The organism is Salinivibrio sp. AR640 (assembly GCF_001995405.1).
GTDB classification, from domain to species: domain Bacteria; phylum Pseudomonadota; class Gammaproteobacteria; order Enterobacterales; family Vibrionaceae; genus Salinivibrio; species Salinivibrio costicola.
On record NZ_MUFD01000001.1, the window covers coordinates 115,344 to 343,812 of the forward strand.

Annotated in this window: 206 protein-coding genes, 7 tRNA genes, 1 other RNA gene and 4 pseudogenes (1 of these 218 running past the window's edge); 103 read left to right on the top strand and 115 right to left on the bottom strand. The window is 49.6% G+C overall.

Annotated elements, in window-relative coordinates:
- Positions 1-1,013, top strand: the 3' portion of a protein-coding gene (locus BZG75_RS00500) for a citrate synthase (protein ID WP_077575870.1). 277 nt of this gene lie to the left of the window's left edge; the window shows 1,013 of its 1,290 coding nt (coding positions 278-1,290); its start codon lies beyond the left edge, outside the window; the stop codon is at positions 1,011-1,013.
- Between the two features lie 53 nt (positions 1,014-1,066).
- Here BZG75_RS00500 and BZG75_RS00505 read toward each other — a convergent pair whose 3' ends face one another.
- Both BZG75_RS00505 and BZG75_RS00510 read right to left on the bottom strand, forming a co-directional pair.
- The gene (locus BZG75_RS00505) at positions 1,067-1,825 is read right to left on the bottom strand and encodes a Nif3-like dinuclear metal center hexameric protein (RefSeq protein WP_077575960.1); all 759 of its coding nucleotides are present in this window, start codon (positions 1,823-1,825) and stop codon (positions 1,067-1,069) included.
- 134 nt (positions 1,826-1,959) lie between these two features.
- Entirely contained in the window at positions 1,960-2,157 is a 198-nt protein-coding gene (locus BZG75_RS00510) for a DUF2517 family protein (RefSeq protein ID WP_021022462.1), read from the bottom strand.
- Positions 2,158-2,295: 138 nt separating this feature from the next.
- Between BZG75_RS00510 and BZG75_RS00515 the strand changes: the two genes are divergently transcribed.
- On the top strand, positions 2,296-3,120 hold the full coding sequence (locus tag BZG75_RS00515; protein ID WP_077575871.1) for a DUF1853 family protein: 825 nt from the start codon (positions 2,296-2,298) through the stop codon (positions 3,118-3,120).
- Between the two features lie 55 nt (positions 3,121-3,175).
- Here BZG75_RS00515 and pgm read toward each other — a convergent pair whose 3' ends face one another.
- Entirely contained in the window at positions 3,176-4,822 is a 1,647-nt protein-coding gene (pgm, locus tag BZG75_RS00520; protein ID WP_077575872.1) for a phosphoglucomutase (alpha-D-glucose-1,6-bisphosphate-dependent), read from the bottom strand.
- Between the two features lie 28 nt (positions 4,823-4,850).
- Complete coding sequence (gene seqA, locus BZG75_RS00525) at positions 4,851-5,396, bottom strand: replication initiation negative regulator SeqA (RefSeq protein ID WP_021022465.1); 546 nt, start codon at positions 5,394-5,396, stop codon at positions 4,851-4,853.
- Positions 5,397-5,495: 99 nt separating this feature from the next.
- Between seqA and BZG75_RS00530 the strand changes: the two genes are divergently transcribed.
- The 3 genes from BZG75_RS00530 to fldA all read left to right on the top strand — a co-directional run bounded on the left by BZG75_RS00530 (position 5,496) and on the right by fldA (position 7,188).
- Complete coding sequence (locus BZG75_RS00530; protein WP_021022466.1) at positions 5,496-6,269, top strand: alpha/beta fold hydrolase; 774 nt, start codon at positions 5,496-5,498, stop codon at positions 6,267-6,269.
- Between the two features lie 60 nt (positions 6,270-6,329).
- Entirely contained in the window at positions 6,330-6,551 is a 222-nt protein-coding gene (locus BZG75_RS00535) for a DUF2788 domain-containing protein (protein ID WP_021022467.1), read from the top strand.
- Between the two features lie 109 nt (positions 6,552-6,660).
- Positions 6,661-7,188, top strand: a complete 528-nt coding sequence (gene fldA, locus BZG75_RS00540) for a flavodoxin FldA (RefSeq protein WP_077460163.1) — start codon at positions 6,661-6,663, stop codon at positions 7,186-7,188.
- A 59-nt stretch (positions 7,189-7,247) separates the two neighbouring features.
- Here fldA and BZG75_RS00545 read toward each other — a convergent pair whose 3' ends face one another.
- Positions 7,248-7,736, bottom strand: coding sequence for a DUF4442 domain-containing protein (locus tag BZG75_RS00545; RefSeq protein WP_077460162.1), 489 nt, complete (start codon positions 7,734-7,736; stop codon positions 7,248-7,250).
- 196 nt (positions 7,737-7,932) lie between these two features.
- On the opposite strand from BZG75_RS00545, the gene fcrX reads away from it, so the two are divergent.
- Positions 7,933-8,379 carry a ferric iron uptake transcriptional regulator FcrX gene (gene fcrX / locus BZG75_RS00550; protein WP_021022470.1) on the top strand — a complete coding sequence of 149 codons (447 nt, stop codon included), beginning with the start codon at positions 7,933-7,935 and terminating at the stop codon, positions 8,377-8,379.
- Positions 8,380-8,449: 70 nt separating this feature from the next.
- Here the strand turns inward: fcrX and glnS are convergent, their stop codons facing one another.
- Complete coding sequence (gene glnS / locus BZG75_RS00555) at positions 8,450-10,117, bottom strand: glutamine--tRNA ligase (protein ID WP_077460161.1); 1,668 nt, start codon at positions 10,115-10,117, stop codon at positions 8,450-8,452.
- Positions 10,118-10,333: 216 nt separating this feature from the next.
- Positions 10,334-11,836 carry an N-acetylglucosamine-specific PTS transporter subunit IIBC gene (nagE, locus tag BZG75_RS00560; protein ID WP_077460160.1) on the bottom strand — a complete coding sequence of 501 codons (1,503 nt, stop codon included), beginning with the start codon at positions 11,834-11,836 and terminating at the stop codon, positions 10,334-10,336.
- Between the two features lie 317 nt (positions 11,837-12,153).
- Between nagE and nagB the strand changes: the two genes are divergently transcribed.
- The 5 genes from nagB to asnB all read left to right on the top strand — a co-directional run bounded on the left by nagB (position 12,154) and on the right by asnB (position 19,034).
- Positions 12,154-12,954 carry a glucosamine-6-phosphate deaminase gene (gene nagB, locus BZG75_RS00565; protein WP_077460159.1) on the top strand — a complete coding sequence of 267 codons (801 nt, stop codon included), beginning with the start codon at positions 12,154-12,156 and terminating at the stop codon, positions 12,952-12,954.
- Between the two features lie 11 nt (positions 12,955-12,965).
- A complete protein-coding gene (nagA, locus tag BZG75_RS00570; protein ID WP_077575873.1) occupies positions 12,966-14,102 on the top strand; it encodes an N-acetylglucosamine-6-phosphate deacetylase in 1,137 nt (378 codons plus the stop codon).
- Positions 14,103-14,109: 7 nt separating this feature from the next.
- Positions 14,110-15,324 (top strand): DNA-binding transcriptional regulator NagC, encoded by a 1,215-nt coding sequence (gene nagC, locus BZG75_RS00575; RefSeq protein ID WP_077575874.1) that lies wholly within the window; start codon positions 14,110-14,112, stop codon positions 15,322-15,324.
- Positions 15,325-15,496: 172 nt separating this feature from the next.
- Positions 15,497-17,077, top strand: a complete 1,581-nt coding sequence (locus BZG75_RS00580) for a cation:proton antiporter family protein (protein WP_077575875.1) — start codon at positions 15,497-15,499, stop codon at positions 17,075-17,077.
- 289 nt (positions 17,078-17,366) lie between these two features.
- Positions 17,367-19,034: an asparagine synthase B gene (asnB, locus tag BZG75_RS00585; RefSeq protein ID WP_077575876.1), complete on the top strand. Its 1,668-nt coding sequence runs from the start codon at positions 17,367-17,369 to the stop codon at positions 19,032-19,034.
- Positions 19,035-19,106: 72 nt separating this feature from the next.
- On the opposite strand, the gene BZG75_RS00590 is transcribed toward asnB, so the two are convergent.
- The 9 genes from BZG75_RS00590 to BZG75_RS00630 form a co-directional block, all read right to left on the bottom strand.
- The gene (locus BZG75_RS00590; protein ID WP_077460153.1) at positions 19,107-20,408 is read right to left on the bottom strand and encodes an inosine/guanosine kinase; all 1,302 of its coding nucleotides are present in this window, start codon (positions 20,406-20,408) and stop codon (positions 19,107-19,109) included.
- Positions 20,409-20,497: 89 nt separating this feature from the next.
- A complete protein-coding gene (gene hemH, locus BZG75_RS00595) occupies positions 20,498-21,472 on the bottom strand; it encodes a ferrochelatase (protein WP_021022479.1) in 975 nt (324 codons plus the stop codon).
- Positions 21,473-21,635: 163 nt separating this feature from the next.
- Complete coding sequence (gene adk / locus BZG75_RS00600) at positions 21,636-22,280, bottom strand: adenylate kinase (RefSeq protein ID WP_021022480.1); 645 nt, start codon at positions 22,278-22,280, stop codon at positions 21,636-21,638.
- A gap of 155 nt (positions 22,281-22,435) precedes the next feature.
- The gene (htpG, locus tag BZG75_RS00605; protein ID WP_077575877.1) at positions 22,436-24,331 is read right to left on the bottom strand and encodes a molecular chaperone HtpG; all 1,896 of its coding nucleotides are present in this window, start codon (positions 24,329-24,331) and stop codon (positions 22,436-22,438) included.
- 201 nt (positions 24,332-24,532) lie between these two features.
- On the bottom strand, positions 24,533-25,141 hold the full coding sequence (gene recR / locus BZG75_RS00610) for a recombination mediator RecR (RefSeq protein WP_021022482.1): 609 nt from the start codon (positions 25,139-25,141) through the stop codon (positions 24,533-24,535).
- A 3-nt stretch (positions 25,142-25,144) separates the two neighbouring features.
- The gene (locus BZG75_RS00615; RefSeq protein ID WP_021022483.1) at positions 25,145-25,474 is read right to left on the bottom strand and encodes a YbaB/EbfC family nucleoid-associated protein; all 330 of its coding nucleotides are present in this window, start codon (positions 25,472-25,474) and stop codon (positions 25,145-25,147) included.
- Between the two features lie 24 nt (positions 25,475-25,498).
- A complete protein-coding gene (dnaX, locus tag BZG75_RS00620; protein ID WP_077575878.1) occupies positions 25,499-27,733 on the bottom strand; it encodes a DNA polymerase III subunit gamma/tau in 2,235 nt (744 codons plus the stop codon).
- Positions 27,734-27,790: 57 nt separating this feature from the next.
- A complete protein-coding gene (apt, locus tag BZG75_RS00625) occupies positions 27,791-28,336 on the bottom strand; it encodes an adenine phosphoribosyltransferase (RefSeq protein ID WP_021022485.1) in 546 nt (181 codons plus the stop codon).
- Positions 28,337-28,373: 37 nt separating this feature from the next.
- On the bottom strand, positions 28,374-28,841 hold the full coding sequence (locus BZG75_RS00630; RefSeq protein ID WP_077460150.1) for a YbaN family protein: 468 nt from the start codon (positions 28,839-28,841) through the stop codon (positions 28,374-28,376).
- A 418-nt stretch (positions 28,842-29,259) separates the two neighbouring features.
- On the opposite strand from BZG75_RS00630, the gene BZG75_RS00635 reads away from it, so the two are divergent.
- Positions 29,260-29,643, top strand: coding sequence for a conjugal transfer protein TraR (locus BZG75_RS00635; RefSeq protein WP_021022488.1), 384 nt, complete (start codon positions 29,260-29,262; stop codon positions 29,641-29,643).
- A gap of 136 nt (positions 29,644-29,779) precedes the next feature.
- Here the strand turns inward: BZG75_RS00635 and BZG75_RS00640 are convergent, their stop codons facing one another.
- Both BZG75_RS00640 and BZG75_RS00645 read right to left on the bottom strand, forming a co-directional pair.
- Positions 29,780-30,427, bottom strand: coding sequence for a YccT family protein (locus BZG75_RS00640; protein WP_077460149.1), 648 nt, complete (start codon positions 30,425-30,427; stop codon positions 29,780-29,782).
- Positions 30,428-30,514: 87 nt separating this feature from the next.
- On the bottom strand, positions 30,515-31,534 hold the full coding sequence (locus BZG75_RS00645) for a porin (protein WP_077575879.1): 1,020 nt from the start codon (positions 31,532-31,534) through the stop codon (positions 30,515-30,517).
- 536 nt (positions 31,535-32,070) lie between these two features.
- On the opposite strand from BZG75_RS00645, the gene dinG reads away from it, so the two are divergent.
- The 6 genes from dinG to BZG75_RS00675 all read left to right on the top strand — a co-directional run bounded on the left by dinG (position 32,071) and on the right by BZG75_RS00675 (position 38,727).
- Positions 32,071-34,143 carry an ATP-dependent DNA helicase DinG gene (gene dinG / locus BZG75_RS00650; protein WP_077575880.1) on the top strand — a complete coding sequence of 691 codons (2,073 nt, stop codon included), beginning with the start codon at positions 32,071-32,073 and terminating at the stop codon, positions 34,141-34,143.
- 14 nt (positions 34,144-34,157) lie between these two features.
- Positions 34,158-34,931: a sulfite exporter TauE/SafE family protein gene (locus BZG75_RS00655; protein ID WP_077460146.1), complete on the top strand. Its 774-nt coding sequence runs from the start codon at positions 34,158-34,160 to the stop codon at positions 34,929-34,931.
- 42 nt (positions 34,932-34,973) lie between these two features.
- Positions 34,974-35,528: a primosomal replication protein gene (locus BZG75_RS00660; RefSeq protein WP_242413560.1), complete on the top strand. Its 555-nt coding sequence runs from the start codon at positions 34,974-34,976 to the stop codon at positions 35,526-35,528.
- A gap of 55 nt (positions 35,529-35,583) precedes the next feature.
- A complete protein-coding gene (locus tag BZG75_RS00665) occupies positions 35,584-36,510 on the top strand; it encodes a histone deacetylase family protein (protein ID WP_077460145.1) in 927 nt (308 codons plus the stop codon).
- Positions 36,507-36,683 carry a pleiotropic regulatory protein RsmS gene (rsmS, locus tag BZG75_RS00670; protein WP_077460144.1) on the top strand — a complete coding sequence of 59 codons (177 nt, stop codon included), beginning with the start codon at positions 36,507-36,509 and terminating at the stop codon, positions 36,681-36,683. Before BZG75_RS00665 ends, rsmS begins: the two co-directional genes overlap by 4 nt.
- Before the next feature lie 613 nt (positions 36,684-37,296).
- Positions 37,297-38,727 carry an alanine/glycine:cation symporter family protein gene (locus BZG75_RS00675; RefSeq protein WP_077460143.1) on the top strand — a complete coding sequence of 477 codons (1,431 nt, stop codon included), beginning with the start codon at positions 37,297-37,299 and terminating at the stop codon, positions 38,725-38,727.
- A gap of 77 nt (positions 38,728-38,804) precedes the next feature.
- On the opposite strand, the gene BZG75_RS00680 is transcribed toward BZG75_RS00675, so the two are convergent.
- From BZG75_RS00680 to BZG75_RS00700, 5 genes are all read right to left on the bottom strand, one after another.
- Positions 38,805-39,008: a hypothetical protein gene (locus BZG75_RS00680; RefSeq protein WP_021022497.1), complete on the bottom strand. Its 204-nt coding sequence runs from the start codon at positions 39,006-39,008 to the stop codon at positions 38,805-38,807.
- Between the two features lie 104 nt (positions 39,009-39,112).
- Entirely contained in the window at positions 39,113-39,844 is a 732-nt protein-coding gene (locus tag BZG75_RS00685; RefSeq protein ID WP_077575881.1) for a 3'-5' exonuclease, read from the bottom strand.
- A 9-nt stretch (positions 39,845-39,853) separates the two neighbouring features.
- Positions 39,854-41,731, bottom strand: coding sequence for a DUF294 nucleotidyltransferase-like domain-containing protein (locus BZG75_RS00690; protein ID WP_021022499.1), 1,878 nt, complete (start codon positions 41,729-41,731; stop codon positions 39,854-39,856).
- A 161-nt stretch (positions 41,732-41,892) separates the two neighbouring features.
- Positions 41,893-43,509, bottom strand: a complete 1,617-nt coding sequence (locus BZG75_RS00695) for a BCCT family transporter (RefSeq protein WP_242413565.1) — start codon at positions 43,507-43,509, stop codon at positions 41,893-41,895.
- Between the two features lie 353 nt (positions 43,510-43,862).
- Positions 43,863-45,476 (bottom strand): BCCT family transporter, encoded by a 1,614-nt coding sequence (locus BZG75_RS00700; protein ID WP_198532296.1) that lies wholly within the window; start codon positions 45,474-45,476, stop codon positions 43,863-43,865.
- A gap of 634 nt (positions 45,477-46,110) precedes the next feature.
- Here BZG75_RS00700 and BZG75_RS00705 point away from each other — a divergent pair.
- Both BZG75_RS00705 and yjjG read left to right on the top strand, forming a co-directional pair.
- Positions 46,111-47,334, top strand: a complete 1,224-nt coding sequence (locus BZG75_RS00705; protein WP_077575883.1) for a NupC/NupG family nucleoside CNT transporter — start codon at positions 46,111-46,113, stop codon at positions 47,332-47,334.
- Positions 47,335-47,456: 122 nt separating this feature from the next.
- Positions 47,457-48,128: a pyrimidine 5'-nucleotidase gene (gene yjjG / locus BZG75_RS00710; RefSeq protein WP_077575884.1), complete on the top strand. Its 672-nt coding sequence runs from the start codon at positions 47,457-47,459 to the stop codon at positions 48,126-48,128.
- A gap of 128 nt (positions 48,129-48,256) precedes the next feature.
- Here yjjG and BZG75_RS00715 read toward each other — a convergent pair whose 3' ends face one another.
- Positions 48,257-48,562, bottom strand: coding sequence for a hypothetical protein (locus BZG75_RS00715; protein WP_021022504.1), 306 nt, complete (start codon positions 48,560-48,562; stop codon positions 48,257-48,259).
- A gap of 442 nt (positions 48,563-49,004) precedes the next feature.
- Between BZG75_RS00715 and BZG75_RS00720 the strand changes: the two genes are divergently transcribed.
- Entirely contained in the window at positions 49,005-49,502 is a 498-nt protein-coding gene (locus tag BZG75_RS00720) for a fasciclin domain-containing protein (protein WP_077575885.1), read from the top strand.
- 97 nt (positions 49,503-49,599) lie between these two features.
- On the opposite strand, the gene choV is transcribed toward BZG75_RS00720, so the two are convergent.
- The 9 genes from choV to BZG75_RS00765 all read right to left on the bottom strand — a co-directional run bounded on the left by choV (position 49,600) and on the right by BZG75_RS00765 (position 60,098).
- Complete coding sequence (gene choV, locus BZG75_RS00725) at positions 49,600-50,802, bottom strand: choline ABC transporter ATP-binding protein (RefSeq protein WP_077575886.1); 1,203 nt, start codon at positions 50,800-50,802, stop codon at positions 49,600-49,602.
- 9 nt (positions 50,803-50,811) lie between these two features.
- Positions 50,812-51,654 (bottom strand): choline ABC transporter permease subunit, encoded by an 843-nt coding sequence (gene choW / locus BZG75_RS00730; RefSeq protein ID WP_021022506.1) that lies wholly within the window; start codon positions 51,652-51,654, stop codon positions 50,812-50,814.
- A gap of 54 nt (positions 51,655-51,708) precedes the next feature.
- The gene (locus BZG75_RS00735) at positions 51,709-52,668 is read right to left on the bottom strand and encodes a choline ABC transporter substrate-binding protein (protein ID WP_077575887.1); all 960 of its coding nucleotides are present in this window, start codon (positions 52,666-52,668) and stop codon (positions 51,709-51,711) included.
- A gap of 44 nt (positions 52,669-52,712) precedes the next feature.
- Positions 52,713-54,413, bottom strand: a complete 1,701-nt coding sequence (gene betA / locus BZG75_RS00740) for a choline dehydrogenase (protein WP_077575888.1) — start codon at positions 54,411-54,413, stop codon at positions 52,713-52,715.
- 20 nt (positions 54,414-54,433) lie between these two features.
- Positions 54,434-55,894 carry a betaine-aldehyde dehydrogenase gene (betB, locus tag BZG75_RS00745; RefSeq protein WP_077460134.1) on the bottom strand — a complete coding sequence of 487 codons (1,461 nt, stop codon included), beginning with the start codon at positions 55,892-55,894 and terminating at the stop codon, positions 54,434-54,436.
- Positions 55,895-55,947: 53 nt separating this feature from the next.
- Positions 55,948-56,550, bottom strand: coding sequence for a transcriptional regulator BetI (gene betI, locus BZG75_RS00750; RefSeq protein ID WP_021022510.1), 603 nt, complete (start codon positions 56,548-56,550; stop codon positions 55,948-55,950).
- Between the two features lie 621 nt (positions 56,551-57,171).
- Positions 57,172-58,170 carry a cytochrome d ubiquinol oxidase subunit II gene (cydB, locus tag BZG75_RS00755; protein ID WP_021022511.1) on the bottom strand — a complete coding sequence of 333 codons (999 nt, stop codon included), beginning with the start codon at positions 58,168-58,170 and terminating at the stop codon, positions 57,172-57,174.
- Positions 58,167-59,516: a cytochrome ubiquinol oxidase subunit I gene (locus tag BZG75_RS00760; RefSeq protein WP_021022512.1), complete on the bottom strand. Its 1,350-nt coding sequence runs from the start codon at positions 59,514-59,516 to the stop codon at positions 58,167-58,169. The genes cydB and BZG75_RS00760 overlap by 4 nt, the downstream gene beginning before the upstream one ends.
- Before the next feature lie 18 nt (positions 59,517-59,534).
- On the bottom strand, positions 59,535-60,098 hold the full coding sequence (locus BZG75_RS00765) for a GbsR/MarR family transcriptional regulator (RefSeq protein WP_021022513.1): 564 nt from the start codon (positions 60,096-60,098) through the stop codon (positions 59,535-59,537).
- A gap of 421 nt (positions 60,099-60,519) precedes the next feature.
- Between BZG75_RS00765 and BZG75_RS15650 the strand changes: the two are divergent.
- The 4 genes and pseudogenes from BZG75_RS15650 to BZG75_RS00780 form a co-directional block, all read left to right on the top strand.
- Positions 60,520-61,287 (top strand): annotated as a pseudogene (locus BZG75_RS15650) (PAS domain-containing protein); the annotation flags it as partial.
- A gap of 156 nt (positions 61,288-61,443) precedes the next feature.
- A pseudogene (locus tag BZG75_RS15655) lies at positions 61,444-61,815 on the top strand (methyl-accepting chemotaxis protein); the annotation flags it as partial.
- 56 nt (positions 61,816-61,871) lie between these two features.
- Entirely contained in the window at positions 61,872-63,263 is a 1,392-nt protein-coding gene (locus BZG75_RS00775) for an HD-GYP domain-containing protein (RefSeq protein WP_077460132.1), read from the top strand.
- A gap of 157 nt (positions 63,264-63,420) precedes the next feature.
- Entirely contained in the window at positions 63,421-63,897 is a 477-nt protein-coding gene (locus BZG75_RS00780) for a Dps family protein (RefSeq protein WP_021023831.1), read from the top strand.
- 95 nt (positions 63,898-63,992) lie between these two features.
- On the opposite strand, the gene BZG75_RS00785 is transcribed toward BZG75_RS00780, so the two are convergent.
- From BZG75_RS00785 to BZG75_RS00810, 6 genes are all read right to left on the bottom strand, one after another.
- The gene (locus BZG75_RS00785; protein WP_077460131.1) at positions 63,993-64,880 is read right to left on the bottom strand and encodes a DUF2861 family protein; all 888 of its coding nucleotides are present in this window, start codon (positions 64,878-64,880) and stop codon (positions 63,993-63,995) included.
- The gene (locus BZG75_RS00790) at positions 64,877-65,521 is read right to left on the bottom strand and encodes a response regulator transcription factor (protein ID WP_077460130.1); all 645 of its coding nucleotides are present in this window, start codon (positions 65,519-65,521) and stop codon (positions 64,877-64,879) included. The genes BZG75_RS00785 and BZG75_RS00790 overlap by 4 nt, the downstream gene beginning before the upstream one ends.
- Complete coding sequence (locus BZG75_RS00795; RefSeq protein ID WP_241824036.1) at positions 65,518-66,897, bottom strand: ATP-binding protein; 1,380 nt, start codon at positions 66,895-66,897, stop codon at positions 65,518-65,520. The genes BZG75_RS00790 and BZG75_RS00795 overlap by 4 nt, the downstream gene beginning before the upstream one ends.
- 264 nt (positions 66,898-67,161) lie before the next feature.
- An RNA gene (gene ffs / locus BZG75_RS00800) (signal recognition particle sRNA small type) lies at positions 67,162-67,258 on the bottom strand.
- A gap of 124 nt (positions 67,259-67,382) precedes the next feature.
- The gene (locus tag BZG75_RS00805) at positions 67,383-68,114 is read right to left on the bottom strand and encodes a hypothetical protein (protein WP_077460128.1); all 732 of its coding nucleotides are present in this window, start codon (positions 68,112-68,114) and stop codon (positions 67,383-67,385) included.
- 41 nt (positions 68,115-68,155) lie between these two features.
- Positions 68,156-68,575: a YbaY family lipoprotein gene (locus BZG75_RS00810; protein ID WP_021023827.1), complete on the bottom strand. Its 420-nt coding sequence runs from the start codon at positions 68,573-68,575 to the stop codon at positions 68,156-68,158.
- 99 nt (positions 68,576-68,674) lie between these two features.
- Here BZG75_RS00810 and tesB point away from each other — a divergent pair, with 99 nt between their 5' ends.
- Positions 68,675-69,538 carry an acyl-CoA thioesterase II gene (gene tesB, locus BZG75_RS00815; protein WP_077460240.1) on the top strand — a complete coding sequence of 288 codons (864 nt, stop codon included), beginning with the start codon at positions 68,675-68,677 and terminating at the stop codon, positions 69,536-69,538.
- Between the two features lie 70 nt (positions 69,539-69,608).
- On the opposite strand, the gene BZG75_RS00820 is transcribed toward tesB, so the two are convergent.
- The 3 genes from BZG75_RS00820 to BZG75_RS00830 are packed head-to-tail and all read right to left on the bottom strand — an operon-like array spanning position 69,609 to position 73,632.
- Complete coding sequence (locus tag BZG75_RS00820) at positions 69,609-71,369, bottom strand: ABC transporter transmembrane domain-containing protein (RefSeq protein WP_077460127.1); 1,761 nt, start codon at positions 71,367-71,369, stop codon at positions 69,609-69,611.
- Positions 71,362-73,122: an ABC transporter transmembrane domain-containing protein gene (locus BZG75_RS00825; protein ID WP_077460126.1), complete on the bottom strand. Its 1,761-nt coding sequence runs from the start codon at positions 73,120-73,122 to the stop codon at positions 71,362-71,364. The genes BZG75_RS00820 and BZG75_RS00825 overlap by 8 nt, the downstream gene beginning before the upstream one ends.
- Before the next feature lie 42 nt (positions 73,123-73,164).
- Positions 73,165-73,632, bottom strand: a complete 468-nt coding sequence (locus BZG75_RS00830; protein WP_077460125.1) for an Lrp/AsnC family transcriptional regulator — start codon at positions 73,630-73,632, stop codon at positions 73,165-73,167.
- Positions 73,633-73,765: 133 nt separating this feature from the next.
- Between BZG75_RS00830 and BZG75_RS00835 the strand changes: the two genes are divergently transcribed.
- A complete protein-coding gene (locus BZG75_RS00835; protein ID WP_077460124.1) occupies positions 73,766-74,827 on the top strand; it encodes a PLP-dependent cysteine synthase family protein in 1,062 nt (353 codons plus the stop codon).
- Positions 74,828-75,613: 786 nt separating this feature from the next.
- Here BZG75_RS00835 and dbpA read toward each other — a convergent pair.
- Positions 75,614-76,996: an ATP-dependent RNA helicase DbpA gene (gene dbpA / locus BZG75_RS00845; protein WP_077575962.1), complete on the bottom strand. Its 1,383-nt coding sequence runs from the start codon at positions 76,994-76,996 to the stop codon at positions 75,614-75,616.
- Between the two features lie 245 nt (positions 76,997-77,241).
- On the opposite strand from dbpA, the gene BZG75_RS00850 reads away from it, so the two are divergent.
- On the top strand, positions 77,242-77,676 hold the full coding sequence (locus tag BZG75_RS00850) for an acyl-CoA thioesterase (RefSeq protein ID WP_241824035.1): 435 nt from the start codon (positions 77,242-77,244) through the stop codon (positions 77,674-77,676).
- An 82-nt stretch (positions 77,677-77,758) separates the two neighbouring features.
- Here the strand turns inward: BZG75_RS00850 and BZG75_RS00855 are convergent, their stop codons facing one another.
- Positions 77,759-78,544 (bottom strand): hypothetical protein, encoded by a 786-nt coding sequence (locus tag BZG75_RS00855; protein ID WP_077460122.1) that lies wholly within the window; start codon positions 78,542-78,544, stop codon positions 77,759-77,761.
- A gap of 217 nt (positions 78,545-78,761) precedes the next feature.
- Complete coding sequence (locus BZG75_RS00860) at positions 78,762-79,289, bottom strand: RES family NAD+ phosphorylase (protein WP_077460121.1); 528 nt, start codon at positions 79,287-79,289, stop codon at positions 78,762-78,764.
- 181 nt (positions 79,290-79,470) lie between these two features.
- Between BZG75_RS00860 and queC the strand changes: the two genes are divergently transcribed.
- Entirely contained in the window at positions 79,471-80,166 is a 696-nt protein-coding gene (gene queC / locus BZG75_RS00865; protein ID WP_021024560.1) for a 7-cyano-7-deazaguanine synthase QueC, read from the top strand.
- 81 nt (positions 80,167-80,247) lie between these two features.
- On the opposite strand, the gene BZG75_RS00870 is transcribed toward queC, so the two are convergent.
- Entirely contained in the window at positions 80,248-83,397 is a 3,150-nt protein-coding gene (locus tag BZG75_RS00870; protein ID WP_077575889.1) for a multidrug efflux RND transporter permease subunit, read from the bottom strand.
- Positions 83,397-84,518, bottom strand: coding sequence for an efflux RND transporter periplasmic adaptor subunit (locus tag BZG75_RS00875; RefSeq protein ID WP_077460119.1), 1,122 nt, complete (start codon positions 84,516-84,518; stop codon positions 83,397-83,399). Before BZG75_RS00875 ends, BZG75_RS00870 begins: the two co-directional genes overlap by 1 nt.
- A gap of 285 nt (positions 84,519-84,803) precedes the next feature.
- Between BZG75_RS00875 and BZG75_RS00880 the strand changes: the two genes are divergently transcribed.
- From BZG75_RS00880 to BZG75_RS00890, 3 genes are all read left to right on the top strand, one after another.
- Positions 84,804-84,888, top strand: a tRNA-Tyr gene (locus BZG75_RS00880).
- 22 nt (positions 84,889-84,910) lie between these two features.
- A tRNA-Tyr gene (locus BZG75_RS00885) sits at positions 84,911-84,995 on the top strand.
- Positions 84,996-85,016: 21 nt separating this feature from the next.
- Positions 85,017-85,101 (top strand) — tRNA-Tyr (locus BZG75_RS00890).
- A 61-nt stretch (positions 85,102-85,162) separates the two neighbouring features.
- Here the strand turns inward: BZG75_RS00890 and BZG75_RS00895 are convergent.
- Entirely contained in the window at positions 85,163-86,131 is a 969-nt protein-coding gene (locus tag BZG75_RS00895; protein WP_077460118.1) for a glutathione S-transferase family protein, read from the bottom strand.
- Between the two features lie 212 nt (positions 86,132-86,343).
- Between BZG75_RS00895 and BZG75_RS00900 the strand changes: the two genes are divergently transcribed.
- Positions 86,344-86,697 carry a DUF4168 domain-containing protein gene (locus tag BZG75_RS00900; RefSeq protein WP_158009946.1) on the top strand — a complete coding sequence of 118 codons (354 nt, stop codon included), beginning with the start codon at positions 86,344-86,346 and terminating at the stop codon, positions 86,695-86,697.
- A gap of 45 nt (positions 86,698-86,742) precedes the next feature.
- Here BZG75_RS00900 and arsJ read toward each other — a convergent pair whose 3' ends face one another.
- The 8 genes and pseudogenes from arsJ to BZG75_RS15495 form a co-directional block, all read right to left on the bottom strand.
- Positions 86,743-87,966 (bottom strand): organoarsenical effux MFS transporter ArsJ, encoded by a 1,224-nt coding sequence (gene arsJ, locus BZG75_RS00905; RefSeq protein ID WP_077460116.1) that lies wholly within the window; start codon positions 87,964-87,966, stop codon positions 86,743-86,745.
- A gap of 81 nt (positions 87,967-88,047) precedes the next feature.
- A complete protein-coding gene (locus tag BZG75_RS00910; protein ID WP_077460115.1) occupies positions 88,048-89,055 on the bottom strand; it encodes an ArsJ-associated glyceraldehyde-3-phosphate dehydrogenase in 1,008 nt (335 codons plus the stop codon).
- 11 nt (positions 89,056-89,066) lie between these two features.
- Positions 89,067-89,408, bottom strand: a complete 342-nt coding sequence (locus BZG75_RS00915; protein ID WP_021024015.1) for a metalloregulator ArsR/SmtB family transcription factor — start codon at positions 89,406-89,408, stop codon at positions 89,067-89,069.
- Positions 89,409-89,514: 106 nt separating this feature from the next.
- Complete coding sequence (gene arsB / locus BZG75_RS00920; protein ID WP_021024014.1) at positions 89,515-90,576, bottom strand: ACR3 family arsenite efflux transporter; 1,062 nt, start codon at positions 90,574-90,576, stop codon at positions 89,515-89,517.
- Between the two features lie 61 nt (positions 90,577-90,637).
- Entirely contained in the window at positions 90,638-90,973 is a 336-nt protein-coding gene (locus tag BZG75_RS00925) for a metalloregulator ArsR/SmtB family transcription factor (protein WP_077460114.1), read from the bottom strand.
- Between the two features lie 371 nt (positions 90,974-91,344).
- Positions 91,345-92,055: a substrate-binding periplasmic protein gene (locus tag BZG75_RS00930; protein WP_077575890.1), complete on the bottom strand. Its 711-nt coding sequence runs from the start codon at positions 92,053-92,055 to the stop codon at positions 91,345-91,347.
- Between the two features lie 1,957 nt (positions 92,056-94,012).
- Positions 94,013-95,656, bottom strand: coding sequence for a methyl-accepting chemotaxis protein (locus tag BZG75_RS00940; RefSeq protein ID WP_077460111.1), 1,644 nt, complete (start codon positions 95,654-95,656; stop codon positions 94,013-94,015).
- Positions 95,657-95,805: 149 nt separating this feature from the next.
- Positions 95,806-95,988 (bottom strand): annotated as a pseudogene (locus BZG75_RS15495) (transposase); the annotation flags it as partial.
- Between the two features lie 510 nt (positions 95,989-96,498).
- Here BZG75_RS15495 and BZG75_RS00945 point away from each other — a divergent pair.
- Together BZG75_RS00945 and xthA are read left to right on the top strand one after the other, a co-directional pair.
- Positions 96,499-96,699 (top strand): hypothetical protein, encoded by a 201-nt coding sequence (locus tag BZG75_RS00945; protein ID WP_077460110.1) that lies wholly within the window; start codon positions 96,499-96,501, stop codon positions 96,697-96,699.
- Between the two features lie 132 nt (positions 96,700-96,831).
- Entirely contained in the window at positions 96,832-97,635 is an 804-nt protein-coding gene (xthA, locus tag BZG75_RS00950) for an exodeoxyribonuclease III (protein ID WP_077460109.1), read from the top strand.
- A gap of 144 nt (positions 97,636-97,779) precedes the next feature.
- On the opposite strand, the gene BZG75_RS00955 is transcribed toward xthA, so the two are convergent.
- From BZG75_RS00955 to BZG75_RS00975, 5 genes are all read right to left on the bottom strand, one after another.
- The gene (locus tag BZG75_RS00955; protein WP_021024004.1) at positions 97,780-98,457 is read right to left on the bottom strand and encodes an ABC transporter permease; all 678 of its coding nucleotides are present in this window, start codon (positions 98,455-98,457) and stop codon (positions 97,780-97,782) included.
- Between the two features lie 6 nt (positions 98,458-98,463).
- A complete protein-coding gene (locus BZG75_RS00960) occupies positions 98,464-99,204 on the bottom strand; it encodes an ABC transporter permease (RefSeq protein WP_077460108.1) in 741 nt (246 codons plus the stop codon).
- A 38-nt stretch (positions 99,205-99,242) separates the two neighbouring features.
- A complete protein-coding gene (locus BZG75_RS00965) occupies positions 99,243-100,019 on the bottom strand; it encodes an ABC transporter substrate-binding protein (RefSeq protein WP_077575892.1) in 777 nt (258 codons plus the stop codon).
- A gap of 84 nt (positions 100,020-100,103) precedes the next feature.
- Entirely contained in the window at positions 100,104-100,874 is a 771-nt protein-coding gene (locus tag BZG75_RS00970; protein ID WP_077460107.1) for an ABC transporter ATP-binding protein, read from the bottom strand.
- 403 nt (positions 100,875-101,277) lie between these two features.
- Complete coding sequence (locus BZG75_RS00975; RefSeq protein ID WP_131825125.1) at positions 101,278-102,468, bottom strand: tetratricopeptide repeat protein; 1,191 nt, start codon at positions 102,466-102,468, stop codon at positions 101,278-101,280.
- A 466-nt stretch (positions 102,469-102,934) separates the two neighbouring features.
- On the opposite strand from BZG75_RS00975, the gene BZG75_RS00980 reads away from it, so the two are divergent.
- Positions 102,935-104,446 carry a DUF3360 family protein gene (locus BZG75_RS00980; RefSeq protein WP_077460105.1) on the top strand — a complete coding sequence of 504 codons (1,512 nt, stop codon included), beginning with the start codon at positions 102,935-102,937 and terminating at the stop codon, positions 104,444-104,446.
- Positions 104,447-104,579: 133 nt separating this feature from the next.
- Positions 104,580-106,856 carry a formate C-acetyltransferase gene (gene pflB, locus BZG75_RS00985; RefSeq protein WP_077575894.1) on the top strand — a complete coding sequence of 759 codons (2,277 nt, stop codon included), beginning with the start codon at positions 104,580-104,582 and terminating at the stop codon, positions 106,854-106,856.
- Positions 106,857-106,928: 72 nt separating this feature from the next.
- Here the strand turns inward: pflB and BZG75_RS00990 are convergent, their stop codons facing one another.
- A complete protein-coding gene (locus BZG75_RS00990) occupies positions 106,929-108,548 on the bottom strand; it encodes a methyl-accepting chemotaxis protein (RefSeq protein WP_077575895.1) in 1,620 nt (539 codons plus the stop codon).
- A 331-nt stretch (positions 108,549-108,879) separates the two neighbouring features.
- Here BZG75_RS00990 and pflA point away from each other — a divergent pair, with 331 nt between their 5' ends.
- A complete protein-coding gene (gene pflA, locus BZG75_RS00995; RefSeq protein WP_021023997.1) occupies positions 108,880-109,620 on the top strand; it encodes a pyruvate formate lyase 1-activating protein in 741 nt (246 codons plus the stop codon).
- A gap of 103 nt (positions 109,621-109,723) precedes the next feature.
- Here pflA and BZG75_RS01000 read toward each other — a convergent pair whose 3' ends face one another.
- Positions 109,724-110,629 (bottom strand): LysR substrate-binding domain-containing protein, encoded by a 906-nt coding sequence (locus BZG75_RS01000; RefSeq protein ID WP_077460102.1) that lies wholly within the window; start codon positions 110,627-110,629, stop codon positions 109,724-109,726.
- 197 nt (positions 110,630-110,826) lie between these two features.
- On the opposite strand from BZG75_RS01000, the gene focA reads away from it, so the two are divergent.
- Complete coding sequence (gene focA / locus BZG75_RS01005; RefSeq protein WP_021023995.1) at positions 110,827-112,281, top strand: formate transporter FocA; 1,455 nt, start codon at positions 110,827-110,829, stop codon at positions 112,279-112,281.
- A gap of 81 nt (positions 112,282-112,362) precedes the next feature.
- On the opposite strand, the gene BZG75_RS01010 is transcribed toward focA, so the two are convergent.
- Positions 112,363-113,553, bottom strand: a complete 1,191-nt coding sequence (locus BZG75_RS01010; RefSeq protein WP_242413561.1) for an MFS transporter — start codon at positions 113,551-113,553, stop codon at positions 112,363-112,365.
- 149 nt (positions 113,554-113,702) lie between these two features.
- Positions 113,703-114,368 (bottom strand): energy-coupling factor ABC transporter permease, encoded by a 666-nt coding sequence (locus tag BZG75_RS01015; RefSeq protein ID WP_021023993.1) that lies wholly within the window; start codon positions 114,366-114,368, stop codon positions 113,703-113,705.
- A 171-nt stretch (positions 114,369-114,539) separates the two neighbouring features.
- Between BZG75_RS01015 and BZG75_RS01020 the strand changes: the two genes are divergently transcribed.
- The 3 genes from BZG75_RS01020 (at position 114,540) to BZG75_RS01030 (ending at position 117,024) form a co-directional block, all read left to right on the top strand.
- Positions 114,540-115,040 carry a YfbU family protein gene (locus BZG75_RS01020; protein WP_021023992.1) on the top strand — a complete coding sequence of 167 codons (501 nt, stop codon included), beginning with the start codon at positions 114,540-114,542 and terminating at the stop codon, positions 115,038-115,040.
- 128 nt (positions 115,041-115,168) lie between these two features.
- Complete coding sequence (rlmA, locus tag BZG75_RS01025) at positions 115,169-116,011, top strand: 23S rRNA (guanine(745)-N(1))-methyltransferase (protein ID WP_077575896.1); 843 nt, start codon at positions 115,169-115,171, stop codon at positions 116,009-116,011.
- A 68-nt stretch (positions 116,012-116,079) separates the two neighbouring features.
- Entirely contained in the window at positions 116,080-117,024 is a 945-nt protein-coding gene (locus tag BZG75_RS01030; RefSeq protein WP_077575964.1) for a ChaN family lipoprotein, read from the top strand.
- 83 nt (positions 117,025-117,107) lie between these two features.
- On the opposite strand, the gene yfbV is transcribed toward BZG75_RS01030, so the two are convergent.
- Positions 117,108-117,557, bottom strand: coding sequence for a terminus macrodomain insulation protein YfbV (gene yfbV, locus BZG75_RS01035; RefSeq protein ID WP_077460099.1), 450 nt, complete (start codon positions 117,555-117,557; stop codon positions 117,108-117,110).
- 357 nt (positions 117,558-117,914) lie between these two features.
- Here yfbV and BZG75_RS01040 point away from each other — a divergent pair, with 357 nt between their 5' ends.
- The 3 genes from BZG75_RS01040 to BZG75_RS01050 all read left to right on the top strand — a co-directional run bounded on the left by BZG75_RS01040 (position 117,915) and on the right by BZG75_RS01050 (position 122,621).
- Positions 117,915-119,111 (top strand): acetate kinase, encoded by a 1,197-nt coding sequence (locus BZG75_RS01040; protein WP_077575897.1) that lies wholly within the window; start codon positions 117,915-117,917, stop codon positions 119,109-119,111.
- Positions 119,112-119,216: 105 nt separating this feature from the next.
- The gene (gene pta, locus BZG75_RS01045) at positions 119,217-121,364 is read left to right on the top strand and encodes a phosphate acetyltransferase (RefSeq protein ID WP_077575898.1); all 2,148 of its coding nucleotides are present in this window, start codon (positions 119,217-119,219) and stop codon (positions 121,362-121,364) included.
- Between the two features lie 126 nt (positions 121,365-121,490).
- Complete coding sequence (locus BZG75_RS01050) at positions 121,491-122,621, top strand: amidohydrolase (RefSeq protein WP_242413563.1); 1,131 nt, start codon at positions 121,491-121,493, stop codon at positions 122,619-122,621.
- On the opposite strand, the gene BZG75_RS01055 is transcribed toward BZG75_RS01050, so the two are convergent.
- Entirely contained in the window at positions 122,622-123,260 is a 639-nt protein-coding gene (locus BZG75_RS01055) for a LysE family translocator (protein ID WP_077575900.1), read from the bottom strand.
- A 263-nt stretch (positions 123,261-123,523) separates the two neighbouring features.
- Between BZG75_RS01055 and metN the strand changes: the two genes are divergently transcribed.
- The 3 genes from metN to metQ are packed head-to-tail and all read left to right on the top strand — an operon-like array spanning position 123,524 to position 126,104.
- On the top strand, positions 123,524-124,558 hold the full coding sequence (gene metN / locus BZG75_RS01060) for a methionine ABC transporter ATP-binding protein MetN (protein WP_077575901.1): 1,035 nt from the start codon (positions 123,524-123,526) through the stop codon (positions 124,556-124,558).
- Positions 124,548-125,234: a methionine ABC transporter permease gene (locus BZG75_RS01065; RefSeq protein WP_021023981.1), complete on the top strand. Its 687-nt coding sequence runs from the start codon at positions 124,548-124,550 to the stop codon at positions 125,232-125,234. Before metN ends, BZG75_RS01065 begins: the two co-directional genes overlap by 11 nt.
- Positions 125,235-125,288: 54 nt before the next feature.
- Positions 125,289-126,104: a methionine ABC transporter substrate-binding lipoprotein MetQ gene (metQ, locus tag BZG75_RS01070; RefSeq protein ID WP_077575902.1), complete on the top strand. Its 816-nt coding sequence runs from the start codon at positions 125,289-125,291 to the stop codon at positions 126,102-126,104.
- Between the two features lie 131 nt (positions 126,105-126,235).
- On the opposite strand, the gene BZG75_RS01075 is transcribed toward metQ, so the two are convergent.
- Both BZG75_RS01075 and BZG75_RS01080 read right to left on the bottom strand, forming a co-directional pair.
- The gene (locus BZG75_RS01075; RefSeq protein ID WP_077460092.1) at positions 126,236-127,252 is read right to left on the bottom strand and encodes a CNNM domain-containing protein; all 1,017 of its coding nucleotides are present in this window, start codon (positions 127,250-127,252) and stop codon (positions 126,236-126,238) included.
- A complete protein-coding gene (locus tag BZG75_RS01080; RefSeq protein ID WP_077575903.1) occupies positions 127,249-128,622 on the bottom strand; it encodes a hemolysin family protein in 1,374 nt (457 codons plus the stop codon). The genes BZG75_RS01075 and BZG75_RS01080 overlap by 4 nt, the downstream gene beginning before the upstream one ends.
- A 296-nt stretch (positions 128,623-128,918) precedes the next feature.
- Between BZG75_RS01080 and BZG75_RS01085 the strand changes: the two genes are divergently transcribed.
- Positions 128,919-129,866 (top strand): GlxA family transcriptional regulator, encoded by a 948-nt coding sequence (locus BZG75_RS01085; protein ID WP_199878821.1) that lies wholly within the window; start codon positions 128,919-128,921, stop codon positions 129,864-129,866.
- A gap of 80 nt (positions 129,867-129,946) precedes the next feature.
- Here BZG75_RS01085 and BZG75_RS01090 read toward each other — a convergent pair whose 3' ends face one another.
- From BZG75_RS01090 to BZG75_RS01105, 4 genes are all read right to left on the bottom strand, one after another.
- The gene (locus tag BZG75_RS01090; RefSeq protein WP_198532293.1) at positions 129,947-131,503 is read right to left on the bottom strand and encodes a BCCT family transporter; all 1,557 of its coding nucleotides are present in this window, start codon (positions 131,501-131,503) and stop codon (positions 129,947-129,949) included.
- Positions 131,504-131,730: 227 nt separating this feature from the next.
- Positions 131,731-132,192, bottom strand: a complete 462-nt coding sequence (locus BZG75_RS01095) for a thioesterase family protein (RefSeq protein ID WP_077575905.1) — start codon at positions 132,190-132,192, stop codon at positions 131,731-131,733.
- Entirely contained in the window at positions 132,192-133,148 is a 957-nt protein-coding gene (locus tag BZG75_RS01100) for an L-carnitine dehydrogenase (protein ID WP_077575906.1), read from the bottom strand. The genes BZG75_RS01095 and BZG75_RS01100 overlap by 1 nt, the downstream gene beginning before the upstream one ends.
- Complete coding sequence (locus tag BZG75_RS01105) at positions 133,145-134,056, bottom strand: 3-keto-5-aminohexanoate cleavage protein (protein WP_077575907.1); 912 nt, start codon at positions 134,054-134,056, stop codon at positions 133,145-133,147. The genes BZG75_RS01100 and BZG75_RS01105 overlap by 4 nt, the downstream gene beginning before the upstream one ends.
- Before the next feature lie 285 nt (positions 134,057-134,341).
- Between BZG75_RS01105 and BZG75_RS01110 the strand changes: the two genes are divergently transcribed.
- The 4 genes and pseudogenes from BZG75_RS01110 (at position 134,342) to BZG75_RS01125 (ending at position 138,630) form a co-directional block, all read left to right on the top strand.
- Positions 134,342-134,638, top strand: a complete 297-nt coding sequence (locus BZG75_RS01110; protein WP_077575908.1) for an addiction module antidote protein — start codon at positions 134,342-134,344, stop codon at positions 134,636-134,638.
- A gap of 46 nt (positions 134,639-134,684) precedes the next feature.
- Positions 134,685-134,858 (top strand): annotated as a pseudogene (locus tag BZG75_RS15500) (IS5/IS1182 family transposase); the annotation flags it as partial.
- A gap of 139 nt (positions 134,859-134,997) precedes the next feature.
- On the top strand, positions 134,998-137,472 hold the full coding sequence (locus tag BZG75_RS01120; protein ID WP_199878822.1) for an N-6 DNA methylase: 2,475 nt from the start codon (positions 134,998-135,000) through the stop codon (positions 137,470-137,472).
- Positions 137,473-137,655: 183 nt separating this feature from the next.
- Entirely contained in the window at positions 137,656-138,630 is a 975-nt protein-coding gene (locus BZG75_RS01125; RefSeq protein ID WP_077575910.1) for an IS30 family transposase, read from the top strand.
- A gap of 194 nt (positions 138,631-138,824) precedes the next feature.
- Here the strand turns inward: BZG75_RS01125 and BZG75_RS01130 are convergent, their stop codons facing one another.
- The 5 genes from BZG75_RS01130 to BZG75_RS01150 form a co-directional block, all read right to left on the bottom strand.
- Positions 138,825-141,053, bottom strand: a complete 2,229-nt coding sequence (locus BZG75_RS01130; RefSeq protein WP_077575911.1) for a hypothetical protein — start codon at positions 141,051-141,053, stop codon at positions 138,825-138,827.
- Positions 141,054-141,308: 255 nt separating this feature from the next.
- Complete coding sequence (locus tag BZG75_RS01135) at positions 141,309-141,731, bottom strand: CBS domain-containing protein (protein WP_077575912.1); 423 nt, start codon at positions 141,729-141,731, stop codon at positions 141,309-141,311.
- Entirely contained in the window at positions 141,728-142,078 is a 351-nt protein-coding gene (locus tag BZG75_RS01140; RefSeq protein WP_025744741.1) for a P-II family nitrogen regulator, read from the bottom strand. The genes BZG75_RS01135 and BZG75_RS01140 overlap by 4 nt, the downstream gene beginning before the upstream one ends.
- 9 nt (positions 142,079-142,087) lie before the next feature.
- The gene (locus tag BZG75_RS01145) at positions 142,088-142,870 is read right to left on the bottom strand and encodes a DUF1538 domain-containing protein (protein WP_077575913.1); all 783 of its coding nucleotides are present in this window, start codon (positions 142,868-142,870) and stop codon (positions 142,088-142,090) included.
- Positions 142,867-143,592, bottom strand: coding sequence for a DUF1538 domain-containing protein (locus tag BZG75_RS01150; protein ID WP_074213141.1), 726 nt, complete (start codon positions 143,590-143,592; stop codon positions 142,867-142,869). The genes BZG75_RS01145 and BZG75_RS01150 overlap by 4 nt, the downstream gene beginning before the upstream one ends.
- A 225-nt stretch (positions 143,593-143,817) precedes the next feature.
- Between BZG75_RS01150 and BZG75_RS01155 the strand changes: the two genes are divergently transcribed.
- Positions 143,818-144,714, top strand: a complete 897-nt coding sequence (locus BZG75_RS01155) for a TIGR01777 family oxidoreductase (RefSeq protein WP_077575914.1) — start codon at positions 143,818-143,820, stop codon at positions 144,712-144,714.
- A 132-nt stretch (positions 144,715-144,846) separates the two neighbouring features.
- Here the strand turns inward: BZG75_RS01155 and BZG75_RS01160 are convergent, their stop codons facing one another.
- The gene (locus BZG75_RS01160) at positions 144,847-147,279 is read right to left on the bottom strand and encodes an ABC transporter permease (protein WP_077575915.1); all 2,433 of its coding nucleotides are present in this window, start codon (positions 147,277-147,279) and stop codon (positions 144,847-144,849) included.
- Entirely contained in the window at positions 147,269-147,955 is a 687-nt protein-coding gene (locus BZG75_RS01165; protein WP_077575916.1) for an ABC transporter ATP-binding protein, read from the bottom strand. The genes BZG75_RS01160 and BZG75_RS01165 overlap by 11 nt, the downstream gene beginning before the upstream one ends.
- On the opposite strand from BZG75_RS01165, the gene tesA reads away from it, so the two are divergent.
- The 3 genes from tesA (at position 147,954) to BZG75_RS01180 (ending at position 150,732) form a co-directional block, all read left to right on the top strand.
- Positions 147,954-148,565, top strand: coding sequence for a multifunctional acyl-CoA thioesterase I/protease I/lysophospholipase L1 (tesA, locus tag BZG75_RS01170; protein ID WP_077575917.1), 612 nt, complete (start codon positions 147,954-147,956; stop codon positions 148,563-148,565). The genes BZG75_RS01165 and tesA overlap by 2 nt on opposite strands.
- 29 nt (positions 148,566-148,594) lie before the next feature.
- On the top strand, positions 148,595-149,440 hold the full coding sequence (locus BZG75_RS01175; RefSeq protein ID WP_077575918.1) for an SDR family oxidoreductase: 846 nt from the start codon (positions 148,595-148,597) through the stop codon (positions 149,438-149,440).
- A 437-nt stretch (positions 149,441-149,877) separates the two neighbouring features.
- Complete coding sequence (locus BZG75_RS01180; RefSeq protein WP_077460075.1) at positions 149,878-150,732, top strand: co-chaperone YbbN; 855 nt, start codon at positions 149,878-149,880, stop codon at positions 150,730-150,732.
- Between the two features lie 4 nt (positions 150,733-150,736).
- Here BZG75_RS01180 and cueR read toward each other — a convergent pair whose 3' ends face one another.
- Positions 150,737-151,198 carry a Cu(I)-responsive transcriptional regulator gene (cueR, locus tag BZG75_RS01185; protein ID WP_077575919.1) on the bottom strand — a complete coding sequence of 154 codons (462 nt, stop codon included), beginning with the start codon at positions 151,196-151,198 and terminating at the stop codon, positions 150,737-150,739.
- 104 nt (positions 151,199-151,302) lie between these two features.
- Between cueR and BZG75_RS01190 the strand changes: the two genes are divergently transcribed.
- Positions 151,303-154,110, top strand: coding sequence for a cation transporter (locus BZG75_RS01190; RefSeq protein WP_199878823.1), 2,808 nt, complete (start codon positions 151,303-151,305; stop codon positions 154,108-154,110).
- Positions 154,111-154,122: 12 nt separating this feature from the next.
- Entirely contained in the window at positions 154,123-154,560 is a 438-nt protein-coding gene (locus BZG75_RS01195; RefSeq protein WP_077575921.1) for a DUF411 domain-containing protein, read from the top strand.
- 118 nt (positions 154,561-154,678) lie between these two features.
- Here BZG75_RS01195 and BZG75_RS01200 read toward each other — a convergent pair.
- Positions 154,679-154,755: transfer RNA gene (locus BZG75_RS01200), tRNA-Pro, on the bottom strand.
- Between the two features lie 127 nt (positions 154,756-154,882).
- Positions 154,883-154,959 (bottom strand) — tRNA-Pro (locus BZG75_RS01205).
- 305 nt (positions 154,960-155,264) lie between these two features.
- Between BZG75_RS01205 and BZG75_RS01210 the strand changes: the two genes are divergently transcribed.
- Complete coding sequence (locus BZG75_RS01210) at positions 155,265-155,402, top strand: DUF3149 domain-containing protein (RefSeq protein WP_025675231.1); 138 nt, start codon at positions 155,265-155,267, stop codon at positions 155,400-155,402.
- Positions 155,403-155,546: 144 nt separating this feature from the next.
- On the top strand, positions 155,547-156,131 hold the full coding sequence (gene smrA / locus BZG75_RS01215) for a DNA endonuclease SmrA (RefSeq protein WP_025744495.1): 585 nt from the start codon (positions 155,547-155,549) through the stop codon (positions 156,129-156,131).
- A 62-nt stretch (positions 156,132-156,193) separates the two neighbouring features.
- Here the strand turns inward: smrA and BZG75_RS01220 are convergent, their stop codons facing one another.
- From BZG75_RS01220 to BZG75_RS01245, 6 genes are all read right to left on the bottom strand, one after another.
- Positions 156,194-156,811, bottom strand: coding sequence for a LysE family translocator (locus tag BZG75_RS01220; RefSeq protein WP_077460070.1), 618 nt, complete (start codon positions 156,809-156,811; stop codon positions 156,194-156,196).
- Between the two features lie 18 nt (positions 156,812-156,829).
- Entirely contained in the window at positions 156,830-157,303 is a 474-nt protein-coding gene (gene ybaK / locus BZG75_RS01225) for a Cys-tRNA(Pro) deacylase (protein WP_077575922.1), read from the bottom strand.
- 96 nt (positions 157,304-157,399) lie between these two features.
- Positions 157,400-159,073, bottom strand: coding sequence for a bifunctional UDP-sugar hydrolase/5'-nucleotidase UshA (ushA, locus tag BZG75_RS01230; protein WP_077575965.1), 1,674 nt, complete (start codon positions 159,071-159,073; stop codon positions 157,400-157,402).
- Between the two features lie 271 nt (positions 159,074-159,344).
- Entirely contained in the window at positions 159,345-160,691 is a 1,347-nt protein-coding gene (locus tag BZG75_RS01235; protein WP_077575923.1) for a Na+/H+ antiporter NhaC family protein, read from the bottom strand.
- Positions 160,692-161,011: 320 nt separating this feature from the next.
- The gene (locus tag BZG75_RS01240; RefSeq protein ID WP_077460066.1) at positions 161,012-162,559 is read right to left on the bottom strand and encodes a DHA2 family efflux MFS transporter permease subunit; all 1,548 of its coding nucleotides are present in this window, start codon (positions 162,557-162,559) and stop codon (positions 161,012-161,014) included.
- Positions 162,560-162,561: 2 nt separating this feature from the next.
- Positions 162,562-163,602: an HlyD family secretion protein gene (locus tag BZG75_RS01245; RefSeq protein WP_077575924.1), complete on the bottom strand. Its 1,041-nt coding sequence runs from the start codon at positions 163,600-163,602 to the stop codon at positions 162,562-162,564.
- 131 nt (positions 163,603-163,733) lie between these two features.
- Between BZG75_RS01245 and BZG75_RS01250 the strand changes: the two genes are divergently transcribed.
- The gene (locus BZG75_RS01250) at positions 163,734-164,660 is read left to right on the top strand and encodes a LysR family transcriptional regulator (protein ID WP_077460235.1); all 927 of its coding nucleotides are present in this window, start codon (positions 163,734-163,736) and stop codon (positions 164,658-164,660) included.
- Between the two features lie 91 nt (positions 164,661-164,751).
- On the opposite strand, the gene kdsA is transcribed toward BZG75_RS01250, so the two are convergent.
- Genes kdsA through hemA form a run of 6 tightly spaced genes read right to left on the bottom strand, consistent with a single transcriptional unit; the run spans position 164,752 to position 170,066 of the window.
- Positions 164,752-165,603 carry a 3-deoxy-8-phosphooctulonate synthase gene (gene kdsA / locus BZG75_RS01255; protein WP_077575925.1) on the bottom strand — a complete coding sequence of 284 codons (852 nt, stop codon included), beginning with the start codon at positions 165,601-165,603 and terminating at the stop codon, positions 164,752-164,754.
- A 31-nt stretch (positions 165,604-165,634) separates the two neighbouring features.
- Positions 165,635-166,444 (bottom strand): SirB1 family protein, encoded by an 810-nt coding sequence (locus BZG75_RS01260; RefSeq protein ID WP_025744492.1) that lies wholly within the window; start codon positions 166,442-166,444, stop codon positions 165,635-165,637.
- Positions 166,445-166,446: 2 nt separating this feature from the next.
- Positions 166,447-166,830, bottom strand: a complete 384-nt coding sequence (locus tag BZG75_RS01265) for a SirB2 family protein (RefSeq protein ID WP_025673295.1) — start codon at positions 166,828-166,830, stop codon at positions 166,447-166,449.
- Between the two features lie 31 nt (positions 166,831-166,861).
- Positions 166,862-167,707: a peptide chain release factor N(5)-glutamine methyltransferase gene (gene prmC, locus BZG75_RS01270; RefSeq protein ID WP_077575926.1), complete on the bottom strand. Its 846-nt coding sequence runs from the start codon at positions 167,705-167,707 to the stop codon at positions 166,862-166,864.
- Entirely contained in the window at positions 167,707-168,795 is a 1,089-nt protein-coding gene (gene prfA, locus BZG75_RS01275; RefSeq protein WP_077575927.1) for a peptide chain release factor 1, read from the bottom strand. The genes prmC and prfA overlap by 1 nt, the downstream gene beginning before the upstream one ends.
- Before the next feature lie 11 nt (positions 168,796-168,806).
- Positions 168,807-170,066, bottom strand: coding sequence for a glutamyl-tRNA reductase (gene hemA / locus BZG75_RS01280; protein ID WP_077460061.1), 1,260 nt, complete (start codon positions 170,064-170,066; stop codon positions 168,807-168,809).
- Positions 170,067-170,451: 385 nt separating this feature from the next.
- Between hemA and lolB the strand changes: the two genes are divergently transcribed.
- The 7 genes from lolB (at position 170,452) to BZG75_RS01315 (ending at position 175,216) form a co-directional block, all read left to right on the top strand.
- Positions 170,452-171,018, top strand: a complete 567-nt coding sequence (gene lolB / locus BZG75_RS01285; protein ID WP_025744489.1) for a lipoprotein insertase outer membrane protein LolB — start codon at positions 170,452-170,454, stop codon at positions 171,016-171,018.
- A complete protein-coding gene (gene ispE / locus BZG75_RS01290; RefSeq protein ID WP_217706528.1) occupies positions 171,011-171,886 on the top strand; it encodes a 4-(cytidine 5'-diphospho)-2-C-methyl-D-erythritol kinase in 876 nt (291 codons plus the stop codon). The genes lolB and ispE overlap by 8 nt, the downstream gene beginning before the upstream one ends.
- A gap of 32 nt (positions 171,887-171,918) precedes the next feature.
- A complete protein-coding gene (locus BZG75_RS01295; protein ID WP_025673291.1) occupies positions 171,919-172,866 on the top strand; it encodes a ribose-phosphate pyrophosphokinase in 948 nt (315 codons plus the stop codon).
- A 174-nt stretch (positions 172,867-173,040) separates the two neighbouring features.
- A complete protein-coding gene (pth, locus tag BZG75_RS01300) occupies positions 173,041-173,631 on the top strand; it encodes an aminoacyl-tRNA hydrolase (RefSeq protein WP_077460058.1) in 591 nt (196 codons plus the stop codon).
- A gap of 24 nt (positions 173,632-173,655) precedes the next feature.
- Positions 173,656-174,747, top strand: coding sequence for a redox-regulated ATPase YchF (gene ychF, locus BZG75_RS01305; RefSeq protein ID WP_025744486.1), 1,092 nt, complete (start codon positions 173,656-173,658; stop codon positions 174,745-174,747).
- 264 nt (positions 174,748-175,011) lie between these two features.
- A tRNA-Met gene (locus BZG75_RS01310) sits at positions 175,012-175,088 on the top strand.
- 53 nt (positions 175,089-175,141) lie between these two features.
- Positions 175,142-175,216: transfer RNA gene (locus tag BZG75_RS01315), tRNA-Gln, on the top strand.
- Between the two features lie 40 nt (positions 175,217-175,256).
- Here BZG75_RS01315 and BZG75_RS01320 read toward each other — a convergent pair.
- On the bottom strand, positions 175,257-176,417 hold the full coding sequence (locus BZG75_RS01320; RefSeq protein ID WP_077575930.1) for a 2-octaprenyl-3-methyl-6-methoxy-1,4-benzoquinol hydroxylase: 1,161 nt from the start codon (positions 176,415-176,417) through the stop codon (positions 175,257-175,259).
- Positions 176,418-176,699: 282 nt separating this feature from the next.
- Here BZG75_RS01320 and miaB point away from each other — a divergent pair, with 282 nt between their 5' ends.
- The 5 genes from miaB to lnt are packed head-to-tail and all read left to right on the top strand — an operon-like array spanning position 176,700 to position 182,162.
- A complete protein-coding gene (miaB, locus tag BZG75_RS01325) occupies positions 176,700-178,124 on the top strand; it encodes a tRNA (N6-isopentenyl adenosine(37)-C2)-methylthiotransferase MiaB (RefSeq protein WP_077461589.1) in 1,425 nt (474 codons plus the stop codon).
- Between the two features lie 54 nt (positions 178,125-178,178).
- Complete coding sequence (locus BZG75_RS01330) at positions 178,179-179,264, top strand: PhoH family protein (protein ID WP_077575931.1); 1,086 nt, start codon at positions 178,179-178,181, stop codon at positions 179,262-179,264.
- Positions 179,261-179,731 carry an rRNA maturation RNase YbeY gene (ybeY, locus tag BZG75_RS01335; protein ID WP_025744482.1) on the top strand — a complete coding sequence of 157 codons (471 nt, stop codon included), beginning with the start codon at positions 179,261-179,263 and terminating at the stop codon, positions 179,729-179,731. Before BZG75_RS01330 ends, ybeY begins: the two co-directional genes overlap by 4 nt.
- A gap of 18 nt (positions 179,732-179,749) precedes the next feature.
- Positions 179,750-180,622: a CNNM family magnesium/cobalt transport protein CorC gene (corC, locus tag BZG75_RS01340; RefSeq protein WP_025744481.1), complete on the top strand. Its 873-nt coding sequence runs from the start codon at positions 179,750-179,752 to the stop codon at positions 180,620-180,622.
- Complete coding sequence (gene lnt / locus BZG75_RS01345) at positions 180,609-182,162, top strand: apolipoprotein N-acyltransferase (protein WP_077575932.1); 1,554 nt, start codon at positions 180,609-180,611, stop codon at positions 182,160-182,162. The genes corC and lnt overlap by 14 nt, the downstream gene beginning before the upstream one ends.
- A gap of 46 nt (positions 182,163-182,208) precedes the next feature.
- On the opposite strand, the gene BZG75_RS01350 is transcribed toward lnt, so the two are convergent.
- Positions 182,209-183,390 (bottom strand): DUF2066 domain-containing protein, encoded by a 1,182-nt coding sequence (locus tag BZG75_RS01350; protein ID WP_077575933.1) that lies wholly within the window; start codon positions 183,388-183,390, stop codon positions 182,209-182,211.
- Positions 183,391-183,683: 293 nt separating this feature from the next.
- Between BZG75_RS01350 and BZG75_RS01355 the strand changes: the two genes are divergently transcribed.
- Positions 183,684-184,934 carry a uracil-xanthine permease family protein gene (locus BZG75_RS01355; protein ID WP_077575934.1) on the top strand — a complete coding sequence of 417 codons (1,251 nt, stop codon included), beginning with the start codon at positions 183,684-183,686 and terminating at the stop codon, positions 184,932-184,934.
- 95 nt (positions 184,935-185,029) lie between these two features.
- Here BZG75_RS01355 and gltX read toward each other — a convergent pair whose 3' ends face one another.
- The 3 genes from gltX to zipA form a co-directional block, all read right to left on the bottom strand.
- Complete coding sequence (gene gltX / locus BZG75_RS01360) at positions 185,030-186,454, bottom strand: glutamate--tRNA ligase (RefSeq protein ID WP_077575935.1); 1,425 nt, start codon at positions 186,452-186,454, stop codon at positions 185,030-185,032.
- A 106-nt stretch (positions 186,455-186,560) separates the two neighbouring features.
- On the bottom strand, positions 186,561-188,570 hold the full coding sequence (gene ligA / locus BZG75_RS01365) for an NAD-dependent DNA ligase LigA (protein ID WP_077575936.1): 2,010 nt from the start codon (positions 188,568-188,570) through the stop codon (positions 186,561-186,563).
- A 112-nt stretch (positions 188,571-188,682) separates the two neighbouring features.
- On the bottom strand, positions 188,683-189,642 hold the full coding sequence (gene zipA / locus BZG75_RS01370) for a cell division protein ZipA (RefSeq protein ID WP_077575937.1): 960 nt from the start codon (positions 189,640-189,642) through the stop codon (positions 188,683-188,685).
- Between the two features lie 279 nt (positions 189,643-189,921).
- Here zipA and cysZ point away from each other — a divergent pair, with 279 nt between their 5' ends.
- From cysZ to crr, 5 genes are all read left to right on the top strand, one after another.
- Positions 189,922-190,680: a sulfate transporter CysZ gene (gene cysZ, locus BZG75_RS01375; protein ID WP_077575938.1), complete on the top strand. Its 759-nt coding sequence runs from the start codon at positions 189,922-189,924 to the stop codon at positions 190,678-190,680.
- Between the two features lie 116 nt (positions 190,681-190,796).
- Positions 190,797-191,765 (top strand): cysteine synthase A, encoded by a 969-nt coding sequence (gene cysK / locus BZG75_RS01380; RefSeq protein WP_077461598.1) that lies wholly within the window; start codon positions 190,797-190,799, stop codon positions 191,763-191,765.
- 316 nt (positions 191,766-192,081) lie between these two features.
- On the top strand, positions 192,082-192,339 hold the full coding sequence (locus tag BZG75_RS01385) for an HPr family phosphocarrier protein (protein ID WP_025673281.1): 258 nt from the start codon (positions 192,082-192,084) through the stop codon (positions 192,337-192,339).
- A 50-nt stretch (positions 192,340-192,389) separates the two neighbouring features.
- Positions 192,390-194,117, top strand: coding sequence for a phosphoenolpyruvate-protein phosphotransferase PtsI (ptsI, locus tag BZG75_RS01390; protein WP_077575939.1), 1,728 nt, complete (start codon positions 192,390-192,392; stop codon positions 194,115-194,117).
- A gap of 39 nt (positions 194,118-194,156) precedes the next feature.
- Positions 194,157-194,666 (top strand): PTS glucose transporter subunit IIA, encoded by a 510-nt coding sequence (crr, locus tag BZG75_RS01395; protein WP_025744475.1) that lies wholly within the window; start codon positions 194,157-194,159, stop codon positions 194,664-194,666.
- 48 nt (positions 194,667-194,714) lie between these two features.
- Here the strand turns inward: crr and BZG75_RS01400 are convergent, their stop codons facing one another.
- Positions 194,715-195,185, bottom strand: coding sequence for a DUF2919 family protein (locus BZG75_RS01400; RefSeq protein ID WP_077461600.1), 471 nt, complete (start codon positions 195,183-195,185; stop codon positions 194,715-194,717).
- Positions 195,186-195,306: 121 nt separating this feature from the next.
- Here BZG75_RS01400 and BZG75_RS01405 point away from each other — a divergent pair, with 121 nt between their 5' ends.
- Positions 195,307-195,672, top strand: coding sequence for a DUF2956 domain-containing protein (locus tag BZG75_RS01405; RefSeq protein WP_077461601.1), 366 nt, complete (start codon positions 195,307-195,309; stop codon positions 195,670-195,672).
- Between the two features lie 65 nt (positions 195,673-195,737).
- The gene (locus BZG75_RS01410) at positions 195,738-196,106 is read left to right on the top strand and encodes a DUF1499 domain-containing protein (protein ID WP_158009947.1); all 369 of its coding nucleotides are present in this window, start codon (positions 195,738-195,740) and stop codon (positions 196,104-196,106) included.
- 8 nt (positions 196,107-196,114) lie between these two features.
- Here the strand turns inward: BZG75_RS01410 and BZG75_RS01415 are convergent, their stop codons facing one another.
- Positions 196,115-196,393, bottom strand: a complete 279-nt coding sequence (locus tag BZG75_RS01415; RefSeq protein ID WP_077461603.1) for a winged helix-turn-helix domain-containing protein — start codon at positions 196,391-196,393, stop codon at positions 196,115-196,117.
- 224 nt (positions 196,394-196,617) lie between these two features.
- Between BZG75_RS01415 and BZG75_RS01420 the strand changes: the two genes are divergently transcribed.
- The 4 genes from BZG75_RS01420 to BZG75_RS01435 are packed head-to-tail and all read left to right on the top strand — an operon-like array spanning position 196,618 to position 199,023.
- The gene (locus BZG75_RS01420) at positions 196,618-196,962 is read left to right on the top strand and encodes an ArsC family reductase (RefSeq protein WP_077575941.1); all 345 of its coding nucleotides are present in this window, start codon (positions 196,618-196,620) and stop codon (positions 196,960-196,962) included.
- A gap of 38 nt (positions 196,963-197,000) precedes the next feature.
- Positions 197,001-198,134, top strand: a complete 1,134-nt coding sequence (gene dapE / locus BZG75_RS01425) for a succinyl-diaminopimelate desuccinylase (RefSeq protein WP_077575942.1) — start codon at positions 197,001-197,003, stop codon at positions 198,132-198,134.
- Positions 198,131-198,829, top strand: a complete 699-nt coding sequence (locus BZG75_RS01430; protein ID WP_242413564.1) for a M15 family metallopeptidase — start codon at positions 198,131-198,133, stop codon at positions 198,827-198,829. The genes dapE and BZG75_RS01430 overlap by 4 nt, the downstream gene beginning before the upstream one ends.
- Positions 198,817-199,023 (top strand): DUF2897 family protein, encoded by a 207-nt coding sequence (locus tag BZG75_RS01435; protein WP_077575943.1) that lies wholly within the window; start codon positions 198,817-198,819, stop codon positions 199,021-199,023. The genes BZG75_RS01430 and BZG75_RS01435 overlap by 13 nt, the downstream gene beginning before the upstream one ends.
- An 83-nt stretch (positions 199,024-199,106) precedes the next feature.
- Here the strand turns inward: BZG75_RS01435 and purC are convergent, their stop codons facing one another.
- The 3 genes from purC to dapA are packed head-to-tail and all read right to left on the bottom strand — an operon-like array spanning position 199,107 to position 201,806.
- Positions 199,107-199,820 (bottom strand): phosphoribosylaminoimidazolesuccinocarboxamide synthase, encoded by a 714-nt coding sequence (gene purC / locus BZG75_RS01440; RefSeq protein ID WP_077575944.1) that lies wholly within the window; start codon positions 199,818-199,820, stop codon positions 199,107-199,109.
- Positions 199,821-199,880: 60 nt separating this feature from the next.
- Entirely contained in the window at positions 199,881-200,912 is a 1,032-nt protein-coding gene (gene bamC, locus BZG75_RS01445; RefSeq protein ID WP_077575945.1) for an outer membrane protein assembly factor BamC, read from the bottom strand.
- 15 nt (positions 200,913-200,927) lie between these two features.
- Positions 200,928-201,806, bottom strand: coding sequence for a 4-hydroxy-tetrahydrodipicolinate synthase (gene dapA / locus BZG75_RS01450; protein ID WP_025744469.1), 879 nt, complete (start codon positions 201,804-201,806; stop codon positions 200,928-200,930).
- Between the two features lie 267 nt (positions 201,807-202,073).
- Between dapA and bcp the strand changes: the two genes are divergently transcribed.
- Positions 202,074-202,544 (top strand): thioredoxin-dependent thiol peroxidase, encoded by a 471-nt coding sequence (bcp, locus tag BZG75_RS01455; RefSeq protein WP_077575946.1) that lies wholly within the window; start codon positions 202,074-202,076, stop codon positions 202,542-202,544.
- An 80-nt stretch (positions 202,545-202,624) separates the two neighbouring features.
- On the opposite strand, the gene BZG75_RS01460 is transcribed toward bcp, so the two are convergent.
- The 3 genes from BZG75_RS01460 to BZG75_RS01470 form a co-directional block, all read right to left on the bottom strand.
- Positions 202,625-204,079: an FAD-dependent oxidoreductase gene (locus BZG75_RS01460; RefSeq protein WP_077575947.1), complete on the bottom strand. Its 1,455-nt coding sequence runs from the start codon at positions 204,077-204,079 to the stop codon at positions 202,625-202,627.
- A gap of 93 nt (positions 204,080-204,172) precedes the next feature.
- Positions 204,173-205,246, bottom strand: coding sequence for an AI-2E family transporter (locus tag BZG75_RS01465; RefSeq protein WP_077575948.1), 1,074 nt, complete (start codon positions 205,244-205,246; stop codon positions 204,173-204,175).
- A gap of 10 nt (positions 205,247-205,256) precedes the next feature.
- On the bottom strand, positions 205,257-205,475 hold the full coding sequence (locus tag BZG75_RS01470) for a sulfurtransferase TusA family protein (RefSeq protein WP_025744467.1): 219 nt from the start codon (positions 205,473-205,475) through the stop codon (positions 205,257-205,259).
- A gap of 128 nt (positions 205,476-205,603) precedes the next feature.
- Here BZG75_RS01470 and BZG75_RS01475 point away from each other — a divergent pair, with 128 nt between their 5' ends.
- From BZG75_RS01475 to BZG75_RS01490, 4 genes are read left to right on the top strand one after another with little or no spacing between them, the layout of a single operon-like run.
- Complete coding sequence (locus BZG75_RS01475; RefSeq protein WP_025744466.1) at positions 205,604-207,103, top strand: beta-barrel assembly-enhancing protease; 1,500 nt, start codon at positions 205,604-205,606, stop codon at positions 207,101-207,103.
- Between the two features lie 24 nt (positions 207,104-207,127).
- On the top strand, positions 207,128-207,484 hold the full coding sequence (arsC, locus tag BZG75_RS01480) for an arsenate reductase (glutaredoxin) (protein ID WP_077461612.1): 357 nt from the start codon (positions 207,128-207,130) through the stop codon (positions 207,482-207,484).
- A complete protein-coding gene (gene wrbA, locus BZG75_RS01485) occupies positions 207,481-208,071 on the top strand; it encodes an NAD(P)H:quinone oxidoreductase (RefSeq protein WP_025744464.1) in 591 nt (196 codons plus the stop codon). The genes arsC and wrbA overlap by 4 nt, the downstream gene beginning before the upstream one ends.
- A 36-nt stretch (positions 208,072-208,107) precedes the next feature.
- Entirely contained in the window at positions 208,108-208,515 is a 408-nt protein-coding gene (locus BZG75_RS01490; RefSeq protein WP_051503281.1) for a DUF2069 domain-containing protein, read from the top strand.
- A gap of 71 nt (positions 208,516-208,586) precedes the next feature.
- Here the strand turns inward: BZG75_RS01490 and BZG75_RS01495 are convergent, their stop codons facing one another.
- On the bottom strand, positions 208,587-209,072 hold the full coding sequence (locus BZG75_RS01495; protein ID WP_077461613.1) for a zinc ribbon-containing protein: 486 nt from the start codon (positions 209,070-209,072) through the stop codon (positions 208,587-208,589).
- 106 nt (positions 209,073-209,178) lie between these two features.
- Here BZG75_RS01495 and leuS point away from each other — a divergent pair, with 106 nt between their 5' ends.
- From leuS to lipA, 12 genes are all read left to right on the top strand, one after another.
- Positions 209,179-211,755: a leucine--tRNA ligase gene (gene leuS, locus BZG75_RS01500; RefSeq protein WP_077575949.1), complete on the top strand. Its 2,577-nt coding sequence runs from the start codon at positions 209,179-209,181 to the stop codon at positions 211,753-211,755.
- 14 nt (positions 211,756-211,769) lie between these two features.
- On the top strand, positions 211,770-212,393 hold the full coding sequence (locus tag BZG75_RS01505; RefSeq protein WP_077575950.1) for an LPS-assembly lipoprotein LptE: 624 nt from the start codon (positions 211,770-211,772) through the stop codon (positions 212,391-212,393).
- The gene (holA, locus tag BZG75_RS01510) at positions 212,393-213,415 is read left to right on the top strand and encodes a DNA polymerase III subunit delta (protein WP_077575951.1); all 1,023 of its coding nucleotides are present in this window, start codon (positions 212,393-212,395) and stop codon (positions 213,413-213,415) included. Before BZG75_RS01505 ends, holA begins: the two co-directional genes overlap by 1 nt.
- Before the next feature lie 68 nt (positions 213,416-213,483).
- Complete coding sequence (gene rsfS / locus BZG75_RS01515; protein ID WP_077461616.1) at positions 213,484-213,801, top strand: ribosome silencing factor; 318 nt, start codon at positions 213,484-213,486, stop codon at positions 213,799-213,801.
- 3 nt (positions 213,802-213,804) lie between these two features.
- Positions 213,805-214,275, top strand: coding sequence for a 23S rRNA (pseudouridine(1915)-N(3))-methyltransferase RlmH (gene rlmH / locus BZG75_RS01520; protein WP_025744459.1), 471 nt, complete (start codon positions 213,805-213,807; stop codon positions 214,273-214,275).
- Positions 214,276-214,281: 6 nt separating this feature from the next.
- On the top strand, positions 214,282-216,159 hold the full coding sequence (gene mrdA, locus BZG75_RS01525) for a penicillin-binding protein 2 (RefSeq protein ID WP_077575952.1): 1,878 nt from the start codon (positions 214,282-214,284) through the stop codon (positions 216,157-216,159).
- The gene (rodA, locus tag BZG75_RS01530) at positions 216,159-217,277 is read left to right on the top strand and encodes a rod shape-determining protein RodA (RefSeq protein ID WP_077461618.1); all 1,119 of its coding nucleotides are present in this window, start codon (positions 216,159-216,161) and stop codon (positions 217,275-217,277) included. Before mrdA ends, rodA begins: the two co-directional genes overlap by 1 nt.
- Positions 217,278-217,279: 2 nt before the next feature.
- On the top strand, positions 217,280-218,101 hold the full coding sequence (locus tag BZG75_RS01535) for a septal ring lytic transglycosylase RlpA family protein (RefSeq protein ID WP_077461619.1): 822 nt from the start codon (positions 217,280-217,282) through the stop codon (positions 218,099-218,101).
- 92 nt (positions 218,102-218,193) lie between these two features.
- On the top strand, positions 218,194-219,366 hold the full coding sequence (locus BZG75_RS01540; protein WP_025744457.1) for a serine hydrolase: 1,173 nt from the start codon (positions 218,194-218,196) through the stop codon (positions 219,364-219,366).
- Between the two features lie 130 nt (positions 219,367-219,496).
- Positions 219,497-219,766: a DUF493 family protein YbeD gene (ybeD, locus tag BZG75_RS01545; RefSeq protein WP_077575953.1), complete on the top strand. Its 270-nt coding sequence runs from the start codon at positions 219,497-219,499 to the stop codon at positions 219,764-219,766.
- A 78-nt stretch (positions 219,767-219,844) separates the two neighbouring features.
- The gene (lipB, locus tag BZG75_RS01550) at positions 219,845-220,501 is read left to right on the top strand and encodes a lipoyl(octanoyl) transferase LipB (protein WP_037367580.1); all 657 of its coding nucleotides are present in this window, start codon (positions 219,845-219,847) and stop codon (positions 220,499-220,501) included.
- The gene (gene lipA / locus BZG75_RS01555; RefSeq protein WP_077575954.1) at positions 220,498-221,463 is read left to right on the top strand and encodes a lipoyl synthase; all 966 of its coding nucleotides are present in this window, start codon (positions 220,498-220,500) and stop codon (positions 221,461-221,463) included. The genes lipB and lipA overlap by 4 nt, the downstream gene beginning before the upstream one ends.
- 115 nt (positions 221,464-221,578) lie before the next feature.
- Here lipA and BZG75_RS01560 read toward each other — a convergent pair whose 3' ends face one another.
- The 6 genes from BZG75_RS01560 to BZG75_RS01585 all read right to left on the bottom strand — a co-directional run bounded on the left by BZG75_RS01560 (position 221,579) and on the right by BZG75_RS01585 (position 227,858).
- Complete coding sequence (locus BZG75_RS01560) at positions 221,579-222,832, bottom strand: glutamate-5-semialdehyde dehydrogenase (protein WP_077575955.1); 1,254 nt, start codon at positions 222,830-222,832, stop codon at positions 221,579-221,581.
- Positions 222,833-222,869: 37 nt separating this feature from the next.
- Complete coding sequence (gene proB / locus BZG75_RS01565; RefSeq protein WP_077575956.1) at positions 222,870-224,024, bottom strand: glutamate 5-kinase; 1,155 nt, start codon at positions 224,022-224,024, stop codon at positions 222,870-222,872.
- A gap of 84 nt (positions 224,025-224,108) precedes the next feature.
- Complete coding sequence (gene crl, locus BZG75_RS01570; protein ID WP_077461623.1) at positions 224,109-224,510, bottom strand: sigma factor-binding protein Crl; 402 nt, start codon at positions 224,508-224,510, stop codon at positions 224,109-224,111.
- A 132-nt stretch (positions 224,511-224,642) separates the two neighbouring features.
- Positions 224,643-225,896, bottom strand: a complete 1,254-nt coding sequence (gene frsA / locus BZG75_RS01575) for an esterase FrsA (protein ID WP_077461624.1) — start codon at positions 225,894-225,896, stop codon at positions 224,643-224,645.
- A gap of 156 nt (positions 225,897-226,052) precedes the next feature.
- Positions 226,053-226,508 (bottom strand): xanthine phosphoribosyltransferase, encoded by a 456-nt coding sequence (gene gpt, locus BZG75_RS01580; RefSeq protein WP_025744451.1) that lies wholly within the window; start codon positions 226,506-226,508, stop codon positions 226,053-226,055.
- A 57-nt stretch (positions 226,509-226,565) separates the two neighbouring features.
- A complete protein-coding gene (locus BZG75_RS01585) occupies positions 226,566-227,858 on the bottom strand; it encodes an NCS2 family permease (RefSeq protein WP_021024131.1) in 1,293 nt (430 codons plus the stop codon).
- Positions 227,859-228,469 lie beyond the last annotated feature (611 nt).

The window sequence follows — 228,469 nt, forward strand, 5'->3', positions numbered from 1 at the left end:
GCGAAGTCCCTACAAAAAAACAATACGATGGTTTTCGTTCTATGATCGTGCGCCACACCATGGTTCACGAACAAATCGCGAGTTTCTTCCATGGTTTCCGTCGTGATGCTCACCCTATGGCCGTTATGGTCGGGGTTGTAGGGGCGCTTGCCGCGTTCTACCACGATTCTCTCGACATCAACAATGATAAACACCGTGAAATTACGGCGTTTCGTTTGCTGTCGAAGATGCCTACCCTGGCGGCTATGTGTTACAAGTATTCGATTGGCCAGCCATTTATTTATCCACGTAACGATCTGGACTACGCAGAGAACTTCCTTCATATGATGTTTGCCACACCATGTGAAGAATATGAGGTGAATCCGGTAGTTGCGCGCGCGATGGATAAGATTTTCACCCTACACGCGGATCATGAGCAAAACGCCTCAACATCCACGGTACGCCTAGCGGGATCATCGGGAGCCAATCCGTTTGCTTGTATTGCTGCCGGTATCGCGTCCTTGTGGGGGCCGGCACATGGCGGGGCCAATGAAGCTTGCTTGCGCATGCTCGAGCAAATCGGCCATGTCGATAATATTCCTGAGTACATTGAACGCGCTAAGGATAAAGATGATCCTTTCCGCTTAATGGGCTTTGGTCACCGGGTTTATAAAAACTATGACCCACGTGCAACGGTCATGCGCGAAGCATGTCATGAAGTGCTTGAAGAGCTACAAATTCAAGACCCGTTATTGGATGTGGCGATGGAGTTAGAACGCATCGCACTCTCCGATCAATACTTCATCGACAAGAAATTGTATCCGAATGTCGATTTCTACTCGGGCATCATCCTCAAAGCCATCGGTATTCCAACATCGATGTTTACCGTTATCTTCGCGATGTCGCGGACGATCGGTTGGATTGCTCATTGGAACGAAATGCATACGGATCCACACAAGCGCATTGGTCGTCCACGCCAGCTTTACTCAGGCTATACCCAGCGTGAATTCACGCCAATGGATAAACGCGATTAACTGCGACACCTTGATGATAGAGCTAACGAAGCCGCCTCGATGGGCGGCTTTTTTTATGCCGGATTGTCGATATCGACAAAGTGCGTGGTAAGCCCATGATGGTCAGCTAACCACTCACCCAACGCTTTAACCCCATAACGTTCTGTTGCATGGTGCCCCGCGGCAACATAATGCACACCCTGCTCGCGCGCTGAAAACGTGGTTCGCTCAGAAATTTCACCCGATAAATACGCATCCATGCCTTGCTCGGCGGCTAAGTCGATAAAGTCTTGCGCCCCTCCCGTGCACAGACCGACGGTCTCTATCCGTGCTGTCCTGCCACCGTCAACGACAAGTGGCGTTCGGTTAAGCACGGTCGCAACTTGTTGCTCGAATTGGCCAAGTGTCATCGGTGTTGATAATTTGCCATAGACAGGAATGGAGACTGGATTATTGGGCTCCAAGCCACCTATGAGCTCAATCCCCAATCGTTTGGCTAGCTGGGCGTTGTTGCCTAATGTGGGATGGATATCAAGCGGCAAATGGTAACCGTATAAGTTGATACCGTTTTCAATCAACATCTTAATCCGTTGATACTTCATGCCGCGTATTGATTGCGACTCACCACGCCAAAAGTAGCCATGATGAACCAAGATAGCATCGGCTTGATATTCAATTGCTTTATCAATTAAGTCTTGGCAGGCCGTCACGCCAGTAACAATGGTTTGTACATTATCGCGGCCTTGAACTTGTAATCCGTTTGGGCTGTAGTCTTTAACTTGTTCAGGTTTCAGTTCAGCGTTAAGCAGGGCTTCTAGCTGGAAATTATTCATAGCAATCACATTCACTTGCGAGACAATGGCAACAGTGTAACCTGACAAGCAAAGATAAAAAAAGCGGCTAGCATTGATGCTAACCGCCTTTTTCAACCACACAAAGTTGCGCGTTTAAGTCACGTCTTCGCGGGTTACAGATAGCCCCCAGCTTTCTCGGACTCAGCCAGCCATACAGGTTTGGTGCTGTCTTTAAGCCATACTTGGTGCAAATGACTATAAATACGAGAAGCCAGCGATGGCGCAATCAGCGTTGGCAGGCAAGTGATGCCCGCCACTACGACAACACAACGACGCAGAACAACACGGGTTTTATCGAACGGTTTATACATAGCGAACCTCACTCATCTGACCAGTTATGTGTGAAGTCTATCATTATTTTTGTAGTATTACTACATTTTGCTGGTTTTTTATCCTAAAAATACGTTTTTGGTATTAACAAACGATTAACAAGGTAATTAAATTACATTATGGCTTATCTGCGGTCACACCACTCACCGGACACGTTGTTTGCCAATAGGGAACAAATACAGGCGGATATAAAATGGCTACAACGCCAATTTCCGTTGTTGTCTTCTGAGCAATTTTCGCTGGTGCCGCACGGACTTTTCTCGGCCGTCTCGGTATCGGCATCTAAACCGTACGCGGGCCCTAAGCGAATTGGCTTTTATTATCAATGGTTGCTCACTGAGTTAATCCATCATCATCCGCACTTGCGACTAGAAGCAGAGGAAATACAGGTTAATGAGGCTGGAAAAACACGAGGTGCCATTGATTTTTTGATTGAGTACCAAGGGCAGTTAGAACACTGGGAAGTCGCAGTAAAATTTTATCTTGCTCATCAGAATCGCTGGCTGGGTCCGAATGCCAAGGATGCACTCGATATTAAAGTTGCGCGCATGATTGACCATCAATTGGCTCTGTCGAGTCATCCAAGCTTTTGCCAACAGTTTCCTCATTGGCGGCCCACCCAAAAACGCTTAATGGTTCAAGGCCGGCTTTACCGTCATTACAGCCAGGATACTGACCTGCCCGACTGGCCTCCCGTTAATGCGGCAAGTGTCGGTGGTTGGTGGTGCTGGCCTGACGAACTGCCAACAGACAGAGAATTTGCCATGTTGGCCCGCGATCAATGGTTATCTCTGCCAGAATTTGGGGAGTTACCCCCCATGGTCTCAGGCAGTCTCGGTAACATAGACCGCACGTGTCATTTGTTAGATAACACACAAACACCTTGGTTCGTGGTGCCGAACACTTGGCCTAATAACGCACCTTCGCCCGCCCCCAAAAAATAAAAAGCGCGCACTTAATCGTGCACGCTTTTTGCAAACGGAGAACGGAAACAGCGCGCTAGACGCCCTGTTGCTCAAACACGCGATCGACAATTTGTTGCGCTTCCTGTTCAATCAAGCGCAAGTGTTGCTCGCCTTTAAAGCTCTCACAGTAGATTTTATAAATGTCTTCGGTTCCTGATGGGCGAGCCGCAAACCAACCATGATCCGTGACCACTTTGAGTCCGCCAATTGCCGCGCCGTTACCCGGTGCATGAGTCAATTTAGCAGTGATGACATCCCCTGCTAAGGTGTCAGCTGTCACCATTTCCGGACGCAGTTGGCTCAGCACCTGCTTTTGTTGCGCGTTGGCGACCGCTTGCAAACGGTTATAGGCAGGATCCCCATGTTTATCCGCCAGCTTTTGATAATAAGCCTGTGGTGTCAGCCCCGTCACCGCCAGGATTTCTGCCGCCAGTAAGCAAAGAATAATACCATCTTTATCGGTAGACCAAGGCTGACCATCAAAGGTTAAAAACGACGCCCCCGCACTCTCTTCACCGCCAAAGCCAAGCGTCCCCTCATGCAAACCAGGCACGAACCACTTGAAGCCGACCGGGACTTCAACCAGCGGGCGTGATAAGTCATTGACGACTTTATCGATGATGGCACTAGACACCAGTGTTTTACCGACACCTAACCCTGCAGGCCACTGCTGACGATGTCGGAATAAATAATCAATGCACACCGCCAAGTAATGATTAGGATTCATCAAACCGGCGGGGGTCACAATGCCGTGACGATCAAAGTCGGGATCATTACCAAAAGCCAAGTCATAATCGTCTTTATAAGCGAGCAACCCAGCCATCGCATAAGCAGACGAACAATCCATCCGGATAACGCCATCACTATCGCGCGGCATAAAGCCAAACGTCGGGTCGACATGATCGTTAATCAAGGTAATATCGAGTTGATACTGAGTCGCAATCTGTTGCCAATAGGCGATACCTGCACCACCTAAAGGGTCAACAGCCAGCTTTAATCCCGCTTTTTGAATAGCTTCAATATCAACCACCTGAGTCAGACCGACAACATAAGGGGTCACGAGATCTTTTTCAACGTAATAGTCGCTGGCCATCGCCGCATCAATATCGATGTGTTGAACACCCTCTAAATAGGTATCGATGTATCGATTGGCTCGGGATTCAATCGCCTTGGTGATTTCTCCCTCTGCCGGCCCGCCATGTGGCGGATTATATTTAATGCCGCCATCTTGCGGTGGATTATGTGAAGGGGTAATGACAATGCCATCCGCTTGTTCAGCATGATCACGATTATAAGCCAGAATTTGCTGGGAAATGCCCGGTGTTGGCGTATAGCCCTGATTTGCCTGTGCGATAATTTGCACCTGATTCGCCGCCAACACTTGTATGACCGCCCCAAACGCAGGCGCAGACAATGCATGTGTATCTTTACCGACAAACACTGGCCCTGTGATGCCACGGGCTTGGCGTTCATCACAGATTGCCTGCGCAATCGCTAAAATATGATCACGATTGAAGGTGGTGCTTAATGCGCTCCCGCGATGACCTGACGTACCAAAAGCAACTTGTTGTTCGGGTTGCCCTGGTCGAGGTTGAGCTTGGAAAAAACGCGTAACAAGCGCAGGAATATCACACAAGTCTGCTGCTTGTGCGCGTTGTCCTGCTTGGGGATGCACTGCCATATTTCTCTTCTCCCATGAGTGGCATAGATTAAATCGCGTTCACAACCTTCTCGGTCAAATCACTGGGGAACTGCATTTTTTCCATCAACTGCTCCACCATTTGGCGTTTACGACCAGTGTTGGTATTGGTGATGACCCAAAAAGGTGTATCTGGAATCTGTTTAGGTTTGGTTGTTTTGCCGCTTTCCAACAGTGTTTGTGGATTATCGGAAAAATACAGACGAGTACGTCCTTTTAACGCCATACCGTCGGCAAAACCTTGCTGATCAACACGGTATAAAGTGGTTAGGACAAGCATAAAACGGCCTATGGCACGATCTTGTGCGGCAAACTCATCTGAGATCAAAAGCGTTCGCATCGCTTTGACACGATCAGTGGACACACTCCGTCCAGCATCTTTACTGACAACAATGCCACTAGAACGAGAGGACGTCGTCGGCGCAGCTTGACTGGGCTGCGGTGCCGCATCCGACAGTAATAGGCGACGTAAAATGTCTGATGCACTTTCGCCAATATGCTGGGTTTGGCTGGCAATATAACGGTATAGATCGTCGTCAACCTCAATCGTTTTCATTGTTTTTCATCGCGTCCTGTTTATCGTTTGACGGGGCGATTATACAGAGATAGATAGGTATACTCTACGTTAAAGCCAGTAATCTGAGAGAAAAGCAACGTGTTGTTAAATGGAAAATCTCGTGGTGAGGGGTCACCACTCGTATTAATCCACGGTTTATTTGGGGATCTGGATAATTTAGGTGGGCTAGCTAAAAGCCTTGCTCAGCATTTTTGTGTCTATCAGATTGATCTCCCCAACCATGGACAGTCCTATCATACTAAGAGTATGGATTATCAAAGCCAGTCAGATGCTGTGGTTGCTTGGATGAACGCGCAACGTCTTGAGACGGTCACGCTGGTGGGCCATTCGATGGGCGGCAAAGTCGCCATGGCCATCGCCCAGCGTTTTCCCGAGCGCGTCTCGCAGCTGGTTGTGATGGACATTGCCCCCGTCGACTATCAAGTTAGCCGACATGACAATGTCTTTAACGCACTACGCGAGACCCAAACAGTTACCTTAGAAAATCGCCAGCAAGCGCAATCGATCATGAATCGATCGATCGAAAACCCAGGTGTGACCCAATTTTTATTGAAATCACTCTATAAAACCGATCACGGTCACTACGACTGGCGCTTTAATATTGATAATCTTTATCACGGTTATCGTGACATCATGGGGTGGACAGCCTTTGGACCGTATTCAGGCCCAACATTATTTGTTAAAGGACAGAACTCTGAATACATCCAGTCTGAGCATCGCGATACCATTGTCGCGCAGTTCCCCCATTCAAAAGCGCACATGGTGGCAGGCACAGGGCATTGGCTACATGCAGAAAAGCCAGCCGTGGTCGCAAGTGTCATCGAACGCTTTTTAATGCCGGGCGAGCGTTAACAGTTAAGCAACCCTTGTGGTATATTGCGCCGCAGAAGTCGGTGCTCAATGGAGGCACGCATGCTTTACGAGCACTTTCAATTGCTCGAAAAAATTGGTCTAGATCTCGTCTTCGCCGCGATTTTCTTTTTTATCGGCATGGCAATTAAAGACGTGTTACGTGAGGGCAACGTACCAGTATTCGGTCGACGGATCGTCTGGTTTGTGCTCACGCTAGGCTGTGTCGGCTTTATCGTAAAAGGGGTTATTCAATTGGTTTGGGAAGGCGTCGGTATCGGCTAACCCAACGGAGAATAATCGCCTATGCATATGGGTGTGAAAAAGCACGGCTTTTTCTTAAATTCGAGTTAGTTGCAAACAGCAACCCACTGACAAAAACGGGTATTTTTATATGGCGAGTGTAGGTCTCTTCTTTGGTAGTGACACAGGCAACACTGAAGCAATTGCGAAAAGCATTCAAAAGCAGCTGGGCAAGCAAATGGTCCACGTGCAAGACATCGCGAAAAGCAGCAAAGAAGATATTGATAACTTCGATCTGCTGCTGATCGGGATCCCAACTTGGTATTATGGTGAAGCGCAGTGTGATTGGGATGATTTCTTTCCCGAGCTAGAGCAAATCGACTTTTCCACCAAACTCGTTGCCATTTTCGGCTGTGGTGACCAAGAAGATTACGCAGAGTACTTCTGTGATGCAATGGGCACAGTGCGTGATATTATTGAAGCCAAGGGCGCGACCATCATTGGTCACTGGCCAACGGAAGGATACGAGTTTGAAGCCTCGCAAGCCCTTGTGGATGATAGCCACTTTGTCGGCTTATGCGTTGATGAAGATCGCCAACCAGAGTTGACCGACGAACGTGTGAGCAAATGGGTTAAGCAAATTCACGAAGAAATGTGTTTAGCCGAACTCGAAGACTAAAACACACTGATTCGAGAGACGTAAAAACGCCAAGGCGAGCTTAGCCTTGGCGTTTTTTATTACGCAGCTTCTTTGGGCGAGATATCACGGTATTGCCGTTTCTTTCTCACATACAGCGTGCGCTTGACTTCTGCAACCACCTCGCCATGTGCATCTTTCACATGTACCACAAATTCGGGTAACACCTTGTCACCCCGCCCTGCCTTGTGCTGAATATCAGTTAATACCGCTTCGCTGATCACAAAATCTGCATATAAATCGGTAGTCCCAGGCTTGATAAAATTGATATCAGCTTGCTTGTCCCACACATGGTACTGTGGTCCTAAAATACCCATTAACATCAATGCGTAAACAGGATCAGTTAAGGAGAAGATACTGCCGCCATATTGAGTACGATTGGCATTTTTGTTCCACCAACGTAACTTCAATCGCATATTGACACGTTTAAAGTCAGGGCTGATGTTTTCAATGCGAATACCGGCTCCCCAAAACGGTGGCCAGCTATTAAGTGCCCACTTCACCACTCGTGGCTTATAGAAACGATTCATGGTCTATTGACTTCCTTACCTGGTCCAACCAGGCAATATTCACATCTTGTAAACATTGATGCAACCACAGATGAACAATTTTCGTACGCAGAAAGCCTGGCTGATGTAGCGAGAGCAGTGCAATTTTGATAGTCTTATAGAATATTTCCTTGCTAATCCAACTGTCTTCACAGAGACAGAAAACAGGTAGATACACATGTCAGACAATAACCAGGCGTTGAAGCAAGCTGGGCTGAAAGTCACGCTCCCACGACTCAAGATCCTAGAAGTGCTGCAACAGCCAGATTGCCAGCACATCAGTGCCGAAGACCTGTATAAGAAGTTAATTGATCTAGGCGAAGAAATTGGCCTAGCGACGGTCTACCGCGTATTAAACCAATTTGATGATGCGGGCATTGTAACGCGTCACCATTTTGAAGGCGGTAAATCGGTCTTTGAACTCGCGACACAGCATCATCACGATCACTTAGTTTGTCTTGATTGCGGTAAAGTCATTGAGTTTTCTGACGACTTAATTGAAGAGCGTCAGAAAGAGATTGCCGCCCGTTTTAATGTGAAATTAACCAACCATAGCCTGTATCTGTATGGCCATTGTCAGGAGGGCGACTGCAAAGCCGATCCTTCCATTCACAACGCAGATTAATCGATGCTCACCGACTAGCGGTGTGACATAACAACAAAAAAGCCGGCGTGATAAACACGCCGGCTTTTTATTACTTCCCTTCTATTTTCGCCCAAGTATCCCTTAGGCTCACTGTTCGGTTAAAAACAAGTGCATCGGGTTGGCTATCTTTGTTATCGACACAGAAATAGCCCGTCCGCTCGAACTGATAACCTTTTTCAGCCGGCGCATTCTGCATACTTGGCTCGACATAGCCTTGCTGTACTTGCAGTGATTCTGGATTAATCGTCTCGGCAAAGTTATCTGCACTTGCTGGGTTAGGTACCGTAAAGAGGCGATCATACAAACGGAACTCAGCAGGTAACGCCTTATCGGCAGATACCCAATGAATAACGCCTTTGACTTTACGACCATCGGCTGGGTCTTTCCCTAACGTATCGGGATCGTAGCGACAATACACCGTGGTAATATTGCCGTCTTCGTCCTTGTCACAGCGTTCTGCTTTCACCACATAGGCATTACGCAAACGCACTTCTTTGTCTAACACCAGACGCTTATATTTTTTGTTTGCTGATTCGCGGAAGTCTTCGCGCTCAATCCAGATTTCACTCGAGAAGGGTACCTGGCGGGTTCCCATTTCGGGTTGGTTCGGATGATTCGGCGCGTCAAGCCACTCAACACCGTCTGTTTTGTTTTCAATCACCAGTTTAATGGGATCAAGAACAGCCATTGCGCGCGGTGCGTTGTCGTTCAAGTCGTCACGGACACAAGACTCCAAAGAGCTCATTTCAATGGTGTTGTCTTGCTTAGTGACACCAATACGCTGACAAAACTCACGAATCGACGCCGGTGTATAGCCGCGACGACGTAAGCCAGAGATAGTCAGCATACGCGGGTCATCCCAACCATTAACGAGTTGTTCTTCTACCAATTGATTGAGTTTACGTTTCGACATCACCGTGTATTCGAGATTCAGACGGCTAAATTCATACTGATGAGGCGTACAATCAATGGTGATGTTTTCCAGTACCCAATCATACAATCGACGGTTGTCTTGAAACTCTAACGTACAAAGTGAGTGAGTAATGCCCTCAAGCGCATCAGAAATACAGTGGGTGAAGTCATACATTGGGTAAATGCACCACTTATCCCCAGTTTGGTGATGATGGACAAAACGAACGCGATAAAGCACAGGATCACGCATCACCATAAACGGCGATGCCATGTCTATTTTGGCTCGTAGACAGGCTTTTCCTTCTTCGAACTCCCCCGCGCGCATTTTTTCAAACAGTGCGAGGTTTTCTTCAACAGTACGCTCACGGTAAGGGCTATGTTTGCCCGGCGCCGTCAGGGTACCGCGATACTCGCGGATCTCATCGGGTGTGAGCTCTTCAACATACGCCAATCCTTTTTTAATCAACTCGATGGCATAACCATAAAGCTTATCAAAGTAGTTTGAGGAGTAACGCACCTCTCCCGCCCAATCAAAGCCTAGCCACTGCACATCACGCTTGATTGACGCGACATACTCAACGTTTTCTTTCTCTGGGTTGGTATCGTCAAAACGCAGGTTACATTCACCCTGATAGTCTTGCGCAATCCCAAAATTCAAACAAATTGATTTAGCATGGCCAATGTGCAAATACCCATTCGGCTCCGGTGGGAAACGTGTCACGATCGCTGTGTGTTTCCCTTCCGCCAAATCTTTATCAATGATTTGGCGAATAAAATTAGTGGGACGAGCTTCAGCATCACTCATCAAGGTTACCTCGTATCAAAAATGCGAATTTTAAAGCTACATAGACGTTATGATCGCCTATTCCGCCCTCTGACTCAACCCGTTGTTGTGATTGTCTTTGCTACGCTCTCTTAATTGTTACTTTTTTAGACGAAACCAACATGCTCCGTGGATAAAAAAAACGCCCAGCAACCCGCTGAGCGTTTTCATCGTCATTATTTATCATTCAAACTAAGTTTAAGGCAACGACACCTTGGAGAGATCTTCATCTTCAGGGATCTGCTTGAGCTCCCCGGCAATAATCTCTGCCAATGGACCGAGGATAACCTGCAAGTTATTTTCGCCGAGTTTGACCACGCCCATCGCACCAATCGCTTTCAGCTTCGCTTCATCAACAATATCACGGTCAGCAACTGACAGACGCAAACGCGTAATACAGGCATCAATCGAAGTCAGGTTTTGATGGCCGCCTAATGCTTTCAAGTATTGACGCGCAAGTTCACGGTTATCACTCTTGCCATTGTTGTTGGCAGGCGCACTTTCAACCGCGTCATCTTCTCGACCTGGCGTTTTCAAGTTCATTGCCATGATAGCCGCTCGGAAGGTGGCATAGTAGAGCACAAAGAACACCAGCCCCATGACAGGAAGCATATACCACTCGTTGGCGACAGGATTTTTCGAAGACAACACCAAGTCAACAAGGCCTGCCGAGAAACCAAAACCTGCCGTCCAGTTGAACGTTGCAGCAATGAACAACGAAATACCGGTCAAGAACGCATGCAAGACAAATAGCACTGGCGCGACGAACAGGAAGGCAAACTCAAGCGGTTCAGTCACCCCGGTAAAGAAAGACGCAAAACCTGCAGCAATCATGATCGATGCCACACGTGCTTTATTCTCTGGGCGAGCGGTGTGATACATAGCCAACGCTGCACCCGGTAGGCCAAACATCATCACGGGGAAGAAACCGGCCATATACATGCCTGTAGTGCCTTTAATCGCCTCACCAGATTCTAGGCCTTGCGCACCGAGCCAGAAACGACCCAAGTCATTAATCCCGACGGTATCGAACCAGAATACCGCATTCAGCGCATGATGCAGCCCGACTGGAATAAGTAGGCGGTTAAAGAAGCCGTAAATACCAGCACCGGCGGCGCCTAAGTTGGTAATGCTTTCACCGAAGTGAACCAGGCCACCAAACACCACAGGCCAGACAAACATCAGTACAAACGAAATGGCGATAGCCACCACAGATACCAGGATAGGTACCAAGCGTTTACCACTAAAGAAGGCCAACGCTTTTGGCAGCTCAACGCCGCTATAGCGATTATAAAGCTCAGCCGATACCACACCAATCAAGATACCGATAAACTGGTTATTGATTTTGCTAAACGCTAACTCATTGTTACCCAGAGAAATATCGATTAAACCAATTTGGCTAACCGCGCCTGGGGCACATAACGTGGTGATCACCATAAAGCCAACAAAGCCCGCTAGTGCCGCCGCACCGTCTTTATCTTTTGACATCCCATATGCCACACCAATGGCAAATAAGACGGACATGTTATCAATGATCGCCGCGCCTGACTTAATCATAAAAGCAGCAAGGGCGTTATTTGCGCCCCAACCGGTTGGATCCAGCCAATAGCCGACCCCCATTAAGATCGCAGCTGCAGGTAGTACCGCTACCGGCACCATCAGCGCACGACCTATACGTTGTGCATAACCAAGAATATTCACCGTCGTTCCCCCTGTGTATTTTCTGTGTTCAGCAATTGTGCGTCTATGCGCCTTTGCTGGAACCACCACTTGAGCATTCACTCAAGGACTTTTTATTAAATCACTTCTTTTGTAAAGCAATGTTACTCACTTGCAGTTTATGGCAATAAATTCGCTTCGCAAATTAAACCCGTGCTATTTGTGAGAATCATCACCGAATAACCCCAAAACAGAAGAAAATTGTTAGCCTGATCATAAAACTTATTTTATGATGAAAATAAATGCACGTATCCGTTATGCTAGAGCCTAGATTCCGGAACCGATTACCGAGGTGACTCATGCGACTCATTCCTTTACAAACCAGCCAGCAAGTTGGTCTTTGGTCGGCGCGTTACATCGTCGATACCATTAACCAGTTTGCCCCGACCGCAGACCACCCTTTTGTGTTAGGTTTGCCGACCGGTGGTACCCCACTGAATACCTACAACCAATTGATTAAACTTCATAAAAAAGGCGAAATTAGCTTTGAACATGTGGTGACATTCAATATGGACGAGTACTGTGGTATCCCGGCCAATCATCCGCAGGCCTATCGTACCTTTATGTATGAAAACTTCTTTAACCACATAGATATTCAGGAAAAAAACATCAACCTGCTTGATGGAAATGCGACCGATATCGAGGCGGAATGCCAACGCTATGAAGAAAAAATCAAAGCCTACGGCAAAATTCATCTCTTTATGGGCGGAGTGGGTAACGATGGCCACATTGCATTTAATGAACCGGCCTCTTCGTTAGCATCGCGAACTCGGATCAAAACCTTGACCGAAGACACGCGTGTGGCAAACTCTCGCTTCTTTGATAATGATATCAATCAAGTGCCAAAACACGCGCTCACCATTGGTGTTGGTACGCTACTCGATGCCGAAGAAGTCATGATTCTGGTTACTGGTGCCAATAAAGCGCAAGCGCTCGAAGCGGCGGTGGAAGGGTCAGTCAATCATCTTTGGACCGTCTCGGCACTGCAGCTTCATCCCAAGGCCATGATTGTGTGCGATTCGCCCTCAACCGCAGAGCTAAAAGTCAAAACGGTCAAGTACTTTCAAGAGCTTGAAGCCCAAAATATCCATCATTTATAAGGAATTTAAGCATGTATGCCCTAACCCACTGCCGGATTTTTACTGGCCATGAGGTACTTGATAATCATGCCATCGTCATTCGGGAAGGCCTGATTGCAGACGTGTGCCCACAACATGCGCTTTCCACTGACATTGAAACACGCAGTCTAGAAGGTGCGATGGTTAGCCCTGGTTTTATTGATCTGCAGCTGAATGGCTGTGGCGGCGTGATGTTTAATGATGACATTACGTCCGAAACCATCGACACCATGCACCAAGCGAATCTTAAATCAGGTTGCACTAATTTCCTGCCTACCCTGATCACCAGCTCTGATGCCGATATGAAAGCCGCTGTCGCGGCAATGCGGGACCATAAAGCCAAGCACCCGCATCAAGCAGTTGGGTTGCATTTAGAAGGACCTTATTTAAATACTCAAAAAAAAGGAATTCATAGCGCTGATTATATTCGCCCAAGTAGCGATGACATGATTGCCTACTTATGCGATAACGCAGACGTCATTACAAAAGTTACTGTCGCGCCCGAGCTCACCCCCCGCGCCCATATCCAGGCGCTGACAAAGGCAGGGATTATTGTCTCGGCAGGACATACCAATGCGACCTACGCTGAAGCGAGAGAGGGCTTCGCCAATGGTATCGGCTTTGCTACGCACCTGTTTAATGCCATGACATCGATCACAGGGCGCGAGCCTGGGATGGTCGGTGCGATTTATGATACTCCCGATGTTTATACCGGCGTGATTGCTGATGGCTTTCATGTGTCATATGCCAATATTCGACTCGCGCACCAAGTAAAAAGGGATAAATTAGTGTTGGTTACCGATGCAGTCGCACCAGCAGGAGCCGACATGGATCACTTTATTTTTGTAGGTAAGAAAGTATATTACCGCGACGGTAAGTGTGTTGATGAAAATGGTACACTTGGCGGCTCAGCATTGACGATGGACCGAGCGGTGCATAACAGTGTTGAGCATGTAGGGATCGCCTTGGATGAAGCCTTGCGGATGGCGACGCTCTATCCTGCTCGCGCAATGGGCATTGATCAGCATTATGGCAGTATTCGTCCCGGAAAAGTCGCGAATCTTGCCATTTTTGACCGTTCAATCAACATTCAAGCAACGATCGTAAACGGGCACTATTTACACAGCTAGGACACCTATGACTGGCGGAAAAATTGGGAATGTCGATCTCGTAAAGCAACTGAACGGCGCAGCCGTTTATCGACTCATTGATCAACAAGGGCCTATTTCACGCATACAAATTGCTGATGTGAGTCGACTGGCTCCTGCAAGTGTGACAAAAATAACCCGCCAACTCTTGGAAAGAGGCCTGATCAAAGAAGTGGCACAACAGGCCTCAACCGGTGGACGTCGCGCCATTTCACTGACCACCGAGTGCGCCCCTTTTCATACGCTTGCCGTGCGATTGGGGCGTCATTTTATTGAGCTATCTTTGTATGACTTAAGCGGCGCCTCACTGGCTGAGCACGGTGAAACCTTTCATTACCAAGATCAAGACCAGTTGGTCAAAGGCTTAATCGATATCGTGAGCCAATTTATTGATACTCACCAACATGCCATTCGAGAGCTCATTGCCATTTCGGTTGTGATGCCAGGTTTGGTCGACCCAGATTCTGGTGTGGTCGAGTACATGCCCAATATTAATATTCAGCAACTCGCGCTCGCCGATACACTGCGCGATGAGTTTGGCGTGCAAGCCTTTGTTGGCAACGATATTCGAGGACAAGCACTCGCTGAGCACTACTTTGGCGCCAGTCAAGACTACTACGATTCAATGCTGGTCAGTGTGCATCACGGAACCGGGGCAGGGATTATCGTCAATGGCCAGATCTTTCTCGGTCACAACCGGAATGTGGGTGAACTCGGCCATGTTCAAATCGACCCTCTCGGTAAAAAATGCCAATGTGGTAACTTTGGCTGCCTGGAAACCGTCGCATCAAACGAGGCCATCATTGAGCATGCGCAGCAATTATTGGCTCAAGGTCATCCCAGCAGCCTAACGCACGATCAAACGTTAACCATCGAGGCCATTTGCCAAGCCGCCGAGCAAGGCGATGAACTGGCCCGTCAAGTCTTAGTCAAAGTCGGTAATCATTTGGGTAAAGCGATCGCGATGACGGTCAACCTGTTTAACCCACAGCTGGTCGTCATTGCGGGTAAGATCACCGCCGCCAAAAGTGTGGTATTCCCCGCCATTGAGCGCTGTGTAGAAAACCAGTCACTGCCAAGCTTCCACCAAAAACTGGCAATCGTTAGCGCGGATTTACAAACTCAGCCAACCATGGCGGCGTTTGCTTTAGTCAAGCGTGCGATGCTAAACGGTGAACTCCTTCAACAGTTACTCGAAGAATAATGCTATCGGGCTTGCTCCTCTGTAAGCCCGTTTTTCTCCCCTTTTCACATCTATCCCTCATCGGCCAAGTTAGTGACTATTTTACATTCACAGATTGACCACAAAACGTGTACATTATAGCCACGTGACAGACAAGACGTTGTCTCATTCAACTCTGGAATAAGTATAAAATATGGAACTGGTTTTTATCTCAACCGCTTTTGTTAGTGGCTACATATTAATGCGCTGCCACCTTCCCCCCTTAGTTGGCTTTCTGCTTGCCGGTTTTGCTCTCCATGCAATGGGGTATCAATCCACCCCCGTGATCACCCAGCTGGCCGAACTAGGGGTCACCCTTCTCCTTTTTACAATTGGGTTAAAGCTCGATGTCAAAACGCTGTTTGCTAAAGAAATTTGGTTTGGAGCTACCGCGCACAATGTGCTGACAACCGGCTTTTTTACCTTAGCGCTAATGGGCCTGAAAGCCTTGAGTCTTCCCATGCTATCAAGCATGGGCCTGTCAGAGATGCTGCTACTCGGTTTTGCGTTATCTTTTTCTAGCACCGTTTTTGCGATTAAAGCCTTACAAGATAAAGGCGAACTCAACGCGACGTATGGTACCTTGGCGATTGGCATGCTGATCATGCAAGACATCTTCGCGGTGATCTTTTTGACAGCCATCTCAGGAAAAACACCTGATCTGACCGCATTATTGTTATTCGCTTTGCCTCTGCTCAAGCCCGTACTCGGCAAGCTACTCGATAAGGCAGGCCATGGGGAAATGCTGGTACTCTACGCTATTTTCCTTGCACTGGTTGCTGGCGCCGGGCTATTTGGCGCGGTCGGGATCAAGCCTGATTTAGGCGCGCTCATCTTGGGAATGTTACTCGCCAGCCATCCCCGCGCATCAGAAATGGCTAAATCTCTATTTAATATTAAAGAGTTATTCTTAATCTGCTTTTTCCTCAATATTGGCTTATCCGAGCAACCTACTTGGCAAAGCTTTAGTTTTGCGTTGATTTTAATGTTACTGCTGCCGATAAAAGGCATTTTGTATTATTGGGTCGTTAGTGGTTTTCGCTATCGTGTGCGCACCGCGCTGTTTACCACCCTTACCTTGTTCAACTTCAGTGAATTTGGTCTCATTGTCGGTGGACTGGCGTACCAAACCGGATTAATGCCTGGGCCGATTCTTGTCTCTATTGCGATCGCGGTCTCGCTCAGCTTTATCTTCTCTGCGCCGCTAAATACCTTTAGTAACGCGTTGTATACATGGGCCTCGCGCTGGTTACCCGAGCGTGCTCCAGATAAACTTCACACCAGTGAACAACCCATTAATCTCGGTGACGCCAGCATATTGGTATTGGGGATGGGGCGTATCGGCACGGGCGCTTACGATGAATTGGCAACCACTCACCAGCAGCCCATCGTGGGGATTGATACCCGAGAGGAATCCGTCGCTCACCACCAGCAAGAAGGACGGCAGGTGATCTTGGGTGATGCCACCGACCCCGACTTTTGGTCCCGAGCGGTCTCAAATGGCAACGTATCACTGATTTTACTTGCGATGCCCAATAGCCAAGCCAATACACTGGCACTGGAACAAATCCGGCAAACGCCCTTTAAGGGCAAAGTGGCCGCGATTGCTAAGTACCAAGATGAGTTGGAGCAACTTAAGGCTCTGGGTGTGGACGAAGCCTTTAATATCTACCAAGAAGCAGGCAGTGGCTTTGCTCGCCATGTGCGAGAACGCTTTTCGTCATCGGCTGACTAGCGCCATTTTATCGCTGTTTTCTCCCTTATGACGCACAAGACGCTGACGCTTCTTGTGCGTTTTTGTATGTTATCTATGCTATTTTTAGTTTTTATTCGCTATTTATCGTTATTTTTAAATAATATTCATCACTGGCACGATTTAGATAACGAATTTGTTTTACCTGCTTGTGCATTTCCTCTCCCCGAGGCACAGTGTCTCTACATTGTGGCCACCACGTTGGCACCATATGACTGCCACAGCACATGGCTGCCACAGCACATCAATCAACACTATGGAGAGGAAAATTATGTGTTCAATCTTTGGAGCGCTCGACATTAAAACCGATCCGCAACAATTGCGTGACGTTGCGCTCAAAATGTCAAAAACCATGCGCCATCGAGGGCCTGACTGGTCGGGGATCTATTCATCAGATAAAGCTATTTTGGTCCATGAGCGCCTTGCGATTGTCGATCTTAACAGTGGTGCACAGCCACTTTATAACCCACAACAAACCCAAGCGTTGGCAGTGAACGGTGAGATCTACAATCACAAAGAGCTTCGTGCCGAATTCGCGGCGGATTATCCGTTCCAAACAGAATCAGATTGCGAAATTATTTTGGCGTTATACCAAGAAAAAGGCGCTGAGCTGCTGGATTACTTAAACGGTATTTTTGCCTTTATTTTGTACGATGAAGAGCAAGATGCCTACTTGATTGGCCGCGATCATATTGGCATTATTCCGCTGTATCACGGCCATGATGAGCACGGTAACTATTATGTAGCGTCAGAAATGAAAGCACTGACACCGGTATGTAAAACCATCAGCGAATTCCCTCCTGGTCACTTTTTATGGAGTAAACAGGGCGAGCCTGTCCGCTACTATAAGCGCGATTGGATGGACTATGATGCCGTCAAAGACAACCGCACCGATAAAGCCGCGCTCAAAGAGGCGTTAGAAAGTGCCGTACATCGTCAGCTCATGACCGATGTGCCGTATGGCGTATTACTCTCTGGCGGGCTCGATTCTTCCGTGATCTCTGCGATCACCAAACAGTTTGCGGCGAACCGCGTTGAAGATGATGACCAAAGCCAGGCTTGGTGGCCGCGTTTGCACTCATTTGCGATTGGCCTTGAGGGCGCGCCTGACTTAAAAGCAGCCAAAGAGGTTGCCGATCATCTAGGGACTGTTCATCACGAATTCACTTACAGCATCCAAGAAGGGCTAGACGCCATTCGCGATGTGATTTATCACATTGAAACCTATGATGTGACGACTATTCGCGCCTCTACACCTATGTATTTGATGTCACGAAAAATTCGCGCGATGGGGATCAAAATGGTGCTCTCCGGTGAAGGCGCCGATGAAGTCTTTGGCGGATATTTGTATTTCCACAAAGCGCCCAACGCACAAGAATTCCACGAGGAAACCGTGCGTAAACTGCTCGCGCTAAACATGTTCGATTGTGCCCGCGCCAACAAATCGATGGCCGCCTGGGGGGTGGAAGCCCGTGTACCTTTCCTCGATAAAGCATTTTTGGAAGTGGCGATGCAAATCAAACCGGACGATAAAATGTGCGGTAACGGTAAAATGGAAAAACACATCATTCGTGAGTGCTTTGGCGATTTACTGCCTGAATCAGTGGCATGGCGACAAAAAGAGCAGTTTAGCGATGGGGTTGGCTATGGCTGGATTGATACCTTAAAAACCATTGCCGACGAAAAGGTCAGCGACCAGCAGTTAGCCACCGCTGAATTTCGCTTTCCATACAACACGCCGACCACCAAAGAAGCGTATATGTATCGTGAAATCTTCGCAGAGCTTTTCCCGCTCGACGATGCGGCGAAATGCGTTCCAGGCGGCCCATCAATTGCTTGCTCAAGTGCCAAAGCCATTGAGTGGGATGAATCTTTCAAAAACCAAGCCGATCCCTCTGGCCGCGCCGTACGCACTGTCCATGAAAAGGCGTATCAATAACAACGCCCTTATCCTCGCAATAAAAAACCGCCAAATTGGCGGTTTTTTTATTCGCATTCAAAGCCTCTCGCCTTAGCGTTCCCAGTAGGCTTCTTCCAGGCTATCTTCACGTTCTGGCAACCCGCGAGAAAGACGTGGTGAGTGCTGCGCCAATACCTCATAGCTCACACGGTTGGCGTATTTACACACCTGAGAGAAAGACGAGTAGGTCAAAAATGGATACTGGTGTTTACGCGAGTTAGGCACATTGTCACGGTGGTAACGGTTGGCTGACATATCATGCAGCAACGCAGAGAGGGCACCGTCACCCGCGCCATTGGTATTTTTAATCCGTTCCGGTCCCCCCATATAAGGGGCAATATGCGAATATACTTTTATTGGATTTTCGCAATCGGCTTTGATCATTGGACGGCTGAACTCATACATATTGAACTCAGGAATCGCACCAGGTAGCAGCGGTAGTGACGTTTCACGTTTAGCTTTGTCTTCACTGTAGCCGGCCATGTATAGGCCAATCGGGCCTGCGGTGCAAAGCACCATGTCCACCCATTGTAGCGTCGCATCAGCCGCCAACAGCGGATCACTTTCTCCGGTCAACGCCTCGCCTTCATCTTCGTTCATGGCAACCACACTGACGTGTTCAGCGAGAAAATCGCGCCACCACTGTGGATTTTGTTCAATCACATATTTGGTGCCCAATGTCATGACTACCGGCACATTATGCTTTTTGGCATATTTGATCGCACGCATGGTCGCATCTGGCATCGGATCGCCTTCTTTACAACGGACCAAGTACGCAGTCAGTACCAACGCCGAGGCGTTTTCAAAGATATGCTCAGGAATCGAATCAGGATGGAGTTGGTTCATCAAGCCTTCGTTGATGGCAAACGTGCGCTCACCGCAATCGCCAATCAGCGCATAGCAACGACCAATCGGGCCTTGAACCGGTTGCAGGTAGTTCAGATCCATCCGGCTGGAGGTGTTACACAAATACCGATAAGAATAACTACCAATACGAATATCCTGGCTCATTACCCCTAGCAAGATCGACTGATCGTCAGCCAATGCGGAATAATTGTGTAAGGTATTACCAATGGTGCCGCCGGCAAACTCATGCGTCACCAAGTTGTTATCTTTTAGCTCTTGATACAAGGCTTCGGCACGCTCATCATCAATCACCAATGAGTGGCCCTTGCTTAAACCATAACGTTCCAGAAACTCATCACCTACTTTCGCTTCTATATCGACCAAGGTTTGATCAATGCCGATGACATGAGGGCGCTTAAAGCCGCGGTCCGTGGCAGGATTGAGCAAAGGATCCCGGGCATGAACCGGAAAGTAGTGTTTAGACTTACGTTGTCCTGGAAATTTCATGGTTCGTGTAACTTGGCTAATGGAAGGAAGGCGCGAATTCTATCACAGAATTTGCGCCTGCGTAGCGTCTGGCCTACGAATTTTCTCGCCTACCAGCCTTGCGTATGATCCGCCACCAGCGCGGCAAGTAAATCAATGTGGGCCTTGTCATCGTTTAAGCATGGAATAAAACGAAAGGCTTCGCCACCGGCTTCTAAGAAGATATCACGACACTCCCCGGCGATTTCTTCTAAGGTTTCCAAGCAGTCAGATGAAAACGCGGGCGTCATGATATCTAACGTTTTGACCCCTTGGGCTGGCAACCCTTCCAAGGTTTTATCGGTGTAAGGCTTCAGCCACTCTTCACGGCCGAACCGTGATTGATAACTCATCATAATGGCATCATCTGGCAAACCTAATTCGGCTTGGAGCAACGCGGTGGTCTGCTGGCAATGCTGCGGGTACGGGTCGCCATTATCGGCAAAACGCTGCGGGATCCCATGATACGAACATAACAAGCGATCCCCTTTTCCATGCTGCTCCCAGTGGCGTTTCACCGACGCCGCCAACGCGGATTGATAAGCAGGGTGATCGTGATAATGATGCACATAGCGCAATTCGGGAATACGTGGTCGCCCTTTGAGTGATTTCGCTACCTTATCAAAGACCGCCGCCGTGGTGGTGGCCGAGTATTGTGGGTAAAGCGGTACGATTAGAACCTTTTCACAGCCTTGTTGCTCCAGCGTCTCAATGCCCTGGATGATTGACGGTGTCCCATACGTCATTCCCAACGCAACTGGCATATCTACTTGTTTTGCTAACGCATCACGCTGACGTTTGGCATACACCATTAACGGTGAGCCTTCTTCCATCCATACACTTTGATACAGTTTGGCGACCTTGGGTGACCGTACCGGCAAAATCACGCCGTGCAATAATGGGCACCATAACCAGCGAGTTAAATCGACCACTCGGTGATCATGCAAAAACTCAGAGAGAAAGCGCTTTACCGCGGCGGGCGTCGGTTCATCTGGCGTCCCCAAGTTGACCAATAGCACGCCAACTTGGTGTTTATTTTCTGTCATGATGGTTGTCCTTGGCATCGGCTCAGTCAAAGAGCGAATAATAGTAATGAGTGACATGCAGCTTGCCATAAAAAAACCGGAGCGACTAATCGTCTGCTCCGGTTTCTGCTATCCGTCATACCAATGACGTCATAGGGTTACACCGCATCGGGCGTGGCGCTGATTAGCCGAGTACTTTTTGAATCTCGGTGCTAACCTGCTCAACCGCTTGGGTGCCGTCAAAAGTGACAAACTGGGTATTGCCAGCATCGGCTTCTTTTTTATAGTACGCAATCAGTGGTGCCGTTTGATTGTGATACACGTTTAGACGCGCACGCACTGTCTCTTCTTTATCATCATCACGCACCACCAGCGGCTCGCCCGTCACGTCGTCTTTCCCTTCCTCTTTCGGTGGGTTATAAACCAGGTGATAGGTGCGACCAGAGGCCAGATGAGCACGGCGACCACTCATACGCTCTACGATAACGTCGTCCGGAACGTCGAATTCGAGTACGTAATCGATCGCGATACCGATCTCTTTAAGGCCATCCGCTTGCGGAATCGTACGTGGGAACCCATCTAGCAAGAAGCCGTTGGCACAATCATCTTGCGAGATACGCTCTTTAACTAGGCCAAGAATAATGTCGTCAGACACCAATTCGCCCGCATCAATAACTGCTTTGGCTTTTAAACCAAGCTCAGTGCCCGCTTTAATCGCGGCGCGCAACATGTCACCGGTAGAAATTTGCGGAATCCCGTATTTTTCCATGATGAACTGCGCTTGCGTCCCTTTACCCGCGCCCGGTGCACCCAAAAGAATGATGCGCATAGTGATCCCCTTTATGATTATTTAGGTTTCGTTAAACTGCGTCTATCGCCGCAAAGACCCGAAACATACACGCTTAGCCAAACGCTATCAAGCCCGGCATCCGGCCGGGCTTGTCGTTCGTCACTGAGTATGTTGATTGACTCGACCTGTGTCGATTATACCTTGGTCAGAAGTTGATTGACCGACGCCAAGAACTCTGACGGATCATCCATGCTGCCCTTCTCTGCCAACATCGCTTGGCCGAGCAACATTTCTACCCAAGTACCAAATTTTTGCTCGTCGCTTTCATCCGCCATGCGCTTGATGAGATCATGCTCTGGGTTTAGCTCAAAAATGTATTTCACATCAGGCGCTTGCTGGCCAGCGGCTTCTAGCAACTTCGCCATTTGTGTGCCCATTTCAAACTGATCAGTCACAACCACAGCTGGGGTGTCTGAAAGCTTAAACGTGGTGCGCACATCTTTCACCCGCTCACCTAGGTGAGATTTCACCCGCTCAACCACAGATTCAAACGCTTTTTCGGTTTCTTCGCGCTCTGCTTTTGCCTCTTCATCGTCGAATTGGCTGAGGTCGAGATCCGCTTTGGTGATCGCTTGGAACGATTTGCCATCGAACTCGGTCAGGTAGCTCATCAGCCATTCATCGATGCGATCGTACATCAAGATCACTTCAATGCCTTTGGCTTTAAACTGCTCCAAGTGTGGGCTGTGTTTCGCGGCGTTATAGCTATCTGCCGTGATGTAGTAAATCTTGTCTTGCTCTTCTTTCATGCGCGACACATAGTCGGCCAACGACACGGTTTGCTCAGCGCTGTCTTCGTGGGTTGAAGCAAAACGCAGCAAGCCAGCAATTTTTTCTTTATTGCTGAAATCTTCCGCTGGGCCTTCTTTCATCACCAAGCCAAACTCACGCCAAAATGTTTGATACTTGTCGGCATCATTTTTGGCCAGTTTTTCTAGCATCGACAGAACACGCTTGGTGCACGCCCCCCGCAGCGATTGAGTGATCTTGTTATCTTGTAAGATCTCGCGCGATACGTTGAGCGGCAAATCGTTAGAATCAATCAAACCACGTACAAAGCGCAAGTAGCTTGGCATAAATTGTGACGCATCATCCATGATGAACACGCGCTGTACATAGAGTTTCAGTCCATGTTTGTGCTCGCGGTTGTAAAGATCCCACGGCGCCTTAGAGGGGATATACAACAAACTGGTGTAATCATTTTTACCTTCAACCCGGTTATGGCTCCAGGTTAGCGGCTCTGCAAAATCATGCGAAACATGCTTATAGAATTCTTTATATTCTTCAGCAGAGATATCGGACTTGGCACGGGTCCATAGCGCTTGCGCTTTGTTCACTTGCTCCCATTTGCCTTCGCCAGTCTCGTTCCCTTCCTCGTCTTTCTCTTGTGTCCACATTTCAACCGGAATACCGATGTGATCCGAATATTTACCGATCACTTCACGCAGGCGCCAGTCGTTAAGGAACTCTTTCTCATCGTCTTTGAGGTACAGCGTAATGTCGGTGCCACGTTCCGCTTTACTAACAGGCTCAAGTGTATATTCACCTTCACCGGTCGATTCCCATTGCACCGCTTCGTCAGCCCCAAGCCCTGCAGCACGGGTACGTACCGTTACTTTATCCGCGACAATAAAGGCGGAGTAAAAACCGACACCGAACTGGCCAATCAAGTTGGAATCTTTGCTTTGGTCTTCGTTCAGTTGTTTTAAAAACTCTTCGGTGCCTGATTTGGCGATGGTGCCGAGATTGGCAATAACATCGTCACGGCTCATGCCGATGCCGTTGTCAGACACGGTGAGTGTGCCGGCTTCGCTATCAAAAGACAGACGAACACGCAGATCACCGTCGTTTTCATACAGCTCAGGCGCTGATAGCGCTTTAAAGCGCAGCTTATCCGCGGCGTCCGACGCGTTTGAGACCAGCTCTCGAAGAAAGATCTCTTTGTTTGAGTAGAGAGAATGGATCATCAACTGCAGCAATTTGGAGGTATCTGAACCAAACTGGTGTTTTTCTGGGGTTTTCACGCTCATGTCAATCTACCTAACACTATGATGTTTAAAGGCTGAGTGGGTAATCGACCCACGTCACGAAGAATTCATATTCAGTACCCCAGGATATAAGGGCCACATCAGTCGCTTTCAAGGTGTGACTGGTCAAATAAACATCAGTTGAGAAAAAGAAAGCCTAACCGGGCGGTTAGGCTTGATAAGCGGTTAGCAATATTGACGCCGTTAGCGATATTTAAGCTGTTGACGACCAATAATGGAGTGCGACAGCGTAGTGCCATCCACCAATTCAAGCTCACCACCCATGGGAACACCATGGGCGATACGGCTCGCGCCCACTTGGTGTTCTTGGCAAAGCTCGGCGATGTACTGCGCCGTGGCTTCCCCTTCTACCGTGGGATTGGTCGCCAGAATAAGCTCTTCAATCGGTTCACTTTGCAAGCGCTTTTCCAAAACGTCTAAACCGATATCTGCCGGCCCAATCCCATCTAATGGCGACAAGTGCCCCATTAAGACAAAATAGCGCCCGGCATATTGGCCGGTCGCTTCAACGGCGGCAATATCGGCCGGGCTTTCAACCACACAAATCAGTCCGGTTGCTTGTCGTTTCGGGTTATCACAAATGGCACACACGTCTTGCTCTGTAAATGTCCGGCACTGGCTGCAGTGGCCAATGTCGGTCATTGCCGTGCTCAGTGACTGCGCCAGGGCAAGCCCCCCTTGGCGATTACGTTGCAAAAGATGATACGCCATTCGCTGCGCCGACTTGGGACCCACCCCAGGTAAACAACGCAGCGAGTCCATCAGCTGTTCAAGTAACTGGCTGGTGCGCATAGATTAAAACGGCATTTTCATGCCCGGTGGTAACTGCATACCGCCTGTCACGTCTGCCATTTTTTCTTTCTGTTGCTCTTCAACACGACGTGCAGCATCGTTGAATGCGGCTGCAATCAAGTCTTCCAACATGTCTTTGTCATCTTCCATCAAGCTATCATCGATGTCGACACGACGGATGCTATGGCTGCCTGTCATGGTCACTTTCACCATGCCTGCGCCCGCTTCGCCTGTCACTTCCATGCTGGCAATTTCTTCTTGTACTTTTTGCATGCGCTCTTGCATTTGCTGCGCCTGCTTCATCATGTTGCCCATTCCGCCTTTACCAAACATAATTCTCTCTCTTGGTTAGGTGTCTTAAATTGGTCGAATGCTGTCTTCTTCTAACTCCGCCGCAAAACGTTGAAGCATAAAGGTGACATTCGGATCATTATGCAGGCTGTGTGTCGCCTGCGCTAATTTTTGTTGATAGCGTTGCTCGCGCCGCTCTAACGGTGTGATTCCCGACGTGCCGAGCTGTACCTCCAAGGTTATGGGGGCGCCCAAGGCCGTCGTCAAGGCCTGCGTTAATTGTTGCTGCGCTTTTTCGGTATTCAGATGTGATTGATCAGGCCTTAATGTCAGCCGAACCTGGTCGCCTTCACGCACCATAGCGGCATTGAGCGCCATTTGTTTCACCAACCGCTCGACCTCAAGGCTATCGGCCAACGCACACCAAGGATCTTGTTGGTTGGTCTCCTGCACCAACTTATCGCGCATTGCTGGCGTTTTCTCATGCTCAAGCGCTTGTTTGAGCGCCTTTGGCGTCAACGACGACGCGGTGGCTGGCGCCTTGGTTTGGGGCTGAGAAGGACGCCATTGATAAGGCTCCGTCGCCGCCAATGATGTGTCGCGTTGCCGTGCGGGCACCGGCTCAGATGGCGTTGCAGTGGAGGTCGCGACTGAGTTGGCGTCAGACACAGGCGATGTCGATTCTGCAGCGGTCGCAACGCGATCCAACACAGATAATGCATCACTCTTGGCCGGTGTCTGTCTCGCCTTTTTTGCGCCAGACTCTGTCTGACTAGTTTGTCGCTTCATCCTGCTACGCAGCTGGTTGCGGGCTTGAATCAAACTCGATGCCGCAGACGCGGGTGCCTCACTGGCTGGCACCTCTGATGCGTTCGTTGCTGGCGTCGCGTCTGTCGCGGGAGCCGATGCAGGCGATATCGGTGTGCTGTCATCGTGATCAGCCGCTGACGAAGCGTGATCAGGCACAGATGCGAGCGGATCGGCCGGCCTAGTGTCAGGCGCAGAGGGTGTCGCCGAGATAGATGATTCGGATGAGGCAGGCCCACGGCGCTCCGACGCGGCAACTTGCGCTTTTAATGCGCTAATTGCTTGTGTCGGATCAGGGTTTTCGCTCGCCGCTTTGGGCTGGGCGTCTGACGCCATACTTGAGGCGCTTGGCTGCGACGTTGGGGCGTGTTCGGGCACGGCAATAGTCACCGGCTCATAAGGGACCGTTTTAACCGGCTGGAACGCCAACATCCGCAGCAATACCATCTCTAGTCCCGCACGTCCATCGGGGGCATAGGGTAAATCTTGTCGACCCTGCAGCGCTATTTGGTAACATAGCTGCACATCTTGCGGCGTTAAGCGCGACGCTAAAGCCTGTATGCGTGCGTGATCACCCTCTGCATCATCGCGGGTTTGAGGCAGTGTTTGCGCCAACGCAATTTGATGAAGCTGGCCTGCGAGCTCTTTAAGCAACCCATCCCATTCGACGCCAATTTGTGCAATCTGCGCCAGCCCATTCATCAGCTCAACCGCATCTTGATTCACTAATGCTTCCAGTAACAACAACGCATTGTCACTGCTTAAGGTCCCTAGCATTTCTGCTACTGCGCGGGTGCTAATCTGACCGTTACCGAGCGCAAGTGCTTGATCGGTTAAGCTCAGCGCATCGCGCATACTGCCTTCTGCCGCACGTGACAGTAGCATCAGCGCGCGCGCGTCAGCTTCAATGCCCTCTTGGCCCAGAATGTAATCGAGCTGGGTTTGGATCTGACTGGCGTCAAAATGTTTTAAATGAAACTGCAAGCAGCGCGACAAAATGGTCACCGGCAATTTTTGCGGATCCGTGGTCGCCAGCAAAAATTTCACATACTCGGGTGGCTCTTCCAGCGTTTTAAGCAAGGCATTAAAACTATGCCGCGACAGCATGTGGACCTCATCAATCAGGTACACCTTATACCGTCCACGTGCGGGTTTATACTGGACGTTATCAAGCAGCTCGCGCGTATCTTCTACCTTGGTGCGTGACGCCGCATCAATTTCCAACAAATCAACGTAACGCCCTTCATCAATTTCACGGCAGGTGGCGCATTGGCCACACGGTGAGGACGACACGCCCTGCTCGCAATTTAACCCTTTGGCAAAAATACGTGCGATGGTGGTTTTACCCACCCCCCGTGTTCCACTGAACAGGTAAGCATGGTGCAGGCGGTCATGATCGAGCGCATTGGCGAGCGCCGTCAGCACATGGCTCTGCCCCGCCACCGCGTCAAAGTTATGGGGGCGCCATTTGCGTGCAAGAACTTGATAACTCATGTCAATTGGCTTCCTAGTGGCTGATAAATGACCCAAGGCCCAGCGTCGTGTTCACCATTAATGGCCGGCAAACTCGCACAAACTGTACACACTAACGCCAAGCGCCGTCAGTTTTTCCTCACCGCCAATATCCGGTAAGCTAATCACAAAACCAGCGTGTTCCACGGTGCCGCCCAACCGACGCACTAATTTGACCGTGGCTTCAATGGTGCCACCGGTGGCGAGCAAGTCATCGATCACCAGCACTTTATCACCGTCATCAATGGCATCACTGTGGATCTCAAGCGTATCTTCACCGTATTCTAGCTGGTAATTTTCGCTGATCACCGCCCGTGGCAATTTGCCTGGCTTGCGCACCGGCACAAATGGCAATGCCAGCGCTAAGGCCAAGGGCGCGCCAAATAAAAAGCCGCGCGATTCGGTGCCAATCACCTTGGTAAAGCCTTGATCCCGATACTTTGCTACCAGGGCATCAATGGTGGCCTGGTAGGCGGTCGGGTCTTCCATCAAGCTGGTGACATCACGAAATAAGATGCCTGGCTTAGGGTAATCAGGAATGGTTTGAATGCTTTGTTTAATCACATCCAAGTTGTCGTTGCTCATGGCCAATTCTCATCGGTAAAAAACGCAAACCGCCATGTTATGAATTTTCGGCCGTACCAGCAACAGATTCCGTCTCAGGCAGGCGGAGAAACCAGCATAAGAGCACAATCAGGCAAAGCAGTAGCATGCCTTTTAACCAGAGCGCTGGCACCATGTACATTGAGAATGAGAAACTGGCCACGATCATCACCGTTGCCCGCTTTTTGACCCGCCGGCTGATGGCGCGTTGTTGATACCAGTCAGTCAATATTGGCCCGAACGTTGGATGGGCATGAAGCCAATTGGCGATACGGGGAGAGCCGCGCATAAAACAGCCGCTTGCGAGCAACAAAAACGGGGTTGTTGGTAACACAGGCAAAAACGCCCCGGCGGCACCGAGTGCGACCCAAAACCAACCCAAACCGTTCCACGCCCAACGCCAAGCGACGGATGGCGCTGGCGGCGCGGGTGTTCTTTGTCGCTCTTTTGACTGTGGCGCGTTTGACTGCACCGCTTTTGACTGCATAGCCAATTTGCCCTTATTGCTGCGCGTCACCAGGGTGACCCTCTTACCCTAGTGTAGTGATCCAGCCGCGATGGGTACAGGACGAGCTTAGGAAAAATGAGGCAGTATGGAATAAGGCGGTGATTAACCGCCAAATACAATCCCGAGCCAAGTAAGGCTTGCGGGTAAGGTGGGGATCAGTAAGACCAACAAAAAGCCGATAAAATACTTTAGGTTATAAGGTTCTTTAAATTCGTGACTCATAAGTTACAACGCTCACAACAACATAACATCAGTGAGCATCTACTATAGCCTAGCTTGGCCCCGCTAAAAACGGACGTTTTGTAAGGTTTTAATCCGATTATTGATTTACATCAGGGTAACAACTTGGTGCATTGGGTCATGATAAACGTCATTTAGCCAATCAAGCGAACTGACCATGGATACAAATACTCTTGCGCAGCTGCGGCGTAAGCTCACTCGTGAGCGTGCCGAGCTGATCGCCACCTTAACCACGCGTTTGCGTGAAGACTGGGACAAGCATTGCGACACCCTAACTGTCACAGAGCTGATCAAAGAAAGCCAAGGCCTACCTGGCGCAATTCGTTGCCTCGGTGAACGTCTGGAAAAAGTCGATGCGGCTTTGTGTGCCATGGATTTGGAAATTTACGGATTGTGTGCCGATTGTGAGAGTGACATTCCACTCGATGATTTAATCAAGGATGCCGCGGAGCAGCGCTGTCCGCAGTGCCGCGCATCAAACTATTATCACCACGATCCGGCCACTCGCCGCGCGACAACGGGCCCCCGTAAATCGGTGTGAGCCCAGGTCGACTTTCGCTTGTCTCACCGTGGCTTAAACGGAACGCGCCCAGCATCAGCTGGGCGCGTTTTTTTATTGACCGTGTAAAGCTGTCAAGTGGGTGATACTGACTACCACGCCTCCCTCGAACACGCGCTTAATCTTGATCAATGATCCAACGACGGAAGGTTTTACGCTCTTGGTCGCTGGCTTTGGTGTACCAAAGCTTAAGCTGCGACAAGGCATCGCCTTTAATAGAGGCTTGTCCTTGGTCGTCCACCTCGACTAACACGTCGTTAAGGTTTTTGCTTTCACCTTGGTCGATAATAATACCGTTCTCGCGGTTGTACTCGGCCACCAGCGCTTCCATATCGGCGTAGGCGCCAAAGCCATCACCTTTAAGCTCGACGGCCTCTAACGGCATTACCTCGCCATTATCAAACTCAGCCTGCCATTGTGGGTTATCATCAAAATAGCTGGTCGCTTGGGTTTTCACCCTTAGGTTGGTATCAATGTTAATGGTGGCATCGCGGCCATCAACGTCCAGCTCAAACAAATACGGGCGCGAGGTAAAAATCACCTCTTTACTTCCTCGCTTTACTTCGCCATCAAAGCGCATCACCAACTGGTGGGTGCCATTAGCAAGTTCAATGGTCTGCTGCGGCGCCCAGTTGTCAAAACTGACTTTGCTGCCATCCACCACCAAAAATTCAATATGACGGGCGGAGGTAATTTCCGCTGCATGAATGGTACTTGATGCCATCAGTGCACCCAGTACCAATGCGGCTTTTGTTAACTTCTTCATTGTCACTCCAACGGTAAGACGAAAAAAGCCGCCCTAAGGCGGCTTTCATAATCAGTGCTACAACTTAGCAATAGGGTTTAAGCTCAATTAGAACTTAACTTCCATACCCGCTACGTAACCAAAGTCTTGGTCATCACCGTCGCTGTCGCCAACTTCTGCGTATACATGCGCATTGCTGTGCAGTGCATAAGTCACGTTTGCATAGTAACCGTTAACGTCTGATGTGTTACCTTCTTCGTCTTTGTTGTCGTAACCAACAGCAAAGGTGGTTTTGCCCATGGTGTAGTCAGCAGCAATAGACATATAGTCAGTGTCAGTATCGTCACCGTCGATGTCCGAAGAGGTACGGCCAACAGATGCCGCTAAACCAACGTTTTCGATACCCGCATATTCGATTTCAAAGTTGTATGCATCTTTGTCATCGTCGCCATCACGGCCAACATTGTCTGCTTTTTGATAGTAAACACGTGCGTCAACATCTGCGAAACGATAACCTAGACGCGCTTCATATACACGCACGTCATCACCGTCACCAGCATAGCCTTCCGTGCCGTTTACAACGCCGTTGTCGTCAAAGCCATCACTTTTATCATTATAGGTCGCAGCACCGTAGAAAGTGCCGTTGTCGTAGACGTATTTACCAACTTGAGCAGCTTGCTCATAGTCTGCACCAAAGCTGTTTGCTGATAGCTCGTAATCTTTAGTGATGCCAGAATCATCCATCAGTAGGTATTGACGACCGGCAGTAAACTGACCCCAATCACCTTTAAAACCAACATATAGCTCATCGTTTTCGACGTTCGAGCGGCTTTCGCCTGTAAGCTGGTTGTCGTTGCTGTTGGCATCATTCATTTCAAATTCAAATGCCATTGCACCGATAACAGAAAGCTTATCTGATACTGCAACTTCAGTGTTAATCGCAAAGTCGCCGTCGTCTAACTTCCATGCACCGTCACGATTGTTACCGATTTCTTGGATATACTGAACTTCAGCGGCACCTGATGCGTCTACTTTAACGCCTTCTGCGTCATACAGGTTGATGCTTGCTGATGCTGAGCCAGCAGCCAGCAGAGCTGGTACTGCCATTGCTAGAATAGTCTTTTTCATGGTTAATCCACTGCCTTTTCTATTTAGTCATTATGAGTTCCTTCATGGAACTCTGTTTTATGGTGACTGTCACTCTGTTATCAGCAGCAAACGCTGCGAAGCACAAAATGCCAGTTCACTGAAACTTCGTGGCTAATCGTGCAGAACATTTGAGGTTCTGTCAACTGGCTGGAAGCGCATTACAAAATAGACAAAAAACACTTAAAAACAAACAGATAGGAAACATCAATGAACTAAGATCACAGTTTAAACCTCGTTAGCAGTGTGCGTTGATGAAATTTAACAACAACCCTTTGCGATATAAAATTCTGATTACTGCTTTTTATTATTTTATTTTTAGAATAAAAAACTAATCAATAGCTTAAATACGGCTTTTTGTTAATCAAACGGCAGATCAGCAAGATAGCAGCGAATGGTTCAAATTAAATTCGTGACCAAGATCTCATATCTGTAAGGAAAACTTACATTTCGCGATCGTTTTCACGTTTTTTCCCCGTGTTATACTGGGGCTTATCCTTTACTACTCGGACCTGTTGATGCTCAGCCCTGCCGTAAAATCAGACATTCGCGCGTGCTACCAGACGCTACAAGACCAACTTCCCCACTTTATTCCGCGCAAAGCTCAAAACTATTTAGTGGCAGAGCTGGCCAAAACCTTGGCGGGTGATTATGACCCCAAGCGTCGGCTACTGGTGGCCGAGGCCGGCACTGGGGTGGGCAAATCAATGGCGTATTTGATGGGCGCGATTCCGTTTGCGCTTAACAACAATAAAAAAGTGGTGGTGTCGACCGCAACCGTGGCGTTGCAAGAGCAGCTCGCCGATAAAGATATCCCGTTTTTTCATCGTATCTGCCCCAAGCCGTTTGATTTTATCTTGGCCAAGGGGCGGCAGCGCTATTGCTGTGCACACAAGCTGAGTGCAGTGACAGAGACCGAGAGCATCCAAGGGGCGCTATTTGCTCAAAAACCCAAGCGCAGAGAGCAATTGTTGCTGAATGATCTTTACGTTGCCCTGAGTCGAGGAAAATGGGATGGCGACCGCGACAGCTGGCCCAAACCGATTGCCGATCACCTATGGCAAGCGATCGCCTCTGACAAACACACCTGCCATGCTGGCCTGCCCGCTCACCGTGGTTGCCCCTTTGCCAAAGCACGCGAGGCAATGGATAAAGCCGATGTGGTGGTGGTCAATCACAGCTTGCTGCTCGCCGATCTCGAACTCGGCGGCGGGGTGATCTTGCCCGAGCCAGAGCAGTGCCTGTATATGATTGACGAGGCGCACCACCTTCCCACGGTGGCGCGTGACTTCTCAGCGGCCAGTGCCAGTTTGCTCGGCGTGGTCGGTTGGCTAGAAAAGCTGAACCAAGCCGCTACCAAGTTGGGAAATACCGCGGATATGACGCGCGCACACCGCTTTGTTGATAGCTTACTCGAGGCGATACAAACCCTGATCCCAGGGTTACGCGAGGCAAAAAACATGCTCAGTCAACTGTCGCTCAACGACGACGGTTGTTATCGCTTTGCCGACGGTGAACTGCCCGAAGCCCTGATTGCGCCCAGTGAACAGCTTAAAACCGCGAGCAAAAAAGCCCATCAGGCATTGGGAAAGATCCATGATTTGATCAATGAGCGTCTGAAAGAAAATGACATTTCTGCCAAACTGGCTGATCCGGCGCTCGCCGAAACCGCGTTTTTCCTCCAACGGTTAGAAAATTTAGAAAAAGTCTGGACCTTAATGGCCCAACCGAATGCCGATAAAGGCGCACCGCTTGCCCGTTGGGTGCAAGCCTGCCGTGAGCGCGAGGGGGATCTTTGGGTGCATGTCTCTCCCTTAGAAGTAGGCTGGCGTCTGGATCAAATGCTCTGGTCTCGCGCCGCCGGGGTTGGACTGTTTTCTGCGACCTTGCGCGCCCTGAATCGCTTTAGCTATTTTTGCCGCCAAGTCGGACTCAGTGAAAGCGACGGTTCGCGTTATTTAGCCTTACCCTCGCCATTTGATTACGCCAATAAAGCGCGCTTGGTGATCCCAACTATGCCTTGTGAGCCGCAAGCCAGTGCCTTTACGGCGGCGCTGAGCGAGAAAATTATTGAGCACCTAGAGGGCGAGCGAGCGTCCTTGGTATTGTTCGCCTCTTATTGGCAGATGAAACAAGTCACCCAAGCCATTGAGCAAACGGTCACACAACGCGGCTGGCAACTGCTCTGTCAGGGCACACAATCACGCACGGCGCTATTAAAGGCCCATCAGCAAGCAGTCAGTGCGGACAAAACCAGTATAATTTTTGGCACCGGCAGTTTTTCCGAGGGCTTAGATTTGCCCGGTAACTTATTGACTAATCTCATTATTACGAAAATTCCCTTTGCGGTCCCCACTTCTCCAGTGGAAGAAGCTCACGCGGAGTATATTGAACGCTGCGGTGGCAATCCGTTTTTACAAATCGCGGTCCCAGAAGCGAGTAAAAAGCTGGTGCAATCAGTCGGTCGTCTACTGCGCAAAGAGGAAGATTCTGGTAAGGTAGTGCTTCTTGACCGGCGCATTATCACCCGCAGATATGGCCAATCTTTACTCGACTCGCTGCCGCCATTCAAACGCGTGATCGAACCTTAAATTAACGAGTGACTATGCTTGAATTGATTGATCTTTCGACCTTAGTGATCCTAGGGCTGACTGCTTTTGTCGCCGGCTTTATCGATGCCGTCGCCGGCGGTGGCGGCATGCTGACTGTTCCAGCCCTGTTATCACTGGGTTTGCCGCCCCATGTGGCGTTAGGTACCAACAAACTGGCCGCGACCTTTGCCTCCAGCACCGCCGCCTTTACCTATTATAAAAAACGTCTTTTTTCGCCTTTATTTTGGCAACACGCGTTTTGGGGCACCTTGATTGGCGCAACCGCAGGGACTTTACTGGTTGATGTGCTAAGCACTGAATGGTTAGAAAAAGCGATCCCCGTGGTGGTGCTTGTGGCAGCGATTTACACCGTTTGGCATCCCCACCCTAAGGGAGATAACAACCAGCTCCCCGCGCGCTGCTCCAAGCTACCGATGAAGCAATGGAGCCAAGGCCTGTCGTTGGGCTTTTATGATGGCGTTGCCGGTCCGGGTACGGGCGCGTTTTGGACGGTGTCTACCATGTCGCTCTATCGGATGAATATTTTGCTCTCTTCCGGACTGGCGAAAGCGATGAACTTCACCAGTAATATTACCTCATTGGTGGCGTTTGCGCTTTTGGGCCATGTGAACTGGGCACTCGGGCTGACCATGGGCGTATGCTTAATGCTAGGCGCGTTTATTGGCGCCCACTCCGCGATTCGTTTTGGCAGTCAGTTTATTCGACCTATTTTTGTGACCGCGGTGGTGATTTTAGCCGGTAAACTGGCCGTTGATGCTTGGTTTTAATCGCCGTTATCGTCGCCGCTGTGCGTGACTGAGAGACCCATAATGAAAGCGCAAATCGATGCAATGTGCCAACACCTTGAGCAACTGGCCAATCAAGCCGCCGAGGTCGACCGACGCCGTGGCGAAGCCCGCGCACCTTTATTCGCGACAACGCTTTTTCATTGCAAAGGCAAATTGCTCACACCCTGTGTGAACGAAGCCCAAGGATTGCTGGCAGTGATGCAGCGCGATCACCAACAAGGGGCGCTGACCGATGCACGTGCGACCCATATTTGCGACACCTTGTTATCGCAAATCACCGCGCTACAACGTGAACTGGCGACACAGCCGTTACGTAAGCAAGAGCAAGCCAAACGCGGGCCACGACGCCAGGCGATTGGTGAGCTTTATCAAGACTTAGCCAAGCACCAAGATTGGGAGCGTCGACTGGCCGATAAACTCCGAGACGCCAATGCCAGCGTCGAGATGGCATCGACCCCTGCGGTGCGTCAGCAGTACCAAAAACAAGTGCTTGCCTTAGAACAACGCCTAGCACGCTGCACCAAGGCGCGAGAGCGTATCGAAACCACGATCAGTTACCGTGAAAAAAAATCGTGATTCACGTTCAGCTCACACCAAGCGTCAAACCCGAGCGCTCAACCAGGAGAGATACGTGCTGCCATTGATTTATCATCCGGTGTACTCGGACTTTCCCCTTCCCGACGGCCACCGCTACCCTTTGCAAAAATACCGATTGTTGTTTGAGCGGTTACAACGCCTGGCGTTACCGGTTGAATTTCATCAACCGATCCCGGCCACTCGGAAAGTGATTGATGCTGTTCATGATCCCGCGTATGTCAGTCAGTTGCTGGCAGGGGATCTCCCCTTAGTCAAAATGCGTCGGATTGGTTTTCCATGGAGCGACGCATTGATCGCGCGCAGTTTAACCTCGCTCGGCGGCACCACACTGACGGTCGATCACGCTCTGGATTCAGGCCTTGCTATTCATCTCACCGGCGGCTATCACCATGCGCACTACGACTTTGGCAGCGGCTTTTGTTTATTTAATGATTTGATGATTGCCGCCCGCCATGCGCTCACCCAGCCAGGCATTGATAAGGTGATGATTGTCGATTGTGATGTACATCATGGCGATGGCACCGCCGCCTTGGCCGCCGACCACCCCGATATTGTGACGTTTTCTGTCCATTGCGAGAAAAATTTTCCCTCACGCAAACCGCCCTCCGATTTGGACTTGCCCCTGCCAACAGGCACAGGCGATCAGGACTATCTCAGCGCTTTTTTGCCCTTGTTAGATCTCGCCCTCGCACAATACCGCCCTGATATGGTGATTTATGATGCGGGGGTCGATGTCCACCAAGCCGATGCGCTTGGCTATTTGGCGTTATCGACCGAGGGCATTTATCAACGCGATAGCGGGGTACTCTCACGCTGTGCCAAGCATGATATTCCGGTCGCCGCGGTGATTGGTGGCGGATACCATGACTCGCACACCAGTTTGGTGCCGTTGCACGAACAACTCATTCAAGCGGCCCTTATTCACTTTGCTGATTTTGCATCCAGCCCGGAGGTATCATGACTAACCCGCACGCGTCGACACCAAGCGCCTTAGAAAACGCTCCTGATGACGTCAAACTCGCTGTCGATCTTATTTACTTGCTCGAAAACCATGCCATTGATCCAGATACCGCTTTATCTGCGATTGAGATGGTGAGACGCGATCTGCTGGCGAAAAAAAACTCACCTCCCTAATCAATTAGGCATGCGGCCGCTACTTTTTCTGACAAAAACGGTTGGCGTTTCCGAATGGCTTGCATGCTTACCACTCGATTTTGCTGATATTACGTGCTGTCGATCACATTTTGTTCAGTCTTGACAATGTGAATAAATAGTCATTATTTACGCTATATTATTTACCTCCTTGAACCTGGACTGCTTTAACATCAAGCAATTAGCCTGCAAAGCATTACATTTTGGTTACAGTTTTTAGTGCTGTTATTAACACATGCAACCGATTAAAAAACCAACACTTCGCTAATCATATAGTGTTTTGTCTCACAAATATCGGTATTATCCGGCGTGCTCCAATTAGTGTACCGGTGCGTTAAAACATCGGCATGGCTAATCAAAGCGCACTCTGGCAACAGCCGAGCATGGATTCAAAATGCTGTTGCAGACTCAACGTCCACTCGTCATATCAGGCCTTGATGCATGACTTTCTCGAGTGACGCGTTGCTCACCTGCATGGATGGCAGCGATCTCACAAGGACAGTGGTTGTCGACCCTCGCATTCGGTAATCATCGGGTTATGGCCCGAGCAACAACCGTGCAAGGCGTCTCCCAACAGACAAAACAGAGTTTAATGATGGAACTACTTAAAAATCTATTTGTGTCCGTAGTCGATACAGGTAACGGCCTCCTTTGGGGCAGCGTACTGATTTATCTTTTGATTGGCTTAGGCTTGTACTTCACGGTGCGATCAGGCTTCATTCAATTCCGTAACTTTGGCCACATGTTTAAACTGATGGCAGACAGCCGTAATGGCGCATCAGGCGGGATCTCGTCGTTCCAAGCATTCAGTACCAGTCTTGCCGCGCGTGTCGGCACCGGGAATATGGCAGGTGTCGCGGTGGCGCTGTATCTTGGTGGCCCGGGTGCTATTTTCTGGATGTGGCTAACCGCCCTGGTGGGTATGGCCACCAGCTTTGTCGAATCCACTCTCGCGCAAGCGTACAAAGTGAACCACAACGACAAAACCTACCGTGGAGGCCCGGCTTACTACATCGAAAAAGGCTTGGGTCAACGTTGGCTTGGGATTGCATTTGCCATTTGCTTGATTATCGCCTTTGGTTTGGCTTTTAACGGGGTGCAATCGAATTCCATTGCCGCAGCCATGGACACCGCGTTTGGCTTTAATGATCTCGCTGTCGGTATCGGTCTGGCGTTGGTCACCGCACCGGTTATTTTTGGCGGCATGCGCTCAGTCGCACGCGTTGCAGAGCTGATTGTCCCCTTTATGGCACTGGCTTATTTATTGGTTGCTTTGGTCGTGGTTGCCATGAACATCGAACAGCTTCCCGCCGTGATTACAACCATTGTCAAAAGCGCATTAGGCTTGGAGCAGGCTGCAGGCGGTGCCATGGGCTATGCGATCGCGCAAGCAATGATGCAAGGGATTAAACGCGGCTTGTTCTCAAACGAAGCCGGTATGGGTTCAGCCCCTAATGCTGCGGCAACGGCAACTACCAAGCCGAATCATCCTGCCGCGCAGGGCTACGTTCAGATGCTGGGTGTCTTCGTCGATACCATTGTCATTTGTACCGCGACCGCATCGATTATCTTGATCTCGGGCATGCTTGAGCCTGAGAGCGGCCTGACAGGTATTGCACTGACGCAAGAAGCCTTGGTCAGCCAAGTCGGTGATTGGGGCGCTGCCTTTATCGCCATCGCGATTCTGCTGTTTGCCTTTACCTCGATCATTGCCAACTATTCGTATGGCGAGTCGAACATCGAATATATCTTTAAGTGTCGTAAAGCCATCTTGTTGTATCGTATTGCGGTGCTCGCAATGGTGCTGATGGGCGCGGTGATGGATCTGCCACTGATTTGGAGCTTTGCTGACTTATCAATGGGGATGATGGCCGTGATTAACTTGGTCGCGATTGCGCTGCTGTCTGGCGTCGCGTTCGCCTTGATGAAAGACTACGAAGACCAGCGTCGTGCGGGTAAAAACCCGACCTTTGATCGTACCAAATTCCCGAAATTGGATAAGCAAATCGATAAAGACGTTTGGTAATGCCAAGACGATAGAACAAAAAAACCACCGATGATTCGGTGGTTTTTTTATTGGGCTCACTTTTTAAGGCGATGAACTTACACGCTCAACCAATACCCGATTAATAGCGTAAAAACCAGACACGCGCCGGCGTAAAAACCCAACTCAATTTTACGCGCTGTCATGTCTTCTGCTTCTTCCGGTTTGAGCGTCAATCCCCAATAGGCAAAGCCAACCGACGATGATAACAACAGCACCCCGAGACCGAATGCCAGCCCCTCTACTACGTGGATCAATGTCATTTGTGTTCCTCTTACTTTCCGTCACTGGCTTGTAGCACGCAAATTATACGCCTTGTCGACGAATACGGAAACCACACGAGAAACGTTCATTGTGTCTTTGTTTATTATCGCCATAACTCACTAATGGGTGTATCAGGCGAGAAGTCGTGTGCAATTTGTGCCTGTAGTAGTTCGGCAGTGGCGATTGCATCGGTAAGCGCATGGTGGCTTTGATAAAACGGCAACTGATAGCGCTGCCGACTGTCAGCCAAGCGAATCGATTCCGGCGGCCGACGGGCTATCCAGTCAGCGAAGCTACGCTTGCCGGTGCGATGCTTCCAGGCTTCTAATTCCATGGTATCGACCATGGGGAAAATAATGCCCTCGCCTAGCCGCTCTTTTATCGCACGATCCAAAAACTCGCGTTCAATCCGGCGATAATGCACCACCACCACTGAACCGGCCAGCGCGCTGAGTAGTGGCTCAATCACATGGGAAAAATCCGGTGCATTGACAATGTCGGAGTGCGTGATGCCGTGAATGACAATCGACGATTCGGCAAGTGGTCGGTTGGGGTTCACAATCCAATGCTGTGCCTGTTGGCAGCGAATACGATTGAGAGTAAAAGGCACTAAGCCAATACTGACAATCGCATCTTGCTGGCTATCGAGCCCCGTTGTTTCAAAATCAAGCGCCACAAACGGCACTTGCGAAACGGGCGTGTCGGGTGACACCCATCCTTGCTGATAAAAGGCCTGCAAGGTTTCGTGCTGCACGGTCTCGCGTTTCGTGTCTAGCATCGCACGCCAGTCTACCTGGTCTGCATCCTCTTTTTTCCTAAGATTAAAGTGGAACATATCCTTCCTTTACGACCGATTGGGCTGATAGCGGAATTTCAAAAATTTCTGGGCATTACTTAAAATCTGAAAGGCGTCTTTTAAATTACGGCGCTCAAAGTCAGATAAGTTCTCTGGCTCAATATTGTTATCAGGTTCACGATCCGCTTCTATATCTAATGCTTGGTGACGGATCCTGACCATCGAAATAAACTCCATCGCATCGCGCAGATCGGGACCGCGGCCTTTGGGTAAGATCCCTGCTTCGATAATATCGTCTAAACGCTCAAACGAGTTTTGCGAGCGCGAATCGGTCGCCAATGCATGAACACGTATCAAGTCGGCTAAGGGTGCGGTACCACGCCGCTTTAAGTTAATCGAATTATTGTGGCGACCGTCTTGCTCCATGACAAAATCTTTAAAAAAGCCTAATGGTGGAGTGCGGTTCAAGGCGTTACGCGCCATGGACGCCAAAAAGCGATTATTGCGACGGGCGCGACGACCCACGAAAGCTTTAAGTTGCTCGGCCCAGTTCGTGCGACCATGCACCCCATCCAAGTCGAAGAAAATATTACTGTCGAGCAGTGAACGCGGGCTAGGATTATCTATCCAATCGGCAAAGCATTGCTCCCATTGTTTCAGCGTTTTACGCCACTCGGGGTTGGTCGCCATGATATTACCGGTGCAGTAAGTATAACCACATGCGTTTAAGCCATCAGAGACGCGCTTAGACAGGGCTTCAAAATACGCATTGTGTTGGCCATGATCGTAGTTGTCATCAAGGATAATTGCGTTGTCTTGGTCGGTAACAATCAGCTGCTCATCACGCGCCATAGAGCCCATCGCCAAAAAGCAATAAGGCACAGGCGGCTCACCCAACTCTTCTTCGGCAAGCTCTAAAAGACGCTGCTTAAAACTGCGTCCAATCACCGACAGTGCCGAGCCAATCATATGCGAGTTGGCATCTTCATTGACCATGCGTACAAAGCAATCTTTGACCTGCTTAGATAAGATCACCAAATCCTCGACCGACTGCTGACGGAAAATACTCGCCACCAAGAACAAGCTGTTTTGCGACTCGTAGCGTGCAATATCAGACAAGGCAACCACACCAATCGGCTTACCGTGCTGTAGCACCGGCACATGGTGCAAGTTGGAGCGCAGAATGGTCAGCATGGCCTCAAAAATATACGCATTATGATCCAAGGTAATCAACTGTGGCGACATGATCTCCTGAACCGGCGTTTCATAAGGCAAACCTTCTGCTAACACCCGGTTACGCAAGTCTCGATCGGTAATAATCCCCAGTACCGGTTTGAGCCCTGTTTCTGGATTGGGCTCATCACCCATGACCAAAATCGATGAGACGGTTTCTTGCGACATCACTTGCGCGGCATATTGCACGGAGTCAGTACTGGCAATCATCACCGGGTCGCGAATAATCAGTTTCTTCACTTTGGAGGTGGTGAGATCATTGGCTTCATTGTGGCTTGATACCGCTTGGCGCAAGCGTGTTCTATCTTCCACCTCGACAAAATCGGCAAAATGCTCAAAATCATCAAACAAGCGATTAAACGTTGCTTCCGGAATAAAATAGATCAAAGTGTCTTCAATCGCTTTCGCTGGCATCCGCACACGATTGTTCATCAATAGACCCATTTGGCCAAAAATGTCGCCCTCGGATATGCGGTTATACAGGGTGCCATTACGGCGAAACAGCTCGACAGCGCCGCTACGCATGATCGCCAAGTCGTGAATTTCATCACCGTAAGCAAAAATATCGGTGCCTGCACGGAAATAACTGATCTCAATGCTGGTTGCCACTTCTGCGACCACCTCTTCGGGCATTGAATCAAATGGGGCGTACTGTGCAAGAAATGTTGCAATCTCGATTTGTTCAGCTTCCATAGCGCTCACCTAAACGTGCGATAATATCGTGGTAGGACACAGTGAATCAGAATGTCCGTTGGCTGTGACACAGTGTGCCGTATCACTTGCCATAAAAAAAGGCAGCCTCGAAAGCCTGCCTTTTCTATCTTAGCTAACTATCAAGCAGTTAGCACACTTCTTTATTTTGCACGCGGCTCAGAAGCAAGGCCTTTAAACAAGGAGAGCGTCGCCACCAGCAAGACCACCGCGAACGGGAAGCCCGTCGAAACCGCCATTGCCTGTAACGCAACAAGCCCGCCGCCGAGGATCAGTGCGATCGCGACCAGGCCTTCGAAGGTTGCCCAGAAAACGCGCTGCGATACCGGTACGTCCATTTTCCCGCCTGCCGAAATGGTATCTAGCACCAAAGAGCCGGAGTCAGACGAGGTAACAAAGAAGACAATGACCAAGATAATACCGATAAACGAGGTAATCTCTGCTAACGGCAACCCTTCTAGCATGGCAAACAAGGTCAGCGACAACTCTGCGTCAACCACTGCGGTATACCCTTCATTGACGAACTGGTTAATCGCGGTGCCACCAAATGAAGTCATCCACAATACGCTCGCGGCGGATGGGATCAGCAGCACACAGGTAATAAACTCGCGAACGGTTCGACCACGTGAGACGCGGGCAATAAACATACCCACAAATGGAGACCAAGAAATCCACCATGCCCAATAGAACGCGGTCCAACCTTGGGTAAAGTTGGCATCCTCTCGGCCAAATGGCATAGCCAGCGCCGGCAGGTTCTGTAAATACGCCCCGAGGTTACCAAAGAAGCCGGTCAGAATCGCTAACGTTGGCCCGACGATAATCACGAAAAGGAGGAGTAAGAACGCCAGGCCTAGGTTGATCTCAGATAAACGCTTTACCCCTTTATCCACACCTGCTACGACCGAAAAGATCGCCAACGCAGTAATGCCGATCACCAGCAAGACTTCAGTGGTGGCCCCCAATGGTGTATCAAACAAATAATGCAAACCACCGGATGCTTGTGATGCACCAATGCCAAGCGAAGTAGCAAGACCAAAGAGCGTCGCGACGATAGCTAAGATATCAATCACGTGACCGGTCCAGCCCCAAATACGCTCACCAAACAGCGGATAAAATACCGACCGAATGGTCAAAGGAAGCCCTTTGTTATAAGCAAACAATGCCAAGCCGAGTGCTAATACGGCATAAATCGCCCAAGGGTGTAAGCCCCAGTGAAAAATGGTTGCCGACATCCCCAGCCGACGCGCGGCTTCGGTATCACCGGCAGCAGCCCCCAAAGGTGCCCAGTCGGTACGTAGACCATCAGTACCCGTTGCGGTCCCTTGTAACGCCGTTTGGAAATGGGTTAGTGGCTCAGAGACACCATAAAACATCAAACCAATGCCCATACCGGCGGCAAAAAGCATCGCGAACCAGCCAGCATAGCCGTAATCCGGTCTGGCCTCAGTGCCCCCCAGCCGTACCTTGCCTAGTGGTGAGACAATTAGCACCAAACAAGCGATGACAAAGACATTACCGGTTAAAAGAAAGAACCAGTCGAGATTTGCGGTTAACCAAGCACGCATCTGCTCAAAAATCGGGGCCATTTGGTTTTGGAAAGCCAACGTCACAAACACAAAGGCCATAATTACCAACCCCGCGACCATAAATACGCGGTTATGAATATCAAAGCCAAACGGGCCAAACTTGAGGGCAACGTTGTCCTGACCGACCTGATAATCGGTGTCGATCGGGTTCACCTTCCCGTCTGGTGTCATCATATCTTCATGGCTTTTATCGCTCACACGTAAACTCCTTACTCCGTCTACTCGGCAACCTGTCATTATTGCTAAACGCTGCCTGGACGACACTCGATATCGAGGTAAACGTCAGCACGCAAAAAGAAGCAATGACAGAAAAGTCAGCAAGAATATCACACAAGATAAATAGGTGAATAAAGGGCTGGCGAGCTTGGTCAATATTTAACCACTTCATAACGCTCCGTCTCGAGAGACGAACATTAGCGGCAAAGGAGGGCTGAAAAAGAGGGCAATAAAACAGCGCTAATAAAAAAGAGGCAACGCATGGTGCGCTGCCTCTTTCATCATTGACTAGATTAACGCTATTTCGCTAACTAGCCTCGCGGCTCTGACATCAAGCCTTTAAACAAGGAGACCGTCGCGACCAACAGCACAATCGTGAATGGGAAACCGGTTGATACCGCCATCGCTTGCAGGGCAACCAAGCCACCGCCAAGGATCAGCGCAACCGCAACCAAGCCCTCGAAAGACGCCCAGAAAACACGCTGTGGTACAGGCACATTCACTTTACCGCCCGCTGAAATGGTATCAATAACCAATGAGCCCGAGTCAGACGAGGTCACAAAGAATACCATAACCAGGATAATCCCGATAAACGAGGTGATTGATGCCAACGGCAAGTCATCCAACATCGCAAACAGCTTGAGTGAAAGCTCCGCATCAGCAACAGCGGTATAGCCTTCATTAACGAACTGACCAATCGCCGTGCCACCAAAGGCGGTCATCCAAAGCACACAGGCCGCTGAAGGGATGATAAGCACACAGGTGATAAATTCACGCACAGTACGACCGCGTGAAACACGCGCAATAAACATACCCACAAATGGGGACCAAGAAATCCACCATGCCCAATAGAAGGAAGTCCAGCCTTGGGTAAAGTTCGCATCTTCACGGCCAAATGGCATAGACAGCGCAGGCAGATTTTGTAGATATGCCCCTAGGTTTCCAAAGAAGCCGGTTAAGATGGCAATCGTTGGACCCACGGCAATAACAAAGATTAGCAGCAACAGTGCCAAAATCATGTTGATTTCAGACAGGCGTTTGACCCCTTTGTCTACCCCTGCAACAACCGAAAGGATCGCCGCGCCCGTAATACCCATCACCAGCATGACTTCGGTGGTATTACCCAGGGGCGTGTCAAACAGATAGTGCAGACCGGCGGATGCTTGTGATGCCCCCAAGCCTAGCGAGGTGGCAAGACCAAACAAGGTCGCAATGATCGCGAGAATGTCAATCACGTGCCCTGTCCAACCCCAAACACGTTCACCGAACAGTGGGTAGAACACAGAACGCATGGTCAAAGGCAAGCCTTTGTTATACGCAAACAGTGCCAAGCCTAGAGCCAATACCGCGTAAATCGCCCATGGGTGTAAACCCCAGTGGAAAATAGTCGCAGACATACCTAGGCGACGAGCAGCTTCCGTATCCCCGGCTGCCGCCCCCAAAGGCGCCCAGTCAGTGCGAAGGCCGTCAGCACCGGTTGCCGTCCCACCTAACGCGGTTTGGAAGTGCGTCAATGGTTCAGACACGCCATAGAACATCAAGCCAATGCCCATACCGGCCGCAAAAAGCATCGCGAACCAGCCCGCATAGCCGTAATCCGGTTTGGCCTCAGTACCACCCAATCGGACTTTACCCAGTGGTGACACAACCAGCACTAGACAAGCAACAACAAAAATATTACCTGCAGAAAGGAAGAACCAGTCTAGATTTGAGGTTAGCCATCCACGCAAATCCCCAAAAACAGGACCAATTTGGTTTTGAAATGCCAAGGTGACAAAAATGAAGGCCAAAATCGACAGCCCGGAAATCATAAATACTCGGTTATGAATATCAAAACCAAACGGGCCGAGTTTCAGCGCTACGTTATCCTGACCGACCTGATAGTCAGTATCGATCGGGTTAACCTTCCCGTCTGGTGTCATCATATCTTCATGGCTTTTATCGCTCACGAGTTAACTCCTTAGTCCGTTTATTCGGAAGCCTGTGAGTGTTGGTAGCGAGCTCATTATTTATTGATGTTTAAGCCATCTTTAACATCAATAAAAGATCAGTCATCACCACACAGTCGGCTACATTAACACATCTCGAAAATTTTTTAATTAGGGGCCTAACTAAATGTTCATTTTGTGACCACCCACTAAGAAAAAATCAGCCCGAATCCCGCGTCCTTACTCGCTCAGCGAGTTATTTGAACTCTTTATTTCAGAACTATAAATAATCGTGTCGCTAAGGAAATAGCACTATCCTTGGCCTATTCGAATCATAGCCGGGTTTTATTCTAGATGCCCATGAAAAATAGACACAGTCACCATCAACACTTTTGATGCAACGCAATCTTCACTCACAATGCTGATAGGAAGAACCCGTCTCGACACCTTTTATAACCAAGATGTCACGCATCATTTACGAGCTACAACACACCTTTTATCAATATAGACACAAGTGCAATTAAATGAACACAAAGAGGACAAAAAGTGACTCTTGTCACATTATTAAAATCGCGTACAATACCGCCGCAATCGTTTTCCATCCTAAGTTTAACGTTTGCGGAGCAACATCATGCAGTTTGGCATTGGCCTTTTGGGGATTAGTGTCCTCTTCCTTATCGCGGTTGTCTTTTCGGAAAATCGCTCCGCGATTAATTGGCGCACAGTGGGAGGTGCGTTCCTAATACAAATCGTCTTTGCTGGCTTTATCATCTCTGTTCCGCTTGGTCAGCGTATTCTAGCTAACGCATCAGAAGCCGTGTCGGCGATTATTAGTTTTGGCGATATTGGCGCTGAATTTCTGTTTGGTGATCTGGCTAAGTTTAAACTTGGTTTTATTTTCGCTTTTAATGTACTTCCCACCATCGTTTTTTTCTCTGCACTGATCGCTGTGCTTTACCACATTGGGGTCATGACTTGGATCATTCGCCTCATTGGTGGCTTATTGCGCCGCGTACTTGGCACTTCTCGCACTGAGTCCATGTCAGCCACGGCCAATATTTTTGTTGGCTCTGTTGAAGCGCCGTTGGTTGTGAAACCTTTTCTTTCTACCATGACTCGCTCCGAGCTGTTTGCTGTTATGGTGGGCGGGCTCGCCTCAGTCGCCGGCGGCACCATGGTGGGTTACGCAGGCTTGGGGGTAGAGATGAAATACCTGATCGCGGCCGCGTTTATGTCGGCACCTGCTGGGTTAATGATGGCCAAAATAATGGTACCGCAGACCGAATCCCCCATGAATCATGCTCAACACCAAGCGCTCGAAGACGATCAAGATAAACCAGTGAATGTGATTGATGCTGGCACGCAAGGCGCCTTGAGTGGCTTACAAATTGCGATGGCCGTGGGGGCCAGCTTACTCGCCGTGATCAGTATGATTGCGCTGATTAATGGTGGGTTAGGGAAACTGGGGCCTATTTTAAACTTGCCGCAACTAAGCCTTGAGTGGCTATTCGGCTACCTATTTGCACCAGTGGCTTGGCTGATTGGCATTCCCTGGCAAGAGGCGATGACAGCAGGCACCTTGATTGGTAAGAAAATTGCTGTGAATGAATTTGTGGCGTTTGCGGATTTTATGAACCTAAAAGAGGCGCTCTCTCCCCATAGCCAAGCCATTGTTACGTTTGCGTTATGTGGCTTTGCCAACCTCACCTCAATAGCAATGTTAATGGGTGGCTTGGGCGGCATTGTCCCAGAGCGCCGCGGTGATATCGCCAAATTAGGCATGCGCGCCATTCTTGCCGCAACCTTAGCCAACCTCATTAGTGCCACCTTGGCAGGGCTATACCTCTCCCTTTAATAGCAACATTGCTTTGTGTTTTCGTTCTTTCTCACCATGGACGGTGAGTCGCTTGTGGAGGCTCGCTAGCAAACCTCTGGGTCTGTTACACTCTTTCACTTTACATTAAGAGAGTTAAATCGATGCGATATCCTTGGGTGCTTTTTGATGCGGATGAAACCCTGTTTCACTTCGATGCGTTTGCGGGACTGCAACGTATGTTTTCGCGCTACAATGTCGATTTTGACCATCACGCGTTTGCGGAATACTCAGAGCTAAACAAGCCTTTGTGGGTACAATATCAAGATGGTGAAATTGATGCTCATACGCTACAAACCGAGCGTTTTACGCGTTGGGGAGAGCGTCTTAACGTGGCGCCTGCAACATTGAACCAGGGTTTTTTAGATGCAATGGCTGAGATTTGCGAACCATTGCCAGGCGCGCGCGATCTTATTAGTGCGATCAAGCCACATGCACATATTGGTATCATTACTAACGGATTTACCGCTCTCCAAGATATCCGCCTGGAAAGAACCGGGTTGAAGTCTGCGATTTCAACCTTAGTGATATCCGAGCAAGTGGGCATCGCCAAGCCGGACCCTCGGATCTTTGAACATGCCTTTGAAAAAATGGGAAATCCCCCCAAGGACAAAATCTTAATGGTTGGCGATAATCCACATTCTGATGTGCTGGGTGGTATGCGTGCAGGAATTGATACATGCTGGCTTAATAGCGATAACACACCGTCACCAGCAGGCATTACACCAACCCATCAAGTCGAGTCACTTTTTGATCTAAAAGCATGGTTTATCTAAAAACGTGGTTGCTCTAAAAACGTGGTTGTGGTTAACCGAAAGGCATAAAAAAAGAGAGCGTAATGCTCTCTTTTTTATGCTCAATGACTCGTGGACAAGATTTGTCCACGATGGCTCACGAACAATGCTTAGCTATGGTCGCCACGTACAAAGGCTGCTTTTTCAGCGTGCTGGCCTTGATCTGTGTTAGCGACATAGTTGACTGAACGGCTGTTCTGGTTTTGTGCATGAATAAATACACGACCAGACTCGTCAGTGACTTTCGCATCCAGACCGGATTCGCTGGTCACTTTCGCACCTTCAACCGCTTGGCCTTGCTCGGTAACGGTTACCCAAGCGCCGCCTTCAGCTGGGGTGACATCGAGGTTTAAACCACCAGCCATTACAGAGGTTGAAGCGAGCGTCAGGGCGAAAATTGCTGCAAGTTTTTTCATGGTTATTTCCTCTTTCGTATCGGGTTGACTGCTATTAAACGCCAATAACGCGGGTGCTTTGTCACCTCACTGTCTCTATTTTGAAAAATGGCTATTTTTTGAAAATGCTATTTTTCGCAGAAACTTGCTCACAAAGCATACTCCCTAGAATCGACAGCATGTTCGCGTTATTGCGTCGGAACGAGCACGAGATTACGCCGATAAAAGTGTGCGGACAATCACAATTATGCGAATGAGTTGTTCGAAAAATTTCACGTGAATATCAAGGTAATCAGGCGTAAAAGAAGGAATCGTGGCCAGGAATATTTTTGGCGCTGTGATCGGCTTCATCTCTCTCTTCGTTTTCTACAAGGCAGTCAATTAATCATTCCCAGGAAGTCACCAAGCGTTTGCAATGTTGCATCGCCGTCATGGTGGGGAGTAAAAAATGAAAGGGAGAACAATGATGTTAAAACACACAATGACCAAATTTGCAGTCACTGCCACGTTCCTCGCAAGCATGGGCTCCGCGGTCGCTGCTCACCACAAGGGTGATCATGATATTGTTGATACTGCGATGAAAAATGATGACTTTTCAACGTTGGTCGCAGCAGTAAAAGCCGCTGATCTGGTTGATACATTGAAAGGTGATGGTCCATTTACAGTGTTTGCGCCGACCAATGCTGCCTTTGATAAGCTCCCAGATGGCACCGTAGAAACACTGCTGAAGCCAGAGAATAAAGACAAACTAACCAATATCCTCACTTACCATGTTGTCCCCGGTAAGGTCACAGCCGAGCAAGTTATGGGTATGTCATCAGCAACCACGGTGCAAGGTAGCGATGTGATGATCAAAGTCTCTTACGGTGATGTGAAAGTGGACAACGCGACTGTGGTGAAACCCGATGTCATGGCGTCCAACGGCGTCATTCACGTGATTGATACCGTGATCATGCCGTAGTATTAATTCGGTTATCAACAAACTTCGCAATGATCAGAAAAGGCCTGCTCGAAAGCAGGCCTTTTGTATGGCTAGACATGGGCTGACTCGTGGTGAGTTATGCCGCTTGGTCTGTGTCTTTTTTCTGAAATTTACCCAATAAAGCATGATAGAAGTCATGATCAGACAAGGTACCGAGCAATTCACCATTTTCTACCAGCAATACAGGCGTATTGGTGTTATAGCGAATTTCAATCGCGTCACGCATCTCAATATCGGGTGAGGCCACAACAATGGTGTTATCGCCAACTTGTGAGAAATCGAGCGTGTCTTTGTCCCACTCAACCACACGCAATGGTTGATTGCCCGCGGTTGCAGAGAAAGTGCCACCTTGCTCAGCCGTGACCCAGATTTCACGTCGATCACAGATTTTCCAACGATTCTCAACGCGCGTTAAGTTATCAGCCGTTTTCATCATTGAGCGTCCTTTTAAGACATTCAATGGGTTAGTATGAGCCACAAAGTCACGGACGTAGTCAGTTTCTGGACGTAATACAATGTCTTCCGGCTTGCCATGCTGAATCAATTGGCCCGATTCCATAATCGCAATGTTGTTACCAATCTTCAACGCTTCATCCAAGTCGTGACTGACGAACAGAATGGTTTTATTGAGTTTTTTCTGTATTTCTAACAGCTCATCTTGCAACTGGGCTCGGATCAGTGGGTCAAGCGCAGAGAAAGGCTCATCCATCAGCAATATATCGCTGTCCATGGCAAAGGCCCTTGCTAAACCAACACGCTGCTGCATACCACCAGACAGTTCATGAGGATATTGGTTAGCCCACTCATCTAAACCAACGAGCTCCAATTTCTCAAGCGCTTGCTTGCGGCGCTCTTTTTTGCTGATCCCCTTCATCTCCAAGCCAAACGCCACATTATCGACAACCGTCATCCAAGGCATCAAGGCAAATTTTTGGAACACCATAGAAGCACGACTGGTGCGCAAGTGACGCAATGTCTGCGAATCAACAGTTGCCATATCGACCATTTGATCGCCGTCGCGGACTTCGAGGCTACCACGACTAATAGGGTTTAAGCCGTTAACTGCACGGAGTAAGCTCGATTTACCTGAGCCTGAAAGGCCCATGAGCACACAGATTTCGCCTTCTTTAACATTGAGCGATACATTATCGACACCGACAACTTGTCCAGTTTGTTCAATAATTTCTGACCGAGAAAGGCCTTTATCCAACAGATCAAGTGCTGGCTGTACGTTATCGCCAAACACGACATCTAAATTTTTAATTGCGATTGCGTCCATGGTTACCTCTTATTCGTTGCCTTGGTTGGGTGCTTTACACAAGCGGTCAAGAATGATGGCGACCAATACAATCGCAAGACCCGCTTCAAACCCTTGAGAAATGTTCACTGTATTCAGTGCACGGACAACCGGTTTACCCAGGCCATCAGCCCCCACCAGCGCAGCAATAACCACCATCGACAGCGACAACATAATACACTGAGTCACACCTGTCATAATGCTTGGCAATGCCGCCGGCAATTCCACTTTAAACAACAACTTCATACGAGTGGCACCAAATGCACGTCCCGCCTCGACCAATTCTTCAGGCACCCGCGTGATCCCTAGATACGTCAGGCGGATTGGCGATGCGATAGCAAAGATAATGGTCGAAATAAGGCCCGGAACAATCCCTAAACCAAACAACACCAGCGTTGGGATGAGATACACAAACGGTGGTACAGTTTGCATTAAATCGAGCAATGGCCGCATAAAGGTGTATACCAAAGGCCGGTGCGCCGCCATTATCCCCAGCGGTATGCCAATTAATACGGAAATCGTTGTCGCGGCAAAAACCAGAACAAAGGTTTCCAGCATCTCTTGCCAGTAGCCCAGGTTGAGGATCAACAAGAGCGCACTCACAACAAAGATCACGATAGAAATTCGACGTTGCAGGTACCAAGCAAGGGCCGCGGTCATAAGAATCGGACCAGCTGCTGGCATCCATTTAAAAATATCGACCAATAGTGTGATGCTAGTATCTAACCCAATTGAAATCGCATCAAAAAAACCGGCGGCATTCATGGTCAACCAATCAACACCGCTTTCCATCCATTGACCGAGTGGGATCTTGTTATCTGTAATAATATTCACAATAAAACCTTAGGGGCGGCGTTAACACCGCCCTCTCCTTCTACACTTTTATAGTTACGCTTCAGTCTTTTTTAGGTATTCAGTGACCGCTTCAACAGCGTCTTTACCATCAACTGTGGTGACACCGTCTAGCCACTTGTTCAACACACTTGGGTTGTTGCGTAGCCATTCACGTGCAGCCATTTGTGGCTTCTCACCGTCGTTGAGGATTTTGCCCATCATTTCGTTTTCCATCTTGAGACTAAACTCAAGATTCTCGAGCATTTGACCCACGTTTGCGCACTGCTCGACATAGCCGCTACGTACGTTGGTATGAACCGTGGCACCACCATAGTTCGGGCCGAAGTACTCATCGGCACCAGATAGATATTTCATATCAAAATTGCTGTTCATTGGGTGCGGGGCCCAGCCGAGGAAGGCAACCCATTTGTCACGACGAACGGCACGTGAGACTTGCGAAATCATGCCCGCTTCACTGGACTCGATTAGGCGGAAATCACCCAGATCAAAGTCGTTGGTGTCGATCATTTTTTGAATTTGCGTGTTGCCATCGTTACCGGGTTCAATGCCATAAATGCGTGAATCAAATTTGTCAGCATATTCCGCGATATCTGCAACACTAGTCACACCGGCATCGTACACATATTTAGGCACAGCTAAGGTGTATTTTGCCCCCGTTAGGTTAGCGCGAACGCTATCGACAGTGCCGTTATCAATGTACTTCTTAATATCGCCTGTCTGTGTTGGCATCCAGTTACCGAGGAATACGTCGATGTCGCCCGACGCTAGTGATGAGAAGGTCACAGGCAGTGACAGTAAATCTGTCTCTGTGGTGTAACCCATGCCTTTAAGCACTTCCGTGGTGATAGCCGTCGTTGAAGTGACGTCTGTCCAACCGATATCCGAGAAACGCACGGTTTCACACTGATTCGCTGCAGCGCCGAACGCCATCATTGAGCTCAAGCCAACGGCAGTCATCAGCGTTTTGGTGGTTTTACGTTTATTCATTGACATATTAGTTTCCTTGTAATGCTTACTAATTAGTTTCTAGTGTGTGCTCACCCTTGGGTGGCATCGTCACTCTGCGCGTTTTGATTGCGTTGCTTGTCTTGCCACTCAGCCGCAATCCATACTGGCACCTGCTCGGCAGGTAAGAGTGGCTTCTCAAGGATCATGTCAGCGGCGCGCTCCGCTACCATGATGGTTGGGGCATTCAGGTTGCCATTAGGAATCGTCGGGAAGACAGAGGAGTCCACCACGCGCAACCCTTGAATTCCACGCACGCGGCATTGCTCATCGAGCACCGCCATTGCGTCGTCTTCGGCGCCCATTTTGCAAGTACACGATGGGTGATAAGCACTTTCCACATTCTCTTTCACCCAACGATCGATCGCTTCATCCGACTGAACATCCTTACCCGGCTGGATCTCATCACCACGGAATGCGTTCATCGCGTTTTGATCCATAATTTCGCGGGTTAAACGAATGGTGTCGCGCCAATCTTGGCGGTCTTGCTCAGTCGTAATGTAATTAAATAAAATTGCCGGCTTAGCATGCGGATCGGCAGACTGAATCCGAACATGGCCGCGACTTTCTGGTTTATTAGGGCCGACATGCACCTGGAAGCCATGGCCATCAAATGCCGCTTTACCGTCATAACGCATAGCAGCAGGCAAAAAGTGATACTGCACGTTTGGCCACTTCAGTCCTTCGCGTGAGCGAATAAAGGCGCAAGATTCAAAATGGTTGGTGGCGCCCAAGCCTTTACGGGTCAGGATCCACTCGGTACCAATCATGCCTTTGCTAATAAGGCCCAGTCTGCTGTTCAGCGTGATGGGTTGCTTACAATGGAATTGAAAATACACCTCGAGGTGGTCTTGCAAATTTTCACCGACGCCCGGCAGCTCGTGCTGAACATCAACACCTGCACTTTCGAGCACGTCACGCGCACCAATACCGGATAGCTGTAAAAGCTGAGGCGACCCAACAGAGCCGGCACTGGAGATCACTTCTTTATCCGCCATCACATGCTCGATGTTGCCGCCTTTTTCAAATTCCACACCGACAGCACGCTTGCCTTCTAGCAAGATACGGCGCGTCACCACGCCTTTTTTCAAGGTGAGGTTGCTACGCTTCAAGGCACGGCGCAGATAGGCGTTTGATGTTGAGGCACGCACACCTTTATCGACGGTCATGTGCATTGGGCCAAAGCCTTCTTGCTGATAACCGTTGTAATCTTTGGTTTCTGGATACCCAGCTTCCACCCCTGCATCAATAAAAGCTTGATACAATGGGTTTAATTTCATGTCGTTACCGTTGCAAGTGCCGACAGGACCGTTACCACCACGATAGGTATCTGCCCCGCCTGACCAACTTTCAGCACGCTTAAAGTACGGCAAGCAGCTAGCGTAATCCCAGCCATTGGCACCATGCTCAACCCACTCTTCATAGTCACAAGCGTGACCACGGACATACACCATGCCATTAATCGATGAGCTACCACCGAGCACTTTACCGCGGGGACAATGAAGTTCACGTCCATCAAGGCCTGGCTCTGGCAATGTCTCGAACTGCCAGGCATAGCGCTTGGTGTTCATAGGAATCGACAAAGCCGTCGGCATTTGGATAAAAATACTCTTATCGGTACCGCCCGCTTCAAGCAGTAGCACTTGATGTTGGCCAGATTCGGTCAGCCGATCGGCCAATGCGCAGCCGGCCGAACCCGCGCCGACGATAATATAATCGTAGCGTTGTGACATATTGGTCGCTCCGTTAGAAATTAGGCGTAAGGGCTGGCGAAGTCGCCAAGCTCAATCAGGACACTCTTGGTTTGGGTATAATGTGTGAGGGTTTCGACACCATTCTCACGACCGACACCTGAGTGTTTGTAGCCACCAACTGGCATTTCTGCGGGTGAGTCACCCCAAGTGTTGACCCAGCAAATACCGGCTTCAAGCTGATGAATAATGCGGTGAGCACGCGATAGATTCTGCGTAAAGATACCTGCCGCTAAGCCATAATGGGTATTGTTGGCACGGGCAACGACTTCTTCCTCATCAGAAAAGCGCAATACCGACATCACGGGGCCAAAGATCTCTTCACGCACGTGCGCCATGTTGTCATCACAGTCTGTAAAGATGGTTGGCGCGACAAAGTTACCCTTATCAAGCCCGTTCTCAGTGACGCGGTAGCCACCGGTCAGCAAGGTTGCACCGCTTGCTTTTGCCGTTTCAATCGCCGTCATCACTTTATTAAGGTGTTCAGTCGAGATCAGCGCACCGACCTGGGTGTTCATATCGGTTGGGTCACCGATAACGAGCTTTTCTGTACGCGCTTTCAGTTGCTCAACGAAGGCGTCGTAAATGCTGTCGTGAACAAATACACGGGTGCCGTGTGTACACACTTCGCCTTGGGTATAGAAGTTCGCGACCATAGCTGCCGATACCGCATTATCAAGGTCTGCATCATCAAACACGATACAAGGTGATTTACCGCCTAGCTCCATAGTGACCGACTTGAGTGTTTTAGCCGCGTCACCCATGACCGTTTTACCGGTTCCGACTTCACCCGTGAACGAGACTTTGGCAATCTCAGGGTGTGCAGTCAGCATTTGGCCCACACGGTAGTCACCTTGAACCACATTAAACACACCGGCTGGCATCCCTGCTTCGGCAAAAATTTCTGCCAGTTTTAAGGCGGTTAGCGGTGTTTCTTCGGACGGTTTAAACACCATGGCGTTTCCCGCTGCCAATGCTGGTGCTGACTTCCACATCGCAATCTGGATCGGATAGTTCCAAGCACCAATGCCCGCACACACGCCAAGTGGTTCACGGCGGGTATAGAAGAATTGGTTTTCAGAAAGCGGTTGTTGCTCGCCCTGCATGGACGGGACAAGATTGGCGAAATATTCAATCGCATCCGCGCCGGTGACCACGTCAACCTCGACCGCTTCTTGAATCGGCTTACCGGTGTCGAGTACTTCGAGCTTCGCTAATTCATCATTACGCTCACGTAACAGGGCAACGGCTTTTAGTAGAATGCGGCTACGCTCCATCGCTGTCATACGCGACCAAACTGCAAAGCCTTGTTTGGCAGCATCGACAGCCGCTTGTACATCGTCTGCCGAAGCTTGATCAATTTGTGCAAGCGTTTCACCCGTGGCCGGGTTGACGGTTGCAAAGTGCTCGCCACTGGTTGCAGCGGTCAGTTGCCCATTAATAAATAGCGTTTTCGCGTCCATAATTAATCCTGAATTCTTTTGTATTCGAGTGTATATGTCAGGCGTTTGCGGCCTTAGCTCTGAGGACGACCATAAAAGGTCAATTGCTTATCCAAATAATCATTGATGATGGTCCGAGCGTTGTTGGCATCAATACCTTTAGGGTTCAATGCACCGCGCAACCAAATACCATCGATCAACGCCGCAATCCCCTGAGCGACCATCACCGCCTGATCAAGCGGCAATAATGCACGTAGCTCAATGCGCAAATGCGACAGTAGGCGCTTTTCGTTCACGCGTTGTAAACGGTATAATTCATCGTCATGCATGGCATACGACCAGAACGCTAACCACGTTTTAACCACATCAGATTTGGCCTGAAACCCTTCAAAGTTGGCGTTAATGATCGCGTTAATGCGCGCCTGATGGTGGTGGCGTGGGGTTTCGCGCAATGCGCTAATCACCGTCGCCGATAGCTCACGTAGAACCACACGCATGGTTTCTTCTAGCAAGCCATGCTTACCACCAAAATAGTGGTTAATAATGCCTGTCGATACGCCGGCTTCCTTACTGATCAAAGAAATCGTGGCTGCATGCAGCCCTACTCGACCGATGACCGTCATCGTGGCCTTAACCAGCTGCGGTTTCCGTACTTCCGGCATCCCTACCTTAGGCATTACGTCTCCATTCGTTTTTTTAATTGAACGATTAGTTAAAGATAATCTTACACGCTAATCATTAGATCTCAAACATTATTTTTAACCAATTCGCTACACCCCACCCCACGAAAAAACAGCTAGATAAAGCAAAAACAATGATTTAAGTCAATTTTAACCTCACTCTTTTGTCACCTAATTGTTTGTGCTGATAGCAGTATTTATCACCAAATCGCTCGATAAATGACCACAAATACAACTATCATAAGCGATTATTAAGGGCCATAAACAAGAGAAGCGCTATGATTTAGCCTCACTCATTACCAGCGACATCATCATCAAAAACGCTAAAAAGCGTAAAAAACCAACGAAAACCCGCTCATCTCGCCGATCATCAGATAAAACAAGACAAAAATGGAATCGAGCACCAAGCTCTAACGTAATGGTCTCAGAAAAAATCAAGTCTTTGCTTGATAGACAGGAGAGCTAATCCAGCGAGATGTAATATTTAACGTCACCAATGTTTAGGGTGACTATCTTTTTTGCGTTAATGACAAATATGTAGGGATAAAAAAGCGCCCAGGCCATCACAAGATGGACTGGGCGCTCATAAAACAGTTAAACGGCTAACGGTGAGAGAGATTACTCGTAGTTAAGATCCGTTGCTTTACCGGAGAACACACGATAGACAAACACGGTGTACAAGAAGATCATCGGCAACACAAACATGGCACCATAACCCACAATCAATAAGGTACCTGGTGCACTCGCTGCCTCTTGTGCTGTCATTACCCCTGGGACGATGTCCGGAAAGAAACTATAGGCCAAGCCAAAAAAGCTTAATGCGAACAAGAATATCGCGCCAATGAATGGGAATTGGTATCCCACGTCATTTTCAACCGGTACATGGCGTAAATATCGGTCGACCAGCACCATAATCGCCAGACACACTAATGGAACGGGGGCGAGCAGCAAGATCTCAGGGAAGCCAAACCAACGCGCGGCAACCGTTTCACTTACCAGTGGGTTCACAATGCTAATGGCTAAGACGCCTAGCGCGGCTAACCAACCACCACGACGCGACCATTTAGCCGCTCGCTTTTGTAAATCGCCTTCAGTCTTCATCACCAGCCAGGTTCCGCCGATATAGATGTAAGCTGCGGTCACACAAAGGCCACTTAATAAGGCAAACAAGTACGCCCCGATGCTTTCATCAAATGCCAACACATAACGGCCTATCATGTAGCCTTGGGTCATCGCTGCAATAAAAGAGCCGGCTTTAAAGCAACGATCCCAGAGATCTTTGCGTTCAGGCCGCACCTTGGCACGGAAATCGAAGGAGACCCCGCGCAAGATTAATCCCGCTAACATCACTGAGGTCGGCAAGTATAGCTCAGTCAAAATCAAGCTATGTGCGGTTGGGAATGCAATCAACAAAATACCAACCGCCAACACTAACCAGGTTTCGTTGGCATCCCAAAAAGGACCAATCGATGCAATCATGCGATCGCGCTGTGCTTGGTTACAGCTCGGGAGCAACATGCCAACCCCGAGATCGTAGCCATCTAGTACGGCATACATAAATACCGTAAACCCAAAGAGCAATAGATAGATTTCAGGTAAATGTGGTGTGATGGTCATACGTTCACCTCTTTAGTTGACTGCGCGGTGTTTGCGTCGTCAGATTGATACTCTGGCAAACGTTTTTTCGCCAAGAAGAACAGGGTTCGAATGTAGGCCACCATTAACACGGCATAGAGGGTGAGATAGATGGTTAATGAAATCCCTACATTAGAACTGGCGACTGTCGTCACCGCATCCGCCGTCTTCAATACACCTTGAACAAGCCAAGGCTGACGACCAATCTCAGTGACATACCATCCCGATAAGGTAGCGACCCAGCCTGAGAAGGTCATCGCCACAAGCCCCATCAGATGCCACTTAGGCATTGGCTGGTTTCGCCATACACGGTACGCGGTGTACCAGCTCACCAGCAACATGAGCACACCTACGCCTACCATGATTCGAAAACCAAAGAAGAGTGGTTTCACCGGTGGATGATACTCAAAGCTTTCCAAGCCTTTGATTTCACCATCGAGTTTGTGAGTCAGAATCAAACTGGCCAGATTCGGAATACCGATTTCATAGTCGTTTGAACGTGTTTGTTCGTTAGGTACCGCAAAAAGCAGTAATGGCGCGCCTTGCTCGGTCTCCCAGACCCCTTCCATCGCCGCAATTTTCTGCGGTTGATGTTCTAGGGTGTTTAACCCGTGCATGTCGCCGATAAAGATTTGCAGTGGGATCAAAATAGCGGCCGCCGTAATCCCCACTTTCAGTGGCTTGTCTGACACACCGGACGTGGGTGATTTCAATTTCTGATAGGCGGAAATACCGGCAATTAAGAAAGACGCGGTCAGCCCTGACGCTAATAACATATGGCTTAAGCGATACGGCATTGATGGGTTAAAAATAACCTCGAACCAGCTGGTTGGGTGGACCACCCCTTCAATGATCTCAAAGCCGGTTGGTGTGTGCATCCAGCTATTGAGTACCAGGATCCAAAAAGCAGAAATCGTGGTACCAATCGCCACCAGCAAAGTTGCCAGCGTATGCACCCAGTTAGGCACCCGGTTTTTACCGAATAACATCACACCGAGGAAGGTCGCTTCCATGAAAAACGCCGTCATCACCTCATAGCCCAATAAAGGACCCGCAATGTTGCCAACTTTTTCCATGAAGCCCGGCCAATTGGTGCCAAACTGAAAACTCATGGTGATACCAGAGACCACCCCAAGCGCAAAGGTCAGCGCAAACACTTTGACCCAGAAATAATAGGTGTCGAGCCAAATTTGCTCACCTGTGCGATTGTGTCTGAATTTGAAAAACACCAGCATCCATCCGAGTGCAATCGTGATGGTGGGAAAAAGAATATGGAAGCTGATGTTGGCCGCAAACTGCATTCGCGACAACATTAATGTATCTAACATGACATTACCCTCAGGACGTTACTTACCCGATTCTTCGTTGGACTTGCTGTGAAACAACTTGCCCGACAGCTCAAGAAGCCGACCGACACTGCTACCCAGCTTCATCAAATTTTTCAGATGCTCAGGTTTCATTTGCTGCACATCATCAAACCAATGGTTGAACAGCTCCAAAAGATCGTGAATCTCATGTAACTGCGTCACCGCGTGACTGTCTGCGTCGTCTTCGCTTCGCATAAAATGTGAACGCAACATCGATAAGGTGGGGTCGACTTCTCGCTTTTTCCTTTCAGCAAGCACCTGCTGCGCCAACTCCCAGATAGTGCCATTGGGCACGAAGTAATCCTTTCTATCTCCGGGGGTACGCTGTGAACGGATTAAATTCCAGCCTTGCAACTCTTTGGTTGCCATACTGACGTTGCCGCGAGAAATGTTGAGTGCAGACACAATGTCGTCAGCGCTTAAAGGATGTTCGCTTAGCACAATCAGCGCTAGCATTTCACCGACTGAGCGATTAAAGCCCCAACGGCTTCCCATCTCACCAAAGTGCATCACGACGTTGCGTAATTCTTGTGACAACTCCATTTTGATCTCCCTCACAATGCGTCTGAGGGATAATACGGAGTTTCTTTGCGTGGGATCAATGAAAATTTGGAATTTTCAGAAATTATTGAAAATAGAAAAGGAATTTAGTTACAAACTGTAAGGATGCTTTATGAAAATGTTACACAGGCTGATATGTGAACATGATCTTAATCACAAAGAATACGTAAGAACGCAGGGAAAAGGAAGCACGGCGACGCATAGATACACATAATTATTGTGTTTCTAAACATGACTCAAAACAGCAAAAATCACAGGCTACGCTAGATTCCATGATGACATGAGAGAAAAGATCAAACGCTACAAACGTTGCACTCTATAATAAGCACATGTGCGTAAACTTTATGCACAACAAGTTGAATACGCTCATGCCTAACCAATGAACAGAAGGAAGTTTGCTGCCATGTTCAAAAAGACACAGCGAGAATTGGATACCTGCCAAACGGAAAAAGCCGCACTCCAAGCTGAGCTCGATGCCATCAATACACATATTGCGACTATTACCTTCTCGCCTGACGGCACCATTACGAGTGTAAACGATAAACTCCTAAGTATTATTGGTTACGGTCGTGATGAGGTTATCGGCCAGCATCACCGCGCGGTTTGTTTCGAAGAAACCGTTAATGACCCAAGTTACCAACAATTTTGGCAATCACTCGCGCAAGGTAAACCACAGAAAGGCGTATTTCGTCGCCGCCATCAGCATGGACAAGAAATTTGGATGGAAGCGACTTATGTACCGATCAAAGATACCAGCGGCAAAGTAGTCAGCGTTCGAAAATTGGCAGCGGATGTCACTAAACAGCACAAAGAGAGCTTACGACAACAATCTATTCTGGCTGCTATCGATCGTTCATTGGCGGTGATTGAATTTGAACCTGACGGCACAATTGTTCGTGCAAATGATAATTTCCTGGCCGCGGTGGGCTACCAAGCACGAGAAATTGCAGGCCAGCATCATGAGATATTTTGTGATCACGCGTTTTATGAAGATAACCCAAACTTCTGGGCATCACTAGCCAGCGGCCAATTCACGTCTGGCCAATACTTGCGTCGTGATAAACATGGTAATGAAGTTTGGCTCGAAGCAACGTATAACCCCGTTTTTGATGTCAATGGTAAAGTCTATCGCGTGATCAAGTTCGCGACTGCAATCACTGATACAGTGAAGAAAAATCAAGCCGTTAATCAGGCGGCAGAGCTTGCTCAAGCATCATCAGAACAAACACTCAAGCATAGTGAAAACGGTAGCGCCTTACTACAAGAAGCCGTTCAGCGATCGCAAAACGTCACCGACCAAGCTGTCGAAGCCGCTAATCAGGTAAATCAGCTCAGTGAGCATGCACAGAGCATTGAAAACATCGTCACCACGATCAAACAAATCGCCGAACAAACTAACTTGCTCGCACTCAATGCAGCGATAGAAGCAGCGCGCGCGGGTGATCAAGGCCGTGGATTCGCGGTTGTTGCCGACGAAGTTCGAGGTTTATCACAACGCACCAGCAAGTCCACCACAGAAATTGCCGATGTCGTCGATGAAAACCTACAACTGATCAAAGGGGTGAGTGAGGCAATGGAAAGAGTCACTGAACAATCAACCATGGGGCAAGAAAAAGTCACCGCAGCCGATAACGTGATGAGTGATATTCACGCAGGTGCAGAAGAAGTGTCGGCAACCGTTCGCGGTCTCACACATTAAAAGTAGACCTTCACCACCAACGCGTAATGGACGAATAAAGTGGATGAGAAAATAAGATGCAACCCCATATAAATGACGTGACTTCGTTAAAGTTGTCAGAGCTAATCCTAGCCTTGAGTACGGCGCTCGATATGACTGAAGGACAGCCACCCGAACACTGTATGCGTTGTGCATGGATGGGGATGAAGCTCGCAGATACGTTGCAAATCAACGACCAACAGCGTCATGACTTATTTTATTCCCTTCTGCTAAAAGATGCCGGATGTAGTAGTAATGCTGCACGTATTTGCGAACTATACCTCACCAATGATTTAGCATTTAAACAAAGCTACAAGGTAGTGGACGGTAGCTTATCCAGCGTACTGAATTTCGTACTAAAAAATACCGGCGTAAAGCGTGGGTTTATGCAGAAGCTCTCGACCACACTCGATATCATTCGTCATGGCGACATGTATGCGCAAGAGCTGATCGAAACGCGATGTACCCGTGGTGCCGATGTCGCACGCGATTTACGTTTTAGTGAAAGCGTTGCTGAAGCCATCTACGCGCTGGATGAACACTATGATGGTGGTGGGCGTCCTGATCAGTTAAAGGCCGATCAGATCCCCTTGTTTTCGCGCATCGCATTGATGACGCAAGTCATTGATGTCTTCCGAACCGAGTCCGGTGTCGACGCCGCACTCCGCGAGCTGAAAAACCGTCGCGGCACTTGGTTTGACCCCGACCTCGTCGATACCTTTTTACAGCTGGCTCACGAACCGCAATTTTGGCGGCAACTGGATAGCCCCACATTAAAAGAAGAAGTCCTGTCGATGACGCCTGCCAACACATGCATTTGGGTCGATGATGATTATATGGATGACATTGCAGCTGCCTTTGGGCGTATTGTTGATGCCAAAAGCCCTTTCACCTCGGGTCACAGTGAACGTGTCTCCGTATACGCTAGCTTAATTGCTGACGAGTTAAACATCAGTGAACATGATAAAAAATGGCTAAAGCGTGGCGCGTTACTGCACGATATTGGCAAACTCGGCGTAAGCAATAATGTGCTCGATAAGCCGGGAAAACTGGATGACGAGGAATGGGAGCACGTTAAACGCCATGCTGCACTGAGTAAAACCATCTTATCGAAAATCCACCAATTCGATCACCTCGCCAAGTTCGCTAGCGCCCATCATGAAAAGCTCGATGGCTCAGGGTATCCAGACGGCATGCAGGGCGATGACATTTCCCTGCTCACTCGCATTATTACCACCGCAGATATTTTTGATGCTATCACTGCTGAGCGTCCCTATCGTGGCCCTATCCCAATGAACAAAGCCTTATCCATCATGAAAGAAGAAACTGGCACGGCAATCGACGCGCGCTGCCTACAAGCGTTAATCGCAGGTCTCGAGCGTCTTCCTGAGCATTTTATTGTTCATGACGATACATCGATCACATCATAGGCTTAACCTATCAGGTATATAGGTTAACTCCATTTTCCTTTTTTAATTCGGGACGTTATTCTATTTTCATCAATCGAAACAACACAGTTTCCAGTGTTCAATTTTCGCGATAGCGCGACGATTTAACACATTGATTTTGCCACTAAGGAGGCATTAGATGAGTAAACAATCAGCATTGATCGGATTGGACAGCACCAAAGCTGCAGATTTAGCAGCTCGCCTAGATACGCTATTAGCAAACTACCAAGTGCTGTACACCAATGTGCGTGGTTTTCACTGGAACATCAAAGGCGGCGACTTCTTTGAGCTACACGTAAAATTCGAAGAGATCTATACCGATCTGCAAACTAAGATCGATGAAGTAGCCGAGCGCATTCTTACTATTGGTGGTACCGCTGAACACCGCTTCAGTGAATATTTGAAAATCAGTGAAATCAAAGAGCATGCACCAGAGGCGAACGGTCAAGCCGGTCTACGCGCCATTGTTGACGGGTTTAGTGTATTAATTAGCCTACAACGTGACATTATGAGCCTTGCTGGTGAAGCTGACGACGAAGGCACATCAGCACTAATGAGCGATTACATCCGCGAACAAGAAAAATTACTGTGGATGTTCAACGCATACTTGAACTAATTACCTGTTCGATAACGTAAAAATAGCCCGCTTTGTCGGGCTATTTTTTTATGTCTCTCGCCTTTAAACACGTTTGATAGATCGCTCGCCTAGCGTCATTTAACTCGCCTGGCGTTAACTGATTCAGCGGTGTAAGGTGTTTCTGGTAAAGGCAAAGCTAGCCGTTCGACGTAATTCACTTTGATAGCGCCTTGGTACTCAAAATGCGTCACGATCGCGCTCAAGTGTTCCGATTTAGCGGGACGTTTAACGGGAAGCGAGACCTTCACCGGGCTCGGTGTGTTTTCCGCGCTACTTGTCACATAAATTGGCGTTTGCTCGATCCATCGGTACGCATCATCTAGCCATAGCCAATAAGCGGCTGCCGGCGCGCAACTGGTTGGCGTGTTGGGCAAATCCACCGTTAATTGTTGATCAGGATGGCCGATTAGTTTCACCCAAGGGCGCCGCGGTAATCCGTAAACGACCAAGCTGTAGTGCTGCCCACCTAAACGCAGTTCGTAAACACCTGGATCCACTTGGGTAAAAAGTTGTCCTGATTCAATTTCTTGAAATCCAGTTTGAGCGCCTAATATTTCACTGATCACCGTCTGACCATTGGGATCAGTGAGCGTAACCAAAATTGCACGCGATACATGCTCAGCCGATAGTTTGATTTCATAACCTAGGCTTGATGCTCCTGCGCGTCGCACAAAAGAAATGGTAAGCCCTTGTGGAATATCCTTTCCATTCGGCTCAGTCAGGCGTTGACCACAATCTGTTTGATTGATGATCGCATGTTTGAGCGCGGCCCAATGCTGGGTAGCAATCTGTTCTTGCGATAGTGCAAAAATAAGCTCCTGCCAAGCAACAGTAGGTCGGTCGGCGGCTAATGCCTGGTAGGTCTGTTGCATGGGCGTATCACCAAACCAGGCTTGCTCAGCGTTTACTTTTACGCTTAGCATCGCGAATCCGAGAACCAGCAAGCGTCCCCATCGTGTCATAGCATCACCAATCGATAGCCCACTCCTCGATGCGTCTCTATTGCTAAATCGGGCAATTTTTGTCGTAACCGCAACACATGATTATCCACAGTACGAGTGGTGGGAAACGCTTGATAACCCCAAATCTTGTTGAGTAATTCTTCACGATGAAAAACTCGCCCTGGGTTTTGTATTAACAATAATAACAGGTCAAATTCTTTCGGTTTCAACATCACGGATTCATTCTGCCAATAAACATTCCGCGATCCCGGCTCAACCTTGATCGGTCCATACAAAAGCTGGCTCTCGCCCAAAGGTCGAAGCTGGGCATAAATTCGCGCGAGCAACTCTTGATGTGAAAAAGGTTTAACCACATAGTCTTTTGCTCCTGCCATGAGCCCTTCAACTCGTTGTTCTACTTCAATTTTCGCGGTCAGTACAATAACAGGGAGCGCTTTTAAGGAAAGCCAGTGAGGAAGCTGAATCAAGCTATCACCGTCGGTCAGTTGCCGGTCTAAGATAACGAGATCGGCGTGATACCAGTGCTTCTCTACCTTGTGGCTATCAACTAACCAAGTACATTGGAAACCGTAGCTCTCAAAAAATTGACGTAGGCCCTCACCCAACAAGGTGTCATCTTCAATCAATAGCAAATGGCTCATTGGGGTAACTCCAACATGCAGCAAGTAGGATGACGTCTAATCAAAAGTTTACCCCCCATTTGCCGCATTAACCGCGCGACTAAAAATAATCCAATCCCCATATTGTGCTCAGACTTTGGTGCTTTACAGCGGCGCCAAACGCGTTGCCACCATGAAGGAAAAGCGCCATCATCATAGACACACACTCGAATTCGCTTGCCGACATGTACTCGGATCCAAACTTTATTGCCACCGTGTTGATGCGCATTTTGTATCAGATTTTTCAAACAAATAGAGAGCCAGTAGAAAGGCAATGTTAATGTCTTATCTTGGTTTAACGTGTAGTCAATGTCATAGCAGTCACACACGTTATCTAACCACTCGGATAACGAGGCTGTTTGCGTTTTAAACTGCTCGCTTTTATCGGTACTTAAATATCCCTTGCTGGTTTCCGTCAGTTGGTTGAGCCGTTGATGGTCGGCCAATAAACGCCACAACACATCTTGCGTACAGTCATCCAGCTTATCGAATTGATTGCGCAACATCTCAACCGTCAGACCCAAACTGGCAATGGGTGTTCGCAGTTCATGGGTGAGTAACTGGAGGATAAACTGGCGCTCGCGCCGCTGTTGGTACCTATCATAAACACTGCGCGCTAACCCCAGCACTAGCGCCCCAAAAATAGCCACCAAAATAGCAATCATGACGCCTCGATAAGCGGGATGTAACTGATTACAAATATTACCATATCGGTAGTCACAGCCCGTTGAGTGGGTCGATAGGCTCAAACGATAATTATCGGCGATCGACGTCCATTGTGTGCGAGGTAACGCTTTCCACCCTTCTTCCCCATTTAACCACAGACGGTCTCCATCCAAATAGGCACGATAACCGTTAAGCAAGGCATCACGCCCTGACTGACTAAGCGCGGCCAGTGCGTCATGCAAAGGGTGATTTTTATTGGCGAGAGTCACACGCTCTACCAGTTCAGGCGGTGGTGTCTTTATTGCGTAATGGCTTAAATAACGCTCGGCGTAACTCCCCCCAGCAGGATGAAGCAGCGGATTTTTTTCAAACCATTCAACCGGTAAAGGCTGTTCTCGACAAAGCGCAAGCTCGAAGCGCTGAGCAACTAACAGCCTTGGTACCACAATGCGCGGATTAGGTTGGCAGGTTTGAACGACCTGGTAGAGAGCGCTCAGATCTTGCCAATCAAAATGTTCAAAATCTGGATATTGTGCCTGGCTCACTAAAAGCGCTTGAGGATAAGCGTTTAAAGCCGGCTGAGCGACCATCAGGGTCCCTGCTTGCCACGCTTCATCGTAAAACCCCTTAAGCTGCGTTTGTAGATCGCTCGCCATCACTTGGCTACTCACCAAGATAGCTATCCATGCCACCCACATTCGCCTTATCACCACGTCACGCCTCCATTGGGCCCACTGCTGCCTGTATATTTAATGATCATAGTCGAGTCATGCCAAGCTGTGTCACCCAGGTGTCAACAGACGATAATAGAAGACAGACTCTCATATCATCCCAAAAAATCAGTTGGTTGTGCACATATCAGTTTGTCGTGTAAATAGGCGGTGGAATTCACAGGAAAATGATGGTGTATTGTTCGAGAAGCATTTGATTTTAGGGGGGGACAGAAAGGGCGGAGACCTCCCCAGCTACATCCCGGCACACACGTCCCAAGCGCGGGCTGCTTCCTTCCGGACCTGACCCAGTACACAAGATAGTGTTGCGGGAGAACCAAGGAGGCCTCCATCGATATGTCGTTAAGCTTGCTTAACTGCGGGGCATTATGTGGCAAGGCTGGATGCAATGCAAGGAGGATTCGTTTTCTTACCGATTAACTGTTGATCTTATAAGCAATTATCACTTAATTATCGTCTGAGTCTTCCAAGAGTAAATACTCACCTACCCAGATAGCCGCCAGCATAGTGGCCCACGCCACCAGTAACGACATCGTTAATTGATAGGGAACACGCCAAGCAATAACTAAAAACGGCACGCACGGCAAAATGTGCATCGCAAGGTGACGTGAAGCGGCTAAACGCGGTGTAAGCGCCACCCACTGTAACAGCCCAATCATCGCAACCACTGCCACGCTCCACAGCGCGGATGGCCACCCAACCGCCGCGGCCAGAATGGGAAGCACTAGCCAAGCGCCACGGCGAGGTGGTTGGTAGCCCGGCCAATATTGCATCGATAGCCATAACCCGCATAACGCCGCAAGTTGAAGAGCCAAAAACCAGGGAGCCCCGCCTAATTTTGCTTCCGACTGCAAAGCCATTATCCCTGCGAAAATAGCGAGCATCACAGCCCCAAGTAACCACTTAACATGGGGATGTCGGTCAGGATTAAACCATAAAGATAACGCTGGCAAGATCAGCAAAGTACTTGCCGCAAGCAAAGCAGGTAACTGCGGTAAAGAAAGGGCCAAGGCCGCCATTCCCAACAGCAATAACCAACTCGCCAATTTGTCTGGGTAGAAGAAAAACAACGTAGGCGCCATGATCGCTAACCCATGTAAGGCATCGCCGGCACTGATACTCGCAGCAATAGCAATCGCTAGCACGATCGCGGGCCAAACTAATGAGGAAATCCGCATGCACACTCCTTGTGCTGTGGTCATGATTCCCAGTGTAGCGACTAGTTGTCGGATCGTACCAGCGTAATGGTTGGATCATAGGTGTGATTCGTATCCGTGATCACTTTATTAACCGTATTGGTGATAAATAACGGGCGTTCACTGACATCAATTTGCGCGGTGATCACATAATCATGAGAAGCAGAAATTTGGCTTGGATCGTAATTTAGCGCGAAGTGGAGGGGCACTTGCTGACCTTCAGTCACAAAAGACTGTCGGCTAATCACTTTACCCGGCGAGTCCATTTTTTTTATTTCTACCAAACGCACAGTGACACTGGCAGTCTCGGGTAAAGCAAGGCGCTCACGATAGACCAAAGTACCAGAAATATTCGCTAAATCATTGGGTTGGCTATTACCAGAGCAAGCGGTAAACACTAGAGCAGTAAATAAGGCGAACAACAGAAACGTTAGTTTCTTCATTAAAGAATCCTCACCGAAACGCGTTTGAATGCGGCAAAAACGCTAAGGTTATGATAGCTTGAACAATAACAATGGAAGCATAGCATGAATCAAGGACTTATGAGCCAACCACTGACAGAACTCTTACAACTGCTGCAGCTTGAGCGATTAGACACCGGCCTATATCGCGGCCAAAGTGAGAATCTTGGACTGCCACAAGTGTATGGCGGGCAAGTGATTGGTCAAGCGCTCTCTGCCGCGAAAACATCCATCGAAGCCGATCGCTTTTTGCACTCATTTCACAGCTACTTCCTGCGTCCAGGCGACCCGGAACAACCGATCATCTATGATGTTGAGATACTCAGAGATGGAAAAAGTTTCAGTACTCGACGAATAAAAGCCGTACAGTACGGCAAACCGATTTTCTATCTTACCGCATCGTATCAAGAGGAAGAGGAAAGTTTCGAGCATCAAAACACGATGCCGACAGACGTGCCCGCTCCGGAAACTTTGCGCTCGGAGCAATCACTGGTCGCAGATATTGCCCATAAACTACCCGCCAATGTTGTCAAAGCGTTTGGCAGTGATAAACCAATAGAAGTTCGCCCTGCGACTGTGATCAATCCACTGAAGCCAGAGACGGCCCCAGCGAAGCAATATCTCTGGATCCGTGCTAACGGTGAAGTCGGCGATGACTACCATGTCCACCAATACTTGCTGGGCTACGCGGCGGATTGGGGGTTTTTGGTCACTGCGCTACAACCTCACGGGGTAACATTACTGACCCCAGGCATGAAAGTGGCTACTATTGATCACTCTATGTGGTTCCACCGCCCGTTTAGAATGGATGAGTGGTTGCTGTTTGCGATTGAAAGCCCCTCCGCCAGTGGTGCACGTGGATTTGTTCGCGGAGAGCTTTTTAACCAACAAGGTGACCTAGTAGCTTCTGCTACTCAAGAAGGGTTAATGCGTAAGCTCTCCTAGCGCTCAGCGACGCTATTCGCGGCAAACAAGGGGCCTCAGCCCCTTTATAATTCTCTTACCTATGACACGACTAAGCCTGCGCTTCTTCCTCAAGCGCCGCCAAGTGAGCGCTGGCTTGCTGAAGCTGGTACATCTGCCAGTAACGCCCTTGCTGGCGTAGCAGGCTTTGATGACGCCCTTGCTCAATCACGCGGCCGCGATGCAAGACCAAGATGTTATCGGCCTCGGCAATAGTCGATAAACGGTGCGCAATCACTACCACTGTCATCTGCTGACGTAACCTATTTAATGCTTGCTGAACAAGCTCTTCGGTACCGGAATCGATATTGGCGGTGGCTTCATCAAGGATCAATATTTTAGGCTGACGGACTAACACCCGCGCTAGAGCCAATAGCTGACGTTGCCCAGCTGAGAACGTCATCCCCCCCTCGCCCAATGGAGTCTCTAAACCAGCAGGTAAGCCTTTCACGTACTCTGCCAATGCTACTTGCTCTAATGCATGCCAAATCACAGCATCGTCCAGTGTCTGTCCCAGCGCGATATTTTCTTTTAAGCTGCCGGTTAACATGTGCGGATCTTGTTGCACCATCGCCACGCCCTCGCGCAAACTTTGATGGCTTAAGGTTTCAATCGGCAAACCACCCAGCGTTAACGTGCCTTCTCCTGGGCGATAAAACCCCATGAGTAATGACGCTAAGGTTGATTTACCGCTCCCCGTATGACCGACCAACGCCAGAAAGCCGCCCGCAGGAACGTCTACATTCACGTCGGACAACACTGGCGTTTCGCCATCATAAGAGAAGGATATATCACGCAGTGCAATGGCACCGTCAGGAATCGGTGTACTGTCATGACCATATTGCTCAGGCGGCGTATCCATCATTTCAAACAATCGCTCTCCCGCTGAAATCGCCTGCTGCAACAGTGATAATTGTTGCATCATCTCAATCAGCGGCTCAGTGATTCGACCCAGGTAACTCAAAAAAGCATAGAGCACCCCGACGCCAATCACTTCCATTCCACTGACGCCGAAAATTGCCACTAAGGACAGCAAGGCGGCACCGGAGAGCAAATCAATCAAGGGACGCAAATAAATACCATTGAGACGCTGAATCGTGACCATGGCATCCAAGTGATCCGCGGTCATCGTTTGAAAGCGGGAAGAAAACGCCTGCTCTTGCTGCATCAATTGGATAAGATTCATGCCCTGTACCGACTCGTTCATCACCCCGTTGATATCAGCAAGTCGGTCTCGCGCTCGGCGATAGGCGGGCGCTGAGCGTTTTTGATACCGTACCATTACCAAGATGACACAGGGCAATAACACCAGCACGACTAGCGTCAGTTCAATACTGAGCAGCAGCATCGCCACCAGCATCACGCTAATCAAGGCGATGTTGCGTAAAAAAGTCGAAAGCACCGACACATACAGCTCTTTCAAGGATTCGGTATCATTGGTTAAGCGCGAGACAATCCGCCCCATCGGCACATAGTCAAACGCGGATAACGGCTGTTTGATAACGTTGGCAAACACGGTTTTTCGAATCCGCTGAATAATCGCCACCGCCATGGTGTTAAAGCGTAACTCGTACTGATACTGGAAGCCGGCCGAAACAATGGTGGATACAATGTACCCCACCGCAAGCGCCCACATGATCATCGCCGGATAATGGTCTTTGGCAACATAGCTATCAAGAAAGATTTGCACCAAATAAGGGCCGGTCACTTCCGCCACCGCGGCTACCAATAAGAAAATGGCGGCAATCACAAACTGGCGACGATCGCGACGCATATAGCTTAATAGCCGATATAAAATCTCTCGCTTAGTCATTGCGCGGCTCCTCATCGGCATCCAGTGCCGCTTCCAGCTGCTGATATTGATGCATTTCTTGATACCATCCTGGCTGTTGAATCAATTGACGATGCTGACCGCGCTCGCGTATTTGGCCATGACTAAGCACCACGATTTCGTCGGCGCTTTCCAAGGCCGATAAGCGGTGAGCAATCACGATCGTGGTACGCGTTTGTTGATGCTGTTGTAGATTCTGCAAAATCCGATGTTCGGTGTCACCATCAACCGCCGACAAGGCATCATCCAAAATCAAGCACTCGGCACCCACCAATAATGCGCGAGCAATCGAAATGCGCTGCTTTTGACCACCGGACAGAGTAATCCCCTTTTCTCCAACAGCCGTTTGATAACCCTGCGGCAACTGACGAATATCCTCGTCAATACAAGCCAAATGGGCCGCGTGTTCAATCTCCGTTTGAGTTGCGTCGGGGCGACCGAGGGCGATGTTTTCCGCAATCGAGCGCGAGAACAAAAACGGTGTTTGCGTCACCACCGCAAAACGTTGTCGCCACGACGACAAATCAGCGTTCGCAATCGATACATCACCATAACGAATATCGCCTTTTTCCAACTTAGTCAGATGCAATAGAAGTTGTAACAAGGTGGATTTGCCACTGCCAACCGGGCCCGCAATCCCCAGCATTGCCCCAGGCGGGAGGATCACATGGATATCTTTGAGGGCAAAACTGTCATCCGGTTGCCACTTAAACTGCTCAATGGCCAGCGTCAACGGCTGCATGGTGTCAGGCAGCGACGTGTCACCGCCAACAATGTCTGGCTGCTCTTGCAGCAACGCATCAATCCGCGTCCAAGCGGCACGCCCACGCTCAATGATATTAAATAGCCACGCCACCGCGAGCATCGGCCAAATCATCAGGCCTTGATACAAAGTAAATGCGGTAAGATCCCCAAGCGAAATCTCACCAGTGGCGACCAAGTAGCCGCCGCCAGACACGGTTAGGAAAAACGAGGCGCCAATGGTGCCTTGGATCACCGGCGAAAACAGCGCATCAACCCGCGCCACCGCAAGGTTTTTCTCCCCAGTACGATCGGCAACTTGATCAAACTGATTCATTTGATGCTGCTCTAAGCCGAATGCACGCACCATACGCACTGCTGACAGTGAGGACTGACTCACCTCTGACAGCTCAGAAAATGCTGCTTGTGATTCGGTGAAGGTATGATGCAAACGACGACCAAAGCGATTAACCAGCACCGCCATCACCGGCATCGGTAGCAGCGCTAAAAGCGTCAGCTGCCAGCTGATTTGGCTTACCATCACAATCAATACCGCCGCACCTGTGATAATGGAATCACCCGCGGTCAGGACTCCCTCTCCGGCGGTCATCACCACCGCTTTCACATCATTAGTGGAGCGCGCCATGATATCGCCACTCGGATAGCGACGGAAAAAATGCGGAGATTGGCGAGTAAAGTGATCATAAAGCCGATTGCGCAGCACAGTACCAAGCTCGGCCGCGGCACCAAATAGCCACACTCGCCACACAATGCGTAGCACATACACTACTACCCAAATGGCCAGCATGCCTGCCAGTAGCCACATCAGTAGCTCAGTAGAAATCTCTCCCGCGACCACGCCATCAACCACATGACCCACGGCCATCGGTGGGATCAGCTCGAAGACAGAGACAAATACCAAAATAATCATGGCGCCGAGATAACGACGCCATTCACGTTTAAAGAACCAGCCTAACTGCCAAAACACCTTCATGAGGTCTCCTTTTTATCCCCGCCTTTTTATCATCACAACGACCTATCGGATCGGTAAGGCGGTGGTGTACTTAAGCGCTTCCATGGCGAATGTTGATGTCACATTATTCAGACTTGGCACAGAATTGACCAGCTTTTTATAAAAATGATCAAATCGAGTCATATCAGCCACCTGCACCTTCATCATGTAATCATACTCGCCTGCCATGCGGTAGAATTCCATCACCTCAGGGAACTCGGTTACCACCTCGGTAAAGGTCTTGTACCACTGCTCACTATGGTCATTGGTTTTGATATGGACGAAGGCGGTAAATGCGAGGCCAACGGTTTCCGGGTCAAGCAATGCCACCCGACCACGGATCACGCCTTGTGATTCCAGCCGTTTCAGCCGCTTCCAACAGGGAGTCGTGGTTAAATTCACCCGTTCGGCCAGCGCGGACACAGACCAGTTGGCATCTTCCTGCAGCGCCGCGAGTAAAGTACGATCTATCTCATCTAATGTGACAACCATAAAAATATATTCTCTTTAATCTTTTTATATGAGTTTTATTTTCTCTTTTGGCGTCATTATAGAGCAAAAATAGCAAGGTTTTTATCCTGCGCTTTGCGTAAACTGGTACTAATCACGTATTCGGAGACGCATGATGACAACCCCACCTCTTTGCCATACTTGGGTCGGTAACGCGATTCGCCTGATTGAAGCGGACTTTAAACGCTCTGCAGATACCCATTTAATCAAGCTCGACCTCCCTAGCTTCGCGGATATCGATATCTATCTGAAAGACGAAAGTACCCATCCAACCGGTAGCCTAAAGCATCGCTTGGCGCGCTCTTTGTTTTTGTACGGCTTATGTAATGGTTGGATTGATGAACACACCACCATCATTGAAAGCTCATCAGGCAGTACTGCCATTTCCGAAGCGTATTTTGCTCGCCTACTTGGCTTACGGTTTATTGCTGTGGTGCCCAAAAACACTGCGTGTAAGAAGATTGAGCAAATTCGTTTTTATGGCGGTGAAGCGCACTTTGTCGAGCGGTCAGACCAGATCTATGCCGAGTCTCGCCGCCTTGCTAAGGAGCTCAATGGCCATTACATGGACCAGTTTACGTATGCAGAGCGAGCGACGGACTGGCGTAGCAATAACAACATTGCCAACCGTATTTTTGATCAAATGCAGTACGAGCGCTTCCCGATCCCTCGCTGGATTGTGATGAGCCCGGGTACAGGTGGCACCTCAGCGACCATTGGCCGCTACATTCGCTATCGCTGCCAACCCACTCAACTGATGGTGGCCGATGCTGAGCACTCGGTATTTCACGATTACTTCCTCACCGGCGATAAAAACTTAACGACGGATGAGAGCAGTCGGATTGAAGGGATTGGACGGCCACGTGTCGAGCCCAGCTTTATTCCCGGCGTGATTGATAGAATGACCACAGTGCCGGACACTCACAGTATCGCCACCATTCACTGGTTAGAAAGCCAGCTTGGCCGCAAAGCCGGTGCGTCCACGGGTACTAACCTGTACGGCGTCTTGATGCTGGCGAATGAAATGCGCGCCAACGGCGAGAAAGGCTCTATCGTCACCTTACTATGTGACAGCGGCGAGCGCTACCTAGACACCCATTACAACCCTGATTGGGTACGCGAGCACATTGGGGCGCTCAACCAAGCGACCCATGATTTGCAGACTTTGTTGGGGTAACGCGCCATCGTCTATACAGACGTTGGATAAACAGGCGCGTTAATATATAGATCAGGCGTAGGTCGGCATAAGCGCTGGGACGATATTAAACTTGTCACTCGGTGCAGCCGGCGCGCCCGCTGCACGGCGCCTCCGACATCGTAGATCAAATTGGTGCCAATCGCGAATGGCATCATTGATATTAAAGTACGCGTAGGTCGGCATAAGCGCCAGCACAATGCCAATCATTATCACGATATGGGCCGCGCGCCATCCGACATCAAAGCCAAAGATTAACCTCGATGTCAAATTTGGCACCGATCGTGACAGGCGCCCGTTGACAATGTGCACTTATCCAACAATGTCCCGGGGCTTGTGTCACCTACGCCGATGGCACCATCAATGTATAAATTTTGTCATTGTATGCATTCCCACGCAGGAGCGTGGGAACGAGCAATCGTCGCCGATGGCACCATCGATATATAAACCTGGCGTAGGTCGGCATAAGCGCCAGCACAATGCCAATCATTATCACGATATGGGCCGCGCGTCATCCGACATTGGTGGTAAATTTGGCACCGATTGTGACAGGCGCCCGTTGACAATGTGCACATACCCATCATCGTACTGGGGCTTGTGTCATCGTCGCCAATGGCACCATCGATGTATAAATTTTGTCATTGTATGCATTCCCACGCAGGAGCGTGGGAACGAGTAAAAAGCGTATCGTGCCTGTCCCTGTAGAAAAAGTGCCTAGGTCCTAGGATCCTAGGACCTAGGCACTGCTTTTATAGCTTACGGTAAAGATCAAACCCGGCGGGCACGAATAGTGCGGCCTTTAACTTTACCTTCATTGAGCTTACGCAACGCGGCTTTAACGCAAGATTGTGACACTGCAATAAACGCCACATTATCGAGCACATTGATTTTACCCACCTGTTTACCGTCAATACCATCTTGACCGGTTAGTGCGCCTAAAATATCGCCCGCGCGTACTTTTTGCTTTTTACCCGAGTCAATCATCAAGGTTGCCATCTCAGGCTGATAAGGCGTAGTGTCGAGCAAATGCTGCGGCGGCAGGGCTTCGGGGAGAAAATCGCGGTCATACTGATCGCCAATCATCGCCAGCTTATAGTGCTCAGCATCGTTATACAGCGAACACGCCACCCCTTTTTTGCCAGCGCGACCGGTACGGCCGACGCGGTGCACGTGAGTTTGCGGATCGTGGGCGAGTTGATAGTTGATCACCATATCCATGTCATCAATGTCTAAGCCTCGCGCGGCGACATCAGTGGCCACCAGCACCGAGGCACTTTTGTTGGCAAATTTTACCAAGGTGCGCTCACGGCCACGCTGTTCAATATCACCATGCAAGGCAACGGCGCTAAAACCATCATCTTCTAAGTTGTCGCACACTTGTTGTGTTTGGACTTTAGTCGTACAGAACACCACACAACTTTGCGGCTGAAAGTGTAATAACAGTAGCTTTAACGCTTGGTAACGCTGCGTGTTGTCATCAACTTTATAGACGTGCTGCGAGATTGTACTTTGCGTTTTCACCTCATCCACTTTAACGGAGACAGGGTGGCTCAGCACTCGCTGGGCAATCGCATTGATCGAGCGCGGGAAGGTGGCGCTGAATAATAAGGTTTGGCGATGAGCGGGAACACGCGCAATGATAGCATCCAAGGTATCTTGGAAGCCCATATCCAGCATCTGATCGGCTTCATCCAACACCAAGGTTTCAACATCATCGAGGCGCAATGTACCCTTGCGTAAATGATCGTCGACACGCCCTGGAGTGCCGACAATAATGTGTGCACCATGCTCCAGTGAGCCAATTTGCGGGCCAATCGATACCCCGCCACACAGCGTCAGTACTTTGACATTATGGCGGCCACGCGCCAACTTGCGCATCTCCTCAGCGACTTGCTCGGCCAACTCACGGGTTGGACACAGCACCAAGGATTGCACGCGAAAGCGCTTCACGTTCAGTTTGGCTAACACGCCAAGGCTAAACGCCGCTGTTTTCCCTGAACCTGTCTTTGCTTGAGCAATAATGTCTTTACCATCGAGCACAGACGGCAAGCTCTGCGCCTGAATCGGTGTCATTTCGGTGTAACCCAGCGTCGCTAAGTTATCGAGTAAATCAGCAGGTAACGCGAGCGAGGAAAAAGCGGTATCAGTCAAAGTCGTATCCACAGCAAAAGTAAACAAAGCCGCGCCCAAGCACGGCCAAAAAGGGGGCGTATCATACCAGAATCTGGCTGCTGCCACATTAGTCGATTATAGCCACACGCTTTGCTCCCTACTTTGTCACTTTATTCATTCTGTTACGCAATTGTTAGACCAAGCTCCGTATTTACACTTGCCCAGCTTGTCTTGTCATTGTGCTTGGTGTGCAATCAAGGCACACAATAAAGGAGGATTGTCTTGTGGCAAATATCCCAGTAGAAAACTACCCACTCTCTCATACGCAGGCGATTGTTTGGAACGACATGGACGCCCTGCAACACATCAATAACACCGTGTACTTTCGCTATTTTGAAGATGTGCGCGTGGTGATGCTTGAAAAACTGGAAGTGTTCGAGCTAGCTAAACGACTGCATGTTGGCCCGGTGGTCGGCTCGACCCGCTGCGATTATCGCGCCCCTTTGGTGTATCCAGATACCATCACCACCGTGGCTTGGGTGGAAGATATTCAAGAAAAGCGCTATGCGATGAAGTATGAAATCTACAGTCACAATCAAGAACGCTGTGTGGCCGAAGGCGAGGCTTTGATTGTCTATTGCGATTTTAAAACCGGTAAAAGCTGCCCCATCCCAGCTGAAACGCTCGAAGGGTTAAAAGCCTTTGCCGCGAAAGAATAACTTTTAAACTCTAGTTTCTGTGATGTAGCTACTAATAAAAAGAGCCTACTTATTCTGGAGGCTCTTTTCCAAAAAGGCATTCTCAATAACGGTCACATGCGTACCAGTTATCCGGCCAATCCCAAATATACTCTGAGTTTATCATCACTTTTATTTTTTCCTCAGTAGCATCCTCAGTATAGCCCACCACTTTATCTTCTATGGAAACAAAGCATATTTTTGTTCCCTTAGTCAGAACCTTCTCTCGAGTATCTAAGCTTCTCACTTTCAATTTTTTAAGCTTTTCTTCCTTTCTTCTTTTCTTCTCTTCTAAACGCTCTTTCCTTTTCTGCTCTCTTTCTTTCTTCCACAACTCGTACTCTTTGCCTGCCTCTTTCCTGTTAGAAAAGCTGGGGAAAACACTCTGTGATAACTGATTATTTCCTACTGGTTTAAAAAAAGTGAGAACCCAGCTTGGCCAGTCTTTTTTCACCAAGTCTTCATAATCAAAATAATAAGAAAAAATCGCGATATCTCTGTTTTCCTTCAGTTCACAGACATGCTTATTAATATTGTCTCTTCCGATACGACGACTATCATATTTATGTATCACACCATCATGGGACTCACAATACCCACTCATTACTTTATTTATGTAAGAGCGTTTATCTTTAAAGACAAATACACGATACTTTTCCACTCCACCTTTTTCTTCATATGAATCTAAATAATCACCAGAAGCTAAAACGAGTGCTGAAGATCCCAAGTCCACGTTGTATGTTGCTATATCTCTAAAGATACCATCAAGATCTTCATTAATATTGACATTAGTTGACTGGCATGCAGAAACCATCAGAGACATGATGAGGATAGGTATTATTTTTATCATCTGAATAACCACTATGTTAAATAGTTTAAGGTTAAAATTTTTTGAAACTAAAAAGAAGAGAACTGAGTCACAAAAAAAGAATGTTTATAAATGCCTATAGGAGTATTCTTTATCTAAACATGAGCATTATTGGTTATAGGTGATGAGACAACTACGTATCTTTCATTGCAATGAATAATCAACATTCACTTACGTACATATAACAACTAATCTTAATCTAATTTGATAGACAAATCTCTTCAGGCTCGCCCACTCTGGTCACAGACGGCGCGCCTGGGGCGTTCCAGCGAAACAAGGTGATATGCCAAGTGCTGGGATCTTTTCGCGACGGGTCAATTAAGACAATTTCATTACCACTTCTCAGCGTATCGGCCACCAACCAACTAGATGGTGATTCGCCTTTTGCTAAGGTGGCTTGCCAATCAACGCTGGATAAGGTTTTGTATTGCTGGAGTTCAGGATGACGCAAATCCACCAGCTCACAGGGGTCAACCTGATACCGCACGAGCACGCGTGGCGTTATGATCTGGCTGGCGTACTTTTGCATGGCCACACGCGCACTTTCTGCACTCTCGGTCAAATACAGCGCACTTTCACCCTGACGATTATACCGACCGTTCGGTCTGTCTTTGCTTTCTCGCGTCAAGGCAGCGTCGATGTGCTCAGGGTGACACACTCTGACAAAAATACCCGAGATAGGCGTGCGGCACAGGCAGGGGATAGTTTTCGGTTCAAGTCCGTCCATGACTTGTGAATGTCCTTTATAAATCAATTATCAAGGCGTAGTTTAGCAAACAAAGAGGGGACAAATTGCGTACTAACTAACGGATTACATCATCGCGTCTGGCTTGCTGTCGATACCACACAGGGGTACCATCCGTGCTCTGTGTAACACTGGGTAAGTAGCACCGCCAGAGGACAAACCGATGAAAAAAGCCGTTGTGGTATTTAGCGGAGGACAGGACTCAACCACCTGTTTGATTCAAGCGCAGGCAGAGTACGACGAAGTGCATTGCCTCACTTTCGACTATAACCAGCGTCACAAGCAAGAAATTGACGTTGCCCGTGAGATTGCTGCAAACCGCAAAGTCAGTGCGCACAAGGTATTAGATGTTGGCTTGCTCAACGAATTAGCGATTAGCTCGCTCACACGCGACAACATTCCCGTTTCTAACGCGCTGAACGAAAACGGCCTGCCCAATTCTTTTGTGCCGGGACGGAATATCTTGTTTTTGACTTTGGCCGGCATCTACGCCTATCAAATTGGCGCTGAGGCAGTGATCACCGGTGTCTGCGAAACCGACTTTTCTGGCTACCCAGATTGTCGCAACGATTTTATTCAATCGATGCAGCAAGCCCTTGAGCAAGGCATGGATAGACAACTCGCATTAGTGACGCCGCTGATGTGGCTGAATAAAGCCGAGACCTGGGCACTGGCCGACCAGTATCACGCCCTCGATTTTGTGCGCGACCACACCCTAACCTGTTATAACGGGATTAAAGGCACTGGCTGTGGTGAATGTCCAGCCTGCCACTTGCGTCAGCGTGGCTTAGATGACTACCTCGCCAATCAAACGGACGTACAAGCCGCACTGCAACGCAAACAAGCCGAAAACGCGTAACAGCGCGCATCCTTGGTAGCAACAAGAAATAAAAAACCGCCTCATCGCGAGGCGGTTTTTGTATCGAGCATACAACAGCGGCTATTTACGCGGCTCATCATGCGGATTAGTATCAAACTCACCATGACTGGTCCGATGCACGGTTTCCACTGCCAACGCTTTATCTAATTGCTGCGCCACATACTCAGGCGAATGGGTATGTACCGAGAGCAAGCGATACATCGCTGGGATCACCAGCAAGGTGACAAAGGTCGCAAAGGCCATGCCGGTGAAGATCACCGTCCCAACCGCGATACGACTCTCTGCCCCCGCCCCGGTTGACAGGATCAGCGGGATCATCCCTGCCAAGGTGGTAAACGCCGTCATCAAAATCGGTCGCAAGCGACGGACTGACGCATCGATAATCGCTTTTTCAAATGCAATACCACGATCACGCAATTGGTTGGCAAACTCCACGATTAAGATACCGTTTTTCGTCACCATCCCAATCAGCATGATCAAACCAATTTGGCTATAGATATTGATCCCTTGGTTGGTCAGCCACAAACCTAAAAAGCCACCTAGCATCCCCATGGGCACCGTCAACATCACTACCAAGGGGTTGATAAAGCTTTCAAATTGCGCCGCTAACACCAAGTACGATACCAAGAGGGCTAAACCAAACACCACCAGCACACTGGTTTGGTTGTCCCGAAAATCTTTCGACTCGCCCGAGTAGCCCACCGAGATATCAACTGGCAGCGTCTCGGCCGCCGCGGAGTCGAGATAATCGAGTGCTTGGCCGAGCGTCACATCCTCACCTAAGTGCGCCGATAAGGTGATCGATTTTTGCTTGTTGGTATGGCTTAGACGCTGCGCAGAGGCGGTTTCTTCCACCGTGGTTACCGCATCCAGCGAGACCAATTGACCACTACGACTGCGCATATAGATACGACTCAGATCGCTCTTGCTGCTAAACGCATTTTCATCGCCACGGACATACACATCATATTCTTCACCGCGATCCACATAGCTGGTCTGCGCGCGACCACCTAACATGACTTCCAAGGTGTCGGAGACGTCCCGTACCGAAATGCCAAGTTCAGACGCACGACGGCGGTCTACTTTGACGACTAGCTCAGGCGTATTTTGGCTGTAGTCATAGTCCGGGCTATCAATCATGCCCGCTTCACGACTCATTTCACCTAAGGTCTCAGCCCAGCGATGCAACTCAGGGTAGTCTGGGCCGCTGAGTACAAATTGCACCGGCTCAGAGCTTCGACCGCCAAAGCCGGGCGCAAACGGGAACACTTGCACATCTGGCACGCCATTCAGTACCTGACGCACTTCTCCGAGAATGGCTTGTGCTGAACGGTCGCGCTCATCCCAATCCGGTAAAAGCATGATCACAAAGCCGGTTTGATCGCCGGCACGACCACCAAACGCGGGCGTCTGCAAGCTCACCGAACTCAAGGTGCCCGCTTCCACCAGTGGCATTAAGCGCTGTTCAATTTGCTCAATGTTGCCCACCATGCGGTTATAAGCCGTCCCTTCAGCGCCTTTCACAAAGGCTAACAGTACACCACGGTCTTCTTGCGGCACCAACTGAGACGGTAAAGATTGCATTAACGCCCCACTGCCACCAAGGCAAAGTAGGATTACTACTGGGGCCATCCAACGCCAGCGCAGCACCTGCACTAAAGCGCGCCGATAATAGCTTTCAAGCCGCTCAAACCCACGTGTCACAATGCGGTTGACCGGACTGGATGAAACATTTAAGCGCAGTAACTTACTGCCCAGCACGGGCGTCAGCGTCAGGGCAATCAAGGATGAACACAACACGGTCACGGCCAGCATCACCGCAAATTCTGTGAATAGCTTGCCTATCATGCCGTCCATATAGGTAATGGGTAAGAACACCATCACCAGCACCGCCGTGGTCGCAATCACCGCAAAACCAACTTCTCGCGCCCCGCGGTACGCGGCCACCAAGGGTTTATCGCCTTGCTGTAAATGATGGAAGATATTTTCGACCACCACGATGGCATCATCCACCACTAACCCAATCGCTAAGATCAGCGCCATTAAGGTGAGAAGATTAATCGAGAACCCCAATGCTGAGGCTACGATAAAGGCCGAAATCAATGACACAGGCACGGTCACCGCGGGAATCAGTGTCGCACGCGCTTGGCCGATAAAGATATACAATACCAACACCACCAACGCACCAGTAATAAAGAGCGTGCTGTACACTTCCTCTATCGATCGCTCGATAAATATGGTGGTGTCATAATCGACCCACAGACGCGTGCCTTCAGGGAGAAACGCCTGCATATCATCCACGAGCTTATGGGCACGATCAGAGATATCAAGTGGATTGGCATCGGATTGTGGGATCAAGGCCAAACTCAGGTTGTTGATACCATTGTTTTTATAGGTCGCATCTTCATTGCGTGAACCAATCGCCACGTCCGCCACGTCCGACAAATAAATCGCGGTGCCATCGGCTGTGGTTCGTATCACCAGCTGTTTAAAATCTTCCGCATCACGATACAAACGATCGCTACGCACCGGCATGGTCATCACGTCATTGCGGATTTCCCCGCCCGGGCTTTCTAGGTTTTCCTCCCGCAATGCATCGAGAATATCTTGGGTCGTGACGCCATGTCCTGCCATCTGCGTCGGATCCAGTTTTACATACATCACTTTATACAGCGCACCGTATAAATCGACCGAGCTTACGCCGGAGATCAAACTGAACCTATCTTCCAGGGTGCGCTGGGCGTATTCGGTGAGCTGGTTGCGATCCATTTCCGATGAGGCGAGATTAATGTATATCGCGGCCTCACCGGTGCCGTTATCTTTATACACAATCGGATCATTGGCATCATCGGGCAGTCCACCTTGCGCACGCGCCACCGCATCGCGCACATCACTCACGCCTTCAGTCAGTGGATGATCGAGATTAAATTCCACCGTGATACGCGATGAGCCATTACGACTGACTGACGTAATTTCATCAATACCGCTGATCCCGGACAGCTCATCTTCAATCAACTGTGTGACTTGGCTTTCCATAATGCTTGCCGACGCGCCCGAATATCCGGTGTAAATACTCACCACAGGGCTATCAATATCCGGCATCTCACGCACAGAGAGCGTCGAAAAAGACACAGCACCAAACACACATAGCAGTAAACTCAAAACCACCGCCATCACCGGCCGCTTCACCGACACATCAGATAACCACATTAGCTGGCCTCCGTCTCAGATGCGGTCTCATCGACACGGCTTTGATCATCAGCTTGATGTTTAGGCGCTTCTGCATTTAACACTGATACTTGTGCGCCATCGCGCATGTTCACCAAGCCTTGTATGACGATGTTTTGCCCCGGTTCAAGTCCTTTACTCACTACCACTTGGTTATCAATGCGTGCACCGAGGGTAATTTCGGTACGATGGGCGATACCTTCATCATCAACACGAAACACATAGCGACGGGTGCCGGAATACTGCAGCGCTTGCACCGGGACAATCACCGCTTGCTGTTGTGGTAAGGCCAATTTTGCTTCCATCAGCATACCAGGTTGCAGTTGGCTTTCAGGGTTATCCAACGCGACCCGGACACCAACAGATAACGCGTCTTGATTGATACGAGAGTCCACGACCCGAATCTCACCATTGAACGTTTTGTCCGGCCAAGCTTGGGAGGTCACTACCACCGGCATATCAGGATATAAGCGGCTGAAATACTGCTCTGGGACTTGAATATCCAGATTCATACGCGACAGATTATCGAGACTGAACAAGGTTTCACCGATGTCCACACGCTGACCGACGCTAAGATCAAACAAACCGATACGCCCGGAAAATGGCGCGGTTAGGCGATGATCATCTAAATCAGATTGCGCCGACTGCAAACGGGCTTTGGCAATGTTGACGCTGGCTTGTTGTGCTTCCAACTCGGTTTGCGTCAATGCTCCGCGCTGCGCCAGCTTGTTGTATTCTTTAAGTTTACGCATTTCATCATTCAGATAGGCCGACGCTTCCAACACAGCCGCTTGGGCTTTAGCACGGTTAAATGTCACCAAAGGTGCGCCCTTTTCAACCGTTTCCCCCGGCTGCACATGGACGGTTTCAATCCGTGCCGACACTTCCGATTCAATACTGATCTGTTGATGAGCTTTGACGTTTCCCACTAACGACAGAGACGGTGAAACAGACTGGGTTTCTACCGGCGCGGTCATCACATCCACAGAGCGAGCGCCTGGTGGTGGCGCAGATGTCCCGTCGGTCGATGGCGCCGAGTCACCAAACTGCCAGTACGCGATCCCCGCCAACACAGCGACGCCCAATAGCATCCATTTTTTCATTGCATGACACCTTATTATTTGAATAGCACCAGTGTACTGATCTACTTTTTTTTGTCCTTAAAGAATTGTAAAGACGTTGTTTTTTATCGTTATTACATCCAAATTCGAGATTTAGCTACATAGCATTCAGACTGTGAAAACTCAGGCAGGTTTCAAAAAGCGATAAAAACAACGCTTATCGCTGATTTTGGACGCAAGACGTTGAAAAAAACACCAACCGCATTCTGAGATTAAGAAAACCCTTTACAGCTCCAATCGGTTTGGTAAGATTCGCCTCAATCGCGTGGTGGAGTTCCCGAGCGGTCAAAGGGATCAGACTGTAAATCTGACGGCTCAGCCTTCGAAGGTTCGAATCCTTCCTCCACCACCAATTTTACAAAGCAAGACTCCGTGGTGGAGTTCCCGAGCGGTCAAAGGGATCAGACTGTAAATCTGACGGCTCAGCCTTCGAAGGTTCGAATCCTTCCTCCACCACCATTTTATAAAGCAAGACTCCGTGGTGGAGTTCCCGAGCGGTCAAAGGGATCAGACTGTAAATCTGACGGCTCAGCCTTCGAAGGTTCGAATCCTTCCTCCACCACCATTTTTAAAGGGCCAGCATTTGCTGGCCCTTGTTCGTTGTGCGAAACAACACATTCTATTCGTTATCCAGTCAAGGCCGCCCGCCCATGCGGCGACCACAAATCTTGCTCTGGCCCTTTAGGCACAATGCGCGTCGGATTAATGTTGCCGTGGCTGTAGTAGTAATGGTTTTTGATATGGTGCATATCGACCGTTCCTGCCACGCCTGGCACTTGAAATAACTCTTTCATATAGCAGAACAAATTGCAGTAGTCGGCGATACGTTGTTTGTTACATTTAAAGTGACCCACGTACACAGGATCAAAGCGGATTAAAGTGGTAAATAATCGCCAGTCTGCTTCTGTGATCTGATTCCCAGCCAGATAGCGGTTGCGACTCAGATGATCGTCCAACACCGTCAACGCACTGAATAGCTTATCAAAAGCGTCTTCATAAGCCGCTTGTTCGGTGGCAAAGCCACATTTATACACGCCGTTATTCACGTTCGGATAAACAAATTCATTCCACTGATCTACCGCTGCACGCAGGTTTTCTGGGTAGTAATCGTCATCATTCCCCGTAATGGCATTAAAGGCCGAGTTAAACATCCGAATGATATCGGCCGATTCATTACTGACAATAGTCTGGGTTTGCTTATCCCACAAAATCGGCACAGTGACCCGGCCGGTATAGTCAGGCTTGGCTTTGGTATACAACTGGTGCGCGTAGTCAAAGCCATATAAGGGCTCTGGCTCTGAGAATGTCCAGCCATGCTCCAACATTTCGGGCGCAACGACAGTGACATCAATGTGGGGCTCAAGCCCTTTCAAATGACGCATAATCAAGGTGCGATGTGCCCACGGGCAAGCGAGAGATACATAGAGATGATAACGATCAGACGCTGCTTTAAAGCCAGCATCCCCGCTTGGGCCGGCTTCACCGCTCGCGGTTATCCAATGTCGGAATCCAGCATCTTCACGAACAAAGCGCCCGCCTGATGCTTTGGTGTCATACCACACATCGTGCCAAATACCGTCAATCAGTTTTCCCATAGGTCCTCCTTTCTTTCTGTGTGCAGTATATGAAGCAACAATAGAAATGTCGGCAGACCCGATTGTTGGAGTTATTCGAAAAAGCTGAGCAATGGCTCCGACATTGAGAATGTCATGATTTTGTTAGAACTTTCTTAATCGCCTTTTTCGCGTTTGACCTTCACTCACCATGTCTTCTACTGTGAATAGCGATGAATAAAAGGAGAAAATTGATGAAACGTTTATTAGCGACCCTATCTTTTGCGTTTGTTGTTGCAGCCAGTCTGCCAAGTTTCGCTGCCAATGAGACAACCGAAATGTCAGCAGATCAGCTGACTGACCAAGTGGTGAGCAGCTACGCTGAAGCGGCTGAACAGGTTGTTTCAATATCTAAAGACTATCAAAGTAAGCTCGAGAGCATCGGTGATGAAGAGCAAGCTAAAGCACTAATGGCGGAGACGCAGAAAGAAATGGCGCAAGCCATTGAGGCAACAGGCCTATCCATTGAAGAATATAACAATGTCTTTCGTCAAGCGCGTGAAGATAAAGAACTGCAAAAGAAGATCAGCAACATGATCAATGAGTAAATATAGTTTGGAACAAGGGCAAGTGTATTCTCTTGCCCTTATTGTTTAGGCTTGAGCCACCGAGACGTGCGATCTAGGTAGCCACAGCGAAATCACCGTCGTAATGAACAAGAAGACGAACGAGACCCACAAACAGGCTGCTAACCCCCATACTTGGAAAACCCAGCCCGACAACACCGTGCCAATTAATCGCCCCATCGCGTTGGCCATATAGTAAAAGCCCACGTCCAACGACACGCCATCGCCTTTGGCATAGCTCACAATCAAGTAAGAATGCAGCGACGAGTTAACCGCAAAGATAACGCCAAACAGCATTAATCCGACAATGATGACCGCTTGTGGGTGCCATTGCTCGCCAATTGCGTAAGCAATGACGCCGGTCACCACACTAAGCCCAAGCGCCCACCCCAGCGCCGCTTTACCACCCGGTGAGTGCCCTGCTTGACGCCCAGTAATTTTTGGGGCAATCCCTTGCACCACACCATAGGCAATCACCCACAGCGCAAGAAAGCCACCGACCATACTATGGCTCCAACCGAATGTGTTGCCTAAATAAATCGGTAAGGCGACGACAAACCACACGTCTCGCGCACCAAAGAGAAACATGCGTGCCGCTGAGAGGATATTGACGCTGCGCGACTTGGAAAATATTTCTGAAAACTTAGGCTTACTTTTGGCTTTACCTAAATCCGCTTTTAGTGACACCACACTGCCAATAAAGACCACAGTCAGCACACCGGCCATGGCTGCCACCGCGTATTGAAAGCCAATGAAAGACAACAGTGCGCCACCGACAAAAAAGCCTGCCCCTTTGAGCGCGTTCTTAGAGCCCGTCAAGATCGCAATCCACTTAAACAGCGCACCCTGTGCATTATCGGGCACCAGGGTTTTGATCGCACTTTTCGCACTCATCTTATTGAGATCTTTCGCAATCCCAGATAGCGCTTGTGCCGCCATTACCCAAGGGATGGTGAGCCACGCCGCGGGTACCGCCAGCATAGTAAGCGCCACAATTTGCATGCCTAGGCCAATATTCATGGTGCGGTTAAGCCCTAATCGAGCCCCTAACCAGCCGCCGACAAGATTGGTCACTACCCCAAAGAATTCGTAAAACAAAAACAGCGAGGCAATTTCTAAGGTGCCGTAGCCTAAGTCATAAAAGTACAGCACCACCAACATGCGCAGTGCGCCGTCGGTGATGGTGAAGTTCCAATAGTTAAAGGTAACCAGCATGTACTGGCGCACAGATTGGCTTAATTGAGCAAACATGATGGCCGTCTATTTAGGTTTAATAAAAGCGGTAAATAAAGGCGGTGCACTGTATACACCGCCACCGTTAACAAGCATCACTTACTGATCGACAAGACCGACGTTGCGCACCAACTCAGCGGTGCGCGTGGCATACCCCATTTCGTTGTCATACCACGCATAGATTTTGACCATACGCTTACCCACCACCATAGTGGACAGCCCATCGACAATGGTAGAGCGCTGATCGCCACGATAATCAATCGAGACTAAAGGACGCGCCTCAAAGCCAAGAATGCCTTTAAGCTCGCCGTCCGCGGCCTCTTGCAACAGTGCATTCACCTCGTCGGCGGTGGTATCGGTTTCCACATCAAAAATCACATCCGTCAGTGACGCATTGGCGAGCGGGACACGCACTGCATGGCCATTAATCTTGCCTTTTAGATCCGGGAAAATTTCCACAATGGCCGTTGCTGATCCTGTGGTGGTCGGGATCAAGCTCATGCCACACGCACGGGCGCGACGTAAGTCTTTGTGCGGCGCGTCTAAAATCGTTTGGGTATTGGTTAAATCATGAATGGTGGTGAAGGTTGACTGCGCAATTCCTAGTTTTTCATGGATCACTTTCACAATCGGAGCCAAGCAGTTCGTGGTACACGACGCCGCAGTCACGATTCGATGTTTCCTCGGTTCAAATATCGCGTCATTGACGCCCACTACGATATTCGCCACACGCTCATCTTTGACCGGTGCAGACACCACTACGCGCTTCACGCCTTGGTCCATATATTGTTGCAGCAAATCCGCGTCACGGTGTTTTCCGGTTGCCTCAATCACCACATCACAGCCTGACCAATCGACTGCATCAATCGCTTTTTCTTGGCTTGTCGTCAGTGTCTTGCCGTTAATCTGCACGCGGTTGCCTTCTGCACTCACCGCGTGATGCCAACGCCCTTGTACCGAATCAAACTCCAGCAAATGCGCCAGCGTTTCAGTATCTCCCGCCACATCGTTAATATGCACAAACTCGAGCTCTGGCCAATCAAATGCTGCCCGCAGTGCTAAGCGACCGATACGGCCAAACCCATTGATCCCGACTTTAATTGTCATTGCTTTCTCCTTTACACACAGCAGGTAGGGCGAGACGCCATCTTGGCAAGCCGCGTGATATCTTCTTGATAAGTGTCTTTTAGGCAGTTGGAATCAACTAAACCCTGAATTTGTTTGCGCATCCAGCCCGGTAAATCAGCGGCTAAGCGATAAAACACCCATTGCCCTTGGCGCGTATCAACCAACACACCACTGGCCCGCAGTTGTGCCAAGTGGCGTGAGATCTTAGGCTGTGAGGTATCCAGCGCTTCGGTGAGCTCGCACACACATAACTGCCCTTCACGAGCAATTAATAGCAAACACCGCACGCGCGTTTCATCGGCCAACAATTTGAAAAACTGGTGAGGCAACATAGGCTCTCTCATGACGCTTTATTAAATGCACATATGGATATGCGCATATTATTACCTTCCAACATGCACACAACCCTTATCAGTCAGTATTCATAAAAACTTCATATTAAATCGTATAGCGCCGTTTCATTCTTAGCGCTACATTCACCAAGGCAATCAACACCGGCACTTCCACCAGCGGCCCAATCACTCCTGCAAAGGCTTGATCAGAGTGAATGCCGAATACCGCAATCGCCACCGCAATCGCCAGTTCAAAGTTATTACCGGATGAGGTAAACGCTATTGATGCGTTGCGGTCATAGGGGATCCCCAGTTTTTTACCCACAAAGAAGCTAATAAAGAACATCAGCACAAAGTAAGTTACCAGGGGTACGGCGATACGTAACACGTCAAGCGGCAACGCAATAATCGCCTCCCCTTTTAGGCTAAACATCAACACAATGGTCGCCAACAAAGCGATTAACGTTATCGGGGAAATACGTGGCAAAAAGACGTCTTCGTACCATTGTTCACCTTTTTTAGCGACCAGCACGGTACGTGATAGATAGCCCGCCAAAAAAGGGATACCCAGATAAATCAGCACACTTTGCGCGATGTCCCCCATGGTCACATCCACCACATAGCTTTGTAACCCCAGCATAGGAGGTAAAACGGTGATAAATAGCCATGCCATCACACTGTAGGTCAGGATCTGAAATAAGCTATTCAGGGCCACTAGGGCCGCGCCATACTCTTTATTGCCACCACTGATGTCGTTCCACACCAAGACCATGGCAATACAGCGTGCAAGGCCAATTAATATCACTCCCGCCATATACCCTGGCTCATCACGCAAAAACAGCACCGCCAGTGTGAACATCAGAATAGGACCCACCACCCAGTTCATGATCAGCGACAGCGTAATGGCTTTTTTATCGCGCGTGACCGAGCCTAGTAAACGATAATTTACCTTTGCCAGTGGCGGGTACATCATTAAAATCAAGCCAATCGCCAGCGGTACATTGGTGCTCCCGACCGATAAGCGTTCACTGATGGTCGCAACGTCGGGAAAAAGCCACCCCACACTCACCCCAATGGCCATGGCGAGAAAAATCCACACGGTTAAATACCGATCGAGCCATCCCATTTTTTGCGCGGCCGACGGTGCACAGGTTTCAGATTGAGACATAAGACAAATCCTTGGTTATTGCTGACGTTGAATCACTCGTGTTGCTGATGGGACACGCTACCTATTGATGATGTCCACAAGCCGTATTGCCCTGCATTACAGGCGTGACAGAGCTCAGAAGCGAGGGGTTATTGATGGCTGTGGTGCGCAAAACATCGCGCATCCACTCAGGTAAGGTTGGGTGTAATTGGTAATAGACCCACTTACCACGACGCTCTCCGACGACTAACTGATGCTTGCGTAGCTCCGCCAAATGCCGTGAAATTTTAGGCTGACTCAACGCCAGCGCCGTCATTAAATCGCACACACAAAGCTCACCATGCTCAGACAGCAGCAGTAAAGAGGTCAGCCGAGTGGGCTCAGATACGGCTTTGTAAAACGTTAGGGTGTCACACATCGCTATAGTCTACTTTGCATACATATGGCATATCATATATATGGAATTCCATATGTCAATAAATAGACTAATTGAAGACTAGGGAATTGGACCGGCCTCTGTAACGTGTAGCCATTTGGACGTTTTGGTTATTCAACATGAATATGCCCAATTAACTTGAAGATACATGATTGAAAACCTGAACGTTATCGTTGCTACGAAACGTCAAAAACTCTCCTGCGATCTCTGGGAGATTCGCGCTTCTGCTTTTCGGTTAAAGTCACTTTTATAGGTGAGAGCCATAATCCTGTTTTATGTAAAATTAAGCATCTTCAATGATCACGGGTATAATAGATGTGATTGAACAATTTAATAATACGTAAACGGTATATTCACAACATTTTTATCAAGCTCTTTATACTTCCATCTTCATAAAGATAACTTAACGAACTCTCTAATTTTTTATACTTTTCTTCAGACAAAGTAGAACCGCATGCCAAATAATTCAAATACTTTTTATAAGGGTAGACCAATTCCACATCCTCAATCTTATTCTTGTTAAGTATGTGCTCTGCTACTTTAATATCTTCAACAAGTGCGACCATTCTATCCGCATCAACTTTTAGTGCGTTTAGAAGTGTGTTCCTAGTATACTCCACGGAAAAACCTAAACGTTCAAGACTTTCACCGTCAACGCTACCTATATAACTACCTATAGTTTTACCTTTCAATTCTGAAATATGTCTTATTACTGTATCCTTGGCAAAGAAACCTGACTCCGTTACCATTACCGGCCCGATCCATTTAAAATCAGCTGCATTCTCTTGTGTGGCCTGCATCGGAAACAAACATTGTTCCCCTTCACTCTCATGAGTATTCCCCAACACTGTCTCATACGCGCGTTTAAATGGCCTTGATTTTAATGCATATTCTATTCCAGCCCTATCAAACAAAGACTTAAGCAAATCAACCGACACCCCAGACAACTCCTTATTATTAATTGAAATATATGGCTGATACTCTTGAATAAAAATAGTAACCTTTTCATTCGAGAAAGCAGGCCAGGACGAAATGATTAACAACAAACAAAGACATGTCTTCATAGTTTTTTACCGCCATAATTTGAGTACTTCTTCGTATGATGCTGTTTTACCTTCCGGCCACTCTTGCTTTATTTTCGCTTTTGGAGAACCATGTCTATTGAGCCAATAACCCTTTTCTTTTTTATCGTTTAAACGAGGAGAACAATAACTTATTTTATTTAAATATGAAACATCTTCTAGTGTGGCATCCATCTTCTCAGCCATATTGTCCAGTGCAGAACCAACGCTTTCGCCTCGATGAATAACCCCTCCTAAACTCTTCCACCATATATCGGACATTTTTGTATAATCTGGAACATTGGTCNAATAACCCTTTTCTTTTTTATCGTTTAAACGAGGAGAACAATAACTTATTTTATTTAAATATGAAACATCTTCTAGTGTGGCATCCATTTTCTCAGCCATATTGTCCAGTGCAGAACCAACGCTTTCGCCTCGATGAATAACCCCTCCTAAACTCTTCCACCATATATCGGACATTTTTGTATAATCTGGAACATTGGTCCCCGTAGGAGTCCATTTCATCGATTCTTTTCCTAAATAAAATTCTATGAGTCCGCCATATCTATGTGAGTTTTTTTGAATAAAATCACTCGTCACATCGGAAAACCGAATAAGCGTTAATCCCTCTAGGAACTTATTCATGGTAACTGTTTTCGACGTCACAAATTGAGCATACAGCCACGCTGCATTTGTATTCTCTATGGGAGCACTACGTAGAAATGTCCACGCTCCAGTATCTTGATAACCCTTTTTCATCCCATCTTCCCAATACACACCAACAGGAGAAGGCGCCATTCTCCACCTCGGTATACCATTAGCATCAGTTACAGGAGTGTTGGGCTTGATCATTTCAGGTGTAAATGTCGTGTACCAAAAAATTTGCTGGGCTATATTTCCTTGCGCAGGCACTGAACCTGCTTGTGAAAATGCCATATCTTTTGCTTCAGTTGGAGCGAAATTTAAAAGCCAATCTTTATACGTAGTCAAAGCATATTTCGCTGCGGGGCCATTGATCGCTCCACCACGCTCAACAGATGCACCGACAGGAGAGCACTTTTCGACTCTTATCCCCCACTCGTCAACTGGTATACCATTTGGAAGTCCTGGATCTCCCATTCCCGCCATGGACAACCATGCATCGGAAAAACGCCAACCTAATGATGGATGATTTTTTCCATAATCCATATGGCCATAAACTTTTTTTCCATTAATCTCTCTTATATGGTTAGTAAAAAAGTCTGCTATATCTCGGTAAGCTGTCCAGTTTAATGGCACACCCAATTCATATCCAAAAAGGGAGTAAAATCTTTTCTTCATCTCTTCATCATTAAACCAGTCATATCTGAACCAGTAGAGGTTAGCAAACTGCTGGTCTGGGAGTTGATATATTTCTCCATCATTAGCGGTCACAAAAGAAATTGCCATAAAATCATCGATATCCATGTATGGAAAGAGAACATCAGGATTTCTAATTAAATGACTTACTGGTATAACTTGATTTGAACGGGAAAAAAGACCAATTAAATCACTATCAGCGATATAAGCATCATAGATATGATATTCATAGTTGATTTGTGCATCTATTTTCTTAACGACATCATGTTCTCCTGTTACTTCATGTATTACTCTTATGCCGGTCAACTCCTCAAACGCTTTAGTTAAGATTCTGGATTCATACCTGTGTGTTGGAAGGTCTTCTGACACAACTCTGATGGTTTTTCCCTTATAAGGAATCGCTGCCTTTTGAAACCAAAGCAACTCCTTAACTCTCTCTTCTTTGCTTAATGTGCTGAATTTAAACAAACTCTCAGAAAGATCATTAATTGAGGATTCAGAGGCACTGACAGAACAAGAGAAAATAAAAGCAAAAAAATAGTAATTTTTCATATGCTAATACTCATACTAGAAGAGAGGGTGAGACCTTATAGCTGATAAAAGTATTTACTCCCCCAAATCAACTGTATTTATATTTTTTAACCAGACTGTTTAGGTTCTCTGCTAACTCAGTCAGATTTTTAGTTTCTTCATTGGCTTTCTTAGTTCCTTGCCCTGTACGTTCAGTAACTTCAGTGATATGCGAGATATTTTGATTAATTGTTTCAGAAACGCTTTTTTGCTCCTCAGCTGCGCTAGCTATTTGGGCATTCATTTGGTTGATAACATTGACGGCGTTTTCAATGCTGATCAAAGACTCATCGACCAAACGTGCCTCACTGACTGTTGCCTCGCTTTTTTCTTTTATAGAGTTAATAACAGCCACTGATTTCGACGTCTTCTGTTGAAAACTCTCGACCATTGACTGTATCTCTTCCGTGCTTTTCTGAGTTCTACCTGCTAGGGTGCGAACTTCATCAGCAACCACAGCAAATCCTCGGCCAGCATCGGCAGCTCGGGCCGCTTCGATCGCTGCATTCAAGGCCAACAAGTTAGTTTGCTCGGCAATACTTCGTATTACATCTAAAACTGAGCCTATTTTTTCCGACTCAGTGCCTAACTCTTCGATAACAGAGACACCTTCAGTCACCTGTTCAGACAGTCCTCCTATGACAATGATCGCCTTGTTCAGCGTGTCTTTAGAGTGAACAACTTGATTTTCGGCTTCACGTGCAGATGTGGAGGCATCAAATGCATTCGCTGTGACTTCTTGCGCTGTCGTTGTCATTTGATTCATTGCTGTGGCAACTTGCTCTGTTTCTTCTTGTTGCCGCAACACTCCTTCCTCTGTATCTTTCATAATAGTATTGAGCTGTAAGACAGTTTTGTTCATACTCGAAGAAGAACCACTTACTTTTTCTATAAGACCGCGCATTTGTTCTGAAAAGCGATTAAAACACTTGGCAAGTTGCGCTAGTTCATCGGAACCATTCACATCCAACCTACGGGTTAAGTCACCATCTCCATCAGCAATATTCTCCATCGCATAAATAGTGGATTTCAAAGGTGAAACCACACTATTGATAATAACTAAGAACAGAAAAAGTATAGGAAGGGATAACGCCCCCACAGCGATGACTACTTCCCAAATAATAAGATTCACCGCTTCGGCAACATGGTTCATATACACACCAGTACCAACAATCCATCCCCACTCTTCAAACCTTATCACGCGAGACATTTTTGGGGCCTGTATTGTACTATCCGGTAACTCCCAAACATAATTAACGGTAGCGCGTTTATTTTCTTTTGTTCTTTCAATCATATGCTGAAAAAGAGGTGTTCCTTCAGCATCTGTAAAATCATAAAAATTAGCTTTAAATCTATCCTCTTTAGGTAATGAAGGGTCCATAATCATAGTCCCTTCCCTATCGTATATGAAAATATATTCACTCCCCTCATACTTTATTTCTTCTACTTTCTTCATCGCGAGGAGCATTGCTTCTCTTTCTGTTATACCCCCAGACTCGTATTTTTCATGTGCACTTTCTATATACTCAATAGCAACATCATTAACCGCATCGAGCTTCTTCATTTCACCATGAATAAGATCAGCTTTGAGCGTCGATATCGTAAAAAAAGACATCACAATTACACCAATGAGGGCAATCACAACAATTGACCAGAGCCTAATAGAAATCCTTACATTGTAAATGATACTCATCGTGAGCCCTCATAATGTTGCGTGGGTAACAAAAATAATTATTACGAAATATCATAACGGTATTAATACTTATGTTAGTAGCGATTAGAGATAGTTCCAGTTTTTTTCAAAACCATGATAAGCACTCTGTTGTACACGGTGACTAGATGATGACAATCCTTCCAGTAACCCGCATTGCTTCGCGGTAGTATGGTTGGTTTGATGTCTTTTTTCTCGAGTACTTGATAGCGGCCTTGGTATCGTAAGCGCAATCTGCACTGACTTGGGCATTTTTCGGCGTAACGGGTTGGCAGCGTCGGCAAGACTTCATTGTCGCCGACAAAAGCTACGCTATGCCGAAACAAAGCTGGCGATAGGATAAGCGAGCGCTAGAATCATTAACGCGGTGCTGATGTGCCGCGTTGGTGGTCGCCAATACCAAAGAATTATTGGTTAAAACCCTTTACATCGTAAAAAAATGCTGTAGTGTAGCTAAAGCTCTAGATACGGAGCATCATAAGACATCAAGTCAAAGTCGAGACAGACCACGCTATTTCCCGCATAGACTCTCTGCAGTATTCCACTTTCGCTTTTTTCCTACATTGATAACCCGTTAAACGCCCTTTTGCTATCTCTCATTCGTGGGGATCACTGTATTAATGCTGATCGCTCACCCTAAAGAGGCCGACGCATTCATTCGGCCCATGATGGATAACCACTGAGGGCAGAGCAATAATCATTTAACTCATGGAGATAAAATATGGCCGCCACTAACGGCAGACTACGTCACTGGTATCATTTGCGCCGTGCGCAAACACAACCACAAACACCATCAACCACATTTAAATCAGTAAGGAACGCCATTGATAGTTAATTTTGCTCTTCCCAACCTTGCCAACTGGCAGGTCGTGATTCATCAGTTTAACGGGGATATTATCCTCAAGCATTTGCTTCATCGTCTTCCTGTTTTGTCTCAACCTACCCTGCGTTTTGACCCCTGCACCCAAGAAGGCGCGATTTTTAGTCAAGGTGAGTGCTTAGGCGCCTTTTCGATCGCAAGCTAATCTCCCCCCCATTACGTACCACACATCCTCGTCACCATACGCCGAGCATTGTATTGAGGCCGCCTTTCCGTTCATTGAACGAAGCTGGTAAAGTGTCTTACTATCAATAAGACAACAAAGGCAGCCTCACACGTGAAAATCATCTCCTTTAATATCAACGGTATTCGAGCGCGTTTACATCAACTGCAAGCCTTAATTGAAAAACACCAGCCTGACGTGATCGGGTTGCAAGAAACCAAGGTGCACGATGATGCCTTTCCACTCGCCGATGTCGAAGCCATGGGCTATGAAGTACACTTTCATGGCCAAAAAGCGCACTATGGTGTGGCGATGCTATGCAAAAAGTCGCCAATCAGCGTACAAAAAGGGTTTCCAACCGATGATGAAGACGCCCAACGCCGTATGATTATGGCCACGTTTGAAGGCGAAAATGGCCAACCTGTCACCGTTCTCAATGGTTACTTTCCCCAAGGGGAAAACCGTAGCCACGAAACCAAATTTCCTGCCAAACGTAAATTCTACCAAGATTTGATGACCTATTTAGAGGGTCGTGATCCCAGCGAACACCTGGTGGTTATGGGCGATATCAACATCAGCCCTAAAGACGACGATATTGGTATTGGCGATCACAATGCCAAGCGCTGGCTACGCACCGGTAAGTGCTCTTTCTTACCTGAAGAGCGTGAGTGGTTAGAGACGTTGATGAATTGGGGCTTCGTGGATACCTTCCGCACCCTACATCCAGCGGTGAATGATCAGTTCTCGTGGTTTGACTACCGTTCGCGCGGTTTTGATGATAACCGTGGCTTACGCATTGATGTGGTGTTAGCCACCCAAGATCTTGCCAGCCGCTGTATTGATGCGGGGATTGATTACGAGCTGCGCGGCATTGAAAAACCCTCCGATCACGCGCCAATTTGGGCCACCTTTAAATAAGCCCTCGAATTGGCCGCGCAAGCGCGCTTAACAATATCGCTTAAGACGCCGCTTAATATTATTACGCCGCAGCACGGCCATGCTGCGGCGTTTTTCGTTTATAGCGATAAGTCTTTGCTTATAGCGACGAATCGGTAGTGAGCGCTAACTTAATGGCCGCATATGACGTAAAAAGCGACGCTCTGCTAAGCGGAACATCCATAGGATGCTAAATGTCAGCGCCATATAGAACACACCCGCGGTCAAAAAAGATTCAAAGGGCGCATAATAACGCGAATTTACAATCCGAGCCGCCCCGGTGAGATCAACAATGGTAATAATGCCGGCGACGGCCGAGCCGTGAAGCATAAATACCACTTCGTTACTGTATGCCGGTAAAGCACGGCGCATCGCGCTGGGCAGAATGATCCGCGAAAAGGCTTTATACGGGCTCATGCCATAGGCAATCGCCGCTTCCACTTCTCCTTTGGGCAAGCCATTGATGGCACCACGAATAATTTCAGCGGTATACGCTGCGGTGTTGAGGACGAACGCAACCAACGCGCAAAACCATGCATGTTGCCACAACGAATCTTCAACGTTTACCACTTGGCTTAGGCCGTAGTAAATCAAATACAGTTGGATCAGCAACGGTGTACCACGGAAAAAGTAAATAAACGCCCACGCAGGGTAACGCCAAAGCGGAAACTGTGCATTGCGCGCCACGGCGACAGGCACGGCCACCAGCAAACCAATCACTAACGCGGAAGCCACCAGCCATACGGTCGTCCAAAGGCCATCGAGATAAATCGGCCATGTTTCGAGTACAAGTGAAAAATCCATAGTCACCTACCGCGTATGAATACTAAAGCGACGCTCCATCCAACGCAGCCCGGTGGTCGAGATGCTGGTAAAGAGCAAGAAAATAAGCGCGACGGTAAAGTAAAACGTAAATGGCATTTGGGTCGAGCCGGCTGCCAACGCGCCTTTACGTACCATGTCATCCAAGCCAATAATGGACACCAGCGCGGTGGTTTTTAACAGTACCAACCAGTTGTTACCAAACCCTGGCAGCGCATGGCGGATCATTTGTGGCAACAAGATGCGGCGAAACGCCAAACTACTGCTCATACCATAGGCGCGCGCGGCTTCCATCTCGCCGGCGTCGACCGCCATGATGGCCCCCCGAAAGGTTTCAGCCATGTAAGCACCAAAAATAAAACCAATGGTTAGGATCCCGGCGATAAACGGGCTAACGTCGATATAGTCGGGTAAATAGGCAGTCCAGTCATGATCGGGATTTTGTCCGGCCATGTACTCATTGAGCCATTCATTCATGCCATATAAGCTGTTATTGAGCAGCATTTGACCGCCGTAAAAAATCAGCATCATCAGTACCAAATCAGGGATCCCACGAATCACCGTGGTATAGACGGTCGCAATGCCACGCAACCAACCCAATTTAGATAATTTGGCAAGCGCCCCGAGCATCCCGAGTAACATGGCCAAGCCCAGTGATAATAGCGCAACCTGAAGGGTCACCCATGCGCCTTCGAGCAGGGACCACTCGTAACCTTTCAAATCAATCATATGATTCGGGCAGCACTTTCATGCTGCCCGCCTGCCTTTTACTCGCCGTAAACGTCGTAGTCGAAGTATTTGGCAGCAATCTCGTCATACACGCCTTTTTCACGTAATGAATCAATTGCTTGATTAAGTTTCTCAGTCAGCGCTTTGTCTTGTTTGCGTGTCGCAATCCCAAAGCCCTCGCCAAACCACTCAGGGTCAGTCAAAGAAGGACCGATAAATTCAAATTCATCGCCACCCTCTTTATCGAGAAGCCCTTGCTGCAAAGCGGAAGCATCACCCAAAATGGATTCAATACGACCCGCTTTTAGATCAAGATAGGCCTCATCAAACGTACCGTAACGGACGATATCAACCGCGTCGCCATAGTTGTCGGTAAGATATTTGTCGTGTGTGGTTGCACGCTGTACACCAATTTTCACCCCGTCGAGTCCTTCTTCGGTGAAGGTGAGATCCGTGCCCTTTTCGGCCACAAACTTGTTCGGGATTAACGCGTATTTATTGGTAAAATCTACCTTCCTTTTACGCTCTTCTGTGATCGACATCGCCGCGATAATGGCATCGTATTTACGCGCCAGCAGTGACGGAATGATCCCATCCCAATCTTGCGCGACGATCTTACACTTGGCCTGCATTTCCTCACACAGCGCATTGGCCATATCGACATCAAAACCTTTGAGATCACCTTCGTTTGTGGTCCAGCTAAAAGGAGGGTAGGCGCCTTCAATACCAAAACGTACGACCTTCCAATCCTTGGCTGCAACGGAGGTTGACCCAACTGCGGCCATCACGGCGGCGGCAACTAGCCATTTTTTCATCTTCCTTTCTCCTGTCGTTTAACGATGTTGTGTGGGCAAAAGCCCTATTGCATGGTTATGCTATTGATAATTCTATTTAATTAATCAGTATATTGACGATATAAATTGCTGCAGACGCTCAGAGTCAGGTGCATCAAACAGTTCTTTCGGGTTGCCCTGCTCTTCCACTAATCCTTGATGCAAGAACATCACATGATTAGAGACATCACGCGCAAAACTCATTTCATGGGTTACCACCAACATGGTGCGCCCTTCCTCGGCCAGTGAACGCATCACGCCCAACACTTCCCCCACTAACTCGGGGTCAAGCGCGGAGGTTGGCTCATCAAACAGGAGTACTTCTGGCTCCACGGCAAGCGCCCGTGCAATGGCAGCACGCTGCTGCTGGCCGCCTGACAAGTGGCCGGGATAGTAGTCACGGCGCTCGTATAAGCCAACCCGATGGAGAAAGGCTTCAGCATCTTCAATCGCTTTTGCTTTGGGCACGCCGAGCACATGCACTGGCGCTTCTATCACATTTTGCAGCACGGTCATGTGCGACCATAGATTGAACCCCTGAAACACCATCGCCAGACGAGAGCGAATGCGCTGTACTTGTTTATCGCTGACGGGCACCGGATCGCCTGCACGGTTATTTTTCATTTTGATCAATTCACCATTGACCCAAATTTCACCGCCAGTAGGGGTTTCAAGTAAGTTAATACAGCGCAAAAAGGTACTTTTACCAGACCCGGAAGACCCGATAATCGAGATGACGTCGCCGCGGTGGGCATCGAGTGAAATGCCTTTGAGCACTTGATGCTGCCCAAAGCTTTTTTTAAGTGACTTTACCTGTAGCGCTACTGCATCCGTCATGCGCTAACTCCTATCATCCGTGATAATTATTGTATTGAGTTTATCAATTGAAAATATCACCCCTTCTCTTGAGGAGCAACATTTTGTTAACCTTTAAATCTGTTTTATTATAGTCACTATTACTGCATAAAAAGTCAAATGCAATATTTAATGCTGAAAAAATGAACACTCAGTATCTGGGCGTATACTCGCGATGCCTGAGTCCTCAACCACAATAAGTGTAGAGGCAAACGCAAGAAAAAAGATTGTTTTTATTGATAAAGGCAAAATAAAAAGGAGGATAAAGATGCAATTGATTTTATTTTTGCGACAAAACACAGGTGACAAAACTGTGAACAAAAAGGCGTTTCTTTTCTATTAGAAGACAGTCTTGTACTCAATAATAGACATCTGCTGGATCGGATTACGAGGTGCGACTGTCACGCCGTGTTGCACGTTTTGCTTTAAGCAGTTCAAGCGTGTCTCGCCAGCGATCGACAAGCTCAGACGGATCCTTGCTTTGCCATTGGTCAAGCGCATAGTCGGCAAGCGTGTAGTCGCCCGCTTTAATCGCACTAATGGCCAGCCACTGCCAAAGCATCTTATCGTCTTTCAACCCATAAGACAGTGCCACTTGCGCCGTATCAATGACCTCTTTCCAATGGCCTAATTGATAAGCCAGCATTACCTGCAACTTCAACGTTTGTTTATCCGGCTGGGTTAAATTCACTTCACTAATTCGATTCAGAGCCGCTACACGCTGGTTATTTTTGATCAGACATTGCACCATAAATAACTGCTCATCACGCGTTGCTACACGGTCAAGCTGCTGTAGCCCCTGCTGCCAGTACAATAACGCCTGCTCAGCCTCGTTGGAATCAAGTCGAGAAACAGCAATCGCTCGGTATAGCGCAATATCCGCCCTGGCCCTTGCTAAATATTGCCGAGCAGTGCGATGCGTCCCCGCTTTAACATGCGCACGCGCGGCTTGCTCGAGCCACTTGGGCGCCACATCAGCCGCATTCACGAACTGATCAAACGTTGCCGCCGCCGCACCATAACGCGACAACGCCATTTCACTCAGCGCCTTTGTTTGCAATACAAAGGCATCAAGTGCGTCGAGTTCTTGAAGCTGGTTGGCATAATCAATCGCCACATCAAATCGCGACAAAGAATAAGCAGCCTGCATCGCAAGACGGCCTGAGGCGGGGGATAAATGATGGTGCTCACTGAGTTGGCGCGCATAATTTAGCACCTCATCATATTGATTGACCCGATAGGCCAAACGGATCACGGCAGCAAGCGCATCCGCTTCGCTGGCTTCTGACAGTGAGTTCAATGCTAACGCGTTTTGATAGGCACGATAAGCTTCGGCACGCTGATTAAGATAGAGATAGCTGATGCCCTGTAAGCGCCAGAGTTCGGCGCGCTGAGGTGACACAAGCTTTTGATCGCCTTGCTGCGCCAGTAACGCCGCTGACAACTTCAGAGCTTGCTGATAATTTCCACTCTCGATAGAGGCACTTACGTCCGCTATTTCTGCCGCCTGCGCCGTCGCGAATGACAGTAAAAACAGCAGCATGACTGCAAGTCGACGACTGACAGAAATCAGCATTCGAGATTCAAAGGGAAACAAACATAAGCGTCGCAACATGAAAATCCATTTTTAGAAGACAACACCTCGACTATAACCTATCTTTTTTATTCACTACAGCGAACAAACGTTTGCTGTCTTTATTTGTTAACATGCGCTCACAACAAACTCGGCGAAACGCCATACAATAACGTCGTTATCTTGCTGTTTTGTGGCACATATTTACCGCCCTTATTGGTAATTAAATTACAAAATAGCGACTTTAGTCGGATTGTGAACGCGATAATGGGTCTAGAATCTCGGTAAACACCGGCGTAGCACGTAAAAAAATTACACGGTAATGATCTAAGTCAACATTCGGGAATCACCCTGTTGTTAGCATGCTGATAACGAAACAGAACACGGCCACAAGGCCAGCGTTAAAAATAAACCAAGACTGGCTAAGTCGCTGTTTCGAAAGCTTTTGCTTTCTGTAGACGAGGAAATTATGGCAACACATGCTCAAGACCGCAGTGTGAGTCACGATGAAAAGAGCGAATATCAAAAGAAGCACAAGCCGGCTTCTTCATTTGCCTCCCGGGCTGACTACCTGAATCACGAACTACAAATTATGCGTCCGCGCCGTTGGGGCTTGAACCTGCCTGGCCGTGACTTCCGTTTTGAAATTGAGGATCTTGTTCCCGCGCTGGCCGGTACCATCGGCATTATCGCTATGTATTCTGCAGTGATGATGTCATGGGCTGAGGGGCTAACCGCCGCGTGGGATCATGTGACTTTAGGTAAAGCGTTTGCTGTTGAGGTCGCGCGGGTTGAAATGCTTATCCCCGCACTCCTTTTTTGTGTCCTTTTATGCGGATTTATCAATCCACGCGCTAACCTGGCCGGTAACCATGGGCCAATGATCCCGCTTGTCGGGACCATCGCGCTCGCCGGCGCACATCCTCTCGCCTTAGGGATCCTAATCGGTGCCTTTGGCTTGATACTCAGTTATGTCAAAGGCGGGTCTAAATTAGTGAACCTAACCAGCCAAGGGGTAGCGGGTGGCTTGCTGATTTTCTTGGGCTTTGGCGGGGCAAAAGGTCAAATTGAGAGCCTACTAGCCTGGGGTGCTGCCATTGATATGGGCTATATATCCATTGTCATTCTGGCCGTATCCATTGTGATTTATGCCTTTTTGGCTCGCATTGGTAAACGCTGGTTAGCGATTCCTGTCTGTGCCGTTACCGGTGGATTGATTGCCACCGCATTAGGTGCCGGCTCATCACTAGAGTTTGTGACACAACCGGGTGTGCCAAACCTAAACCCGGTTTACTGGTGGGGATCAACCGAGCAAGGTTGGCAAATGGGCTTACCAACCCTATCGCACTTTCTTGCGTCACTACCATTTGCTCTGCTCGCGGTAGCGATGTGGTCGCCAGACTTTCTTGGTCACCGTATTTTCCAGGAACTTAATTACCCGAAAAAGGCCGAAAAGGTATTGATGGACGTGGATGACACCATGACAGGGTGTTCTATCCGCCAAATCGTTGGGGCATCAGTCGGTGGGGGTAATATCACATCCTCATGGGGCACTTATATGATTCCTGCAGCGATTGCTCGTCGCCCGATTCCTGGCGGGGCCATTGTCCTCGGTCTGTTATGTATTGCGGTTGCGTTGATTGGTTATCCAATGGATGTAGCAACCTGGCCACCGGTGATGACCATTGCACTATTATCAGGTGTGTTCCTGCCGCTTCTTGAAGCAGGGATGCAAATGGTTAAAGACGCGAAGTCTAGCCAATCAGCCGGTATTTGTATTTTCGCCTCCATGGCTGTTAACCCAGTCTTTGGTTGGGCAGTCACTATGCTCTTGGACAACAACGGTCTTATCGGTGATAAAGAGCGTCCTGGTACGCTATCGACCATCGATCGTCTGGTGATTCCAACCGCCACAGTGATCATTTGTGTGGCTGCTATGTTGGCAGTCGGAATGATTCCCGGCATTCCACCTTTATTGTAATAACACGGCCCCGCTTTCGGGCGGGGCATCCGGATAAATCGATGGGTCACAGCGTCAGCCATACTGACACAACACTATGACTGGCCTTGGTCCCAACACATGTCTTTTTGAAAAGAGAACAGGTAGGTGCAACATGTCTGAGCACAATTCCAATGCATGGGAAGGATTTGTTGAAGGTAACTGGAGCAAAGCCGTTGACGTTCGCGACTTCATCCAAAAAAACTATACCCCTTATGAGGGTGACGAATCATTCCTAGTGTCTGAGCCAACTGACGCGACTCGCCAACTGTGGGCGCGCGTGATGGAAGGCATCAAGCAAGAAAACGCGACGCATGCCCCGGTTGATTTTGATACGTCTGTGGTTTCTACCCTGACCTCTCACGACGCCGGCTACATTGAGAAAGATCTAGAGCAGATTGTTGGTCTACAGACTGACGCGCCGCTAAAACGCGCTATGCTTCCTTACGGTGGTATTCGTATGGTTCAAGGCTCGTGTGACGCATACGGTCGTGAACTTGACCCTCAAGTAAAGAAAACCTTCACCGAGCATCGTAAGACCCATAACCAAGGGGTTTTCGATATTTACACCCCTGAAATCCTGAAGTGTCGTAAGTCAGGCATTTTGACAGGTTTACCTGATGCTTATGGCCGTGGCCGTATCATCGGTGACTACCGTCGCGTTGCTTTATACGGCATCGATTTCCTGATGGCGGACAAAAAAGCGCAATTCGATTCTCTACAAGAGAAATTTGAAAGCGGCGAAGATCTGCAAATGACCATGCAACTGCGTGAAGAAATTGCAGAACAACACCGCGCGTTGGGCCAATTGAAAAAAATGGCAGCGTCTTACGGCTGTGATATTTCTCGCCCAGCAGAAAACGCAAAAGAAGCGATTCAGTGGACCTATTTCGGTTACCTGGGTGCGGTTAAAACACAAAACGGCGCGGCAATGTCGCTCGGTCGTACGTCTACCTTCCTTGATATCTACCTACAGCGTGATGTTGAAGCCGGTAAACTCACAGAAGAACAAGCGCAAGAGCTGATTGACCACTTCGTCATGAAACTGCGTATGGTACGCTTCCTGCGTACGCCTGAGTATGATGATCTCTTCTCTGGCGACCCAATTTGGGCCACCGAATCTGTTGCCGGTATGGGCCTAGACGGACGTACTCTGGTTTCTCGTACCAGCTTCCGTTTCCTAAACAGCCTGTACACCATGGGCCCAAGCCCAGAGCCAAACATCACAGTGCTTTGGTCTGAGCAACTGCCTGAAGGCTTCAAAAAGTTCTGTGCCAAAGTGTCTATCGATACCTCGTCTATCCAGTACGAGAACGACGATCTGATGCGCACTGACTTTGAATCTGACGACTATGCGATCGCTTGTTGCGTATCACCGATGATCGTTGGTAAGCAAATGCAGTTCTTTGGCGCCCGTGCCAACTTGGCTAAAACGCTCCTTTATACCATCAACGGTGGTATTGACGAGAAGCTGAAAATCCAAGTTGCACCAGAGCATCCAGCGATGACTGACGAAGTGCTAGACTATGACAAAGTCATGGACCGCATGGATCACCTGATGGATTGGTTAGCGAAACAGTACGTGACTGCGCTGAACAGCATCCACTTCATGCATGACAAGTACAGCTATGAAGCGGCATTGATGGCTTTCCACGATCGTGATGTATATCGCACCATGGCCTGTGGTATTGCGGGTCTATCGGTTGCTGCTGACTCATTGGCCGCAATCAAGTACGCAAAAGTGAAGCCAGTTCGTGACGAAGACGGTATTGCTATCGACTTTGATATCGAAGGTGAATACCCAGCGTTTGGTAACAACGATGAGCGTGTTGATGCGATTGCCTGTGACCTGGTTGAACGCTTCATGAACAAAATCCGCTCACTGAGAACTTACCGTGATGCGGTTCCGACTCAGTCTATCCTAACGATCACCTCAAACGTGGTATACGGTAAGAAAACCGGTAATACGCCAGATGGTCGTAAAGCGGGTATGCCATTTGGTCCAGGTGCGAACCCAATGCACGGCCGTGATGAGAAAGGTGCGGTTGCGTCACTGACCTCTGTCGGTAAACTGCCATTTGCTCACGCTAAAGACGGTATTTCTTATACCTTCTCTATTGTGCCAAATGCTTTGGGTAAAGACGAAAACACCCAACGCGCGAACTTGGCGGGCTTAATGGATGGTTACTTCCACCATGAAAGCGGTCAAGAAGGCGGCCAGCACCTGAACGTGAACGTGATGAACCGTGAAATGCTACTAGACGCGATGGAAAACCCTGAGAACTATCCTCAGCTGACTATCCGTGTTTCTGGTTACGCGGTACGTTTTAACTCGCTGACTAAAGAGCAGCAACAAGACGTCATTACACGTACCTTCACGTCTTCACTGTAAGATGTAGCGATAAAGCGTACGCGATACGCTAATAAAAAAACCGCCGGCAAATGCTGGCGGTTTTTATTTGGGTTACACTTCAAAATGATCCAGTTGTCTATCCAACTCTCGTGCAGAATCTGCCAACAACTGGCTTTGCTCTGCCAGGTGAGAAGCCGCCCCACTGACTTCGTTCGCTGAGTTATGAATGTTGCTGACGTTTTGGTTCATTTCTTCAGACACCGTCCCCTGCTCTTCGGCCGCCGCCGCAATCTGTACCACGCGATCGTTAGAGCCATGCAGCGCACTCACCATATCTTTAAGCTGCTGCTGAGTTTCAAGCGCGGTTTCTACACTCGCTTCACTGGACGTATGGCTTGATTTCATCGCCTCTGCCGCTTCAATCGCGTTATTGGTCAGCGCTTCTATCGTGCCTTGGATTTGCGTGGTTGATTTTTGCGTACCTTGCGCCAGCGAGCGTACTTCATCGGCCACCACCGCAAAGCCACGACCTTGCTCACCGGCACGTGCCGCCTCGATCGCCGCGTTTAGGGCCAATAGATTGGTCTGCTCAGAGATCCCTTGAATAACCGTCGCGACATCACTGATCTCCATCACGCCTTGCTTGACCTGATTGACCAATTTATCTGCCCCAGCGATACGCTCGGCAACTTCACGGATACTGGCTACCGTGCTATCCAATTTATGATTGCTACCTTCCGCCATCGAGGAAATATCATTGGTGGCTTGCGCAGTTTGTTCTGCGTGATCCGCGACATCAGCGACAGTTGCTGTCATTTCGTTCATCGCCGTTGCCAGTTGCTCGAGTTGCGCGCGCTGAGATTGAATACTTTGTGCACTCTGCTCACTCGCTGATGCAATCGACGACGCCATAGTAGAAGACTGCTTCGCCTCATCATGGGCAACACGCAGGGCTTCACGAACACTCCCCATGGCTGTATCCATACGCCGCGCCAATTTACCGATTTCATCATGACGGGTATAGCCGCACTCAATGCGTAAGTCCCCACCCGCAATCCGATCAAACTTTTCGACCAATTCATCTAACGGCACAACGATGTCGCGACTGACAAACGCACCACAAACTAACAGGATCACCCCCGCGATAAGCGTTAATCCGCCAATTTGCCACGCTGACTGGATAAACTGCGCTTCAATATCGCTCACATGAGTGCCCGAGCCAATAATCCAGTTCCAACCATTTACGCGTTTCACATAAGAGATTTTGGGCTTCATCTCACCTTCCGGTGAGCGCCAAGTATAATCCAATACACCGCCTTGTGACCCTTTGCTCACTGTTACCATTTCTCGCCAATGGTGCTTGCCGTCGCCATCGGTCAAACTGCTCGCACTGGTGCCATTCAACTTGGGCTTTATCGGGTGGTTAACAATCGTGAGATCAGGCTTGAGCACCCAAAAATAGTTATCGCCGTCATAACGAAGCTGGTTCAGTTGCGCGATCGCTTGCGTTTTGGCTTCCTCTTCGCCGATTCTTGATGCCTGCTGGCGGTAATAATTCACCACACTTTGCGCCACTTCTATATTGGCCCTTAGCGAAGCGGTTCGCTCAGCATAAGCTTGATCACGCTCTTTTTGGATAGTGAACATACTGATCGCAACCAGCAATGCAATGGCTATCAACATGAGCGCAACAAGCTTATTTTTTACTCTCAGATCACTGATTTTTTTCATTATATACCCTAGCGTTTGCTGTTGATCCTAGCCTGATACTCGGCTCTATTAAGCTCACATGCAGCCTGAAAGGCCATATATGGGTAACTCTGCATGTCGCACGTTAGTTTGGACAAAAAGGCCAGAAGACACAAAAACAACATGGAGATTATCTGGATTAGCTCTCATTGTGCTGGCATAGAAAACTGGAACTGTGATCAACCCAAAGACAGAGGTGTAACACCACAGCAACGTTCACAAAGAGAGTGCGAAAAAGAGGGGAATTTCCTTACGTTGAGGCCGGTTTTTGTAATAAAATGACAGTATCGCAATTCGCAGTCTGGAGACAGTTATGTCGGCAATTGGTCGCATCCATTCCTTTGAATCTTGTGGGACCGTAGATGGCCCTGGGATACGTTTTATTGTCTTTATGCAAGGCTGCTTGATGCGGTGTAAGTATTGCCATAATCGCGATACTTGGGATACTCATGGCGGGAAAGAAGTCACTGTCGATGAGATCATGAAAGATGTATTGGCCTATCGCCACTTCATCACCGCATCAGGCGGTGGGGTCACCGCATCGGGCGGCGAAGCTATGTTACAGCCAGAGTTTGTCCGAGACTTTTTCCAGGCCGCGCAAGCCAAAGGTATTCATACCTGCTTAGACACCAACGGCTATATCCGTAAGCACACGCCCGTGATTGACGAAGTGCTTGATGCAACCGATTTGGTCATGCTGGATCTAAAACAGCTCAATGATGAGGTTCATGAAGACTTAGTAGGCGTATCGAATCGCCGCACGCTCGATTTTGCCAACTACTTGCACAAAATTGGACAAAAAACCTGGATTCGTTACGTCGTGGTGCCCGGCTATACGGATGACGATGATTCCGCGCACCGCCTAGGTCAGTTTATTAAAGGCATGGACAATATCGAAAAGGTGGAATTACTCCCCTATCACCAGCTTGGTGAACATAAATGGGAAGCGCTGGGTTACGAATATGAGTTAAAAGACGTGGGCACACCATCAAAAGAAATGATGGATAACGTCAAAAACATTATTGCCAGTTATGGTCATAACGTCATGTATTGATCCGACGCACCTCTGCGCACCACCCATCAGCCGGTCACTTTGTGGCCGGCTTTTTTTCGCGTCTTTATACTTTTTTCACGTTGTTATACCTCTGTCTCGCGACTTACATCTCGCGCCGGCGGGCTTTGGTCATCCTAATGGCTTCACGAATAATACAGTCACGCAAAGGGTTATCTGCGCCATCCGCTCGCCAGATAAAAGACAGTGTTCGACGCATATTGAGCTCTGGCACGTTCAGCGCCACCAGCTCCTCGCGTTCAATCCACTTTTCAACATCTAAATAGGGCAAGCAGCTTAGGTAATTAGAGTTAGCCACCAAAGTACGCAACACAGGCACCTGCTCATATTCTCGCCGCACATCAAGATCTTCAATAACACCATGAATCGCACTATCAAAACTATGTCGTGTCCCGGCGCCCGGCTCTCGCAATACCCACTGCGCTTGTTCAAGTTGCGCCAAGCTTACCTGATCACGCTGCGCATAAGGATGGTGCTTCCCCGCCACAACCACAAGGTGGTCATGGCACCATACCTGCTGCTTTAAGCGGCTATCATCGCAACGTCCCTCAATGATCCCCAAGTCGTGCTGATAACGGCGCACACTATCAATGACTTTCTCGGTGTTTTTCACGGTAAAGTCGATTCGCAGCTCGGGGAAATCACTATCAATAATACTGATAAGGTCTGGAATAAGGTGTTCTGCTGCGGTTTGACTGGCAATTAAGGCAATATCGCCACTGATAATGTGCTGTCCATCAAACCCTGCCTCAATCTGTTGCGCATCAAACAAGAGTTGGCGTGCTTTGGGTCGCAACCAGGCTCCCCAGTAGGTGAGCTGCATTTGCTTGCCTTGCCGCTCGAATAATGGCCGCCCTAACAACTTTTCTAGCTGCGACAGGGCCATACTGGTAGCCGACTGCGTCAACGCTAACTGGTCGGCCGCTCGGCTTACACTGCCGGTCGCGGCGATCGCTTCAAACACAGCCAACTGTTTCAATGAGTACCGCATCCAGGCTCCTTACTGTCTGGCTTTAATGGCAATACCCTATCAATTTTTATGATTCTTACCCTAAGCAATATCAATTTTACTCCTGATAGAGAGAAGAATAGGCTGGTTTTATTCACATTTCGTCTAAAAAGGAGTACAACCTGTATGTTAACCTGTCTTTCCCCTCGGGCAAATAATGCCGACAGAGGAGACAACGCATGGTAAGTCCTACCCCAATTAAAACGGAGGGCCCCGCTGCATTGCTTGCCAACGCTGAAGCCTATGCAGAGAGTAAAACCCATAAATCGACACGGATGGCGGTTGGGCTAGCCATGATGGCCGGCTTATTTATCGGACTGGCTTTCGTGTTCTACCTCACGGTAACCACGGGCAGTAACGCCGGCTGGGGAATGACCCGGTTGATGGGCGGGCTTGCCTTTAGCATGGGCTTAATATTGGTGGTGCTTGGCGGTGCAGAGCTATTTACCAGCACAGTGTTGTCTATGCTGGCGCGTGCCAATGGCAAGATCTCCACCCGCGGCCTGCTCTATACCTGGGCAAGAGTGTATTTCGGCAACTTGTGCGGCGCCCTACTGTTGGTGTTTATCGTGATGGTGGCAGGGCTATACCAACTTGACGATGGGCAATGGGGATTAAACGCATTACACGTGGCCCAACACAAGCTACATCACAGTTGGATACAAGCCTTTGCGTTAGGGGTGTTGTGTAACTTGCTGGTTTGTCTGGCGATTTGGATGACCTTCACGTCGCAAAATCCACTGACCAAAGCAGTGATGGTGATTCTTCCCGTGGCCATGTTTGTCAGCACCGGCTTTGAGCACAGTGTCGCCAATATGTTCATGGTGCCACTGGGGATGAGCATTGCTACTTTCGCGCCCGACAGTTTTTGGCAAGCAGTAGGGAGTTCACCGGCTGCCTTCAATGACCTTAACCTGATCCAGTTTATCAGTGCCAATTTAATCCCCGTCACGCTCGGCAATATTGTCGGCGGCGCTGGCCTTGTCGGCATGGGCTACTGGCTGATTATTAACCCTGAGAGAGAAAATAAAACAGCGCAAATTTCTTCATTGACGCTACCGTCTGCGAATTATTCTGAGAGACCCACTATGACCCAAGAAACCTTAACCATTGAAAAAAACATGAAGCCTGCCCACTGTGCCTTGCAAAGCCACCAGTTTGTGGCCGATGCATTAGAGCAACTCAACCGCTATCAGTTGCAAGGTGCGCCTGTCGTCGATAAACAAAATGAATTGGTTGGCTTTTTCTCGGTGCAAGATGTCTTTGTTGATTTATGGTGGAACGATTACCAACCCGACATGGACACCAAAGTCGAAGATTTAATGCGCACGGAGGTGCAGACCGTTGAGGCAGACCAATCCGTGATTGAACTGGCGCAGTACATGAGCATTGACAACCAAGTGCTGTATCCGGTCAGTGATGCGGGCATTGCCACGCGCTTTACCACCCAATCCGCACTAGAGCGCGCGAAAACACAAACACTGTCTAGACCGCACGTTTATCCTGTCATGAAAGACAACATCTTGGTTGGCGTTATCAGCCGCTCAGATGTGGTTCGAGCTTTGGCACCGTTATACGGCAACGCCATGGATATTCTCCCTGCCGATGCAAAAGAAGGACTTGTTAGCGCCTAACCAAAACTAAAAACACGCCTCAGAACGGTTCTGAGGCGTGTCATGTTAGCTCCCGCGTGTCGTGTTAGCTCCCCGACGTTGTCAGGCGGCACTCAAGTTAGGCATTTTCCGACGCCCTCTCAGATACGCGATCCACATATATACCGCCGTACTAAGCAAGCAACTGGCCAAGTACATCATCAACCCTTGCTCACCAGAAAATGCTTGATGCGCCAATACCGGACCACTGACGGATCCAACACTGTACGCGAGTAGAAGCGCCTCAGTGGCCGCGACAATTTTCCCCGGCGCCAGCGAGGCACACGCATAAGCAATCGCAATGGGATAAATGGCAAACACGGCGCCACCAAGCATCACGAGCCCGACGCCAAGCCACCCGTTGCTGTTAGCAAGTATAATGATGGCTACGGCAAACAATCCCACCACACAGAAATAGAACATCAACAGGACTCGATTCACTCTAGTCGAGATGGCACCTAATAACGGCTGAACGCCCATGCCGCCAACAATGACTAACGCCATCATTGCTCCAATCTGTTGATGATCGTCAACACGTTCAGCAAGATAAAGGGGTAATAGACCATAGATCGCGCCTAAGGTGAGCCCCGATACAATGCAGGCGATATAGGCAGCTTTACGAATGGCTCTTAAGGTGCCTGTGTGCTCAATAGGGCCCATCATCGCTTGCGACGGCTCACCATGGCGCATAAATAAGGGCACGATAATCGCCGCCGTGACCAAACTACCAATCAACCAATACGGCTGAGCACCTGTCACACCGACATAACCGACGCCCAGCTGACCCAAGGCATTACCACCATATAAAGCGGCCATATAAAAGCCTAAACGCTTAGCCCGTTGACGCTCTGAATCGGCGATCAATAACCATGATTCAATCGCGACAAACACCCCTGCGACCGCAATACCGGCCACAAATCGTGACACTAACCATATCCCCTGCGCTTTGATCGTTGCCATCGCGGCAATAGACAGCAGCAGCACACTCATAAACAGCACTAATGCCTGTCGATGCCCCATCCGCGCGACGATACGTGCACTCCACAAAGCACCAAACAATAATCCTGCATAAAAGGCACTCGCCAGCCAAGCGGCCAGTTCAGCCGGCATCCCAAGCGGCATTAACGCCAATGGAATCAAGCTCATCAAATAGCCACTCGCGACCGCAAATGCCGTTAAGCTCACTAATGGCACCCATGGAAACACAGACAGGGCCATGCCGCTGCCATTTTGTGCAGGGGATAGATTATTCATGACAGTTCGTTCAATTCTCAGATAAGTGGCACGGACGGCCGGGGCCGCTAATATGTGCCATTATTTGAGATAAATACAGCGAACGTTTTTATTGGTCTCAATAAGAAAATTTAATGGATAGAATCCATTAATACCCAAGCGCTGTGCCATCAACGCTCTGGCGACAAATACTCTCTGTCATAAAAGGTGCGTAACCAATGGGGGCGATACACCGCCATCACCGTCACCGCCATGCCGTTAAGCAGCGCTTCGGGGAACCACATCAATAGCGCAATTTGCAGGTAGTTATGCACAATTTCATGCCAGCTATGACGATCGGCAGCCCAATACCAGAGCGAGGTCACCGATAACTGGAACACAATGGTCAGCGCCGCACCGATAAACGCCGCAATAAAAATATAGATAAAAAGGTGGCGGGTTAAATACTGGTAGCTCAGTGCGAAAATCGCATAACTGAACACAATAGGCAGTATCGCCGTGGTAAGCGCCGTCATCCCCATATCAGCGACGGGGACAAAACCAAAAAGCCCCATCAGTGCCAGCGGCACGGTGGTAATCCAAATGGCAATGCGCCAACCATGGCATAAGGCTAACGTGGTCACGCCCAGAAAGTGGATATCGAGCCCCTCTTTGATCCCCGCCTGCAACGCCCAAAGCGCAAACAGCACCACCGCCGATGAAAACGCTAAATGCTGATAACCCACTTCCTGGCGCAGTTTAGGAAAAAACTCACGTGGATAGGTTCCATATAATACCCCTGCCCAGCCTAACCAACCTATCCATTGCCAACCACTGACATCAGCCCACTCAAACATAACGTCCCCTTCATGAACGATCTTTTACCCAATCCCTTACGCGGGTGAAAAACGTGCTACGGACATAGCTCAGATCAAGATTTCAGCGATAAAGAGCTGCTAATCTCTGTCCATACCCTCATCGTTTGATGAACGACTATTGTAACTTCGAGAGTTAAGAGGCCAACCGCAATGGATATGACCCCTGCACAACGTTTAATTTTATCTAACCAGTACCAGTTAATGTGCCACCTCGATCCCTCTAATGGCGAAAAGTACCGTCGCCTGCAAACCATCATTGAGCGCGGCTACGCGTTGCAAATGGCCGAGGTGATCAGCCAGTTTGAAGCACTCTGCGAAACCCAATGCCGCGAAGTGATTGATATCATGGAAATGCACCATGCGATGCAGGCCTCTTATCACCTCCTTGACGATACCAACCAAGCGGCATTATCGCCACGTCGCGTGCAGTTCTGGGGCTTTGACGCAGCAACCGAAGGGGCTTTGGTGCATTATGTGCGCTTTTTAGTCGATACTGAGGGGCTCTATCCGCAGTTTGATCAAGGGGAGCACTGCTTTAACAGTCAAATGCCAATGCGTGACAAATACCGTCGTATGCTCGACGTTTGGCGTCAGTGCCCGCGTCAATTTCACTTAAGCCTAACCGAGATCGAAAAGATCCTCGCCGCCTAGTGAAAGGGAAAAGGTAACAATGCAGCCGTCCTTGTGGGCGGCTTTTTGATTTCTCACGGCGCAAACTTGTCGAACGTCACACAAGCCCGTACCCTTAAGCGCATCAAAGACAAGACACAGACTCTGCCATGATTTATCGATGCCCGCTATGCCAACAGCCCCTGCAAGCAAAGCCACGTGGTGCTTATTGCGCTGCCAATCATCAATTTGATCGCGCCAAAGAGGGCTACCTCAACCTATTACCGGTGCAATTTAAACGCTCCAAAGATCCGGGCGACAATAAAGCCATGACTCAAGCCCGCCGCGCATTTTTAAACGCTGGCCATTATGCGCCCATGCGCCAAGCGATGATTGATTCCCTCACCCAGGCACTGAATGGCGAGCACCAGACGATCTTGGATGTGGGCTGTGGTGAAGGGTATTACACCCATGCCATCGCTGATCAGACAGCCGCACAACAGTGGTCTATTTATGGGCTGGATATCGCCAAAATCGCCGTGCGCTATGCCGCGAAATGGTATCCACAATGTCAGTTTTCGGTCGCCTCATCGCAACGCTTGCCGTTTGCCGACAACAGCCTTGACGGTGTGGTGCGTATTTATGCGCCCTGCAATGGCGACGAGCTTGATCGTGTTATCAAGCCCGGTGGCGTTGTTGTCACCGTCACCCCAGGTCCACGTCATCTATTTCAGCTTAAGGCGGGTATCTATGATGAGGTCCGGTTACACGAAACGCCAGCAGAGGCCCTGCCCGGTTTCCAGCTTGAAAGTGAGCGCTCACTGCATTACCCGATGACATTAGCAGGCGAGCAAGCTCTCACCCTGCTGCAAATGACACCGCTTGCCTGGCGCGCCTCCGATGAATGGCGTGAAACGTTAGCCAATGCCAACGGCTTTCACTGTGAAGCCGACTTTACCTTGCGTGTGTATCGTCATCACACAGAGATTGACTCGGCCAAAGGAGAAGCGTGATGCACACTTGCTCACCATGGACAAAAAAGGGCGTGATTGACCGCTTTTTGCAACTGCGCTTTTTGCCACTGCGTGCCACTCAGTGGCTATTGGCGGCCAGCTTAGTACTAAGCCCCGTCGGTGTCGCAGCGGCATCGCAACCGACGTCGGCGTCTATTAATACCTTATTTGACTATCAGGTAACCACCGCCCAAGGGCAGTCACTTAGCTTGACTCAAGTGGCTGACAACGTCGAAAAAGCGGATATTGTTCTGATCGGTGAATGGCACAGCCATCCTGGGGTGCACCGTTTTCAAACCGAGTTGCTCAACCAACTTGCCTCACGTCATTCTGTCGCGCTTTCCATGGAGCAATTCAGCCGTGATGCCCAGCCAGTGGTGAATCAATACCTTGCCGGCGACATTGGCGAAGACACGCTTAAGCGTCGAGCCAATGCATGGGACAACTACAATGGCAGCTATCGCCCGTTGATCGAGCTAGCTAAACAGCGTCAATTTGACGTGATTGCCGCTAACGCCCCTAAACGCATGGTTAGCTGTATTGGTCGACAAGGTTTGGCTTACTTAGATAAATTGCCGGACCAGCAGCGTCAGTGGTTTGCCGCGACGATTGATACCCAAGACTCACCGTATAAACGTCAGTTTAAAGCCAACATGCATCATGGCACTCCCACCCAAACCGACGATCAATTTGCCGCGCAACTCGCCTGGGATGCCACCATGGCAGAAAGCATGGTCGATTATCACGCCCGTCACCCTGATACCCAAATTGTCCACATCGCGGGCCGCTTTCATATTGCCGAAGGATTAGGAACGGCCGCACAATTAAAAGCGCGAAATCCCGACCTGACCATTGCACTGATCACCGCGGTGAGTGATCAAGCCAAGCTTGCCGACAACGCTAAGGATCTTCGCTTAAAGGTCATGCCTTTGCCCCAGCGCTGGCAGTCGATGGATGAAATGCGCGAAGCAGTCAGCCAAATGAAAGGGCAAGGCGCGCCGCAGTGTCGTTAAGCCACGCATCCATCACGACCAATAAAAACGCCGACCCTGAGGTCGGCGTGTGTTGCCTGGGTGAGCGGCGCATTTCGGTTAGGTTAAAACCAACGCTCTAATGCTGCGCGATCCACTTTAAACGCCCGGCTCAATGCTTGCGCTAGCTCTTTGTATCGCGGTTGGCTTTTTATCGGCTGCATCGCGTGCCCCTCACTGGTGATCTTTTGATGCAGTTCGCGATACCACCCCGCCAAAGCCGGCGGCAGCGGCGTATCACGGCGGCGTCCCAGCCACCACAGCCCTTGAAGCGGCAAGCTCAGCGCAAATAGCGCCACAATCACCGCTTGCGGCATGCCTTGTACATTGTTTGCTGCCATTTGAAGCAACACACTGATTGCGGCAATAGCAGGCATGACCTTGATCGCGAACCGCGTTATGGTGATCACACGATTTTCAGGAAAAACCGGCGCTAATTCCTTTTTCATCGGCCATTCTTGCATGTATTTCTGACCGTCTTGCAGGCAGCGCCAGATTGATTTGTTCGTTGTCATACCTACCTCACTTGTTCAGTGTGACCGAAAGGGGCTGTCACTCAACTTTTACAATAAAAACTAAACAAATTGTTTAAAAACTTTAAAATTTAACCCATATCGCTCAAAAAATTTTTGTTATCTGGATCAAGTCCCGCTATCCTTAGCGCACTTTTATCATTGTTGCTCGGATTCGATTGTCTCGCAACCCAATCCGGTTGTACTCAATGGAGCGTTCACTTATCCAGGACGGATAACGATAATTCTTTCCCCGCGACAAGGCATGAGATAATTCTTTTTTGAAAAGGTAGTGTCTCAATTTGTCCACTATCCTTTTTATTCCATACACTCTGTCTCACGAAACATAGGTAGTCATACATGTCAAAGCTGGTTCTCGTACTCAATTGCGGAAGCTCCTCTTTGAAGTTCGCCATTGTCGACGCACAATCAGGCGATGAGCATCTTACCGGTCTTGCCGAATGCCTTAACCTTCCAGAAGCCCGCATTAAGTGGAAAATGGACGGTAAGCATGAAGCCCAACTGGGCAACGGCGCCGCGCACACTGAAGCCCTCACCTTCATTGTAGACACAATTCTGGCCTCGAAGCCTGAACTGGCCGAGAACTTGGGTGCTATCGGTCACCGCGTTGTTCATGGCGGTGAGCATTTTACCCAGTCAGCATTGATTACGGACGAGGTGCTCAAAGGGATCCACGATGCAGCGAGCTTCGCGCCATTGCACAACCCAGCACATATCGTTGGCATTGAGGCGGCGAAAAAAGCCTTCCCTGCGCTGAAAAATGTCGCTGTTTTCGATACCGCGTATCACCAAACCATGCCAGAAGAAGCTTATCTGTATGCGCTGCCTTATAATCTTTATAAAGAGCACGGCATTCGTCGCTACGGCATGCATGGTACCTCTCACTTCTTTATCGCCAACGCGGCCGCTGAGCAACTTGGCAAGCCTGTCGACGAAGTGAACATCATCAACTGCCACCTTGGTAACGGTGCGTCAGTATGTGCGATTAAAAACGGCAAATCGGTCGATACTTCAATGGGCATGACCCCATTGGAAGGCTTGGTTATGGGCACCCGCTCTGGTGACCTAGACCCAGCGATTATCTTCCACCTGCACGATGCACTCGGTTATAGCGTTGAGCAAATCAACACCATGCTTACCAAAGAGTCTGGCCTGCAAGGCTTGACCGAAGTGACCTCTGACTGCCGCTTTGTTGAAGATAACTACGGCGAGAAAGAAGAAGCAACACGTGCAATGAACGTGTTCTGCCACCGTCTTGCCAAGTACGTAGCCAGCTACACCGCGACCCTCGACGGCCGCCTGGACGCAATTGTCTTCACCGGCGGCATCGGTGAGAACTCAGGCCCAATCCGCGAATTAGTACTCGAGCGCCTAGCTCTGCTGGGTGTTGAGGTCGACAAAGAGCGCAACCTGAAAGCCCGCTTTGGCGGCGAAGGCGTGATCACTACCGACGCAAGCCGCGTGCCTGCGATGGTGATTTCAACCAACGAAGAGTTGGTGATTGCGCAAGACACTGCGCGCCTAACTGGCCTGTAAGACCATTTCCAACGGCTGATTCCACTCAGCCGTTTTTGTATTCGTGCCGGACCATCCGGCACGCCAACCAGATAGTAAGAGGAAGTCAACGTGTCCCGTACTATTATGCTAATTCCAATCGGCTCCGGCGTCGGCCTGACAAGTGTCAGCCTTGGCGTCATGCGAGCGATGGAGCGTAAAGGCGTCCGCGTCTCATTTTTTAAACCGATTGCTCAGCCACATCACGGTAGCGACACTGACGTCACCGATCTGACGACGGAAATCATTCACGCCAACAGTGATATGAGAGTCGCCGAATCGATGTCAATGAACCAAGCCGAAAACCTGCTGCGCTCGGATCAAGAAGATGTGCTGCTCGAAGAAGTGCTCGCGCGCTTTACTCGTGCCACTGAAAACGCAGAAGTTGCGCTCGTCGAAGGCTTGGTCACCACACGTAACCACCCCTTCGCGAACCAGATCAACTACGAGATCGCGAAAACACTGGATGCAGAAATCGTGTTTGTGACCACCCCAGGCACTGACAACCCTGCCCAGCTTAAAGAGCGTATCGAGTTTGCCTGCACCAACTTTGGTGGCAGCAAAAACGGCAACATTTCAGGTGTGATCATCAACAAGCTTAACGCGCCTGTTGATGATGCAGGTCGTACGCGCCCTGACCTGTCAGAAATCTTTGACGAAGCGGACGGCGCACGTCCAACTAACGTTGAAGTGATGCAGATTTTCAACTCCAGCCCAATCCGTGTACTGGGTTGTGTGCCATGGAAAATCGACCTGATCGCGACCCGTGCTAGCGATATGGCCAAGCACTTGAACGCCACCATTATCAACGAAGGCGAAATTCACTCACGTCGCATCAAGAGCATTACCTTCTGTGCGCGTTCAATCCCTAATATGGTTGAACACTTCCGCCCAGGCTCCTTGCTCGTGACTTCGGCTGACCGCCCTGACGTGATCGTCGCCGCGTGTCTAGCTGCGATGAACGGCGTAGAAATCGGTGCCTTGTTGCTGACAGGTGGTTATGCCATCCCTGATCAGTTAAAAGCCCTGTGTGACCGCGCGTTTGAAACCGGCCTTCCGGTATTTACCACTGCAGGTAACACCTGGCAGACGTCGCTCAATCTGCAAAGCTTTAGCCTTGAAGTGCCGGCTGACGATAAAGCCCGTGTTGAGTTTGTGAACGACCACGTTGCTGGCCACATTGATGGCAACTGGATTGAATCACTCAGCTCAGGGTCGAACCGCGAACGTCGCCTCAGTCCACCCGCATTCCGTTATCAGCTGACCGAGTTTGCACGTCGAGCCGCTAAGCGCATTGTGCTACCCGAAGGTGACGAGCCACGCACCATCAAGGCCGCCGCTATCTGTGCCGAGCGTAAAATTGCCGAGTGTGTGCTTTTGGGTAACCCAGAAGAAATCAAACGCGTTGCCGATCAGCAAGGTGTCACCTTGGGCGCTGGCGTCGAAATTATCGATCCGGTAAAAGCACGCGATAAATACGTGGCACGCTTGGTCGAGCTGCGTAAGAGCAAAGGTATTACCGAGGTCATTGCCCAAGAGCACCTCGAAGATACCGTGGTACTGGGTACCATGATGCTAGAAGCAAACGAAGTGGATGGACTAGTATCGGGCGCGGTTCACACCACCGCTAACACCATCCGTCCACCGCTGCAAATCATCAAAACCGCACCGAATGCTTCTTTGGTCTCATCAGTATTCTTTATGCTGCTGCCTGAGCAAGTGCTGGTATACGGTGACTGTGCGATTAACCCGGATCCAAATGCTGAACAACTGGCTGAAATCGCGATCCAATCTGCCGATTCTGCCGCGGCATTCGGTATTGAACCTCGCGTAGCGATGATCTCTTACTCGACCGGTAGCTCAGGCAAAGGGGCAGACGTGGATAAAGTCCGCGAAGCCACCCGTCTTGCCCAAGAGAAGCGTCCTGATCTGATCATCGATGGCCCACTGCAGTACGACGCCGCTATCATGGAAAATGTCGCGAAATCAAAAGCGCCAGATTCGCCTGTTGCCGGTAAAGCCACCGTGTTCGTCTTCCCAGACTTGAACACAGGTAATACCACATACAAAGCAGTACAGCGTTCTGCTGAGCTGGTCTCTATCGGTCCAATGCTGCAAGGCATGCGTAAGCCAGTGAACGATCTGTCACGTGGCGCCTTGGTTGACGATATTGTCTATACCGTGGCACTGACAGCGATTCAGGCTAAGCAAGCCGAAGACAACGGCCAAGCGTAACCCACGCTCAGCCCAGAAAGAGCAAAAGCCAGCACATGTTGCTGGCTTTTTTTTGCGTTTAACTTCACAACGTGACGCCCCAAAGCGATCTAGCATAGCCTTTCCATCCTTGTTTTGGAGTCGATGATGGCGATTGATTTTGATCCCTTAGCGTTTAGGCATGCCCTGCACCAATACCCTGAACTGTCGAATCACGAAGCGCAAAGTGCGCGCACCATTGCTGCCCAACTGCGCGACTTTGGTCTCACCCCCCATACCGACGTGGGCGGTCACGGTATTGTGGTAGACATTGCAGGTCGCGAGCCAGGGCCAACCACCTTGTTACGCGCCGACTTTGATGCGTTACCCATTCACGAACACACCCAACTTGATTATGCATCCTGTCACGATGGCATCATGCATGCCTGCGGTCACGATGGCCATGCTGCCGCCTTGCTTGCCGTCGCTGCCGAGCTATGCCAAACACCCCCTAAACAGGGGACTGTCATTCTCGCTTTTCAGCCTGCTGAAGAAACCGGCGAAGGTGCGGCACGTCTGTGTGCCGATCCGCTTTTAGTAACCCGCCACATCGACAATGTTTATGCCTTTCATAATCTGCCAGGCTTTGCCCAACATCAGATAGTGGTGCGCCCAAGCACCTTTGCCTGCGCCTCAACCGGTGTTGCGATTCGGTTGCACGGCAAAACCTCCCATGCCGCTTACCCAGAGCGCGGGGTCAGCCCGGCAAACGCCATGAGTGACGTGATGCGTATGCTTACACAACTTCCTGACGCTTATCCTTCCACGTTCAGCTTAGTGACGCTAGTTCACGCCCAACTTGGCGACCCCGCGTTTGGCGTTGCGCCCGGCGAGGCCACCGTAATGGCGACCCTACGCAGCGACGACAACGCCACGTTTCATGCCATGCAAACCCGGTTAGTCGATCACGTAAACGCTATCGCCGACCGAGCAAAATTAACCGTGGATCTAAGTTGGCACGAGCCGTTTATTGCCGCCGAAAACAGCACAGCGCATAACCAAACCGTGGTCAACGCGGCGCAATCGCTGGGGTTAGAGGTTCACTGGCTTAAGGAGCCTATGCGTTGGTCAGAAGATGTCGCCGAATTTCTCGCCCGCTGGCCCGGCGCATTATTTGGCATTGGCAGCGGCGAGTACCACCCACAGCTGCACAACCCTGACTATGACTTCCCGGATGCGATTTTAGCGACCGCCAAAGCACTATTTTGCAGAGTGATTACACACCATCACGGCCGTTAATTACCCCAACGCCAGCCAAAAGCCGACGCCGATCATCAAGGTGCCGGCGATTCGGTTCAGCAATTGCACATTACCCTTTTGCTGCAAAAACTGACGTAAGGTGCGCCCACCGCTGGCATACAACATTAAACAACTGAATTCCGTGCAAAGAATGATCAACACCAGCACGCTCAGCTGGCTGGGCAATGAGATCGCAGGGTTAATAAACGGCGGCAACAGTGAGATCATAAAGGCCCAGCCTTTCGGGTTGGCTATCGCAGTGACAAAACCTTGTGCCGCCAACGATAACGCAGAGATATCATTCGGCGCCGACGTCTCTTCCTTTGGGATTGCCATTTTGCCACGCGATCGCCACATTTGTACGCCGAGATACGCCAGATACGCGCCCCCCACATACTTAAACACCTGAAACACGCTAGGATAGTTCAGCATCACGGCCGCCACCCCTACCACTGACGCAATCGCCACAAGGCCGACGCCAATGAGCTCGCCCCACATCATATGTAGGCTACGCTTAACTCCGATAGTCATCCCCAGGGTCATGGATAGTGTCATACACATTCCCGGTGTGATTGACACAAAAAAGAAGGTGGGAATAAATAGCGTCAACATCGTGGTATCAATCAAGGCAGTTGGCATATCACTTAATCAGAACAAAGGGTTAGAAAGGCTATTAGTGAACACGCTTTAGTCGATGAGATCAAGCATGCTTGAGATCTCGTTGACTGTTTTATTTATAACCAACTGATTAGCCTTATTGCCATTTAGACGTCCAGAAGTAAAAATATCCATTGACTTCATTTTACCTAACTCATAGCATCAATAACCAGAACGACAGCAAGAGCGCGGGATAGACCGCTGAGTCAGTCGGCTGTGATCAAATTTATCGCCAAGGACATGTGATGATTGAGATATCCAAACTCAACAAGGTATTCGAACTCGGGGAGCGCCGAATTCATGCCCTTAACGACATCAACTTATTTATCCCGAAAGGAAAAGTATTTGGTGTGATCGGTGCCTCTGGTGCCGGCAAAAGTACGCTGATCCGAATGGTTAACCTGCTCGAGCGCCCAACCAGCGGCACGGTAAAGGTAGGAGGCGTTAACCTCACCGCGTTATCCAATCGCGATCTAACCCAAGCTCGCCGTCAAATCGGGATGATTTTCCAACACTTTAACCTACTGTCATCGCGATCGGTCTTCGACAACATCGCTCTACCGCTTGAACTGAGCGGCGCGAGCAGTGACGCGATCGAAACCCGAGTCACCGAGTTACTCGATTTAGTTGGTTTAGCCGATAAGCGTCATGTCTATCCGGCTAGCCTCAGTGGCGGACAAAAACAACGTGTCGCGATTGCCCGCGCACTGGCGCCAAGCCCAGACGTATTATTGTGTGATGAAGCCACTAGCGCACTGGATCCTGCTACGACACAATCGATTTTGTCACTGCTACAAACCATTAATGAAAAGCTCAACCTGACCATTTTATTGATCACCCACGAAATGGACGTGGTGAAGCGCATTTGTCACGACGTTGCCATTATTGGTGACGGTGAATTGGTCGAATCTGGCCCAGTGGGCGACATTTTTGCCCATCCAAAATCCGACTTAGCGAAACAATTTATCCGCTCAACCTTGGATTTATCGGTGCCTTATGACTATGCCCAACGCTTAAAAGAAACCTACTTTGACGGCAGCTACCCCTTGGTGCGCCTAGAATTTACCGGCGCTACCGTGGATGATCCATTGATCAGTCAAATATCAAGGCTGTTTGATATCGACATCAGCATTTTAAGCTCTGATATCGACTACGCTGGCGGCGTCAAATTCGGCTTATTACTGGCAGAGATTATGGGCCCGAAAAAAGCGGTCGAAGACGCCATCCACTATCTCAACCAGCACCATGTCAACACGGAGGTACTTGGCTATGTTGATTGATCAACTTATAAATTGGGTCAACGAAAACAACGCCCTGCTTAACTTGCTTGCCGAAGCCACAGGTCAAACTCTGTATATGGTCTTTGCCTCCGGCCTGATAGGCTTTGCCATTGGGATCCCATTAGGTGTGATGCTACACGTCACCAAAAAAGGGGGGCTGCTAGCGCAACCCAAGTTTAATCAAGCGCTCGGCGCGGTGGTGAATATTGGTCGCTCGATCCCCTTTATTATCTTGTTGGTTGCGATTATTCCCTTTACCCGCCTGCTCGTCGGCACCTCGATTGGAACAGCGGCAGCAATTGTCCCGCTGACAGTGGGCGCCATCCCTTTCGTTGCACGTCTGGTCGAAGCGGCGCTTTTAGAGCTGCCACCGGGACTAGAAGAAGCAGCCAAAGCCATGGGCGCTACCCCATTGCAAATTATCTATAAAGTACTCGTACCCGAAGCGCTACCTGGCATTATTAATGGCGCAACCATTACCTTGGTCACCCTCGTCAGCTACTCTGCTATGGCTGGAGCCGTGGGCGGTGGCGGCCTAGGCGATGTCGGTATCCGCTACGGCTACCAGCGCTTTGATACCACGGTTATGCTGATCACCGTTGTCATGCTAGTCGTGCTGGTACAAGCCATACAATCTTTAGGCGATTACTTGGTACGCCGAACCGATCACCGATAATAAGACACAACACTTACCGTAAACGACGGACAATTTTATCAAGGGAGACAGACAATGAAGACCACCATTAAAACACTTTTAACCACCTTAGGCCTCGCCTCCACACTCCTACTCACTGGGTGCGGAGAAAAAGAGCAAGCCGCTAGCGATGCCAACAGCATCACCGTGGGCGTGATGGCAGGCGAAGAAGCACAAGTGGCCGAGCACGCAGTAAAAGAAGCCAAGAAGTTAGGCCTCGACGTTGAGCTGATCACCTTTACCGATTATGTGTCGCCCAACGCGGCACTCGACGATGGATCGGTTGATGTGAATGCTTTTCAGCACAAGCCTTACTTAGATGCGCAAATCAAAGATCGCGGCTACGAGTTTGCGATTGCTGGCAACACCTTTGTGTATCCGATTGCGGCCTATTCTTATAAGTTAGATAGCGTGGCCGATCTCCCAGAAGACGGGCAAATTGCCGTGCCGAATAACCCTGCTAGCCTAGGCCGTTCATTACTACTGCTTGAGCAGCAAGGCATCCTAAAACTCAAAGAAGGTGCTGGCATCAGCGCTACCAAGCTCGATATCGTTGAAAACCCGAAAAACATTGAAATTATTGAACTGGAAGGCCCACAACTGCCTCGCTCACTGGAAGACGTGGATATTGCCATCATCAACAATACCTTTGCCGCTGGCATCGGCCTAACCCCAAGCAAAGACGGCCTGTTTGTTGAAGGGAAGGACTCTCCTTACGTGAACCTGATTGTAGCCCGCAAAGGCAACGTAGACGCAGAAAACGTCAAGACGTTTGTTAAAGCTTACCAAACTGACGCGGTTTACAACGCGGCGATGGAAATCTTTGACGGGGCGGTGGTGAAAGGCTGGTAAGCCAACCGCTCGAAAAACATCAGCGCCCCGGTGGAGGCATCAAATCTCGTCACCATCGTTCGCAATAGAAACGATAGCAATAGAAACGCCACAATCACTTGTGGCGTTTTTTAATCATGGCGCACTGTCTTTTAACTTGCTGCCGTGACGGGAAGCACGCGTTTTAAAATATCCGCAAGCGTCACCACGCCAATCATTTCCCCCTCTTTACTCACCACCGCAAGCTGAACGCTGGCCTCACGCATGCGCGCTAGCGCTTCGTAGATGGGGGTGTTGGCATCCAAAACATAGGCATTGCGAGCGACATCGCGTGCGAGTCGGTCTGCCGGTTCGAGTAGCGTATCCCGGACGTGAACCACCAATGGCTTAAGCCCTTTGTTACCAAACACCAAAATACGCAGATGCCCTGACGACACGGCGACAGCGCGCACCTCTGCGACCGTTGCATGTTTATCAACATGTGCCATCACCTGTCCCTGGGTAACCAAGGTTTCGATCGCAATCGAACTCAGATCGATCAACCCCGATAATTGTCGTTGAATCGCTGGTTGCAAGGTGCCGACTTTGCCCGAGTGTTCAACCAATTGACGAATGGTTTGAATATCTTGTCCCCCTACCGCGGCGCTTTCTACTGGCTCAACCCCTGAGGCTTTCACCAAGCGATTGGCAATACGGTTGACCCAGCGAAGTAACGGACGTAACGGCCACACATAAGCACGCGAGACAACACCGATTGCCAGTGCTGACTTTTCTGGATGAGCAATCGACCAAGATTTCGGTGCCATCTCACCCACGACGAGGTGCAAAAATGTCACCACGAACAGCGCAAACCCGAAGGCCGCCGCATCAGCCGCCCAAGCGGGTAAGCCAACCGCGAGAAAGACGGGCCCTAACCATACATCTACCGCCGGCTTGGTGACCGCCCCGAGTGCAAAGGTACAAAAAGTGATCCCTAATTGCGCCCCTGCCAGCATCAAGGTCAAATCATTCATGCCACGCAGCGCTGCCCGCGCCGACCCACTCTCAACCGCCATTTCTTCCAGACGATGTCGACGCGCACCCATCAAGGCAAACTCGATAATGACAAAAAAGCCACTCAATACAATCAAAGCCAGCGTGACAACACTAACCATCAAAGGATCAGTCATTGGTTATCCTCCGCAATGGGCTGCTCGATAAGCGTAACCCGCACTGACGTGGGGATATGTCGCTCGATGCTTAACACATCCACCTCAAGATGACGCACAATCGGCTGACTCTCTGCCAGTTCGGATGGATCAATCGGCAGCGCGATGGTCACCGTATCCCCTACGGCTGGCAATGCGCCACATGCCGCAATCAATACCCCTGCAATGGTTTCGACATCGTCCCGCGGCAGATCATAGCCAATCGCACGCTCCACTTCGTCGATGTGCACATCACCATCCATCAACCAGACATTGTCACTTTCAGGGATAACCGCCTCGGCATGATCACTATCATGCTCGTCGGTAATTTCTCCCACGATCTCCATGGCCAAATCTTCAATCGTTAATACCCCGGCAAAGCCGCCATATTCATCAATCACACATGCCAGTTGATTGGTCGAACGCACCAACTGATCTAGCGCATTTGGCAACGGCATTAATGTGGGGATAACACTGGCCGGACGCATCACTGACGCCACGGTATCATTTGAATCCGCCTCTGTTTTCGCGAGGACGTCTGACAGGTGAACCACGCCCACCGGCGCATCATTATCATCAAGCACCGGATAACGGGTGTGGGCTTGCGCCATCAGCGACAACAATTCGGACAGCTTGGTTTCTGGCGACACCCAATCAACTTGCGAACGCGGCACCATTGCATGCTCAACATCGCGCGCAGGAAAATCCAGGATCCGATCCATCATCAGTGACAATTCCACCGGCAAATCTCCGCTTTCTCGCGAGTCGGCGATAATATGGTGTAAGTCGTCTTCTGAGGCACTCATATCAAGATCATGTACCGGTTGAATCCCCACAATACGCAGCACCAGGTTGGCGGATTTATCAAAGAAACTGATGATCCAACCAAACACCGACATATAAATCAGTGTCGACCGCGACATCATACGCGCCATGGGTTCAGCATTGGCAATGGCTAAGTTTTTCGGGTAAAGCTCACCCAAAATCATTTGCACAATCATCGCCACCGCAAGCGTCGCCATGGTGCCAATCGCGATCCCCGTTTCCAACGACAGTCCAAGCCGTTGCAATAATACCCCCATCGACTCGCCGACCAGCGGCTCGGCAACAAAGCCCAACACCAAGCCGGTGACCGTGATACCAAGCTGCGCGCCAGATAGCATAAAGCTCGTCCGTTTTGTCACCGCCAGCGCCCGTTTGGCCGATGCGTCGCCCGTCGCAGCTAAGGTCGCAAGCTTTGCGCGATCGACCGCCATATAGGCAAACTCTTGCGCCACAAAGTAGCCATTAGCGGCAATAATTAACAAGATAAAGAAAAGACCGAGCAGGAGGGTAATCATAGGTTCAATCATGACTGCATCCTTTGTTGGTGACAACGTACCAGTGAAGGGGAGTGACAATCGACGCGTGTTGGATCCACAAAATATGCCTTATGTAGAAAGAGGAATTGGAGTATATTCTGGTGATATCGATACAGTCTAGTTAATTTTTGTACACCTCACCGTCGCGCATTTGGTAGCCAAGAGCGTCTGTGCTTTTTTTCAGGAAAATGGTGGGCTTAGCTTGACCCTGCCAGTGGCCGCCCCTCATCATTATTTCTACCATTCTTTGTTCATTTGTGATCATGCGCCTTGAATACACAGGTCCAATGCCGGAACGCCTCGGTTTTCTGCTACTCCCCCGCTTTTCGATGATGGCCTTTTTCTCTGCTGTCGAGCCATTGCGTATAGCCAACCAGATCAGCGGCGAATCGCTGTTTGATTGGCAAATGATCAGTGAAGACGGCAAGCCGGTGACGGCGTCCAACGGCATGTCACTGCTGGCCGACACAGCCATCGACGCCGTGCATGATCTTCCCTCACTCGCGGTCTGTAGCGGTTTTGATCCTGAAGCTTACCTTAGTCGTCCTTTGATGCGTTGGCTGCACCGTCTTGATGCGGCAGGCTGTGTGCTGGGCGGACTCGATACCGGCTGCTTTTTGTTGGCTGCTGCCGATCTGCTCAAGGGCGAGCGGGTCACCCTGCATTGGGAAAGTTTGCCCTCGTTTCAAGAGCGCTTCCCAGAGGTGAGAACCTCAGATGAGCTGTTTGAACTGGGACCGCGGCGCTTCTCCTGCGCAGGGGGCGCAGCGGCGATGGATATGGCGCTCGATGTGATTGCGCGTCGCCACGGCACCCAATTGGCCATCGACGTCTCCGAGCAGCTGGTACATGAGCGCATTCGTACTCGACGCGATCAGCAGCGAATGACGTTAGCGCGCCGCTTGGGCACCCATCGACGACGTCTGGTCGACGCGGTGGATGTGATGGAGCGCCATATAGAATCGCCCTTGTCCTTGGCAGAAGTCGCTGAGCGCAGTGGTATCTCGCTTCGTCACCTACAACGCCTTTTTGACAGCGAGCTTAATCAGTCGCCGCGCAGCTGGTATTTGGGATTGCGGCTAGATCGTGCCCGTTACTTGCTTAAAGAAACCGATCTCGATGTGTTAACGGTGGGATTGGCCTGTGGCTTTAGCTCAAGCTCGAGTTTTTCCCGCGCGTTTCGCACCCATTACGGCGTGTCACCGCGTCAAATGCGCAAAACCCAAAGCCAGTAAAAGAAGAAAAATAAGATAGATAAAAAAGCCGCTCACCCCACCACCTTAATCGGCAACGGAATGAGCAGCTTGTTTCGCGGCTAGCTTTTTTTAGCCGCGACGAGCGAGCGGCGCGATTCACCAAACAGTGAGATCAGCACCCCGGCGGTCATCACCAGGATCACCACGCTCAGTGGCAAGGCCGCGGCGATCAATGCTGTTTGTAGCGCTTTAAGGCCGCCGGCCATCAGCAGCGTTGCAGCGACTAAGCCAATCACCACGCCCCAAAGCACCCGGAAACGCTTCGGTGGCTCTTCATCACCCAGTGACAAAATCGTCGTCAGCACTAAGGTGCCTGAATCAGACGAGGTCACAAACCAGCTCATCAACAAGAACACCATCAGGGCTGAGAGTATCCAGCCGAACATCCCAGAACCTACGATCCCATCCGCTGCGGCAAATAATGCGGCGGGAAGCTCCCAAGCGTTCACCAAATCGATAATCCCAGCACTGCCGACGCCACCACTGGCATACAGCTCTTGGTAGATGGCATTGCCACCGAAGATAACCAGCCAGACAAAGATCAGTAAGGTGGGCACAAATAAGACCCCTAACACAAACTCACGCAGGGTGCGCCCTTTGGAAATACGCGCGATAAACAGACCCACGAACGGCGCCCAAGCCAGCCACCAGCCCCAATAGAAAATGGTCCAGGCCTGCTGCCACTCCACCGTGCCCGGCTCATCAGCAAACCACAGCCCCATCGGAATAAAGTTAATTGCATAATCGAGCAAGGTTTCGCCGAACGCGCTGATCAGCCAAAGTGTGGGGCCGCCAATGAAAAAGATACCGACTACCAGCACCGACACCCAAATGTTCATCTGGGAGATAATACGGATCCCACGGCGCACCCCGGATACCGCCGACACAATCGAGATCGCCGAAATCACTGCAATCAAGATCAACTGCGTCGACAAACCGGAGGTGATACCGATCAGGCGCTCCAGCCCCACCGCCATTTGACTGACGCCGAGACCGAGTGAGGTCGCGACGCCGAACACGCAACCCAGTACACCGAGGATATCGAAAAGATGCCCCCAAGCGCCGTAAATGCGCTCGCCAATGAAAGGATAAAGCGCCGAGCGTAGCGCCAGTGGCAGTTGCTTACGGTAGGCAAAATACGCCAGCGACATGCCGACAATCACGTAGATAGCCCAACCATGCAGTCCCCAGTGGAAAACGGTGACCCGCAGCGCATCGATGGCACGCTCGTAACCAATGGCGGCCGCGCCTGCCATATCGGCGTGGGGATTGTTGGGATAACCAAATCCGCCGGTGTTATCGAGGTAAAAAATGGGTTCGGCCACCCCAAAAAACAGGATGCCAATACCGATGCCAGCAGAGAACAGCATCGAGAACCAAGAGAAGTTGCTAAACTCCGGACGGCTGTCGTCAGGGCCGAGGCGCACATTGCCGTACTTGCTGAAAACGATAAAACCGCACACGGTCAATAACAGCATCACAGTGACCAGGTAGTAGCCACTAAAGGTGCTTTCAATCCAGGTGCGCGTCGCACCAAACAGGACGCTGGCCGTCTCCGATTGAAAGCCGGTAAACAGCACAAAAGCCAGCACCAGCAGTGCAGAGCAAATGGTCATGCCACGATGCATGCCTTGGAAGAAGCCATCCTGAGCGAGCTCGGTGACGGTATAATCGGTCGATGTTTCAGCCTGGTGGCTGTCACGACGCTTGGGTGAGTGTGGTGGGGTTGGCGTAGCGATAATAAATCCTCCTTGAGCCGGAAGTCGGGCCGGCGATCCCGTTAACCGCTCAGCCTCTACTGAGCGGGACTTGATAACTCTTTAGCGCCCGATGGCAGCGTCGTTCAATACCGCTTGGGTAACCCGATACGACGGCCGGCACTCTCGGGCCAATCACTCTCAACCGCGCAAGGCAGTGTCTCGATGAGATTGGCCACAACATCTGGAAAAGGCGCGGGACGACCGGTTTGCGTATCGATGCCCATCAGCATCTGCTCGCTGGTGGCCAGCACCTCACCTTGGCTATCACACATTTGCATAAACACGTGCAGGCGCTTTTGATCACGCGCTAACACGGTCACGTCGACCACCAAGGTCTGGCCTTGATGCGCCTCACGTCGGTAACACAAATGGGTTTCTAGGGTATAAATGGTATAGCGATGCTGGGTGCGGCCGGCGTCATCCAAGCCAATAGTGGCCATTAGCGCATCGACACCCAGCGAGAACACGCGCGCGTACTCGGCATCGTTCATGTGCCCGTTATAATCAACCCATTCTGGCGCGACGTCTATCGTTAATAGTGCCATTAGATGCGCCCTTCCAAGCCTTCAGCCTCTGGCCAATACTTCTGCGCCAAGTCTAAAAGCTCGACCAAAAACGCGTCACGGCGACGGTCTAGCTCAGAAACGGGACGACCCGCGGCTTGGTGTTCACAGCCTTCCACCACTTTATCAATCAGCTCATCAGTCAGCTCAGGCGCTTCAAGTTTGGTCCACGGCAGTTTTAGCGCCGGGCCGAACTGCTCTAGCATATGGCGCATGCCCTGCTCGCCACCGGCCAGGTGGAAGGTTAAGAAGGTGCCCATCAGTGACCAGCGCAGGCCACAGCCGTAAACCACTGCCGCATCAATCTCTTCGGTGGTGGCCACCCCGTCGTTCACCAGGTGCAAGGCTTCACGCCATAGCGCTTCCATCAAGCGGTCTGCAATATGCCCCTCGATTTCACGCTTAACCACCAAGGGACGCATTGCTAGTGCTTGGTAAAGTGCATGGGCGCAGTCAATATGATCCGATTGAGTGGCTTCGCCGCCCACTAATTCAACCAACGGCAATAAATACACCGGATTAAAAGGATGCGCCACCATCACCCGCCCTGGGTGGTTATGGCAATCCGTCTGCAGCTCGGTGGGTTTAAAACCAGAGGTCGATGAGCCAATAATCGCGTTTGGCGCCGCGGCCGCATCAATTGCCGCCAAAGTTTGGCGCTTAATATCGATGCGCTCCGGCACGTTCTCTTGGATCAGGTCGGCCTCTTTCACCGCCTGCTCAAGGCTATCAACAAAGGTTAACCGAGCAGGATCCGCGCCGTCGGCAAGGCCCAGTTTTTCTAACGATGGCCAGGCATTGGCTACAAAGGCACGGGTGCGAGTGGGCGCTTGTGGGTCAGGGTCATAGGCAACCACGTCCCAACCTTGCGCTAAGGCACGCGCAATCCAACCATTACCAATCACACCGGTGCCGATGACCGCTAACTGCTTGCTCATTGGTCACCTCCTTCAACCGGCTTGCCCGTTTTAGGATCAACCAGTTTCAGCGCGGCGCGCGTTTGTGCGGGCGTCATAATGCGACCGCCAAGGTTTTCAATAATGGTGCTCGCCTTTTCTACCAAGCCGCCGTTAGTCGCCATCACCCCTTTTTCTAAGTAGAGGTTATCTTCCAAGCCCACGCGGGCATGGCCACCCAGCAACATGGCTTGCGCCACCATCGGCATCTGATGGCGACCAATTCCAAACGCCGCCCAGTTGGCGTTTTCAGGCAGCTTATTGCGCATTGCCAACATGGTTTCGGTGTCCGCTTCCGCGCCCCATGGAATGCCTAAGCAAAGCTGAAACAACGGATCGCCCTCGAGCAAACCTTCTTTTTGTAGCTGACGCGCAAACCAAACGTGGCCTAAGTCAAAGCACTCCAGCTCGGCTTTCACGCCCGCGGCCTGCACCATACGGGCTTGCTCACGCAGCCAGTCAGCGGTGTTGATATACACCATGTCGCCAAAATTCAGGCTGCCGCAATCTAGGGTACAAAGCTCAGGCAATAGCTCGCCCACTGGCGCATGACGCTCGGCTGGGGTTTGCATATCGGAGCCCGGGCCACCACGGCTTGGGTCTTGAGCATCCGGCACCCAATCCCCACCGCCACCGCCGGTGATGTTCATAACAATATCGACGTCTGATTCGCGAACGCGCTCCATCACCTCACGGAAGTGATCAATATTATGGCTAATGCCGCCCGTTTCAGGGTCACGCACGTGAATATGAGCGACACTGGCACCAGCACGCGCCGCCTCAATACAGTTGTCAGCAATCTGTTTTGGCGTGATTGGCACATTGGGGTTTTTGCCCGTGGTATCGCCCGCACCGGTAACGGCGCAGGTAAGAATGACGCTGCGATTCATGTTCGGCCTCTTGTCGCTTGATTAAACTGGCCACAGTGTGTCGGGAATAACACGTCATGACTTGACACTAGGCGACATAAAAGACGCATAAAGAGACATTGTGAGTTGTTGGCAGGCTGACGGAATGGCACGAAAAGCCACTGGATAGCGTTAACCATGATAAGGTTTATCGATTGTTATTTGAGCATAGCGGATCACATGCGTTGCTTAAGCGCTAGACTAGAAGGCATGAAAGCGGCGGCAGACGGCAAATTCTAACATTTCAGATATAAAAGGGATTCAGCGATGATAACGACACACCCATTTGACCCAGCGGAGCTCTTGGACAACCAAGAAGCACTTCAAGCTTACTTAGACGAAGCGGTGCAAACGGGCGATCCCGCATTTATCACCGATGCTCTGGGTGTGATCGCACGCGCCAAAGGAATGGCAGATATCGCCAAGCAAACCGGTCTTTCACGAGAAACGCTCTACCGCACACTCAGCCAAAAAGGCAATCCGAACCTCAAAACACTGATTGCGATTGTGAATGCGTTAGGGGTGGAGTTAAGGCTTGGTGGTTCGAAGTCACTGAAGTCATAGTGGCTATTGCAGTGCCGCTGTCAGAGTCTGGAAATGAGAATAGGGTTATCACCAACACTCTCTGTCAGAACCTGACATGTTTCGATACAAAACGTTAATCAGCCCTCCGGTGCCACTACGTGATTACAATGCGCAAGTTGGCGAAGAATTGGCCAACGTAGCAGTGATGAACAAAGTCATAAGACTTGGTATGCCTGTTAGTTGCCGAGTTTATCACTAGGATTAATCCCAAGGGGATCAGTGCGTTAGGTGAATAATTTGATCAACACCGCTATTTTCTTTCTCCCCAGTACTTCAGTTTTTAGTTTATATGATTGTTTAGGCATATCCTCACTAGTAAGATGTCAGGATCTAAGTATATGAACAAAGCTACTTATAAAATGTCTTCGAATTTAAGCCTTAAAGAACTTAATACAATTCTATGGAAAGTCGCCTCACTGTTTCGAGGGAGAAAAAAACCTTCAAATGTTAAGGAGCAGTTTTTAAGGCTCATCTTCATCAAACGCTTGTCTGATTCATTCGAGGACATAGAAGAAGAACAATTTCAGTTATTGTTAAGAGATGGATATTCAGAAGATGAAGCTGAGAAACTGTCAGAAAAACTTGCAGCATTTAAGTGTGGTTTTTGTATACCTAAAACCATTAGGTGGTCAAAAATTAATAATTTAGAAAGCGATTTGGAAATCGCTCATATGCTTAATAACATTTGTTATGAGATTGAACACAGTACTAAGGAGCTTGAAGGGGTACTAACAGCTATCGATTTCATCCCAGGAAACAGTTCTATAAATAATCTTTTGAAGGAGGCGATTTATTATCTATCTGACTTCAATCTTAGTGACAATTACTTAACTAGCACTGATGTCTTTCCATATGCCTTTGAGCTTTTAATAAAAAGATTTGCAGATGAGTCAGGGAAGAAAGCTGGTGAGTTTTATACCCCTAATGAGGTTGTACGACTTTTAGTCGGAATGTTGAAACCCGAGAAGGGCATGTCCCTTTATGACCCAACTTGTGGTGTTGGGGGGATGCTCATACAAGCTTATAACTCGCTAAAAGAACGAGAAGTAAAAGTAGATAGCTTTTCGCTATATGGGCAAGAGATAAACCTCAACACTTGGGCTATCTGTAAGATGAATGTGTTCTTGCATGGCGCTCTAAATACAGATGTAAGGTTAGGTGATACATTGCTAGAACCGAAGCATCTTGCAAAGGAAAGTTTAGCTAAGTTTGATATGGCTGTGGCTAACCCACCGTATAATTTAAAAATTCATGAAACTGACGTTTTCTGGCATGACCGTTATCAACGCTTTTGTTATGGCGTTCCGCCCAAAAACTCCGCAGATCTTGCTTTCTTGCAACATATGATCTCTAGCCTAAATGAGTATGGTCAGGCAGGAATGATTTTACCCAGCGGTGCATTATCTAGAGGTCATAGCGAGAGAAATATACGTGAAGGAATACTAAAAGACGACTTGGTAGAGGCGGTAGTTAGTTTACCTCCCGGTCTTTTTTATGGGACTAGCATCCCTACCAGCATTATTATCATAAACAAAAACAAAGAACGTCAACGTAAGCATAAAGTCTTGTTTATTGATGCGTCGCAAGATTTCTTTTCGAAAAGGAAGATGAATGTTTTACGAGAAGACGATATCCATAAAATTGTTCGCTCATTTGAGGAGTTCGAATCAGTAGGGACGTTTTGCAAAGTTGTTTCGATTGATGCAATTTTGGCTAAAGATTCCAACTTAAGCACTACACATTATGTGAACAACTCTCCGGTTATTCCGGAGATAGACGCCCTTTTGAGCCATCATGAAGGCTTTGAGCGTGTACCCCTCTCAAATAAAAAGCTCGTGAAGTCAGTCAGTATTGCTTCGGCAGTAGATGACTTAGATGAATCAAATACGATTTATTTTAAGAGGATTAGACCTGAGTTAGGGGCGATACTGTTAAGCTTAAAAGGCCCAAACGCCCCTAAAGGGAAATTTATTCAGGTTAGGTTTTGTAAAAATAAACTGCTGTCTGAATATGCAAAATTATTCTTTGAATCTGAGCTTGGACGAAAAATGTTGAGTCAAATCCCGACAGGAACGAGCATTCAATCACTTAGCACAAGCTCTATTCAATCCTTAAGCATTCCCATTCCTAAAACAGATGTTCAACTCGAAGTCATAAAGGTGGCATCAAAGTTAGAAATAGCGCGAGAACAAATTGAAGAGTTCTTTAAGAAGTTGACCACCGAACCTAAGAAATATAAATCCATCGAAGATAGTACTGATGAAATGGTGTTCAGACTTTCTGCCTTAAGTGATGTTAAACATCTACAGCATTTAATTTCTCTTGGTGAGACTCGCCAGATGGAGTTTAAACAATCATTTTTTGCAAATGTAGACAAGCTTCGTGATGAAGCTAAGAAGGTAGAGAGAAATAGTGATGTACAAGCTGAAATCATAAAAGTCATTGTTTCGTTCTTGAATACGGAAGGTGGGGTGCTGCTCATAGGTGTTAATGACAAAGGGAAGGTGACAGGCGTAGATATAGAACAGAAACGCTTTGGCTTTAAGAAGATGGACAATTATTTTCAAGAGTTAGGAGCACAGCTTGCATCACGCATTAGTGCTGATTACGCCCAGTACTGTCAACTGACCGAGGTACCATTTGACGGAAAAATAGTAGTACGTATCGATTGCCTACCAGCACCTGCCCCAATGTTTTTAGACAACAGTAAGTTTTACATCAGAACAGATACGTCCTCGCCTGAACTAACAGGAGGGGAAATGTTAAGATACATACAGAGTCACTTTAAGGTCGCACTATTAAATGAACTGTAACCTTCCCCAAAAAACTGGTCATTAGCAATTAGAGTTTTTCCGTTTACACAGAAACAAACTTAGTACCAAGATGCTTAGCCTGAATTCAGATAATAAGTGCAACACTCATGGTTAAACTGACGAGAGGAAGTCAACTGCTGATAGTGGTACGCTTCTCATCGCCAAAATCAAAACGTGATTACCATGAGTTACCAGCAGTTGACCGAAGGACAACGATACCAGATTTCTATCCTTTTGGCCCGTGGCTGTTCACAAACAGTCATTGCCGAAACCCTTTGTAAGTCAAAATCAACAATATCGAGAGAGCTAAACAGAAACAGGTTACCAGACGGCCGTTACGAGCCCGCTCAAGCTCAGCAGCTAGCGAAAAGTCGACGTATACATGCCGGCAAAAGGCGCATACCTTCGATGACAATCGATTTTGTTAAACTCTGCCTGAACGTTGATTGGAGCCCAGAGCAGATTAGCCATGTGAGCACGCGGGTGGGCATGCCTGTCAGCCATGAATGGATTTATCAATATGTGGCAACGGATAAAGCAGCTGGCGGCAAACTGTATAAGTCATTGTGCCAAGGGTACAAACGCTATCGTAAGGGCAAAACAAGCAAGCGCTGTGTGATACCAGACCCCGTCTCTATCGATGAGCGGCCAGCCATTGTGGATCCCCGTGAGCGTTTTGGTGACTGGGAAATCGATACTGTTTTGGGCAAACATGGCACAAGCGCGCTTGTCACCATTGCTGAACGAACCATTCGTTTTTACCTGGTAAAAAAGGTGAGCAGCAAAAGCGCTGATGCTGTCCGTGATGCCACCATTGAGCTACTTCGACCGTACGCCGCGCATGTGCACACAATCACCGCGGATAATGGTTCAGAATTTGTCGGACACAAGGCAATAGCTGAGGCATTAGAGACAGAGATTTACTTTGCTCCCCCTTATTCATCCTGGGAGCGAGGTTTAAACGAAAACAGTAACGGGCTGCTCAGGCAGTATATTCCCAAGGGCACTGACCTGCGGAAACTCACTGAAGAAGAGGTGATGCAAGCTGTAGCCCGCTTGAATGCTCGACCAAGAAAATGTCTTGGTTTTAGGCAGCCTAGCGTTATCTTTAACAAGCTATGCCAGGCTGCAGACGAGAGTGTTGCACTTCGCGGTTGAATCCGCGATACCGTCTATCAGCAGGCAAAAGCCAAGCATCCTGAGCGTTGGGCTAAAGAAACGCGTGACTGGACACCTGTTAGTTCAGTAACACTCAATCCAAGCAGCTCAGAAGACAATCAACGAGGCGATCAAAAAAGCGCCGCTTAATTAGGAAATCTGGTCAACTACCTTGAAATCTACCGCAACAACGCCTATGAGGATTCTACTTCTCGTATAAATTTGTCGATACTTGCCTCATTTACGTCTTCATCGAAATGTTCCGCTTTTAGCTTATCACATAGCATTCTAGTTTTCGCGGCTACTCGACCATCTTCTTGTTCCTTCCATATATCAACTTGCTCCAGAACCTTATGGAATAGTTTATCAGGTAACCTGTTTCCCATTTGAATGCCCATGACTGAAGGGAAAATTGATTTATATGACTCTCTTATATCGCGTACACTGGGAGCTAATGAGAAAAAGTTAAGTAGAAATTCTGGTCGCATAATACATTTAGCTGCATTTTCTTTTTCAAGGTCACCAGTATAGCGTTGAACTCTCGACTCCTGTGTCAACCACCATGTTTGATAGCCATACTCAGGGTATGTCGAAATCTCTTTCCATTTATTCCTATAGCCGTAGACAGCCTTTATGATTAACGCAACACCTTCAGCTAGTTGATGATTGCGTTTTATTGGCAAAATTTCTTCTGCCAATTCGTTTACTTCGCCATCATTTGTAACTGACCTCAAATCATCATTTGAGTAAAAGCTCATTCCAAACTGGTGAATAATGTATGCTTTTAACTCCTCTTTACCAAGCGAAGTGTGAAGTTCATTATAAGTTAAGAATCCAGACATAAAAGACTGCCAGGAATTAGAATATCCTTCCCTTTTCGCATGGTAATACGTGCGAATTAAGATTTGCTCAGATTCTCTAATCAAATCTTCTGTTAAATGTGATTCCCTTTTAAGGATGTGATTTTTATATTCATTATCAGTCACAATCAGATGCTTGATAACACCATCGAGCACTGGTTCAGTGAGCATTAGTTCAATACCTGCTTCATTTGACATTTTGAAGAGGTTTCGAGTCATCTGATTTTCTTTGCTTAAGAACCTTTCTGTAAGTGCTCTAACAATCATATCAGTACCAACAACTAACCTAAAATTTGCTGTGGCTTTCTGAAAATACTCTACAACTCTAGGCTCCGCTTGTAGCGTAAATAGTAGTACATAAGTTCTAGAAAACTTATTCAATAATGCTCGTTGGTTCTCTGTGCTTTGGTAAAACATGGAACGAACTATATTAACAACCATGTCTCTTTGAGCATGAAAATCCATCCCCTGTGCTTCATATTCATCAAGTGCATCAGACACTCGGTCAAAGACTGTATTTTCGATGAAACTGCTTTCGCTACCTTCAGAACCATTGAGGTAAGATGAACACTTTAACCCTTCTTTTTCGAAGAAGAGTTGAGATGTCCTTATAGCGATATTTGCAATGATTTTGCGATCTTCGATTGATAATTTTGAGAGTTCATCCTGAGAGCTAATTTCAGTGATCACATCAATCTTGACACCTTCATCTATTGCTTTTTCGTTCGCAATAATTTTTCTCGTGTCATAAGGTAAGCAGTACTTATCCCCTTTTTTATGATAATTAACTTGCTTACCCCCAACGCCATTCTTCTTTACTAGTTCTCGAAGACGATCCGATAGCATTCCCCCAACTATATTCTGTGCCCACGGGATGTTTTCCGCGATTTTTTGGTTAATTTCCAACCGAGTCATGAACTTATCTTGGTCTGGGTCTGTATCATTCAGCGACCATAAAATTAAACTATCTGCGACAGTTTTGACTAAATGTTTGTCTTTCTCTCTGTTCTCTACTTGTTGTTGAAGAAAAACATAAACCGAGGGGTGAGTTATGTTCTCACTAGTCTTAAGTTGTGAACTTTTCGACAGGTCTTTTAGGAAGTCTGTGAATCGGTGCAAATGCGTGTAATACGCTTTTTTTGTCGCTTCATTATAGTTTATCTTTGAAAGTAGCCATTTAGCATCTCTAATTCGAACAAATACATCATGTTTGTCAGTTAGATCCTCTTCCTCTTTATCAAATGTTCCTATCGTTTGGGAGGTAACATAAATGATCGTTTTTACAGCTCTTCCAAACTCTTCCAGCCTATCTAATGTCTGTTTGATTTTTTGTCTATGATTTGCTGTGACAGACATTTGGTAGAACACTTTAGGTCTATCTTTTGTATATAAACCTTCCACACGAGCGCCGTCTGCGCCACCATCAGAAGTACCACCTACTGGTACAAACCCTGGCCCATCGATGGCTCCAATTAACTCATTTGCAAACTGTTCAAATGGAAACCCTTCACAATTATCAAGTGCTACTTGAGCCAGTTTTGTGTTCACTTCCTCTAGTGCCATATCCGTTCTCATAACTAACTGCTCTATATGAAGTTACGTTACTACTATCACTATAAATAATCTATGTGCTTCCATTTCATTTGGTAGAGGTGTGACATCAGTCGTTTGGTGCTGAGGTGTTACTGAAAATTTTCGGATGAGAAAAAGTAGGCAAAATGGAGATTGGATTGCCGACGTAGATCATCTGCTCTAATTAAGCAAGGGGCACAAATGAGCTAGCCCCCCACTCCCTTAAAACCACCTTTACTCCCCCCCCTAATCCTTCCTATGCTGACTCTCCACTTCTTCGGCGAGCATGCCGTAGATCACGATCAGGTTATAACTCACCATGCCGAGGACTTGACCGTTTTCAATCACGGGGGCGCGGCTGATGCCGAATCGTTCGAATAAACGGGCGCAGTATTTCACATTCATATCGGGAGAGACGCTAAGCGCGGGTTTGGTCATAATTTCATAAACATTCACCCGTGATGGCGCGCGGTTTTTGGCGAGCACTTTTTTGGCAATGTCGTTCATTAACACCAGGCCGAACTCGTCGCTATCATCGCGTTTATTAATAATCAGTGCTTTGACATCTTCTTGGCGTGCAATGCGGATCGCTTCTTCGACCGTGGTGAGCCCATCAATACACACGGCATGGGCATGCATCACATCTCTTACCGTTTTATGTTGTTTCATAACTCGTCCTTCACCACTTCGGTTAATTCTTGCATTTGGTGGGCCACGCCCACGGCATCTTCCACATCAATTTGCACCGCGATGCCACTGCCAGGCGTGGCATCGAACTCGCCCACATCATTAATGGTTTCGAGTATGGCGCGCGCCAGGTGCTCTTCCACCAGGAAGATAGCCACGTCTCGCTGTACATCCAGCGTGAGGCCTAAAAAGGTTTTTTTCTGAACCAAGCCTTCGCCACGTGCGTTGTTAATAATGGTCGCGCCGGTGGCGCCGGCTTGTCTAGCGGCATCGAGCACCGCATCGGTTTTGGCATCTTCAATAAACGCCATGATTAATTTGAACCGCATAGGCTCTCCTTACGATGAACGCTGTGCGTGCTTTTTTTGTAAATAGGCTGTGATTTGGGCATAGCCCATCACGGTAATCATCGGAAACAAACTGGCAAACGCAATTAAGCCAAACCCGTCGAGCATCGGGTTTCTTCCCGGTACGGTAGAGGCTAGCCCCAACCCGAGCGCCGTCACCAAGGGTACGGTGACGGTTGAGGTGGTCACCCCGCCAGAATCATAGGCCAAAGGCACGATAAACGGCGGGGCAAAATAGGTTTGGATCACCACCACCACATAACCGGTGATGATGTAATAATGGAGCGGATCGCCCACCACAATGCGATAGCACCCCAAGGCAATCCCCATCGACACGCCCAGCGCCACCGAGGCGCGCAACCCGTTTACCCGGATCGCCCCGCCCGAAACCTTGGCTGCTTTGATTGCCACCGCAATTAACGAAGGCTCAGCGACCGTGGTGCTAAAGCCAATCGCCGCCGCAAACAGATACACCCAGTAATAGGCTTGCCAGTCGATCTCGCCGCCTGCTTTGAGTGCCGCGCCGACAAAATCGGGAGCGGTCAGCTGCTCGGCCATCGACGATCCCAGCGGGAATAGCGCCAGCTCCAGCCCCATTAAAAACAGGCTCAAGCCCAAGATCACATAGAAAAAACCGAGAAAGATCCGTTTGGGGTTGTTGAGCGCTTTGCGCAATACAAACAGCTGAAAGCCAAAGATGATCACGATAATCGGGATCACATCGCGCACGGTGGAGAAAAAGGTGTCGAGAAACAGAGTGAGTGGATTGTTCATGCCACCACCATGCCGTAGGCCATCACGAAGATCATCGGTGACAGAGAAGCAAAAGCAATTAAGCCAAAACCATCCACCATGGGGTTACGCCCTTTGATCACGGTTGCCAGCCCCACCCCAAGCGCGGTCACCAATGGCACCGTGATGGTCGAGGTGGTCACCCCACCCGAGTCATAGGCAATGCCGATAATGCTCGGCGGGGCGACCATGGTCATCGCCACCACCAGCAAATAGCCGCCAATGATTAAGCGGTGGATCGGCCAGCCTTTCATGATTCGCACCACGCCCAGCACAATTGCAAAACCGACCGAGAGCGCCACCGTGAGCCTAAGGCCATTGGCGTAGTTGTCTTTGGCTGCCTCGCTGGTGTGTATCATCCCGCCATTTGCGGCGACATCTGCCGCTTCCGCCGCCACCGCAGTGAGCGCGGGTTCGGCAATAGTGGTGCCAAAGCCAAGCAGAAACGCGAACGCAATCAACCAACCTAAACTGCCTTTGTGGGCCAGCGAATGCGCCATCGATTCGCCAATCGGGAACAGCCCCATGTCTAAGCCGTACACAAATAAGGTCAGCCCCACGACCACCAGCACCAACCCAAAGGTAATTGAAATCCAATTGGGCAGCGGTTGTTGCAGCACAATGACCTGAAAAAAGCCAATCACCAAGATAATGGGTAATAGGTCACGAAAGCTTCCCAGCAATGATTTGAATAACGCTTGCATGTAGGCGACATGACTCCTTGCGTATTAACGGTAAACACGGTGTTTGTGTGCCTATTTATGTTAACACTCCCAAACCAGGGTGCGAGAAGCAGAGTAAAAAACTGCGCGATCCAACCGGTTTTGGTTGCGGTACGTATCAGGATGCAAAGCAATCACTTGCGCTAAGTCTAAAACCCTCTTAGCGTTACAGTTAGGGATTACAACAACACGTTTAGGACATCAGGCATGAAGATTCTTATTACCGGCGGCACTGGCCTGATAGGTCAGGCGCTGATTCCGAGATTACTCTCTGAGCATCAAGTCACCGTGCTGTCTCGGTCGGTGCAAAAAGTGACACAATGTTTTGCCAATAGTGTGACACCGCTGGAGCGGCTCGATGATTTGTCGCATCTGAATGATTTTGATGCCGTGATTAATTTGGCCGGTGAACCTATCGCCGATAAACGTTGGAGTGAGCAACAAAAAGGGATTATTTGTACCAGCCGCTGGGGGCTAACCGAAAAGCTGGTTGAAAAAATCCATGCCAGCAGCACCCCACCTCACACCTTTATTAGTGGCTCGGCGGTGGGGTATTACGGCGATCAGCAAGATCGCGCCTTTGATGAAACTTTGATGGTTCATGCCGATGACTTTGCCCAGCACGTGTGTCATCAGTGGGAGAAAATTGCACTGAAAGGCGCCTCAACCAACACCCGAGTGTGTTTGCTGCGCACCGGCGTGGTGTTAAGCGCTGACGGCGGCGCGTTGAAACGGATGATGCTGCCTTACAAGCTTGGGCTCGGAGGCCCGATCGGCAAAGGGCAGCAATATATGCCGTGGATTCATATTGATGACATGGTCGGTGCCATTATCCACCTGCTCAACACCCCTGAGCTCAAAGGGCCGTTTAACTGCACCGCCCCGGAGCCAGCGACCAATAAACGGTTTAGCCAGGCGCTCGCCAGTGCCTTAAAACGCCCGCATGTGTTCTTTGTTCCCACACTCGCGATCAAAACCATGATGGGCGAAGCCTCGCACTTGTTGCTCGATAGCCAGCGCGCCTTGCCGCATGCGTTAGAAGATTCAGGCTTTGAGTTCCAGCACCCCAAGGTGGAAGAGGCGATGCAGTCTTTATTTAAATAGCGGCTTTTGCCTTTCCACAAGCGTGTTACTGGCCAGGTTTTGCTGGACGTTTGATACAAAAAAGCGGGTATCAATTTTCTTGATACCCGCTTTGTTATGTGTAAAACGAGGATGCTTTACACCCGCACCGTGTTAACGCCGTTGCGGGTCAATCAGTTTACCCAGCATTGAGGCGACGGTGACAAACACCAATCCCACTGCTAACACCGGTAGCACCGCCCAAAGCTCGGGATGCAAACGAACTTCCATTTCAAAGCCCCATTTGAGCAGCCCTGCCATCGCCGCTTCAGCGCCAAGCACCGCCATTAACCCCGACACCAAGGCCATCACCCCATACTCACTCCACAGAGTGCGTTGAATACGGGTGCGGCTGGCCCCCAAGGTGCGGTAGAGGTTAATTTCCTGCTGGCGTTCGCTCAGGCTGATACGCAGCAAGGTCAGCAGCAGTAGCAAACCGCTAATCACCGCTAGCCCTGCCAACACAGAGAGCGACAAGCCAATTTGACGCAAAATCGATTGAATACGACTGCTCATGGTGCGTAAATCGAGCAGCGTGACGGTTGGGTATTCCCGCGCCAACCGATTGAGCAAGGACGTTTGTGATTCATCAAGCCGGAAGCTCACCAACCAGTTGGCCGGTTTATCGGCGAGTGTGTCACGATCGAAAATAAAATAGAAGTTAGGCCGCATGTTGCGCCATTCGACTTCACGAATCGAGTTGACCGTGGCGGTAAAGTCTTGGCCGGTGACGCTAAAGGTGAGGCTGTCGCCAATCTCAATCCCTAAACGCGCGGCAATATCCGCTTCCACCGAGACGCCATTTTCGGTTGGCCAGTCGCCCGCAAGCACCTCATTATGCGAAGGCAAGGTTTCACGCCAGGTAAAGTTAAGCTCTCGGCGCAGCGCTTCATCGCGCTCGGCTTCATCGGTGGAAACCTGATAGCGCTCGCCATTTTTGCCCACTAACCGCCCGCGCACGATCGGATACGCATCGGATCGCATCAAGCTGGCTTGGTCGAGCTCCCCCACGTAGTCTTGTTGCGCACTTGGGGCAATATTCATGGCAAACACATTGGGCGCATCGGGTGGTAGCATCCGTCCCCAATCGGCGAGCAAATCGGTACGCAGCAGCCAGATGATCGCCAACAGCATAAAGGAAATGGCTAGCGCGCCAAGCTGAACACTGCTGGCGAGCTTGTTGCGGGTGATCCGGCTGAGGGCCAATTTTACCGACGGCGCGCGTACGCGCGATTTCACCAGCTTGAGCAGGCCCAAGCCAGCCAATGCGAGCAGCACGATCATCGCTGCCATCGCCGCTAACACACTCCATAATAAGGTGTTATCAAACGCCCACAGCGCAAGCGCGCCAACCGGAATCGCTATCAGGATAGCGGCGGTACCACGACGATGCCGCCCGCTGCCAGCCTGCGATTGCACGGCTGCCAACGCGGGCGCATCCAGTAATTTCAGCAATGGCACGCCCAGTGCAGGTAATGCCACCAGCAAGGCAACCCCTGGCGCGAGCACCCAGGGCACCCAGCCGTAACTGGGCAGCGGTGAGGGCAATACATCAGTTAGTGGTAAACGCAGGAGCACTTCCAATAGGTAGCCGGCGCCTAAGCCCACCACGGTCGCTAACACAAACAATAAGGTCAGCTGACGCGCTAACCAGCGCCGCACCCACTGCTGACTGGCGCCCAGACTTTTTAGCATCGCCACCAAATCGGCGCGACTTTTGGCATAGTGCTGACACGTGAGCGTTAAGGTGGCCGCGGCCATCACAATCACTAAAACGACGGTAAGAGATAAATACTGGCGGCTGCGATCCAGCATATCGCCAGTACGATCAGAGGTGTTTTCATCCACCCAGCGCTCGCCGTCTTGCAGCGTATAGCTGTCCCTTGCGGCACTTAAACTTGGCTCATCACCGGTTAAGAAATAACGATAACGTACCCGGCTCCCTTCGCGTACCACGCCGGCGGCAGGCACATCATCACGGTGCATCATCACCGCAGGCATTTGGCTAAAAGGATTAAACGACAGCTCTGGCTCGACGGCCAAGGTGCCACTGACGCTTAGATCAAGATTGCCAATCGAGACCTTATCGCCGGGCTTAACATCGAGCAAACTAAACACCCGCTCAGACAGCCATAGCTCACCGGGCTGAATGCGTCGATCTCCCGTTAGGGCTTGGCCATTTTGCTCCAACACCAGATCGCCACGCAACGGATACAGGCTATCCACCGCTTTCACGCTCACCAGCTGCATGTTTTGTTCGCTGAACGCCATGGTGCCGAAGCGGGTTTGTGCTGATACCGTGGTGCCCGCTTGTTTAAAGGTCTCAATTTGCTCGGTGTTCACAGGCTGGCGCGTGCTTAGCACGGTATCAGCAGCAATCAGGTTGCGCCCTTGTTGGGTGAGGACGTTTTCAATCCGATCGGCCAATGCGGAAAGCGCGAACACACAGGTGATAATCAGCGCCAGCGCCACCGCCACCGGCCATATCTGTCCATGCAAAAGCTCTCGCCACGCCCAGCGGTTAAGCAGTCCATTATTACTCGCCATTGACGTGCTCCTGTAGTTTGCCGCTGTCCATCATCAAGGTACGCTGACAGCGTTTGGCCAGCGCCGGATCGTGAGTGACCAACACCAAGGTGGTGCCATGCTTTTCATTCAGCTCAAACAGTAAATCAATAATGGTTGCGGCGGTTTTTTGGTCGAGGTTACCGGTTGGCTCATCGGCAAATAACACGTGCGGGCGGATAATAAAGGCGCGCGCGAGGGCAACACGCTGTTGTTCGCCGCCAGAGAGCTGTGAAGGTAAGTGTGTTTCTCGTCCTTGCAATCCTACCGAGGCCAGCAGTTGCTTGGCGCGGGTTTCGTCTTCGTTTTCGCCACGAATGGTCAGTGGTAGCATCACGTTTTCTAATGCATTCAGTGATGGCACTAAAAGAAAGCTTTGGAACACAAACCCCACCGATTCCGCGCGCAGGGCGGCACGGGCATCTTCGTCCAAGGTGGAAAGCTTGTGCCCGAGCAGATCGACTTCGCCTTCACTGGGCGTATCTAACCCGGCAAGCAAGGTCATAAGGGTCGATTTTCCCGCGCCCGACACGCCCATTAATGCAATCGACTCACCCGCCTCGATTTGTAGCGAGACATCCTGCAAAATGGTAAGCGGCTGTTCGCGTGTCATGACATGTTTTGCAATTTTTTCGGCTCGAATAACAGGAGAGGCCATGTTACGCATCCTTACTTTGTTGTGTTTTTTGTGGGTGAGCAGTGCGAGTGCACAAACGCTCCTCGTCCTCGGTGATAGCCTAAGCGCTGGCTACCAAATGGCAGCTGAACAAGCCTGGCCTGCCAAGCTACCGCGCGCGCTGCAAGATCGCGACCTTGATGTTAAGGTGATCAATGCCAGTATATCGGGTGACACCACAGGCAATGGCCTACAACGTTTGCCGCAACTGCTTGAGCGCCACCAACCTGAGTGGGTGCTGATCGAGCTCGGCGGCAATGATGGCCTGCGGGGTTGGCCGTTCAACCGTATACGAGACAACCTTAAGCAATTGATCACTCAGGCACATACGGGCGATGCCAAGCCGCTGTTAGTACAAATCCAAATTCCGCCCAATTACGGCCAGCGCTATGCGCAAGGGTTTGCTGATATTTATCCTACACTGGCAGAGCAAACACAAACCCCCTTACTGCCCTTTTTTATGGAGTCTGTGATCCAAAAGTCTGAATGGATGCGTGATGATGGCATTCATCCGATGCCGGCCGCCCAAACGTGGATTGCCGAGTTTATGGCAGAGCAACTGGTACCGTATCTGTCACAGCCTGACAGTTAATCAACAATAATCAACCAATAGGGATAACGATGACAGCCACCCCCCCTTTAAAAAACGCGATCCTTATCACCGGTTGTTCAACAGGGATCGGTTTTGCCTGTGCCAACGCCTTGCATGCTCAGGGCCACACGGTGATCGCAAGCTGCCGACAAGCGGAGGATGTCACACGGTTGCAGCAACAAGGATTAACCTGCATTCAGTTAGATGTCTCGGACAGCAACAGCATTGATCGCGCGGTGGCCACGATTGATGAAATGACCGGTGGGGTCTTGTTTGGCCTCTTTAATAATGGCGCTCACGGCCAACCTGGCGCGCTGGAAGATTTGCCTACCGACGCGCTGCGCGCTCAGTTTGAGACCAATGTATTTGGCTGGCACCATTTAACCCAAGCCTTATTACCGATGCTGCTCAGTCATAGCGGGGGACGGATTGTGCAAAACAGCTCGGTGCTTGGCATTGTCGCGCTCAAATACCGTGGAGCCTACAATGCGAGTAAATTTGCGCTTGAAGGCTGGACCGATACCCTGCGTTTAGAGCTGAGCGATACGCCGATTAAGGTGAGCTTGATTGAGCCTGGCCCGATTGAAACAGCGTTTCGTGCCAATGCGCTCAGCGCCTTTAAACACTGGGTCGACCCGAATAAAAGTCGCCACCAGCAAGCCTATCAAAGCCAAATCGACCGTCTTGCTGCAGACGAAGGCGGCAACAAATATACCCTACCCGCCGACGCACTGGTTGCGCCACTGACGCATGCCTTGTTCTCGCCTCGCCCCAAGGTGCGTTATCGCGTCACTCAACCCACCGTATGGATGGCAATTCTCAAGCGACTGCTCCCTAGCCGTTGGCTGGATCGGGTCTTGCTCAAAGGCAGTTAATGCAACAATAAGCCGTCGCGGTAAAAAATGTGCTGACTGCCTCATTTGTCATACTTTTGTCACAGAGGTGGGCTAATCTAATTTGTAATGATGACAAAGGCTCTGGGCAACGGGGCCTTCTTGTTAACAGGTAGCATTATAAAGACAAACACAACAACAGGAGCCGGCGGATGACCTTACATCAGTTAAACTGGCTCTGCTTGAGCGTCGCATTGTGCGTGGTGCTCTTGTTCTAACCCGCACGTGTTATTGTTAAAACGTCGCTTGTTTGCAGACCGACGAAATAGGCCACCAAAAGGTGGCTTTTTCGTTTCTCGCCCCCCTTGTCGGCTTTGCACATTCCATCGAGCTTAAACACGCAATTACAGGGCCAGTTGCTTGAATTTCTGCGCGTTTGCCCCCACCCTTAGTGAAAATCCATATCGTCAGGATCCATGATGAACGCAAACTATATCGTCGAATTAACCGAGCATAATTTTCAGCAAATTCTCGAATCATCGTCACGCACGCCTGTGCTGATTTACTTTTGGGCCAATATGATGCCCGAAAGCGTGGAGCTAAAACCCACCGTCGAACAAATTGCTCACGACAGTCATGGCACCTTTACCCTTGCAACCATTGATTGTGAAGCGCAACAAATGATTGCCGCCCAATTCGGTGTCCGTGCGCTACCAACGCTGGCATTGTTCAAAGATGGTCAGCCAGTGGACGGTTTAGCTGGCCCACAAAACTACGACACAGTGCGCGAAATGCTTGATAAGCACTTACCTAGTCAAGAGAGCCAAGCCTTTGATCAGGCGCGCCAGTTAATGGCAGAGGGCAATTATACCGATGCGCTTGTGATCATTAAGCCGCTGGAGTCCAGCCTTGGCGATAAAGCGGAATACAAGCTTGCCCTTGCAGAATGCTTGGTAGAAACCCACCAGTTTGATGCCGCACAAGCCATTCTTGAGACCATTTTGCTGCAAGATCAAGACGCGACTTATAAGTCATTGATCGCAAAAATTGAATTGCACCATCAAGCCGCAGATGGCCCCGAAATTCGACGCCTGCAAGCGGCGCTTGAAGAAAATCCAGGGGATGCAGGTGTCGCGTATGAGCTGGCTTTGCAGTTTAATCACATTAACCGCAGTGAAGATGCGCTTGAACTCTTGATGGGTATTTTGCGTCGCGATCTTAATTACGCCGACGGTGAAGCCAAGAAAACCTTCATGGATATTTTAGCAGCACTCGGCCAAGGCAACGAGATCGCCTCACGCTATCGCCGCCAGCTCTATTCACTGCTTTACTGATCGTTTAATTGACTGCTGGCGATTGGGTCCCCGATGCGCAACAACTTGTGGCATCGGCTTTTAAATCGCCTAGCTCACTGTCACCGCGCAGTGCTTCGATAATCGGACACTGCGCGTCACCATCGCCCGGACAAGCCTGAGTCAAGGCATGCAGTGTGGTTTTCATCGCCGCCAACTCTGCGATTTTTTCATCAATTTCAACCAGTTTACTCTCTGCTCGCGCTTTGACATCGGCACTACGCAAAGACGGATCGCGCGATAACGCCAATAAATCGCCACTCTCATCTAATGTAAAACCTACCAGCCGTGCACGGCGAATCATTTGTAGCTCACTGACATGCTGTTCGCCGTAATCCCGGTAACCATTATCGGCACGATGCGGCGGGGTGATCAGCCCTTTTTGTTCATAAAAACGGATGGTTTTGCTGGTTAAGCCGGTTTTTTCGGCCACTTGTTGAATTTTCATATTCGTCGCTTGACCTTCCAGTAACTATAAGGTTTACAGTTTAGCTTAACTGAAATTGCGACAACCGCCAACATCTCACGATGAGAGGCTATCAAGGAGAGGCAATGACGACGACCGACACCAAGATCACCTATTACACACTGCCGTTAAGTGGCCTAAGCTGCCAAGGCTGTGTGAAAAAAGTGACGAAAGCGCTCGAGGATATCGACGGCGTTCGCATTGAGGACGTTGACACCCAATCACTCTCGCTTGAGACCTGGGGCGAAAGCGAACAATATTCTCTTCGCCAAGCCGTCTCAGCAATTGAATCGCTTGGCTATCATGTCGGCTACCGCCATCATTTCACGTTAAGTGGCTTAAACTGTGGCCGCTGTGTCGCTAAAGTAGAAGCAGCATTGGACGAGCAGCCCACCGTGTTTACACACGCCGTCAGTAAAACCCATGCCGAAGTGCACACGAGCTTGAGTGCTGATGCACTGATTGAGATTATCCACCAGCTGGGTTATCAAGCGGCGCGCGCATCTGATAATGACGCAAACGTGAGCACTGACAACGAATCACCAGCGCAGACAGACGTACGTAACGCGAATCCAGAAACCTCAGAAGCCTCAGAAGCCTCAGAAGCCTCAGAAGCCTCAGAAGCCAAGTCATCCTCGGTCAATAATCCTGCAGATTCAAGCAAGGCCAGCCGTCAGCAATACGTATTATCCGGTATGACCTGCGCAAGCTGCGTGCAAAGCGTAGAAAACGCGATTAGCGGTGTGGATGGCGTGGCGAGCGTGAGCGTTAACCTAGCCGAGCGTAGCGCGATTGTTAAAGGCAGTGCATCGTCAGACGCCATTGTTGCGGCAGTAGCAAACGCTGGCTATGGCGCGGAAAAAGTCGAAGACGATAATGATCGGCGTGAGCGCCAGCAAACCCAGCAAGCCAACGAGCTAAAAAACTTTAAACGCAGTACGTTCGCGGGCTTAGGCTTGGGGGCGCCACTGATGGCTTGGGGCGTGTTCGGTGGCAGTATGACCATTCAATCGAGCCAAGATCAGTGGGCGTGGGGCGCCATTGCGGTGGTAACCCTCTTGCTTCTTGCAACCGGTGGCCGTCACTTCTTTGCCAATGCCTGGCAAGCGCTGATGCACAAACGTGCCACCATGGATACGTTGGTGGCGCTCGGTACCGGTGCCGCGTGGCTGTATTCCACTGCGGTGGTCATCGCACCTGCATTATTCCCAGAGCAAGCCCGTCATGTGTATTTTGAAGCCTCAGCCATGATCATTGGTTTGATTAGCTTAGGCCATGCGATTGAAGCGCGCGCCCGTGCCAATACGTCTAAAGCACTCGACCAATTACTTGATTTACAGCCACCTACAGCCTTAGTCATTGAAAACGGACAAGAAACAGAGCGTCCGCTTGATGAAGTAAAACAGGGAATGACACTGCGGGTTAAACCTGGCGCTAAGGTACCGGTTGATGGTGAAGTGGTTGATGGCAGCAGCTATATCGACGAATCCATGCTGACCGGTGAGCCTGTACCTGTTCATAAAACAGCGGGGGACACGCTTCATGCCGGGACCGTGAACCAAAAAGGTGGCTTAACCTTTAAAGCCACTGGTGTGGGCAGCGATACCATGTTGGCACGTATTATTGATTTAGTGCGCGAAGCGCAAAGTAGTAAGCCTGAACTGGCGAAGCTTGCCGATCGTATTTCAGCGGTATTTGTGCCTATCGTGGTCGCCATTGCCATTGTTACCGCGGCTATCTGGTATTTTGTCGGTCCAGAGCCGTCGGTTAGCTACATGCTGGTCACCGCGACCACGGTGTTGATCATCGCCTGCCCCTGCGCGCTTGGCTTGGCGACCCCTCTATCCGTTACCGCTGCGGTGGGTCGCGCCGCCGAAGTCGGGGTCTTAATCCGTGATGCTGATGCGCTGCAAACCGCGGCAAAACTGCACACCTTGGTGTTTGATAAAACGGGCACACTGACCCGCGGCCAGCCCGAAGTCACGCATGTGAATGCTATTCACGGCGACCAAGAGCGTCTCATGGCAATTGCTGCCTCACTGGAGCAACACTCCGAGCACCCATTGGCCCAAGCGATTGTTGGCTATGCCAAGCAGCAGACACTTGCGTTGCCGACATCAAATGACTTTAACAGTGAATCTGGCAAAGGGATCCAGGCCAAGATCGAGGGTGAACGTTACTACATCGGCAACCAAGCGTGGATGCAGGCACAAGGGATAGATACTGACGCCCGCCAAACCGATATCGACGCCATGACTCAGCGTGGCGAAACCGCGATTTACCTTGCCAATGCGGACAGCGTACAAGCGCTTATTGGTGTCAGTGATCCGATTCGTGATGATGCCATAGACGCTATCGCTCGCCTGCAACAACAGGGGCTTGAGGTGATCATGCTCTCTGGCGACCACCCAGATACCGCCAATGCCATTGGCCGTCAGCTGGGCATTGATCACGTTATTGCCGGTGTGCTGCCTGATGGAAAATCGGAACAAATCCAGTCTCTCCAACAGCAAGGTAAATGCGTTGCCATGGTCGGTGATGGTATCAATGATGCGCCGGCACTTGCGCAAGCCGATGTCGGTGTGGCGATGGGCAGCGGCAGCGATATTGCGATAGAAAGCGCGCAAATTACGCTGATGCACCAACACCTTGGCGCCTTGGCAGACGCCATTGGGCTATCTCAAGCCGCGGTACGCAACATGAAACAAAATCTCTTTGGTGCCTTTATCTACAACACCTTGGGGATCCCGATCGCTGCCGGCATCCTTTACCCCTTTACCGGCATGTTGCTCAGTCCGGTGATCGCGGGTGGCGCAATGGCGCTCTCTTCGATCACGGTGGTGACCAATGCAAACCGATTACGTTTTTTCAAAATAAAATCAGACGATAAGTAACAAGGAGCGATAATGAAGCGTTTACAACTACTTGTAGCAACAGTGGGCCTAATGAGTGCCTCGGCGATGGCCGCGAGCGGTGTGGTGTATAAATCCCCCAGCTGTGGCTGCTGCGACGATTGGGTTGAGCATATGGAGCAAGCCGGCTTTGAGCTAGAGGTAAAACCGCATGACGACATGGCGTCAGTCAAGCAAGACATGGGCGTCCCAGCTGATATGCAGTCATGTCATACCGCACGTATTAATGGCTATGTGATTGAGGGACACGTTCCTGCCCAAGAGGTGAAAAAGCTCCTGGCCACCAATACGGGGTTAGAAGGACTGGCCGTTGCAGGCATGCCGATTGGCTCACCAGGTATGGAATACGGCGATCGTCAACAGCCTTATACGGTCATGGCGTTTGATAAGGCAGGCAATACCCAAGCATTCCAGCACTACCCTAAGCCTTAAGTGCTGGACCGAGAAAACGAAAAAACCCCAGCCAAAAGGCTGGGGTTTTACGTTGGTCGGTGAAGAGGGATTTGATGGGGCGGCCCCCGACCAAATACGCTCTCCACTACCTGGATAGTGGTCGGTGAAGAGGGATTCGAACCCCCGACCCTCTGGTCCCAAACCAGATGCGCTACCAAACTGCGCTATTCACCGTTAATGCTTTTTACGTCAACCAAGTAACCTTAGATTACTCAGTTTTAAAATAATGGTCGGTGAAGAGGGCTTCGATGCGACCGGGCTCCCGGCCCCCGACCAAATACGCTCTCCACTACCTGAATAGTGGTCGGTGAAGAGGGATTCGAACCCCCGACCCTCTGGTCCCAAACCAGATGCGCTACCAAACTGCGCTATTCACCGACATATGACAAGTTTTACGAACTGATGTTCGTCTTGTCAAGCACAGAGCTATGCGATCAAATGCATCCCCGTCCTGAGGTCGCCTATCATACTCAAGCATCACGAAACCTCAAGCCCTAATCACGTATTTTTTCTCCCCTCTCAGTTAAACGGTGAAAGTCGCATCAGTTGCGAGCAAATTGTGATCGCATCGTGGTTAACAAGTGTTGATAAATTGTTCGACATTTCTATTGATCTTGATCAGTATTCAACACAGTTCCTATTGGCATTCTGACCCTACATTAACGGACACGAGGGTACAGACTATGGACTTTTGGCTTGATCTACTTTTCGGCAACGCCGTGGGCTTGTCATCCATGATTGTCATCATCTGTACATTTGCCCTGATCAGTTTCTTTGGCGGCTATTTTGTCTACAAAGTGATGACATCTAAACCTCAATAACCTGTTTTATTGCCTACCTATCTTTAAGCAAACTTGCTTAACCTAGTGTTACACGGTTGGTCACAGAGTGTGGCGCTAGGTTTCTTTTTTTATTTTCGTTTATACTGTCCCAAATGACTCCACGACGTAGATGGCCCTGTAGTGATGAGTGATAAAAACGAATTTGAGCTATTCCGAGAAATGATGTCTGACGTGGCGCCAATCGAACAGGACACGGTTGAGGACCAAGCCGGACCACACTCGCCGACTGAAGCGCAACTTGCCCGTCAGTACGCAGCACAAAGGTTAGCTCACAGTGATCCTGAGTATCTATCACTGGATTATGCCACCATGGTTAAACCCGACGACGTCATGGCTTATAAGCGGGATGGCGTGCAAGACGGAGTCTTTCGCAAACTACGCTTGGGTAAATATGACATTAATGCTCGGCTTGATCTGCACAAGATGTCGTTGGAAAAAGCCCGTGATGAAATTCTCCGCTTCCTAAAGCAGTGCCAACGAATGGACGTGCGTACCGTGATTATCGTTCACGGTAAAGGCGAACGAAGCAACCCACCGGCAATGATGAAAAGCTATGTCTGCCAGTGGCTGCAACAAATTTCTGACGTGCTCTGCTTTCATTCTGCTCTGCGGCATCAAGGCGGCTCGGGTGCGCTGTATGTGATGCTCAAAAAGAGCCAAGAGAAAAAGTTAGAAACCCGCGAACGGCATCTCAGTCACCGTGCCTGAACAACAAAAAGACTGGCGAGTTGCCAGTCTTTTTGCTTTATTGCTTTATTTTCTTTACTGCTTTACTGCAGCGTAAATACCACGCGTATTGCCAGCGCGATTAAAACCACCCCTGACAGCTTGTCAATCCAAGCGCCACGATGACGGATTTTGTCAACAATGGTGGGGCTTGAGAGCAAAAATGCCACCAATGTATACCAAAGCCCGTCAATCAATAACGGGGTTAGCACAATCACACTGCGACTGAATAAGTCAGACCCTACTGCGACGAATTGACTGAATAAGGCAATAAAAAAGAGCGCCAGTTTAGGGTTTAGCATGGAAATCATCGCGCCATCACGCGCCGCTTCGCTAAGGCTTGCGGTTTTGCCCGCCTCTAGCTTTGCCGCGACGCCGCCTTTGCTCAGGAGTGATTTGATCCCTAACCAACCGAGATACGCCGCCCCTGCGTAGGCGATAATCGTGAACAAGATAGGCGATTGTTTAAAGATAACCGCTAACCCTAACATGGTAATTAACGCATACAGGCCAACACCAAACGCATGGGCCCATGAGGCGACAATGCCATGTAGACGGCTGTTAGCGAGGCTATGTTTTGCCATCACCACCAAGCTGGGCCCTGGTGACATCGCTCCCAGCATACAAACTAAGGCTAACGATGCCCAAATGGTCAATGTCATGCTTGTTTATCCTCTTTTTTACTCGCCAATCGCAGCATACTGCCCCGCGGTTAACGTCATCAGATCGTCCGGGGATAGTTCAATTTCTAAACCGCGACGGCCCGCGCTAACGCACAGGGTTGAAAACTGTTTTGCTGAGGCATCTAAAAACGTCGGTAGACGCTTTTTCTGTCCGAGCGGACTAATGCCACCGACAAGGTATCCGGTTGCGCGTTGTGCCACCTGAGGGTCGGCCATGGTTGCTTTTTTCCCGCCCGCCGCTTTTGCGGCCGCTTTAAGGTTTAAGCTTCCTTTTACCGGCACAATAGCAACGGCCAGCTGTTTACTGTCACCATTGATACAAAACAATAAGGTTTTAAAGACTCGGGCCGGATCCTGCCCCAACGCTTGAACCGCTTCATCGCCAAAATTTGGATTATTTGGATCATGCTCATATTGATGAACCGAGAAGGCAATTCCCTGTTTTTCTGCCAATTTTATTGCTGGCGTCATAATGTTTCTCTACTACTCCAACACCGCATTATCATTACATAAAAAAAGCGGCACTGCATCGGTGCCGCTTTATCTTTATCGCCATTTTATCCGGTTTTATTGGTAAACAATCTCACCTTGTGGCGCATAATCGTTGACGTCGATAGGGCTGTTTGCTTCAAGGTAGTCTTTAAGCACTTCCGCATCGACAAAACCTGTGTTGACGTTACCTGGGTGGTTAGTCAGTTTTGGATAACCGTCACCGCCGGCCGCATTAAAGCTTGGCACGGTAAAGCGATAGGTTTTTTCCATATCAATCGGTTCGCCGCCAATTTTCACATCGTGAACGCTGCCGTTTTCAACCACCATTGAAACGCCGGCAAATTGGACATACGCGCCAGAGTCTGCGGGTTTGGTGCCAACCACATTGAGGTAATCCATCACTTCTTTACCGCTCATGTCGGTGTAAGTGACCATGTTGCCAAATGGCTGCACTTTAAGCACGTCTTTGTAAGTGATATCACCGGCGATTATCGAGTCACGCACACCGCCTGAATTCATCACCGCAAAGTCAGCGTTAGCGCGTTCCATATGCGACTTAGCAATTAAGCGGCCTAGGTTGGTTTGCTGGAAGCGCACCACATCACGATCGCCTTCTAGCTTGCCGTTACTCTCAGCAATCTTAACGTTGAGCTTCTCTTGGCCTTTGTCTTGGTATGGCTTCAAGAAGTCATACAAAGCTTGGTCTTTTGCGATTTCATCTTGAATAAAGACGCGCTGGCTCTCACCATCAACCTTGATTTTCTTTTTCAGGTTCACAGGAATAAGATCGTAGCTGACAAGATTTAAATCGCCATTCTGGAATTCAAACTCGGCTTTACCGACGTATTTACCCCATTCATGGGCTTGCATGATCCAAGCGCCATTTTGCTGGTCTGGCGTACAGGCATCACCAGGCTCGAAACTCTCGTTATACGTGTTCGGTCCTTCCATACAAACCGGCTCTTGTGAATGGCCGCCGATGATAAGGTCAAGGTCGCCATCATCCATATAGCGCGCCAACGCCACATCACCCGGGGCGTTTACACCGCTTTTGCCATCGGCATAGTGGCCCATATGGGTTGCCGCAATAATGATATCCGGCTTTTCGGTTTCTTTGAGCTTGGCGATCACTTTTTTCGCTTCTGCTTTCGGATCACGGAAATCAAGCGAGCCAATGTACTCAGGGTTACCAATTTTCGCGGTATCTTCTGTGGTCAGACCGACAACCGCAATTTTTAAGCCATTGCGCTCAAACATCTCGTAGGCCTGAAATTTACGCTCGCCCGTTTCTTTATCGTAAATGTTGGCAGACAGCATTGGAAAATCGGTCCACTGCATTTGCTGCTCGAGCACGCTCAATGGGTTATCAAACTCGTGGTTACCAATCGCCATGGCGTCGTAACCGATGCGCGTCATCCCTTTAAAATCCGGCTCCGCGTGGAGTAGATCAGACTCTGGGACACCGGTATTGATGTCACCGCCTGAGAGCAGTAGCACTTCACTGCCTTCTGCTTGTGCTTCTGTACGCAGCTCATCGATCAGCGTTTTGCGCGCGGCCATGCCGTATTCGCCATAGCGGTTGTGCCAGAAACGACCGTGATTGTCGTTGGTATGAAGAATGGTGAGTTTATAAGTGGTATCTGGCGCCCAACCTTGCTCTGGTGTCTCAGAGCCTGAGTTGGCACACCCTGCCAATGATGCAATTAACGCAGCACTAACCGCTGCCTTTAAACAAAGACGTTCCTTCATGATCATAGACCTTTTTAGCGAGGGATAAACCACCATCGACATCATTGTCGGTGGTTAGAAAACGCTATCTAGTCTAAAAGAATTGTTGCTATAGCGCTGAGCCATTTCATATTTTTGTTGCGATGATCACTATACGATATCCAAAATTACTGACTTTGGTGATCGGGGCAAAATTTCTAGAGCCAAGACTCTAATCCATTAAAAAACGGTGCAGCCTTTGCTTAGCTAATGAGACAGGCAAAGCCAGCACCGTGGTTTTATCAAGTGACGGTTACGCGCGGCGCGCTTGCCACCAATGACGACTACTGACAGCAATTAAGGCAGAAGCGGCTAAAAAGAAACAGTAGTAAGAATGGCTGACAATCACTAAAGGAGATAGCCCAAAGCTTGCACCGAGTAACAGAATTTGTGCGCCATAAGGAATCATGCCCTGCACGACACATGAAAAGATATCCAACAAGCTTGCACTTCGCTTAGCCGGTACGGAATGCTCAGTTGCTATATTTTTAGCCACTTGGCCCGATACAACAATGGCCACGGTATTATTGGCCGTACACAAGTTAGCGAAAGACACTAACAAGGCGATGCCAAACTCGCTCGCACGAGAGTGATGCTGACCTTGGTTTTTCTGAAAGCGGACAATCACTTTATTGACTGTGTTGGTCAAAAAGCTTAATCCACCTTGGCAACGCATCAATTCAGCAATACCACCAATCATTAACGAGAGTACGAAGATTTCTTGCATGCTGGCAAAGCCGTCTTTGACCTCTTGGCTAAACGTCATCAAGGTAAAGTCAGGCGTGCTCATCAGACCCACACCCATCGCCAGCAAAATACCTGAAGTCAGGACAACAAACACATTTAGTCCCGCCAGTGCCAATACGATGATCGAAAGGTAAGGGATAACCGCCAAGTAGTTAATGCTCTCAGGCGCTTCAACTGGCGCACTTTGATTATTAAATACAAACAGAATGATCGCAGCGATGGCAGCAGGAATGGCAATGCCAACGTTCTCTTTAAACTTGTCACGCATGCTACAGCCTTGTGAGCGCGTGGCCGCGATTGTGGTATCAGAGATAAACGATAAGTTATCGCCAAACATCGCGCCGCTCAGCAATACACCTGCCATGACAGCGGGCGATTGACCGGTTGCAGTGGCCATGTTCAATGCAAAAGGCGCAAGCGCCGCAATGGTGCCCATCGAGGTGCCCATTGCAGTGGAAATAAACGCCGCCATCACAAACAAGCCCGGCAGAATAAGGCTTTCGGGGATCAGCGCTAAACCAAGATTGACCGTGGCTTCCACGCCCCCGGTTGCATCCGCCACCGAAGAAAACGCACCAGCCAGCAAATAGATTAAACACATGGCAATAATATCACCATGTCCCATGCCACGAATGAGCTGCTCAATGGCCGTATTCAGGCGCTCGCGGCTTAGGCCAATGGCCAAGATTACCGCGGGTAAAATCGCGACGTGTGCAGGCAATTGATAAAAGGCGTAGTCGACACCTTCTAAGGTAAAATACACGCCCGATCCAATAAAAAGGATTAAAAATAAAATCAGGGGAAGCAGTGCAAGCGCAGAAGGCTTCGGTGTGGTGTTTGCTGATGTTGTCATGGCAGTTTTGTTATACCTCTTATAAAACTGTCAACAAGATTACAGCCCTCTAGCCGTCCAGTCAACAAATAGACGTCTAAACATCTAAAAACCTTAACGGCTCGTACTCACTGCTAGACAGTGTTTCGCAACCAAAGCTGATCTTGCCAGCAAGGCGAACCCAAACAAGTGACACTGTGGCAGACGAAAAGACAGCGACAATAGCCGAATACATCGGACAACGCTGTTTGTCGGTCGAGCTACTTGGACTTATCAGGAAGGATAGCGAAGGAAGCGGCGGTACACCGCTCCCATTTTGCGTTGTGACTATCGAGCGGGGGTTAGTCTTCGAGCGAGAGGATCACCACGGCTGCCAATGCTAAGAAGCCGGTCATCACCATAAAGGCATCGTTGTACGCCATGATGGCGGCGTCACGTTGCATCACATTCAGCACGCTGGCTTGTGCTTGATGCAACGCGGTGGTGGCATCACTGCCTGTGGCGATAAACCAATCTGTTTGTTGGTGCAAACGCTGCCAACCTTGCTCGCTCACTGTGGACAAGGTGGCTTTGATGTTCGCCAAGTGCAAGCGTGTTTGGTTATCTAGCAAGGTCGCTATCATGGCAATGCTAAACGCACCGCCCAAATTACGCATCACATTGGTGAGTGAGGAGGCATCTGGCGTGTCATCACGCTGGATATGCTTCAGTGCCACTATCGACAAAGGCACCATAATAAATGGACTACCAATGGCACGCAGGATCATGGATAAAACCAGCTGCTGACCACCAAAATCGACGGTCATGTGTGTGTTGACGTAACAACTTAGCCCAAACATTACAAAGCCAAATGTCACCATGTGGGTTGGGCGAAACACGCGCATTAACTTAGGCACGAGCGGAAAGAGGAACAACTGAGGCAACCCCATCCACATCAGTACTTGGCCAATTTGCATCGCGTTGTAGTGTTGGATCTGGGTGAGATACAACGGCAACACGTAAATCGAGCCCAGTAAGGCCATACCCAAAATTAAATAGGCAAAGCAGGATAAGGCAAATTGCTTGTCTTTCAGTAGCCGCAAGTTCACCAGTGGACGGGGGTGCTGCAGCTCGTTAATCACAAAGTAGACAATGTTCACCACGGAAATCGCACTGAGCGTGATAATAAATGACGAGCCAAACCAATCTTCACGATTGCCCTCTTCAAGAACCACTTCTAAGCAGCCGAGACCTAACGCCATAGTGGCAATTCCGACCCAATCGGCCTTTTTCAGCAATGACAATGATAACGGCGTATCCTCAAGTCCGTAGCGGATCATGGCTATCACCAGCATTGCTGGTGGAATATTGATGTAGAAAATATAGTGCCACGACAGATTTTCCGTCAGCCAGCCACCAAAGGTCGGTCCAATGGCAGGCGCAAACGTCGCCGTGACACCGAACATCGCCATACCAATCGCCTGTTTGTTGGCGGGTAACAGTTGCACCACCAGCGAGAAAGCCAATGGGATCAGCGCGCCACCGCTAAAGCCTTGCATCGCTCGAAACACGATCATCGCGCTCATATTCCAAGACAGTGAGCATAAAAAAGACGAAAGCGTAAACACCGCAGTAGTCCATGTCAGATAGCGCCGTACGCCCAGCGCCCGCGACAACCAACCACTGAGCGGGATCGCAATCATCTCTGCCACCAGATAGGACGTCGAGATCCACGAGCTTTCGTCCAAGGTCGCCGACAGCGCCCCTTGAATATCTTTTAGCGATGCATTGGTGATTTGAATGTCGAGAATGGCCATAAAGGCCCCAATCAACCCACCCAAGAGAGCAATCCAGTTTTTGAGCGGCACCTGCTCGCTGTAGGCATCAGCCGTTAAGGTAGTCGCGGTCATCTTCAGCCTCGTGTATCTACCGTTGCAATCACGGATAACCCTGGCAATAACTTGGCTTTAAGTGGCTGATCAGGGATCCGGACTTTAATCGGCACCCGCTGAACAATTTTCGTAAAGTTCCCCGTGGCATTTTCAGGGGGCAGCAGCGCAAACTGTGCGCCCGTGGCTGGCGAGAAGCTATCGATCACGCCATGTAGTGCTTGTCCGGGAAACGCGTCCACTTCAATATCCACCGATTGCCCCGGCTGGATATGCGCGATCTGTGTTTCTTTAAAATTCGCTTCAACCCACACCTTCCCTTGAGGCACCAAGCTGACTAACGGCATACCCGGCTGAACCAGCATGCCAACGCGCAAACTCCGTTTACCAATCACCCCATCAACAGGCGCATAAAGGCGGGTGTCATCCAAGTTAAGCTGCGCTTGTGTCAGCTTAGCGGTGGCATCATCAATCGCAGCTTGGGCTTGTTTCAGCTCACTGGCTAATACAGCTAATTGGTCACTGGCGGCATGATGCGCGGCTTTAGCTTGTTCCAACTGGGCGAGTCGTACTCTTTGCTGCGCAAGTTGGGCATCCAGTTCATCTTCAGAGGAATAATGTTGCGCGATTAAACGCTGGGTACGGGCCACTTGCTGCTTGGCACGATCGTACTCGGCTTGCGCGGATGCCATCTGACTCGCGGCTTGACGGATCTTACTGTTCTGCAAGGTTTGTTGTGCGTGCAGATGCTCGACACTAGCGCTTGCCGAGGCGAGTGCTGCTTTAGCTTGTGAGACCGCGGTGCGATAATCGCGATCGTCAATTTCGGCCAGTAAGGTCCCGGCTTTTACAAATTGGTTATCGTCGACATATCGGGCAACGATATAGCCAGCGACTTTGGGACTGATGGTGACGATATCCCCTTTTAGGTAGGCGTTATCGGTCGAGACATGGTACTGCCCCTCCATCCACCAGTACCCGGCGCCAAGCACACCAATCACGAGGAATATCAAGGTCGCCAATAGCGGCGCTTTAATGCGTTTCGAAGCGGTTGAGGCTGTCATGAGGTCTCACTAATGTTAGTTAAATCAATACCAAGCAAAGTATTTCGAATTGTAAACCAATCGTATTAATTAATAATCGCGCTATAATCAAAAACACTGTTGCAAAAATAAACTTAATTAGAGGAAGGATGTTGGACTTCAATGCGCTCGCTATCTTGGTGAAAGTGGTGGAATTAGGCAGTTTCACGCAAGCGGCTGAGGCACTGGGAATGACAAAATCGACGGTCAGTCGAAAAGTCTCTGATCTTGAGCGCAATCTAGGTGTGCGTTTGATCACGCGCTCCACGCGCAGCTTAAAGCTGACCGCGGAGGGCGAGCGCTTTTACCAATCGTGCCTGTTGGCGAAAGACATCATGGAGCAGGCGGAAGTTGAAATCACCGCTCACCAAGAATTGATCCAAGGGGATTTGAATGTGGTGATGCCCGTAGAGCTCGGCCATCAGGTATTGGGGCCGTACATCAACGAATTCATCAAGCTGCATCCGCATATTCGCGTGCACCTTGAGATGAGTAACCGTGAAGTCGACATTATTGGTGAAGGCATTGATCTCTACGCGCAAGTGGGGACACGCAAAGACTCAAACCTCGTTTCTCGGCTACTGACCAATGCGACTCGAGTTGTGGCAGCCAGTCCGGCTTATTTGGCTGAAACAGGCACTGTCACGGCTCCCTCAGATCTTCGTCCACCACACCGCCAAGTCAAAGTGTATAACCAAGCAGTCAAGCTGCTGTCTTGGGAGTTGCATGACGAAGAAGGAGACGTTTTTAACATCGATCTGCCCTATCGACTGCGGGTTAACACCATTACTGCCTCGTTACAGGCCTGCCTTGATGGTTTAGGCATTGCAGTTTTACCCACGTTTTTGTGTCGTCCCCACTTTGAATCAGGCAGCTTGATGCAATTATTCACTGACTGCCAAATGCCCACTGTCCCCATTAGCTTGGTGTATGCTAATCGTACCTTGATGCCCAAACGACTCCGCACTCTAATTGACTATTTAGTGACGCGCCTAAATGAAGACATGCAACAAGGTGTAAGTGCTACACGTATCGACTAATAGGCGACCGCTCGCCGTGAAGGCGTGATCGCAAGCCGCGAATAAAAAAAGCTGCCAATAGGCAGCTTTCTGGGTCTCGGTCATTCGCCAATTAGCGAATATCGATATCTGCAAAGCTTTTGATCACATCATCCAGGGCTTTCATTTGCGCGAGGAAAGGCTCGAGTTTATTCAGCGGCAGGGCTGAGGGGCCATCACAACGGGCATTGTCTGGGTCTGGGTGCGCTTCGATAAACAAGCCGGCAATTTTAGTGCCTAGACCTGCACGTGCTAAATCAACGGTTTGCTGACGACGGCCGCCGGATGCAGCGCCTTGCGGATCGCGACACTGGAGCGCATGGGTCACATCAAAAATAATTGGGCTACCGTTTGAGGCTTTTTTCATCACATCAAAACCCAGCATATCAACGACCAGGTTATCGTAACCATGGCAGCTACCACGCTCACACAAAATCACCTTCTCGTTGCCGCACTCAGCAAATTTATCAACAATGTTGCCCACTTGCCCCGGGCTCATAAATTGAGGCTTTTTCACGTTAATCACCGCATCAGTTTTGGCCATGGTTTCGACCAAATCGGTCTGGCGAGCCAAAAACGCCGGTAACTGAATCACGTCGGCGACTTCCGCCACGGGCGCAGCTTGGTATTGCTCATGAATATCGGTGATCACTTTGACGCCAAAGGTACGCTTGAGCTCTTCAAAAATCTTTAACCCTTCTTCCATCCCTGGGCCACGATAAGAGTGCACCGATGAGCGATTCGCCTTATCAAACGACGCTTTAAAGACGTAAGGAATGCCAAGTTTGTCAGTCACTTTGACGTAATGCTCACAAATTTGCATCGCTAAATCACGTGACTCCAGCACATTCATGCCAGCAAACAAGGTGAACGGGCGATCATTCGCAACAGGTGTATCGCCAATATGGACGGTTTTTTGCGTCATAGGGGTATCCTTTATCATGCGTTAACACGCATTAATGTAACGTCGGTTGCTCTTCGTTAAGCGCTTTCACTTGCATTTTTAACAGCTCAGCGGCCGGATCGTCCGGACACTGCTCAATAAAATATTCATAGTCGGTCGCCGCTACGCGATCGCAATCCAACTGCTGAAAAATATAGCCACGATCACGAATTTCGTAAGGATCGTCTGGGCTAAAGGTCAACGCAAGCTCACTACAACGCAGTGCCAGGGCGTACTTTTCTTCGCGTAATAAAGCACTTTTGGCCACCGTCAGCCAACGACCAATAATGGTTGGATTGTCGCTCGGCAATAAGTGTGAATCTTCAAGCTCCGCCAGCGGCCCTTGGCTCCCTTTTAACCAGCCGCGTAAAGTACGTTGGCTCACACGTTCGCCATTGAAGGGGTTAATAAACACAGGAGCGTTATCCAGTTGATCAATTCTCAACACTAATTGACTGGGAAAAGCGATGGGTTGAACGGGTAAAGATAAGCGCTCACAGAGGTATAAAAACACTGCCCCCAGTGAAGCGGGGATCCCGGTTTTACGCGCTAAGACTTTATCCAAAAAGACATTATCGGAAGAAAAGTACTGTTCGATATCGCCTTTAAACTGCCATTGGTGATAAAAAAGACGGCATAATCCCTCAAGACGCAGCGCCATATCGGGCTCGGCGCCGAGCTGATGCTCCGCTTCATCCGCGAGACGATCGAGAGAGGCCTTCACTTGATGAGCGTCGATCGACGCGTCAATGGCATGGTTGAGGCTGATAGCCCCTTCTGCCAGTGTTAGCGAATCTAATTGTTGATCGGTTAATGGCATCATATTTATCCCATGAGGTGTGGAACTTTAATCAGTGCTAAGTTAGCGGCGGCATAGGCCCACCCTAATGCACCAAAAAACGCCAGTGTCCGGAACAGTTTGCCGCGGCTGTAGTGTAAAGCAACAAAGCCTAATGCAATGTAAGCCAGTACACAGGTCAGCTTTTCGGTTAACCACGCACCAGACTCTGTAAACGGTATAAAACCGGTGACAAAAATCAATGCGACACCGGTGGTCAATAACAAGGTGTCGACCACGTGCGGCGTGACCTTGACCCATTTTTTGTTCATCATCTCGCTATCACGCATCACCCAGACGAAACGGATCACGAATAAAGAGAGGCTTAATACCACGGTCAGTAAGTGGGTGTGCTTGAGGGCCATGTAGATCATAATGATTCCTGCTTCCTGTCAGTCTCAATTAACGTCGCTGTGCCAAGGTGATTCTATCGAGCCCAGCGTAATCTTGTTGGGTTTGGAGATTGTGCCAACCCGCTTCTTTCCATACACGACGCACCGCTTCTCCCTGGTTGTAGCCGTGTTCGACCATCAACCAGCCAGAGGCGGCTAAGTAATCGGGGGCGGATTGACCAATATAACGAATATCTGCCAACCCACTGTCTTCAGCCACCAGCGCACTCATGGGCTCAAAACGAACATCCCCTTGTTGCAGATGCGGATCCGTCTCATCGATGTAAGGCGGATTACTGACAATCAGATCAAACCGATGCATATCGCTTAACGCCTTAAACCAGTCACTTTGAATAAAGTGGACGTTGTTAATTTGATGCGCATCCGCGTTTCGGCTTGCCAACATCACTGCTTCCGGCATCAAATCAACGCCCACAACGGTGATATCGGGGCGCTCACTGGCAATGGCTAATGCCACCGCTCCCGTGCCGGTGCCTAAGTCTAACACCCGACAAGGGGTCGCTGGCAGAAGCGCTAACGCCTGCTCTACCAAGAGTTCGGTTTCTGGACGCGGGATCAACGTCGCTGGCGATACATTCAGTCTCAGGGTCCAAAAGTCACGGTAGCCGAGAATGTATGCAATCGGCTCTCCTTGCAGTCGGCGGGCAAACAGCTGACGAAATTGCGCCAGTTGTGCCGCGGTGAGTTTGCGCTCGGGCCAGGTGTAGAGATAGCTGGTAGGTTGCGCTAACACATGGCAGAGCAAAGCTTTAACATCAATGCCCGCCGAGCCCCCGGATAATGCGGTGAGCTCAGTGGTGCTATCGGCCAGCAACGCGCCTATCGTGACTGTCATTATGGATGCTCAGACAAGGCCGCTAATTGATCCGCTTGATGCTCTTGAATCACAGGATCCACCAAGCTATCGAGATCCCCTTGCATCACATCGTCTAAACGATACAAGGTTAAGTTAATGCGATGATCGGAGACGCGACCTTGCGGATAGTTATAAGTCCGAATCCGATCGGAACGATCGCCCGAGCCAAGCAGGTTACGACGGGTTGAGGCTTCCTCAGCGGCGCGTTTTTCTTCTTCCGCTTTAATCAAACGTGCTGCCAGTACTGACATGGCTTTGGCGCGGTTTTTATGTTGTGAACGCTCATCTTGGCATTCCACCACAGTGCCGGTCGGCAAGTGAGTAATGCGAATCGCAGAGTCCGTGGTGTTGACGTGCTGCCCGCCCGCTCCTGAGGCTCGGAAGGTGTCAACTTTCAAGTCGGCCGGATTAATTTCAGGGGCTTCCGTTTCTGGCACTTCAGGCAAAATCGCCACGGTACACGCTGACGTATGGACGCGACCTTGCGACTCGGTGGCAGGTACGCGTTGTACACGGTGGCCGCCGGATTCAAATTTCAGCACACCGTAGGCGCCTTCGCCAGCCACACGTGCAATGACTTCTTTAAAGCCGCCGTGCTCTCCTCCACTGGCACTGATCATTTCCAGCTTCCAACCGCGTTGCTCGGCATAACGGCTATACATGCGGAACAAGTCACCCGCAAAAATCCCGGCTTCGTCGCCACCGGCCCCAGCACGGATTTCCAAAAAGCAGTTACGGTCATCGTTCGGGTCTTTCGGCAACAATAAGATTTGCAGCTGATCGGTCAACGCAACAATGCTTTGCTCGGCTTGCGCGACTTCTTCTTGCGCCATCTCGCGCATGTCAGGATCATCTTCGTTGGCCATTTCTTGCGCTGCCGCGAGGTCTTCTTTGGCTTGCTTAAACGCCGTAAAACATTTGATCACTTCTTCCAGCTGCGCGTACTCTTTCGACAGCGCACGAAATTTGTTCTGCTCACTAATGATTTCAGGCGTTCCGAGCAGGTGTTGTACTTCCTCGTAGCGCTCCGCCAGCGATTCTAGCTTCGCTAATATTGATGCTTTCATAAATCTCTTCGTTAGTTGTCGCTGTCCAGCCCCAAGCACGTACGCATCACGGCCAGTTTATCGGGCTCACCATTTTGGGCAGCCTGCTGCATCGCTTGTGTAGGAGGGTGGATCAGTTTATTGGTCAGGCGGTTACTAAGCTGGCGTAATACGCTTTCTGCGTCAGCCCCATTGGCAAGGGCTTGAATACTCTGCGCCAGCTCCGCCTGTTTAATGTGTTCGGACTGTGTCCGGTATTGCTTGATGCTATCTACCGCTTCGCGTGAACGTAACCAGCGCATAAAGTCGGCGCTTTCTTCAGTGACAATGGCTTCTGCTTGGATCGCGGCCAACTTTCGTTGTTCTCGATTGTGCTCCACGATGGATTGTAAGTCATCCACACTGTACAAATAAGCATCCGATAAGTTGCCCACTTTCTCATCGATGTCTCGCGGTACCGCGATATCGATTAACAGCATGGGTTGGTGGCGTCGCTGTTTCAAGGCTTTTTCAACCATCGCTTTTTCAATCAAAGGCATGGGCGCCGCCGTTGAACTGATCACGATATCGGCGTGGCAAAGCTGCTCGGGTAACGCGTCTAAGCCAATCACTTTGGCATCAAACTGTTCAGCTAAACATTGAGCGCGCGATTGCGTACGGTTCGCAAAGATAATTTGGCTGCATTGATGCTCATGCAAATGTCTCGCAACCAGTTCAATCGTTTCTCCCGCGCCAACCAACAATGTGGTGACGTCCGCTAAGGATTCAAAAATCTGGCGGGCCAACGTACAGGCCGCAAATGCAACAGATACCGCGTTGCCACCAATTTCGGTCTCGGTTCGTACCCGTTTTGCCACCGCAAAGGTTTTGTGGAACAATTTTTCCAACGAGCCGGAAATCATATCGGCATCACTGGCACTCGCGTACGCTTGTTTAACTTGACCTAATATCTGCGGCTCACCTAACACCAAAGAATCTAACCCACAGGCAACACGCATCAGATGCTTCACCGCAGATTGTTCCTCGTGATAATAAATGCTTGCCATCAAACTTTCGCCACTGAGTTGATGAAAGCGTGTGAGCCATTCAACCAAGACCCCGACACCAGGTTGGTTTAACTCGGCGTAGATTTCGGTGCGATTGCAGGTTGAGACAATCACACAGCTGCGCACCTGCGGATGCTCGGAAAGCTGCCCTAACGCCTGCTCCAGTTGTTGCGGCGAAAAGGCGACCTTTTCCCGCAGCTCGACGGGGGCCGTTTTGTGATTGATTCCGAGAACTAACAGGCTCATGAAGCGTTGTTACCGACAGCACCAGTAAGGATTGGAGCGGGGGATTTTACTTGATGCCCCCCGTGAATTAAAGCGAACATTGTATCGCAGTATTTTCGTGGTGCGGAAATGTGAAGCCTCACGAGATTGATGACAGACTGGCCAACAACAACTATACCCATTCTTTCCTCCCGCACGGCTAAGTGCCTAACTGACTTCTCTCACCTCGGCGCTTATGGCAAAGTAATGCCAAATGCTGATCACTGTCTGTTGACGTTATAAAAGGATACTCGCTTTCATGTTCTCCTGTATACGTACTGTTTTCTCTTGTATACGCGCTGGTTTCTCTTTTATGCGCACTGGCTTCCCTTGTATACGCGCTGGTTTCTCTTGTATACGAATCAGTATGTTGACGGTCGTCTTTGCGGTGCTCTCTGGCTGTGCAACGGCGCCGGCTCCTACCACAGAATGGCAAACGCATCGCGCATCGCTTGAGACCATAGACAGTTATACCGCACGCGGTAAGGTGGCTTTTATCGCACCAGATACGCGCTTTTCTGCCAACCTTTACTGGCGCCATTCTCCGACTGAATCGACACTGCGGCTAACGAATTTTTTGGGAACCACCCTGTTATCTCTAACCATGAATGCGCAAGGTGCGACCTTGGTTGATGATCAGGGCAAGCAATACCAAGACCCTAATCCAGCCCGTTTGATCGCCTATTTGACCGGCGCCCATTTACCCGTTGATGCGCTTGCCCCTTGGTTGATTGGCCTACCACGCGCACAAGACCGCTTTTCACTCGGCCCCGATAACCGCTTGGCCGCCCTCGACGACACACAAGGTTGGGATATCGATTATCAAGGCTACAGCGCCGAGACCCAGCCTGCGCTTCCAACTCGAATCACGCTCAGTAACGACCAGCAAACGATCAAACTGATGATTTCTACTTGGACACTCGATAATGACTGAAACAACCTACTGGCCAGCGCCAGCGAAACTTAACTTATTTCTTTATATCAATGGACGCCAAGCCAATGGTTATCACGAACTGCAAACCTTGTTTCAGTTTTTAGATCACGGCGACACCTTGGCTATTACGCCTAATCACAGCGGCACGATCAACCTTAGCCCCGCCATTGACGGCGTCGATGAGAAAGACAATCTGATTATCAAAGCCGCCAAGGCGCTGCAAAATCATACCGGATGCTCACAAGGCGCAGATATTCATCTGGAAAAACATTTGCCCATGGGCGGCGGGCTGGGCGGAGGCTCATCAGATGCAGCCACGACCTTGGTGGCGTTGAATCATTTATGGCAAACCCAGGTGAGCCAGACTACACTGGCAAACATTGGCCTAGGCTTGGGGGCTGACGTGCCTATTTTCATTCACGGTCATGCGGCGTTGGCGGAAGGCGTTGGCGAAAAATTGACGTCTGTATGCCCTGATGAGAAATATTACTTGGTGGTTAAGCCTGACGTGTCTATTTCGACCGCTGCAATTTTTACTCATCCAGACTTGCAAAGAAGTACGCCAAAGCGCACAGTTTCTGAGCTAATGACACAAAAACACGAAAACGATTGCGAAAAGATAGCCCGTAAACAATTCCCCGAGGTTGATAAGGCTGTTTCGTGGCTGCTAGAATATGCGCCGTCTAGGATGACTGGGACAGGCGCGTGCGTGTTTGCCGAGTTTGACACCGCACATGATGCCCAGAACACACTCGACACTATGCCTAACTGGCTGACAGGGTTTGTTGCACGAGGGTTGAACCGATCGCCCCTACTCGATGCGCTACAACAACTCGATGCACGACAGCAACACACTGTGAGCCAGTGACTATTAAATGGATGCAACCCGAGGTTTCCACCGTGCCTGATATGAAGCTGTTCGCTGGTAACGCGACACCCGTTCTCGCCCAACGTATCGCAAACCGTCTTTACATGTCACTGGGTGACGCCACTGTTGGCCGTTTTTCTGACGGTGAAGTGTGTGTTCAGATTAACGAGAACGTGCGCGGTAGTGACGTGTTCGTCATCCAATCTACCTGTGCACCGACCAATGACAACTTAATGGAATTGGTCGTGATGATAGATGCGTTCCGACGTGCGTCGGCTGGCCGCATAACCGCAGTTATCCCCTACTTTGGTTATGCCCGTCAAGACCGCCGCGTACGCTCCTCCCGTGTTCCTATCACCGCAAAAGTTATTGCAGATTTCCTTTCTAACGTTGGCGTTGACCGCGTACTCACTGTGGACCTCCACGCAGAACAAATTCAAGGCTTTTTCGACGTCCCTGTTGATAATATCTTCGGTACCCCTGTGCTGCTTGAAGACATGCTGGCGAAAAATTTAGAAGACCCAGTGGTCGTTTCTCCTGATATTGGCGGGGTTGTGCGAGCGCGTGCGACGGCCAAACTATTGGATGACACTGACATTGCCATCATTGATAAGCGCCGTCCGCGTGCTAACGTGTCGCAAGTCATGCACTTGATTGGCGACGTTGAAGGCCGTGACTGCATCATTGTTGATGACATGATTGATACCGGTGGCACCCTGTGTAAAGCCGCCGAAGCCCTGAAGAACCGTGGCGCTAAGCGTGTATTCGCCTATGCAACGCATCCGGTATTCTCGGGGGATGCAGCGAAGAATATCGCTGAGTCCGTCATTGATGAAATTGTGGTCACTGACTCCACACCATTGAGCGCCGAAATTCAAGCAACCGGGCGTGTGTCTCAATTAACACTGTCGGGCATGCTGGCAGAAGCGATTCGCCGTATCAGTAATGAAGAGTCGATCTCTGCAATGTTTAATTCTTAACGCATTGTCATAGACCGACAAGAAACACCCTGCCCTTGTGCAGGGTGTTTTTTTATTGCCCATTTTGAATGGCTGACTCGATCCTTTAGTCATATCAATGGTAGGATATGGCGCCTTTTTGCGTGGGCTCGATGCTCACCGGCTACGATAAGTAGATAGATAGCGAGAAACGTCGTGAGTAATCAAATCCGCTTACTAGTGGGATTGGCCAATCCAGGCCCTGAATACAGCCAAACGCGCCATAATGCCGGTGCTTGGGTCGTTCAGGAGCTAGCACGTATTCACAACGTGCCGCTAAAAGAAGAGAAAAAGTTCTTCGGCTTAACCGGCCGTATCAATGTACATGGACACGATCTCCGTGTGTTGATCCCGACCACGTACATGAACTTGTCGGGTAAAGCGGTGCAAGCCATGGCCAACTTTTACAATATTCCCGTCGACGCCATCATGGTGGCGCATGACGAGCTAGACTTACCACCCGGTGTGGCCAAGTTTAAGCAAGGTGGTGGACACGGTGGCCATAATGGCCTGCGTGATACCATTAGCAAACTTGCAAATGACAAATCGTTTTATCGGCTTCGGATAGGCATCGGTCATCCGGGTCACAAGGATAAGGTAGCGGGATACGTGCTTACCAAAGCCCCCGCTAATGAGCAGAGCCTGCTAGAGCAGGCCACTGACGAGGCAGTACGCAGCCTCGAGATCCTGCTCAAAGATGATCTCGCCAAGGCGCAAAATCGTCTACATACCTTCAAAGCACAGTAATTTTGATTAAAGGGTTACCATCTCATGGGTTTTAAATGTGGCATCGTGGGTCTACCAAACGTAGGCAAATCCACTCTGTTTAATGCACTGACCAAGGCCGGCATTGATGCGGCTAACTTTCCATTTTGTACGATTGAACCCAATACGGGCGTGGTCCCTGTTCCTGATCTACGCTTGGATGCGCTGGCGAAAATTGTCAATCCACAGAAAGTGCTCCCCACCACGATGGAGTTCGTTGACATCGCCGGCTTAGTTGCCGGCGCATCGCGCGGTGAAGGTTTAGGGAACAAGTTCCTAGCGAACATCCGTGAAACCGATGCGATTGGTCATGTAGTACGTTGTTTTGAGAATGACAATATCGTTCACGTGGCTGGTAAAGTGGATCCGGCTGATGATATCGACGTGATTAACACCGAGCTTGCGCTGGCTGATCTTGAAAGCTGTGAGCGTGCGATGCAGCGCAACGCCAAAAAAGCCAAAGGTGGCGATAAAGATGCCAAATTTGAGCTCACCGTGCTTGAAAAACTGCTCCCTGTCCTAGAAGAAGGCAAGATGTTGCGCTCGGTCGAACTGAGCAAAGAAGAAGCCGCAGCAGTACAATATCTTAACTTTTTGACGCTTAAGCCGACCATGTACATTGCCAACGTTAATGATGATGGTTTTGAAAACAACCCATACCTCGACAAAGTGCGAGAGATTGCCGCCCAAGAAGACGCAACCGTGGTGGCCGTGTGTGCGGAGATCGAAGGCGAGATTGCCGAGCTAGATGCCGAAGAAGCGGCGGCTTTCTTGGATGAAATGGGGCTAGAAGAGCCAGGCCTAAACCGCGTGATTCGCGCCGGTTACGAGCTACTCACTCTGCACACCTATTTTACTGCAGGCGTAAAAGAAGTACGTGCTTGGACGGTGCCGATTGGCTCAACCGCGCCACAAGCGGCGGGTAAAATCCACACCGACTTTGAAAAAGGCTTTATCCGCGCCGAAGTGGTTGGCTATGATGATTATATCGCTAACAATGGTGAAAACGGCGCCAAAGATGCCGGTAAATGGCGCTTGGAAGGGAAAGAATATATCGTTAAAGATGGCGATGTGATTCACTTCCGTTTCAACGTTTAATACGCACATACGTTATGCTTTAGGGTGCGTTGTCGAGACCCCATCCTATTGATATTTAGACCAGCCTCCGGGCTGGTTTTTTTATTCTCATCATTCAACGTTCTCCGCCACCTACTCGGTAGGCTTTGCCGTTAAATTGTTCAAAATGGCGATTATTGCAGCCAATGAATACAAAATCGCAAAAAAAACAATAACGAGACCTTGACGACTTTCGCTCAGATCCGCATAATTCGCAGCGTCTTAAGGCACTATGCCTGACAGAGTGGCTACGTAGCTCAGTTGGTTAGAGCACATCACTCATAATGATGGGGTCACAGGTTCGAATCCCGTCGTAGCCACCATTAATTTTATAATTCGGCATGATGTTTAAATGGCCGGGTTAGGTAACACCTACTGGGGTATCGCCAAGAGGTAAGGCAACGGGTTTTGATCTCGTCATTCCCAGGTTCGAATCCTGGTACCCCAGCCATATTAAAAAGCCCACATCATGTGGGCTTTTTTGCGTTTATCTACAAGCCTAACGCATACTTCAATACATGTTTTTTCACCGGGCCGCTGTGTTCAGCCAGTTTAAACACCGCATTACGTGCCAGTTTTAAAGGCGTGATTCGGTTACTAAACGCGGCATAAAACACATCCATCCCGGTTTGCATCATCATGTTATCCGTACGGCGTGCTTTTTCGTACGCCGCTAACGTTGACTCTGCTTGCCATAGTGCGCCTGCATCGGCACAGGCATCCAGCAACGCGCTCACGTCTTTGAAGCCTAAGTTCACCCCTTGCCCCGCGAGCGGGTTAATGGTGTGGGCGGCATCTCCCATGACTACTACGCCGTTACGATGGTATTGCTGGGCATGACGACGCGTTAGCGGAAACGCGCCCCAGTTGATGGGGGTGACATCACCCACTTGTGGTGGGAAATGGCGCACTATCTCGGCTTTAAGCTGCTCAGCATTGAGCTGACACAACTGTTGAACTCGAGCCGGGCTGTCATACCACACTAATGAGGCATTGTTGCCGCACAATGGCAGTAATGACCGCGGCCCAGAGGGAAAGAATTGCTGCCAGGTAATATCTTGTTGGGGCGCGGCCGTTTCGACATGAATTAACATGCAATGCTGACGATAATCCCAGCTGGTAAGACCGATTTGCGCGTAATCTCGCACTTTCGAGTGGGCACCGTCGGCACCAATCAACCAGGGCGCTTCTAGTGTTTCGCCACTGTCTAATTGGAGTTGATGCAGACCGCCCGCCTGCGCCATACCCGTGATCGAGGCCGGTGAGACAAGGTGCAAATTGTCAAAACGAGCAAACTGTTGCCACAAGCCGAGTTGAATCAAGCGGTTCTCGACCATATATCCTAACTGTGGTAATTCGAGTTGGTCGGCACTGAAACACACACGGCTGTCTTCTGCTTCCCAGGTTTCTAATCGTCGATAGGGACAGACTCGCATGGCTTCAATGTCGGCCCATGCGCCTAAGTCTTGAAGCAAACTGACAGACGCATGAGATATCGCAGACACTCGTAAATCCATCGGTTGTGACGCATGGAAAGGATCCGGTTCTTGGCGTTCTATCAATGCCACCTGCCGACCTTGGCGGGCAAGTCCTAATGCGGCAGCGGCACCGACCATGCCACCGCCGACAATAATAATTTCAAATTGATTCATGACTGTCTCTTTGTCCCGTTAATGCCAGCATTCTACTGAAGGTAAACGAGAATTCGATATCAATCCGATCAAAGTGGGGGCAAATTCGCTTTTCCGATCTCGTTTTGCGGCGTCGGCTCAATCACTTAACCAGATTGACACCATTTCTCCCAGCCTGTGATCTGGTCAGCGATATAGGAAAGCAGTACAATACGCGGCTTGCCAAGCTGATTGACTGATTAAAAACCATACAGCTTGAAAGGGTAATGTCGACCATAAGATTAATAATGAGCGTGAAGTTACATGGCTAAGAAACTGCTGATCAAAACCTGGGGTTGCCAAATGAATGAGTATGACTCATCCAAGATGGCAGATCTGCTAAATTCTGCCGGTGGCTATGAGCTGACCGAACAACCAGAAGACGCAGATGTTCTCCTCCTCAATACCTGTTCAATTCGTGAAAAAGCACAAGAAAAGGTATTCCACCAACTGGGGCGTTGGAAAACACTCAAAGACAAGAATCCAGAGCTGGTGATCGGCGTTGGTGGTTGTGTGGCAACCCAAGAAGGCGATCACATCCGCGAGCGTGCGCCTTATGTGGACGTCATTTTTGGCCCCCAAACGCTACATCGCCTGCCTGAAATGATAAAACAATCACGTGGCGACAGTGGCACAGTGATGGACATTACCTTCCCAGAAATTGAGAAGTTTGACAGTCTGCCTGAGCCGCGTGCCGATGGCGCGACAGCGTTTGTCTCCATTATGGAAGGCTGCTCGAAATACTGTACGTTCTGTGTTGTGCCGTATACGCGCGGCGAAGAAGTGAGCCGTCCGCTCGACGATGTGCTGTTCGAAATTGCCCAGCTTGCCGAGCAAGGTGTGCGTGAGGTAAACCTGCTAGGCCAGAATGTGAATGCCTATCGCGGTGAGACCCATGATGGCGACATCTGTACCTTTGCTGACTTACTGCGCTATGTCGCCGCTATCGATGGTATTGATCGCATTCGCTACACCACCAGTCACCCGGTTGAGTTTACCGATGATATCATTGAGGTGTATCGTGATACGCCAGAAGTGGTGAGCTTTTTGCACTTGCCGGTACAAAGTGGCTCTGATCGAATCTTGACCATGATGAAACGCCCACACACGGCGATTGAGTACAAATCCAAGATCCGTAAGTTGCGTCAGGCACGTCCCGATATCACCATCAGCTCAGACTTTATCGTCGGCTTCCCGGGAGAAACCGAGCAAGACTTTGAAGCGACCATGAAGCTGATTACCGATATCGACTTTGATATGAGCTTCAGCTTTGTGTATTCACCTCGCCCAGGGACGCCAGCGGCAGATATGCCTGACGACACACCAGAGCAAGTGAAAAAAGAACGCCTGTACCGTTTGCAGCAGCAAGTGAACAGCCAAGCGATGCGCTATTCACGTATGATGCTAGAAACCGAACAACGTATCTTAGTCGAAGGGCCATCGCGTAAGAATCTTATGGAGCTGCGCGGCCGTACTGAGAATAACCGAGTGGTCAACTTTGAAGGCTCTGTCGATTTGATTGGCCAATTTGTTGACGTAAAAATTACTGAAGTGATGCCAAACTCGCTCCGCGGTGAGCTGGTTCGTACCGAAAAAGATATGGACTTGCGTGTCGCCGTCTCGCCAACCGAAATCATGGCGAAGACGCGCAACGAAAACGAGCTTGGTGTTGGTGTATACACGCCATAACGCGTTCATCAATTCAACGGCGTCGGGTGACCGGCGCCGAAAGCGAGGATAATCTTGTCTAAAATCATCTCTCTTGACCTTACATTAGAACCTGCCGACAACACCCGTCTTGCCAACTTATGTGGCCCGTTTGACGATAATATCAAACAACTAGAGCGCCGCTTGGGTGTTGAAATTACCCACCGCCATAATGCCTTTACGGTGATGGGCAAACCTCACACCGCCAACGCCGCCGTCGACATCTTAAAGCGGCTGTATGTGGATACGGCCCCCGTGCGTGGCAGTTCGCCCGACATTGAGCCCGAAGCCATTCATTTGGCGATCAAAGAGTCTGGCGTGTTAGAACAGAACACCGAATCGAGCATCCCTTACGGTAAAGAGATTAACATCAAGACCAAAAAAGGGGTGATTAAACCGCGCACGCCAAATCAGGCGCAATACATCGCCAATATGGTCAATCATGACATTACTTTTGGCATTGGTCCGGCGGGCACAGGTAAAACCTACCTCGCCGTCGCAGCCGCGGTAGACGCGCTGGAACGCCAAGAGATTCGTCGGATTTTGTTAACACGTCCAGCGGTTGAGGCGGGTGAAAAGTTAGGCTTTTTACCTGGCGATCTCAGCCAGAAGGTCGATCCTTACTTGCGTCCACTCTACGATGCCTTGTTTGAGATGCTCGGTTTCGAGCGGGTCGAAAAACTGATTGATCGTAATGTGATCGAGGTAGCGCCGCTGGCTTATATGCGTGGCCGAACCTTAAATGATGCTTTTATCATCCTAGATGAAAGCCAAAACACCACGGTCGAGCAGATGAAAATGTTCCTGACTCGGATTGGTTTTAATTCACGGGCCGTCATCACCGGTGACGTTACCCAAGTCGATTTACCGCGCAATGCCCGCTCAGGGCTACGCCATGCGATTGAAGTGCTGTCTGACGTGAATGAAATTAGCTTTCACTTCTTCCAAGCCGACGATGTGGTGCGCCACCAAGTGGTTACCCGTATTGTTCAGGCCTATGATAAGTGGGAAGCAGAAGATGCGAAGGCACGCAAAGAGGCTGAAGCACGTCGCCGAGAAGCGCGTGAAGCACAGCAAGTCGCGGTGCAACCAACCTCTATCCCACCACAGGACCCATCATGAGCTATTACGTCGATGTCCAGGTCGCCTGTGATGACGAACAGGGGCTGCCCAGTGATGACCAGCTTCAAGCTTGGTTTGAACATGCAATACGCGAAGCCAAGCCTCAAGCGGAAGTGACGATCCGGATTGTGGATGAAGGTGAGAGCCAGAGCTTAAATCGCGACTATCGTGGCAAAGATAAACCGACGAATGTGTTATCTTTCCCCTTTGAAGCACCTCCTGGGGTAGACATAGATTTACTCGGTGATCTGGTGGTATGTCGCCAAGTTGTTGAGCAAGAGGCACAGCAGCAAGGCAAAACGCTGATGGATCACTGGGCACACATGGTCGTCCATGGTAGCTTACACTTATTGGGCTACGACCATATTGAGGATGATGAAGCCGAGCAAATGGAAGCCTTGGAACGAAAGATCCTGGCAACCATGGGGGTCAGTGACCCTTATGCGAATGACTTCATTGAGCGTTAACTAACTGAATGAAATTGAATGAACGACGATAATTCGCAAAACGCAGACGGTCCGAGTAGGAAGACCTTCTTCGAACGGCTGGGTCAGTTTTTCCAAGCTGATCCAAAAGACAGACAAGAACTGGTGGACGTATTTCGCGACTCAGAGCAAAACGCCCTGATCGATCAGGACACCCGGGATATGCTGGAAGGTGTGATGCAAATCTCTGACATGCGTGTGAGAGATATCATGATACCCCGTTCGCAGATGGTAATCGTTGAACGATCGCAGTCATTGGAAGCGATCATTAATATTATTATTGATGCCCAACACTCACGTTATCCTGTGATCAGTGATGACAAAGACCATGTTGAAGGCATCTTGCTTGCGAAAGATTTGTTGCGCTATCTGCGCCCCGATGCTGAAGATTTCGACATCGAAAAGGTCTTACGCCCTGTTGTGGTGGTACCAGAAAGTAAGCGGGTTGACCGTCTACTTAAAGAGTTCCAAGAAGAACGCTACCACATGGCGATCGTCATCGATGAATTCGGCGGGGTATCGGGCGTTGTCACCATTGAAGATATTCTCGAAGAAATTGTAGGCGAGATCGAAGACGAGTATGACGATGAGGAAGAGCAAGAGATTCGCCAACTCAGTCGCCATACCTTCTCGATGAAAGCACTGACCACTTTAGAAGACTTTAACGAGCATTTTGGCGCCCAGTTCCAAGATGACGTGGTAGACACTATCGGTGGGTTGGTTATGACTAGTTTTGGTCATCTTCCTGATCGTGGTGAAGAAGTCGACATTGGTGATTACCATTTTAAAGTGACGGCCGCTGATAGTCGTCGTATCATTCAGCTACAAGTCACCATTCCAGACAGTAGCGAATCGAACAGTGAAAACGCCTAACCGTTTACGCCCATTGGGGCAGCCATTATTGGCTGCCCTTTTTGGTGCGCTCGCCACCCTCGCCTTTTCCCCTTTTTCCTATTGGCCCTTTATGTTGGTCGCGCTCTGGGGCTTGTTGCTTCTTCTGCAAGTTGCTTCCTCGCCCAAACGCGCGGCTTGGATAGGTTTTAGCTGGGGGCTCGGCCAGTTTACAACTGGGGTAAGCTGGGTGTATGTCAGTATTGACCATTTTGGCGGGATGCCTGTGATCGCAGGCCTGTTTTTGATGGCACTGCTTATCGTCTATTTATCGCTTTACCCCGCGCTATTCGGCTGGCTGATACATAAATCACCCATCAAGCAAGCGGGCATAAAATGGACGATGCTGGCACCTGCCTTGTGGTTAGTGGTTGATTGGCTAAGAGGCTGGGTATTTACCGGTTTTCCCTGGTTATGGCCAGGTTATAGCCAAATAGACAGCCCGTTTGCGGGTATCGCCCCGGTACTGGGTGTTCAAGGGATCACGCTCGTCTTGGTGTCGCTTGCGGGCTTAGCCGCCTTGGTGACCCCCCATTGGGGACAATGGCAGGGGCGTGTTCGCCTCTTCGGTATGATCGCTATCATAGGGCTTTTTGCCGTCAGTGAAGGGCTCGGGTCGGTCAAGTGGACAACCAAAACCGGTCAGCAGCAAACGGTCTCACTGATCCAAGGCAACGTCCCTCAAGCACTCAAGTGGCGCGCCGACCAACGCTGGCCAACCTTGATGAAGTATCTGGATTTAACCCGTCAACATTGGGACAGTGACGTGGTGATTTGGCCAGAAGCCGCCATTCCCGCATTAGAGCGAGATCTTCCCCGCTTTTTTTCGCAGCTGGACCAAGCGGGCAAGCACAATCAAACCACGGTGATCACGGGGGCGCTCGATCAGCGTGAGGATGGCACCTATTTTAATAATGTGCTCGCGCTCGGTGCAAAAACACCGCGCTATCAGTATCCAGCACCCGCCCAGTACAGCAAACATCACTTACTCCCCTTTGGCGAGTTTGTGCCGTTTGAGTCACTGCTTCGTCCTTTGGCGCCGATTTTTAATCTGCCCATGTCGTCATTTTCTCCAGGCGAAGCGATTCAACCGGCTTTGCCTGCGAACGGCTGGGAATACATTACCGCCCTGTGTTATGAAATTGCGTTTCCCGCGCAAATCCGTGAAAACCTCACCGCCAGTAGCGACGCCATAATTACCCTCTCGAATGACGCCTGGTTTGGCCGCTCTATTGGGCCTTGGCAACATCTAGAAATTGCGCGCATGCGCGCGCTCGAGTTCGGATTACCCGTGATCCGAGCCACCAATAACGGGGTGACGGCTTTAGTCGATGAACGCGGCCAGATTGACGCCTCATTGCCACAATTTGAGACGCAAGTTTTAACCACACAAATTACTCAAACACAGGGGCTGACACCCTATCGTCAATGGGGAAACGGACCGCTTTGGGTGTGGATTGTTATCAGTGGCCTGGTGAGCCTGATTGCTTGGCGTCGTACTATTTATCCACAAAAAGGCTAGCGGTCGTCGCTAGCCTTTATGTTTGACTATTGCTTTTCAGGTCAGATTAAGACGTCCACACAAACCACAGGCGTTGATTATCGGTTGAATCGGCATCGCGGCTATCCGTCAGTGCTGGGGTAGCAAACAACAACTCGGTTGTCTGCTTGTCACTATCAGTGTCGGATACAGCAGTCTCACTCTTGTCCTCTGACATTGTGCTGTCTTGCTCTTCAGCGGGTGCCATCGTACGTGCCTCGCGCTCTTGAGGCGTCATCAAGCGAATATGTCGATTGGCGGTGAGCTCGTTGATTAGTGCTTGTTGAGAGGCCGCTAAACGTACATCGAAAATCAGGGTATCATCGTTCAATTCTGCTAAGTGCACCTGTTGTAGCGCATTTAACCCCGCTAATGTGCGCTCAAGATCGACATAGTCATCGCCGTTATCCATGCCTGCAATAGCAATTTGAAGCGATGCACGCTCATCATCGTTATCGAGTACCACACCGGTTTGCTCGGCATAGTAATCAGCAATAGTATCAATCATGGCTTGGGCATTATTGGCTTGCCCGCGAGTTTGATCTGATTGCATGTCACTGGTATCGGGGAAGAATTGCCAACGGATCCCTTGCTCAGTCAACTTTCCGATCACAATGCCATCGGGCTGGTAGCGCTGACTGGCTTGCTCAACAGGATCAATAAAGCCGCCCCACAGATCACTGCTAGAGATCGCCATCAAATCATCAAAGTCACCCACCGGAATTAACACCGGCAGGCCGCGTATGGCCGCTGCATCACGTAGTTGGTCAATCACAGGACGCCCACTTTGCTCCCAAATAATTTGCCTGTCGCCATCACGGTCATCGACAAGCCACACTAATACTGCTGGGCGAGGACTCCCCCATAAGGGCAACCCTGCCTGGCGCAGCACGGCGCGAATTTTTTGACTATCAAACCCGACTTCGAGTGTTCGCTGTGCGGCACCATCAGATTGATCCTTGCTTTCTCCATATCCGAGCTGAGAGATGAAACCATCAACGTCTTGCTGCGCTTGCTCGACCGCAGGATTATCCGACACCTCGCGTTGTCCCGAGACTTTAGTCAGTACCGCGATCAGCGCTTGTTTTTTTGCCGCTTGTTGTGAGGTTTGCGCGCCATTATCCAGCGGGATACTGGCATGATAAAGGGGGCTTGCCATCGCACTTGGCAACCAAACACAGGCAATAAGGGCCAACAAAAATCGATTCATAGTTTTTCCACATGGATAAATGGGCGTCCAGCGATCATAAGCGGATAGCGCTAGGTTCAGCAATCCTCAATTGTAAAAAAGAGAGGACAAAGGGGGTCGCACCACCAGCAAACACCATTGATTCGATGCCATCAAGGCGAGCAAGCGATCATGTGGCTGACTATGTTTGCATATGGATTAAAATGAAATCCGTTACATCATTTATTTGCCACCGATCTCACATTTAAAAACATGATGGGAATCACATAAACGCTTTGTGCTAGCATTGCGCGATTTTTTTTGGAGGTGAGATTATGTTGCAAGTTTTACAAGGGGCACAAATGCTGTTCGTCGCATTTGGTGCCTTGGTGTTAGTGCCACTGTTAACCGGGCTCGACCCGAACGTCGCACTCTTTGGGGCCGGGTTCGGTACCCTGATATTCCAAGTCATCACCCGCCGCTCCGTCCCTATCTTCCTTGCCTCTTCCTTCGCTTTTATTGCTCCCATTTTGTACGGCGTCAACAATTTTGGTATTCCCGCCACCATGGGTGGCCTCATGGCAGCCGGTGTGATCTATTTATTGATGGGCGCCATCATTCGGATTAAAGGCGTGGATATTATTCACAAGCTCCTGCCACCGGTTGTAGTTGGCCCTGTGATTATGGTTATCGGCCTTGGGTTGGCTCCCACCGCCGTGAATATGGCACTCGGTAAAACCGGCGATGGGAGTGAGCAGTTAATTGCGGGGGACATGGCTATCTGGATCTCTTTGCTGTCATTGCTCACGACCATTGCAGTGAGTGTGTTTGCGAAAGGCTTTTTCAAATTAGTCCCGATTATGGCAGGGATTGTGGTGGGCTATGTTGCCAGCCTCGTCGTTGGTATTGTTGACTTTACTCAAGTTGCGAATGCGAGCTGGTTGATGATGCCTGCTTTTACCCTCCCAGAGTTTAACATCAATGCCATCTTATTTATGATCCCTGTCGCCATCGCGCCTGCCGTTGAGCACGTAGGCGATATGCTGGCCATTTCTAATGTCACCCGTAAAGACTACCTGAAAAAGCCAGGCTTACACCGCACGATGGCCGGTGATGGTGCCGCAACCATTGCCGCTTCACTGTTCGGCGCGCCACCCAATACCACGTATAGTGAAGTGACGGGCGCGGTAATGCTGACCAAAGCGTTTAACCCCAAAATCATGACCTATGCGGCGGTCACTGCCATCGTACTCGCCTTTGTGGGTAAGCTCGGGGCAATGCTGCTTACCATTCCTTTACCAGTGATGGGCGGGATTATGATCTTGCTGTTTGGCTCTATTGCGACCGTCGGGCTCAATACCTTGATTCGTAATCAAGTCGACCTACATGATTCGCGTAACCTTGCCATTGTTGGTGTCACCTTGGTATTTGGTATCGGCGGCATGGCGTTTGGCATTGGCGATTTTAGCCTGCAAGGTATTAGCCTGTGTGGTGTGGTAGCGATTGTGCTCAACTTGGTACTCCCGCGCCAAATGGGCGAAAACCATATTGTTGACAGTGCGCAAATGGAAGAAGAAAAGCACTAATCCCCCAACCTTCATCCATTAAAAAGGGCGCTGACATTCAGCGCCCTTATCTTTTGTCATCAGACTAACGTACCTAGTCTTCAAGATAACCGGATTTAGCTTTGTGCTGCGCGCGCTTCAACCAGCTTGATCGCTTGGTCGATGCGGGCAACTACCCGATCTTTACCAATCAGGTGCATCACCGCATCAACAGATGGGGATTGACCGCCACCCGTGACTGCAACACGCAATGGCATGCCGACTTTACCCATACCAACGTCTAGCTCTGCACATGTATCGGCAATCACCGCTTTCAGGGCATCAACCGTCCAATCATCCAGCGCTTCAATCTTGCCTTTTGCCACTTGCAACGGCTCTAAAGCGACGGGACGCAGATGTTTTTTCGCGGCGGTCGCGTCTATTTCATCAAAGTCTTGGTAGAAGTAACGGCTTTGTGCGGCTAATTCCACCAAGGTGTTGCAGCGCTCGCCAACCAATCCAATGACGTCTGTCAAGGCAGGGCCTTGGCTAGCGTCAATCTGTTGTTGATCAAGATGCCACTGCAAGTGCTTAGCGACCTCGTCCGGATCACCATGCTTAATGTAATGGTTGTTCAACCAATGCAGTTTCTCCGTATTGAACGCTGACGCCGACTTGCTGATCGCTCCTAATGAGAAAAATTCAATCATTTCTTCCATTGAAAATATCTCTTGGTCACCGTGCGACCAACCAAGACGCACAAGGTAGTTACGCAACGCTTGCGGCAAGAAGCCTTGATCACGGTACTGCATGACGCTGACCGCACCGTGGCGTTTAGATAGCTTGGCGCCATCGTCGCCTAGAATCATCGAGCAATGAGCAAACTCAGGAACGGGCGCGCCCAGTGCCTCGTAGATATTAATCTGGCGCGGCGTGTTGTTAATGTGATCTTCGCCGCGGACAACTTGGGTGATCCCCATGTCCCAATCATCCACGACGACGCAGAAGTTGTAAGTTGGGCTGCCATCCGTTCGACGAATAATCAGATCGTCAAGCTCGCTGTTGGCAATCTCAATACGGCCGCGAATTTTATCGTCAAAAACAACCTTACCCTCTTTCGGGTTGCGGAAACGGATCACATGCGGGTCATCCGCCTTGGCTTGGCTGTTTGCTTCAACCACTTTGGGGTGATTAGCATCGTAACGTGCCTTTAAGCCATTCGCTTTTTGCTCTTCACGAATGGTGTCCAAAAGATCTTTGGGCGCATAACACTTGTAGGCTTTGTCTTCGGCCAGCAACTGATCGACTAATTCGTTATAACGATCAAAGCGCTTGGTTTGGTAGTACGGCCCTTCATCCCAATCAAGACCTAACCATTCCATGCCGGTTAAAATAGCATCAACCGCTTCTTGGGTTGAACGTTCGATATCAGTATCTTCAATTCGCAAGACAAATTGACCGCCTTGGCTGCGTGCTGCTAACCAAGAATACAGTGCGGTACGTGCACCGCCCACGTGCAAAAAGCCGGTTGGGCTGGGGGCAAAGCGGGTTTTGATAGTCATTAGGATCCCTATCCCAGTGCTGAGAATGATGAGTAACGGTTAGTTTACCAGTCCAGGTAAATTCCACAATCAGGCCATGTGCAGAGGCTGCACATGGCCATGTAAACTACTGGTTGATTAAGGCGATCATCGCGTCTTCGTCGAGGACTGTTACGCCAAGATCTTGTGCTTTCGTCAGTTTAGAGCCAGCCGCTTCACCGGCGATCAACATATCGGTTTTTGCCGAGACACTGCCGGTCACTTTCGCGCCCAGTGCCTGTAACGCCGTTTTGGCATCGGTGCGTGACATTTGCGATAGCGTACCGGTCAGCACAATGGTTTTCCCCGCCAGCGGTTGTGCCTGTTCGTCTGATGGCGCACTCACCGCTGGCCAGTGAATGCCGGTGTTGAGCAGCGCATCTAAAACCGCTTGGTTATGTGGCTCAGCAAAAAAGCGAACGATATGGCCCGCGACAATGGCGCCCACATCAGGCACCGCAATCAGTGCTTCTTCATCCGCTGCTCGCAGAGCGTCTAAGGTTTTAAAATGCAGGGCAAGATTTTGCGCAGTGGCTTCACCGACTTCTCGGATCCCAAGCGCATAGATAAAGCGTGATAACGTCGTCGCTTTGGCTTTGTCTAACGCATCAACCAAATTTTGCGCCGATTTCGGCCCCATTCGATCTAGTTGAGTCACACGCCCTGGGGTTAAAGTGAAGAGATCGGCAGGCGTTTCAATCAGCTCTTTTTCAATTAACTGCTCGACAATTTTATCGCCTAGGCCGTCAATATCCATTGCCTTGCGTGAGGCAAAGTGTTTGATCGCTTCTTTACGCTGAGCCAGACAAATAAGCCCGCCGGTGCAGCGTGCGACCGCTTCACCCTCAATGCGGGTCACGGCTGACTCACAGACCGGACAGGCGTCGGGAAACACAATCGGTTTCGCCTGCGCCGGACGCCGGCTTTCCACGACACCAACCACTTGTGGGATCACGTCACCCGCACGGCGAATGACCACAGTATCGCCAATGTGCACGCCTAAACGTTCTATTTCATCACCGTTATGTAAGGTCGCGTTGCTCACCGTCACGCCCCCGACAAAAACAGGTTCAAGCTTCGCCACTGGGGTGATAGCGCCCGTGCGGCCAACTTGAAATTCAACATCGTTGAGGCGGGTGATTTCTTCTTGTGCCGGAAATTTATAGGCAATCGCCCAGCGTGGTGCCCGTGCAACAAATCCGAGCGTTTCTTGGCTGGCTATCTTGTCCACTTTGATCACCACCCCATCAATTTCATAGGGCAGATCATCACGGCGGGCCAAAATATCTTGGTAGTAGGCTTTAACGCCCTCAAGCCCCGACACTTGTTTTACTTCTGGGCTCAGGGCAAGCCCCCATTTTTTAAGCCTATTTAAGCGCTCGCTCTGCCCTTCTCCGAACGGTGTCGACATCACGCCCACCGCATAGGCATAAAAGCTCAGCGGTCGATTGGCGGCGACTTTCGAGTCAAGTTGACGCAGGCTACCCGCCGCAGCGTTCCTTGGGTTAGCGAAGGTTTTATCGCCACGCTTTAACGCTGCCTCATTAAGCGCTTCAAAGCCTGCTTTCGGCATAAACACTTCGCCACGCACTTCTAAACGCTCAGGCCAATCCCCTGCTTGCAAGGTCAATGGGACATTGCGAATCGTTTTTACATTGTGAGTAATGTTCTCGCCCGTGGTCCCATCGCCTCGCGTCGCGGCCTGCACCAATACACCGTTTTCATAAATCAGGCTGACAGCCAAGCCATCAAGCTTTGGTTCACAGGTATAGGTGACGGGTTCAGTGTTACCGAGTCTGTCTTTGACTCGGCGCTCAAAATCGACGAGATCATCATCACTGAACGCGTTACCAAGCGACAACATCGCCAGCTCATGGGTAACGGTTTCAAAAGCGCTCAGTGGCGCGCCGCCTACACGCTGGCTAGGCGAATCAGCCGTCACCCATTCAGGATGCTCAGCTTCAATGGCCAGCAACGTTTGCATCAAACGATCGTATTCGGCATCGGGCAGCTCAGGACTGTCTTCAACGTAATAACGGTAGGCGTGATAGTTGAGCTGATGCTTAATGTCATCAAGTTGTTGTTTACTGTAAGCCATGGTTTGGTTCGTCGTATCAGCAGAGTTGCAGGCAAGTATATCGATAAATCGCCAACAGCGGGAGCCATGTCCCGCTGTCCGTCTAAGCAATCATCAATCGGTGTTAAGCGCGTTACGAGGCGTTGAAGGCTTTCACTCGCTCACGGTATTCATCAAGGCGTGATGGTGTCATCATTGAGCGGGCATCATCTAATACCAATCCACCCAACTCATCCGCAATTTGTTGTGCCGTTTGCAGCATCAATTTAAAGTTTTGCTCTGGCTCACCGTAGCAAGGTAGCGTCATAAAAAAGCTGATCCCTGGCGTTTCAAAGCTCTCTGAGTGACTCACATCAAAGGTGCCGGGCTTGACCATATTCGCGACGCTGAATAGAACCTTACCACTGCCAGATAAGTCTGAATGACGATGATAAATCCCCATATCACCAAAGCGCAGTCCATATTGCTCAAGGGTCGGAATTAAGTCCAAACCACTAAATACCGCATTATTATTGGCATGCACGTGTAAGACTAATACTTCGGTATCGTCGGGCTCATCGGCTTGGGTTGCCGTTTTTTCTGACCCACGCTCGTGGCTTTCATGCTCATCAACCTCAGCTTGAGTCGCCTCGTCGGTATGCATTGTTTCCGCTTCTGGTTGCGCGGAGGCGATATTGGCAGCTTCTGTCTCTCCTGTCTCGTCGCCATCATTGGAGGCAACCGACGCAGAGACAAAGCTAGGATCATCATCGGTTGCCGACATTGACGGGTAAAGCGTTTGTTCTGAGTCAGACGCCACCTGAGTGTCACCGGCAAATAGAGGATCAACATCAGGCTTGTCGCCGAAGCTGACAGCAGGCTCCTGACGCGCGGGCTTTTCATTGCCATGCTTAGTATTGCTGACCACTCTCACCGCACCAATACCGTCTTGGTCAAACTTTTGCGCGTCGTTATCGTCTTCCAGTTTTCCCAAGGGCTTTTCGCCGAACTTGGTCGTCTTTTCTTTCTTGTTTGTCCAGAGACCATGCAAAAGCAAAGCTGCAATTGCTAATGCTCCCAAAACAATCAGTACAAGGCGCAATTCCTGCATCATTGATTCTCAAATCTATCTATGTTCAGCGTTTTGATTAGCTTATGTCACAACGCCGACAGCTTTGCAAACGTTAGTGAAATCATAAGCGGGGCCCGATGGCTGACGCAATGCGTTAATGGTCAACTTAGTTAACTGTATCAAAAGTTGGGAAGAATTTAACGAATCGAGACACACAAATCCGTAAACTTTCCCATTATGGGGTCATTGTCATCACCATGGCTCCCCCCATACTATAACCGCAAACCGTCAGTCGACACCGTAAACCATCAAGGAGAAACAATGAACAACGCGACACGCCCTCGCCCTCAAAGCGGCGCGGGCTACCTTTTTCAGGGGTTTTCATTAATGATGGCACCCGGATTACGCCGCTTTGTGATCATTCCGATCCTCGTGAATGTGCTGCTACTCGGCGGGGCGTTTATCTATTTACTCTCACAATTTAGTGAATGGCTCGATCACTGGATGGCTATGCTACCTGAGTGGTTATCCTGGCTCTCGTTTGTGATTTGGCCTTTGGTCGTGATTGCGATTTTAGTGGTGTTCTCCTACGCATTCAGTACTCTCGCTAACTGGATTGCGGCGCCATTCAACGGCTTATTGTCTGAGCATCTGGAAGCGAAACTCACCGGTGCCCCCGCGCCCGACGATGGGGTAACGGGACTTATCAAGGATGTACCGCGTGTTATGAAGCGCGAGTGGCAAAAGCTAACCTATTACATACCCAAAGCACTCGGATTATTGTTATTGCTTTGGATCCCCGCCATTGGCCAAACCTTAGGCCCTGTGCTTTGGTTTTTATTTAGCGCTTGGATGATGTCCATTCAGTATTGCGACTACCCATTCGATAACCATAAGGTCGCTTTCCCAACCATGCGCGATACTCTCAAACAACAGCGAGGCACCTCGTTGAGCTTTGGCGCAGTCGTCATGTTGTTTACTATGACACCTTTACTGAATCTCATCGTCATGCCTGCCGCAGTATGTGGTGCAACCGCCATGTGGGTCGATCGCCATAAAGAGCAGTTGGGGCGTAATTAGCGCCCTTTACGCTTTCACACTCACAATAAGATATAACCAACCGATCCTTTCAAAAACAGGCATTAGCGATATGCTTGGAGCAGTGATTTAAATCGGTGTCATGAAGGAACGATACAATGGGCAAGATTTACGAAGACAATACGCAAACAATTGGCCATACCCCACTGGTACGCCTAAACCGTGTTGCTAAGCCGAATGTGTTAGCAAAAGTAGAAGCACGTAACCCAAGCTTTAGTGTGAAGTGCCGCATCGGTGCCAACATGATCTGGGATGCGGAAAAAAAAGGCACCCTGAAACCAGGCATTGAGCTGATTGAACCTACGAGTGGTAATACCGGGGTTGCGCTGGCTTATGTTGCCGCAGCGCGCGGGTATAAATTGACGCTTACCATGCCAGAGTCGATGAGCCTTGAGCGTCGTAAGCTACTTAAAGCGATGGGCGCGACATTGGTGCTCACCGAAGCGCCTAAAGGGATGAAAGGCGCAATTGCGAAAGCAGAGGAAATCATGGCGCAAGCGCCTGGTAAATATCTTATGCTCCAGCAGTTCGACAACCCAGCCAACCCAGAAATTCACGAAAAGACCACAGGCCCTGAGATCTGGGAAGATACTGACGGTGAAATCGATGTGTTTGTTGCCGGTGTCGGCACCGGGGGGACACTGACCGGTGTGAGCCGCTATATCAAAAACACGCAAGGGAAAGCCATTACCACCGTCGCAGTGGAGCCCGCGGAGTCACCCGTGATTGCTCAAACTATTGCTGGCCAAGACGTACAACCGGCCCCCCATAAAATTCAGGGCATCGGCGCCGGCTTTGTCCCAAAAAACTTGGATATTAAGTTAGTTGATCAGGTCGTTTCTGTGAGCTCAGATGAAGCGATTGCCATGGCACGCCGTTTGATGGAAGAAGAAGGTATCCTAGGTGGGATCTCATCAGGCGCAGCCGTTGTCGCCGCGAACAAAATTGCCGAGCTCCCCGAGTTTGCGAATAAGACGATTGTCACAATTTTACCAAGTGCCGCCGAGCGTTATCTCAGTTCGCCACTATTTGCTGGCATGTTCACTGAGCTGGAAACAGAGCAGTAACAGCAGGTTAGCAATCTTCAACTGGTTTCTTCCCACAACAAAGGCCCAAATTGGGCCTTTTTTGTTTGATTTTTATATTAAGCTTTAGTAAAACACAGCAACATTTTTATTTTCCGCATCAAAATAAAAGCCCTTGAGGCGAGTGAGTGGAAGGTCAAAAATGAGAGAAAGATGACATGAAATTGACATGGATTAAGCTATCTGGTCGATTTCTTGGTTAGGTTAGCGTCAACGGATAGCGAAATCGCCCGTTAGCGGTTAAGCTAATCTTATATTTAATACATAGATTTAAAAAAATACAGAAACGGGGTGAATCATGTATCAGAAGCAAGTTGAAATTAGTGCAGAAAACGGCCTACACACTCGTCCAGCGGCGCAGTTCGTCAAAGAAGCAAAAAGCTATGACGCTGACATCACTGTTGAGTCAAACGGTAAGAGCGCGAGCGCGAAAAGCCTATTTAAACTGCAAACCCTTGGCTTGACCAAAGGCACCAAGGTGACTATCTCTGCTGAAGGTGCGCAAGCACAACAAGCCGTTGATCACCTGGTAAAACTGATGGACGAGCTGGAGTAATCCGGCTCTTTTTCTATCGGTTTTAAGTTGGATAAACGTAAGGTAAAGCTATGATTTCAGGCATCCTGGCATCACCTGGTATTGCTTTTGGTAAAGCACTGCTGTTGCAAGAAGAAGACGTTGTCATCAATAAAGATAAGATTGATGCGTCTCGAATTGAAAAAGAAATTCAGCGCGTATTGGATGCTCGCGAACAGTCTAAGACGCAACTCGAAGCGATCAAAGACAAAGCAAGGGAAACCTTCGGCGAAGAGAAAGAAGCGATCTTCGAAGGTCACATCATGCTGCTAGAAGATGAAGAGCTGGAAGACGAGATTGTCAGCTTCATCAAATCTAACCATGCCACTGCAGATCACGCGATTTACGCTGTGATTGAAGAGCAGGCGGTGACGCTTGAATCTCTGGATGATGATTATCTGAAAGAGCGTGCGGCAGATATCCGTGATATTGGTTCTCGTTTTGTTAAAAACGCACTCGGCATCAACATGGTGTCTCTGAGCGCGATCAACGAAGAAGTGATCCTGGTTGCGAATGATCTGACGCCTTCAGAAACAGCACAGGTTGACCTGAATTATGTGCTCGGTTTTATCACCGATATCGGTGGTCGCACCTCGCACTCGTCGATCATGGCACGCTCGTTAGAGCTTCCAGCGATCGTGGGCACTAACAATGCCACCGCCAATGTTAAAAACGGTGACATGTTGGTGCTTGATGCGATTAACAACCAAATTGTCGTTAATCCTTCTGACGACGAGCTCAACAAGTTTAAAGCGATTCGTGATCAACACATCGCGGAAAAAGCCGAGCTCGCGAAGCTCAAAGACTTGCCTGCTATCACATTAGACGGCCACCAAGTCGAAGTGTGCGGCAACGTGGGCACAGTAAAAGACTGTGACGGTGTGAACCGTAACGGTGGTGAAGGTGTGGGTCTTTATCGCACTGAGTTCTTGTTCATGGACCGTGACTCGCTCCCCACTGAAGAAGAGCAATATCAAGCGTATAAGGCGGTCGCAAAAGCGATTGATGGTCACCCAGTGATCATTCGCACCATGGACATTGGCGGTGACAAAGATCTGCCTTATATGGATCTGCCTGAAGAAATGAACCCATTCTTGGGCTGGCGAGCCGTCCGTATCAGTCTTGACCGTCGCGAAATTCTCCGCGATCAGCTACGTGCGATTCTACGCGCATCGGCACACGGTAAAATTCGTGTCATGTTCCCGATGATTATTTCTGTCGAAGAAATCCGCGAGCTAAAAGAAGCGATTGAAACCTACAAAGCAGAGCTACGCCAAGAAGGCCTCGACTTTGATGCTGATCTTGAAATCGGCGTAATGGTTGAGACACCGGCCGCGGCTGCAATCGCTCACCACCTCGCGAAAGAAGTGGAATTTTTCAGCATCGGCACTAACGATTTGACCCAATACACCTTAGCGGTCGATCGTGGTAATGAGCTTATTTCGCACCTGTACAATCCACTGTCTCCTGCAGTACTAACGGTTATCAAGCAAGTGATTGATGCCTCACATGCTGAAGGAAAATGGACGGGGATGTGCGGAGAGCTTGCAGGTGATGAGAAAGCAACGTTACTATTGATGGGAATGGGTTTGGATGAGTTCAGCATGAGTGCCATTTCTATCCCTCGCATCAAGAAGATTATCCGTAATGCCAACTTTGCTGATGTGAAAGCGATGGCCGACACAGCGCTCACTTTGCCAACTGCGGCAGAAATCGAGGCCTATGTCGAAAAATTTATTGCGGAAAAAACCGCTTGCTAATATACAATCAGCAAAGAATTACTGCTTAGGAGCAACACTATGGGTCTGTTCGACAAACTGAAGAAGTTGGTGTCTGAAGACAGCAACGACGCTAGTGCTATTGAAATTATCGCCCCATTGTCGGGTGAGATCGTCAACATCGAAGACGTGCCTGACGTTGTGTTTGCTGAGAAAATCGTCGGTGATGGTGTTGCGATTAAGCCATCTGGTGACAAAATGGTAGCGCCAGTAAACGGCACTATCGGTAAGATTTTCGAAACCAACCACGCTTTCTCAATTGAGTCAGACGATGGCGTCGAGCTTTTTGTTCACTTTGGTATCGACACCGTCGAGCTGAAAGGCGAAGGCTTCAAGCGCATTGCCGAAGAAGGTCAAACGGTTAAAGCCGGTGATACCGTGATTGAATTTGATTTAGCGACACTCGAAGAGAAAGCGAAATCAACACTGACACCTGTTGTGATCTCGAATATGGATGAGATCAAAGAGTTGACCAAACTATCAGGTGCCGTCACTGTGGGTGAAACCCCAGTATTACGCGTCACCAAGTAATAAACCGTCTCTGGTTTAGACAAACGCAGCCAATTGGCTGCGTTTTTTTTAAGCCATCGCTCGGCCATCACTCGTAAACTGAAAAAAGAAGCGTTTGACGCGTCGGCTTCTTGCCCAATAAAGGCTTGCCCAAGCTAGCCAAAGGCCGTGTAAAGCAAGCAGCCAATCAAACTGCCCCCCAGTGACGATGAACGTTTGCCAGACTTGATAAGCTTCCCATAGCCATAATAGCCAAACCCACCAATAGCCAATGTGCCAGTGTTGTCTTAGCCATTCAGGCGCTCTGTCGCAGTTACCGACTAATAACAACAACCCGAGCGGCACCACGCCAATTGCCAAGCTTATATAAAACGCCGATAACTCAGGATAAACCAGCGCGAGCAACTCACTACCCTGCTCTCGACTCACGCCAGCCATTGCCAATAGCCACCACGCGCGGCTTAATAACAGTAAACACAACACGGCAATCTGCGGTGCCTTGATATACCCTTTGTCGTCAAAGTGATGAAATGTATCCATAAGCTTATTGATTGAGAAGTCACATATTTACCATGGCGACATGCAATAAAAACTGCAAGCCTAAAAGTAAAATTTGTTATCCTTGGCTGGAGTTATTTATTAAGCGTTACATGGAGCCCTTATGGCCAAAGCCAAAGCCAACGCGACGATTTCGCCAGAAACGCAACAAGACGCCATGCGCGTTGCGAAAGCCACGCAAAAACCGGGACAAACAAAAGCGCAGACCAAACTGATTGCACAAGGGATTGAAAAAGGGATTGCCCAATATAAAAAGGAACAAAAAGCAAAAGCACGCGAGCAGGATAAAGCACGAAAAAAACAACAAAATAAACCATCAAGCGCCGCGCCTGTAAAAGCATCTCAAGCCCCGGTCGATGATCTTACCCCCGCTGAACCTGGGTTAGATAAAAGCTACAGCAGTCTCCCATGGCTTTTACTTGTGATAAGCTGGATAGGGTTCATTGGCTATATATTGGTGAGGGCGTAATGTGGAAGCGACTGATAACGGTTATAGGGATCATCACTTTGGCTGGCTGCAACAAAGGAGAAACGATGGCTAAACATCCGCCAGTGACGGCCTGTGGCGATAGTCCCAACTGTGTGTCCACGGCAGATACCCGAGAAAAATTCCAGCTGGCACCGCTTTATATCGCCAACGACAACGTGACGTTTTCAGCCATTGTCGCGCATATCGCCGCCATGCCGCGTGCTGAGGTCGTCACCTCGCAAGATAATTACGCACACTTACGCTTCACCACTAAGGTGCTGCGCTTTGTGGATGATGTTGAAGTCTCGCTTGAGGGCAACCAACTCGCCCTTCGCTCCGCATCTCGGATTGGCTACTATGACTTTGGCGCCAACCGTCAACGTGCCGAGGTCATTCGCCAACGTTTAACCGACGCTGAGCTTATCACGCCTTAAGCGAGCAGCTAGTTGATATAAGAGCGAATATCGCGCTTTTTATCTTCGACCCAATCACGGCGGAACGGTCCCCAGTCTTTAAGCTGGTAGTAACCATCGTTATGACGCTTTCCATCTTGGATAAAAGTCATATCAATACCGAGCCCAGACAGTGATTTCAATACATCTTGGATCGTACGACGAGGCCAGCCTGTCGCCTCGATAAGGCGTGGCACATTTGGGCGTTCCATTTCTTCTACCAACACGGCAAGATAGAGACGCCGGGCGAATACCGGGTTTAGTTCCATATGAACCTCCAACAGTTACGAATGTTCCCATTATTCATGCCGCCTGCGAAGAGGCTTTGCGTTTGATCAAAAGGCCATCAAATCGACGTGCTGCAGACTCATTTAGTGGCACATTTCACACGCTTCATCCCTTATCGCATCGCCAAACGGCCCCTTCCCCACTATTGCGTTCAATGTTGAGCGATGTCACTCTTAATTGTCCGTAAATAATGATGATAACGACCATGACAACTGTATTTGGCATTAAAAACTGCGACACCCTAAAAAAAGCCCTTAAATGGTTGGATAACCAAGGCATTAACTATCAGTATCACGATTACCGCAAGACGGGGTTAGATGCCGAGATGTTACAGACCTTTGTTGCCGAATTAGGGTGGGAGCCTTTGATTAACAAGCGTGGCACCACTTATCGCCAGCTAAGTGACGAACAAAAAGCCAGCTTAGACCAACCCCGTGCGATTGCGATCATGTTAGACAATCCAGCGATCATTAAACGCCCTTTACTCGTACACGAAGGGAAGTACTATCTTGGCTTTAAAGAGAGCCAATACGCTGAGATTTTCGCGTAATGTAAGCACTTATTTACTGTTGCTGTAAGGAAACTCCAATGACTGATACTGCTACGCTGGCTTTGGCAAAAGACTTGATCAATCGTGAGTCGGTCACACCGGAAGACGCGGGTTGCCAAGCTCAAATGATTGCTCGATTAGAAGCCCTGGGCTTTACGATTGAAACCATGGTGTTTGACGATACCACCAACCTTTGGGCGCGACGGGGCACTGATGGGCCGCTCTTCACGTTTGCGGGCCACACCGATGTCGTCCCCGCTGGCCCGCGCGATCAATGGCATACGCCGCCATTTGAAGCCACTGTCATTGACGATCACCTTCATGGACGTGGCGCCGCGGACATGAAGGGCTCACTCGCCGCCATGGTTGTGGCTGTTGAGCGCTTTATTGCCGAGCATCCAGACCACTCGGGTTCACTCGCGTTTCTGATCACGTCGGATGAAGAAGGACCCTTTATAAATGGCACCACCCGTGTCGTCGATACGCTGATGGCTCGAAATGAGAAAATCGACATGTGTATTGTCGGTGAACCCTCAAGTACGAATCACGTCGGTGATGTGGTCAAAAACGGTCGTCGCGGATCCATCACTGGCGATTTGTACGTTAAAGGAGTACAAGGCCATGTCGCCTATCCGCACCTTGCAAGTAATCCTGTCCATCAGGCCATGCCAGCGCTAACAGAGTTAGTGCAAACAGTGTGGGATAATGGCAATGCTTTTTTTCCACCGACAAGCTTTCAAATCCCAAATATTGAGGCAGGTACCGGCGCAGCCAATGTGGTCCCGGGTGAGTGTCATGCGCAATTTAACTTCCGCTTTAGTACCGAGCTAGATAGTGAAACCATCAAACAGCGAGTTTATTCTATTTTGGACGCGCACGGGCTCGACTACACCTTAGAATGGACCCACAGTGGTGACCCGTTTTTGACCGATGAAGGTACCTTGCTTGATGCAGTTGTGGCCGCGGTTGAAGAGGTGAATCATCAAACGCCGCAATTACTGACAACCGGTGGCACCTCCGATGGTCGTTTTATCGCCCAGATGGGCGCTCAAGTGATTGAGCTGGGTCCGGTCAATGCCACGATTCATAAGGTCAATGAGTGTGTGAGTATTCCTGACTTGGAAAAGCTGACCGACATGTACCAAAAAGTGCTGGAAAAGGCGCTACCGTGAGCCTACGCGCAGCACAGTTGACTGGGCAAGACGCTTCAGCCCTTCAACCAATGAACGCGCAACCTGGGGCGCCCTGTTTGCATCAGGATGTGTTATCTGACGTCGCCGCCTTACAACAGGCAGCGAGTCGTGCTGGGTTCGCGTTGAGAGTCGCCAGTGGTTATCGCGCTTTTGAACGCCAGTTGGCGATCTGGAATGGTAAATTTAACGGCGATCTGCCTGTCCTTGATGCTCACAGCCAACCTATGGATATAACCCGCTTATCAGACAAGGAACGGGTGCACGCGATCTTGCGCTGGTCGGCGTTACCCGGCGCCAGTCGACATCATTGGGGAACAGACATGGATGTGTACGATAAGCAGTCTCTTATCCCTGATCAGCCGCTGGCTTTAACGCCCCCCGAATACGACAGCGGCCCGCAAGCGGCCTTTTCTTCTTGGCTACATGCCAATGTATCAGCATTTGGTTTCTTTCTTCCTTATGCGAGATACCAAGGCGGGGTTGCCAGAGAGCCATGGCACATCAGCCATATTGCCACCAGTGCGTCAATGTTATCCGCTTTCTCTCAGGATATGCTCGCGGCTGCGATCACCCATGCGCCGATTTGTGGGAAAGACGCTATCCTCGGCCAATTAGATTGGATATATTCAACTTACGTCACCAACTTATGCGAGGTGGAAAGATGGAATGGCTAACCAATCCTTATGTGATTATTACCATTGTGGTCGCCGTGGTCGTGAGTAACATCATGGCGCTCAAATACACCGCCAACGCCAAGTTTGGGCTTAAATACAAAGACAAGCCTGATAAGCATCAACGTTCAGCGTCTGACGGTGACGCAAACGATAATACCGACCTCCCTACTGATAAGAGCGACGATAAAAAATAGCGCCATATCCATGGCGCTATTTTATTTACACGGTGCTATTGTCTTCACACGCGACGCAATCGTTTGCTTTTTAAGCCCAAAAATTATAGGGCTAAGCCGATACGCTTTGCTACTTCGATATAAGCTTCTACCACACCACCTAGACCTTGGCGGAAGCGATCTTTATCCAATTTTTCTCGCGTGTTGGCATCCCACAAACGACAGCCATCTGGGCTAAACTCATCGCCAAGGACAATATTACCGTTGACGTCGACGCCAAACTCCAGCTTGTAGTCCACCAGCAATAAGTCACCCTCAGCAAACAGCGCCTTAAGCACATCGTTAACCTGATACGTCAGCGACTTCATGGTCGCTAATTGGGCTTGGCTCGCGAACCCTAAGGACTCACACAGTGATTCATTGACCATAGGATCATGCAGCGCATCGTTTTTTAAAAACAACTCAAAAGTGGGTGGAGTGAGTGCTGTGCCCTGTTCTACGCCCAGTCGGCGACAAAGTGAGCCCGCGGCAATGTTTCTTACCACACACTCAACCGGGATCATATCGAGCTTTTTCACCACGCAGTCGGTATCGGACAACAGTTGGTCCATTTGGGTGGGAATACCTGCCTGCTCAAGCTTTTGCATGATGAAGTGATTGAACTTGTTATTCACTTCGCCTTTTCGCTCAAGTTGCTCAACACGCTCACCATCAAACGCAGAGGTGTCATTGCGAAAGTGCAGAACAAAGCGGTTTTCATCATCGGTTGCATAAACAGATTTTGCCTTACCGCGATACAACTCAGCACGTTTTTCCATTACCTATTCTCTCCATTAGGCGCTAAAAAATAAGGGACGCTGTCTGGCGTCCCTATAAGATTACTGCGATGTGACCTGGCTAAGCTGCGCAATGGCCGCTTTCAGCGCTGGGCTAAGCGCTTCTAACGTTGCTTTTTTAACCGGCTTTCCATCACTGTCGGTCACATTGATTGAGGTGCGGTTGCCTAAATCCCCTAACAATAGTGTGTAGCTATTGTCCGGCAGCGAGATAGGTTCAACCCCAAGGGCTTGCCAACGCTCATCATTCGGCGCAACGTGACGCGTTTTCACCGTACCTTGCGATTGGTTGCGGCTTTCTACCGTAAATCCGAGCGGTTTAATCATCTCAGGAAGTTTTTCCCATACGACATCATACGGAGCACGCGCAATAATCACTGGCAAGCCACTTCGATCAGTACCAAAACTCATCGGAATATCTGACTGACGTTGCGCAGCTAAACGGCGCGCCTCTGCACGTAGTGCTGCATCATGGCTCACCGTAATCAGATTGGTCATTAAGGTGTTATAGCGTTCCTGCTCTGCCGGCGTCAAAGGTTCATCACTGGCCTTGGCGCGTGAATCAATCATATTGACGCCCAGTGCAAATCGCCGCCCTTGTTCGAGTCGTGATAGGCGGAACCGAGCCTGATGAGCACTGTCTTCTTTTTCCCAAGCGATCCAGCCGGTGTCAATTTGATCTGCGGCTTGTGTCTCAACAGGAATGGTCTTATCGTTCGCCAGACGTTCAACGGTTTCCCATAATTGGGTAAGCTGCTGCTCATTGGCAACCGCGACGGTTATTCCACGACTGTCACGCTCAATACGCGCCCCTGGCACTAAATCAAGCACTTGACGCGGCGGACGAATATCGACATTTTTGCCGATTTCGCCCTTAAAGTCTTGCTCAGGGATCTGATAATTGGTGGAAAAGTAAGGCGCTTGATCCGGCAAGGTTTGCCACTGCGACAGCGGGGTCGTTTGCAAGTAGCTAAAATCATCTTTGGCTTGACGGCGTTGCTCGGCGCCACCACTACAGGCCACCAGCCCGGTGACCATGATGGCACAAAGGCCGAGCTTAAATACTGGTTTCATTGACACTCCAACGGCTTAAACAACACCCGCAACCTGCATGGCCTCTCGGACATCGGGACGCAAATGCTCGCTTAATTCGGTTAATGGCAGACGAAGATGGCCATCCGCAATCAATCCCATTTCTCGGACTGCCCACTTCACAGGGATCGGATTGGCTTCGTCAAAAAGGTGACGATGTAAAGGGATCAGCGTCTCGTTGATTGCATGCGCTTGGTCTGCTTCACCGGCGCGCGCCAATTGAATCATTTTGGCCATTGCCGCAGCGGCAACATTGTTAGTGACCGAAATCACGCCATGTCCACCAGCAAGGACAAAATCTAGCCCTGTTAAATCATCACCACTAAATAAGAGGAAGTCATCGCCACAAAGTTCCCGATGAATGGCAACACGACTGACATCGGCAGTGGCATCTTTTAGGCCGATAATATTGTCAAAGGTCGCTAAGCGCGCCACCGTTTCAGGCTGAATATCTACGGCGGTACGACCAGGGACATTATAGAGAATCTGAGGTAAGTCGGTCGCTTCGGCAATGGCTTTATAATGCTGGAATAAGCCTTCTTGCGTCGGCTTGTTGTAATAAGGGGTCACACTCAAACAAGCGGCTACGCCCGACCCGGCAAACATTTTACTGAAAGTGATCGCTTCGTGGGTGGCATTTGCCCCCGTACCTGCAATAACGGGAATCCGTCCATCCGCAAATTCCAAGGTCTTTAGGACCACTTTAATGTGCTCATCCACGGTTACTGTCGACGACTCACCCGTTGTGCCCACTGCGACAATCGCATCTGTGCCCGCTTGGATATGAAACTCGACCAGTTTTTTCAGGCTAACGTAATCCACCTCGCCATGTGCATCCATTGGTGTGACGAGCGCCACTATGCTTCCAGAAACCATGTTCGTCTCCCTTATTGGTGATGCTTGCAATGTTACTTTTGGCGCTGGGTAAACACAAGAATAACCCTGCGCGCTGGCGTGTCTTATTCGACATTTCTTACCGCTACATTCAAGTTTGCGATTTTATCATTGAATCAGCGTCTCGTTAGCGTCAATAAAAGGTCAAACACTGTCAAGAGCGTGATCGTAATATCAAAAACTTGCGTAATCTCGAACACCCTCTATCATCGTCAATTCGGTTTACCGACAAAAAAGGAAACGCAGCGCATGCAAACATTAACGGAAGGCGCTCTAGCGCCCGATTTTTCATTGCAAGATCAAAATGGCGACACCGTCACGCTTAGCCAGTTTCAAGGCGAAAAACGCGTCCTCGTGTATTTTTACCCCAAAGCAATGACACCAGGCTGCACCACACAAGCCTGCTCTTTGCGTGATACTAAGGCCGAGCTCGACGCGCTGGATACCGTGGTGTTAGGTATCAGCCCGGATCCCGTCAAAAAGATCGCCCGCTTTGTCGCGCGCGATGAACTCAATTTCACCCTACTGAGCGACGAAGATCATGCGGTTGCGGATGCATTTGGCGTCTGGGGACCCAAGAAGTTCATGGGGAAAGAATATGACGGCATTCATCGCCTCAGCTTTTTGGTCGGCAAAGATGGCAAAATTGAACATGTGTTCAATAAGTTTAAGACCAAAGATCATCACCAAGTGGTATTGGACTTCCTGAACCAAGCCTAGGACGGCGCCTTATCCTGCCTGTTAACAAAAAAGCGCACGATGAATCGTGCGCTTTTTTCAAACGATGACCATGGGTTCACTCAGCCCACAGGCTTTGCCAATGCTTCTGGATAACCACGCTGTACCGCAAATTCACACGCAGCGCTGATAATCTTAGCGGTCGACGGGCGCGTCATGACGTAATGAGAGGTTGGCGAAATCCAGCCGGCATCTTCAAATTGCGTCAGGACTTTGTTTATCGCCGTCAGCGCCGAGGAGGCTTTCACGATTTCCATCCGCGCGTAGCGCTCACCATCGAAAGACACATCCGACGCCCTCAGCGACGGATCCTCACCGGGGATTTGTTGCGCGCCACACAAGGGTTTTCCTCCGACTTCGGCCTGCTTAAACTCAGGCAGCCATTGAGCAAAATGTTCGATGGCCCGGTCCGTGCGCTGGCACACTTGATCCCAGTCCCAACCTTGATCGATGTTTTTAACATAGCGCGCGTCGACATTCGGTTGCGCCGATTGCACTGAGCTTTTCACCAAGCCACGTTCAAAGAGGGTCACGTCTTGCGTCATGCCGTGCAGTTGAAAGAAACCATCAGGATAAGGCGTCAGTTGTGCCATACCTTGTGGCGTGCCTCGCTGGCCATGAACAATAATTTCTGGCCATTGGTACGCCGTCGACGTCCAGTGGGCGACGTACGCTGCCTTGTACTCAACCAGACGCTGACGCCCGAAGCCCGCCATATCGTCAATGGTCCCGGTGCGAAATCCCGCCGCATTAATCAGATAGTCAACCTCAGTGGTGTGCGATTGGCCTGCCTTATCTTGATACGTCACTTGCCAACCCGACGCTGTCTGCTGTGTATCCACGACCTTATGATTAAAGTTGAGTTGGCAATGCGGCACGTCGGCAAGCGTTAATTGCGCTTCAGCGGCGAGGCGAAATACACTCAGCCCGTATTCTTGCACCAATACCAACGGATACTTCATCGCACTTAGGTCCAGCGACTGCGCAACCGGCCACATCCACTGATCAGCCGAATCGGTTATACTGCGATAATCTTTTGCTTTCAGCGCTTCAAGGTCTGATTGCTGATACAGGCGGAAATAATCAGCAGGTTCGCCCATCACTTTGTTGGCGCTATCAAGCTCGACCAATTGCGCATAACGCTCGCGCAAGGTTTCCAATCGTGCAATCACACTGTCTAACGATCCTGGGTCTTGCTCTGGCACCGCCAACACCGTTGGGCGGCGATTCACAGAGTGCGGATACATGCGTACGGTCGCAACGGACTGGTCCAGTAAGGTTAAGCACTGATCGAGCGAGATTTCTCGATACAAATTGCCGCCCGCATGAAGATGACAGATAGGTGGGCCACTGACTAGCCCGGTTCCCGCTTCAAACACTTGGGTATCAATACCACGTTCAGCCAGTCGCATGGCCGCTGTCGTGCCCGCCACGCCGCCACCGATCACAGCGACGCGGAACCCCTCTAAATGCGTATGTTCTTGCCTGTTTTGTACCATGCCAACCCTGTTTTTCATTACTACTTCTGTGGGCCAAACTGATCACGGTAAAGCCTGTGCTCGTGCCGCTCAGCTCCTTTATTTAGGAGCCTGAAAACAAGATGGATCACTCTACGTCTTTTTTGGATCATCATCGAGCTCAATTTCAGGTAATGCTTGCCATACCGCTTTCACTAACGTCGCCAATGGAATGGCAAAAAATACCCCCCAAAAGCCCCAGAGTCCACCGAAAACCAGTACGGCTATGATGAGTGCCACCGGGTGTAAATTGACCGCTTCCGAGAAAAGCACCGGCACAAGGACGTTACCGTCAAGGGTTTGAATCACGCCGTAAGCAATCATCACATACCAAAACCCGGGCTCAAGTCCCCATTGGAAAAGGGCCACGATCGCTATCGGCACCGTCACAATGGCCGCCCCGATATAGGGGACAAGGACAGAAAAGCCGGTGGCGACACTTAGCAACACGGCATAGCGGAGATCGAGTAACATGAAAGTCAGATAGCTGGTGATACCAACAATAATAATCTCGGTCACTTTCCCGCGAATGTAATTCGATATCTGTTGGTTCATCTCATGACCAACCCGAGAGGCAAGGCGGCGATTACGCGGCAATAATCCTTTAAACATCGCCAACATTTGCGTTTTATCTTTCAGTAAGAAGAAAACCAAGAGCGGGACCAAAATCAAATAGACCGCTAGCGCCACGATGTTCACCAGCGATGATAACGATCCCCTTACCAAGGTTTCCCCGATGTTGAGGACTTTAAACTGCAAGGCATCGACCAGTGTGTTCACCATATGCGGATTAATTAATCCTGGATAGCGCTCGGGTAAGCTCATCATCAGCATCTGCATGTTATTAAACATGTTCGGCACATCGGCCACCAGGCTTATCCCTTGATTCCAAATCGTCGGTACCAAGCCAAACAACGCCATGAATGTGAAGCTGGCAAACAAGGCGATCACCACCAAAACCGATAACGTGCGAGGCAGCCCCAGTCGACTAAGACGATTGACTGGCCAATCGAGTAAATACGCCATGACAATGGCCACGAGTAAAGGCGCCAATAAGTTGCCGAAAAAATAGATGGTGACAAAACCGACCAAAAGAATCAGCACTAGGCTGACCGCATGTGGGTCGGAAAAGCGTCGCCGATACCAGCGATGTAGCAATTCAAACATATCAGGCTCGTTATTGTTTTGTGACGTGTAAACGCGAGGCTGGCGTATCTAACCAAGCAATGGTAAATCCTTCACGAGTAAAGTAGGTTGGAATATCGTTTTTCGCGCCTTGATCGCCCAGTAAAATCACTAACTGCTCGCCGGCACGCAACGACGCTGCTGCACGCTTGGCGAGTAGCAGGGCCATTGGGCAAACATGTGCTCGTAAATCAAGAGTTTGACATTCCATTCTGTCTCACCGGTCGGTATTATCGTTGGTATTGTAATGGACATTAGATAGAACGCCAACGAAACCCAGACAGGTTTTATCGGTCTGTACTTAAGTACACTTGCGTATTTTAAAAGGTAATGACACTTATGCCGCCACGTGCATCTTGCTCTTGGAAAGGAAAAACGGCTCGCCGCCTCGTCGCCTATGCGCTTGCAGGGACACTGGTCAGTGCGCCTGTGTCAGCAAACGTCGAGTCATATCAAAGTGACTTGCCTAACATTGGCACCGCTGCCGCGAGTACGCTGTCGGTGGCAAAAGAAAAAGAGTTTGGTGATGCTTATATGCGAATGCTACGAGCCAGCAAACCCATTATTGATGATCCTTTACTCAGTGAATATGTTAACGCCCTCGGGCATCGGTTGGTGGCGAACGCCAACGATGTCCGCACGCCCTTCCAATTTATTTTGATTGATAATCAAGCGATCAATGCGTTTGCCTTTTTTGGCGGGTATGTAGCCATGCATTCTGGGCTTTTCCTGCATGCCAAGACAGAAAGCGAACTGGCATCTGTGATGGCGCACGAAATCGCGCACGTAACCCAACGCCACCTTGCGCGCAGCATGGAAGCGCAGGCACAAACCTCGCCGCTAACGGTTGCCGCTTTAGTCGGCTCTTTAATGCTCGCGATTGCAGCGCCTGAAGCAGGGATTGCCGCAGCTCATGCAGCAACGGCGGGGAGTATGCAAAGCCAAATAAACTTTACCCGCCGTAACGAAGAAGAGGCCGACCGCGTCGGAATTGAAACCCTCGCTCGCGCGGATTTCGATGTTGAGGCGATGCCACGCTTTTTCTCTCGGTTAGCCGATGAGTACCGCTACGCCAGTCAAATGCCGGAGTATTTCAGCACTCACCCATTACCCGCGTCTCGGATCACAGATTCACGCGCGCGGGCGCGTCAGTATCCTCAAAAAAGCGTGCCCGACTCTCCCGATTACCAACTCGCACGAGCGCGTATCGTTGCACGATATAGCGGTATCGCTGATCGCTCCGCCATGGACTGGTTTGAACGGCGTCATAAAGCAGCATCGCCAGCGGAAAAACATAGCCTTGATTACGGCATGGCGCTGTTGGATATTGATGCAAGGCGCTATCAACAAGCGCGTGAGAAGCTGGCGCCCCTCATTAAAGCTCAACCCAATAATCGTTTTTATATTGACGCGATGACCGACTTAGAGATTGGCGAAAAGCAGTATGACAGCGCCTTATCCCGCCTGAATCAAGCCTTGAACCAGCAGCCTAACAATCGCGTATTGTTGCTTAATCACGCTTACACCTTGGTAAAAGCCAAGCGTGGCGGTGAAGCGATCAAGGCATTAGAGCGCTACACCCACCAGCATGCCGATGACAGCAACGGATGGTTTTTGTTACAACAAGCGTACGAAAGCACTGGCACACACCGTGACGGTGAATTAGCTGCTCAAGGAGAGCGTTACGCGCTGCGCGGTCAATGGAGCAAAGCCATTCGTAACTACACCCAAGCCGCTCAACTGGCTGAGTTAGGCAGCTTGGCACAAGCACGTTATGATGCGCGTATCGATCAATTACGCCATCAGCAGGCACGCTTTAAAGCGCTCAGTGATCGTTAACTCAACTTAAAAAGGATAGATGTTGTGAGCCCCATTACTCTGTACCACAATCCACGTTGCTCAAAAAGTCGAGAAACCCTCAAGCTGCTTGAGTCAAAGGGCGTCACGCCGACAATCGTTAAATATTTAGAGACGCCATTATCTGCCGATACGCTCCGTGAGTTAAAGCGACAGCTGGGCATGGCATCATTTCGCGACATGATGCGCACCAAAGAAGCGGATTACAAGGCAGCCAATTTGGGCGATGCTTCGGTGGAAGAAGCGCAATTGTTGGAGGCAATGGTTAATCACCCAAAACTGATTGAACGTCCCATTGCCGTTCAAGGCGACAAAGCGGTCATCGGCCGCCCACCCGAAAATGTATTGGTATTCGTTCAATGACACAAGTTCTCGTGCTTTATTACAGCCGTTCAGGTAATACACGTAAGCTTGCTCAACAAGTTGCACGCGGTATTGAAGCGCAAGGCGTTGAGGCGGTGTTACGAACGGTGCCCGAGCTGCCTGCTTATGCCGATGGCAAAATACCGGACGTCTCGCCAAACGATCCCTTTGTCACCCGTCAGGATCTATTAGATTGCCATGGCCTCGCGCTCGGCAGTCCGGTACGTTTTGGCAACATGGCCGCGCCATTGAAGCAATTTATCGATAGTACCAGTGGCGAATGGTTATCGGGTGCCTTAATTGATAAACCCGCCGCGGTCTTTGGCGCCGGATCAATGCTTCATGGTGGCCAAGAAACCACGCTGCTCACGATGACCATCCCCTTACTTCATCATGGTATGATGTTAGTCGGTGTTCCACACAGCGAGCGTGCGCTTCATACAACGGAAGGCGGCGGTTCCCCTTACGGTGCATCCAGTGTTGCGGAGCCACATCACCCTTTAATGGCCGACGAAAAGCAAATCGCAAAAACATTAGGCCAACGCTTAGCGCGTTTTGCCCACACTTTTTACCACCACCTAAGATAAAAGGACAGAATCGTGACAGATCCTCGGCTCGCCTTCATGCGCAAATTGTCTTTGCTGAGTAACCTTGGCCTCATTGCTTGGGTGGTCGCGTGGCATGCTTACTTATCGCCCCATCCTCACTTGAATGCATGGGCGGTGACCATTGGCTGGACAATCCCTTTACTGCTCCCTTTACCTGGGATCATCAAAGGCAAAGCGTTTACCCATGCATGGGCCAACTTTATTTTGATGTTCTATTTTTTACACGCCCTTACCATTCTCTATGTCGATGAAGGCGAACGGTGGATGGCTGCTGCAGAGCTCGTCTTCGTCACCGCTGCATTTGCTTGTAATATTGTCTTTGCCCGTTGGATGGGGCAATCACAAGGCCTAAAGCTGCCACGGCTTTCTCAAGTCGAAAAAGAAGAACGCCAGCGCTTTGAAGGTCGCGACGACGCCTCTTAGGCACCTTTGGCCACGGATAGACCGACCCGCGCTTTAAAACCAAATGCAAAAGCCAAGCTCTAAAACTTGGCTTACACCGGGTAAGGGCGGCGAGAAAAGTAGCGATGACCACATTGCGTACACGGTGCAATCACATCGACCCGGCTGTGCCGCGTTTGATGATGGCACTGTTCACATTGCAACACGCCCAGTCCGACAATTTCACCCGCTTCATAAACGCCATGATGCTGAAGATCATCGAACACTTCACGCCACTCTAGCTGCGTACGGTCGGTGATCTCTGCCAATTGCTCCCAAATCGAGTTAGCAATCAGATCGTTAAACACCTGACTATCAATCTCTTCGGTTTGAGATTTATCGTACTGTTCACCGAACGCTTTCACATCACGTTTAAAGTATGCTTCGATCAAGGCCCATTCATCTTTGGTCAGATCGGCCGCGGCTTTGAGGTATTGATCAGACAAGGTCACCCAATGAGACAGTGCCTCGGGGCTGTTTTCTAACGCCTCTTTTACCCGCTCGATGATACTTTGTTGGGGTTCTTTCTCTTTATTCATGGTCCTGTCCTGATTCAAGTGTTGTTGCGGTCTCTGCCTTTCGTTATTCTATGCTGATATTTCTCTTTCAGGTTTTACCTTTCTCACAGAATCTCGGAAGCCATCGATGCAAGAACAATATAGCCCGCAAGATATTGAACAAAAAGTTCAAGCCCATTGGGATGACAATAAAACCTTTGTGGTCCATGAAGACCCTAACAAAGAAAAATTCTACTGTCTTTCTATGTTTCCTTACCCAAGTGGCCGACTGCACATGGGGCATGTCCGTAACTACACCATCGGTGATGTCATTTCCCGTTATCAGCGACTGCAAGGCAAGAATGTCATGCAGCCGATTGGTTGGGATGCGTTTGGCCTTCCTGCCGAAGGCGCTGCGATCAAAAACAAAACCGCGCCCGCGCCTTGGACTTACGAAAACATTGATTACATGAAAGGCCAGCTAAAAATGCTGGGCTTTGGCTACGACTGGAGCCGTGAAGTCGCCACCTGTAGTCCCGATTACTACCGCTGGGAGCAAGGCTTCTTTACCACGCTCTACAACAAGGGGCTGGTTTATAAAAAGACCTCATCAGTGAACTGGTGTCCCAACGATCAGACCGTGCTCGCCAATGAGCAAGTTCACGAAGGTTGCTGCTGGCGCTGCGATACGCCGGTTGAGCAAAAAGAAATCCCGCAGTGGTTTATTAAAATCACCGATTACGCAGAAGAGCTGCTGCAAGACATCGACAAACTGGACGGCTGGCCAGACATGGTAAAAACCATGCAGCGTAACTGGATTGGTCGCTCAGAAGGTGTTGAGCTGACGTTTGATGTTGAAGGCGATCACCCCGCACTCGACGTCTACACCACGCGTCCAGATACGCTGATGGGCGTCACTTACGTGGGGATTGCCGCCGGTCACCCCCTCGCGGAGGCTGCAGCCAAAGACAACCCTGCCCTCGCTGAATTCGTACAAGAGTGCCGTAACACCAAAGTTGCCGAAGCCGAGCTGGCGACCATGGAGAAAAAAGGCATGGCGACCGGTTTGTATGCCACGCACCCATTGAACGGGCGTCGTGTCCCTATCTTTGTCGCTAACTTTGTATTGATGGATTACGGCACTGGCGCCGTGATGGCGGTGCCTGCTCACGACCAACGCGACTTCGAATTTGCTCATAAGTACGCGCTGGATATCGAGCCGGTGATCCTCGATGAAAACGGCCATGCGCCCGATTTGTCAGAGCAAGCGTATACCGAAAAAGGTAAGCTGTTTAACTCGGGTGAGTTTGACGGGTTAGATTTTAACGCGGCCTTCGATGCGATTGCGAGCAAGCTTGAATCGCTAGGTAAAGGCAAGAAAACGGTTAATTTCCGTTTACGTGATTGGGGCGTCTCTCGTCAGCGTTATTGGGGTGCACCAATTCCGATGCTGAATACCGAAGACGGTGAGGTCGTGCCCGTCCCAGCTGAGCAGCTGCCCGTCATCCTGCCAGAAGATGTGGTGATGGATGGTGTACAAAGCCCTATCAAAGCTGACAAGCAATGGGCACAAACGCAATATCAAGGTAAGCCAGCGCTGCGTGAAACCGACACTTTCGATACCTTTATGGAGTCGTCGTGGTACTACGCACGTTATTGCTCACCGCAAGCGGATCAAATGCTCGACCCAAGCGCCGCCAATTATTGGCTACCGGTCGATCAGTATATAGGTGGCATTGAGCACGCTTGTATGCACCTGTTGTATTCGCGCTTTTTCCATAAACTATTGCGCGATGAAAATATGGTCGATAGCGACGAGCCATTCAAGCAGTTACTCTGTCAGGGTATGGTGCTCGCCGATGCATTTTATTACACCGACGAAAAAGGGGTACGTGTTTGGGTCTCGCCGACTGATGTGACCGTTGAGCGGGACACCAAAGGGCAAATTATTCATGCGGTCGATAGCGAAGGCAATGCGGTTTCTCACGCTGGCATGACTAAGATGTCAAAGTCGAAGAACAACGGCATTGATCCCCAATTAATGGTGGAAAAATACGGTGCCGATACCATGCGTCTCTTTATGATGTTTGCCGCACCGGCGGACATGACGTTGGAATGGCAAGAGTCTGGCGTGGAAGGTTCACACCGTTTCTTACGCCGTGTTTGGAAGCTGGTCTATGAGCATACCCACAAAGGCGACATTACTGCGCTGGCAGTCGATACGCTCAATAATGATCAAAAAGCCTTGCGCCGTGATGTGCACAAAGCCATCGCCAAAGTCAGTGATGACATGGGCCGTCGTCAGACGTTCAATACCGCCATTGCCGCGATCATGGAGCTGATGAATCGCTTGGTTAAAGCGCCACAGGACAATGAACAAGACCGTGCTGTGTTAGACGAAGCACTCAAAGCCGTGGTATTGATGCTATATCCCATCACCCCGCACATCTGCTTTACGCTTTGGCAGGCCCTGGGCGAAACCGATATCGACAGTGCCGATTGGCCGCAAGCCGATAAAGCGGCCTTGGTCGAGGAGGAAAAGCTAATCATTGTGCAAGTGAACGGTAAGCTACGTGCCAAGATCACCGTGGCCGCCGACGCCGAGAAAGAAGCCGTTGAAGCACAAGCCATGTCAGACGAAAACGTGGTCAAATTTACCGACGGTAAAACGGTTCGCAAAGTCATTTATGTACCAGGGAAACTGGTTAATATTGTTGCTAACTAACAAGGAGCGATGGAGTGGATCTGTTTAACACTGTGCTTCGCTCCCTGCTCGTCGCGATGGTCTCACTGACCATCGCCTCTTGCGGGTTTGCCTTGCGTGGCAGCTATAATTTGCCCGATGAGGTAGACAAAGTGTCATTGACGAGTTTTGACCCCTATGGGGAGCTGACTCGCCAAATGCGCAACGCTTTGCGTCAACATAACGTTCAGATGGTGTCACCCTCTGACGACGTGGCGAATATCGAGTTGCTTAGCGAAAGTGATAGTGCACAAACTTTGTCGCTCTATCAAAACAGCCGAGTGGCAGAGAAAGAGTTTCGCTATGTTGCACGTTATCGTGTCACCGTGCCGGGGAAAGGTAGCTACACCTACAACACGACCTTGAGCCGTAACTTTCTCGATAACCCACTGACCGCGTTGGCCAAGTCAGTCGAGCAAAATAAGTTAGTCGCAGAAATGCGTACCGAGGCGACCCGTCAAATTATGCGTCAACTGTCTCAACTGAAAGGGGATATCGCCGCATTTGAGCGTCAGCAAGCAGAACAAGCGGCATTAGAGCAACTCGAACAGGGAGAGGCGCCCACTGAGCCCAATGTGATCATCGAAACGCGTCAAACTGAAACACAGCCCGCGCAATGATGAGAGCCTATCCAGAACAATTGGCGCAGCAGCTTAATCAGCCACTGCGTCAAACTTACTTAGTCTTTGGCACCGATCCTTTGTTAAAGCTCGAGTCTCGTGATGCCATTTGCCACGCGGCACGCTCACAAGGCTTTGAAGAGCATCATAAGTTTATGATTGATGGGCAATTAGATTGGCAAGAAGTGTTTGACTGCTGCCAAGCCCTCAGTTTGTTTTCTTCTCGGCAGATTATTGAATTGACCTGTCCTGAAAATGGCCTGAGCAGCGCCCAAGCCAAGCAACTGACCGAGCTTGCCAGCTATCTCCATCCTGATATTCTCTTGCTCGTTCAAGGCGAGCGGCTCAATAAAAAGCAAGAAAGTGCCAAGTGGTTTACCACGTTGGCAAAGCAAGCCTTGTATGTGGTTTGCCAAACTCCAGATGCACGTCACTTGCCCCGTTTTATTGAACAGCGCTGCCGCCATCTCGGGCTACAACCCGATCAACCCGCGCTGCAGTTGCTTGCCCAATGGCATGAAGGCAACTTACTCGCGCTGGTGCAAAGTTTACAAATCCTCCACTTACTTTATCCCGATGGTGCCCTTACCTTACCTCGGATTGAGAGTGCGTTGTCGCGGCATCATCACTTCACCCCTTTCCAACTGACCGATGCGCTACTTGCCGGTAAGGCTAATCGCGCGCAGCGTATTATCGAACAACTGCATGCCGAAGGCGAAGAGCCCACCTTGTTACTACGTTTGATCCAAAAAGAACTCAAACAACTCTATACAATCCAAGAGCAAGGGCAACAAGGGCGACCACTCAACGTGCTATTCGATCAGTTGCGTGTTTGGCAAGCGCGCAGACCCATGATCACCGCAGCACTCAATCGGCTAAACAAACTGCGTCTCGCCTCATTACTGCACCAGCTCGCTGAGTTAGAGATACAGTTAAAAACCGATTTTGGCAGTGACCCTTGGCCTAATCTGCACTATTTTTGTGCACTTATGTGCCAACCCGCCGAACCTCTGGCGCCCTAGCGTGTCCAAAGGGCTGCCAAGTGATATACTGCCACTGAATACAATCAGCACATACATCGAGGTTCTCTTTGCAAGCTACCGAATTAAAACAGTTTGTCGCCGACAAAGTCGATGAGTTAAAAGCCAGCGATATCGTGACGCTAGACGTACGAGATAAATCCTGCATTACTGACTTTTTAGTGCTTTGTACAGGCAATTCACGTCGCCATGTGGCTTCAATTGCCGAGCACGTTTGTGAGCAAGCCCAAGCGGCTGATATTGGCGCCATGGGAACAGAAGGCAAAGATGACAGTGAGTGGGTCGTTGTCGATTTAGGCGACGTCATGGTTCACGTCATGCAAGAAGAACAACGCCAACTTTATCAACTGGAAAAACTCTGGAATTAATCCATGAAAATCCAGTTGATTGCAGTCGGCAATAAAATGCCCAAGTGGGTACAACAAGGCTTTGATGAGTATCAGCGCCGCTTTCCAAAAGACATGCCACTTGAGCTGGTTGAAGTGCCTGCCGGTAAACGCGGTAAAAATGCAGACATTGCCCGCATTTTACAAAAAGAAGGCGAAGCCATGCTCGCTGCGGTGAATCGTGGTAGTCGTATCGTTACCTTAGATATTCCCGGCAAGCCTTGGAATACGCCGCAATTAGCCAGTCAACTCGAAAAGTGGAAACTGGATGGGCGCGATGTCGCCATTTTAATTGGTGGCCCAGAAGGATTGGCCCCCGACTGTAAAGCAGCCGCTGAGCAAAGCTGGTCACTTTCGCCTCTGACCCTGCCCCACCCACTGGTTCGCGTCATCATGGCGGAGAGCCTGTATCGCGCTTGGAGTCTCACCACCAACCATCCTTATCATCGAGAATAACGACAGATGAAGCGCCAACGAGTTGAAATCCGAGACCACAGTACCGAGGCTGCGTTATTTGTGCGCCGCGCTATTGTCTCTTTTGTCGGTATTATGGCGCTTGTTGGAGCGTTGCTCACTAACCTTTATCATATTCAAGTAACCGAGCATCAAGACTACCAAACTCGCTCGAATGATAATCGTATTAAAGTGGTCCCTGTCGCGCCTAACCGTGGCCTCATTTATGACCGCCATGGAAAACTGCTGGCTGAAAACCGCCCGGTTTATCATTTAGAAGTGACCCCCGAGCAAGTCGATGATATGTCGGCAACCTTGGCCAAGCTTAAACGCTTGTTGTCGCTGGATGACAAAGATATTGCACGCTTTCAACAAGAACGTCGCCGCTCTCGCCGTTTTAATGCCGTGGCACTCAAAACACAACTGACTGACAAAGAGGTCGCGATTTTTTCCGCCCACCAGCATCAATTTACTGGGGTTGAAATCAAAGCCTATCTAAAACGTCATTACCCATATGGCGATGCGTTGACACACGTGCTGGGTTATGTCGCAAGAATTAATGATCGCGATATTGCCAAGTTGCGACAAAAAGACGTGCTCAATAACTACCGAGCGACGCGTGACATTGGCAAACTCGGGATAGAAAAATATTATGAGCCCGAGTTACACGGAAAAGCCGGCTATCAGGAAGTCGAAGTGAATAGCCGAGGTCGTGTGATCCGGACACTTAAATACGTTCCCCCTGAGCCCGGTAAAGACTTAATCCTCAACCTCGATATTGATTTGCAGCTGTACGTGCGCGGTATTCTTGGCGATCGCCGTGGTGCAGTGGTGGTGGTTGATCCTGATACCTCCGGGGTATTGGCCATGGTATCGACCCCAAGCTATGATCCGAACTTATTCGTCCACGGCATTTCGAGTAAACAGTATCAGCAATTACTCAATAATAAAGATCGCCCACTGGTGAATCGGGCGACCCTAGGCATTTATCCCCCCGCCTCAACGGTGAAGCCTTTTATCGCTGTCTCTGCGTTGGAAGAAGGCGTGATCACGACCCAGACCACCCGCAATGACCCTGGTTATTGGCGCATCCCTAATTCAGACACACGCCCATTCCGTGACTGGCGTCCCTGGGGCCATGGCCGCGTTAATATTGTTCAATCGATTGAAGAATCGGTTGATACGTTTTTCTATCAAATCGCCTACGACATGGGGATTGATAAATTATCATCATGGATGGGTCGATTCGGGTTTGGTCATTACACTGGCATTGATATTCATGAAGAGAGCAGTGCCAATATGCCTAACCGAGAATGGAAAATGAGCCGCTATCGGCAACCTTGGTACAAGGGTGACACCATTCCGGTTGGTATTGGACAAGGCTACTGGACGGCGACACCCATGCAGATTGTTAAAGCACTTACGGTGTTGCTTAACCGTGGCGAAGTGAAAGCCCCAAAACTATTAATGAAAACCCGCGATGAAACGGGTGAACACAAACCGAAGGCTGAGCCATTTCCACCGATAAAAGGGGTAGAGGACAAGTATTGGGATGTGGGACTAAAAGGCATGCAATTAGTTAATCATGGGCGTAAAGGGACAGCGCGTCGTGCTTTCCGCTCCGCGGAGTATCTATCGGGAGGAAAATCGGGCACCGCTCAGGTCTTTGGCCTAGGCGAAAACGAAGAGTATAAAGCCGATGAAATCGCCGAACATCTGCGCGATCATGCGCTATTTATGGGGTTCGCGCCTTTTGAAAATCCCGAAGTCGCGGTATCTATGGTGTTAGAAAATGCCGGTGGCGGGTCAAGCAATGGTGCGCCGATCGCGCGCCGTATCTTCGATCATATTCTCGTGGAAGACAAAGAGACGGAGGAGGAAAAATAATGAGTTCGTTAGCTCAAGCCAGCACCAAACGCTCTTTGTTTGACCGCTTACATCTCGATTTGCCCATGCTGATTGGTGTTTTGTTACTAATGGGCTTCGGGCTGGTGGTCATGTATAGCGCAAGCGGGCAAAGCCTGGCGATGATGGAACGCCAAGCCATTCGCATGACGCTGGCACTTGCCGTCATGTTTGCACTCGCCCAAGTTCCTCCTCGCCACTATGAGTTTTGGTCACCCTATTTATACGCCGTAGGCGTGGTGTTATTAGCGGCGGTATTATTCGTCGGAGAAACCGCCAAAGGGGCTCAACGCTGGCTTGATCTGGGTTTTGTTACCTTCCAGCCTTCAGAAATCATTAAATTGGCGGTGCCTTTAATGCTGGCTCGCTTTATTGGTAAAGACCCCCTCCCCCCAAAAATATCTACTTTGCTGATCGCGCTATTCTTGTTGTTGGTCCCTACACTCATGATTGCCAAACAACCCGATTTAGGGACCTCTATATTGATCGCCGCATCCGGCATATTCGTGTTGTTCCTAGCCGGTATCAGTTGGAAAATCATCACCGCTGCTGTCGTCGCGCTTGCCAGCTTTATACCAGTACTTTGGTTTTTCCTGATGCACGATTACCAACGAACACGGGTGCTTACCTTGTTTAATCCTGAATCGGATCCGCTCGGTGCCGGCTATCACATTATCCAATCTAAGATCGCGATAGGCTCGGGCGGTTTAACCGGTAAAGGCTGGCTCCATGGAACACAATCGCAGCTCGAGTTTCTCCCTGAACGCCATACTGATTTTATTTTTGCCGTCATCGCCGAAGAATGGGGGTTAGTGGGTGTTTGTGTGCTACTGGCTTTATATGTGTTTTTGATTGGGCGAGGGTTAATGTTGGCAAGTCGAGCACAAACCGCCTTTGGCCGTATGATGGCGGGCAGTATTGTGTTGAGCTTTTTTGTTTATGTTTTTGTCAATATTGGCATGGTCAGCGGTATTTTACCTGTGGTTGGGGTACCCTTACCTTTAATCAGCTATGGTGGCACCTCAATGGTCACGCTCATGGCCGGTTTTGGTATTCTCATGTCCATTCATACTCACCGTAAAATGTTATCCAGGGCATAAACATGCGAGCTATTCTTGTTGTTATTACTTCCCTTTTATTCAGCGCCTGTAGCAATCAGCAAGGGCGCTACGATATGCATAATGACAAAGCCCCAGATCGGGTTCCACAAACCATTCATGTTGAGGACGCACACCCTAAATATGAGCCTTATAGCCTCGCGGGTAATAAGGATTACACGTTAAACGGGCAGTCATACCAGATTTTACGTAAGCCTAAGGGGTATCAAGAAGCAGGAATTGCCTCCTGGTATGGAGAGAAGTTTCACGGCCATCGCACCTCTAATGGCGAGGTCTACGATATGTACTCCATGTCTGCGGCGCACAAAACCTTGCCCTTGCCGAGCTATGTCGAAGTCACTAACCAAAACAATGGCAAAAAAGCGGTCGTACGTGTCAATGACCGCGGTCCTTTTCACAATCAACGCGTGATTGATCTTAGCTATGCCGCCGCGAAGAAGTTGGACGTGTTAAAAACAGGGACTGCGCCTGTCTCACTGCGGCTTATCTCCCCTGAAAAACCCAAGGAAGATGAGTGGCACTCCGCCCGGCACCATGCCTATTATGTTCAACTGGCGGCGCTTTCAGATGGTTTAAAAGCCAATCAAACCGCGGAACAATTAGCAAAAAGCCATGGTCTACCTACCCATATCGCGCGCCGTGACCAAGTTTATCGCGTACGTTTTGGTCCGTTTTACGACCGTGGCCAAGCACAACAAGCGATGCGCACAGCAAAACAGCACCAATTGCCGGGCGCCTTTATCGTCACCGAGGCACTTGTGAGTACTGACTCATCGGTAACAAGTGCCAAAACAGATAATCAATAAGTTAAAGAAATCGAGCCTGTCGCTCTCTACGCAATTTGGTATAGTGACAAATACAGTATCGACATCGATAACCGACAAAAGTACTAACAATGATGAATAAAACCGTTTTTCGCATACGCGCGCTGCTTTCCGCGGCTGTGCTCACCACAGCGACTGTCCAAGCCGCGCCCGCTGTCGTCCCTGATGCACCGCAAATTGCGGCGAAAGGATATGTGCTTATGGATTACCATTCTGGCAAAGTGTTGGCAGAATATAATGCTCATGAGCGCCTCAACCCAGCCAGCTTAACCAAAATGATGACCAGCTACGTCATCGGCCAAGAAGTCGAGCGTGGTAACATTTCAATGGACGATGATGTTGTCATTAGCGAAAACGCTTGGGCAAAAAATTACCCTGAATCGTCAAAAATGTTTATCGAGGTCGGCACCACGGTCAAAGCCGCCGATCTAAACCGCGGTATCATCATCCAATCCGGTAATGATGCCTGTGTGGCGATGGCAGAACATGTTGCGGGCTCGGAAGACGCCTTTGTCGATTTGATGAACCGCTGGGGCGAAAGCTTGGGCATGAACAGCTCGCATTTTTCTAATGTGCATGGTTTAGACTCTCAAAATTTGTATACCACCCCCTATGATATGGCGTTACTCGGCCAAGCGCTGATTCGTGATGTGCCAGAAGAGTATCGGATATACAAAGAAAAAGCCTTTACCTACAACGGCATTACTCAATACAACCGTAATGGCTTGCTCTGGGATAAAAGCCTGAATGTCGATGGCATTAAAACGGGCCACACTGATGGGGCCGGTTACAACCTCGTCACGTCAGCGACTGAGGGCGACATGCGTCTTATTTCAGTTGTCATGGGGACGAAGAGTGCAAATGCCCGTAAGGCTGAGAGTAAAAAGCTGCTGAACTATGGTTTCCGTTTCTTTGAAACAGTTGCACCGCATAAGGCCAATGAAACCTTTGTCACTGAGAAAGTATGGATGGGTGATACAGACGAAGTCGCGCTGGGCGTCACCGAAGATACCTTTGTCACTCTTCCTCGCGGTAAAGCACGCGATTTGAAAGCGAGCTTTGTTTTAGAACAAACCCTCGAGGCACCTATCAGTCAGGGCGACGTGGTCGGTAAGTTGTTCTATCAAGTTGATGATGAAGACATCGCTGAATATCCACTGGTTGCCCTCAACGATGTCGAAAAAGGCGGTATCTTTAGCCGTTTCATTGACTACATCGTGATGATGTTCAAAAACTTACTTGGATAACCTCCACTTTACGCCGCCCTCCAACCTCGTGGGCGGCTTGTTTTCTGACTCTTAGCCGATTAGTATTTCGCGTTAATCGTGATCAATCGCACAAACGTGTGTCTTAACAGACATACTGTTAGGAGTTTACATGCAAGAGCAACCAAAATTAAAAGACCTGCTGGAGTTTCCTTGCCAATTTACCTACAAGGTCGTGGGCCAAGCGAAACCCGAGCTACCGGATCAAGTGTTAAGCGTTATTCAACGCCATGCGCCGGGAGACTATAGCCCCACCGTCAAACCGAGTGCAAAAGGCAACTATCACTCTGTGTCTATTACCATTAAAGCGACCTCCATTGAGCAAGTTGAGACGCTTTATAAAGAACTCAGCGATATTGATATCGTCCGTATGGTCCTTTAATTCAAATACCCACACGACTGGCGGCTTTTAATCACGCCGCCAGGCTCTATAATATCGCCACTGACAACAATATGGGAAATGGGTTTGCAGCACCAACTCGTTGTGAGACACCTCGGCCGTCAACCGTATTCACGTGTTTGGGAACAGATGCGTGACTTCACCGACACACGTGATGAACAGACCCAAGATGAGGTCTGGTTGGTTGAACATGACCCCGTTTTTACCCAAGGGCAAGCGGGAAAAACGGAACATATTTTGGTCCCGGGAGACATTCCAGTCGTACAATCAGACCGTGGGGGGCAAGTTACCTATCATGGTCCCGGTCAGCTGATTGCCTATTTCCTGATTAATCTTAAAAGAAAAAAAGTCGGTGTGCGGGCACTGGTTAGTCATATTGAAAATCTAGTCGTTGACACGCTGGCACACTTCCACGTCGACGCTTACGCGCGACCCGATGCACCTGGCGTTTACGTTAACGATGCAAAAATATGTTCTCTTGGGCTCCGCATCCGTCGCGGATGCTCATTCCACGGATTGGCACTAAACATCAATATGGATTTATCACCATTCCAGCGCATCAACCCATGTGGGTATGCCGGTATGGCCATGACGCAACTGAGCGATCAGGTTGATCACGTCACACTCGCTGACGTCCAACCTGTGCTGGTAGACACTTTAACTCAACAGTTAGGTTACTCTCAGGTTGAGTTTACAACGGAAAGCAGCGATTTATGAGCAAACCGATTCAGATGGAACGCGGCGTTAAATACCGCGACGCCGATAAAATGGCGCTTATCCCGGTCAAAAATATGCAGACCGAGCAAAAAGAAGTGCTGCGCAAGCCTGATTGGATGAAAATCAAGCTCCCGGCTGAAACTGCGCGTATAAAAGAAATTAAAGACGCGATGCGTAAAAATAACCTCCACTCGGTGTGTGAGGAAGCGTCGTGTCCTAACTTGGCTGAGTGCTTTAGCCACGGTACGGCAACCTTTATGATTCTGGGCGCCATCTGTACACGTCGTTGCCCTTTCTGTGATGTGGCCCATGGCCGCCCTGTCGCCCCTGACAGTGAAGAGCCAAAGCATTTGGCACAAACTATCAAGGACATGAAGCTACGTTATGTGGTGATCACCTCGGTGGATCGTGACGATCTCCGCGACGGCGGCGCTCAGCATTTTGTCGATTGCACCCGTGAGATCCGTGCGCTTAACCCTGATATTCAAATAGAGACACTGGTCCCTGACTTCCGTGGTCGTATGGATAAAGCCCTCGATATCTTGCGTGACAATCCACCCGATGTGTTCAACCACAACCTTGAAACGGCACCGCGTTTGTACCGAAAAGCGCGCCCCGGCGCTAATTATCAGTGGTCACTGGATCTGTTGCAAAAGTTTGGCGAAATGCATCCAGACGTACCAACCAAGTCAGGATTGATGATGGGTCTCGGTGAGACCAAAGAAGAAATTGTTGAGGTGCTCAAAGACTTACGTGCGCATGGTGTCACAATGCTAACGCTAGGACAGTACCTCGCCCCAAGCCGTCACCACTTGCCGGTTGAGCGCTATGTGCCACCAGAAGAATTCGATGAATTAAAAGAAATCGCGCTAGATCTTGGCTTTACACATGCAGCCTGTGGCCCGTTTGTTCGCTCCTCTTATCATGCAGACTTGCAAGCAAAAGGCGTTGAAGTGAAATAGCCTTATCGTGTGGGTACATGGTAAATAGTGGGTACACGGATAAATAAGAAAAAGCCGCAAGTGGTGAATGCACTTGCGGCTTTTTTAGTCGGTTATGACTGACTAACTTTCGCCATTATACGCGCGATAAGTAATCAGCCTTACCAACCCATTTATAGGTCGTTAGCTCTTCGAGTCCCATCGGACCGCGGGCATGGAGCTTTTGAGTGGATACCGCCACTTCAGCGCCAAGACCAAACTGCGCACCATCGGTAAAACGCGTTGATGCATTGACATAAACCGCTGCCGATCCGGCACCGTTGATAAAGGCTTCAGCCGATTGTAAATCATTAGTCAGTATGGCATCAGAGTGACTCGCGTTATGGGTCCTCATGTGCGCAAGCGCCTGATCCACGTCATCAACAACAGCCACACCCAGTGTCGGCCCTAGCCACTCAGTATCAAAGTCACCCGTTTGTGCTTCACGTAGCTGTTCAACACCATCCAGATAGGGTAATGCACTTGATGCGGCGACAACATTCAGCTTATGTTGATTAAACAGCGTGACTAAACGCGAGAACAACTGCGCAGCTACGTCCTTATGCACTAACAAGGTGTCCAATGCATTGCACGCTGATGGGCGATCTGTTTTTGCATTGAGGATCACCTCTGGCGCTCTATCAAGATCAGCACTGTGATCAACATACAGATGACTAATACCAAAACCACCGATAATGACAGGAATGGTACTGTTTTGCTTGCACATTTTATGCAGCCCTGCCCCACCACGGGGAATAATCATATCGACGTAATCATCAAGGGTCAGCAGTTCAGAAACGAGGGCGCGATCGGGCTTATCAATATACTGAACTGACGCGAGCGGAAGGCCTGCTTTTTCTAACCCAGTTTGGATCACATTCACTAGCACCTGGTTGGTTGCGAACGTTTCTTTGCCGCCGCGTAAAATACTAGCATTGCCGGTTTTCAAGCATAATGCGGCAATATCAATGGTGACATTTGGACGCGCTTCATAAATCACACCAATCACGCCCAGAGGCTCACGTCGCTTGGATAATGACAGGCCATTTTCGAGCAGTTTATGATCGAACTGTTGACCGACAGGATCGGCTAATGCGATGACTTGCCTAACGTCTTTCGCCATATTGGTGAGGCGTTCTGGGGTCAGTGTGAGTCTATCCAACATCGCTGCATCCATCTGTGCCTCGCGAGCGGCGGCAAGATCGATTTGGTTTGCGGCTAAAATGGCCGCCTGCTGTGCATCAAGTTCATCGGCAATGATCGCTAACGCCTGGTTTTTCGTCGCGGTCGATGTGATTGCCAGTTGGTAAGCGGCATCTTTTGCCGACTTACCCATCGTTTGTAAGCTCATCTGTTATTCGTCTCTTCTATTCGTCTCTGCTTGGATGTTATTCGTCGATGACCACAAGATCGTCACGATGCATCGCAACCGGTCCATACTCATAGCCTAAAATATCTGTAATCTGTTGGCTATGTGCGCCGGCAATACGGCGCAAATCACGTGCGGCATAACGACAGATCCCACGGGCCAGACACTTACCATCAACCGATTCAATACGTGCCACTTCGCCACGGACAAACTCGCCTTTCACAGCGACAATCCCTTTGCTCAACAAACTGCTTCCGTTTTGCGTCACTGCTGTGGCGGCACCGGCATCTACCACGATCTCGCCTGCTGGAGGAGGACCCGCCAAAATCCAGCGCTTGCGGCTTTCTAACGGACTGTCTAAGGGTAAAAAGCGTGTCCCCGCATTATCACCGGCGGCAGCTTTTTGGATCACCTCCGGCTTACTGCCTGCTGCTATGGTGACTTCGACACCGGCTCGACGACCAATATCCGCCGCTTGCAGTTTGGTCGCCATACCTCCCGTGCCCAAGCCACCGACACTGCCTCCGGCTAATTTGCGTAAGGTTTCATCAATCGTGTGCACTTCACGAATTAATTCAGCGTCAGGATTCGCGCGAGGATCGGCGGTAAAGAGGCCAGGCTGATCCGTTAAGAGCAAAAGCTTGTCAGCATCAGCTAAAATCGCGACCAGTGCTGACAAGTTATCATTGTCTCCAACTTTTATTTCAGCGGTGGCCACCGCATCGTTTTCGTTCACAATCGGGATGATACCGTTATCTAGCAACGCATGAAGCATGTCACGGGCATTGAGAAAACGTTCTCGGTGTTCTAAATCGGCGCGAGTTAATAACATTTGCCCAACCTGAAAGCCGTATAAACTAAACAGGTGTTCCCACGTTTGAATCAAACGACACTGGCCAACGGCAGCAAGCATTTGCTTATTTGCAACCGTATCGGCTAATACCGGATAACCAAGATGCTCTCGCCCTGCTGCAATGGCTGCAGATGAGACGATAATGACCTGATGGCCTTGTTGTCTTAACCTTGCACATTGGCGGACTAACTCAACCATATGTGCTTGATCCAGGCGCGTCGAGCCACCCGTAAGCACACTGGTGCCCAATTTAACCACGAGAGTTTGCGAGGGAATGTTGGCTGCTAGGCAACCATCTTGAAATGCGTCTTGAATAGTCATGCTTGCCTGATCCACAAAAGCTTAGGTGTCTCTTTTATCAATCCCTTGCTCATTTAACAAGAGCTGGGATCAGGCAATTCACGGTTACTTGGCGCCCGTCAGTTTAGGCTCGGTGAGCGCGGCGCTGGGTGACAAGGATAGATCGAGCTCTTGGTCTAGCAAGGTATACAGCTTGGTATAAAAGTTAGTTAGCGTTTTGTCTACCGCTTCCCTCGCCTCTTGAGGAATTGACTCATTCACCCAATCCCCTTTGTGGTCATAAAGACCAAACCCATAGCGATAATTGAACCCGTCTTCGGTGGGGGCTAACTCAAACCACCATCCCCAGAATTCTCGCGCATCAGGATCTTTTTCCGCATCCACACATACGGACAGGCTATCAAAAAAGTAACGTTCTGGTGCCGATATCCCCTCTCGAAAATAGGGGCCCAAAGCCGTAAATCGCGTTTTTAATCGTCCATGTGAAAGCGTCGTTTTATCGCTCATCGTGTCCTCCAGTGGCACTTTAACGTCCTTGTACATGGTATATCATGCGGTTAACGTTCAGGTGAATGTCAATCCTTCGCTTTCGGCGGTAGATCACACCTTCGATTCGGGCCACCACCTCTTATGATAGGTTTAAAGCATGTCTGTAAACCATTTGACGGTTTCTGTGAGTGCACGATGATAGCCATCGTGTAATGGCGTGTTTGGGAGGGTAACGGCTTTCCCTCCACGACTGTATCGCGCGATTAACTGGTTATCTGACTCCGGACACACAGGATCATCTTTTAAGCTTAGCGCGAGAATCGGTACGTCTGTGCGGCGGCCAGTGAGCAGACCTTGATTTTTTAATGACCACGCTTGTAAGCGCGTTTTCAAGGTATCGATAGGCAGCCGACGTCCTATGCGAGAGCCTAAGGTATCTAGGTACATGGGTGGCATTTTCTTCATTCTTGTCGCATCGGTGAGTAATGCATGCACAATCCCCCCCAGTGACGCACTGGCCTTGATACGATGAGGTTCTAAAAATGCCATCCGTACTGCTGGGTTAGCCCCAAAACGGATACCCATGGTGCCGACGCGATGGTGATCCGCCCATGGCACATCAGCGAGCTTATCAAGCATCGCCGCATGCAAGCGGCTGGTGTCTTCGTTTAAATGCCAGTGGCTGCTGTGGCCCACCGATGGCATATCAAGCGTCAGTACCGCGATATCGGCGGGAGCAAAGTAATCGACAAATAAGCGCCAGAGATCGGTTTGTAAACTATCAAGGCTGCCACTCAAGATCACAACCGGTAAGGTAGCGTCTGTACGTGGTAAATAGAGATACCCTTTTAACGTCTTACCGTCTAATTGCGTTTCGACAGTCTTCACCGTAAACGGCAGTTGTGACATTGCTTTTTCAAACGCTTTAAATGCCAAGGTTTCGGCCTGTAAGGCAAGGTTGTCCCCTTTAAGATGAGGGTAAGCCGCGATACCAAAGTAAGTACACGCCTGAAGCCACTGTTCACTCGCCTGCTCAGCCTTTCCTTCATCCGCCAACACTTTGGCTTTTTTTTGGTGTTGCATCCCTACCGCGGTCCACTCATAGTTCCAATTACCCGCTCGGTAACCTTCAACCGTATCCAATAACGCATCAACAGAACGGGTATTGTCAGAAGAGGCAATACGAGAAAAGATCGCTTCCATTTCGACCGGATCGACCCCTTGCCAAGTCCACTGACCACGACGACGCATACGGTACCAACTCGATTCGCTGTCGCCATCAAATGCCGAGTAATTGGCTTGCTGGCTTTGTTGAACCGCACCAAATAGTGTTGATGTTTCGGTAGCATGTTTGTGTTTAGCAAAAAGCGTCACCGATAGGTTTTGTGATTCTTTCTTGGACACACCCACTCCTAGGCTTTTTTGTAACGTGATGTTAGTTTAAACCATACACATAGCAAGACCATGATTTTCCGCACTTAATCACAGGAATAAAAAACGCCGCGTGAAAACGCGGCGTTTTGGCTCAATCCGGTACGCTATTTACGTTGCCAACGGCATTTATTTTGCAATCGGATCAACATAGCTGACCGCCATATCCCAAGGCTGCTCAATCCAAGTATCTTGGGGAATATCAACGACGTAGTCATCAACAAGCGACTTGCCCGCTGGCTTCGCACTCACGGTCACAAAACGTGCTTTGGGGTAGAGTTGACGCACCATTTCAGCCGTCCCACCCGTATCAACGAGATCGTCAACCACAATAAAACCGTCACCATCACCGGGCGCTTGCTTGACGACACGCATATCGCGTTGATGGTCGTGGTCATAACTGGAAATACAGACTGTGTCGACATGGCGAATACCCAGCTCACGGGCAAGAATGGCAGCAGGGACCAAACCACCGCGGGTAACGGCGATAATACCTTGCCATTGCTCTGCGGGAAGCAACTTTTCTGCCAATTGCCGGGTGTACATCTGCATATTGTCCCAGGTAATAATAAACTTAGTGCTCATGGTGAAAACCTCGTGGCGTCTCTCGCCTTATTTTAATGTCAATGTGGGCAAGTTGCTTTACACTAAGAAGACAAACTTGAGTAAGAACAACCCCGCCAAAATCCAGATACTGACAGGAACTTCTCGCCCTTTGCCCGCAAAGGTTTTTACGGCACAAAACGCAATAAAGCCAAGCCCAATACCGCTTGCTATTGAATAAGTCAGCGGCATCAGCAAACACACCACCACAACAGGCGCAGCCTCAGTCAGATCACGCCAATTAATGCTCACCAAACCTGACATCATCAAGATGGCCACATAAAATAAGGCGCCAGCAGTCGCATAGGCAGGCACCATACCTGCTAACGGTGCAAAAAAGAGCGCCAGTAAAAACAGAATACCAACAACCACAGCGGTCAATCCCGTGCGACCGCCAGCGGCAACCCCTGATACGCTCTCAATGTAAGACGTTGTGTTTGACGTGCCTAAAAGCGCCCCGACTGATGTCGCGGTACTATCTGCCAGTAATGCACGATTTAAGCGCGGTAGTTTACCATCTTTATCCAAAAGTTCCGCGCGCTGTGCCACACCCACTAAGGTTCCTGCAGTATCAAAAAGATCGACAAATAAAAATGCGAACACAATCGACACTAATCCCACTTCAAACGCGCCAGAAAAATCGAGTTGCATAAAGGTCGGCGCTAAACTCGGCGGCGCGGACATCACACCACCGTATGCCACATCACCGGCGATGACACCGATGATCGTGACCGCCAAAATGGCAATCATTACCGCCCCTTTCATTCCTCGGTGCACCAAACCGATGGTCAGAAAGAAACCCAGTGCCGCCATGGCGGGAGCAAAGGCTGTCACATCACCGAGCGCAACCAATGTTGCTGGGTGGTCAACGACAATCCCAGCGTTTTGCAACGCAATGAGCGCCAAAAAAAGTCCGATACCGGCTGATATACCGGTTCGTAGTGCCATTGGAATCGAATTAATGATCCATTCACGCACGCGCAAGACACTTAACAAAATGAAACATAACCCGGAGATAAATACGGCGGCTAGCGCAACCTGCCAAGAGTGCCCCATTTGTAAAACCACGGTGTAGGTAAAAAAGGCATTCAGTCCCATCCCCGGCGCCTGTGCGACTGGATAGTTTGCCACAATCCCCATCACTAGACAGCCAACCGCTGCCGCTAGACAGGTCGCGACAAAGACAGCGCCTTTATCCATGCCTGCCTCAGCCAAAATAGAGGGATTGACGAAAATGATATACGCCATGGTTAAAAAAGTGGTGAACCCGGCGATGACTTCAGTACGAAGATCGGTGCCGTGGGCTTTAAGTTGAAATAAACGCTCTAACATCGGTTTTGTCCCAAACTAAAAAGTGATGTATCGCTAGATACCAAAAGGAAAACGTTTGCGTATTTAAAATTGGCGCAAATCTTACCGATCGATCGCTAAAATTTCCAGCGCTAAAATCATTTAGTAGTGACGAGGAGGTAGAGGAAGAGAACATTCTGTGGCAGCGCGTCGATATAACTAGACAGGTACAATTTATAGACAAAAAACTGATAAAAAAAACGCCACACATTGTGTGGCGCCAGAATAAAAGCTTTTGCTTTCTGGATCAGAAATCTCTCTGTAAGAGCGGGGGAATCATAAAACTTACTTGCGGTAGCCGAACGAAGCCGGATACGTAAAACCTTTGGTGTAGACTGACTGCTGATTCCAGTAGTAGCTCGATACCATGCCTTCCATTTTTTACCTCTCTCAAGTTTAAACCAATGTTGTTCACATTTATCTCGGTTCCTTGGAGGCGAATGCTCGGGTTCACTCCATGAACAACTGGCAAGCGATGTTGCCAATGTCTAGATAATATACCAAAGGTAATTTATTTACAAGCTTTAAGGTGACAGGAGTCACAAAAAGTTCATATATGTAATTTAATTACAATAATAACGCCTAGTTTGATT

Excerpts from the sequence above, each read along its gene's own strand:
- corC (WP_025744481.1), top strand. The coding sequence starts at position 179,750 with ATGAACGACGATAATTCGCAAAACGCAGACGGTCCGAGTAGGAAGACC.
- BZG75_RS01240 (WP_077460066.1), bottom strand. The coding sequence starts at position 162,559 with ATGACCGCGACTACCTTAACGGCTGATGCCTACAGCGAGCAGGTGCCG.
- BZG75_RS00685 (WP_077575881.1), bottom strand. The coding sequence starts at position 39,844 with ATGTTCCACTTTAATCTTAGGAAAAAAGAGGATGCAGACCAGGTAGAC.
- BZG75_RS01120 (WP_199878822.1), top strand. The coding sequence starts at position 134,998 with ATGAACAAAGCTACTTATAAAATGTCTTCGAATTTAAGCCTTAAAGAA.
- BZG75_RS00855 (WP_077460122.1), bottom strand. The coding sequence starts at position 78,544 with ATGATAAAAATAATACCTATCCTCATCATGTCTCTGATGGTTTCTGCA.
- BZG75_RS00915 (WP_021024015.1), bottom strand. The coding sequence starts at position 89,408 with ATGTTGCCTCACCAGTTTTTCAAATTGTTGGCCGATGAAACGCGCGTG.
- BZG75_RS00660 (WP_242413560.1), top strand. The coding sequence starts at position 34,974 with ATGAAAGCGCAAATCGATGCAATGTGCCAACACCTTGAGCAACTGGCC.
- BZG75_RS00805 (WP_077460128.1), bottom strand. The coding sequence starts at position 68,114 with ATGCGGATTTCCTCATTAGTTTGGCCCGCGATCGTGCTAGCGATTGCT.
- asnB (WP_077575876.1), top strand. The coding sequence starts at position 17,367 with ATGTGTTCAATCTTTGGAGCGCTCGACATTAAAACCGATCCGCAACAA.
- hemH (WP_021022479.1), bottom strand. The coding sequence starts at position 21,472 with ATGACAGAAAATAAACACCAAGTTGGCGTGCTATTGGTCAACTTGGGG.
- pflA (WP_021023997.1), top strand. The coding sequence starts at position 108,880 with ATGTCGGCAATTGGTCGCATCCATTCCTTTGAATCTTGTGGGACCGTA.
- rodA (WP_077461618.1), top strand. The coding sequence starts at position 216,159 with ATGAGTTCGTTAGCTCAAGCCAGCACCAAACGCTCTTTGTTTGACCGC.
- BZG75_RS00615 (WP_021022483.1), bottom strand. The coding sequence starts at position 25,474 with ATGTTTGGTAAAGGCGGAATGGGCAACATGATGAAGCAGGCGCAGCAA.
- BZG75_RS00700 (WP_198532296.1), bottom strand. The coding sequence starts at position 45,476 with ATGATGACACCAGACGGGAAGGTTAACCCGATCGATACTGACTATCAG.
- BZG75_RS00780 (WP_021023831.1), top strand. The coding sequence starts at position 63,421 with ATGAGTAAACAATCAGCATTGATCGGATTGGACAGCACCAAAGCTGCA.
- bcp (WP_077575946.1), top strand. The coding sequence starts at position 202,074 with ATGCAAACATTAACGGAAGGCGCTCTAGCGCCCGATTTTTCATTGCAA.
- BZG75_RS01560 (WP_077575955.1), bottom strand. The coding sequence starts at position 222,832 with ATGAGCTTACAAACGATGGGTAAGTCGGCAAAAGATGCCGCTTACCAA.
- bamC (WP_077575945.1), bottom strand. The coding sequence starts at position 200,912 with ATGAAACCAGTATTTAAGCTCGGCCTTTGTGCCATCATGGTCACCGGG.
- BZG75_RS00765 (WP_021022513.1), bottom strand. The coding sequence starts at position 60,098 with ATGGAGTTGTCACAAGAATTACGCAACGTCGTGATGCACTTTGGTGAG.
- pflB (WP_077575894.1), top strand. The coding sequence starts at position 104,580 with ATGTCTGAGCACAATTCCAATGCATGGGAAGGATTTGTTGAAGGTAAC.
- ychF (WP_025744486.1), top strand. The coding sequence starts at position 173,656 with ATGGGTTTTAAATGTGGCATCGTGGGTCTACCAAACGTAGGCAAATCC.
- ybaK (WP_077575922.1), bottom strand. The coding sequence starts at position 157,303 with ATGACGCCAGCAATAAAATTGGCAGAAAAACAGGGAATTGCCTTCTCG.
- BZG75_RS01010 (WP_242413561.1), bottom strand. The coding sequence starts at position 113,553 with ATGAATAATCTATCCCCTGCACAAAATGGCAGCGGCATGGCCCTGTCT.
- BZG75_RS00580 (WP_077575875.1), top strand. The coding sequence starts at position 15,497 with ATGGAACTGGTTTTTATCTCAACCGCTTTTGTTAGTGGCTACATATTA.
- BZG75_RS00955 (WP_021024004.1), bottom strand. The coding sequence starts at position 98,457 with ATGGATTTTTCACTTGTACTCGAAACATGGCCGATTTATCTCGATGGC.
- BZG75_RS01125 (WP_077575910.1), top strand. The coding sequence starts at position 137,656 with ATGAGTTACCAGCAGTTGACCGAAGGACAACGATACCAGATTTCTATC.
- BZG75_RS01350 (WP_077575933.1), bottom strand. The coding sequence starts at position 183,390 with ATGAATCGATTTTTGTTGGCCCTTATTGCCTGTGTTTGGTTGCCAAGT.
- BZG75_RS00510 (WP_021022462.1), bottom strand. The coding sequence starts at position 2,157 with ATGTATAAACCGTTCGATAAAACCCGTGTTGTTCTGCGTCGTTGTGTT.
- cydB (WP_021022511.1), bottom strand. The coding sequence starts at position 58,170 with ATGACCATCACACCACATTTACCTGAAATCTATCTATTGCTCTTTGGG.
- seqA (WP_021022465.1), bottom strand. The coding sequence starts at position 5,396 with ATGAAAACGATTGAGGTTGACGACGATCTATACCGTTATATTGCCAGC.
- pgm (WP_077575872.1), bottom strand. The coding sequence starts at position 4,822 with ATGGCAGTGCATCCCCAAGCAGGACAACGCGCACAAGCAGCAGACTTG.
- BZG75_RS00645 (WP_077575879.1), bottom strand. The coding sequence starts at position 31,534 with ATGAAAAAGACTATTCTAGCAATGGCAGTACCAGCTCTGCTGGCTGCT.
- ptsI (WP_077575939.1), top strand. The coding sequence starts at position 192,390 with ATGATTTCAGGCATCCTGGCATCACCTGGTATTGCTTTTGGTAAAGCA.
- BZG75_RS00970 (WP_077460107.1), bottom strand. The coding sequence starts at position 100,874 with ATGACGGATGCAGTAGCGCTACAGGTAAAGTCACTTAAAAAAAGCTTT.
- BZG75_RS01355 (WP_077575934.1), top strand. The coding sequence starts at position 183,684 with ATGTTGCAAGTTTTACAAGGGGCACAAATGCTGTTCGTCGCATTTGGT.
- BZG75_RS01210 (WP_025675231.1), top strand. The coding sequence starts at position 155,265 with ATGGACTTTTGGCTTGATCTACTTTTCGGCAACGCCGTGGGCTTGTCA.
- rlmH (WP_025744459.1), top strand. The coding sequence starts at position 213,805 with ATGAAAATCCAGTTGATTGCAGTCGGCAATAAAATGCCCAAGTGGGTA.
- nagA (WP_077575873.1), top strand. The coding sequence starts at position 12,966 with ATGTATGCCCTAACCCACTGCCGGATTTTTACTGGCCATGAGGTACTT.
- ybeY (WP_025744482.1), top strand. The coding sequence starts at position 179,261 with ATGAGCTATTACGTCGATGTCCAGGTCGCCTGTGATGACGAACAGGGG.
- leuS (WP_077575949.1), top strand. The coding sequence starts at position 209,179 with ATGCAAGAACAATATAGCCCGCAAGATATTGAACAAAAAGTTCAAGCC.
- BZG75_RS00535 (WP_021022467.1), top strand. The coding sequence starts at position 6,330 with ATGCTTTACGAGCACTTTCAATTGCTCGAAAAAATTGGTCTAGATCTC.
- yjjG (WP_077575884.1), top strand. The coding sequence starts at position 47,457 with ATGCGATATCCTTGGGTGCTTTTTGATGCGGATGAAACCCTGTTTCAC.
- BZG75_RS00930 (WP_077575890.1), bottom strand. The coding sequence starts at position 92,055 with ATGAAGACATGTCTTTGTTTGTTGTTAATCATTTCGTCCTGGCCTGCT.
- fldA (WP_077460163.1), top strand. The coding sequence starts at position 6,661 with ATGGCGAGTGTAGGTCTCTTCTTTGGTAGTGACACAGGCAACACTGAA.
- BZG75_RS01460 (WP_077575947.1), bottom strand. The coding sequence starts at position 204,079 with ATGAAAAACAGGGTTGGCATGGTACAAAACAGGCAAGAACATACGCAT.
- BZG75_RS01220 (WP_077460070.1), bottom strand. The coding sequence starts at position 156,811 with ATGACATTGACCATTTGGGCATCGTTAGCCTTAGTTTGTATGCTGGGA.
- queC (WP_021024560.1), top strand. The coding sequence starts at position 79,471 with ATGAAAAAAGCCGTTGTGGTATTTAGCGGAGGACAGGACTCAACCACC.
- BZG75_RS00680 (WP_021022497.1), bottom strand. The coding sequence starts at position 39,008 with ATGACATTGATCCACGTAGTAGAGGGGCTGGCATTCGGTCTCGGGGTG.
- BZG75_RS01490 (WP_051503281.1), top strand. The coding sequence starts at position 208,108 with ATGCGCAAATTGTCTTTGCTGAGTAACCTTGGCCTCATTGCTTGGGTG.
- BZG75_RS00590 (WP_077460153.1), bottom strand. The coding sequence starts at position 20,408 with ATGAAATTTCCAGGACAACGTAAGTCTAAACACTACTTTCCGGTTCAT.
- hemA (WP_077460061.1), bottom strand. The coding sequence starts at position 170,066 with ATGAGCCTGTTAGTTCTCGGAATCAATCACAAAACGGCCCCCGTCGAG.
- BZG75_RS01130 (WP_077575911.1), bottom strand. The coding sequence starts at position 141,053 with ATGGCACTAGAGGAAGTGAACACAAAACTGGCTCAAGTAGCACTTGAT.
- BZG75_RS01195 (WP_077575921.1), top strand. The coding sequence starts at position 154,123 with ATGAAGCGTTTACAACTACTTGTAGCAACAGTGGGCCTAATGAGTGCC.
- lolB (WP_025744489.1), top strand. The coding sequence starts at position 170,452 with ATGTTGACGGTCGTCTTTGCGGTGCTCTCTGGCTGTGCAACGGCGCCG.
- miaB (WP_077461589.1), top strand. The coding sequence starts at position 176,700 with ATGGCTAAGAAACTGCTGATCAAAACCTGGGGTTGCCAAATGAATGAG.
- kdsA (WP_077575925.1), bottom strand. The coding sequence starts at position 165,603 with ATGACGCAAAAAACCGTCCATATTGGCGATACACCTGTTGCGAATGAT.
- arsJ (WP_077460116.1), bottom strand. The coding sequence starts at position 87,966 with ATGTTTGCTCAATTAAGCCAATCTGTGCGCCAGTACATGCTGGTTACC.
- pta (WP_077575898.1), top strand. The coding sequence starts at position 119,217 with ATGCTAATTCCAATCGGCTCCGGCGTCGGCCTGACAAGTGTCAGCCTT.
- BZG75_RS01150 (WP_074213141.1), bottom strand. The coding sequence starts at position 143,592 with ATGCAAGCGTTATTCAAATCATTGCTGGGAAGCTTTCGTGACCTATTA.
- BZG75_RS01100 (WP_077575906.1), bottom strand. The coding sequence starts at position 133,148 with ATGAGCAAGCAGTTAGCGGTCATCGGCACCGGTGTGATTGGTAATGGT.
- BZG75_RS00705 (WP_077575883.1), top strand. The coding sequence starts at position 46,111 with ATGCAGTTTGGCATTGGCCTTTTGGGGATTAGTGTCCTCTTCCTTATC.
- dnaX (WP_077575878.1), bottom strand. The coding sequence starts at position 27,733 with ATGAGTTATCAAGTTCTTGCACGCAAATGGCGCCCCCATAACTTTGAC.
- BZG75_RS00715 (WP_021022504.1), bottom strand. The coding sequence starts at position 48,562 with ATGAAAAAACTTGCAGCAATTTTCGCCCTGACGCTCGCTTCAACCTCT.
- BZG75_RS01175 (WP_077575918.1), top strand. The coding sequence starts at position 148,595 with ATGACAGCCACCCCCCCTTTAAAAAACGCGATCCTTATCACCGGTTGT.
- gpt (WP_025744451.1), bottom strand. The coding sequence starts at position 226,508 with ATGAGCACTAAGTTTATTATTACCTGGGACAATATGCAGATGTACACC.
- BZG75_RS00505 (WP_077575960.1), bottom strand. The coding sequence starts at position 1,825 with ATGAATAATTTCCAGCTAGAAGCCCTGCTTAACGCTGAACTGAAACCT.
- BZG75_RS01385 (WP_025673281.1), top strand. The coding sequence starts at position 192,082 with ATGTATCAGAAGCAAGTTGAAATTAGTGCAGAAAACGGCCTACACACT.
- ushA (WP_077575965.1), bottom strand. The coding sequence starts at position 159,073 with ATGAAGGAACGTCTTTGTTTAAAGGCAGCGGTTAGTGCTGCGTTAATT.
- BZG75_RS01040 (WP_077575897.1), top strand. The coding sequence starts at position 117,915 with ATGTCAAAGCTGGTTCTCGTACTCAATTGCGGAAGCTCCTCTTTGAAG.
- BZG75_RS00760 (WP_021022512.1), bottom strand. The coding sequence starts at position 59,516 with ATGTTAGATACATTAATGTTGTCGCGAATGCAGTTTGCGGCCAACATC.
- BZG75_RS00515 (WP_077575871.1), top strand. The coding sequence starts at position 2,296 with ATGGCTTATCTGCGGTCACACCACTCACCGGACACGTTGTTTGCCAAT.
- metQ (WP_077575902.1), top strand. The coding sequence starts at position 125,289 with ATGAAGACCACCATTAAAACACTTTTAACCACCTTAGGCCTCGCCTCC.
- metN (WP_077575901.1), top strand. The coding sequence starts at position 123,524 with ATGATTGAGATATCCAAACTCAACAAGGTATTCGAACTCGGGGAGCGC.
- BZG75_RS01165 (WP_077575916.1), bottom strand. The coding sequence starts at position 147,955 with ATGGCCTCTCCTGTTATTCGAGCCGAAAAAATTGCAAAACATGTCATG.
- BZG75_RS00790 (WP_077460130.1), bottom strand. The coding sequence starts at position 65,521 with ATGAGCCATTTGCTATTGATTGAAGATGACACCTTGTTGGGTGAGGGC.
- nagB (WP_077460159.1), top strand. The coding sequence starts at position 12,154 with ATGCGACTCATTCCTTTACAAACCAGCCAGCAAGTTGGTCTTTGGTCG.
- BZG75_RS00940 (WP_077460111.1), bottom strand. The coding sequence starts at position 95,656 with ATGAGTATCATTTACAATGTAAGGATTTCTATTAGGCTCTGGTCAATT.
- BZG75_RS01235 (WP_077575923.1), bottom strand. The coding sequence starts at position 160,691 with ATGACAACATCAGCAAACACCACACCGAAGCCTTCTGCGCTTGCACTG.
- crl (WP_077461623.1), bottom strand. The coding sequence starts at position 224,510 with ATGAGCGATAAAACGACGCTTTCACATGGACGATTAAAAACGCGATTT.
- BZG75_RS01405 (WP_077461601.1), top strand. The coding sequence starts at position 195,307 with ATGGCCAAAGCCAAAGCCAACGCGACGATTTCGCCAGAAACGCAACAA.
- crr (WP_025744475.1), top strand. The coding sequence starts at position 194,157 with ATGGGTCTGTTCGACAAACTGAAGAAGTTGGTGTCTGAAGACAGCAAC.
- BZG75_RS00910 (WP_077460115.1), bottom strand. The coding sequence starts at position 89,055 with ATGACAATTAAAGTCGGGATCAATGGGTTTGGCCGTATCGGTCGCTTA.
- BZG75_RS01535 (WP_077461619.1), top strand. The coding sequence starts at position 217,280 with ATGCGAGCTATTCTTGTTGTTATTACTTCCCTTTTATTCAGCGCCTGT.
- BZG75_RS01465 (WP_077575948.1), bottom strand. The coding sequence starts at position 205,246 with ATGTTTGAATTGCTACATCGCTGGTATCGGCGACGCTTTTCCGACCCA.
- BZG75_RS01400 (WP_077461600.1), bottom strand. The coding sequence starts at position 195,185 with ATGGATACATTTCATCACTTTGACGACAAAGGGTATATCAAGGCACCG.
- BZG75_RS01065 (WP_021023981.1), top strand. The coding sequence starts at position 124,548 with ATGTTGATTGATCAACTTATAAATTGGGTCAACGAAAACAACGCCCTG.
- BZG75_RS00775 (WP_077460132.1), top strand. The coding sequence starts at position 61,872 with ATGCAACCCCATATAAATGACGTGACTTCGTTAAAGTTGTCAGAGCTA.
- arsB (WP_021024014.1), bottom strand. The coding sequence starts at position 90,576 with ATGTCTCAATCTGAAACCTGTGCACCGTCGGCCGCGCAAAAAATGGGA.
- BZG75_RS00675 (WP_077460143.1), top strand. The coding sequence starts at position 37,297 with ATGGAACTACTTAAAAATCTATTTGTGTCCGTAGTCGATACAGGTAAC.
- BZG75_RS01585 (WP_021024131.1), bottom strand. The coding sequence starts at position 227,858 with ATGTTAGAGCGTTTATTTCAACTTAAAGCCCACGGCACCGATCTTCGT.
- BZG75_RS01540 (WP_025744457.1), top strand. The coding sequence starts at position 218,194 with ATGAATAAAACCGTTTTTCGCATACGCGCGCTGCTTTCCGCGGCTGTG.
- BZG75_RS00695 (WP_242413565.1), bottom strand. The coding sequence starts at position 43,509 with ATGATGACACCAGACGGGAAGGTGAACCCGATCGACACCGATTATCAG.
- betA (WP_077575888.1), bottom strand. The coding sequence starts at position 54,413 with ATGTCACAACGCTACGATTATATTATCGTCGGCGCGGGTTCGGCCGGC.
- BZG75_RS01420 (WP_077575941.1), top strand. The coding sequence starts at position 196,618 with ATGACAACTGTATTTGGCATTAAAAACTGCGACACCCTAAAAAAAGCC.
- yfbV (WP_077460099.1), bottom strand. The coding sequence starts at position 117,557 with ATGACAACGAACAAATCAATCTGGCGCTGCCTGCAAGACGGTCAGAAA.
- BZG75_RS01020 (WP_021023992.1), top strand. The coding sequence starts at position 114,540 with ATGGATATGACCCCTGCACAACGTTTAATTTTATCTAACCAGTACCAG.
- zipA (WP_077575937.1), bottom strand. The coding sequence starts at position 189,642 with ATGATGCAGGAATTGCGCCTTGTACTGATTGTTTTGGGAGCATTAGCA.
- BZG75_RS01095 (WP_077575905.1), bottom strand. The coding sequence starts at position 132,192 with ATGGCACTATTAACGATAGACGTCGCGCCAGAATGGGTTGATTATAAC.
- BZG75_RS00960 (WP_077460108.1), bottom strand. The coding sequence starts at position 99,204 with ATGATTGATTTGAAAGGTTACGAGTGGTCCCTGCTCGAAGGCGCATGG.
- BZG75_RS01050 (WP_242413563.1), top strand. The coding sequence starts at position 121,491 with ATGGCGATTGATTTTGATCCCTTAGCGTTTAGGCATGCCCTGCACCAA.
- fcrX (WP_021022470.1), top strand. The coding sequence starts at position 7,933 with ATGTCAGACAATAACCAGGCGTTGAAGCAAGCTGGGCTGAAAGTCACG.
- recR (WP_021022482.1), bottom strand. The coding sequence starts at position 25,141 with ATGCGCACCAGCCAGTTACTTGAACAGCTGATGGACTCGCTGCGTTGT.
- BZG75_RS00690 (WP_021022499.1), bottom strand. The coding sequence starts at position 41,731 with ATGGAAGCTGAACAAATCGAGATTGCAACATTTCTTGCACAGTACGCC.
- BZG75_RS00965 (WP_077575892.1), bottom strand. The coding sequence starts at position 100,019 with ATGAAAAAATGGCTAGTTGCCGCCGCCGTGATGGCCGCAGTTGGGTCA.
- BZG75_RS00860 (WP_077460121.1), bottom strand. The coding sequence starts at position 79,289 with ATGGACGGACTTGAACCGAAAACTATCCCCTGCCTGTGCCGCACGCCT.
- BZG75_RS00900 (WP_158009946.1), top strand. The coding sequence starts at position 86,344 with ATGAAACGTTTATTAGCGACCCTATCTTTTGCGTTTGTTGTTGCAGCC.
- BZG75_RS00975 (WP_131825125.1), bottom strand. The coding sequence starts at position 102,468 with ATGCTGATTTCTGTCAGTCGTCGACTTGCAGTCATGCTGCTGTTTTTA.
- tesB (WP_077460240.1), top strand. The coding sequence starts at position 68,675 with ATGAGCCAACCACTGACAGAACTCTTACAACTGCTGCAGCTTGAGCGA.
- BZG75_RS01260 (WP_025744492.1), bottom strand. The coding sequence starts at position 166,444 with ATGATGCCATTAACCGATCAACAATTAGATTCGCTAACACTGGCAGAA.
- holA (WP_077575951.1), top strand. The coding sequence starts at position 212,393 with ATGAGAGCCTATCCAGAACAATTGGCGCAGCAGCTTAATCAGCCACTG.
- BZG75_RS01075 (WP_077460092.1), bottom strand. The coding sequence starts at position 127,252 with ATGACTGATCCTTTGATGGTTAGTGTTGTCACGCTGGCTTTGATTGTA.
- BZG75_RS01190 (WP_199878823.1), top strand. The coding sequence starts at position 151,303 with ATGACGACGACCGACACCAAGATCACCTATTACACACTGCCGTTAAGT.
- BZG75_RS01085 (WP_199878821.1), top strand. The coding sequence starts at position 128,919 with ATGCCGGAACGCCTCGGTTTTCTGCTACTCCCCCGCTTTTCGATGATG.
- BZG75_RS01435 (WP_077575943.1), top strand. The coding sequence starts at position 198,817 with ATGGAATGGCTAACCAATCCTTATGTGATTATTACCATTGTGGTCGCC.
- BZG75_RS00925 (WP_077460114.1), bottom strand. The coding sequence starts at position 90,973 with ATGTGTGACACCCTAACGTTTTACAAAGCCGTATCTGAGCCCACTCGG.
- ispE (WP_217706528.1), top strand. The coding sequence starts at position 171,011 with ATGACTGAAACAACCTACTGGCCAGCGCCAGCGAAACTTAACTTATTT.
- BZG75_RS00545 (WP_077460162.1), bottom strand. The coding sequence starts at position 7,736 with ATGAATCGTTTCTATAAGCCACGAGTGGTGAAGTGGGCACTTAATAGC.
- BZG75_RS00640 (WP_077460149.1), bottom strand. The coding sequence starts at position 30,427 with ATGAAGAAGTTAACAAAAGCCGCATTGGTACTGGGTGCACTGATGGCA.
- BZG75_RS00830 (WP_077460125.1), bottom strand. The coding sequence starts at position 73,632 with ATGGTTGTCACATTAGATGAGATAGATCGTACTTTACTCGCGGCGCTG.
- mrdA (WP_077575952.1), top strand. The coding sequence starts at position 214,282 with ATGAAGCGCCAACGAGTTGAAATCCGAGACCACAGTACCGAGGCTGCG.
- tesA (WP_077575917.1), top strand. The coding sequence starts at position 147,954 with ATGTTACGCATCCTTACTTTGTTGTGTTTTTTGTGGGTGAGCAGTGCG.
- rsmS (WP_077460144.1), top strand. The coding sequence starts at position 36,507 with ATGACTAACCCGCACGCGTCGACACCAAGCGCCTTAGAAAACGCTCCT.
- BZG75_RS01475 (WP_025744466.1), top strand. The coding sequence starts at position 205,604 with ATGCCGCCACGTGCATCTTGCTCTTGGAAAGGAAAAACGGCTCGCCGC.
- BZG75_RS00810 (WP_021023827.1), bottom strand. The coding sequence starts at position 68,575 with ATGAAGAAACTAACGTTTCTGTTGTTCGCCTTATTTACTGCTCTAGTG.
- BZG75_RS01160 (WP_077575915.1), bottom strand. The coding sequence starts at position 147,279 with ATGGCGAGTAATAATGGACTGCTTAACCGCTGGGCGTGGCGAGAGCTT.
- dinG (WP_077575880.1), top strand. The coding sequence starts at position 32,071 with ATGCTCAGCCCTGCCGTAAAATCAGACATTCGCGCGTGCTACCAGACG.
- BZG75_RS00630 (WP_077460150.1), bottom strand. The coding sequence starts at position 28,841 with ATGCAGTCAAAAGCGGTGCAGTCAAACGCGCCACAGTCAAAAGAGCGA.
- wrbA (WP_025744464.1), top strand. The coding sequence starts at position 207,481 with ATGACACAAGTTCTCGTGCTTTATTACAGCCGTTCAGGTAATACACGT.
- apt (WP_021022485.1), bottom strand. The coding sequence starts at position 28,336 with ATGAGCAACGACAACTTGGATGTGATTAAACAAAGCATTCAAACCATT.
- BZG75_RS00990 (WP_077575895.1), bottom strand. The coding sequence starts at position 108,548 with ATGAAAAAAATCAGTGATCTGAGAGTAAAAAATAAGCTTGTTGCGCTC.
- lipB (WP_037367580.1), top strand. The coding sequence starts at position 219,845 with ATGGGTTTGCAGCACCAACTCGTTGTGAGACACCTCGGCCGTCAACCG.
- BZG75_RS01090 (WP_198532293.1), bottom strand. The coding sequence starts at position 131,503 with ATGACCATTTGCTCTGCACTGCTGGTGCTGGCTTTTGTGCTGTTTACC.
- purC (WP_077575944.1), bottom strand. The coding sequence starts at position 199,820 with ATGGAAAAACGTGCTGAGTTGTATCGCGGTAAGGCAAAATCTGTTTAT.
- BZG75_RS00875 (WP_077460119.1), bottom strand. The coding sequence starts at position 84,518 with ATGAAAAAATGGATGCTATTGGGCGTCGCTGTGTTGGCGGGGATCGCG.
- BZG75_RS01415 (WP_077461603.1), bottom strand. The coding sequence starts at position 196,393 with ATGGAACTAAACCCGGTATTCGCCCGGCGTCTCTATCTTGCCGTGTTG.
- dapE (WP_077575942.1), top strand. The coding sequence starts at position 197,001 with ATGACTGATACTGCTACGCTGGCTTTGGCAAAAGACTTGATCAATCGT.
- BZG75_RS01140 (WP_025744741.1), bottom strand. The coding sequence starts at position 142,078 with ATGCGGTTCAAATTAATCATGGCGTTTATTGAAGATGCCAAAACCGAT.
- adk (WP_021022480.1), bottom strand. The coding sequence starts at position 22,280 with ATGCGCATCATTCTTTTGGGTGCACCGGGCGCGGGTAAAGGGACGCAA.
- BZG75_RS01055 (WP_077575900.1), bottom strand. The coding sequence starts at position 123,260 with ATGCCAACTGCCTTGATTGATACCACGATGTTGACGCTATTTATTCCC.
- proB (WP_077575956.1), bottom strand. The coding sequence starts at position 224,024 with ATGACTATTCAAGACGCATTTCAAGATGGTTGCCTAGCAGCCAACATT.
- betI (WP_021022510.1), bottom strand. The coding sequence starts at position 56,550 with ATGCCTAAGGTAGGGATGCCGGAAGTACGGAAACCGCAGCTGGTTAAG.
- rlmA (WP_077575896.1), top strand. The coding sequence starts at position 115,169 with ATGATTTATCGATGCCCGCTATGCCAACAGCCCCTGCAAGCAAAGCCA.
- BZG75_RS00870 (WP_077575889.1), bottom strand. The coding sequence starts at position 83,397 with ATGTGGTTATCTGATGTGTCGGTGAAGCGGCCGGTGATGGCGGTGGTT.
- ybeD (WP_077575953.1), top strand. The coding sequence starts at position 219,497 with ATGCAAGAGCAACCAAAATTAAAAGACCTGCTGGAGTTTCCTTGCCAA.
- BZG75_RS01000 (WP_077460102.1), bottom strand. The coding sequence starts at position 110,629 with ATGCGGTACTCATTGAAACAGTTGGCTGTGTTTGAAGCGATCGCCGCG.
- smrA (WP_025744495.1), top strand. The coding sequence starts at position 155,547 with ATGAGTGATAAAAACGAATTTGAGCTATTCCGAGAAATGATGTCTGAC.
- cysK (WP_077461598.1), top strand. The coding sequence starts at position 190,797 with ATGGGCAAGATTTACGAAGACAATACGCAAACAATTGGCCATACCCCA.
- nagC (WP_077575874.1), top strand. The coding sequence starts at position 14,110 with ATGACTGGCGGAAAAATTGGGAATGTCGATCTCGTAAAGCAACTGAAC.
- BZG75_RS01470 (WP_025744467.1), bottom strand. The coding sequence starts at position 205,475 with ATGGAATGTCAAACTCTTGATTTACGAGCACATGTTTGCCCAATGGCC.
- prmC (WP_077575926.1), bottom strand. The coding sequence starts at position 167,707 with ATGACAGTCACGATAGGCGCGTTGCTGGCCGATAGCACCACTGAGCTC.
- BZG75_RS01180 (WP_077460075.1), top strand. The coding sequence starts at position 149,878 with ATGAACGCAAACTATATCGTCGAATTAACCGAGCATAATTTTCAGCAA.
- BZG75_RS01015 (WP_021023993.1), bottom strand. The coding sequence starts at position 114,368 with ATGTTTGAGTGGGCTGATGTCAGTGGTTGGCAATGGATAGGTTGGTTA.
- BZG75_RS00720 (WP_077575885.1), top strand. The coding sequence starts at position 49,005 with ATGATGTTAAAACACACAATGACCAAATTTGCAGTCACTGCCACGTTC.
- BZG75_RS00635 (WP_021022488.1), top strand. The coding sequence starts at position 29,260 with ATGGATACAAATACTCTTGCGCAGCTGCGGCGTAAGCTCACTCGTGAG.
- choV (WP_077575886.1), bottom strand. The coding sequence starts at position 50,802 with ATGGACGCAATCGCAATTAAAAATTTAGATGTCGTGTTTGGCGATAAC.
- BZG75_RS00820 (WP_077460127.1), bottom strand. The coding sequence starts at position 71,369 with ATGACTAAGCGAGAGATTTTATATCGGCTATTAAGCTATATGCGTCGC.
- BZG75_RS00735 (WP_077575887.1), bottom strand. The coding sequence starts at position 52,668 with ATGTCAATGAATAAACGTAAAACCACCAAAACGCTGATGACTGCCGTT.
- BZG75_RS01110 (WP_077575908.1), top strand. The coding sequence starts at position 134,342 with ATGATAACGACACACCCATTTGACCCAGCGGAGCTCTTGGACAACCAA.
- BZG75_RS00895 (WP_077460118.1), bottom strand. The coding sequence starts at position 86,131 with ATGGGAAAACTGATTGACGGTATTTGGCACGATGTGTGGTATGACACC.
- betB (WP_077460134.1), bottom strand. The coding sequence starts at position 55,894 with ATGGACGCGAAAACGCTATTTATTAATGGGCAACTGACCGCTGCAACC.
- BZG75_RS01080 (WP_077575903.1), bottom strand. The coding sequence starts at position 128,622 with ATGATTGAACCTATGATTACCCTCCTGCTCGGTCTTTTCTTTATCTTG.
- BZG75_RS01495 (WP_077461613.1), bottom strand. The coding sequence starts at position 209,072 with ATGAATAAAGAGAAAGAACCCCAACAAAGTATCATCGAGCGGGTAAAA.
- glnS (WP_077460161.1), bottom strand. The coding sequence starts at position 10,117 with ATGAGTGATGCTGAAGCTCGTCCCACTAATTTTATTCGCCAAATCATT.
- prfA (WP_077575927.1), bottom strand. The coding sequence starts at position 168,795 with ATGAAAGCATCAATATTAGCGAAGCTAGAATCGCTGGCGGAGCGCTAC.
- htpG (WP_077575877.1), bottom strand. The coding sequence starts at position 24,331 with ATGAGCGTGAAAACCCCAGAAAAACACCAGTTTGGTTCAGATACCTCC.
- gltX (WP_077575935.1), bottom strand. The coding sequence starts at position 186,454 with ATGACTATCAAAACCCGCTTTGCCCCCAGCCCAACCGGCTTTTTGCAC.
- BZG75_RS01145 (WP_077575913.1), bottom strand. The coding sequence starts at position 142,870 with ATGAACAATCCACTCACTCTGTTTCTCGACACCTTTTTCTCCACCGTG.
- dapA (WP_025744469.1), bottom strand. The coding sequence starts at position 201,806 with ATGGTTTCTGGAAGCATAGTGGCGCTCGTCACACCAATGGATGCACAT.
- BZG75_RS00980 (WP_077460105.1), top strand. The coding sequence starts at position 102,935 with ATGGCAACACATGCTCAAGACCGCAGTGTGAGTCACGATGAAAAGAGC.
- focA (WP_021023995.1), top strand. The coding sequence starts at position 110,827 with ATGGTAAGTCCTACCCCAATTAAAACGGAGGGCCCCGCTGCATTGCTT.
- cysZ (WP_077575938.1), top strand. The coding sequence starts at position 189,922 with ATGAACAACGCGACACGCCCTCGCCCTCAAAGCGGCGCGGGCTACCTT.
- BZG75_RS00835 (WP_077460124.1), top strand. The coding sequence starts at position 73,766 with ATGACAACCCCACCTCTTTGCCATACTTGGGTCGGTAACGCGATTCGC.
- BZG75_RS01245 (WP_077575924.1), bottom strand. The coding sequence starts at position 163,602 with ATGACAGCCTCAACCGCTTCGAAACGCATTAAAGCGCCGCTATTGGCG.
- BZG75_RS00825 (WP_077460126.1), bottom strand. The coding sequence starts at position 73,122 with ATGAAGGTGTTTTGGCAGTTAGGCTGGTTCTTTAAACGTGAATGGCGT.
- lipA (WP_077575954.1), top strand. The coding sequence starts at position 220,498 with ATGAGCAAACCGATTCAGATGGAACGCGGCGTTAAATACCGCGACGCC.
- cueR (WP_077575919.1), bottom strand. The coding sequence starts at position 151,198 with ATGAAAATTCAACAAGTGGCCGAAAAAACCGGCTTAACCAGCAAAACC.
- ligA (WP_077575936.1), bottom strand. The coding sequence starts at position 188,570 with ATGGCTTACAGTAAACAACAACTTGATGACATTAAGCATCAGCTCAAC.
- BZG75_RS01155 (WP_077575914.1), top strand. The coding sequence starts at position 143,818 with ATGAAGATTCTTATTACCGGCGGCACTGGCCTGATAGGTCAGGCGCTG.
- BZG75_RS00655 (WP_077460146.1), top strand. The coding sequence starts at position 34,158 with ATGCTTGAATTGATTGATCTTTCGACCTTAGTGATCCTAGGGCTGACT.
- BZG75_RS01410 (WP_158009947.1), top strand. The coding sequence starts at position 195,738 with ATGGCTAAACATCCGCCAGTGACGGCCTGTGGCGATAGTCCCAACTGT.
- BZG75_RS01105 (WP_077575907.1), bottom strand. The coding sequence starts at position 134,056 with ATGAATCGCAGCGTCATTCTTACCTGCGCCGTTACCGGTGCGGGCGAT.
- BZG75_RS01320 (WP_077575930.1), bottom strand. The coding sequence starts at position 176,417 with ATGAATCAATTTGAAATTATTATTGTCGGCGGTGGCATGGTCGGTGCC.
- BZG75_RS01135 (WP_077575912.1), bottom strand. The coding sequence starts at position 141,731 with ATGAAACAACATAAAACGGTAAGAGATGTGATGCATGCCCATGCCGTG.
- BZG75_RS00785 (WP_077460131.1), bottom strand. The coding sequence starts at position 64,880 with ATGACACGATGGGGACGCTTGCTGGTTCTCGGATTCGCGATGCTAAGC.